Annotated in this window: 198 protein-coding genes, 6 tRNA genes and 1 riboswitch (1 of these 205 cut by a window edge); of the genes, 89 read left to right on the forward strand and 115 right to left on the reverse strand. The window is 73.2% G+C overall.

The annotated features are described in order from the left end of the window. Positions 1–53: 53 nt before the first annotated feature. Both AVL62_RS05680 and AVL62_RS05685 read right to left on the reverse strand, forming a co-directional pair. Positions 54–521 (reverse strand): ribose-5-phosphate isomerase, encoded by a 468-nt coding sequence (locus AVL62_RS05680; RefSeq protein ID WP_058890698.1) that lies wholly within the window; start codon positions 519–521, stop codon positions 54–56. 12 nt (positions 522–533) lie between these two features. Continuing rightward, positions 534–1,193 (reverse strand): disulfide bond formation protein DsbA, encoded by a 660-nt coding sequence (locus AVL62_RS05685; RefSeq protein WP_201023210.1) that lies wholly within the window; start codon positions 1,191–1,193, stop codon positions 534–536. A gap of 66 nt (positions 1,194–1,259) precedes the next feature. On the opposite strand from AVL62_RS05685, the gene pepN reads away from it, so the two are divergent. Both pepN and AVL62_RS05695 read left to right on the forward strand, forming a co-directional pair. After that, positions 1,260–3,842 carry an aminopeptidase N gene (pepN, locus tag AVL62_RS05690; RefSeq protein ID WP_058890699.1) on the forward strand — a complete coding sequence of 861 codons (2,583 nt, stop codon included), beginning with the start codon at positions 1,260–1,262 and terminating at the stop codon, positions 3,840–3,842. A gap of 205 nt (positions 3,843–4,047) precedes the next feature. Further along, positions 4,048–5,139 (forward strand): hypothetical protein, encoded by a 1,092-nt coding sequence (locus tag AVL62_RS05695; protein WP_153011686.1) that lies wholly within the window; start codon positions 4,048–4,050, stop codon positions 5,137–5,139. A 177-nt stretch (positions 5,140–5,316) separates the two neighbouring features. Here the strand turns inward: AVL62_RS05695 and malQ are convergent, their stop codons facing one another. Beyond that, positions 5,317–7,446, reverse strand: a complete 2,130-nt coding sequence (malQ, locus tag AVL62_RS05700) for a 4-alpha-glucanotransferase (RefSeq protein ID WP_058890701.1) — start codon at positions 7,444–7,446, stop codon at positions 5,317–5,319. A gap of 139 nt (positions 7,447–7,585) precedes the next feature. Here malQ and AVL62_RS05705 point away from each other — a divergent pair, with 139 nt between their 5' ends. Both AVL62_RS05705 and AVL62_RS05710 read left to right on the forward strand, forming a co-directional pair. Next, entirely contained in the window at positions 7,586–8,491 is a 906-nt protein-coding gene (locus AVL62_RS05705) for a mechanosensitive ion channel family protein (RefSeq protein WP_058890702.1), read from the forward strand. 232 nt (positions 8,492–8,723) lie between these two features. After that, positions 8,724–11,039, forward strand: a complete 2,316-nt coding sequence (locus tag AVL62_RS05710; protein WP_058890703.1) for a hypothetical protein — start codon at positions 8,724–8,726, stop codon at positions 11,037–11,039. 7 nt (positions 11,040–11,046) lie between these two features. On the opposite strand, the gene AVL62_RS05715 is transcribed toward AVL62_RS05710, so the two are convergent. After that, positions 11,047–12,852 (reverse strand): alpha-amylase family glycosyl hydrolase, encoded by a 1,806-nt coding sequence (locus AVL62_RS05715; protein WP_235585567.1) that lies wholly within the window; start codon positions 12,850–12,852, stop codon positions 11,047–11,049. Positions 12,853–12,946: 94 nt separating this feature from the next. On the opposite strand from AVL62_RS05715, the gene AVL62_RS05720 reads away from it, so the two are divergent. From AVL62_RS05720 to AVL62_RS05730, 3 genes are all read left to right on the forward strand, one after another. Further along, on the forward strand, positions 12,947–13,357 hold the full coding sequence (locus tag AVL62_RS05720) for a globin (protein ID WP_058890705.1): 411 nt from the start codon (positions 12,947–12,949) through the stop codon (positions 13,355–13,357). A 51-nt stretch (positions 13,358–13,408) separates the two neighbouring features. Next, positions 13,409–15,136, forward strand: a complete 1,728-nt coding sequence (locus AVL62_RS05725) for a glycoside hydrolase family 13 protein (protein ID WP_058890706.1) — start codon at positions 13,409–13,411, stop codon at positions 15,134–15,136. A 253-nt stretch (positions 15,137–15,389) separates the two neighbouring features. After that, the gene (locus AVL62_RS05730; protein WP_058890707.1) at positions 15,390–15,911 is read left to right on the forward strand and encodes an aspartate/glutamate racemase family protein; all 522 of its coding nucleotides are present in this window, start codon (positions 15,390–15,392) and stop codon (positions 15,909–15,911) included. Here the strand turns inward: AVL62_RS05730 and AVL62_RS05735 are convergent. Together AVL62_RS05735 and AVL62_RS05740 are read right to left on the reverse strand one after the other, a co-directional pair. Next, positions 15,862–17,169 (reverse strand): hemolysin family protein, encoded by a 1,308-nt coding sequence (locus AVL62_RS05735; protein WP_058890708.1) that lies wholly within the window; start codon positions 17,167–17,169, stop codon positions 15,862–15,864. The genes AVL62_RS05730 and AVL62_RS05735 overlap by 50 nt on opposite strands. A 56-nt stretch (positions 17,170–17,225) precedes the next feature. After that, positions 17,226–18,509 carry an MFS transporter gene (locus AVL62_RS05740; protein WP_058890709.1) on the reverse strand — a complete coding sequence of 428 codons (1,284 nt, stop codon included), beginning with the start codon at positions 18,507–18,509 and terminating at the stop codon, positions 17,226–17,228. A 58-nt stretch (positions 18,510–18,567) separates the two neighbouring features. Here AVL62_RS05740 and AVL62_RS05745 point away from each other — a divergent pair, with 58 nt between their 5' ends. Next, a complete protein-coding gene (locus AVL62_RS05745; protein ID WP_058890710.1) occupies positions 18,568–19,173 on the forward strand; it encodes a winged helix-turn-helix domain-containing protein in 606 nt (201 codons plus the stop codon). A gap of 71 nt (positions 19,174–19,244) precedes the next feature. On the opposite strand, the gene AVL62_RS05750 is transcribed toward AVL62_RS05745, so the two are convergent. Beyond that, positions 19,245–19,901: a hypothetical protein gene (locus AVL62_RS05750; RefSeq protein ID WP_058890711.1), complete on the reverse strand. Its 657-nt coding sequence runs from the start codon at positions 19,899–19,901 to the stop codon at positions 19,245–19,247. After that, positions 19,898–20,383 carry an acyl-CoA thioesterase gene (locus AVL62_RS05755; protein ID WP_058890712.1) on the reverse strand — a complete coding sequence of 162 codons (486 nt, stop codon included), beginning with the start codon at positions 20,381–20,383 and terminating at the stop codon, positions 19,898–19,900. Before AVL62_RS05755 ends, AVL62_RS05750 begins: the two co-directional genes overlap by 4 nt. A gap of 97 nt (positions 20,384–20,480) precedes the next feature. Between AVL62_RS05755 and AVL62_RS05760 the strand changes: the two genes are divergently transcribed. Genes AVL62_RS05760 through AVL62_RS05770 form a run of 3 tightly spaced genes read left to right on the forward strand, consistent with a single transcriptional unit; the run spans position 20,481 to position 23,442 of the window. Continuing rightward, positions 20,481–21,254, forward strand: a complete 774-nt coding sequence (locus tag AVL62_RS05760; protein WP_083518735.1) for a (Fe-S)-binding protein — start codon at positions 20,481–20,483, stop codon at positions 21,252–21,254. After that, complete coding sequence (locus tag AVL62_RS05765; RefSeq protein WP_083518736.1) at positions 21,251–22,798, forward strand: LutB/LldF family L-lactate oxidation iron-sulfur protein; 1,548 nt, start codon at positions 21,251–21,253, stop codon at positions 22,796–22,798. Before AVL62_RS05760 ends, AVL62_RS05765 begins: the two co-directional genes overlap by 4 nt. Then, positions 22,795–23,442 (forward strand): LutC/YkgG family protein, encoded by a 648-nt coding sequence (locus AVL62_RS05770; RefSeq protein ID WP_058890713.1) that lies wholly within the window; start codon positions 22,795–22,797, stop codon positions 23,440–23,442. The genes AVL62_RS05765 and AVL62_RS05770 overlap by 4 nt, the downstream gene beginning before the upstream one ends. A 186-nt stretch (positions 23,443–23,628) precedes the next feature. Here AVL62_RS05770 and AVL62_RS05775 read toward each other — a convergent pair whose 3' ends face one another. Beyond that, positions 23,629–24,384 carry a hypothetical protein gene (locus tag AVL62_RS05775; protein WP_058890714.1) on the reverse strand — a complete coding sequence of 252 codons (756 nt, stop codon included), beginning with the start codon at positions 24,382–24,384 and terminating at the stop codon, positions 23,629–23,631. Positions 24,385–24,468: 84 nt separating this feature from the next. Between AVL62_RS05775 and AVL62_RS05780 the strand changes: the two genes are divergently transcribed. The 3 genes from AVL62_RS05780 to AVL62_RS05790 all read left to right on the forward strand — a co-directional run bounded on the left by AVL62_RS05780 (position 24,469) and on the right by AVL62_RS05790 (position 30,644). Further along, positions 24,469–25,539, forward strand: a complete 1,071-nt coding sequence (locus tag AVL62_RS05780) for an aldo/keto reductase (RefSeq protein WP_058890715.1) — start codon at positions 24,469–24,471, stop codon at positions 25,537–25,539. A gap of 19 nt (positions 25,540–25,558) precedes the next feature. After that, positions 25,559–26,524, forward strand: coding sequence for an acyl-CoA thioesterase (locus tag AVL62_RS05785; RefSeq protein WP_058890929.1), 966 nt, complete (start codon positions 25,559–25,561; stop codon positions 26,522–26,524). Positions 26,525–26,705: 181 nt separating this feature from the next. Continuing rightward, complete coding sequence (locus AVL62_RS05790) at positions 26,706–30,644, forward strand: cell wall-binding repeat-containing protein (protein WP_058890716.1); 3,939 nt, start codon at positions 26,706–26,708, stop codon at positions 30,642–30,644. A gap of 461 nt (positions 30,645–31,105) precedes the next feature. Here the strand turns inward: AVL62_RS05790 and AVL62_RS05795 are convergent, their stop codons facing one another. After that, a complete protein-coding gene (locus tag AVL62_RS05795) occupies positions 31,106–32,932 on the reverse strand; it encodes a glycoside hydrolase family 15 protein (RefSeq protein ID WP_058890717.1) in 1,827 nt (608 codons plus the stop codon). A 144-nt stretch (positions 32,933–33,076) separates the two neighbouring features. Between AVL62_RS05795 and AVL62_RS05800 the strand changes: the two genes are divergently transcribed. Continuing rightward, entirely contained in the window at positions 33,077–33,268 is a 192-nt protein-coding gene (locus tag AVL62_RS05800; RefSeq protein ID WP_058890718.1) for a hypothetical protein, read from the forward strand. Positions 33,269–33,276: 8 nt separating this feature from the next. Here AVL62_RS05800 and AVL62_RS05805 read toward each other — a convergent pair whose 3' ends face one another. From AVL62_RS05805 to tyrA, 6 genes are all read right to left on the reverse strand, one after another. Then, positions 33,277–34,263, reverse strand: a complete 987-nt coding sequence (locus tag AVL62_RS05805; RefSeq protein WP_058890719.1) for a pseudouridine synthase — start codon at positions 34,261–34,263, stop codon at positions 33,277–33,279. Between the two features lie 5 nt (positions 34,264–34,268). Beyond that, on the reverse strand, positions 34,269–35,951 hold the full coding sequence (ettA, locus tag AVL62_RS05810) for an energy-dependent translational throttle protein EttA (RefSeq protein ID WP_058890720.1): 1,683 nt from the start codon (positions 35,949–35,951) through the stop codon (positions 34,269–34,271). 59 nt (positions 35,952–36,010) lie between these two features. After that, a complete protein-coding gene (locus tag AVL62_RS05815) occupies positions 36,011–36,631 on the reverse strand; it encodes a single-stranded DNA-binding protein (RefSeq protein ID WP_058890721.1) in 621 nt (206 codons plus the stop codon). Positions 36,632–36,808: 177 nt separating this feature from the next. Further along, entirely contained in the window at positions 36,809–38,446 is a 1,638-nt protein-coding gene (locus AVL62_RS05820) for a YfjP family GTPase (RefSeq protein WP_058890722.1), read from the reverse strand. Then, the gene (locus AVL62_RS05825) at positions 38,443–40,143 is read right to left on the reverse strand and encodes a dynamin family protein (RefSeq protein ID WP_058890723.1); all 1,701 of its coding nucleotides are present in this window, start codon (positions 40,141–40,143) and stop codon (positions 38,443–38,445) included. The genes AVL62_RS05820 and AVL62_RS05825 overlap by 4 nt, the downstream gene beginning before the upstream one ends. A 58-nt stretch (positions 40,144–40,201) precedes the next feature. After that, entirely contained in the window at positions 40,202–41,344 is a 1,143-nt protein-coding gene (gene tyrA, locus AVL62_RS05830; RefSeq protein WP_058890724.1) for a bifunctional chorismate mutase/prephenate dehydrogenase, read from the reverse strand. 45 nt (positions 41,345–41,389) lie between these two features. Here tyrA and AVL62_RS05835 point away from each other — a divergent pair. Further along, positions 41,390–41,462, forward strand: a tRNA-Arg gene (locus AVL62_RS05835). A gap of 81 nt (positions 41,463–41,543) precedes the next feature. After that, positions 41,544–41,774, forward strand: coding sequence for a hypothetical protein (locus AVL62_RS05840; RefSeq protein WP_153011687.1), 231 nt, complete (start codon positions 41,544–41,546; stop codon positions 41,772–41,774). 9 nt (positions 41,775–41,783) lie between these two features. On the opposite strand, the gene AVL62_RS05845 is transcribed toward AVL62_RS05840, so the two are convergent. Next, on the reverse strand, positions 41,784–43,022 hold the full coding sequence (locus AVL62_RS05845; protein WP_161937847.1) for a PrsW family intramembrane metalloprotease: 1,239 nt from the start codon (positions 43,020–43,022) through the stop codon (positions 41,784–41,786). A gap of 43 nt (positions 43,023–43,065) precedes the next feature. Here AVL62_RS05845 and orn point away from each other — a divergent pair, with 43 nt between their 5' ends. The 6 genes from orn to AVL62_RS05875 all read left to right on the forward strand — a co-directional run bounded on the left by orn (position 43,066) and on the right by AVL62_RS05875 (position 47,640). Next, on the forward strand, positions 43,066–43,662 hold the full coding sequence (gene orn / locus AVL62_RS05850; RefSeq protein WP_268793638.1) for an oligoribonuclease: 597 nt from the start codon (positions 43,066–43,068) through the stop codon (positions 43,660–43,662). Positions 43,663–43,829: 167 nt separating this feature from the next. Continuing rightward, entirely contained in the window at positions 43,830–44,204 is a 375-nt protein-coding gene (locus AVL62_RS05855) for a GntR family transcriptional regulator (protein ID WP_058890727.1), read from the forward strand. Beyond that, positions 44,201–45,070, forward strand: a complete 870-nt coding sequence (locus AVL62_RS05860) for an ATP-binding cassette domain-containing protein (protein ID WP_058890728.1) — start codon at positions 44,201–44,203, stop codon at positions 45,068–45,070. Before AVL62_RS05855 ends, AVL62_RS05860 begins: the two co-directional genes overlap by 4 nt. Next, positions 45,067–45,837, forward strand: a complete 771-nt coding sequence (locus AVL62_RS17260) for a hypothetical protein (protein ID WP_058890729.1) — start codon at positions 45,067–45,069, stop codon at positions 45,835–45,837. Before AVL62_RS05860 ends, AVL62_RS17260 begins: the two co-directional genes overlap by 4 nt. A gap of 1 nt (position 45,838) precedes the next feature. Further along, positions 45,839–46,816, forward strand: coding sequence for an ABC transporter ATP-binding protein (locus AVL62_RS05870; protein ID WP_235585568.1), 978 nt, complete (start codon positions 45,839–45,841; stop codon positions 46,814–46,816). Then, positions 46,813–47,640, forward strand: a complete 828-nt coding sequence (locus tag AVL62_RS05875; protein ID WP_058890730.1) for an ABC transporter permease — start codon at positions 46,813–46,815, stop codon at positions 47,638–47,640. The genes AVL62_RS05870 and AVL62_RS05875 overlap by 4 nt, the downstream gene beginning before the upstream one ends. A 59-nt stretch (positions 47,641–47,699) precedes the next feature. On the opposite strand, the gene AVL62_RS05880 is transcribed toward AVL62_RS05875, so the two are convergent. From AVL62_RS05880 to AVL62_RS05895, 3 genes are all read right to left on the reverse strand, one after another. Beyond that, positions 47,700–47,775 (reverse strand) — tRNA-His (locus AVL62_RS05880). 94 nt (positions 47,776–47,869) lie between these two features. Continuing rightward, positions 47,870–48,934 (reverse strand): YihY/virulence factor BrkB family protein, encoded by a 1,065-nt coding sequence (locus AVL62_RS05885; RefSeq protein WP_235585569.1) that lies wholly within the window; start codon positions 48,932–48,934, stop codon positions 47,870–47,872. Positions 48,935–49,727: 793 nt separating this feature from the next. Beyond that, positions 49,728–50,225: a Panacea domain-containing protein gene (locus AVL62_RS05895; protein WP_083518738.1), complete on the reverse strand. Its 498-nt coding sequence runs from the start codon at positions 50,223–50,225 to the stop codon at positions 49,728–49,730. A 181-nt stretch (positions 50,226–50,406) separates the two neighbouring features. On the opposite strand from AVL62_RS05895, the gene AVL62_RS05900 reads away from it, so the two are divergent. Continuing rightward, positions 50,407–51,183 (forward strand): hypothetical protein, encoded by a 777-nt coding sequence (locus AVL62_RS05900; RefSeq protein WP_058890733.1) that lies wholly within the window; start codon positions 50,407–50,409, stop codon positions 51,181–51,183. Here the strand turns inward: AVL62_RS05900 and AVL62_RS05905 are convergent. Both AVL62_RS05905 and AVL62_RS05910 read right to left on the reverse strand, forming a co-directional pair. After that, entirely contained in the window at positions 51,162–51,860 is a 699-nt protein-coding gene (locus tag AVL62_RS05905) for a hypothetical protein (protein WP_161937848.1), read from the reverse strand. The two genes, AVL62_RS05900 and AVL62_RS05905, sit on opposite strands and share 22 nt — an antisense overlap. Positions 51,861–51,862: 2 nt before the next feature. Then, entirely contained in the window at positions 51,863–52,306 is a 444-nt protein-coding gene (locus AVL62_RS05910; protein ID WP_058890735.1) for a hypothetical protein, read from the reverse strand. Between the two features lie 470 nt (positions 52,307–52,776). Here AVL62_RS05910 and AVL62_RS05915 point away from each other — a divergent pair, with 470 nt between their 5' ends. Continuing rightward, positions 52,777–54,384, forward strand: a complete 1,608-nt coding sequence (locus AVL62_RS05915) for an Eco57I restriction-modification methylase domain-containing protein (protein WP_201023211.1) — start codon at positions 52,777–52,779, stop codon at positions 54,382–54,384. 102 nt (positions 54,385–54,486) lie between these two features. Further along, entirely contained in the window at positions 54,487–55,317 is an 831-nt protein-coding gene (locus AVL62_RS05920; RefSeq protein WP_201023212.1) for a XamI family restriction endonuclease, read from the forward strand. 171 nt (positions 55,318–55,488) lie between these two features. Here AVL62_RS05920 and AVL62_RS05925 read toward each other — a convergent pair whose 3' ends face one another. Continuing rightward, positions 55,489–56,055: a hypothetical protein gene (locus AVL62_RS05925; RefSeq protein WP_153011690.1), complete on the reverse strand. Its 567-nt coding sequence runs from the start codon at positions 56,053–56,055 to the stop codon at positions 55,489–55,491. A gap of 3 nt (positions 56,056–56,058) precedes the next feature. Continuing rightward, positions 56,059–57,294: a hypothetical protein gene (locus AVL62_RS05930; RefSeq protein WP_058890739.1), complete on the reverse strand. Its 1,236-nt coding sequence runs from the start codon at positions 57,292–57,294 to the stop codon at positions 56,059–56,061. Between the two features lie 141 nt (positions 57,295–57,435). On the opposite strand from AVL62_RS05930, the gene AVL62_RS05935 reads away from it, so the two are divergent. Beyond that, positions 57,436–57,696 (forward strand): helix-turn-helix transcriptional regulator, encoded by a 261-nt coding sequence (locus AVL62_RS05935; protein ID WP_075820253.1) that lies wholly within the window; start codon positions 57,436–57,438, stop codon positions 57,694–57,696. Between the two features lie 80 nt (positions 57,697–57,776). After that, a complete protein-coding gene (locus tag AVL62_RS05940; RefSeq protein WP_058890740.1) occupies positions 57,777–58,580 on the forward strand; it encodes a hypothetical protein in 804 nt (267 codons plus the stop codon). Between the two features lie 132 nt (positions 58,581–58,712). On the opposite strand, the gene AVL62_RS05945 is transcribed toward AVL62_RS05940, so the two are convergent. Next, positions 58,713–59,048, reverse strand: a complete 336-nt coding sequence (locus AVL62_RS05945) for a helix-turn-helix domain-containing protein (RefSeq protein ID WP_058890741.1) — start codon at positions 59,046–59,048, stop codon at positions 58,713–58,715. 101 nt (positions 59,049–59,149) lie between these two features. On the opposite strand from AVL62_RS05945, the gene AVL62_RS05950 reads away from it, so the two are divergent. Both AVL62_RS05950 and AVL62_RS05955 read left to right on the forward strand, forming a co-directional pair. Continuing rightward, the gene (locus tag AVL62_RS05950; RefSeq protein ID WP_153011691.1) at positions 59,150–60,103 is read left to right on the forward strand and encodes a hypothetical protein; all 954 of its coding nucleotides are present in this window, start codon (positions 59,150–59,152) and stop codon (positions 60,101–60,103) included. Beyond that, entirely contained in the window at positions 60,100–61,830 is a 1,731-nt protein-coding gene (locus AVL62_RS05955) for a hypothetical protein (RefSeq protein ID WP_058890743.1), read from the forward strand. The genes AVL62_RS05950 and AVL62_RS05955 overlap by 4 nt, the downstream gene beginning before the upstream one ends. 219 nt (positions 61,831–62,049) lie before the next feature. Here the strand turns inward: AVL62_RS05955 and AVL62_RS05960 are convergent. Both AVL62_RS05960 and AVL62_RS18115 read right to left on the reverse strand, forming a co-directional pair. Next, positions 62,050–62,125, reverse strand: a tRNA-Lys gene (locus tag AVL62_RS05960). A gap of 151 nt (positions 62,126–62,276) precedes the next feature. Continuing rightward, positions 62,277–63,386 carry an NUDIX domain-containing protein gene (locus AVL62_RS18115; protein ID WP_083518739.1) on the reverse strand — a complete coding sequence of 370 codons (1,110 nt, stop codon included), beginning with the start codon at positions 63,384–63,386 and terminating at the stop codon, positions 62,277–62,279. A 102-nt stretch (positions 63,387–63,488) separates the two neighbouring features. On the opposite strand from AVL62_RS18115, the gene tdh reads away from it, so the two are divergent. The 5 genes from tdh to AVL62_RS05990 all read left to right on the forward strand — a co-directional run bounded on the left by tdh (position 63,489) and on the right by AVL62_RS05990 (position 68,968). Next, a complete protein-coding gene (tdh, locus tag AVL62_RS05970) occupies positions 63,489–64,541 on the forward strand; it encodes an L-threonine 3-dehydrogenase (protein WP_058890744.1) in 1,053 nt (350 codons plus the stop codon). A gap of 10 nt (positions 64,542–64,551) precedes the next feature. Continuing rightward, a complete protein-coding gene (locus AVL62_RS05975; protein ID WP_058890745.1) occupies positions 64,552–65,745 on the forward strand; it encodes a glycine C-acetyltransferase in 1,194 nt (397 codons plus the stop codon). A gap of 86 nt (positions 65,746–65,831) precedes the next feature. Then, positions 65,832–66,311: a hypothetical protein gene (locus tag AVL62_RS05980; RefSeq protein WP_153011692.1), complete on the forward strand. Its 480-nt coding sequence runs from the start codon at positions 65,832–65,834 to the stop codon at positions 66,309–66,311. A 56-nt stretch (positions 66,312–66,367) separates the two neighbouring features. Continuing rightward, on the forward strand, positions 66,368–66,778 hold the full coding sequence (locus tag AVL62_RS05985) for a hypothetical protein (RefSeq protein ID WP_153011693.1): 411 nt from the start codon (positions 66,368–66,370) through the stop codon (positions 66,776–66,778). Positions 66,779–66,865: 87 nt separating this feature from the next. Beyond that, complete coding sequence (locus AVL62_RS05990) at positions 66,866–68,968, forward strand: heavy metal translocating P-type ATPase (RefSeq protein ID WP_058890748.1); 2,103 nt, start codon at positions 66,866–66,868, stop codon at positions 68,966–68,968. 6 nt (positions 68,969–68,974) lie between these two features. On the opposite strand, the gene AVL62_RS05995 is transcribed toward AVL62_RS05990, so the two are convergent. Together AVL62_RS05995 and corA are read right to left on the reverse strand one after the other, a co-directional pair. Beyond that, positions 68,975–69,253 carry a DUF3618 domain-containing protein gene (locus AVL62_RS05995; RefSeq protein ID WP_058890749.1) on the reverse strand — a complete coding sequence of 93 codons (279 nt, stop codon included), beginning with the start codon at positions 69,251–69,253 and terminating at the stop codon, positions 68,975–68,977. A gap of 96 nt (positions 69,254–69,349) precedes the next feature. After that, positions 69,350–70,387 carry a magnesium/cobalt transporter CorA gene (gene corA, locus AVL62_RS06000; protein WP_058890750.1) on the reverse strand — a complete coding sequence of 346 codons (1,038 nt, stop codon included), beginning with the start codon at positions 70,385–70,387 and terminating at the stop codon, positions 69,350–69,352. A gap of 31 nt (positions 70,388–70,418) precedes the next feature. Between corA and bcp the strand changes: the two genes are divergently transcribed. Continuing rightward, positions 70,419–70,904, forward strand: coding sequence for a thioredoxin-dependent thiol peroxidase (gene bcp / locus AVL62_RS06005; protein WP_058890751.1), 486 nt, complete (start codon positions 70,419–70,421; stop codon positions 70,902–70,904). Positions 70,905–70,946: 42 nt separating this feature from the next. Here the strand turns inward: bcp and AVL62_RS06010 are convergent. Next, positions 70,947–71,028, reverse strand: a tRNA-Leu gene (locus AVL62_RS06010). Between the two features lie 66 nt (positions 71,029–71,094). Between AVL62_RS06010 and AVL62_RS06015 the strand changes: the two genes are divergently transcribed. After that, positions 71,095–71,715 (forward strand): SGNH/GDSL hydrolase family protein, encoded by a 621-nt coding sequence (locus AVL62_RS06015; RefSeq protein WP_058890752.1) that lies wholly within the window; start codon positions 71,095–71,097, stop codon positions 71,713–71,715. A gap of 7 nt (positions 71,716–71,722) precedes the next feature. Here AVL62_RS06015 and AVL62_RS06020 read toward each other — a convergent pair whose 3' ends face one another. From AVL62_RS06020 to AVL62_RS06040, 5 genes are all read right to left on the reverse strand, one after another. Continuing rightward, positions 71,723–72,676, reverse strand: a complete 954-nt coding sequence (locus tag AVL62_RS06020; RefSeq protein ID WP_058890753.1) for a homoserine kinase — start codon at positions 72,674–72,676, stop codon at positions 71,723–71,725. Next, positions 72,676–73,770, reverse strand: coding sequence for a threonine synthase (thrC, locus tag AVL62_RS06025; RefSeq protein WP_058890754.1), 1,095 nt, complete (start codon positions 73,768–73,770; stop codon positions 72,676–72,678). Before thrC ends, AVL62_RS06020 begins: the two co-directional genes overlap by 1 nt. A gap of 93 nt (positions 73,771–73,863) precedes the next feature. After that, on the reverse strand, positions 73,864–74,487 hold the full coding sequence (rdgB, locus tag AVL62_RS06030) for an RdgB/HAM1 family non-canonical purine NTP pyrophosphatase (protein ID WP_058890934.1): 624 nt from the start codon (positions 74,485–74,487) through the stop codon (positions 73,864–73,866). Beyond that, positions 74,484–75,278 carry a ribonuclease PH gene (gene rph, locus AVL62_RS06035; RefSeq protein ID WP_058890755.1) on the reverse strand — a complete coding sequence of 265 codons (795 nt, stop codon included), beginning with the start codon at positions 75,276–75,278 and terminating at the stop codon, positions 74,484–74,486. Before rph ends, rdgB begins: the two co-directional genes overlap by 4 nt. 18 nt (positions 75,279–75,296) lie before the next feature. Further along, entirely contained in the window at positions 75,297–76,097 is an 801-nt protein-coding gene (locus AVL62_RS06040; RefSeq protein WP_058890756.1) for an LLM class F420-dependent oxidoreductase, read from the reverse strand. 34 nt (positions 76,098–76,131) lie between these two features. Here AVL62_RS06040 and AVL62_RS06045 point away from each other — a divergent pair, with 34 nt between their 5' ends. Beyond that, the gene (locus AVL62_RS06045; protein WP_058890757.1) at positions 76,132–76,413 is read left to right on the forward strand and encodes a DUF7218 family protein; all 282 of its coding nucleotides are present in this window, start codon (positions 76,132–76,134) and stop codon (positions 76,411–76,413) included. Positions 76,414–76,437: 24 nt separating this feature from the next. Here the strand turns inward: AVL62_RS06045 and AVL62_RS06050 are convergent, their stop codons facing one another. Beyond that, positions 76,438–77,160: a YczE/YyaS/YitT family protein gene (locus AVL62_RS06050; protein WP_235585570.1), complete on the reverse strand. Its 723-nt coding sequence runs from the start codon at positions 77,158–77,160 to the stop codon at positions 76,438–76,440. Between the two features lie 106 nt (positions 77,161–77,266). Between AVL62_RS06050 and AVL62_RS06055 the strand changes: the two genes are divergently transcribed. Continuing rightward, the gene (locus AVL62_RS06055; protein WP_058890758.1) at positions 77,267–78,736 is read left to right on the forward strand and encodes a PLP-dependent aminotransferase family protein; all 1,470 of its coding nucleotides are present in this window, start codon (positions 77,267–77,269) and stop codon (positions 78,734–78,736) included. A 183-nt stretch (positions 78,737–78,919) separates the two neighbouring features. Further along, positions 78,920–80,200 (forward strand): MFS transporter, encoded by a 1,281-nt coding sequence (locus tag AVL62_RS06060; protein WP_235585581.1) that lies wholly within the window; start codon positions 78,920–78,922, stop codon positions 80,198–80,200. Between the two features lie 269 nt (positions 80,201–80,469). Here AVL62_RS06060 and AVL62_RS06065 read toward each other — a convergent pair whose 3' ends face one another. The 7 genes from AVL62_RS06065 to AVL62_RS06095 all read right to left on the reverse strand — a co-directional run bounded on the left by AVL62_RS06065 (position 80,470) and on the right by AVL62_RS06095 (position 87,786). After that, on the reverse strand, positions 80,470–82,089 hold the full coding sequence (locus AVL62_RS06065) for a molybdopterin-dependent oxidoreductase (RefSeq protein ID WP_327281686.1): 1,620 nt from the start codon (positions 82,087–82,089) through the stop codon (positions 80,470–80,472). A 90-nt stretch (positions 82,090–82,179) separates the two neighbouring features. Beyond that, complete coding sequence (locus AVL62_RS06070) at positions 82,180–82,953, reverse strand: MBL fold metallo-hydrolase (protein ID WP_327281688.1); 774 nt, start codon at positions 82,951–82,953, stop codon at positions 82,180–82,182. Beyond that, positions 82,950–83,966, reverse strand: coding sequence for a hemolysin family protein (locus AVL62_RS06075; protein WP_058890760.1), 1,017 nt, complete (start codon positions 83,964–83,966; stop codon positions 82,950–82,952). The genes AVL62_RS06070 and AVL62_RS06075 overlap by 4 nt, the downstream gene beginning before the upstream one ends. Next, positions 83,963–85,417 carry a hemolysin family protein gene (locus AVL62_RS06080; protein ID WP_058890761.1) on the reverse strand — a complete coding sequence of 485 codons (1,455 nt, stop codon included), beginning with the start codon at positions 85,415–85,417 and terminating at the stop codon, positions 83,963–83,965. The genes AVL62_RS06075 and AVL62_RS06080 overlap by 4 nt, the downstream gene beginning before the upstream one ends. Positions 85,418–85,751: 334 nt before the next feature. Further along, the gene (gene murI / locus AVL62_RS06085; RefSeq protein WP_058890762.1) at positions 85,752–86,579 is read right to left on the reverse strand and encodes a glutamate racemase; all 828 of its coding nucleotides are present in this window, start codon (positions 86,577–86,579) and stop codon (positions 85,752–85,754) included. 1 nt (position 86,580) lies between these two features. Then, positions 86,581–87,363: a fumarylacetoacetate hydrolase family protein gene (locus tag AVL62_RS06090; RefSeq protein WP_058890763.1), complete on the reverse strand. Its 783-nt coding sequence runs from the start codon at positions 87,361–87,363 to the stop codon at positions 86,581–86,583. Between the two features lie 87 nt (positions 87,364–87,450). After that, on the reverse strand, positions 87,451–87,786 hold the full coding sequence (locus AVL62_RS06095) for a DMT family transporter (RefSeq protein ID WP_327281693.1): 336 nt from the start codon (positions 87,784–87,786) through the stop codon (positions 87,451–87,453). A gap of 22 nt (positions 87,787–87,808) precedes the next feature. Next, positions 87,809–87,875: riboswitch (guanidine-III (ykkC-III) riboswitch) on the reverse strand. Positions 87,876–87,969: 94 nt separating this feature from the next. Here AVL62_RS06095 and AVL62_RS06100 point away from each other — a divergent pair. Further along, positions 87,970–88,857, forward strand: coding sequence for a 3-methyladenine DNA glycosylase (locus tag AVL62_RS06100; protein ID WP_153011694.1), 888 nt, complete (start codon positions 87,970–87,972; stop codon positions 88,855–88,857). On the opposite strand, the gene AVL62_RS06105 is transcribed toward AVL62_RS06100, so the two are convergent. Further along, positions 88,842–89,942 carry a branched-chain amino acid aminotransferase gene (locus AVL62_RS06105; protein ID WP_058890764.1) on the reverse strand — a complete coding sequence of 367 codons (1,101 nt, stop codon included), beginning with the start codon at positions 89,940–89,942 and terminating at the stop codon, positions 88,842–88,844. The two genes, AVL62_RS06100 and AVL62_RS06105, sit on opposite strands and share 16 nt — an antisense overlap. A 229-nt stretch (positions 89,943–90,171) precedes the next feature. Here AVL62_RS06105 and AVL62_RS06110 point away from each other — a divergent pair, with 229 nt between their 5' ends. Then, positions 90,172–91,038, forward strand: coding sequence for a hypothetical protein (locus AVL62_RS06110; RefSeq protein WP_058890765.1), 867 nt, complete (start codon positions 90,172–90,174; stop codon positions 91,036–91,038). Positions 91,039–91,059: 21 nt separating this feature from the next. On the opposite strand, the gene AVL62_RS06115 is transcribed toward AVL62_RS06110, so the two are convergent. The 6 genes from AVL62_RS06115 to gatC form a co-directional block, all read right to left on the reverse strand. Beyond that, a complete protein-coding gene (locus AVL62_RS06115; protein WP_058890766.1) occupies positions 91,060–91,563 on the reverse strand; it encodes a SixA phosphatase family protein in 504 nt (167 codons plus the stop codon). A gap of 153 nt (positions 91,564–91,716) precedes the next feature. Continuing rightward, positions 91,717–94,566 (reverse strand): cell wall-binding repeat-containing protein, encoded by a 2,850-nt coding sequence (locus AVL62_RS06120; RefSeq protein ID WP_161937849.1) that lies wholly within the window; start codon positions 94,564–94,566, stop codon positions 91,717–91,719. Positions 94,567–94,776: 210 nt separating this feature from the next. Further along, positions 94,777–95,766 (reverse strand): NAD(P)-dependent oxidoreductase, encoded by a 990-nt coding sequence (locus tag AVL62_RS06125; protein ID WP_058890768.1) that lies wholly within the window; start codon positions 95,764–95,766, stop codon positions 94,777–94,779. Between the two features lie 8 nt (positions 95,767–95,774). Continuing rightward, positions 95,775–97,337: an Asp-tRNA(Asn)/Glu-tRNA(Gln) amidotransferase subunit GatB gene (gene gatB, locus AVL62_RS06130; protein ID WP_058890769.1), complete on the reverse strand. Its 1,563-nt coding sequence runs from the start codon at positions 97,335–97,337 to the stop codon at positions 95,775–95,777. Further along, a complete protein-coding gene (gene gatA, locus AVL62_RS06135) occupies positions 97,334–98,890 on the reverse strand; it encodes an Asp-tRNA(Asn)/Glu-tRNA(Gln) amidotransferase subunit GatA (protein WP_058890770.1) in 1,557 nt (518 codons plus the stop codon). Before gatA ends, gatB begins: the two co-directional genes overlap by 4 nt. A 1-nt stretch (position 98,891) precedes the next feature. Continuing rightward, positions 98,892–99,188 (reverse strand): Asp-tRNA(Asn)/Glu-tRNA(Gln) amidotransferase subunit GatC, encoded by a 297-nt coding sequence (gene gatC, locus AVL62_RS06140; protein WP_058890771.1) that lies wholly within the window; start codon positions 99,186–99,188, stop codon positions 98,892–98,894. Positions 99,189–99,296: 108 nt separating this feature from the next. Between gatC and AVL62_RS06145 the strand changes: the two genes are divergently transcribed. Continuing rightward, a complete protein-coding gene (locus AVL62_RS06145; RefSeq protein ID WP_058890772.1) occupies positions 99,297–100,076 on the forward strand; it encodes a hypothetical protein in 780 nt (259 codons plus the stop codon). On the opposite strand, the gene AVL62_RS06150 is transcribed toward AVL62_RS06145, so the two are convergent. Continuing rightward, entirely contained in the window at positions 100,039–100,596 is a 558-nt protein-coding gene (locus AVL62_RS06150) for an NADPH-dependent FMN reductase (RefSeq protein WP_235585571.1), read from the reverse strand. The genes AVL62_RS06145 and AVL62_RS06150 overlap by 38 nt on opposite strands. A gap of 85 nt (positions 100,597–100,681) precedes the next feature. After that, positions 100,682–101,122 (reverse strand): glutaredoxin domain-containing protein, encoded by a 441-nt coding sequence (locus AVL62_RS17790; RefSeq protein WP_235585572.1) that lies wholly within the window; start codon positions 101,120–101,122, stop codon positions 100,682–100,684. Positions 101,123–101,203: 81 nt separating this feature from the next. Here AVL62_RS17790 and AVL62_RS06160 point away from each other — a divergent pair, with 81 nt between their 5' ends. After that, a complete protein-coding gene (locus tag AVL62_RS06160) occupies positions 101,204–102,610 on the forward strand; it encodes an MFS transporter (protein ID WP_235585573.1) in 1,407 nt (468 codons plus the stop codon). 19 nt (positions 102,611–102,629) lie between these two features. On the opposite strand, the gene ligA is transcribed toward AVL62_RS06160, so the two are convergent. The 9 genes from ligA to AVL62_RS06205 all read right to left on the reverse strand — a co-directional run bounded on the left by ligA (position 102,630) and on the right by AVL62_RS06205 (position 112,631). Continuing rightward, positions 102,630–104,837, reverse strand: coding sequence for an NAD-dependent DNA ligase LigA (ligA, locus tag AVL62_RS06165; protein WP_058890774.1), 2,208 nt, complete (start codon positions 104,835–104,837; stop codon positions 102,630–102,632). A gap of 60 nt (positions 104,838–104,897) precedes the next feature. Then, positions 104,898–105,500, reverse strand: coding sequence for a hypothetical protein (locus tag AVL62_RS06170; protein WP_058890775.1), 603 nt, complete (start codon positions 105,498–105,500; stop codon positions 104,898–104,900). A gap of 67 nt (positions 105,501–105,567) precedes the next feature. Then, complete coding sequence (locus AVL62_RS06175) at positions 105,568–106,554, reverse strand: methionine synthase (RefSeq protein ID WP_058890942.1); 987 nt, start codon at positions 106,552–106,554, stop codon at positions 105,568–105,570. Positions 106,555–106,602: 48 nt separating this feature from the next. After that, positions 106,603–107,721: a tRNA 2-thiouridine(34) synthase MnmA gene (mnmA, locus tag AVL62_RS06180; protein ID WP_058890776.1), complete on the reverse strand. Its 1,119-nt coding sequence runs from the start codon at positions 107,719–107,721 to the stop codon at positions 106,603–106,605. Continuing rightward, positions 107,721–108,950: a cysteine desulfurase family protein gene (locus tag AVL62_RS06185; protein WP_058890777.1), complete on the reverse strand. Its 1,230-nt coding sequence runs from the start codon at positions 108,948–108,950 to the stop codon at positions 107,721–107,723. The genes mnmA and AVL62_RS06185 overlap by 1 nt, the downstream gene beginning before the upstream one ends. Positions 108,951–109,017: 67 nt before the next feature. Then, on the reverse strand, positions 109,018–109,974 hold the full coding sequence (locus tag AVL62_RS06190) for an electron transfer flavoprotein subunit alpha/FixB family protein (protein WP_058890778.1): 957 nt from the start codon (positions 109,972–109,974) through the stop codon (positions 109,018–109,020). Between the two features lie 36 nt (positions 109,975–110,010). After that, complete coding sequence (locus tag AVL62_RS06195; RefSeq protein ID WP_058890779.1) at positions 110,011–110,790, reverse strand: electron transfer flavoprotein subunit beta/FixA family protein; 780 nt, start codon at positions 110,788–110,790, stop codon at positions 110,011–110,013. A 456-nt stretch (positions 110,791–111,246) separates the two neighbouring features. Then, positions 111,247–112,047: an enoyl-CoA hydratase/isomerase family protein gene (locus tag AVL62_RS06200; RefSeq protein ID WP_058890780.1), complete on the reverse strand. Its 801-nt coding sequence runs from the start codon at positions 112,045–112,047 to the stop codon at positions 111,247–111,249. Further along, on the reverse strand, positions 112,044–112,631 hold the full coding sequence (locus tag AVL62_RS06205; protein WP_201023214.1) for a hypothetical protein: 588 nt from the start codon (positions 112,629–112,631) through the stop codon (positions 112,044–112,046). Before AVL62_RS06205 ends, AVL62_RS06200 begins: the two co-directional genes overlap by 4 nt. Positions 112,632–112,701: 70 nt before the next feature. On the opposite strand from AVL62_RS06205, the gene glgX reads away from it, so the two are divergent. Genes glgX through glgB form a run of 4 tightly spaced genes read left to right on the forward strand, consistent with a single transcriptional unit; the run spans position 112,702 to position 124,703 of the window. After that, complete coding sequence (gene glgX, locus AVL62_RS06210) at positions 112,702–114,900, forward strand: glycogen debranching protein GlgX (protein ID WP_058890943.1); 2,199 nt, start codon at positions 112,702–112,704, stop codon at positions 114,898–114,900. Between the two features lie 10 nt (positions 114,901–114,910). Further along, the gene (locus AVL62_RS06215) at positions 114,911–117,001 is read left to right on the forward strand and encodes a maltotransferase domain-containing protein (RefSeq protein WP_083518747.1); all 2,091 of its coding nucleotides are present in this window, start codon (positions 114,911–114,913) and stop codon (positions 116,999–117,001) included. Positions 117,002–117,012: 11 nt separating this feature from the next. Continuing rightward, positions 117,013–118,731 carry a maltose alpha-D-glucosyltransferase gene (gene treS, locus AVL62_RS06220; RefSeq protein ID WP_058890781.1) on the forward strand — a complete coding sequence of 573 codons (1,719 nt, stop codon included), beginning with the start codon at positions 117,013–117,015 and terminating at the stop codon, positions 118,729–118,731. After that, positions 118,728–124,703 (forward strand): 1,4-alpha-glucan branching protein GlgB, encoded by a 5,976-nt coding sequence (gene glgB / locus AVL62_RS17265; RefSeq protein WP_161937850.1) that lies wholly within the window; start codon positions 118,728–118,730, stop codon positions 124,701–124,703. The genes treS and glgB overlap by 4 nt, the downstream gene beginning before the upstream one ends. 61 nt (positions 124,704–124,764) lie before the next feature. On the opposite strand, the gene AVL62_RS06230 is transcribed toward glgB, so the two are convergent. The 7 genes from AVL62_RS06230 to AVL62_RS06260 form a co-directional block, all read right to left on the reverse strand. Continuing rightward, positions 124,765–125,793: a co-chaperone YbbN gene (locus AVL62_RS06230; protein WP_058890782.1), complete on the reverse strand. Its 1,029-nt coding sequence runs from the start codon at positions 125,791–125,793 to the stop codon at positions 124,765–124,767. Positions 125,794–125,845: 52 nt separating this feature from the next. Then, positions 125,846–126,949, reverse strand: coding sequence for a hypothetical protein (locus tag AVL62_RS06235; protein ID WP_058890783.1), 1,104 nt, complete (start codon positions 126,947–126,949; stop codon positions 125,846–125,848). 37 nt (positions 126,950–126,986) lie between these two features. After that, positions 126,987–127,754 (reverse strand): DUF1353 domain-containing protein, encoded by a 768-nt coding sequence (locus tag AVL62_RS17505; protein WP_058890784.1) that lies wholly within the window; start codon positions 127,752–127,754, stop codon positions 126,987–126,989. 6 nt (positions 127,755–127,760) lie between these two features. Then, positions 127,761–128,744 carry a prolyl aminopeptidase gene (gene pip, locus AVL62_RS06245; RefSeq protein WP_058890785.1) on the reverse strand — a complete coding sequence of 328 codons (984 nt, stop codon included), beginning with the start codon at positions 128,742–128,744 and terminating at the stop codon, positions 127,761–127,763. 157 nt (positions 128,745–128,901) lie between these two features. Next, positions 128,902–129,477, reverse strand: coding sequence for a GNAT family N-acetyltransferase (locus AVL62_RS06250; protein ID WP_058890786.1), 576 nt, complete (start codon positions 129,475–129,477; stop codon positions 128,902–128,904). Then, on the reverse strand, positions 129,474–130,679 hold the full coding sequence (locus AVL62_RS06255) for an acetyl-CoA C-acetyltransferase (RefSeq protein WP_058890787.1): 1,206 nt from the start codon (positions 130,677–130,679) through the stop codon (positions 129,474–129,476). The genes AVL62_RS06250 and AVL62_RS06255 overlap by 4 nt, the downstream gene beginning before the upstream one ends. A gap of 78 nt (positions 130,680–130,757) precedes the next feature. Further along, positions 130,758–132,272: an amidohydrolase gene (locus AVL62_RS06260; protein WP_058890788.1), complete on the reverse strand. Its 1,515-nt coding sequence runs from the start codon at positions 132,270–132,272 to the stop codon at positions 130,758–130,760. 70 nt (positions 132,273–132,342) lie between these two features. Between AVL62_RS06260 and mce the strand changes: the two genes are divergently transcribed. Both mce and AVL62_RS06270 read left to right on the forward strand, forming a co-directional pair. Continuing rightward, positions 132,343–132,822: a methylmalonyl-CoA epimerase gene (mce, locus tag AVL62_RS06265; protein WP_058890789.1), complete on the forward strand. Its 480-nt coding sequence runs from the start codon at positions 132,343–132,345 to the stop codon at positions 132,820–132,822. Further along, entirely contained in the window at positions 132,819–134,174 is a 1,356-nt protein-coding gene (locus AVL62_RS06270) for an AI-2E family transporter (RefSeq protein ID WP_083518749.1), read from the forward strand. Before mce ends, AVL62_RS06270 begins: the two co-directional genes overlap by 4 nt. Positions 134,175–134,369: 195 nt before the next feature. Here the strand turns inward: AVL62_RS06270 and AVL62_RS06275 are convergent, their stop codons facing one another. The 3 genes from AVL62_RS06275 to AVL62_RS06285 form a co-directional block, all read right to left on the reverse strand. Further along, positions 134,370–135,287: a GNAT family N-acetyltransferase gene (locus tag AVL62_RS06275; protein ID WP_058890790.1), complete on the reverse strand. Its 918-nt coding sequence runs from the start codon at positions 135,285–135,287 to the stop codon at positions 134,370–134,372. A 163-nt stretch (positions 135,288–135,450) separates the two neighbouring features. Further along, positions 135,451–135,774 (reverse strand): hypothetical protein, encoded by a 324-nt coding sequence (locus tag AVL62_RS06280; RefSeq protein ID WP_083518750.1) that lies wholly within the window; start codon positions 135,772–135,774, stop codon positions 135,451–135,453. Between the two features lie 4 nt (positions 135,775–135,778). Continuing rightward, positions 135,779–137,440, reverse strand: coding sequence for a 3-hydroxyacyl-CoA dehydrogenase family protein (locus AVL62_RS06285; RefSeq protein ID WP_058890791.1), 1,662 nt, complete (start codon positions 137,438–137,440; stop codon positions 135,779–135,781). 40 nt (positions 137,441–137,480) lie between these two features. On the opposite strand from AVL62_RS06285, the gene nucS reads away from it, so the two are divergent. From nucS to AVL62_RS06300, 3 genes are read left to right on the forward strand one after another with little or no spacing between them, the layout of a single operon-like run. Then, positions 137,481–138,176, forward strand: a complete 696-nt coding sequence (gene nucS, locus AVL62_RS06290; RefSeq protein ID WP_058890792.1) for an endonuclease NucS — start codon at positions 137,481–137,483, stop codon at positions 138,174–138,176. Positions 138,177–138,191: 15 nt separating this feature from the next. After that, positions 138,192–139,178: a glycosyltransferase family 2 protein gene (locus AVL62_RS06295; RefSeq protein ID WP_058890947.1), complete on the forward strand. Its 987-nt coding sequence runs from the start codon at positions 138,192–138,194 to the stop codon at positions 139,176–139,178. Then, positions 139,175–139,558, forward strand: coding sequence for a GtrA family protein (locus tag AVL62_RS06300; RefSeq protein WP_058890793.1), 384 nt, complete (start codon positions 139,175–139,177; stop codon positions 139,556–139,558). The genes AVL62_RS06295 and AVL62_RS06300 overlap by 4 nt, the downstream gene beginning before the upstream one ends. On the opposite strand, the gene AVL62_RS06305 is transcribed toward AVL62_RS06300, so the two are convergent. Then, the gene (locus tag AVL62_RS06305) at positions 139,521–141,164 is read right to left on the reverse strand and encodes a DUF6056 family protein (protein ID WP_058890794.1); all 1,644 of its coding nucleotides are present in this window, start codon (positions 141,162–141,164) and stop codon (positions 139,521–139,523) included. The genes AVL62_RS06300 and AVL62_RS06305 overlap by 38 nt on opposite strands. 71 nt (positions 141,165–141,235) lie before the next feature. On the opposite strand from AVL62_RS06305, the gene AVL62_RS06310 reads away from it, so the two are divergent. Together AVL62_RS06310 and AVL62_RS06315 are read left to right on the forward strand one after the other, a co-directional pair. Continuing rightward, complete coding sequence (locus tag AVL62_RS06310; protein ID WP_058890795.1) at positions 141,236–142,762, forward strand: gamma-glutamyltransferase; 1,527 nt, start codon at positions 141,236–141,238, stop codon at positions 142,760–142,762. Positions 142,763–142,796: 34 nt separating this feature from the next. After that, positions 142,797–143,423, forward strand: coding sequence for a cob(I)yrinic acid a,c-diamide adenosyltransferase (locus AVL62_RS06315; protein WP_058890948.1), 627 nt, complete (start codon positions 142,797–142,799; stop codon positions 143,421–143,423). A 35-nt stretch (positions 143,424–143,458) separates the two neighbouring features. Here AVL62_RS06315 and AVL62_RS06320 read toward each other — a convergent pair whose 3' ends face one another. The 15 genes from AVL62_RS06320 to AVL62_RS06390 form a co-directional block, all read right to left on the reverse strand. After that, the gene (locus AVL62_RS06320; protein ID WP_058890796.1) at positions 143,459–143,890 is read right to left on the reverse strand and encodes a DUF2550 family protein; all 432 of its coding nucleotides are present in this window, start codon (positions 143,888–143,890) and stop codon (positions 143,459–143,461) included. Positions 143,891–143,907: 17 nt separating this feature from the next. Further along, positions 143,908–144,189, reverse strand: a complete 282-nt coding sequence (locus tag AVL62_RS06325) for a F0F1 ATP synthase subunit epsilon (RefSeq protein WP_058890797.1) — start codon at positions 144,187–144,189, stop codon at positions 143,908–143,910. A gap of 22 nt (positions 144,190–144,211) precedes the next feature. Next, positions 144,212–145,537 carry a uracil-xanthine permease family protein gene (locus tag AVL62_RS06330; RefSeq protein WP_058890798.1) on the reverse strand — a complete coding sequence of 442 codons (1,326 nt, stop codon included), beginning with the start codon at positions 145,535–145,537 and terminating at the stop codon, positions 144,212–144,214. A gap of 216 nt (positions 145,538–145,753) precedes the next feature. Next, positions 145,754–147,211 (reverse strand): F0F1 ATP synthase subunit beta, encoded by a 1,458-nt coding sequence (gene atpD / locus AVL62_RS06335; protein ID WP_058890799.1) that lies wholly within the window; start codon positions 147,209–147,211, stop codon positions 145,754–145,756. A 16-nt stretch (positions 147,212–147,227) separates the two neighbouring features. Beyond that, the gene (locus AVL62_RS06340) at positions 147,228–148,127 is read right to left on the reverse strand and encodes a F0F1 ATP synthase subunit gamma (protein WP_058890800.1); all 900 of its coding nucleotides are present in this window, start codon (positions 148,125–148,127) and stop codon (positions 147,228–147,230) included. Between the two features lie 56 nt (positions 148,128–148,183). Then, complete coding sequence (gene atpA, locus AVL62_RS06345) at positions 148,184–149,830, reverse strand: F0F1 ATP synthase subunit alpha (RefSeq protein ID WP_058890801.1); 1,647 nt, start codon at positions 149,828–149,830, stop codon at positions 148,184–148,186. A gap of 69 nt (positions 149,831–149,899) precedes the next feature. After that, entirely contained in the window at positions 149,900–150,721 is an 822-nt protein-coding gene (locus tag AVL62_RS06350) for a F0F1 ATP synthase subunit delta (protein WP_058890802.1), read from the reverse strand. Further along, entirely contained in the window at positions 150,721–151,275 is a 555-nt protein-coding gene (locus tag AVL62_RS06355; protein ID WP_058890949.1) for a F0F1 ATP synthase subunit B, read from the reverse strand. Before AVL62_RS06355 ends, AVL62_RS06350 begins: the two co-directional genes overlap by 1 nt. Positions 151,276–151,418: 143 nt before the next feature. Then, entirely contained in the window at positions 151,419–151,634 is a 216-nt protein-coding gene (locus tag AVL62_RS06360) for an ATP synthase F0 subunit C (RefSeq protein ID WP_058890803.1), read from the reverse strand. A gap of 93 nt (positions 151,635–151,727) precedes the next feature. Next, complete coding sequence (atpB, locus tag AVL62_RS06365) at positions 151,728–152,546, reverse strand: F0F1 ATP synthase subunit A (protein ID WP_235585574.1); 819 nt, start codon at positions 152,544–152,546, stop codon at positions 151,728–151,730. Positions 152,547–152,619: 73 nt separating this feature from the next. Continuing rightward, a complete protein-coding gene (locus AVL62_RS06370) occupies positions 152,620–152,853 on the reverse strand; it encodes a hypothetical protein (protein WP_201023216.1) in 234 nt (77 codons plus the stop codon). Beyond that, a complete protein-coding gene (locus AVL62_RS06375; protein WP_058890804.1) occupies positions 152,850–153,287 on the reverse strand; it encodes a hypothetical protein in 438 nt (145 codons plus the stop codon). Before AVL62_RS06375 ends, AVL62_RS06370 begins: the two co-directional genes overlap by 4 nt. Positions 153,288–153,410: 123 nt before the next feature. Next, complete coding sequence (locus AVL62_RS06380) at positions 153,411–154,517, reverse strand: glycosyltransferase family 4 protein (RefSeq protein ID WP_058890805.1); 1,107 nt, start codon at positions 154,515–154,517, stop codon at positions 153,411–153,413. A 74-nt stretch (positions 154,518–154,591) separates the two neighbouring features. After that, positions 154,592–155,893, reverse strand: a complete 1,302-nt coding sequence (gene glyA, locus AVL62_RS06385; RefSeq protein WP_058890952.1) for a serine hydroxymethyltransferase — start codon at positions 155,891–155,893, stop codon at positions 154,592–154,594. A 10-nt stretch (positions 155,894–155,903) separates the two neighbouring features. Continuing rightward, the gene (locus AVL62_RS06390) at positions 155,904–156,800 is read right to left on the reverse strand and encodes an L-threonylcarbamoyladenylate synthase (RefSeq protein ID WP_083518752.1); all 897 of its coding nucleotides are present in this window, start codon (positions 156,798–156,800) and stop codon (positions 155,904–155,906) included. Between AVL62_RS06390 and AVL62_RS17510 the strand changes: the two genes are divergently transcribed. Beyond that, positions 156,786–156,995 carry a hypothetical protein gene (locus AVL62_RS17510; RefSeq protein WP_153011696.1) on the forward strand — a complete coding sequence of 70 codons (210 nt, stop codon included), beginning with the start codon at positions 156,786–156,788 and terminating at the stop codon, positions 156,993–156,995. The two genes, AVL62_RS06390 and AVL62_RS17510, sit on opposite strands and share 15 nt — an antisense overlap. Positions 156,996–157,163: 168 nt before the next feature. On the opposite strand, the gene prmC is transcribed toward AVL62_RS17510, so the two are convergent. The 6 genes from prmC to AVL62_RS06420 form a co-directional block, all read right to left on the reverse strand. Then, a complete protein-coding gene (prmC, locus tag AVL62_RS06395; protein WP_058890806.1) occupies positions 157,164–158,015 on the reverse strand; it encodes a peptide chain release factor N(5)-glutamine methyltransferase in 852 nt (283 codons plus the stop codon). A 76-nt stretch (positions 158,016–158,091) separates the two neighbouring features. After that, a complete protein-coding gene (gene prfA / locus AVL62_RS06400) occupies positions 158,092–159,171 on the reverse strand; it encodes a peptide chain release factor 1 (RefSeq protein ID WP_058890807.1) in 1,080 nt (359 codons plus the stop codon). 82 nt (positions 159,172–159,253) lie between these two features. Next, on the reverse strand, positions 159,254–159,469 hold the full coding sequence (gene rpmE / locus AVL62_RS06405) for a 50S ribosomal protein L31 (RefSeq protein ID WP_058890808.1): 216 nt from the start codon (positions 159,467–159,469) through the stop codon (positions 159,254–159,256). Positions 159,470–159,579: 110 nt separating this feature from the next. Next, on the reverse strand, positions 159,580–161,559 hold the full coding sequence (rho, locus tag AVL62_RS06410; RefSeq protein WP_058890809.1) for a transcription termination factor Rho: 1,980 nt from the start codon (positions 161,557–161,559) through the stop codon (positions 159,580–159,582). Between the two features lie 250 nt (positions 161,560–161,809). After that, positions 161,810–162,802 carry a homoserine dehydrogenase gene (locus AVL62_RS06415; RefSeq protein ID WP_058890810.1) on the reverse strand — a complete coding sequence of 331 codons (993 nt, stop codon included), beginning with the start codon at positions 162,800–162,802 and terminating at the stop codon, positions 161,810–161,812. Between the two features lie 66 nt (positions 162,803–162,868). Beyond that, on the reverse strand, positions 162,869–164,530 hold the full coding sequence (locus AVL62_RS06420) for an arginine--tRNA ligase (RefSeq protein ID WP_058890811.1): 1,662 nt from the start codon (positions 164,528–164,530) through the stop codon (positions 162,869–162,871). A gap of 84 nt (positions 164,531–164,614) precedes the next feature. Here AVL62_RS06420 and AVL62_RS06425 point away from each other — a divergent pair. The 11 genes from AVL62_RS06425 to AVL62_RS06470 all read left to right on the forward strand — a co-directional run bounded on the left by AVL62_RS06425 (position 164,615) and on the right by AVL62_RS06470 (position 178,353). Next, positions 164,615–164,686, forward strand: a tRNA-Arg gene (locus AVL62_RS06425). A gap of 42 nt (positions 164,687–164,728) precedes the next feature. Then, positions 164,729–164,822 (forward strand) — tRNA-Sec (locus AVL62_RS17025). A gap of 56 nt (positions 164,823–164,878) precedes the next feature. Continuing rightward, a complete protein-coding gene (locus tag AVL62_RS06430) occupies positions 164,879–166,336 on the forward strand; it encodes an L-seryl-tRNA(Sec) selenium transferase (protein WP_058890812.1) in 1,458 nt (485 codons plus the stop codon). Beyond that, entirely contained in the window at positions 166,333–168,036 is a 1,704-nt protein-coding gene (locus tag AVL62_RS06435) for a selenocysteine-specific translation elongation factor (protein WP_058890813.1), read from the forward strand. The genes AVL62_RS06430 and AVL62_RS06435 overlap by 4 nt, the downstream gene beginning before the upstream one ends. A gap of 57 nt (positions 168,037–168,093) precedes the next feature. Continuing rightward, on the forward strand, positions 168,094–169,107 hold the full coding sequence (gene selD, locus AVL62_RS06440; protein WP_058890814.1) for a selenide, water dikinase SelD: 1,014 nt from the start codon (positions 168,094–168,096) through the stop codon (positions 169,105–169,107). Between the two features lie 182 nt (positions 169,108–169,289). Then, positions 169,290–170,723 (forward strand): aldehyde dehydrogenase family protein, encoded by a 1,434-nt coding sequence (locus tag AVL62_RS06445; protein ID WP_058890815.1) that lies wholly within the window; start codon positions 169,290–169,292, stop codon positions 170,721–170,723. A gap of 89 nt (positions 170,724–170,812) precedes the next feature. Next, complete coding sequence (locus tag AVL62_RS06450; protein WP_058890816.1) at positions 170,813–171,766, forward strand: ABC transporter ATP-binding protein; 954 nt, start codon at positions 170,813–170,815, stop codon at positions 171,764–171,766. Beyond that, positions 171,766–172,605 carry an ABC transporter permease gene (locus AVL62_RS06455; RefSeq protein ID WP_058890817.1) on the forward strand — a complete coding sequence of 280 codons (840 nt, stop codon included), beginning with the start codon at positions 171,766–171,768 and terminating at the stop codon, positions 172,603–172,605. The genes AVL62_RS06450 and AVL62_RS06455 overlap by 1 nt, the downstream gene beginning before the upstream one ends. A 107-nt stretch (positions 172,606–172,712) precedes the next feature. Then, positions 172,713–176,636 carry a multifunctional oxoglutarate decarboxylase/oxoglutarate dehydrogenase thiamine pyrophosphate-binding subunit/dihydrolipoyllysine-residue succinyltransferase subunit gene (locus tag AVL62_RS06460; RefSeq protein WP_058890818.1) on the forward strand — a complete coding sequence of 1,308 codons (3,924 nt, stop codon included), beginning with the start codon at positions 172,713–172,715 and terminating at the stop codon, positions 176,634–176,636. Further along, a complete protein-coding gene (locus AVL62_RS06465; protein WP_058890819.1) occupies positions 176,633–177,685 on the forward strand; it encodes a GNAT family N-acetyltransferase in 1,053 nt (350 codons plus the stop codon). The genes AVL62_RS06460 and AVL62_RS06465 overlap by 4 nt, the downstream gene beginning before the upstream one ends. Beyond that, positions 177,682–178,353: a GDSL-type esterase/lipase family protein gene (locus AVL62_RS06470; protein ID WP_058890820.1), complete on the forward strand. Its 672-nt coding sequence runs from the start codon at positions 177,682–177,684 to the stop codon at positions 178,351–178,353. The genes AVL62_RS06465 and AVL62_RS06470 overlap by 4 nt, the downstream gene beginning before the upstream one ends. 57 nt (positions 178,354–178,410) lie before the next feature. On the opposite strand, the gene pheA is transcribed toward AVL62_RS06470, so the two are convergent. After that, on the reverse strand, positions 178,411–179,319 hold the full coding sequence (gene pheA, locus AVL62_RS06475; protein ID WP_058890821.1) for a prephenate dehydratase: 909 nt from the start codon (positions 179,317–179,319) through the stop codon (positions 178,411–178,413). A 25-nt stretch (positions 179,320–179,344) separates the two neighbouring features. Further along, positions 179,345–180,835, reverse strand: a complete 1,491-nt coding sequence (locus AVL62_RS06480; protein ID WP_201023217.1) for a sugar transferase — start codon at positions 180,833–180,835, stop codon at positions 179,345–179,347. A 278-nt stretch (positions 180,836–181,113) separates the two neighbouring features. Here AVL62_RS06480 and AVL62_RS06485 point away from each other — a divergent pair, with 278 nt between their 5' ends. After that, the gene (locus tag AVL62_RS06485; protein WP_058890822.1) at positions 181,114–181,482 is read left to right on the forward strand and encodes a S24 family peptidase; all 369 of its coding nucleotides are present in this window, start codon (positions 181,114–181,116) and stop codon (positions 181,480–181,482) included. On the opposite strand, the gene AVL62_RS06490 is transcribed toward AVL62_RS06485, so the two are convergent. From AVL62_RS06490 to AVL62_RS06505, 4 genes are read right to left on the reverse strand one after another with little or no spacing between them, the layout of a single operon-like run. Beyond that, complete coding sequence (locus AVL62_RS06490; RefSeq protein WP_058890823.1) at positions 181,473–182,054, reverse strand: low molecular weight phosphatase family protein; 582 nt, start codon at positions 182,052–182,054, stop codon at positions 181,473–181,475. The genes AVL62_RS06485 and AVL62_RS06490 overlap by 10 nt on opposite strands. Next, a complete protein-coding gene (gene tsaE, locus AVL62_RS06495) occupies positions 182,051–182,533 on the reverse strand; it encodes a tRNA (adenosine(37)-N6)-threonylcarbamoyltransferase complex ATPase subunit type 1 TsaE (protein WP_058890824.1) in 483 nt (160 codons plus the stop codon). Before tsaE ends, AVL62_RS06490 begins: the two co-directional genes overlap by 4 nt. Then, positions 182,530–183,708: an alanine racemase gene (alr, locus tag AVL62_RS06500; protein WP_058890825.1), complete on the reverse strand. Its 1,179-nt coding sequence runs from the start codon at positions 183,706–183,708 to the stop codon at positions 182,530–182,532. The genes tsaE and alr overlap by 4 nt, the downstream gene beginning before the upstream one ends. After that, positions 183,705–184,817 carry a 3-isopropylmalate dehydrogenase gene (locus AVL62_RS06505; protein ID WP_058890826.1) on the reverse strand — a complete coding sequence of 371 codons (1,113 nt, stop codon included), beginning with the start codon at positions 184,815–184,817 and terminating at the stop codon, positions 183,705–183,707. Before AVL62_RS06505 ends, alr begins: the two co-directional genes overlap by 4 nt. Positions 184,818–184,914: 97 nt before the next feature. On the opposite strand from AVL62_RS06505, the gene leuC reads away from it, so the two are divergent. From leuC to leuA, 4 genes are all read left to right on the forward strand, one after another. Beyond that, positions 184,915–186,351, forward strand: coding sequence for a 3-isopropylmalate dehydratase large subunit (leuC, locus tag AVL62_RS06510; RefSeq protein ID WP_083518755.1), 1,437 nt, complete (start codon positions 184,915–184,917; stop codon positions 186,349–186,351). Further along, a complete protein-coding gene (leuD, locus tag AVL62_RS06515; protein ID WP_058890828.1) occupies positions 186,351–186,950 on the forward strand; it encodes a 3-isopropylmalate dehydratase small subunit in 600 nt (199 codons plus the stop codon). Before leuC ends, leuD begins: the two co-directional genes overlap by 1 nt. Before the next feature lie 231 nt (positions 186,951–187,181). Further along, entirely contained in the window at positions 187,182–188,198 is a 1,017-nt protein-coding gene (locus tag AVL62_RS06520; protein WP_058890829.1) for a TerC/Alx family metal homeostasis membrane protein, read from the forward strand. A 126-nt stretch (positions 188,199–188,324) separates the two neighbouring features. Then, on the forward strand, positions 188,325–190,073 hold the full coding sequence (gene leuA / locus AVL62_RS06525; RefSeq protein ID WP_058890830.1) for a 2-isopropylmalate synthase: 1,749 nt from the start codon (positions 188,325–188,327) through the stop codon (positions 190,071–190,073). A 549-nt stretch (positions 190,074–190,622) separates the two neighbouring features. On the opposite strand, the gene AVL62_RS06530 is transcribed toward leuA, so the two are convergent. Further along, complete coding sequence (locus AVL62_RS06530) at positions 190,623–191,081, reverse strand: VOC family protein (RefSeq protein ID WP_058890831.1); 459 nt, start codon at positions 191,079–191,081, stop codon at positions 190,623–190,625. A 60-nt stretch (positions 191,082–191,141) separates the two neighbouring features. Between AVL62_RS06530 and AVL62_RS06535 the strand changes: the two genes are divergently transcribed. After that, the gene (locus tag AVL62_RS06535; RefSeq protein ID WP_058890832.1) at positions 191,142–191,609 is read left to right on the forward strand and encodes a Fur family transcriptional regulator; all 468 of its coding nucleotides are present in this window, start codon (positions 191,142–191,144) and stop codon (positions 191,607–191,609) included. Here the strand turns inward: AVL62_RS06535 and AVL62_RS06540 are convergent. Genes AVL62_RS06540 through glmS form a run of 3 tightly spaced genes read right to left on the reverse strand, consistent with a single transcriptional unit; the run spans position 191,606 to position 195,386 of the window. After that, positions 191,606–193,105, reverse strand: coding sequence for an NAD(P)H-hydrate epimerase (locus AVL62_RS06540; RefSeq protein ID WP_058890833.1), 1,500 nt, complete (start codon positions 193,103–193,105; stop codon positions 191,606–191,608). The genes AVL62_RS06535 and AVL62_RS06540 overlap by 4 nt on opposite strands. A 1-nt stretch (position 193,106) precedes the next feature. Next, positions 193,107–193,484 (reverse strand): holo-ACP synthase, encoded by a 378-nt coding sequence (locus tag AVL62_RS06545; RefSeq protein WP_058890834.1) that lies wholly within the window; start codon positions 193,482–193,484, stop codon positions 193,107–193,109. Positions 193,485–193,526: 42 nt separating this feature from the next. Beyond that, on the reverse strand, positions 193,527–195,386 hold the full coding sequence (gene glmS, locus AVL62_RS06550; RefSeq protein WP_058890835.1) for a glutamine--fructose-6-phosphate transaminase (isomerizing): 1,860 nt from the start codon (positions 195,384–195,386) through the stop codon (positions 193,527–193,529). A gap of 86 nt (positions 195,387–195,472) precedes the next feature. On the opposite strand from glmS, the gene coaA reads away from it, so the two are divergent. The 3 genes from coaA to AVL62_RS06565 all read left to right on the forward strand — a co-directional run bounded on the left by coaA (position 195,473) and on the right by AVL62_RS06565 (position 198,738). Next, positions 195,473–196,429: a type I pantothenate kinase gene (coaA, locus tag AVL62_RS06555; protein ID WP_058890836.1), complete on the forward strand. Its 957-nt coding sequence runs from the start codon at positions 195,473–195,475 to the stop codon at positions 196,427–196,429. Between the two features lie 180 nt (positions 196,430–196,609). Beyond that, positions 196,610–197,551, forward strand: a complete 942-nt coding sequence (locus AVL62_RS06560) for an MFS transporter (RefSeq protein WP_268793641.1) — start codon at positions 196,610–196,612, stop codon at positions 197,549–197,551. Between the two features lie 122 nt (positions 197,552–197,673). Next, positions 197,674–198,738, forward strand: a complete 1,065-nt coding sequence (locus AVL62_RS06565; protein WP_058890838.1) for a cell wall-binding repeat-containing protein — start codon at positions 197,674–197,676, stop codon at positions 198,736–198,738. A gap of 13 nt (positions 198,739–198,751) precedes the next feature. Here AVL62_RS06565 and AVL62_RS06570 read toward each other — a convergent pair whose 3' ends face one another. The 4 genes from AVL62_RS06570 to AVL62_RS06585 form a co-directional block, all read right to left on the reverse strand. Continuing rightward, a complete protein-coding gene (locus AVL62_RS06570) occupies positions 198,752–199,561 on the reverse strand; it encodes a DUF1206 domain-containing protein (RefSeq protein ID WP_235585575.1) in 810 nt (269 codons plus the stop codon). An 80-nt stretch (positions 199,562–199,641) separates the two neighbouring features. After that, entirely contained in the window at positions 199,642–200,574 is a 933-nt protein-coding gene (locus tag AVL62_RS17515) for a lytic transglycosylase domain-containing protein (protein ID WP_058890840.1), read from the reverse strand. 228 nt (positions 200,575–200,802) lie between these two features. Continuing rightward, positions 200,803–202,176 carry a PhoH family protein gene (locus tag AVL62_RS06580; RefSeq protein WP_058890841.1) on the reverse strand — a complete coding sequence of 458 codons (1,374 nt, stop codon included), beginning with the start codon at positions 202,174–202,176 and terminating at the stop codon, positions 200,803–200,805. 216 nt (positions 202,177–202,392) lie between these two features. Then, entirely contained in the window at positions 202,393–203,157 is a 765-nt protein-coding gene (locus AVL62_RS06585; protein ID WP_058890842.1) for an isoprenyl transferase, read from the reverse strand. Between the two features lie 119 nt (positions 203,158–203,276). Between AVL62_RS06585 and trhA the strand changes: the two genes are divergently transcribed. Further along, positions 203,277–203,969 carry a PAQR family membrane homeostasis protein TrhA gene (gene trhA, locus AVL62_RS06590; RefSeq protein ID WP_058890843.1) on the forward strand — a complete coding sequence of 231 codons (693 nt, stop codon included), beginning with the start codon at positions 203,277–203,279 and terminating at the stop codon, positions 203,967–203,969. A gap of 54 nt (positions 203,970–204,023) precedes the next feature. On the opposite strand, the gene AVL62_RS06595 is transcribed toward trhA, so the two are convergent. Both AVL62_RS06595 and mca read right to left on the reverse strand, forming a co-directional pair. Continuing rightward, positions 204,024–204,275 carry a hypothetical protein gene (locus tag AVL62_RS06595; protein ID WP_058890844.1) on the reverse strand — a complete coding sequence of 84 codons (252 nt, stop codon included), beginning with the start codon at positions 204,273–204,275 and terminating at the stop codon, positions 204,024–204,026. Beyond that, positions 204,272–205,327 (reverse strand): mycothiol conjugate amidase Mca, encoded by a 1,056-nt coding sequence (gene mca, locus AVL62_RS06600; RefSeq protein WP_058890845.1) that lies wholly within the window; start codon positions 205,325–205,327, stop codon positions 204,272–204,274. Before mca ends, AVL62_RS06595 begins: the two co-directional genes overlap by 4 nt. A 128-nt stretch (positions 205,328–205,455) precedes the next feature. On the opposite strand from mca, the gene AVL62_RS06605 reads away from it, so the two are divergent. Further along, positions 205,456–205,926, forward strand: coding sequence for a DUF4307 domain-containing protein (locus AVL62_RS06605; RefSeq protein ID WP_161937851.1), 471 nt, complete (start codon positions 205,456–205,458; stop codon positions 205,924–205,926). Between the two features lie 26 nt (positions 205,927–205,952). On the opposite strand, the gene greA is transcribed toward AVL62_RS06605, so the two are convergent. After that, on the reverse strand, positions 205,953–206,444 hold the full coding sequence (gene greA, locus AVL62_RS06610; RefSeq protein ID WP_058890847.1) for a transcription elongation factor GreA: 492 nt from the start codon (positions 206,442–206,444) through the stop codon (positions 205,953–205,955). A gap of 226 nt (positions 206,445–206,670) precedes the next feature. Between greA and msrA the strand changes: the two genes are divergently transcribed. The 3 genes from msrA to AVL62_RS06625 all read left to right on the forward strand — a co-directional run bounded on the left by msrA (position 206,671) and on the right by AVL62_RS06625 (position 209,198). Further along, positions 206,671–207,342 (forward strand): peptide-methionine (S)-S-oxide reductase MsrA, encoded by a 672-nt coding sequence (gene msrA, locus AVL62_RS06615; RefSeq protein WP_058890848.1) that lies wholly within the window; start codon positions 206,671–206,673, stop codon positions 207,340–207,342. Positions 207,343–207,462: 120 nt separating this feature from the next. Further along, positions 207,463–208,314 (forward strand): transferase, encoded by an 852-nt coding sequence (locus AVL62_RS06620; RefSeq protein WP_058890849.1) that lies wholly within the window; start codon positions 207,463–207,465, stop codon positions 208,312–208,314. Then, positions 208,311–209,198, forward strand: coding sequence for a glycosyltransferase family 2 protein (locus tag AVL62_RS06625; protein WP_058890850.1), 888 nt, complete (start codon positions 208,311–208,313; stop codon positions 209,196–209,198). Before AVL62_RS06620 ends, AVL62_RS06625 begins: the two co-directional genes overlap by 4 nt. On the opposite strand, the gene AVL62_RS06630 is transcribed toward AVL62_RS06625, so the two are convergent. Together AVL62_RS06630 and AVL62_RS06635 are read right to left on the reverse strand one after the other, a co-directional pair. Continuing rightward, complete coding sequence (locus tag AVL62_RS06630; protein WP_153011697.1) at positions 209,191–211,731, reverse strand: hypothetical protein; 2,541 nt, start codon at positions 211,729–211,731, stop codon at positions 209,191–209,193. The genes AVL62_RS06625 and AVL62_RS06630 overlap by 8 nt on opposite strands. Beyond that, on the reverse strand, positions 211,728–213,470 hold the full coding sequence (locus AVL62_RS06635; protein WP_153011698.1) for a glycosyltransferase: 1,743 nt from the start codon (positions 213,468–213,470) through the stop codon (positions 211,728–211,730). The genes AVL62_RS06630 and AVL62_RS06635 overlap by 4 nt, the downstream gene beginning before the upstream one ends. A gap of 55 nt (positions 213,471–213,525) precedes the next feature. Here AVL62_RS06635 and AVL62_RS06640 point away from each other — a divergent pair, with 55 nt between their 5' ends. After that, positions 213,526–214,593: an acyltransferase family protein gene (locus tag AVL62_RS06640; RefSeq protein WP_153011699.1), complete on the forward strand. Its 1,068-nt coding sequence runs from the start codon at positions 213,526–213,528 to the stop codon at positions 214,591–214,593. 21 nt (positions 214,594–214,614) lie between these two features. Here the strand turns inward: AVL62_RS06640 and AVL62_RS06645 are convergent, their stop codons facing one another. Then, positions 214,615–216,321: a glycosyltransferase gene (locus tag AVL62_RS06645; RefSeq protein ID WP_153011700.1), complete on the reverse strand. Its 1,707-nt coding sequence runs from the start codon at positions 216,319–216,321 to the stop codon at positions 214,615–214,617. Positions 216,322–216,366: 45 nt separating this feature from the next. Between AVL62_RS06645 and AVL62_RS06650 the strand changes: the two genes are divergently transcribed. Both AVL62_RS06650 and AVL62_RS06655 read left to right on the forward strand, forming a co-directional pair. Next, entirely contained in the window at positions 216,367–217,701 is a 1,335-nt protein-coding gene (locus AVL62_RS06650; protein ID WP_058890855.1) for a Gfo/Idh/MocA family oxidoreductase, read from the forward strand. Further along, positions 217,701–220,394: a CDP-glycerol glycerophosphotransferase family protein gene (locus AVL62_RS06655; protein WP_058890856.1), complete on the forward strand. Its 2,694-nt coding sequence runs from the start codon at positions 217,701–217,703 to the stop codon at positions 220,392–220,394. Before AVL62_RS06650 ends, AVL62_RS06655 begins: the two co-directional genes overlap by 1 nt. A 10-nt stretch (positions 220,395–220,404) precedes the next feature. Here AVL62_RS06655 and AVL62_RS06660 read toward each other — a convergent pair whose 3' ends face one another. After that, a complete protein-coding gene (locus AVL62_RS06660; RefSeq protein WP_153011701.1) occupies positions 220,405–220,728 on the reverse strand; it encodes a hypothetical protein in 324 nt (107 codons plus the stop codon). 195 nt (positions 220,729–220,923) lie between these two features. After that, positions 220,924–221,814 (reverse strand): hypothetical protein, encoded by an 891-nt coding sequence (locus AVL62_RS06665; protein ID WP_153011702.1) that lies wholly within the window; start codon positions 221,812–221,814, stop codon positions 220,924–220,926. A 152-nt stretch (positions 221,815–221,966) separates the two neighbouring features. Between AVL62_RS06665 and AVL62_RS06670 the strand changes: the two genes are divergently transcribed. From AVL62_RS06670 to AVL62_RS06690, 5 genes are all read left to right on the forward strand, one after another. Continuing rightward, positions 221,967–222,989 (forward strand): 3-oxoacyl-ACP synthase III, encoded by a 1,023-nt coding sequence (locus AVL62_RS06670; RefSeq protein WP_058890859.1) that lies wholly within the window; start codon positions 221,967–221,969, stop codon positions 222,987–222,989. 16 nt (positions 222,990–223,005) lie between these two features. Further along, the gene (locus tag AVL62_RS06675) at positions 223,006–225,714 is read left to right on the forward strand and encodes an alpha/beta fold hydrolase (RefSeq protein ID WP_083518757.1); all 2,709 of its coding nucleotides are present in this window, start codon (positions 223,006–223,008) and stop codon (positions 225,712–225,714) included. Continuing rightward, positions 225,711–226,682: an NAD-dependent epimerase/dehydratase family protein gene (locus AVL62_RS06680; RefSeq protein WP_058890861.1), complete on the forward strand. Its 972-nt coding sequence runs from the start codon at positions 225,711–225,713 to the stop codon at positions 226,680–226,682. The genes AVL62_RS06675 and AVL62_RS06680 overlap by 4 nt, the downstream gene beginning before the upstream one ends. A gap of 258 nt (positions 226,683–226,940) precedes the next feature. After that, positions 226,941–228,164 (forward strand): acetyl-CoA C-acetyltransferase, encoded by a 1,224-nt coding sequence (locus AVL62_RS06685; RefSeq protein ID WP_058890862.1) that lies wholly within the window; start codon positions 226,941–226,943, stop codon positions 228,162–228,164. 339 nt (positions 228,165–228,503) lie between these two features. After that, on the forward strand, positions 228,504–228,865 hold the 5' end (the start) of the coding sequence (locus AVL62_RS06690; protein WP_058890863.1) for a DUF808 domain-containing protein. It continues 604 nt past the right edge of the window; the window shows 362 of its 966 coding nt (coding positions 1–362); it begins with the start codon at positions 228,504–228,506; its stop codon lies off the right edge, out of view.

A 228,865-nucleotide genomic window follows, 5' to 3' on the forward strand; every position in this document is an offset into this window, starting at 1 on the left:
CACGACGAGGCCCCCGACCGGTCCATCCGGTCGGGGGCCTCGTCGTGCCGGTGTCAGGGCAGCGGGGGCAGAGTGCCGTCCGCCTCGTAGGTGCCCATCATGTCGATGCGCCGCTGGTGGCGCGGGTCTCCGGAGAAGTCGGTGGTGAGGAAGACCTCGACCATGGCCCGCGCCTCCTCGATGCTGTGCATGCGCGCGCCGATGGACAGGACCTGCGCGTCGTTGTGCTCGCGCATGAGCCGCGCCAGGTCGGGGTTGTAGGCCAGCCCGGCCCGGATGCCGGCGACCTTGTTGGCCGCCATCTGCTCGCCGTTGCCGGACCCGCCGAGCACGATGCCGAGGGAGCCCTCCTCCTGAGCGACCGCCCGGGCCGCGCGCAGCACGAAGACCGGGTAGTCGTCCTGTGGGTCGTGGTCGAGGGGCCCGTGGTCGACGACCTCGTGACCCTGCTCGGCCAGCCATGTCACAAGGTCGCGCTGCAGCTCGTAGGCGGCGTGGTCACCGCCGATGTGCACCCTCATGTCCGCTCCTCCTCAGCTGAAGTCGGGACCCACGCTGCGGGTCCGCTTCATCTCGTAGAAGCCAGGGGTGCCCGCGACGAGCAGGCAGCCGTCCCAGAGGCGGCCGGCGGCCTCGCCCTTGGGGGCCGGGGTGACGACGGGTCCGAAGAAGGCAACGTCCTCGACCCGCACGACCGGGGTGCCCACGTCGTCGCCGACGAGGTCGATGGCCCGCTGGTGGCTGGCGCGCAGGGCCTCGTCGTGCTCCTCACTCGCCCCCGCCTGCGCCAGCGCCGGGTCCAGCCCGAGCTCGTCCAGGACCTCGGTGGTGATGGTGTCGAGGTCCTCGCTGCCGCGGCCCTCCAGGTGGATCCGCTGGCCGTAGGCGTCGTACATCCTCCGGCGCAGGACGTTGGCCTCGTCGTCGGGCAGGTCGGCCGTGGCGGCGACGATGGTCCGGACCGGGCCCCACGCGCGATCGAGCATCGCGCGGTAGCCCTCGTCCAGGTCGCGGCCCTCGTTGAGCACCGACAGGCTCATGACCGAGAAGGTGATCTCGAGGTCGCGCACCTCCGCCGTCTCGAGCAGCCAGCGGGAGGTCATCCACGCCCACGGGCACGCCGGGTCGAAGAACATCTCGGCGTGGGTGGTCCGACCTGTGACGGACTGGGCAGGGGACTCGTGATGCGTCATGCGACCATCGTGTCACGGCATACCCTGTCCTTCAGCCGCACCCGACGTTCGACGAGGAGACTCTGCATGCCCGGCACCAACCTGACCCGTGACGAGGCCGCCGCCCGCTCGGCGCTCGTCCGGACCGAGTCCTACGACGTGGTCCTGGACCTCACCCGCGGGGCGGAGACCTTCTCGACGCGCAGCACGGTGCGGTTCACCTGCTCCCGGCGGGGCGAGTCCACCTGGATCGACTTCGTGGGCCCGTCCGTGGAGCGGGTCGTGCTGAACGGCACCGAGCTCGACCCCGCCGAGGTCCTGGCCGACTCCCGGATCGCCCTGCCGGACCTCGCGGAGACCAACGAGCTGCTCGTCGAGGCGACCGGGGCCTACATGAACACCGGTGAGGGCCTGCACCGGTTCGTCGACCCGGCCGACGGCGAGGTCTACCTCTACACCCAGTTCGAGGTCCCGGACAGCCGGCGGATGTTCCCCGTCTTCGAGCAGCCCGACCTCAAGGCGACCTTCGCCTTCACCGTCACCGCACCCGCCCACTGGCAGGTCATCTCCAACGAGCCGACGCCGGAGCCCACGCCCGCGGACCAGGGGAACGACGCCGACGGTGCCGGCACGGCCACCTGGGCCTTCCCCGCGACCGCGCGGATCTCGTCCTACATCACGGCGCTGGTCGCCGGACCGTACGACGTCGTCCGCGACGCGGTGAGCACGCGCGCCGGCGAGGTGCCGCTGGCGGTCTACTGCCGCCGCAGCCTCACCCCCCACCTGGACGCGGACAACATCCTCGACGTGACGAAGAAGGGGTTCGCGTTCTTCGAGGAGGAGTTCGACTGCGCCTACCCCTTCACGAAGTACGACCAGATCTTCACGCCGGAGTACAACATGGGCGCGATGGAGAACGCCGGGTGCGTGACCATCGTGGAGAACTACGTCTTCCGGTCCAAGGTGACCGAGGCGATCGTCGAGCGGCGCGCCCTGACGATCCTGCACGAGCTGGCGCACATGTGGTTCGGCGACCTGGTGACGATGACGTGGTGGGACGACCTGTGGCTCAACGAGAGCTTCGCCGAGTGGGCCTCGACGACCGCACAGGCCGAGGCCACCGGCTGGACCGACGCGTGGACCACGTTCGGCACCGCCGAGAAGGCCTGGGCCTACCGGCAGGACCAGCTCTCCTCCACCCACCCCGTCGCCGCCGACATGGTCGACCTCGCCGCGGTCGAGGTGAACTTCGACGGCATCACCTACGCCAAGGGTGCCTCGGTGCTCAAGCAGCTCGTCGCCTACGTGGGCCGGGAGCCGTTCCGCGACGGGCTGCGCGCCTACTTCGCCAAGCACGCCTGGGGCAACACCACCCTGCGCGACCTGCTCGTGGAGCTGGAGGCGACCAGCGGGCGCGACCTGAGCTCGTGGAGCGAGGTCTGGCTGGAGACCGCCGGGGTCAACACGCTCGCGCCCGAGGTGGAGGTGGCGCAGGACGGCACCATCGCCGCGCTGTCCATCCGCCAGACCACGCCGCCCGAGCACCCCACCCAGCGCCCGCACCGGCTGGCCGTCGGGTGCTACGACCTCGTGGACGGCGCCCTGCGCCGCACCCACCGGGTCGAGCTCGACGTCGACGGGGAGCGCACCGAGGTGCCCGAGCTCGTCGGACGCCCGATGCCCGGGCTGCTGCTCGTCAACGACGACGACCTCGCCTACGCCAAGATCCGCCTCGACGAGCGCTCGCTCGCCACGGCGCTGGAGCACCTGCGCGCCTTCACCGAGTCGCTGCCGCGGGCCCTGGTGCTGGGTGCCGCGTGGGACATGACGCGGGACGGCGAGATGGCCGCGAGCGACTACGTGCGACTGGTCCTCACCGCGCTCCCGGGCGAGACCGACTCCACCCTGCTCCGGGTGCTCATCCAGCAGGTGAGCGCGGCTGCGCTGACCTACACCGCCCCGGAGCACCGCGAGGCCGTCGTCGCCGAGCTCACGGCGGGCCTGCGCGAGAGCACCCTCGCCGCCGAGGCGAGCAGCGACGCCCAGCTGCAGCTGGTGACGGCGTGGGCCTCCTTCGCCCGGTCCGAGGACGATCTCGCCCTGGTGCGGGGGCTGCTGTCCGGGGAGGAGAGGTTGGCCGGGCTGAGCGTCGACCAGGACATGCGCTGGACGTTGCTCACCGCCCTGGCGACGGCCGGCGCCGCCGGCGAGGAGGAGATCGCCGCCGAGCGAGAGCGCGACAACACCGCGACCGGCAACGAGAAGGCCGCGCGGGCGCGGGCCGCGGTGCCGACCGCGGAGGCCAAGGAGACCGCGTGGGTCGACGCCGTCGAGACGGCCGGCCTGTCCAACTCCGTGCTGGCGGCCATGGCGCTGGGCTTCGGGCGGGTGCACGACGAGGCGCTGCTGGCGCCCTACGTCGAGCGCTACCACGACGTGGTGTCCCGAGTGTGGGACGAGCGGACGCACCACATCGCCGAGTCGCTGGCGGTCGGGTTCTACCCGCTCGCCGTGGCCTCGCCCCAGCTGCTCGAGGCCAGCGAGACCTGGCTGCAGGCGCACCCCGACGCCTCGAACAGCCTGCGCCGCACGGTGGCCGAGAACCGCGACGCCGTCGCCCGCGCCCTGCGCGCCCAGTCCGCCGACGCCGGCGCCCGGACCCAGGCCTAGCCACAGACCTCAAGCCCCTTACCCCCCCCCCCCCCCCGCACCGGACGCGCGCCCAGGACGCACCGGACGCGTGGTCCGGCGACTCCGGACGCGTGTTCGGCGTCCTGACGGGCGCTGATCCACACCCCGGTCCGCAGCCGGTCTTCATCCACAGGATGGTCCGGAAGCCTGGTCGTGCCCCCGGTCGAGACAGATGCTGAGCGGCATGGACCTCGACTCCCTGCCCTCGGTCTTCAGTCGCCGGCTCGCACTCGATTCCGGTATGTCGTCCCACGAGCTCACCGAGCTGCTCCTGCTCGGTGAGATCGTGCGGGAGTCGAGGAGCTGGTTCCGCCGGCCCCGTGCCAGCCTCCAGCCCGATCAGGAGGAGTGGCAGCGGGTGCAGGGCGAGCACCTCGACCGACTGCGTCTTCAGCTGCAGCGCTTCCCCGGGCACGTGGCCAGTCATACCAGCGCCGCCCTGCTGCACGGGCTCGCCGTCACCGTCTCCCCCGACGCCCCGGTCGAGCTGACCGTCCTCGAGGGCGTGCAACGATCCCGGACACTGCCTGGCGTGATCCTGCACCACTGCGACTCCGCGGGCACGGAGGTGGCCGTCGTGGACGGGCTGCGCACCACGAACCTGCTCAGGACGGTCGCCGACACCGCGCGCACCCGCCGGCTACCGCACTCGACGGCACTGGTCGACGACGCCCTGCGGCGGGGCATGCTGACCACGTCCGACCTGCGCAGGCAGCTCGACCTGCAGAAGCGGTGGAGCGGACGCCCCAAGGCCGTCGCCGCGCTCGCGTTGTCCGACCCGCGGCGCGAGACCTGGCTGGAGTCGTTCTCCTTCGTCACGCTGCACGAGCGCGGGCTCCCGATCCCCCTCGCCCAGGTCGACATCCTCGACGACGACGGCACGTTCCTCGGCAGGACGGACGGGCTGCAGCCGGAGTCCGCGTCGTTCTACGAGGCGGACGGGCGTGGCAAGTACTTCCTCGACCAGTCCGAGACCGTCTCACCCGAGCAGTCGGTCCGTGGCCGCCTGGAGGCCGAGCAGCGCCGGCACGGTTCGCTCTGTGGGATCGGTCTGCGTGGGGTGCGCTGGACCAGCGACGAGATCGTCGGTGACCCGGAGTCGGTGGCGAGCCGCGCGAAGCAGGTGCTCGGACCCCCACCGTCACCAGTCCGTGGGTATGCCGTGTGGAACGGCGAGCGCCGTCGTCTTCCGTTCTCGGCGGAACGTCCGGCGGTCGACCTGGAGCAGATCTACGTCACCCGCGGCATGCGTGAGCGGGCACGCCGTACCTCCTGACACGAGGCACCGCCACCCTGTGCTGAGCGCGCGTCCGATGCGGCCTGAGCGCGTGTCCGGTGCGGTCTGACCGCGCGTCCGGTGCGGCCTGAGCGCGCGTCCGGTGCGGCCTGAGCGCGCGTCCGGTGCGGCCTGAGCGCGCGTCCGGTGCGCCCTGAACGCGCGTCCGGTGCGGCCCTACCGCGCGTCCGGTGCGACGGCGCGGGCGATACGGCGGGCGCTGCGCCAGGTGACGAGCTCGTCGAGCAGCACGGGCTGACCCTCCGGACCGGCGAGCGGCACCCGCCAGTTGGGGTACTCCTCGTCGGTGCCGGGCTGGTTGATGACGCGCTTGTCCCCCGCCAGGTCGCTGACGCTCACCCCGAGCAGCTTGGCCGGGGTCCGCGCGAGGAAGGCGTGCAGCGCCTCCACCTGCTCCGGCACGTCGGCGCTCTCGCGGAGCAGCCCGCGCCGTCGCAGGTCGGTGAGCACCTCCTCCCGCGAACGCGCCTCCTCCTCCTGCTCGACCTCGAGCGGACGGTCCAGCAGGCCCAGCCGCGAGCGCAGGTCGATGTGCACGCCCTCGAGGTAGCCGGCCGTCGGTGGCAGGTCGTGGGTGGTGACCGTCGCGAGGCACAGCTCGCGGTAGGCCTCCGGGTCCAGCAGGCTCCCGTCGCCGTCCCAGTCACGCTCGAACCACAGGATCGAGGTGCCCATGACCCCGCGCTCGCGCAGGTAGTCCCGCACCCACGGCTCCACAGTCCCCAGGTCCTCGCCTACGACGACGGCCCCGGCGCGGTGCGCCTCGAGGAGCAGGATGCCGATCATCGCCTCGTGGTCGTAGCGCACGTAGGTCCCCTGGAACGGCTCGGCGCCCTGCGGGATCCACCAGAGCCGGAACAGCCCGATCACGTGGTCCACGCGCAGCCCGCCGCTGTCGCGCAGGGCGGCCCGCACCATCTCGCGGTAGGGGCCGTAGCCCAGCTCGGCGAGCTTGTCCGGACGCCACGGCGGCTGCGACCAGTCCTGCCCCAGCTGGTTGTACTGGTCGGCCGGCGCCCCGACCGTCACCCCCCGCGCGAGGGCGTCACCCAGCCCCCAGGCGTCGGCACCGTCCGGGTGCACCCCGACGGCGAGGTCGGAGATGACGCCCAGCGACATCCCGGTGTCCAGCAGGTCGCGCTGCACCCGCGCCAGCTGCTCGTCGAGCACCCACTGCAGCCAGCAGTGGAACTCGACCTCGTCGGCGTGCTGCTGCCGGTATGCCTCGACCGCCTCTCCCCGGGCGTCCTGGAGCTCGGTCGGCCACTGCCGCCAGAAGGTCCCGTGCTCCTGGCTGACGGCGCACCACGTGGCGAAGTCCACGAGCCCCTGACCCTCGCGCTCGACGTAGGCCTCGAAGGCCCGCGAGCGGCGCAGCGAGCGCGGCTGCCGGAAGACCAGGCGCAGCGCGGCCTCCTTGGCCGCCCACACGGGGTCCCGCTCGATCACGTCGAGGGCGAGGTAGCGCTGGGCGTCGTCGGCGTGCCACTCGACGAGCTGGCGCTGCGCGGCGGACAGGTAGGCGACCTCCGGCACGTCCTCCACCCGGATGTAGAGGGGGTTGACGAAGCGCCGGCTGGTCGGGAGGTAGGGCGAGGGCTCCATCTCCCCGACCGGCTCCGCCGCGTGCAGCGGGTTGACCAGGACGAAGTCGGCGCCCAGGCCGGCGGCCCAGGCCCCCGCGTCCCCGAGGTCCGCGAGGTCACCGATCCCCCAGGAGCCGCTCGACCGCATGGCGTACAGCTGGGTCATGAGTCCCCAGGCGCGGGCCCCGTCCTCCCCCAGCCCGGCGGGCAGCCCGAGGGTGGGCGGCGTCACGACGAGCGACATCCGGGCCTGCTCACCGCCGGCCGAGACGGCCACCTCGTGCCAGCCGAGCGGCAGGTCGGTGGGCACGTCGAGCAGCACCCGACGCAGCCGGCGACCGGCGACCTCGCGCTCCTCCTCCTGCTCACCGGACTGCATACCCAGGGACCGCTCGTGGCCGTCCTCGGTCCGCAGCGTCGCCGTCGGCGTCGTCCCCGCCTCGTGGTGCACCGGCACGACCGGGTCCACCCCCTGCGCGACCACGACGACCGGCGGGAGCAGCCGGCGCCACTCCCGCTCCTGCACCAGGGCCAGCTCGCGCTCGACGAAGTCGCCCTCGACGTCCACCCCCAGGGCCTGCAGCACGGCCACGACCGTCTCCTCCGGGACCCTGGCGTGCCGCCCCTGCCAGTCCCAGAACTCGGTCGCGATGCCGTAGACGTCCGCCAGCTGGGCGAGGGCGGGGGTGCGCTGCGTCACGAGGGTGGAACCTTTCGCGGGTGGACGGTCGCCCCCAGTCTCTCAGGAGAGCAGCCCCGACCCTAGCGCCGCGTCGGGGCGTCGTGCACCACGGGCGGGGATGCACGCCTCACGCCGTGGGACCCGGACAATGGGAGGTATGCCGAATCTCGATGTGCCCTTCGACTCCTGGGCGTCGACCGTGGACTGGTTGCTCGGCGCGCCGCTGCGGATCGTCCTCATCCTGGTCTTCGCGGTCGTCGCCCGCTGGGCGGCGCACCGCGCCATCAAGGGGGTGGTCGAGCGGGCAGCGACCCGCGCCGACGACCACGAGCGCTCGTCGCTGGAGCGGGTCTTCGACTCGGCGGCCGGGGTGCGGCGCGAGCGGCGCCGCCAGCGCGCGCTGACCATGGGGTCGCTGCTGCGCAGCATCGCGACCTTCACCATCGCCACGGTCGCGCTGCTGACGATCATGGCCGAGCTCGGTATGCCGCTCGCCCCCCTGCTGACCAGCGCCGGCATCGGTGGCGTCGCGCTCGGCTTCGGCGCCCAGTCGCTGGTCAAGGACTTCCTGTCCGGTGTCTTCATGATCATCGAGGACCAGTACGGCGTGGGTGACTTCATCGACACCGGCGAGGCGGTCGGCACCGTCGAGGAGGTCAGCCTGCGGGTCACCCGGCTGCGCGACGCGAGCGGCGTGGTGTGGTTCATCCGCAACGGCGAGATCATCCGCATCGGCAACAAGAGCCAGGGCTGGGCGATGGCGACGATCGACATCCCGGTCGCCTACGACGAGGACCCGGCGCAGGTCATCCCCATGCTCCGCGAGGTCACGGCCCAGGTGTACGCCGACCCGGAGTGGTCGACGAAGCTGCTCGAGGAGCCCACGGTGGCCGGCGTCGAGTCGGTGTCCGGCGGCACGATGACGCTGCGCATCTTCGCCAAGTGCCGGCCCGGGGAGCAGTGGGGCGTGCCCCGCGTCATCCGCGAGCGCGCCAAGGAGCGCTTCGACACCGAGGGCGTCCGCGGCCCGCGCATCACCCCCTTCGGCGACGCCCAGGCCTGAGGCCGTGCAGGCCGGTGTCGGCCCAGCCACGCACGTGAACGCCTGAGCCGGTCCGGCCGGGCGTGTCGTCGGCCCCACCGTTCACGTGAACGCCTGGGCCGGTCCGGCCGGGCGTGTCGTCGGCCCCACCGTTCACGTGAACGCCTGAGCCGGTCCGGCCGGGCATGTCGGGGGCAGAGGGTGGCCCGGCGGTCGGGGAGAGCCCCCGCTACGGGTTTGGCACGATGGGTCGATGGCAGGGGCGCCGGAGGAACGTCACGACCAGGGTGACCTGGTCGGTGAGCACGGTGCCCGGCTGCACCACCTGGCGGCTGTGCTCACCGGGACCACCGACGGCGCGACGCGGCTGACGGCGCGGACCCTGGCCGCCGCCGGCCCGGGTGCCGGGTGGCGCGAGCTGCGGGCGGCCCTGGTCCGCGCCCACCTGCGCACCGCCCCCAGACGCACCGAGCGCATGCTGCCGGGTGGGGTCCGGGACGCCGGCGACGTGCTGGAACGGCTGCGTCCGCGCGAGCGGGCGGTCGCCGCGCTGCGCCTCGTCGAAGGGGCCAGCACGGCCGACACGGCCGAGGCCTTGCGGCTGCCGGCGGACAAGGTCGCGCGTCTGCTGCCCACCACGCCGGGGCTGGGCACCGCGCTCCAGGCGGTCGGGGACCGCTACGCCCTCCACGGCTCCGACCTGGCCGCGGCTCTCGAGCCGGCCGTCGCGCAGGCGCCGTCGGAGCCACCCGGCGGCGACCGTCGGCGGTGGTGGTGGGTGGCCGCCGCAGTCGTGCCGGTGGCCCTGCTGGTCGGGTACGCGCTCTCCGTCGACCGCGACGAGCCCGCCGGGCCGGACGAGGCGGCACCGTCGGGTCCGGGGGTCGTCCAGGTCGGTGCGGTGGACCTCGGCGAGGCGGGCTTCGAGCTGGACGAGGACGGCGAGCCGCCGCGCGGCGCGGCGGGGCTGACCAGGATGGAGACCCTGGAGCTGACCCCCGGAGGGAGCGCCGACCTCGCCCTCAACACCGTCGACGCACGCTTCGGCGGCCAGGTCGCCTCCTTCGCCGTCCTGTGGTGCGACATGCCACCCGCCGACGACCCCGCCCTGGACAGCCCGGTCGGCGAGATCACGGTCGAGGGGTCCACGCTCACCCTGCCCTGCGCCGGCACCGCAGGCGAACCGGCCGTCGGTCTCGACCACCTGGTCGCCCTGCCGGCGAGCGGCGAGGCCGAGGTGCGCGTCACCGGTGACCTGCCGCCCGACGGCGGTGCCGTGCTGGGGGTCTACGCGCAGACCGACGACATGGCGGTGGAGCCGTTCCCTGACGGCGACCTGACCGCAGGACCGCCCGTCCCGGAGGACGCCGTCGTCGTCGACGAGGCCGGGGCGGTCATGCCCTTCGACCCGGGCGATCGGCTCGTGCAGCCGGTCGAGCTCTCGCCCACCAGCACCATCCGGGTGTGGTCCGGACGGACGGGTGCGGTGTCAGTACTCGTCGACGGCATACCGGTGACCGACGACGGCGACCTCGAGTGGTGGGCCACCGGGGAGGCCGACTGGCGGGAGCAGCAGCCGGACATCCGCGAGGGCCGGTGGATGGTCTACGTCCCGGGGTCGACCCGGGAGTTCACCATCCCCGACGACGTGGTCCCGCCGAACGGCCGACGGCCCGCCGTCGTCGAGGTCGTGACGGAGAGCACCGAGCACGTCCAGGTCGTGGCGACCCAGGCCGTCCCGGGCGAGGCGGCCCGCGAGCCGGTGCCGCAGGGGGACGGCGGCGAGGCACCTGAGCTGATCTCGGGACACCGTCTGCTTGGCGCCTGGGAGCTGCCGATGGACGGGCTGGAGCGCGAGCTCCTGGACCCTCCGGACGGTGCGGGTGTCGCCTGGGCGTTGCTCGGCGCCGCCCCGGGTGAGGGTCGAGGGCCGTTGGCTTTCTTCGGTGGGGGCATCCTGCATGCAGGTCAGACGGTCATGCCCGTATGGCCGACGCAGGACCCCTCCGAGGTCTCCTTCACGTTCCAGGAGTCGTTCACAGGGTGGTTCGAGACATCGAACGGTCGACTGACCGAGGCCGACCAGCCGCCTGCGGGGGTGCCTCTGCTGGCAAGCGCCCAGGCGTCCCCCGGGCATCCGTCGAGCTGGCTCCTGGCCTACGAGCAGGTTCCCTACGAGGAGTTCGACTTCGCGGCGGCGCAGGTCCCCGCGACCAGCTGGCCGGTGGGTGAGGAACCGGCGCAGCGTCTGCTCGGCTCCACCTCCCCCATCGCCACGGTGGCCGGCGACGACCTCGACGAGGACGGCCGGACCACCGTCGAGGTGCCGACCGGCGTGCTCGGGGCCCGCATCACGACCGAGGGCCCAGGTCGCATCCGGTTCCAGGTCGACGGGGAGCCGGTCGAGCTGCTCGACGGGACTGACGGCTGGTGGTCCAGCTGGACCGACCGGGACGTGGTGTCCGAGACCCAGCTGTCCTACGGGGCCTACAGCATCACCGGCGACCTCGAGCTCACCATCACCGTCGAGGACTACGAGGACGTGCGGATCGAGCTGCTGCGCAGCTGACCCTCCCTCAGCCGTCCTGCGACAGCACCAGGGCGGCGTAGGGACCGACGGTGACCAGGGCGCTGTCCGCGCGGCCGTCCCAGGGACGCGGCTCGGTGTCGGTGTCGTGGGCGTGCACGGCCCCCAGCCCCGGCCCGAAGGACGGCGCGTCGGTGTTGCAGCGCACCCGCCAGCGGCCGGCGCGCGGCATGCCGAGGCGCACGTCGTGCCGCGGGTGGGTGGTGAGGTTGACGACGACCACGACGTCGTCGCCCGCGCCGCCCCGGTCCCACCGGTGGTAGGCGAGGAGGCCGTCGTCGGCGCGCAGGATCGCGGTATGCCGTCCCCGAAGCCCCCGCGTCGTGCCGGAGGCGTTGCGGCGCAGCAGGACGAGCTGCCGGACCAGGTGCAGGAAGCCGGCCCGGTGGTGGGCCTTGGACCAGTCGACCGGCCGGGTGTCGGTGAACCACCCGTCCTCGAGCACGTCCTGGCCCTGGAAGAGCATGGGGATGCCGGGGGAGGTCAGCGTGAGGACCAGCCCGAGGGCGGAGCGGGTGCGGGCGTGCCAGGAGTCGGCGTGCCCGGGGGTGATCTGCTCCGGCACGCGCGCCCGGCCGTTGGCGACCTCGTCGTGGGACTCGGTGTAGACCACCCGCTCGTGCACCGGGCCCCCTCCGCCGACCACGGCGGCCGCCACCGCCCGCACGTCCCGGTGCACATCGTCAGGGGCCTCGAGCGCGGCCCGGACCGTGTGCACGAAGCCGGCGTCCCACTGGCTGTGGAAGCCCAGGCCTCCCTCCTGCGGCGGCCGCGTCACCGCGGGGTCGCGCTGCATGTCCTCGGCGACGAGCAGCTTCCACGGCTGTCGCGAGCGCAGGTCGGCGGTGAGCGAGGCGAGGTAGCGGTCACCGGCCGAGATGTGGTGGGCGGGGTCGCGCACGTCGCCCCACCGTGAGCGCACGAAGTTGGTGCCGTCGAAGCGCAGCCCGTCGACCCGGAAGTCCTCGAGCCACATGACCGCCGAGTCGCGCAGGAAGTTGCGGACCGCCTTGCGGTCGTAGTTCGGCCTCGTCGCCCCCCACGGGGTGAGCGCGCGGCGGTCGTTGTAGAAGTAGGCCCCGCCGTAGCGGCGCCGGCCGGCCGCCCCGTCGAAGCGCCACAGGTGCGGGCCGTCCGGTCCCAGGTGGTTGTGCACCACGTCGAGGATCACCGCGATGCCCCGGGCGTGGGCCTCCCGCACGAACCGCGCGAAGGCGTGCGGCCCGCCGTAGCTGGACTCGACGGCATACAGCTGGGAGGGGTTGTAGCCCCAGCTCGTCGCGGAGGCGAACTCGAAGGGCGGCATCACCTCGACGGCGCTCACCCCGAGCCACGCCAGGTGGCCCAGGCGCCCCACGGCGGTGTCGAAGGTGCCCGGCCCCTCCCCCGTGGCGGCGAAGGTCGGCACGTGCAGCTCGTAGACGACGAGGTCGTCCCACCCCGGGGCCCGGAAGTGCTCCTCGCCCCAGTCGAGGTGCCGCGGGTCGAAGACCACCGAGGCGCCCCGGGCCCCGGTCACCTGCCGCGCGCACGGGTCCTGACGCGAGAGGTAGGGCCCGCCGCGGCGCACGAGGAAGCGGTAGTGGCTGCCCGGCCCCGCGCCCGGCACGAAGGCCGACCACGTGCCGGAGCGGTGGTGGTCCTTCGCCAGGACGGTGCGGCGCCGCGCGTCCCAGCCGCAGAAGTCCCCCACCACCGCGACCTGCCGGGCCTGCGGCGCCCAGACGCGGAAGGTCACGCCGTCGTCGTGGGGCACCGCACCCATACCGGGGTGGGACGAGGACCTGGCTGGCACGGCCCCGAGCGTAGGGGCCGGGGCCGACAGCGCCCCAATCGCCGAGGTGGGCGGCACGTCCCGGGCCACCGCGCGGGTTTGGCACCATGGAGACGTGAACCAGCCCTCCCCCGACACCCCCACCACCGTCTACGAGCGCGTCGGCGGGCACCAGACCTTCGTCGACCTCGTGCATGCCTTCTACCAGGGCGTGCGGCAGGACCCGCCGCTGCGCGACCTCTACCCCGAGGAGGACCTCGGGCCGGCCGAGGTGCGGCTGCGGATGTTCCTCGAGCAGTACTGGGGCGGCCCCACGACCTACTCCGACCAGCGCGGCCACCCCCGGCTGCGGATGCGCCACCACCCGTTCCGGGTCACCCCCGCCCAGCGGGACCGCTGGCTGCACCACATGAACGCCGCGCTGGACACCGTGGCCGACCGGATGGACACGCTGGACGAGCAGCAGATGCGGGCCTACATGGCGCACGCCGCGCAGGCCATGGTCAACACCCTCGAGGAGGACTGACCGCCGCGCGATTTGCGCGCCCCAGGGAGGCGCGGCATACCGTAGCCCCTCGTGACTCACCCCCCTTCCGCGCACGACGCGCCCTGGTGGCGCCATGCCGTCATCTACCAGGTCTACCCCCGCAGCTTCGCCGACGCGACCGGCGACGGGGTGGGTGACCTCCCGGGCATCACCTCCCGGCTGCCCTACCTCGCCGGGCTGGGGGTGGACGCGGTCTGGATCAGCCCCTTCTACCGCTCCCCCATGGCCGACGCGGGGTATGACGTGGCGGACTACCGCGACGTCGACCCGGTCTTCGGCACGCTCGAGGACGCCGACGCGCTGCTGCAGCGAGCGCACGACCTCGGCATCCGGGTGATCGTCGACCTCGTGCCCAACCACACCAGCGACGAGCACGCGTGGTTCGAGCAGGCGCTCGCCGCGGCCCCGGGCAGCGCCGAGCGCGAGCGCTACGTCTTCCGGGACGGGCGCGGGGACGGCAGCGAGCCGCCGAACAACTGGAAGAGCATCTTCGGCGGCATCGCCTGGACCCGGGTCATCGAGCCCGACGGGACCCCCGGCCAGTGGTACCTCCACCTCTTCGACAGCAAGCAGCCCGACCTCAACTGGCGCAACCCCGAGGTCGTCGAGGAGTTCCACGACATCCTGCGCTTCTGGCTCGACCGCGGGGTCGACGGCTTCCGGGTCGACGTCGCCCACTCCCTGGTCAAGGACGCCGCGCTGCCCGACTGGGAGGCGCGGGCCGTCATGGCCGGAGCCGACGACGAGCCGGTCGTGCACGGTGACCTCGGCCCGATGTGGGACCAGGAGGAGGTGCACGAGATCTACCGCGGCTGGCGGGAGGTGCTGGACTCCTACAACCCCGAGGGCGACCCGCAGCGCGACCGCATCCTGTGCGCCGAGGCGTGGCTGCCCACGCAGGAGCGGACCATGGCCTACGTCCGCCCGGACGAGATGCACCAGGCCTTCAACTTCCACTACCTGCAGGCGCCGTGGCGCGCGGCCGACCAGCAGCGGATCGTCGAGACCTCGCTCGAGGCGGCCGAGGCGGTGGGCGCGCCCACCACGTGGGTGCTGTCCAACCACGACGTGGTGCGCCACGCCTCGCGGCTCGGGCTGCCGGTCGGGCAGCCGCGGCCCAACGGCATCGCCGCCGGCGACCCGCAGCCCAACGCCGTCCTCGGGCTGCGGCGGGCACGGGCCGCGACCGCGATGATGCTGGCGCTGCCCGGGTCCGCCTACCTCTACAACGGCGAGGAGCTCGGGCTGCCCGACCACACCGCCCTGCCCGCCCACGTCCGGGCCGACCCGGCCTTCCACCGCACGCAGGGCGAGGAGACCGGGCGCGACGGCTGCCGGGTCCCGATGCCGTGGGTCGCCGGGGAGCCGTCCTTCGGGTTCGGCGCTCCGGACGACGTCGACACCTGGCTGCCGCAGCCGCTGCTCTACGGGTCCCTGTCCGCGGACCGGCAGGAGGGGGTGGCCGGCTCGACGCTGGAGCTCTACCGCACGCTGCTGCGCCTGCGCCGCGAGCACGACCTCGGCGTCGGCGGGCTGGAGTGGCTCACCGCGCTGGAGGGTATGCCGCTGCCCGAGGGCGTCGTCGCGTTCACCAACGCCCGTGAGGACGGTCCGGTGGTCACCGTGCTGACGAACTTCGGCGAGGTGCCGGTGGTGCTGCCCGAGGGGCGCGAGGTGCTCGTCGCCAGCGGTCGCCTGCACCGCGACGGTGACGGGCGGCGCACGCTGCACCAGGACTGCACCGTCTGGCTCGGCTGACCCGAGGCTAGGGTCGGGCCAGGCGCACGATCGGCCTGCTCTGCGGGATGAGCTGGGAGTCCAGCGCGGAGTACTACCGCCTCCTCAACGAGGGCGTCCGCGAGCGGCTCGGCGGCCTGCACTCCGCGCGCGTCGTCCTCGCCTCCCTGGACTTCGCCGAGGTGGAGGCCCTGCAGGTGGCCGGCGACTGGGAGCGGCCGGGCGGCTGCTGGCCCGGCACGCCAGCGGGCTGGAGGCCGCCGGCGCCGACCTCGTGCTCCTCTGCACCAACACCATGCACAAGGTGGCGGACGAGGTCCAGGCGGCGATCGGCATACCCCTGCTGCACCTGGCCGACGCCACCGCGGCGGCGGTGCGGGCGGCCGGGCTGGGCCGGGTCGGGCTGCTCGGCACCGCCTTCACCATGGAGCAGTCGTTCTACACCGGCCGGCTGGCCGACCACGGCCTGGAGGTGCTCGTGCCCGACGCGGCCGGCCGCGAGCTGGTGCACCGGGTCATCTACGACGAGCTGTGCCGCGGCGTCGTGCGGGAGGAGTCCCGGGAGGCGTACCGGCGGGTCGTCGACGACCTGGTGCAGCGGGGCGCAGGGCGTCGTCCTCGGCTGCACCGAGATCGAGCTGCTCCTGGCGCCGGACGACGTCGACGTCTCGACCTTCCCCACCACCCGGCTGCACGTCGAGGCCGCCCTGGAGGCGGCGCTCGCGGTGCCACCGACCTGAGGACCCTCAGCCCGCCTGGTCGGCACCCGGCTCCCGGGCCACCTCGACCTCGGTGATGCGCAGCCCCTCCAGGGCGAGCACGGTGAGCCGGACCCCCTCGACCTCGACGGTGTCGCCCTCCTCGGCGACCCGGCCGAGGCGGTCCAGCACCAGGCCGGCGACCGTCTCGTAGGACCCGTGCGGCAGGGGCGTGCCGAGGACGTCCTCGAGCTCCTCGACGATGAGGCTGCCGGGGACGACGGTGCGGCCGCCGGCCACGACCAGCGAGTCCTCGGGGTCCCGCTCGGTGTCGTACTCGTCGTAGATCTCCCCCACCACCTCCTCGACGAGGTCCTCGATGGTGACGATCCCCTCGGTGCCGCCGTGCTCGTCCACCACGAGCGCGAGGTGCTGCTGCTCGGCGCGCAGGAGGGACAGGGTCGCGAGCACCGGCTTGGTCACCGGCAGCGCGACCACCTCGCGGGTCAGGTCGCCGACCCGCCGCTGCCCGCGCTCGGCGTCCGGCAGGGTGAGGAGGTCGCGGATGTGCACGAAGCCGAGGACGTCGTCCACCCCGCGGCCGGTCACCGGGTAGCGGCTGTGGCTGCTGGTGCGGACCGCCTCCAGGACGTCCCGGACGCGGGCGTCGGCGGCGAGGAACTCCACGTCCGGTCGGGGCCGCAGCACGTCACCCAGGGTCCGCTCGCCGGCCCGGAAGACGTCGGAGAGGATCTCGCGGCTGTAGGGACGCAGGTCGCGGTTGTCCTCGACGGTGCGCCGCAGCTCCTCGATGGTCATCTCCTCCCTGGCCGCGCCCGGGTCGCCGCCGAGCAGCCGGACCATGAGGTTGGTGGAGGCGGAGAGGAAGAAGATGACCGGCCGCAGCAGGGTCGCGAAGATGCCCAGCGGGGGCGCCAGCACCCGGGTGAAGCCGGCCGAGCGCTGCATCGCCAGGCGTTTGGGGGTGAGCTCGCCCAGGACGAGCGACAGGTAGGCGATGACCAGCGTCATGGCGACCAGCGCCACCGGGTCGGCGACGGAGGGCGGCATACCGAAGCCTTGCAGCCAGGCCGACACCGAGGGCGCGATCGTCGCGCCGCCGAACGCCGAGGAGAAGAAGCCGGCCACGGTGACACCGACCTGGACCGCGGAGAGGAAGGTGTTGGGGTCGCGGACGAGCGCGGCGATCCGCCTGCCCCGAGGCCCGGAGCGCTCGATCTCGTCGACCTGGGAGGGCCGCAGCGACACGATGGCCATCTCGGTGGCGGCGAAGACGCCGCCGACGAGGACGAAGAGCAGGACCAGCGCGATGTTGGTCAGGAGGGCGGCGTCCATGCGGTCAGGGTATGCCGGTCCTCGCCCGCGCCGGCGTCGTCACCGCGGCGCCGTCGTCAGTCCTGCGCGGGAGCCCGGTCAGCGCCCCCGGCCAGCGCGTCGAGCTCGCGGGGCAGCTCGCGCATGCCGACGAGCGGGGAGACCAGGACCGGGAGCGCCGCGAGGACGGACAGGGTGGCCAGGCCCCAGAGGGTCGGCACCAGGCCGAGCTGCTGGCCGGCCACGCCGCCGAGGAAGGCCCCGATCGGCATGGGGCCCCAGACGAGGAAGCGGATGGAGGCGTTCATCCGGCCCAGCAGCGGCTTGGGGCACAGCCGCTGGCGGAAGCTCACCTGGGCGATGTTGTAGACCACGACGCCCCAGGAGATGAGCAGGTTGCCGACCAGCAGGGTCGGCACGGCCGGCAGGACCGAGGCGAGCGGCACGGTGAGCATCGCCAGGCCGGAGAGCACGGCGGCGATGGGGATGGCGCGGCCCTCACCCACCCACCGGCCGAACCAGCCGGAGGTGACCGCACCGAGCAGACCGCCGACCGCCCCCAGCGACAGGACCAGCCCCAGGGTGGTCTCGGCGAGGTCGAGGGTGGTGAGGGCATACAGGACGAAGAGGGCGAAGACGCCCGAGGAGGCGAGGTTGCTCAGGCCGGTGCAGGCCACGATGCGGCGCAGCAGCGGGTGGGAGAGCACGAAGGACAGACCCTCGCGGATCTCGGTGACCAGGGGACGGCGGGCGGCGGGGTCGGGCGCCTGCTCCCGGTGCCGGATGCGGCTCACGAAGAGCGAGGACAGGCCCATGCAGACGCTGGTCACCGCGATGGTCAGCGGGGAGCCGAGCAGCCGCACCATGGCGGCGGCCGCCGCGGGCCCGACGACCATGGCGGTCTGCTGGCTGGCCTGCAGCTTGCCGTTGCCGTCCGAGATCTGCTCGCCCTCGACCAGCTCGGGCAGGTAGGACTGGTTGGCCACGTCGAAGAAGACGGTGATGACCCCGACCCCCACGGCGACGACGTAGAGCTGGGTCATCGTCAGGACGTCCAGCAGCCAGGCGGCCGGCAGGGTGAGCAGGAGCAGCGCCCGTCCGATGTCACCGAGGACGAGCACGGTCCTCTTGCGCCAGCGGTCCACCCAGGCGCCCGCCGGCAGCCCGATGAGCAGGAAGGCCAGCGACTCCAGGGTCGCCAGCAGCCCCATCTGGAAGGCGTCGGCACCCAGCAGCTGCACGGCCATGAGCGGCATCGCGAACCCGACGAACTGCGCGCCGAAGACCGACACCGTGTCGCCCATCCAGAGCTGACGGAAGTCGTGGTGGCGCCAGAGGCTGGCGGGGCGCGAGGTGGTCACGGGATCGATCCTGCGCCAAGTGATTGAGTTCTGTCAATCACTTTGCCAGGATGGGGGTATGCACCACGACCCGTCATCGTCCCAGCCCGGGACGGGCGACCCGCACGACGGCGGGTTCGAGGCCAGCGACGCCGAGGCCCGGGCGCTGGCCTCGGGGGTGCGGCTGCGCATCCTGCGCCTGGCGCTGGACCAGCCGCTGACCAACCGCGAGCTCGCCGACGCCCTGGGCCTCAACCCGGCGACGGTCCTGCACCACGTGCGCACCCTGGTCGACACCGGCTTCCTCGAGGCGCTGGAGCCCCGCCGAGGCCGCCGCGGCGCCCGCGAGATCCCCTACCGCGCCACCGGCCGCTCCTGGTACGCCCGCACCCCCGTCACCACCAAGGGCATGCTGGACGCCTTCGTCGCGGAGATCGCCGAGGTGCCGGCCGACCGCGCGGACGTCACCATGACCCGGCTCGGGCTGCGCCTGCCCCCGGAGCAGCTCGAGGAGTTCCGGACCCGGCTGGCCGAGCTCGTCGACGAGTTCCACGACCGGGCCCGCGACCCCGCCGCCGAGCCGTGGTCGCTCTTCCTCGCGCTGCACCCGGACAGGAGTGCCCTGCCCGGCACGGCGCGGGAGGACCGGGCCGGCCCGGAGGGCGCCGACGCGCAGGGCTGGTGACGACGGAGCTCCCGGACCAGGGGGCGGGCCGCACCACGGCACCACGTCACCGGCGCTGCCCCACCGCCTCCTCAGGGACGCAGCACCACGTGGCCGACGGCGGTGGAGACCCGCAGCCACGACCCGTTGCGGTGCACCGCGACCTGCTCGTCCCCCGGCCGCAGGAAGCCGAGGGCGTGGACGGCGAGGCCCGCCCCGGCCGGCACCTCGGTGCCCTCGACGGGCCGCTCCCAGACCCGCGCCCGCAGCGCCTCGACCGCCGCGGAGCCGGACCCCTCCGGGGCACCGGTGGCGACCTCGGCGATCCCCGAGCGCGCGGCCGCGACCAGCTGCCCGGCCGGTATGCCGCCGCGCGGCTCCCAGCCCCCGCGCGGCGGGGACTGCGCGGCCCACGGCGGGGCGAGGGTGGTCGGGGGGACGGGCAGCGTCGTCGAGCTGTCCCCGTTCGCCGCCCGCCGCGCGAACCGGTCGGTCAGCCCCGCGAGGGGCACGGTGACGTCCCACGGCTCGCCGCCCGGCGCGAGCGCCATGGTCCGCAGCCCGAGGGTCAGCCCGCTGCGCAGCAGCCCGGACCCGGGCAGGACGCAGACCCACGCCGCGAGGACGCCGCCGGCCGCCTGCAGCCGGATCGCCCCGTCCTCGTCGAGCCGCGCCGCCCGGCGCACCAGGGTGGCCAGGTCGGCGACCGACTCGCCGTCGGCCAGGGACAGGCTCGGCGTCCCGGTCACCGCGACCCCCGGCCGCGCCCGGCGTCCCCGCGCAGCACCGGCGGCGGCCCGGTCACGGCGGCGAGCGCCTCGCGCTCCTCCGCGCCCAGCCGCCGCGGCCGCTGCTCGCGCAGGTCGTAGGCGACGAGGCTGACCCGGCCACGGGCGTAGACGGTGTCGTCGCCGACCGGGCCGGCCACGGCATACCCCAGCTCGAAGGAGGCGCCACCGACCCCGCCGCACCACACCGCCACGCGCGCCGGGGCGTACGCGAAGGACATCGGCAGGAGGTAGTCGATGGCCTGGGACACCACGAGCATGCCCTCGTCGATGAGGTCGCGGCCCTGCCCGAACCACGCCTTGAACGCGTAGACGCGCGCCTCCTCGAAGAGCCGGAGGTACTGGACGTTGTTGACGTGCGCGTAGGCGTCCAGGTCGGACCAGCGGACGGTGATGTCGAAGGTCGAGGCGACCTCGGGGACGTCGGGCAGGGAGAAGCTCATGCCGCCATTGTGTCTGCCGCCGCGCCGCTCGGGCGAAGCCCCACCGGCAGCGGTAGGTTGGGCTCAGCACCAGCACCACGCAGCGGGAGGAGGCTCCGTGACCGGGTCGGCCCAGCCGCGGGCGGCGCGCCCCACGGTGGCGCTCTTCGCGACCTGCTTCAACGACACGATGTGGCCGCAGGCTCCCCGCGCGGTCGTCACCCTGCTGGAGCGGCTCGGTTGCCGGGTGGTCTTCCCGCGCGAGCAGACGTGCTGCGGGCAGATGTTCACCAACACCGGGTACGCCGACGAGGCCACCCCCCTCGTGCGCCGCTTCGTCGACGTCTTCGCCGGCGCGGACCACGTGGTCTCGCCGAGCGGCTCGTGCGTCGGGTCGGTCCGCGAGCAGCACGCCGTGCTGGCCCGCCGGGCCGGCGACCCCGGGCTGGAGCGCGAGGTGCGCGCGCTCGCACCTCGGGTGCTGGAGCTGTCCGAGCTGCTCGTCGACGTCCTCGGCGTCACCGACGTCGGCGCCTACTACCCGCACCGGGTGACCTACCACCCCACCTGCCACAGCCTGCGGATGCTCGGGGTCGGCGACAAACCGCTGCGGCTGCTGCGCGCGGTCCGGGGCATCGACCTCGTGGACCTGCCCGCCGCGCAGGAGTGCTGCGGCTTCGGCGGGACCTTCGCCCTGAAGAACGCCGACACCTCGATCGCCATGGGCGCGGACAAGGCGCGGCACGTGCGGGAGACGGGGGCGGAGGTCGTGGTGGCCGGCGACAACTCCTGCCTCGCGCACATCGGCGGGGTGCTGGACCGGCAGCGCTCCGGGGTCCGCACGGTGCACCTGGCGCAGGTGCTCGCCTCGACGCAGGAGGTGCCGGCATGACCGACCTCCCGGCGCAGGACACCTCCCCCACCTTCCTCGGTATGCCGTCGTTCCAGCGCGCGGCGAAGGTCGCCCTCGGCGACACGCAGCAGCGGCGCAACCTGGCGCACGCGACGGCGACCATCCGGGCCAAGCGGGCGGGCGCCGTCGCCGAGGTCGAGGGGTGGGAGGAGCTGCGCGTGGCCGGGGCGGGCGCCAAGGACGAGGCCCTGCACCACCTGCCCCACTACCTCGAGCAGCTGGAGGCCGCCCTCACCGCCCGCGGCGCCACGGTGCACTGGGCCCGGGACGCCGCCGAGGCCAACCAGGTCGTGGTCGACCTGGCGAAGGCGAAGGGCACCGACGAGGTGGTCAAGGTCAAGTCCATGGCCACCCAGGAGATCGAGCTCAACGAGGCGCTCGAGGAGGCCGGCATCGCGGCCTGGGAGACCGACCTCGCCGAGCTCATCGTGCAGCTCGGCGAGGACCGGCCGAGCCACATCCTCGTGCCCGCCATCCACCGCAACCGGGCCGAGATCCGGGACATCTTCGCGCGGCGCATGGGCGCGGTGGGGCGGCCCGCGCCGGCCGACCTCACCGACGAGCCGGCCCGGCTGGCGGAGGCGGCGCGGCTGCACCTGCGGGAGAAGTTCCTCCGGGCCAGGGTCGCGGTCACCGGCGCCAACTTCGCCATCGCCGACACCGGGACGCTGGTCGTCGTGGAGTCCGAGGGCAACGGGCGCATGTGCCTCACCCTGCCCGAGACGCTCATCACCGTGGTCGGGATCGAGAAGGTGCTGCCGACCTTCGCCGACCTCGCCACCATGCTGCAGCTGCTGCCCCGCTCCAGCACCGGCGAGCGGATGAACCCCTACACCTCGATGTGGACCGGCGTGACCCCCGGGGACGGACCGCAGGAGGTCCACGTCGTGCTGCTCGACAACGGCCGGAGCCGGGTGCTGGCCGACGAGGCGGGCCGGGAGGCGCTGCGGTGCATCCGCTGCTCGGCCTGCCTCAACGTGTGCCCGGTCTACGAGCGGGCGGGCGGGCACGCCTACGGCTCGGTCTACCCCGGCCCCATCGGGGCCGTGCTCAACCCGCTGCTGCGCGGCACCTCCTCGGAGGTCGACCAGAGCCTGCCCTACGCCAGCAGCCTGTGCGGCGCCTGCTTCGAGGCCTGCCCCGTGCGCATCGACATCCCCTCGCTCCTCGTGCGGCTGCGCACCCAGGTCGTCGACGAGGCCTCTGGGCGGTCGGCCGAGGCGGCGTCGATGAAGGCCGCCGCCTGGATGTTCGGCGACCACCGGCGTTTGGAGGCCGCCCAGCGGGCGGCCACCCTGGGCGGCCGGCTGCTCGGCGACCGCACGATCCGCTCGTTGCCCGGGCTCGGCGCCTGGACCCAGGCCCGCGACCTCCCCACCCCGCCCACGGAGACCTTCCGGCAGTGGTGGGCGCGGACGCACGGCGACGACGAGGGTGACCTCGACGACGCCCGCGGCCAGCCGGTCGTCGAGGAGCAGGACCTCGGCGGTGCGGGGCCGCATACCCGGCAGGAGGGGTCGTGAGCAGCCGCGAGGAGATCCTGGCCCGCCTGCGCCTCGCGACGGCGGACGTCACCTCGCGGCCCGGGGAGCGCGGCCCGGTGCCGGTCATCGCCGCGAGCGCCGCGGCGGCGCAGGACACCCTGGAGCTGTTCGTCGCGACCGTGACTGACTACCGCGCCAGCGTCGTGCGGTGCACGCCGCAGCAGGTCGGGGCCGAGGTGGCGGCAGCGCTGGTGCGCGCGCGGGCGCACACCGTCCTCATCCCGCCCGGGCTCGACACCTCCTGGGTGGCGCGGGCGCGGGACGCCGGCCTGCGGCTGCGGACCGACGAGGTCGAGGACGGCGGCCCGCTCACCGCGCACGAGCTGGACGGGATCGACGCCGTGGTCACCGGGGCGCGGGTGGCCGTCGCCACGACCGGCACCATCGTCCTGGACCACGCCCCCGACCAGGGCCGGCGCGCGCTCACCCTCGTGCCGGACCAGCACGTCTGCGTCGTCCGCGCCGACCAGGTGGTGCACGACGTGCCCGACGCGGTGGCGCTGCTCGACCCGGCGCGCCCCCTGACCTGGGTCAGCGGCCCCAGCGCCACCAGCGACATCGAGCTGGACCGCGTCGAGGGCGTGCACGGCCCCCGCACCCTCGACGTCATCGTCGTCTGCTGAGCCACCGCACGCCCGCACAACCGCACGCCCGCACAACCGCATACCCAGCACGCCCCGCACACCCGCACCCGCTCCATACAGAACCTGAGCAGAGAAACCCTCCTCAGGCAGGGGGTACAGGGCCTGCTCCGGAGGTCTTTCTCTGCTCAGGTCGCGGGACCACCGGGTATGCCTGCCCCGCCCGGGTCACTCCCCGCGCAGCACGTCCACGTGCACGTGGTCGAGGTGGCGCAGGACCGGGTCGTCGGAGCCACCCGGCGCGCGGTAGTCCTGCCAACCCCGGGCGGACCCCCGCACGCCCCAGTAGTGGTCGTCGAAGATGACGTACTGCACGGTCAGCTCGTCGGCGTGGGCCACCAACCACTGGCTCAGCACCCACCCGTCGTCGAGGCTGTCCTCGGTCACCGGCCGGAAGAAGTAGTCCACCGCACGGCCCTCGTAGTGCGTCGACTCCTCACCGTGCCCGGAGTCCACGCCCCCGGGGGCGAACCCGCCGACGGGGAGCTCACCCACCTCGGTGCGCACCGCGTCGAGCACCGCCTGCGCCCGCGGCGTCAGCCCGGACGACGTCTCCGCCTCGACGGCCGGCTCGGCCACCGGCACCCGGCAGGTCAGGGCCGTGTCGGCGCGCGCGGCGAGCACGGCCTCGACGACCCCCTCGGGCAGCTCCGGCACCGCGGCACCCCCGCCCGCACCCGGCCCACCCAGCGAGCGGGCCGCCTCCGCGGTGGCCGCCCGCGCGTGGTCCCGCTCCAGCGGCACCCGCTGCCCGTCGACCACGACCCCGCAGGGCGCCCCCGCCGCCGCCACCCAGGCACCGACCGACCGCATGAGCGGCTGCGCCAGCACCGCGCCCACCAGGGCAGCGAGGAGGACGAGCACGACGACGACCCCACGCCGCGACCCGCCGCGAGCGGGCGCGGGGGTCGGGCGCTGCGGCATACCCCATGGTCCCAGGCGCGGCTGACCCCGACCTGGGCGCGGGCCGTGACGACGCACCGGGTGCCCGCGCGTAGCGTGAGCTCCATGACCGATGCCTACTACGCCCAGGACGTCCCCGAGACCCACCGGCCCTACGTCGCGGCCCCCGACCGGCACCAGAAGCTGGACTACCGCCGCGTCGGGGACAGCGGGCTGCTGCTGCCGCCGCTCTCGCTCGGCCTCTGGTACAACTTCGGCGACAACCGCCCGTTCGACACCCAGCGGGCCATCCTGCGGCGCTCCTTCGACGAGGGCATCACCCACTTCGACCTCGCCAACAACTACGGCCCGCCCTACGGCTCCGCCGAGGAGAACTTCGGGCGGATGATGCGCACCGACTTCGCTCCCTACCGTCACGAGATGGTGCTCTCCACCAAGGCGGGCTGGGACATGTGGCCCGGCCCCTACGGCATGCTCGGCTCGCGGAAGTACCTCCTGGCGAGCCTCGAGGAGTCGCTGCAGCGCATGTGCGTCGACCACGTCGACATCTTCTACTCCCACCGCGCGGACGAGGGGACGCCCGTCGCCGAGACCGTGGGGGCGCTCGACACCGCGGTCCGCCAGGGCAAGGCGCTGTATGCCGGCATCTCCAGCTACTCCCCGGAGCGCACCGCCGAGGCGGTCGCCGTGGCCAGGGAGCTGGGCACCCCGCTCGTCATCCACCAGCCGGCCTACAACATGCTCAACCGCTGGGTCGAGGACGGCCTGCTCGAGGCGCTGCCGGGGCACGGCATGGGCTCGATCGGCTTCACCGCGCTGGCCCAGGGCCTGCTCACCGACAAGTACCTCGACCGCGACGACGCCGAGCGGGCGACCGCCCGGCCCTCCTTCGACGCCAGCGTGCTCACCGACGCCAACCGGGAGCGGCTGCGCGGGCTGGCGGAGGTCGCCGAGGGGCGGGGCCAGAGCCTGGCGCAGATGGCGCTGTCCTGGGCCATCCGCCCCGGCGGGGTGACGTCCACGCTCATCGGGGTGTCGAGCATCGAGCAGCTCGAGGACAACCTCGCCGCCGCCCACCGCACCGACTTCACCGACGACGAGCTGGCCGAGATCGACCGGCTCTCCGGTCACACCGAGGGCGTGGACATCTGGGCGCCGTCCGCGCAGATCGAGTGAGTCACTAGGCTGCGTGGTCGTGACCGACGTGCCGCTGGACTACCCGATCGACGACCTGCTCGACGTGCTCGACCTGCGCCGTGAGGGGTCCACCACCATCCGGGTGGCCTCCCCCGAGGGCACCGGCGAGGACCTGGCCGACTCCCAGGGCGACGTCTTCGCCGGTCGCAGCCAGCCGATGCCCCACGGCCGGGTCTTCGGCGGGCAGGTGCTGGCGCAGTGCCTCGTCGCAGCCGGGCGCACGGTGGACCCGGTCGAGGACGGGTCGGACCCCGAGCCGCTCGCCCGACCCATCCACTCGATGCACGGCTACTTCCTGCGGGCGGGCGACGCCAACCGCCCGCTGCGCTTCCTCGTGGAGCGGATGCGGGACGGTCGCAGCTTCAGCGCCCGTCGGGTGCACGCCGTGCAGGACGGCCGCATCCTCATGTCGATCATCATGTCCTTCCAGGAGGTCTCCGGCGGGCTGGAGCACCAGATCCCCATGCCGGCGGCGCCCGCCCCGGACACGCTGCGCTCGGACCGGGAGATCCTCGAGCACGTGCCGCACCCGGTGGCGCAGGAGACGGCCCGCCGCAGGCCCGTGGAGCTGCGGCACGTCGACCCGCTGCTCCTCGGCCCGGGTGAGCCCGGAGCCAGCGAGCAGTCGGTCTGGCTGCGGATCGCCCGTGAGCTGCCGGACGACCCGCTGCTGCACGCCGCCATCCTGGCCTACGCCTCGGACTACACGCTGCTCGAGCCCATCCTGCGCCGGCACGGCATCGGCTGGGGCGACCCCCGGCTCCGCCCGGCCAGCCTGGACCACTCCATGTGGTTCCACCGCCCGGCCCGGGTCGACGACTGGGTGCTCTACACCCAGAGCTCGCCGTCCGCGCAGTCCGGTCGGGGGTTGGGGACGGGGCACATGTTCGCCGCCGACGGGACGCTGCTCGCGACCGTCGGGCAGGAGGGCATGGTGCGGCTCAAGGGGTCCGCGGACCACTGAGCACTGACGCTGCGTCAGGGTAACGATCCGGTCACGACGGGATCCCTGCACCATCTCGCTGTAGACACCCTGGGAACCCCGGACGATACTGCCAAGGGTCACCTCTGGGGATCACGCGGCTCGTCGACGGAGACGGGCTGTCCAGCGGCGGCGTCCCACCGTTCCAAGCAAAGGACACACTGTGCACCAGCCATCTGCTCGCCGGAGGACGCGCCTGCTGGCGCTCGCCGGCGCAGGGGCCGTCGTCGCACCGCTGGCCCTGGTCGCCCCCGCAGCATGGGCGAACCCGGAGATCACGGTCAACGAGGACGGGACCTACATCGTCATGCTCGCGGACAGCTCGCTGGCCGCCTACGAGGGCGGCGTCAGCGGCATCCCCGCGACCAAGCCCGCCGAGGGGGAGAAGCTCAGCACCACGAGCGCCGCCGCCGAGGAGTACACCGCATACCTCGACCGGCAGCAGAACGCCGTGCTCGACTCCGTCGGCCTGGACCGGGCCGACACCGTCTACACCTACTCGACGACGTTCAACGGCTTCACCGCCGAGCTGACCGGCTCCCAGGTGTCCGCCCTGCGCAAGGACCCGAACGTCGCCGCGGTGTGGGAGGACGAGATCCGGACCACCGACACCGTCACCACCCCCGACTACCTGGGCCTGACCGGCGAGGACGGCGTCTGGAACACACAGTTCGGCGGCGACGCCGACGCGGGTGCGGGCATGGTCGTCGGCATCATCGACACCGGCTTCTGGCCGGAGAACCCCAGCTTCGCCGCGCTGCCGGGCGACCCCGCCGCGCCGGAGGGCTGGCAGGGCGAGTGCGTCGAGGGAGAGGACGCCGACCCGGACGGCAACGTGACCTGCAACAGCAAGGTCATCGGCGCCCGCTACTACCCCGAGGGCAACAACACCGCCTTCGACTTCCAGTCGCCCCGCGACACCGACGGGCACGGCAGCCACGTCGGCGGCACCTCGGCCGGCAACGTCGGCGTCCCCATGGACTTCATGGGCGACGACCTGGGCGTCGGCAGCGGTATGGCGCCGGCCGCCCACCTCGCCTTCTACAAGGCGCTCTGGGCGACCGAGGACGGCGGCGGCTCCGGCACGACCGGTGGCCTCGTGGCCGCCATCGACGACGCCGTCGCCGACGGCGTGGACGTCATCAACTACTCGGTCTCCGGCTCCTCGCAGTTCGTGGTGACCCCGGACGAGCTCGCCTTCTTCGACGCCGCGGACGCCGGCGTCTTCGTGTCGACCTCCGCGGGCAACAGCGGCGACACGATCGGCGAGAGCTCGGTGGCGCACAACTCGCCGTGGACCATGACGGTCGCCGCCTCCACGCACGACCGCACCAACTCGGCCGAGGTCGAGCTGGGCGACGGTCCCCCGGTCGACCGCATCTCCGGCACCAACCGCTACGACACCGCGGCCCAGATCGCCGCGGCCTACCCGGAGGGTGTCGACACCGTCTACATCGCCACCGGCAACCAGTTCGCCGACGCGCTGTCCGGCGCCGCGGCCGCCTCGCAGGGCCTCGTGCCCGCAGCCGGTCTCGACCAGCCGGCCGTCACCCCCGACGGCTCGCCCGCCCCGGTGCTGCTCACCAAGGTGGACGAGATCCCGGGCGCCACGATGGACGCGCTGGAGTCGATCGACCCCGACAACATCGTCGTGCTCGGCGGCGAGGTCGCCGTCTCCGACGACGTCGTGGAGGAGCTGGAGGGCTACGGCACGGTGACCCGCGTCGCGGGTGCCGACCGCTACGAGACCGCCGCGCTCGTCGCGCTGCAGTACGGCGAGGTGGACCACGTCTACGTCGCCACCGGTCAGGACGAGGCCTTCCCGGACGCGCTGTCCGGCTCGGCGCTCGCCGGCAGCGAGGGCGTGCCCGTGCTGCTCACCAAGACCGACATGGTCCCGAGCGCCGTCAGTGACGCGCTGGCCGCCATGGGCGACCCCGAGATCCACGTCATCGGTGGTGAGGTCGCGGTGAGCGAGGACGTCTACGAGGACCTGGGCGCGAGCGCCCGGCTCTCCGGGACGAACCGCTACGGCACGTCCGTCGCCGTCGCCGAGCAGTTCGGCTTCAGCGACGAGAACCCGGCCCCGGTCGTGCACACGGCCACCGGTCGCGACTACCCGGACGCCCTCGCGGGGTCGGCGCTGGCCGGCTACCAGGGCGTGCCCGTCATGCTGAGCCGCCCCGACGGGGTGCCCGAGGTCGTGCTCGACGGCATGGTGGCCCTGGCCCCCGAGTCCGCCGTCATCCTCGGCGGTGAGGGCGCCCTCAACGAGGACGTCCAGCTGCAGATCGAGGCGCTGTTCGGCGAGGACGCGACCTATGCCGGCATCAGCGCCGGTGACGGCGTGGGCCCGGCCCCGCTGGTCAACTCCGTCGACATCCCGGCCGCTGGCGCGACCGCCGCCGATGCCGAGCTCTGCCTGCCCGGGTCGCTCGACGCGGCCGAGGCCGCCGACCACATCGTCATCTGCACCCGGGGCACCAACGCCCGGACGGAGAAGAGCGAGACGGTCGAGGCCGCCGGCGGTGTCGGCATGATCCTGGCCAACAACAACGACGGCGAGTCGCTCAACGGCGACTTCCACTCGGTGCCCTCGATCCACGTCAACGGCACCGCCGGTGACGCGATCAAGGAGTACGAGGCCTCCGACCCCGACCCGATGGCCACCATCTCGGCCTCCGGTGAGGGCCCGGAGATCACCTACCCGGAGATGGCCGGCTTCAGCTCCTACGGCCCGGCGACCGCCGGTGGCGGGGACCTGCTCAAGCCGGACATCACCGCCCCCGGTGTCGACGTCATCGCCGCGGTCTCCCCGGCCGGTTCCGGTGGCGCCAACTTCAACAGCCTCTCCGGCACCTCCATGTCCGCCCCGCACATCGCCGGCCTGGCCGCGCTGATGATGCAGGACAACCCGGAGTGGGGCCCGATGGGCGTCAAGTCCGCCATGATGACGACGGCCGACCCGACCAACACCGAGGGTGAGCTCATCACCTACGCCGGCGCGCCGGCGAGCCCGCTCCACTACGGGTCCGGTGAGGTCGAGCCGGGTGCCGCCTACGACACCCCGCTGGTCTACGACTCCGGCGCCGAGGACTGGCTGGCCTACGCCTGCGCCATCGGCCAGCTGCAGCTGGTCGGCGGAGCGGCATACTGCGCCAGCATCGACGAGACCGACGCGAGCGACCTCAACTACCCGAGCATCTCGATCGGTGACCTGGGTGGGGCGCAGACCGTCACCCGCACGGTGACCGACGCGACGGGCGACGGTGGCACGTTCACCGCCGAGGTCGAGGCGCCCCCGGGCGTCGACGTGGTCGTCGAGCCCTCCACGGTCACCGTGGAGCCCGGTGGCACGGCGACCTTCACGGTCTCCTTCACCACCGCGGGTGCGACCCTGGACGAGTGGACCTTCGGGTCGCTCACCTGGACCGGGCCCGGCGCCGACGTGACCAGCCCGCTGGCGATCCAGCCGGTGGCGATGGGCGCGCCGGAGGAGATCCGCGGCGACACCACCGAGGGCTCGGCGACCTTCGAGGTCACCCCGGGCTTCACCGGTGAGCTCACCTCGGTGCCGCACGGCCTCGTGGCCTCGGACGTCACCGACGTCGAGGTCACCTCGGACGGCCCCAGCGGTGGCGCGGGTATCGCGGACGCGGTCGTGCCGGTCACGGTGCCCGAGGGCACCACGGGCATCCGGGTCGAGGTCGTGGAGTCGGAGTGGGCCCCGGACGGGCTCGACCTCGACCTCTACCTCGCGACCGCCGACGGCACCGTCATCGGCCAGTCGGCCGCCGGCGGCTCGGACGAGTCGGTCACCGTGGTGGCGCCCGCCCCGGGCGACTACCTCGTCGCGATCGACTACTGGGACGGCGCCGCGGGTGACACCGCCAACGGTCCGCTGCACGTCTTCACGCCGTCCGCGGACGAGGGCAACATGTCGGTCACGCCGTCCCCGGTGACGGTGGTCGCCGGCACGCCGCTGGACCTGACCGCCGCCTGGACCGGGCTGGAGGCCGCCACCCGCTACATGGGTGCGATCGGCTACAGCGACGGCACCGAGGAGGTCGCCTACACCCTGGTCTCGGTCAACACGCCGTGACCCACGGGCGGGCGGGCTGAGGCCCACCCACCCTGAGCACCGGGCCCGTCCCCTCTCCGGAGGGGACGGGCCCGACGCATACCCTCCCCCCTCCCCCTCCCTCCGCTCCCCTTCCCCTGCACCGAACGCGCGGCCAGACGACACCGGACGCGCCCTCAGCCCGCACAGGACGCGCGGTCAGCGCAGGGCAAGGCCACAGCGTCTATCGGCGGCGCGATGAGTCCGGCACCTCCCCCTCACGTGACTGGCATGGGCCGACCGCACGCGCGGTGCAGGCTTACGACACGTCCGGTTCAACCTAACCAGGCGTCTGGTTCAACCTGACTACGCGTCTGGTTCAACCTGACTACGCGTCCGGTGCGAGATGGGCGGCGGGGAGGAGGACCCGGAGAGACCACGCCGCCGTCGCGCACGCTGCGGACGAGCAGGGTCAGGTGCCGCGCGCTGCCTCCGCAGCAGGGTCAGGTGGTCTGCGCGCGGACGTGCGCGATGGCGTCGGCGGCCCGGACCAGGCCCAGGTGGCTGAACGCCTGCGGGTAGTTGCCGAGCATGCGGCGCGAGGCCGGGTCGTACTCCTCGGCCAGCAGGTCCAAAGGCTGCCCCGCGTCGACGCAGGCCTGCATGAGCGCCTCCGCCTGCTCGACCCGGCCGCTGCGGGCATACTGCTCCACCAGCCAGAAGGTGCAGATGAAGAAGGTCGCCTCCCCGCCCTCCAGGCCGTCCATGTTGTCCGACTCGTGCATGCGGTAGCGGTGCAGGAAACCGGCGTCGTCGACGAGGTCCTCCTCGAGCCGCCGCACGGTGGCCAGCATGCGGGGGTCGTCGTAGTCGCAGAAGCCCGTGTGCGGGATCTGCAGCAAGGACGCGTCCACCTCGTCGTTGGCGTAGGTCTGGCGGAAGGCGCCGTCCGGGCCGACCCCGCGCTCCTCGATCTCGGTCCGCATCCGGTCGCGCAGCTCGCGCCAGTGGTCCACGTCGCCGGGCAGCCCGCACTCCTCCGCCGCGCGCACCCCCTGGTCGAAGGCCGCCCAGATCATCACCCGGCCGTGGGTGAAGAAGTGCTTGTCCCCGCGCATCTCCCAGATGCCGTGGTCGGGCTCCGAGAGCCGCTCGGCCTGGGTCTCCAGCATCATCCGCTGGATGCCCCAGCTGTACCGGTTCTCGTCGATGCCGCTGTCGCGCAGGTCCGCCAGCGCGAGCATGACCTCGCCGATGACGTCCGCCTGGTACTGGTCGGCCGCACCGTTGCCGATGCGGACGGGGCGGGACCCGGCATACCCGCGCAGGTGCGGCAGCTCGCGCTCGGTGAGGTCTCGTTCACCGCCCAGGCCATACATGATGCGCAGCTGATTGGAGTGGCCCGCGATCGCGCGCAGCAGCCAGTCCCGCCAGGCCTCGGCCCCGCCGTCCAGGCCGTGGCTCAGCATCGCCTGGAGGGTGAGCGCTGAGTCCCGCAGCCAGGTGTAGCGGTAGTCCCAGTTGCGCTCACCGCCCGGGTCCTCCGGCAGCGACGTCGTGGCGGCGGCGACGATGCCGCCGGTGTCGGCGTGGGTGAGCGCGCGCAGCACGGTCAGGCTCCGGGTGATCTGGCGGGCCCACGGCCCCTCCGCCTGGATGCGCTCGCTCCAGGCCCGCCAGTCGTCGACGGTCTCCTGCAGCAGCGCCTTGGGGTCGATGAGGGAGGGGAGGGGTCGCCACGACTCCTGCCCGGTGAGCACCCAGCACAGCTCGTCCCCCTCCGCCAGCCGGTGCCGCCCCCGGTGGGCGTCCTCCTCGGGGACGGGCTCGGGCAGCGGACCGTGCAGGACCAGCCGGGAGGGGCCGCCGACGGCGGTGAGGACCTCCTCGCCGCCGTCCTCCTCGACGCGCGTCCGGTGCACCCACGGGCGCAGGGTCGCGTAGTCGAAGCGCATGATGAGCTCGTGCTCCACCTCGACGACGCCGGAGGTGCACCGCACCTGCCGCACGATGTCGGAACGGCCGTCCCCCGGCGGCATGAAGGTGATCACCTCGGCGGTGCCCTCCGGGCCGCGCCAGACGGTGCGGAAGACGAAGGTGCCCTCCACGTAGTCGCGTGACTCCACCTCGCCCTCGACGACCCGGACCAGCCACCGGCCGTCCTGCTCGGTCCCGAGCAGGGAGGCGAAGACGGACGGCGAGTCGAAGCGCGGCAGGCACAACCAGTCGACGCTGCCCTCCGGCGAGATGAGCGCGGCGGTGCGCATGTCGCCGACGACGGCGTAGTGGCCGATGGGGACGTCAGCGGTCGGCTCGGTGGCGGCAGGCATACCCGGAAGTCTGTCAGGTGGGACACCGGCCGCCCCGGCCGGCACCGACAGGCACACACATGGCAGCCACAGGTCCACGGTGCACCATGGTGGGGCGGCGGCTCCGTGGCGCCGCCTGGCGCGACGGACGAGAGGATCACCGGTATGTGGTGGAACGACCTGCTGTGGGGGATGTGGAACGGGCTCACCGCCTGGGTGGTGCTCATCGCCCACGTCTTCGGGGCCTGGGAGCAGTTCCCCTTCTACAACACGGACCGCGCGGGCAACTGGTACGACCTGGGCTTCCTGCTCGGCGCCGGCTCGCCCCTGCTCGGCCTGCTCGGTCGACGCGGCTGAGCGAGGGCTCAGGCCCCGGTGGCCCCCTCCGTCCGGTCGGACGGCCCCTCGGTGGCGGGCGCCCCGAGGATCGGGAGCGTGCGCCGCGAGGTGACCACCCGCTCCTCGCCGCTCACCGGGTCACGGAAGCGGACCTGCCGGGCGAGCAGCTGCAGCGGGGAGCCGAAGTCCGTGGGGTCGACCTCGCGCACCTCCGGGTAGAGCGGGTCGTTGACGATCGGGACGCCCAAACCGGCGAGGTGCACGCGCAGCTGGTGGGTGCGTCCGGTGGTGGGGGTGAGGCGGTAGCGCCCGAGCCCCTCCCGCTCCCCGACGAGCTCGACCCGGGTGCGCGCGTTGGGCGTCCCGGGCACCACGCGAGCCGTGAGATCACCCCGCGCCTTGACGATCCGGTCCACGACCGTGGTGGGCAGCACGAGGTCAGGACGCACCGGCGCGACCGCCTCGTAGGTCTTGGACAGCCCGCCCTCCTGCACCATCGTCTGGTAGGCACCCCGCGCGGCCCGGCGGGTGGTGAGCAGGAGCACCCCGCTCGTCAGCCGGTCCAGCCGGTGGGCCGGGGCGAGCTCGGGCAGGTCGAGGGCCCGCCGCAGCCGGACGAGCACCGTCTGCGCCACGTGCCCACCACGCGGTGCGGTCGCGAGGAAGGGCGGCTTGTCCACGACGAGGAGCCCGGTGTCCTCGTCGTGGAGCAGCACGTCCACCTCGAAGGGCACCGGCACCTCGACCGGGAGGTCGCGGTAGAGGTACACCACACTCCCCGGACGGTATGCCGTCGCCGCCGTCACCGTGCTGCCGTCGCCGAGGGCGATCTCACCCTCGGTGAGCCGTCGGCCGATCCCCACCGGGTCGCCGGTCACGTGGACGAGGAAGTCGACGACGCGGCCCCAGGGCCGGCCCCCGGGGTCGGTCGCCCCGACCGGCATCCGCACCCGCGCCGGCCCCAGTCCGTCCCGCGGCGGGAGGGGCGCCTCGGGACGGGGACGACGCGGCATCCCCCTCAGTCGCGGGTGAGCCGGCGGTAGGTCACCCGGTGCGGGCGGGCTGCCTCGGCGCCCAGCCGCTCCACCTTGTTCTCCTCGTAGGCCCCGAAGTTGCCCTCGAACCAGTACCAGTTCGCCGGCTCGGACTCGGTGCCCTCGTAGGCCAGGATGTGGGTGGCCACGCGGTCGAGGAACCACCTGTCGTGGCTGATGACCACGGCGCAGCCGGGGAAGTTCAGCAGGGCGTTCTCGAGGCTGCCGAGGGTCTCGACGTCGAGGTCGTTGGTCGGCTCGTCGAGCAGCAGCAGGTTGCCGCCCTCCTTGAGGGTCAGCGCCAGGTTGAGCCGGTTGCGCTCCCCGCCGGAGAGGACGCCGGCCTTCTTCTGCTGGTCCGGGCCCTTGAAGCCGAACTGGCTCACGTAGGCGCGGCTGGGGATCTCGACCTGGCCGACCTGGATGAAGTCCAGCCCGTCGGAGACGACCTCCCACAGGGACTTGTCCGCCGCGATGCCGCCGCGGGACTGGTCGACGTAGGAGATCTCGACCGTGTCCCCGACCTTGACCTCGCCGCCGTCCGGCTCCTCGAGCCCGACGATGGTCTTGAACAGCGTCGTCTTGCCGACGCCGTTCGGGCCGATGACCCCGACGATGCCGTTGCGCGGCAGCGTGAAGGACAGGCCGTCGATGAGGGTGCGGTCGCCGAAGCCCTTGGTGAGGTCCTTGACCTCGATGACCTGGCTGCCCAGGCGCGGCCCCGGCGGGATCTGGATCTCCTCGAAGTCCAGCTTGCGGGTCCGCTCGGCCTCGGCGGCCATCTCCTCGTAGCGGGCCAGGCGGGCCTTGTTCTTGGTCTGCTTGGCCTTGGGGTTGGAGCGCACCCACTCCAACTCGTTCTCCAGCCGCTTGGCGAGCTTGGCGTCCTTCTTGCCCTGCACCGCCAGGCGCTCGCGCTTCTTCTCCAGGTAGGTGGAGTAGTTGCCCTCGTAGGGGTAGAGCCGCCCGCGGTCCACCTCGGCGATCCACTGCGCGACGTTGTCGAGGAAGTACCGGTCGTGCGTGACGGCCAGGACGGCGCCGGGGTAGGTGGCCAGGTGCTGCTCCAGCCACTGCACCGACTCGGCGTCGAGGTGGTTGGTGGGCTCGTCGAGCAGCAGCAGGTCCGGCTTGGACAGCAGCAGCTTGCACAGGGCGACGCGGCGCCGCTCACCACCGGAGAGCACGGTCACGTCGCTGTCGGCCGGGGGGCACCGCAGGGCGTCCATGGCCTGGTCCAGCTGGGCGTCCAGGTTCCACGCGTCGGCGTGGTCGATCTCCTCCTGGAGGGTGCCCATCTCGGCCATCAGGGCGTCGAAGTCGGCATCGGGGGCGGACATCTCCTCGGAGATCTCGTTGAACCGGTCGACCTTGCGCTTGATCTCGCCGAGCCCCTCCTCGACATTGCCGAGCACGGTCTTGTCCTCGTTGAGCGGGGGCTCCTGCTCCAGGATGCCCACGGAGTAGCCCGGGGTCAGGCGGGCCTCACCGTTGGACGGCTGGTCCATCCCGGCCATGATCTTGAGGATCGTCGACTTGCCGGCGCCGTTGGGCCCGACGACGCCGATCTTGGCGCCCGGGTAGAAGGACATCGTCACGTCGTCGAGGATCACCTTGTCGCCGTGCGCCTTGCGCGCGCGGGTCATGGTGTAGATGAATTCGGCCATGCCGTCAGGGTATCGGGGCGGGCGGGCCGACTCCGAATCTCCGGCCCGCCGCCCTCGCCTCACGCGCTGCGGGCCAGCACCTCGTCGGCCTGCGCGTCGTCGGCCACCACCCCGTCGTCGTCGACCTCGATCTCGAGGTCCGGGCCGGAGCCCGCCCCGACCGGCGCCGCCTCGTCACCGGCGCGCCGGTGGTCCCCGGCGAGGCCGTCCTCATGGCCGGCCGCGGTCCGCTCCTCGGCGGCATCGACCAGCCCGCCGGCCAGGGCTCCCGGCGGCGTGGGGTCGTGCTCGTCGAGCCGGTCGCCGTCGTAGCCGACCCGGCCCTTGGTGAACCGGCTGACGCCGCGGGTGACGTCGTGGCCGATGGTGTCCACGTCGACCACCGCCGTCGTGCCCGCCGCGGTGTCGGTCTTCCAGTCGCGCAGCGACAGGCGGCCGTGCGCCACGACCGGGTCCCCCTTGCGGAAGCTCGCGAGCGCGAGGGCACCGATGTGCCGGAAGCACAGCAGGTCGATGAACATCGTGTCCGAGGTGATCCAGCCGCCCTGCGCCGCGTCGAAGCGGCGCCGGTTGACCGCGATGGGCACGACCGCGAAGTCCTTCCCGCTGGCGGTGCTGGTCTTGCGCTCCGGGTCCCGGGTCAGGTTGCCGGTCAGGGTGATCGTGGGTTCGTTCATCATGGTGCGTCCCCCTCCTGGACGTGTGGGTGTCCACGGGCTCGTGGACGTGCCTCCAGGATGGGCGCCCGGCCAGGACCGCACCACGGGCCGGGGCGGATCTGTGGACGACGACGGTCGCGCGGCGAGGGTGTGGACAGCGGGCCGAGGAGCGACCCGACGCCGGAGGGACCACAGCCCTCAGGCCGCCGCCTCCTCCAGCAGCGACCGGGTCTTCGCGTGCCGGTCCAGGACGGTCATGACCGGTTTGCGCACGTGCCGGAAGGACACCTCGTCGACCGCCTCGTCGAGCGCGTGCTGGACCTGCCGTCGTCGCCGCGCCGCCCCGACCCGCGCCGCCCCTCGCCCCACCAGGGCGAGCAGCAGACCGGCCCCCGCCCCGCCGACGAGCAGGGCGAGCGGGATCGGCACCGGGCCCCAGGACGGCGCCTCGACCGGCAGCTGCAGCCAGCCGAGCACCACGAGCGTGGCCAGCCACAGCGCCCCCGCGACGGCGGTGGCGGCGAGCACCAGCTGCAGGCTCCCCAGCACCCCCCACCACAGCGGGGTGCGGGTGCGCAGGGGCACGCCGACGACGGCCTGGTCGAGGGCGTCCGAGAGGGTGTCCTCCCCCGGGCTCGCCGCCTCCAGCACGGCGTCGGCCCAGCGCTGGGGCAGGCCCTCGCCCGTGCGCTCCCCCAGCTGCTGCGTCGCGAGCTGCACGGTGGCGCGCGCCGCCGGGGTCGGCCCCGGCAACGAGGAGCGGCCGAGCACCGACCGCACGTCCGAGGGCGCGATGCCGGACCGCCCGGCGGTGTCGTCGCCCAGCCGCAGCCGTCGCAGGGGGTCGGGACGCAGACCGGCGAGCCACCGGGTGAAGGGCCAGCCCGTCCGAGCGTGCGCGCGCCGCCGGTAGTCGTGGTGCACGGCGTCCAGCACCACCGGCACGCCCGCGGCGACGGTGAGGGCCTCGTGCAGCTGCCGGTCCGCCTGCTCCCCGAACTCCGGGGTCCGCTCCCCCGTGCCGTCGGTGAGCACGCGGGTCGCCGCGGCGCGCAGGTCGGCGGCGAGGCGGGCCTCGGCGGCGTTGCGGGCCCCGACCACGGCGCCGATGCGTGCGGCCAGCTCCGGCACCCCGTGCTGGGTGCGCGCGGACGTCGTCACGACCTCGTGGTCCCCGGCGCCGTCGGCCTGCACCAGCCGGCGCAGGTCGGCGGCGACCTGCTCGACCCCGCCCTCCTCGCGGATCCGGTCCACCTGGTTGAGCACCACGAGCATCACCGCGTCGTGGTGGCGCAGGGGCCGCAGGTAGTCGTCGTGCAGGCGGGCGTCGGCATACTTCTGCGGGTCGGCGACCCAGACGAAGACGTCGGCGCGCTCCAGGATGCGGTCGGCCTCGACCCGGTGCCGCAGCTCGCGGGAGTCGACGTCGGGAAGGTCCACGAGCACGAGCCCGTCGAGCCCCCCGGTGGCCTCGCCCGGCGCCACGTGGTGCCGGTGGGCGATGCCGAGCCAGTCCAGCAGCTCCCCCGCGTCCTCGTCGCCCCAGACGGCGGCCGCCGACTCCGCCGTCGTCGGGCGCCGCGGGCTGATGGCCGAGACGTCCTCCCCCACCAGCGCGTTGAAGAGGCTGGACTTGCCCGACCCCGTCGCGCCGGCGAGCGCGACCACGGTCCGGCCACCGGCGATGGCCCACCGCTCGTCGACCCGCCCCAGCACCTCCCGCGCGGCGCCGGTGCTCCCGGGCTCCAGCTGCTCCGCTCCCACGTCCAGCGCCGTGGCCAGCCGCGCCGAGCGCTGCGGGATGTCCAGCGGGAGCTCCCCGCGCCGGCGGCTCACCGGGCGCCCTCCACGGACGCGGCCGCCGACTGCAGCTCGTCCAGGGCGTCCTGCGGCACGGCCACCTCCTGCAGCACGGCGTCGAAGCGGGACCGTTGCGCGGCATACAGCTCCTCGACCCGGCCCAGGAGCGACCGGCGCGCCTTGAGCGCCATGGCGCGGACGGCCTGGTCGCCGAAGACGGCCTCGAGCAGCCGCTGGGCCAGGACGGCGGACCCGGCACCCACGGCCACCTCGGCACCGGTGGGGATGAAGGCGGTGGCGCTGAAGACGACGAGCATGAGGAGCACCCCCAGACCGTTGACGCCGAAGGCGAGGTAGCGCGCCGTGGTCCGCCGCGACCCGGCCTCCTCCCGGACCATCTCCAGGATGTCCCGCTGCCAGTCGCGGATGAGGCGCTCGACCTGCTCGGAGAGGTCGGGGGTGGCCCGGCCCAGCTCGGGGTGGGCCTCGACCAGCGGCCGACCGCCCGGCGCCTGCCTCCAGGAGCGCGCCGCCGTGCTCGCGGCCACCTGGCCGTGCGAGGTGATGAGGGCCGCGGCGCCGCTCTGCAGCGCCTCGCCCAGCGGCTCGGAGGAGACCTCCTTGCCGGTGAGGAAGGAAGTCACCCGGTCGCGCACCCGGCCCACGCCCACCTCGACCGAGCGCAGGAACTCCCCGGTCCCGACCAGCTCGTGCCAGCGCGCGAGCACCTCCCCCCGCAGCAGCGAGCCGTCCTGCACGCCCTGGCCGACCGACTCCAGCGCGTCCTGGTATGCCGTCCGCGGCCCCTCCTCGAGGACCTGCCAGGCCTCGACCTGCTCGCGTCCGGCGCTCGCGAGCGCGGTGGCGCGTCCGCCGAGCGACCCGAGGGTGCCGTCGAGGGTGCGCCTGATGACCACCGCTCGGGCGCGGGCGTCCAGGGCGAGCGAGTGCAGCCACCCGCGCACCCGTGCGGCGTGCCGGTCCGGGATGCGGCCTCCGTCCAGCTCGTCCTCGGGGATGGTGAAGATCGGGGACTGCCCCAGCCCCTGGTCCCGCAGCATCGAGGCCAGGTGCACCCGGACCTGCTGGAGGGCCTCGGGCGGCACCCGGTTGAGCACGACCGCCACCGAGGTGCCGCGCTGGCTGGCCTCCCGGAGCAGGTCCCACGGCACGGCGTCGCCGTAGCGGGCCGCGGTCGTGACGAAGACCCACAGGTCGGCGGCCGAGAGCAGCTGCCGGGAGAGCTGGCGGTTGGCCTGCACGACCGAGTCGATGTCGGGGGCGTCCAGCAGCGCGAGCCCGGCGGGCAGCTCGGGGGTGGGCACCAGCCGCACGGCGCCCGGGTCCTCGACCCCGGCGGCGTCCCCGCCGACCCGGGCGAGCCCGGGCAGCACCCGGGTCCCGGTGAACCACCGCGCGTCGTCCGGGTGGTGCACCAGCACCGAGGCGCGGGTGGTCGGGCGCAGGACCCCCGCCCGGCTGACCTCGTGCCCCACGACGGAGTTGACCAGGGTCGACTTGCCGGCGCCGGTGGACCCGCCGACGACCGCCAGCAGGGGCGCGTCGAGCGAGCGCAGCCGGGGCAGGACGTAGTCGTCGAGCTGCTGCTCGAGCTCGCGCCGCGCGGTCCGCGCCTGCGCGGCCCCCTCGACCTCCAGCGGCAGCCGCACCTGCCCCGCGGAGGACCGCAGCCGCTCGACGGCCTCGAGCAGCGCGGCGGGGTCGGTGGTCACGGCCCTAGTGTGGACGCCCCGGGGCCGACCTCCAAGACGAACCGCCGCCGGGGTCAGGTCAGGCGCGGGTGGCGTCGGCGTGCGCGAGCAGCGCCTTGGACTCCCCGAGGAAGCGCCCGGCGTGCTCGCCGAACCACTGCTCGACCTCGCCGAACTGGCGGACGAAGGCCTCCCGGTCACCCGTGCGGAGCAGCTCGATGGCCGTGGCGTAGCGCTCGTGGTAGCGCTCGATGAGCTCCAGCGCGTCGGCGGAGCCGGTGATGATGTCGAAGTAGAGCTCGGCGTCCTGCGCGAAGAGCCGGCCGACCATGATGAGCTCGAGCCGGTAGATCGGTGAGGACAGGGCCAGCAGGGTGTCGAGGTTGCGGTCCTCGTGGGCCAGGTGCCAGCCGTAGGCGAAGGTCGAGAAGTGGCGCAGCGCCTGGATGAGTCCCATCGCGTGGTCGTGCTCGTCGGCGTCGACCTCGTGCACCCGAGCCCCCCACAGCCGGATCTGCTCCACCAGCCAGGTGCTGGCCCCCGCGTCCCGGCCCGGGACCGCGGCGACGACCTGCTTGGCGAAGCTGTCCACGTCGGGGCCGAACATCGGGTGCAGCCCGAGCACCGGCCCGGGGTGCGCGCTCATCATGGCCTGCATGACGGCCCGCTTGGTCGAGGTGAGGTCCACCAGCAGGCAGTCCTCCGGCAGCGCGGGCAGGTCCCGCACCACCTGCACGGTGTCGTGGATGGGGACGGACACGAGCACCATCCCGGCACCCTCGACCGCGGCGGCCACCTGCTCGGGGGTGTCCTCACGCTCGACGACGCGCACGGCATACCCGGACAGGGCGAACATCCGGCCCCACAACGCGCCCATCCGGCCGCCGCCCCCGACCACCACGACGGGGCCGAGGTCCGGCGCCTGGCGGGTGAAGCCCATGTTCTTCTCGTGGGTGTATGCCTCGCGCATGCACCGGCGCAGGACGTCCTCGACGAGGTCCGGCGACAGCCCACGCTCGGCCGCGCGCTCGCGCTTGGTCGCGATCATGGCCCGCTCGCGCTCCGGGTCGTAGATCGGCAGGCCGTGGCGCCCCTTGACCTCCCCGACCTGGGAGACGAGCTCGAGGCGCCGGGCCAGCAGCTCCATCACCTGGGCGTCGACGTCGTCGATCTCGGTCCGCAACCGGGCCAGCGGGTCCTGCGCCCCCGAGGGTGTGGTCATGGCGCCCGATCCTAGAGGAGCAGGGTCCTAGACTGGGACGCCGTGGCCCCCGTAGCTCAATGGATAGAGCACCGGCCTTCTAATCCGTAGGTTGCAGGTTCGAGTCCTGCCGGGGGCGCGTGGCGGTGCCTCCCGGACCTCGGGGCCACCGGTGCAGGTCCAGGTCGCCCCCGGCGACGACATCGGCGAGTCTGGTGCCATGACCAAGCACACCCTGACCATCACCCTGGACGCCGACATCACCGACGAGGACGCCCTGGTGGAGTCGGTCGAGCAGGACACCCCCGAGGACTCCCTGTCGCCCCACGACATCCGCGAGGAGGAGCGGGCCGCCTCCAGCCTGGTGGCCGGCGTCTCCAAGGCCCTCAAGGAGCTCTCGGTCCCCGGCGTCGAGATCAGCCAGCCCAAGGTCGAGGCCCGGGACGCCTGAGGGACGGGCTCAGGCCTGCGCCACGAAGACCCGCCGGTGGGCGGTGACCGCCTCGAGGATGCGCTGCTCGCGGGCCAGCCACACGGCGTCCGGACCGTCGTGGACGAGGTGCTTGCGCACCATGGCCAGCTCGCCGCTCTCGTCCTGGAAGGCCTCCATGGCCCGCTCGGCAGGGCGACCGCCCACCCCGCGCGCCCACCGGCGGGCGCGCCGCCGCTCGCCGGGGCTGGCGAGCATGGCGACCTCGGCGGGGGTGTACCAGCCCGCCATCCCGTAGCCGGTGAGCACGTCACGCAGCAGGCGCGACTCGCGGTTGCGGGCCCAGCGCAGCAGCAGCAGGAAGCCGACGAACAACGGGACCTGCACGAGCGCGAAGAGCACGAGGTAATTCTGCGAGGCGGCCACGGCGCTGTAGTTGAAGAGGGCGTGGAGGAAGACCGCGCCGGCGAAGCCCACGAGCACCACCCCCGCCGAGCTGGCCCGGCGGCGGTGCGTGACCAGCCCGAGGGCCAGCCCGATGCAGACGGTGAACATCGGGTGCGCGAAGGGGCTCACCAGGCAGCGCATGATGAAGATGCCGACGAGGCCGGCGGTGCCCGCCTCGAGGTACATCTGCCCCAGGTAGATGATGTTCTCGACGAACGCGAAGCCGGCGGCGACGATGCCGGCGTACACGATCCCGTCGGTGACGCCGTTGAACTCCCGGCGCGCGACGAGGAAGATCAGCAGCACCCCCAACCCCTTGAAGAACTCCTCGGTGAGCGGCGCCACGACCACGGCGCCGACGACGAGAGGGTCGGCATGCCTCCCGGCGAAGAAGGCGACGCCGAGCTCGTTGAGCACCACGGCGCCGAGCGTGGAGATGAGGGCGCCCCAGAGGAAGGCGAACCACAGCAGCCGCATCGGCTCCGCCTCGAGGCGGTCGACCCAGATGAAGAGCGGTATGACGATGCCCAGGGCGAGCGAGGCGCTGACCATGCCCAGAATCGCGGCCTGCAGACCTACCGCGGTCGTGACGAGGAGGGTCATGGCGAGCGCGGCCAGCCCGAAGACGGTCACCACCGCGCTCCACAGCAGCAGCCGGCGGACCGCGGGCCGGCGGGTGGCGTTGGGCGTCGCCCCGGTCGGCGACTGCGGCTGGAAGGTCAGGACCTGGTGCCAGTCACCCCCCGGCCCGGGGTCGTGCGGAGGGCGCTGACCTGGGGCGTCGGGCACCGAGCTCGTCGGCGGCCGCGGCTGGGGGACCATGGGCCGAAGAGTACCGGGGGGACGGGGCATACCCTTGTCTGCCGTGAGTGGTGAACGCATCGTCTGGATCGACTGCGAGATGACGGGCCTGGACCTCGTCGCCGACGCGCTGGTGGAGGTGGCCTGCCTGGTCACGGACTCCGAGCTGACCGTGCTGGGCGAGGGGGTCGACGTCGTCGTGCGGCCGCCGGCCGCCGCCGTGGAGCAGATGGGAGACTTCGTCCGCGGCATGCACACGGACTCCGGGCTGCTGCCCCAGCTGGACGACGGGGTGACCCTCGAGGAGGCGCAGCGCCTGGTGCTGGACTACGTCCGGGAGCACGTCCCCGAGGGTCGGAAGGCCCCGCTGGGCGGCAACACGGTGAGCACCGACCGGGCCTTCCTCGCCCGGGACATGCCCGAGCTCGAGTCGTACCTGCACTACCGGATCATCGACGTGTCGTCCGTCAAGGAGCTGGCCAAGCGCTGGTTCCCCCGCGCCTACTACATGGCGCCGAAGAAGACCGGTGGTCACCGCGCGCTCGGGGACATCAGGGACTCCATCGCCGAGCTGCGCTACTACCGGGAGGCGGTCTTCCGCGAGCTGCCCGGCCTGGACAGCGACACGCTCAAGGAGATCGCCGCCCGGCACACCAGCTGAGCACGGCCGGTCCACGAGGGCCCTGCGCCTGGTCCACCGGCACGCCCACCCCTCCCGACCCCCGCCCCGGCACCGCCGTGGCGGGGGTCGTCGCGTACCCCCTTGACGCCCACCTTCGTTCTATGGTTCATTAGTCAAGTAATGAACCACATGACCGAGGAGGTTGCGTGTTCGACGGACGCGAACCGATCTACGTCCAGATCGCCGAGGCGATCCGTGGCGAGATCCTCTCCGGCGCCCTCCAGGAAGGGGAGCAGGTGATGAGCACCACCCAGTACGCCACCACCTACCGCATCAACCCCGCGACCGCCGCGAAGGCGTTCGCCGAGCTCGTCGACGAGGGCGTGCTCCACAAGCGGCGCGGTGTCGGCATGTTCGTCAGCGACGGCGCCGCCTCCCGGCTGCGGACCCAGGGCAGCGACACCTTCTACGCCGAGCGCCTCTCCCCCGTGCTGCGCGAGGCCGCTCACCTGGGCATCACGACCCAGCAGCTCATCGACTACATCACCGACCACCACCCGGCAGGAGGCACCGACCGATGAACGTCACGCTGGAGGACGTCAGCGTCCGTTTCCCGGAGACGACCGCCCTGGACAGCGTGTCGCTCCACTGGTCCGAGGGCCGGATCCACGGCCTGCTCGGTCGCAACGGCGCGGGCAAGTCGACCCTGCTCTCGCTCATCGCCGCCGCCCGACGCCCCACCTCCGGGAGCGTCCGCGTGCAGGGGCAGGACCCCTGGGAGCGCGGCGCGCTCACCGAGCGGATCTGCCTGGTCCGCGAGAGCGGCGACCTGCTGGACGACGACCCGATCTCGGACACCCTGGGGATGCTCGAGACGCTGCGGCCGACCTTCGACCGGAGGTATGCCGAGGACCTCCTGGACTCCTTCGGGCTGCGGCCGAAGGCCAAGCTCCGGACGCTGTCGCGCGGACAGCGCTCGACCGTCGGAGCGATCGTCGGGCTGGCGACCCGGGCGCCGCTCACCCTGCTGGACGAGGTCCACCTGGGGATGGACGCCCCCACCCGCCAGCGCTTCTACGACGAGCTCATCGCCGACTACGCCGAGAACCCGCGGACCTACGTCATCTCCAGCCATCTCATCGCCGAGCTGGAGCCGATCGTCGAGACGGTCTCCATCCTGGGCGCGGGCTCCCTGGTGCTCCAGGCCGAGGCGGACGACGTCCGCACCCGCGGCGTCACCCTGACCGGGCCTGCGGCGACGGTCACCGAGCTGGCGCAGGGGCTGCCGGTGATCGGCAGCCGGGACCTCGGCCCCACCCGTCAGCTGACGCTCTTCGGCGAGCTCGACGCCAGCGCGCTCGAGCGCGCCCGCGCGGCCGGCGTCGAGACCGGCGCCGTCCCCCTGCAAGACCTGTTCATCCACCTGACCGAGGAGGCCCCCCGATGAGCGCCACGACCGTCGCCCGACCGGCACCCCCCGCCCGGGACCTGGGGCCGCACTGGCGCCGCAGCTTCGACATGACGATGGGGATGTGCCTCTACGTGGCGAAGTGGTTTCTGCTCATCATGGTCGTCCTGGGCGTCGCGGCCACCCTGGTCTACGCCTACTACGCCACCCCCCAGGTCTCGATCGTCCAGTTCGGCCGGCAGGCGGGGCTCTGGTTCGCGTTCTCGCTCATGATCATGTGCGGCGTGCTGACGCCGGCGCTCGTCATGAACGGGATCACCCGGGCCGGTGTCGCCGTCGGCTCGTTGCTCACGGCCCTCGGGCTGGCCGCGCTCTTCTCGGCCGGGCTGGTCGGGCTGCTGCTGCTGGAGCGGCCCCTCTTCGAGGCGCTGGGGTGGCGGGCCGGGCTCGCCGACGGGGCAGGCGCCCTGGCCACGACCCACTGGCCCGAGCAGCTGCTCGGCCTCTTCCTGCTCTACTGCGCCGGGAACGTCTCCGGCCTGCTGGTGCACGCCGCCTACTACCGTCTCGGCGGGCTGTGGGGCACGGTCGCGCTGCCGCTCACCCTGTCCCCCGTGCTGCTCGTCGCCGTCCTGGGCACCCGACCCCAGGCCCTGTGGGGCTCGGCCCAGGACGCACTCCCCGGTGACCTCAGCGTCGACCTCGGCGCCTGGCACCCGGTGCTCGCGGTGGCGATCATCGCCGTCGCATCCCTGGCCCACCTGCGCCTCACCCGCACCCTCACGCTGGCCCCGAAGGAGTCCTGACATGACCATGCCCACCCCCACGAGCACACCGACGGCCGCGCCACCGGACCAGAGCGACGGCGACCCGGTCATCCGGGTGCAGCACCTGCGCAAGGCATACCGCCAGACGGTGGCCGTCCACGACGTGTCCTTCGAGGTCCGGCGAGGAGAGATCTTCGGCATCCTCGGCCCCAACGGTGCCGGCAAGACCACCACCGTCGAGATCGTGGCCAACCTGCGCCCTGCGGACGGCGGTCGGATCGAGGTGCTGGGGGTGGACCCCCGCCGGGACCCGGCCCGCGTCAAGGAGCGGGTGGGGGTCCAGCTCCAGGAGTCCACGCTCCAGGGTCAGATCACGGCACGGGAGGCTCTCCGCCTGTACGCCGCGTTCTACGCCGACCCGGAGGACCCGGAGACCCTGCTGCGCATGCTCGGCCTGCAGGAGCGGGCCGACACCGCCTTCGACGACCTCTCCGGCGGGCAGAAGCAGCGGCTGTCCATCGCGCTGGCCCTGGTCGGCCGTCCGGAGATCGCGATCCTCGACGAGCTCACCACCGGGCTCGACCCCCAGGCCCGCCGCGAGACCTGGGACCTCGTCGAGCGCGTCCGCGACTCCGGCGTGACCATCGTCCTGGTCACCCACTTCATGGACGAGGCGGAGCGTCTCTGCGACCGGCTCATGGTGGTCGCGGACGGGCGCGTCGTCGCCGCCGGCACCCCGGCCGAGCTGACCGGGGCAACCCGCGGTGCGCGTGCCTTCCGCCTGGCCCTGCCCGACGGGCACACCCCCTCGTCCCTGGGCGTGGACACGCTGCCCGAGGTCACCGAGGTCACGCCGACCCAGGGCGGCTGGACCGTCAGCGGGGGGCACCGGGTGCTGCCCGCGGTCGTGCGCGCCCTGGACGAGCAGGGCGTCGTCCCGGACGAGATCCAGACCCGGACCCGCTCGCTGGAGGACGTCTTCGTCGAGCTCGTCACCCGCACCGAGCGGAACTCATGAGCACCACCCTGCCCACCGCCTACCACCGCCCCGGACCGGGCACCCGGCGGGCGGCCGCCCGCGCCGGGATGCCCGGGCTGGGCCGCCTGGTCACCACCGAGCTGCGTCTCTTCACCCGCGACCTCGGCAGCGTCTTCTTCGTCGTCGTCTTCCCCACGGTGCTGCTGCTGGGCATGGCGTTCGCCATCCCGGGGATGCGCGAGCCCCTGCAGGACGCCGGGCCGTGGACCGGGCGAGCGATGGTCGACCTGATGACACCCGTGATGATCTGCGTCACCATCGCGACGGCCGGCCTCTCCTCGTTCCCGACGTACCTGGCGGGTTACCGCGAGCGCGGGGTGCTGCGGCGGCTCTCGACCACCCCGATGGCACCCCAGGGCATCCTGCTCGCCCAGGCGGCGGTCAACCTGCTGTGGCTGCTCGTCGGCAGCCTCGTCGCGGTCGCCATCGCCGTGCTGCTCCTGGACGTGCCCCTGCCGCAGGACTGGGGGCTGCTGCTCCTGACCCTGCCGCTCGCGATCGGCTCCGTCTTCGGGATCGGTCTGATCCTGGGCGGGGTCATGCGCAAGGCCAGTGCGGCCGGCGGCATCGGGATGCTCATCTACTTCCCGCTCCTCTTCTTCGCCGGGCTGTGGACGCCGGGCCCGGCGATGCCGGAGACGCTGCAGACGGTCTCCACCTGGATGCCGTTGGGCGGGGCGAGCCAGGCGATGACCACGGCCTGGTTCGGCGTCGGCGACGTCCCGGTCGAGCAGATCGTCTCGATGGCTCTGTGGACGGTGCTGACGTTCACCGTCGCGGTCAGGGTGTTCCGCTGGCGCTGAGGGGCACGAGCACGGGCACGACGAAGGCCCCGGCACGATGCCGGGGCCTTCGTCATACCTGGGGTGAGCGACGGGGTTTGAACCCGCGACCCTCGCGACCACAACGCGATGCTCTACCTGCTGAGCTACGCCCACCATGCTGCGCCGGACACGTCCGGGCAACGCCGTCCATGGTAGCGCCTCGGGCCCGGTGCTCCGAAACCGACGACGACCGGTCCGGGGTCCAGCGTCAGCGCCGCGCGTCCTCGCGGCCCTCGAGGCCGGTCTCCTGCCCGCTGGCGCGCAGCTCGGCCGCCGCCTGCATCCGTACCTCGCGGGCCTCCCGGACCGCCTCGGCCTGCTTGGCCTCCTTCTTCTCCGTCCCGACGACGTCGCGCGGGGGCAGCAGGATCTCCTCCTCGGCGGCCATGCCGGCGGCGAGCTCGCGGCCACGCTCGATCTCGGCGTCCAGCTCGGCGCCCAGCACCAGCACGTTGTTGATGATGTAAAGCAGCAGCAGCAGGATGATGACACCACCGATGGCGCCGTAGGTGCCGTTGTAGCTGTCCTGCCCACCGAAGCCGGTGAGGTAGATGTAGAAGCCTGCGGCCGCGACGATGGCCGTGAGCACGGCGAGGGCGGCACCCGGGGACAACCAGCGGAAGGACGGGTGCCGGACGTTGGGGGTGCCCCAGTAGAGCAGGCCCACGATGACGACGAGGATGAGCAGGATCACCGGCCACTTGGCGATGTTCCACACCGTCGTGAACGTGCCCGACAGACCGACGGCCCCGAAGATCGCCTCGGACACAGGCCCGGACAGGGTCACCGAGAAGATGATGAGCATGAGCCCGCCGATGAGCACCAGGGTGAGCCCCAGGAGCCAGGGCCGCAGCTTCCACACCGGGCGACCCTCGTCGATCTCGTAGACCTTGTTCATCATCCGGCTGAACGCGTTGACGTAGTTGGAGGCCGACCAGAGGGAGCCGAGCAGGCCGACGACCAGGATGATGCCGCTGCCGCTGGAGTCGGCCATGTTGCCGAGGTAGCCGTTGACCGTCGTGATGGTCTGCTCCTGCATCCCCAGCTGCCCGCCCAGCTCCTCCACCACCTGCTGGGTGCCCCCGCTCTGGCCGAAGAAGGTCAGCAGGGTGGACAGCGCCAGCACCATGGGCGCCAGCGAGAGGATCGCGAAGTAGGTCAGGGCCGCCGCGAGGTCCGGGCCGCCGTCCTCGAGGAACTCGGACACCGTGCGCTTGGCGACGGCCTTCCAGTCGGTCCTGGCCGTGGTCGTCTTCGCCTGGTCGCTGCTCACGCCGTCAGTCTGGCACGCGGGGCCGACCCCGGCAGGACGGATCATCGGCACACCCCCGGCATGCGAGAGGCGCCCTGGCCGGAGCCAGGACGCCTCGCGTGGTGGTGGGTAGTTCACGAAATCCCCTGACCACGGGGTATGCAGACCCTCCGGTCGGGGCGGGTACGTAAGTCGGGCGAGATTTGTACACCCGCACGGCGAACACACTAGAGATGCTCGGCGGAACCGTGCTCAGTCCCTCCGAGCAAGTGTCCCTTGATTGTCAGACCACGGCTTGTGGTGACAGTGCTCGCTCTCACAAGCCTGCGGCTCTAGCACTGTGCCGTCCGAACCCGACACCTCGTGACGCTGGTCCCACCAAAGGGGAAAGACCGTCCTTCGCTGACCGTCGAAGGCAACCACCACACGCCGCGTGTCCACCTGCTCGACGCAGTAGGTCATCGTCACGATCTCCAACTGCTGCGACACATCGTCGTCCAGGCTGTTGACTCGGATCAGGTGTGCCCAGCGCTCCTCAGCGACTTGGCTCAAGCCCTCCTCAGAGAGCGCATGAACAGCAGAGCCACGTCCGTGCGTCCGCTCCAGGCTAAAGACCTCATCTAGAGACAGTTCGTTCAACCGAGCCAGGTATCCCGCAAGGAGATAGAACTGCTCACATCGAGGCTCGGGCCAGGGGAACGGCCCGTCGTGGTCCGCGATGGACCAGTCGAGCGACCATGGCCCGGGCGCGGGCGACAGCAACGGGTAAGAAGCCTTGGCCGGCTTCTTTCTTCGACCCCCCATGAACCAGGACTCACCGAGCCCAGGCCGGGAAGTTGATGTCCTCGACGTGGTGGACAGCCTCGTCCGACTCACTCAGATGGGTGTAGTAGACCTTCATCGACTCATGGGTGATGAACGCTGTGGACTGCTCCCCTGGGGCTGTTTGGCCGCGTGCGATCTTCCAAGGGTCCTCGGCGTGGGTCAACTCACTGAGTTGCGCCGCGCTCATGTTCCCGTAGGAGTCCAGGACCGCCTCCAGGGTTTGTACCTGGTCCTCGCTCAACTTGGCGGGGTTGCCGTGAACGAAGTCCTGCGGGGTCACCTTGTACTTGCCCTTATGCACCCTGAAGAGGGGGTAGACGACAGGACCGTTCGCCCAGGCCTGAATGGGCTCAGCGAAGAGTGGTTCGTCATCCCAGACGAGCGACCAGGCTTGGCCGTAGTACACCAACTTCTGAAGTTTCATGGCAGTCATCTGGCCCTTCTTTCCCAGGATGTAAGCCGCCACATCTGCTGCGTTGACCGTCATGATGCTTCGCCTCCTCCGGCTCTCTCATCGACCAGCGCTCTCCCGCTGGCCCCGACATCAGTATGACGCAGAGCACCCACAGAGTGCAGGAGGTGGGTGACGCTGGCAACTCTTCTCCCGGCGCAGGTCCACTTCTGGCTGTTCTCGCCGCCTGTCAGACCCCTCTGCAAGGGTCTTATCCATGCAGCGCGCGTACACGTCCCTCCATTCCGGAACCGACCACGGGCAGGACCTCGTGACAGCACTGCTGTGGGCACGAGACCACCTGAGGAGCGACCAGCACGTGACGCTGTGGTGCTCTGGTCAAGAGGCGCTACCGAAGGGTTGGGAGGCCCGATTCGTCAGGGAGGGTGTCGAAGTCGTCGCAGAGTGGCCTCGCCGTCGCGGCGGGACCGGCCCAAGGGCCTTCGCCGGTCCACTGGTGGCGGTCGGTTTCAACACGCTGGACACTGTGATCGAGGTCGAGCCGTTCAGACATCCCATGTGTTTCGTGGGAGCGTACGACCCTCGCAACGATGAGCGCTTCGACATGCATGAGGACCACCCTCACGTCAGATGGGTGGAAGCCTTCGAGCCGAGGAACCTGGCTGGACCGATCATCTCGGTCCCGAACCCTTTGATCGAGGACGGTGTGGTGGCCAGCGCCCTGGAGTCCTTCACGGCCATGACCTACGGCGGCAAGACGATGTACGACTCGCGGGACGGAGGCCGAGTTACTTCTGGCTTGATGATGCTGCACCAGAACGGCCACCGCTTCGACCCCGAGCGCCTCTTCTCCGCAGCGTTGCGTGCGGGCTGGAAGGGCTCTCAGGCGTTGTGCTTTCGTAACGTGGCACGCGAGGTGGCGCGAGGCGTTCGCAAGCGCCCCAGCGAGAGGCTCGGGCTCGGATCGCTGGAGCGATGGCGTTCGAAGGCGAGCGAGCAGCACCCGTGTGGCTACCTCTTCCACGACTCGTAGAAGCCGTAGATGTCGAGCACCTTGGCTACCGGCATCCGCCACTCGGTCGCTGCCCCGGTGGTGAAGTCCCATACCGGGTAGCGGTCACGGGCGCGCTCGATCTCGTCCTCGTGCTCGACCCAGACGTCGTAAAGCATCCCGAGGGCATCCGCACCTGCCCGATTCCAGGCCCTTCGCTCGGTCGGGCTCTCGGATAGTCCCTTGAAAGTCTGAACGAAGAAGGTGTCGAACGAGGGGATGCAGCCCCAGACGCCCATCATGACCTTCGAGACGAGGGTCAATCCTGTCCGGTCGGCGGGGATCAGAGCAGCGCGCACTTCGTCCCAGGCGACGTTGAACGCCTCAAGTCGAGCGGTGTCCACATAGTCCGGAACGTCCCATCCGCGCAACGCCTTGTTGTGCTTCTCTATCACCCCGATGACGGCCTGATAGTGAAGTGCGTTCGTCTCGTGGAAGAGGAAGGACGAGCCGCGCAGCATGCCCCAGGAGGCGAGGTAGTAGCACAGGTGCAAGCAGGAGGTCTCCATCACCTGTGTCGGCTCAGGATGGTCCTGGAAGTGCGAGTAGCACAGGTCCCAGGACCGCTCGCGACGGCGTGACGGGGCACGGGAGTCTCCATCTCCACCGAGGAAGCCTTCAACGGCTCGCTCGATGCTTCCAGGCGAGATCGGCTTCATCCTCAGTCCGCCGTCCACGTCGCGCAGTCATAGGTCCCATCCGCACGGAGCAGGACCACATGCACCCTCGCGTCTCGCAGGGCGGTGCGGGTGGCGTTGTGGAGGCTGGCGTAGCGAGGGAAGGCGGGGAAGACGAGCAGACTCTCCCGCTCGGGCTGCGCATCCCGCAGCATCAGCGCAGCGAGGATGCCGTGCGAGAACCAATGACGCGCCTGGGTCGTCGGCTTGGTCTTCTTGGTCTCGTGCGCTCGGCGAGGGTCCACGTACTTGTCGGAGGGGTAGCCCTTGACCTCGGCCCCGAGCAGACGCTCTCCACGTCGGGCCAGCACGTCCACCCCTCGCGACTTCTTCGCGGTGTCCGCCAGCGACTCGATCTCCCAGTCGACTGCGCGAAGGACGTCCGCGAAGACATCCTGGACGGCACCTTCCCACGGCCACGGCTGCATGGCGTGAGGCTACTGCGTTCAGCGACCCGCCCCGTCTGCCTACCGTCGCGCCAGGGCGAGCGGGCTGGTCACAAGGCCCTCGCCAGCCGCATCAGAACCTCGCCCCCCACCCAGAGGCACTGTGTCGGTCCGGCATGGCAGGCTCCGTCCTACGGGCACCGCGCCACGCGGAGCCGACAACAAGATACCGACATCAATGGATGCTAAGGTCGACGCTATAACGTCGACTCTAGCCGGGGAGGCCACCATGACCGCAGCAGTACGCCAGCGTCGCCCACACAACGAACTGAAGAACGCTATGCGCGACTTCCTTCGCGGCAGAGGCGAACCCGCGAGTATCGCTGAGATCAAGTCCGGCGTCGAAGGCGTGGTAGGAAGGGCACCCGACTCCTCCTACAGGAGCGCCCTTCAGGACGAGCGCTACTTTCTCCGGGTCGCACGCGGAGTGTTCGAGTCCAATGAGTAGGCAGTTGGCTCTCACCGGCCTGGAGAGCATCGAAAGCCTGTCCGACCTCACGGCCCTCTGCTTCGGTCTAGGTGCGGACAGTATCGGCACCATCACTCAGAGTGAGCGGTCTTTGTCGCGCACTCAGGCGTCATCGGGGCTGATCGAACAGGCACGTCAGGCGATTGTGGGGGGTCAGGACTTCCTGGGCGACACCTACTGCGCGCTGAAGTCGGTCGAGGCCCGACGTCCTGAGGGTCAGACCTACACCCCAGCCAGCATTGTTCAAACGATGCTCGCATGGGCCGGCGATCAGACGACTCCAGCCCGCATCGTTGACCCCGGAGTGGGTTCCGGGCGATACGCACTGGCCGCAGCCCAGAAGTTCCCGGAGGCCCACGTGGTAGCGGCAGACACTGACCCCCTCGCCCTGCTGATGACTCGCGCGACGGCAGCAGTGCTCGGAGTTGGGGAGCGTCTGGACCTTGTGCTGGGCGACTACCGATCACTCACGCTCCCGCAGATCGGTGGGCCCACCCTGTTCATCGGGAACCCGCCCTACGTACGCCATCATCAGATAGATCATGGCTGGAAGCGCTGGTTCCTTGACAAGGCGAGAACGAAAGGACTGGGAGCAAGCGCGCTCGCGGGCCTACACGTGCATTTCTTCCTCGCGACGGCCCTGCACGCACGCGCAGGCGATTACGGTGCCTTCATCACCAGCAGTGAGTGGCTGGACGTGAACTACGGCAAGTTGATGCGGGAACTGCTCGTGTCGGACTTCGGCGCAGACTCGATCCACGTACTTGACCCTGAATCTGCGCCGTTTGCCGATGCCCAGGTCACCGGCACGATCACCTGCTTCAAGGTTGGGGAACAGCCGGAATCAGTCAAGATGCGGCAGGTCTCATCCATCGCGGAACTCGGGACCCTGGCCGAGGGACGCGAGGTCTCACGCGCTCGACTCAGCGAATCCACCAGGTGGTCTGTCTTCACACGGGTCTCCCCCACCCTTCCTGAGGGGTACATCGAACTAGGTGAGTTGGCTCGCGTGCATCGTGGGGCCGTGACAGGCGCAAACAAGGTGTGGGTGCGACGAGACGGCGAGACATCACTCCCTGCCAGCGTGCTGTTCCCTTCCGTGACCAAAGCCCGTGAACTCTTCACCGCTGGAGATCGGCTACGGGTGAAGGACGGCCTACGAGTAGTGATCGACCTCCCACAGGACCTCGACGCCTTCGCTGATGACGAGCGCCACGAGATCGAGCGCTTTCTGTCCGAAGCCAAGAAGGCTCACGTTGACGAGGGGTACATCGCCTCATCGCGGAAGAGTTGGTACAGCGTTGGCCTACGTGCCCCCGCTCCGATCCTCGCGACCTACATGGCGCGACGCCCGCCCGCGTTCGTGCGTAACGACGTGGCCGCCAGACACATTAACATTGCTCACGGTCTATACCCCCGTGAGGACATGTCTGAGGAACTTCTGGACAACCTTGCGCGCTACCTGCGTGGGTCAGTGCGGACTAGCCAGGGACGGACCTACGCAGGCGGGCTGACCAAGTTCGAACCGAGGGAGATGGAGCGCCTTCCCGTTCCCGCCCCCGAGACTCTCTTCGAGATTGGGGCGCTCTGACTTAGGCTGGGAGACATGGCCCACAGCCCAGCCCCCAGGTGGTCTCAAGACCAACTCGCAGAGCACGCCGCCATGGCGGTCCGGGACTTCAGGGACGTTCGCATGCACGAACCCTTGGAGCAGTACCTGGAGACGTTTGATCAGTACCGCACGGCAGTGGAGAACCTCATCGAGGGCACGGTGGACTTGTCGCGGCTCAGCGATGAGGCCGTCGAGTACGTGACCGATCCGCATCTCCTGACTGCTGTCCGCTACCTTGCTTCCCCAGCGGTGAGCGAAGACGACCTGAAGATTCTGGCGGAGGCCGTCCTTAGTCCCGGACGGCTGCGCAAGGACCCTGAGATGGCGAAGCGAGTGATCGAGACCGTGATGCTCGGCCTGGACCGGAATCGGTTCCCGTGGGTCAGTGAGGACCGGGAACCAAGCCAGGCCGAGCGCGAGATGGCCATCATCTCCACCACCGCTCTCATCGCCACGCAGCGCGTTCAGACGGACAGGCGAAACAGCGCCAAGAACGTCCAGGAGGACGCAGTAGCCGAGTACCTCCTATCCATCGGTTTGACACAGGTGGCGAACCGTTCCGTACGCACAGCACGCGATCTCCCGTCGCCGGGCGAGTTCTGCCGGGAGAGTTTGTTCGGCAGTCGAAAGGCCGACCTCATCGTCAGCCTGTGGGATGGCCGCGCGATGCCGACCGAGTGCAAGGTCAGCAACTCGTCCACGAACAGCGTCAAGCGCTTGAACAACGACGCGGCGAAGAAGGCGAAGACCTGGAACGAAGAGTTTGGTTCGGCCAACACCGTGCCCGCGGCGGTACTTTCTGGAGTCTTCAAGGTGCATAATCTGGAGCAGGCCCAGGCAGATGACCTGACCATCTTCTGGGCCCATGACCTAGAGGCCATGGGCGCTTTCATCGAGAGCACACTCTCCTGACAGAGGCGACCACACCTGCGTCCGCCCAACCCTCGAACGTCTGGGGGTAGTTCTGCCGCTCACCCTGCCCCGCCCGCAGAGCCTCCCGCGCAAGACGCCTGTCCTCCCGCTCGTCGGCAGCGATCCGAGCCTCCAGATCGGCCATCCAGTCCGGCAGAGGCTCTGGCCCGCTCACACGTCCACCAGGTGATCGAGGTGGTGGGCTTGGAGACGCTGTGCGGCCTCAAAGGCCGTCAGGTCGCCTGAGCGCACTGCCTGCTCGGCCCACTCGCGCTCCGCCCAGAAGGCGGCGTAGCGCTCGTTGAGGTTCCAGCAGATGCGGCGGTTGTTCTCTCGCAACTGGCGGACGACGAAGATGACCGAACCGGGAAGCCAGCCAGTGAGGACGGCGGCGATGAACGCGCCCATCACGGCTCCAAGGATGTCCATGGGGAGCGGCCACTCGGGGTCGGCCAGGCCGAAGACGAGCATGAAGATGCTCACCGGGACGGCGACGACGGCCATGCCCAGGGCGAGGCTGGTGACGACCCGCAGCGGTAGCGAGCGCTTCTTCTGCGTGAGCGGTAGGACGGGCTGCGCGGACGGCAGGTGGCCGTCCCGCCCGAGCACGAAGAGGTCCTGCTCGATCTGCGCGTTCATGGTCTGCGCGGCCCTCTCGAAGGCTCGGTTCGCGGCTCCGACAGTTGCGCCGAACATCCCGGCTCCGAGGCCGAGTGCTGCTCCGCTACTGGCTTTCATGGCTCACTCCTTGATCTGGTTTGCGGTGACGATGGCGTCTTCGGGGTCCCAGTGGATGGCGATGTCGCCGTCCATGACGCCTATGGGCAGCCGTGCCCCTTCAGCCAGATCAGACACCACGGGCTCGCCGGACGGCGGCAGGTCCACGAAGCGCGTCTCGTTGGCTCCTTGGTGGGCGACCCCGAATGCTCGCCCCGAGTCCGTAATGGCGTGCAGAATCACGCGACGCTCACCCTCGCCGCCACCGACGCACTCCACGTCGCCGTTGGCGTCGATGCGCATGGAGTCGAGGACGCCCCACTCACGACCTGGGCTGGTGACGAACTGCGTGGGTGTCGGTGGATCGCACTCTGCGTTGGAGAGCACCTCCCCGGTCTCGACGTCCAGCACCTGCAACATGCCCTCGCCGTAGGGGGCAGCGAAGCGCACCAGCAGAAGGTCCTCGGCGTTGCTGGCTTCGATGGCTCCGATCTCGAACTCTGGCCCTGGGGCGAGGTCCTCCGAGTCGTAGGACTCCCCGGCGTACCGCTCGGGAGCCTCCTCGGTGCCGCCGCTGAGTGTGAAGGCGTGATCTCCGACCGTCACCACACCCACGAGGTCGTCGGTCGCCGGGAGTGCCTCCACCTCCCCGGAGGCAGTGACCGCGACCGCCTCGCGCTCACCAGGGTCGGATCGAACCACGAAGCCGAGACCCATCCCACCGATCTGAGGCAGGCTGCTCTCGTCACCGGGCACCGTGACCTCCTCGATCACGGTTCCCGAGGCGATGTCGAGCAGAGTCACCCGTACTTCCTGAGTGTCGGCGTCCAGGCCTTCGCCGTCAGACCTACCACCATCGACCACTGCGATGACCTCTGGCGCGACCTGACGCAACAGCGGGTAAGGCGAGCCCGGATTCCGTTCGTCGCCGGTGAAGGCCTCCCAGCCCCGCGACCACGCTTCCTGGCCCTCCGCGTCCAGGGCACGCACCTGCGTCCCGTCGAGCACCACGACCCGCTCGGCAGTCACAACAGGCGTCCACGGAGCCTCCTGAAGCCCGAGCGTGATCCCCCAGGCAGGCTCCGCGAAGACCTCCGCCACCGGCAGCGAGACAGCGGGCTCCGATGGTTCTGCGGTGCTGGTCGTGACGGCCTGCGCGTCTGCCGTGCTCGGGGTCGAGTCCCCTCCAGAGGCGCTCGAACAAGCGGAAACCGTAACGAGCGTTACGGCCATCAGCGTGGCGGTGCGGGTGTGAGTCATAGGTGAGTCCTCCCTGCGCACTGGCGTGACCGCCCCAAGGGGGACCGTCAAGTGGTGAGACACCCTCAGTGAAGCACCTTTGACCAGATTGGTGCAAGGGCTTGTACTGTGCTCGCTGCCGAAAACCAGTGGGCTATCCCGGTGAGCATCTTCCCGGTCCCTGAGCCCGAACTTGACCGCCTACCTGCGATCTTCTCCGAGCGGAAGACGGCCAGCGGGCTGTCCTACGACCAACTCGCGAACCGCAGTGGCCTGACGAGGACGACACTGATGAACGTCGCGCACGGGCGCTACCACGGTGACCTCCGTACCTGGTTGCGGCTGTCGAAAGCCTGGCAGATCAGCCTGGACGAGTTGCTCGCGCCCGTTTGGGAGGGCAAAGCAGGCGAAAAGGCCAAGTGAGCCGCCCTGGCGCGAGTCCTTCCAGCCGGAACGCGAAGCCCTGGCAGGTGCTGAACTCGATCTCTCCACGCTCCAGAGACATGGCCTTCGCGGGACGAGGCAACTGGCACAAGCCTGTCGAGTCTCTGCCGCTCGCCGTGCGCATCGCCCTGGCGGTGGCCCGTGCCTTGTTCGATGAGGTGGATGCGCGGCAGTTCGATGACTCAGACGGCTCGACCTACCGCATCGAGGCCTGGGAGAGGCTCGGGCGAGAGGTCGATATCAGTGAGCGATCACTACGGCGTCTGGAGGCGGGCGAACGGTGGGTCTCCCTCCCCGAACTCGACCGCCTGGCCCGCCATCACACCGTGGGCAAGCGCCTCCGAAAGACCCTTGCGTCCATGAAGGTGAACCTGCTACACCCTGGGCCAAATCTGGCCAGTGACGGCGGATCACCCGCCCGCCCCGTCACCGTGGAAGACATGAGCAACGACACCCGCGCCGTACTGGAGCGAGAGGTACGAGAGCGGATCGACCGCTTGGTCCGTGCGCAGGCGTCGGAACCACCTGGCGCCGAAGAGGTCGACTGGCGTCGTGTGGAGTGGGCCATTCAGGTGCCACGGTCTACCCCGGAGCCCACGCCGGACTTGGCGCTAGAACTGAAGATTCGAGGACTGAGCATCACGCAGTTGGTGCGGACAGTCCTCGCCGAGACTGCTGGCCCGACCCGGGTCAGCACCATCTGGAGCGGGGTGAACCGCATCGTGCAAACACTGCATGAAGATCGCGGCATGCCCCTGATCCAGGCCCACCGTCGTCAGATCACCGAAGCACTGACCTACCTGCGCGCTCGCGGAGAGGTCCACTCCGACGACGGATTGCACACCCTCATCAGAAAGGACTGACCACCAACCATGAAGACGCGCCCTTGGGCGCGCGCACATGAAGAAACCCCCACGCTCTGCGAACGCGAGGGCTACTTCGTAGGTTTTGGAACCACCTACAAGATAGCCGCATCGCTCAACCAGATCAAGGGTTCAGCCTTCTGCCGCGCGTCGATCCCGTCCTGCCCTGATCTCCGGCCCAGGCCACAGATCTCGGCCCAGCCACTCCTCCAGCCGTGCGATGGCACCGAAGTCGGGGAGCACCTCGCCGTCGAGCGTGCGCTCGATGGTCTTGCGGCTCACCTGAGCCTCGCGCTCCACAGCCCGCAGCGAGAGGCCGTCACCGTCATCGAGGGCTTGCCGCAGTCGCAGCACGAACTGCTGAGCGTAGGCCGCCGAGACCGGCGCGCCCTTCTTCAGCCGTCCAGTCGGCCACGACCCCCGCGCAACGTACTCCCGTGGCGCGGCGTCACCTCCGGACCTGGGCATGACTACAGCCTAGGTCAGCAGCAGGCTTGCCATGTCAGCGTCAGCCTTTACTATAGTGGGCACGGGTCTTATAAGACCCATCACCGACTGGGAGCCTGGGTATGCCGAAGCATCGCGTCATCGGAGGTCGCATCGTGACGACTCCCGAAGAGGTCTTCGCGCACTATCGCCCGAGGCCGCATCTCGTAGACCCCGCCGTCTGGACCAAGGTCCGCCCCTCCGCCGTCGAGGCAACCCGAGCCGCCGACTACGTGAGCGTCGCCTCGGCGCTCAACGCCATGAGCGCCGTCACCCACTTCTTGGTGTGGACGCACGGGCAAGGGCTCGGCCTCGAACTGGAGAAGTGCTTCCTGCCGGAGCACGTCGAGCACTACTGCGCGAGCACGATGCAGTCCCTGTCTCCGGAGTCCCGTTCGACCCGTCGCGGCTACCTCCGCAGAGTCGGTCGGGCCTGTACCAAAGATGCTCCGTGGCCCGCTGAGCCGAAACCGTTCTCGGGCAACAACACAATCCTCCCGCCCTACACGCCGGAGGAGGTCGAAGGATTCTGGAAGGCTGCGGAGGCGCAGAGCACCCCGCTGCGCACTCGTGTCGCCCTCGCCATGCTGACGCTGGGCCTCGGGGCTGGTGTCCAGCCCGGCGAAATGTTGCGGGTAACTGCCGACCACGTGAGCATCCACCCTGACGACCACCGCCTCATGGTGATCCGCCTAGAGTCCAGAACCACCCCGGTGCTGGCGAAGTACACCAACCGGCTCCGGGACCTGTGCTCCCGCTATCCCGAGGAGCCGCTGGTCGGCAAGCACCGACCTACGGCGAAGGACCCGCTGGGCACGCTTCGGCAGGACGTGGCCTGGCCGGGCTGGCTTCCCCGGTTCCGCGTCTCTCGCCTGCGCACCACCTGGATGGCGGACGTGCTCACCCTCGACCTGCGTATCAGCGAGTTCATGGTGATCGCAGGCAACGTCTCGTCCAAGTCGCTGGAGGTCATCGCCCCCGATGTCCCTGGCCGTTGGGAGGGCGACGCCTATCTGTTCAAGGGGGCGGGACTGTGAAGCAGCACGATCCCGTTACCGAGCACGTCTTCCGTCGAGCCGTCGCCGCCGTCCACGCCGGAACCCTCGCGAACATCGTGCAGCAGGACATGACGTCCACGGTGGGACGCAGCAGGTCCCAGCGTTGGGACGCCATGTTCGTGCTCTTCATGGTCGCGGCCATCGAAGGCTACGGAGAACTGCACCTGACGTCCGTGCATGAGGTCAGCGAACGCCTGAGCCGGAAGCAGGTCGAGCAGATCGGACTGCGGTTGCCCGTCACCTACAGCCAGGTGGAGAGCGCCGTCTCGGACCTCGCGGACGCCATGACCGAACAGGTGCACCCTGAGACCGGCGAGGTTCAGGAAGCGAGACTCTCCCTCTCCCTGACCGACTTCATGACGAGCCTGGTCTCACAGGTCATTCCTCGCCCACTGCGTGGACGAGCGACGCTGGCCCTGGACTCCACGGACTACGAGGCCTGGTCGAGAAGACGGTCCTGGGCCAGCCACATGAGACCTGACGACGCGCCCGGGTCACTACCCGAGCCGGACTTCGAGCCGCCGAGGAAGCGCGCCGTGAACGAGCCCGGGTGGCCCAAGCCTGGTCACGACGGCAGGCTTCAGCACAGCGTCGATCCAGACGCGCGCGATGGCTACCGCAGCGGGAAGAACCTCGCCCGCAAAGGCATCTTCTCCGGCTGGGACGTCCACCTGGCGGCGCACATTCCCGAGCACGGAGGGCATTCCGAGGCTGCGCTCACCCAAGCGGTGTGCCTCGCTCCGGCAGGCTCCTACAAGGCGGCGGCTGGCGTGGAGGTCGTCGACTCGCTCGTCCGTGCCGGAACGGCACCGGAGACGCTTCTGGTGGACCGGGGCTACTCCTACGCCAAGCAGGACGCCTGGGCACTTCCCCTGGTCGAGCGTGACGTGGAGCAGGTCTTCGACCTGCACCCCTCGCAGCGCGGCACCCGACCCGGGCCGATCAACGGCACGATCTGGGTGGACGGTGGCCTGTTCCTGGACCACCTCCCGAAGGACCTGCGCGACCTCCCGGGCTACAGCCTCGGGATGACCGCCACGGCGAAGGCACAACTCGCGCAGACCTACGACCGACGTCAGCCCTGGGCGTTCACACCCATGGGCGGGCCACACCCAGAGCGAGGCACGCAGCGCTTCCGAGGTCCGGCCTTGGCTGGACGAGTGCGCTGCGTCAATAACAGCCGCTCGATGCGCCTGAACCCCGCGAGCAAGCCGACTACCTCCTGCCGGAAGGGTGAGACCTGCGCCTGCGGGAAGACGCTCACCCTTGCCCGGGAGGAGATGGCCCAACTGCGGCAGCGGGACCTGTTCGGGACCACAGCCTGGCGGGCGTCCTACGGTCGGCGCGGTGGAGTCGAGTCGCTCAACGCCTCACTCTCCGAGCACCACGGGCACCTGAGGCGCGGCTCCACCCGCGTGCTCGGCACGCACCGGACCGGCATCCTGCTCGGGTTCATCCTGGCCGCGACAAACGTGCGCATCCTGATGGCCTGCTACGGCTACGACATCGGGAACCCTCCACCGGAGGGCACCGAGATCAAGTCGCAGCCGTCGAAGAGCCAGGCACTGCACCGGAGGCTCCCGTTCAAGCGCCGCCAGCGCCGGGCGAAGAGCCGACCACCCGGGTCGGGCCCGCCCCGCTCCGTACCACCCCCGGGCAGCAGCACCGCCTGGGAGCCGCTGAAGGACAACACCAAGACCGACTGACCGCCCCAGGCCGATAGCCCCTGCCCCGCATCCCGCGAGGCAGGGGCTTCATCATGCCTATCCGCGCTGGCCGGTCGGTGGTCCGCGCTCGCCGGTCGCCCGAGCGAGCCCGTGACAGCACTACAACTCACGTGAACAACAGACGGCGAAACCCCTGGTCAGAAGCGATCTGACCAGGGGTTTCGTGAACTCAGGTGGCAGTTCATCGCGAACTACCCGTGGTGCGCCCACAGGGACTCGAACCCCGAACCCGCTGATTAAGAGTCAGCTGCTCTGCCAATTGAGCTATAGGCGCGCAACAGCGGTGAACTCTACCACCGGGTCGAGCGGGCGACGAAATCCTCGCGGGTCGGTGGACTGAGCGTCGATCTGCTGCCGCGGCACACGTTCCCCGGTCGGTCGCCCGCGGTGACCGTGCTTCTGCTGCCGGGGCAGCGCCTCGACGGTCAGCCCGCCCCGGGCGAGGTGTCGATGACGAGGTCGGCGCGACCGCGGGTGCCGTCGGCGGCGAAGAGCCGCACCTCCTGCGCGGCCCAGCGCTCCCAGTGCGGCCGGTAGGCCTCCCCGTCCCGGGCGACCCCGCGACGCATCCGCAGAGCCGGCTCGGCGTCCACCCACACCCGGACGGCGGCGTGCTCCCCCGCCGGTCCGACGCTGCTGCCGCACCCCTCGACGACGAGCACCCCGCCGGGCGGCTCGGGCACCTCGACGGGGTCGGTCGCCCAGTCGCCCGCGTGCCAGTCCCAGCGCCGGTATGCCGCCCGCTCACCTCGCGCGAGCGGCTCCAGCACCTGCTCGGCCAGGAGGGCGGGACTCGCCGCGAGGCCGTCCCACCCGGGGTAGAGGTCGTCCATGTGCAGGAGGGGGGCACCCAGGTCGCGGGCCAGCGCCCGTGCGAGCACCGTCTTGCCCGATCCGCTCGGCCCGTCCACGGCCACCACGGTGACCCCCGGGGGCGTCCCGTCCAGCCCCCCGTCGGGTTCGCTCCCCGCCTGCGCGGGCCGCGACGGTGCACGGCGCACCCGCGCCTCGCGCGCCTGCTCGACCAGCGAGCGCATCCGGGCGACCGCTGCCTCGTCCACCGGGCCGAAGCCGAGGGCGGCCTCGGGCAGCCCCGGACCCCCCGCGGCCCTCCAGGCCGTGTCGACGAGGCTGAGGCACGGCAGCGTGGCCAGCTCCTCCAGCGGCACCCACCGCGCGTCGTCGCTGCTGCCGTCGCTCTCCACCGCCAGCTCACCGCTCTCGACCTCGGCGGTGAAGACGATCCGCACGGCCTGCCAGACGGCCCGCCCGGCCGGGTCGCGGTCGTCCACCCCGCTCCAGGCGTCGGTGGTGAGCACCCCGGTGAGGCGGACGGCATACCCGCTCTCCTCGCGCACCTCGCGGACCGCCGCCTGCTCGGGCGTCTCGCCCGGCTCGATCCCCCCGCCCACCAGCGTCCAGCCCGGTCGCGCGACGCGGCCGTCCGGCAGCGACATGCCGCGCCACCGGCTCAGCAGCACCGCACCGTCCCGCTCGATCCAGGCGTAGCACCCCACCCGCGTCCGCACGTCCACCGCGCCACCCTACGGCCCGACGCCGTGGCCCGCCGCGTCGTCCCGGCAGCGCACCCACCGCCCGCCGACCCCTGTCCGCGAGCCATGCGTCACGATGGACCCGTGCGCGCCCTCATCAAGCCCACCGCCGGGCCAGGCCTGGAGCTGACCGACGTCCCCGAGCCCACCCCGGGCCCCGGCGAGGTCAAGATCCGGGTGCTGCGGGCAGGGCTGTGCGGCACCGACCTGCACATCGAGGCCTGGGACGACTGGGCCGCCTCCATGCTCGAGCCACCGCTCGTGGTCGGTCACGAGTTCTACGGCGAGATCCTCGAGCTCGGCCCGGGGGTGCCGACCGAGGACGCGGACGGTCTCGCGGTGGGCCAGCGCTGCTCGGTCGAGGGCCACGTCGTCTGCGGCACGTGCCGCAACTGCCGTGCGGGACGCCGCCACATGTGCGTGCGCACCTCGAACCTCGGCGTGAACCGCGACGGGTGCTTCGCCGACCACGTCGTGGTGCCGCACTCCAACGTCTGGGTGCAGCCCGAGGTCATCGACCCCGACCTCGGCGCGGTCTTCGACCCGCTCGGCAACGCCGTGCACACCGCGCTGTCGTTCCCGCTGGAGGGCGAGGACGTGCTCATCACCGGGGCGGGGCCGATCGGGGTGATGGCGACGGCGATCGCGAGGCACGCCGGCGCCCGCTACGTCGTGGCCACCGACCTGTCCGACTCCCGGCTCGAGCTCGCGCTCGCCGCCGGCGCCGACCTCGGCATCAACGTCGGTCGGGAGCGGATCGCGAGCGCCCAGGACCGCCTGGGGATGTCCGAGGGCTTCGACCTCGTGCTGGAGATGTCCGGCAACCCGGCCGCGATGGCCGAGCTCATCGACAACTGCACCCACGGCGCGCGGGTGGCGATGCTGGGGCTGCCCGCCGAGCCGTTCGCCATCGACTGGGGCAAGGTGATCACCCACATGATCACGCTCAAGGGGATCTACGGGCGCGAGATGTACGAGACGTGGTACAAGATGACCGCCATGCTGCAGACCTCCGAGCTGCTGCGCGACCGCATCCGGTCGGTCATCACCCACCGCTTCCCCGCCGAGCAGTGGCAGGACGCCTTCGCGGCGGCCCGCTCCGGCGAGGGTGGCAAGGTCGTCATGGACTGGAGCTGAGGAGACACACATGTATGCGGACGTCAAGGACCAGCTGGCGCAGGAGCTGGCGCAGATCGAGGCCGACGGGCTCACCAAGACCGAGCGGCAGATCACCACGCCCCAGAGCGCGCACATCGCGACGACGGCGGGGAAGGCGCTGAACTTCTGCGCCAACAACTACCTGGGTCTGGCCGACCACCCGGAGGTGGTCGGTGCGGCCCGCCGGGCGCTGGACGAGTGGGGCTTCGGCATGGCCTCGGTCCGCTTCATCTGCGGCACCCAGACCCAGCACCGGGACCTCGAGCGGGCCATCGCCGACTTCACCGGGATGGAGGACTCCATCCTCTTCCCCTCCTGCTTCGACGCCAACGGCGGGATCTTCGAGGTCATCTGCGGGCCGGAGGACGCGATCATCTCCGACCAGCTCAACCACGCCTCGATCATCGACGGGGTCCGGCTGTCCAAGGCGAAGCGCTTCCGCTACGCCAACCGCGACATGGACGACCTGCGCACCCAGCTGGAGGCGGCGCGCGAGGCCGGCGCCCGGCGGGTGCTCGTGGTGACCGACGGCGCCTTCTCCATGGACGGCTACCTCGCGCCGCTGGAGCAGATCTGCGACCTGGCCGAGGAGTTCGGCGCGATGGTCATGGTGGACGACAGCCACGCGACCGGCTTCGTCGGCGACAGCGGCCGCGGCTCGCACGAGGCGTGCGGCGTCCTCGACCGGATCGACATCATGACCGGCACGCTGGGCAAGGCGCTCGGGGGCGGCAGCGGCGGGTACGTCGCGGCCCACACCGAGATCGTCGAGCTGCTCAAGCAGCGGGCGCGGCCCTACCTCTTCTCCAACGCCGTCGCGCCCTCCGTGGTCGCCGGGTCGCTCAAGGCGCTGGAGATCGCGCGCGACAGCGACGAGCCCCGGGCCCAGCTGCGGCGCAACGCCGAGCTCTTCCGCTCCCTCATGGACGGGGCCGGCTTCGAGCTGCTGCCGGGCGAGCACCCGATCGTGCCGGTGATGTTCCCGGGCGAGGACGGCGCCCGCCGGGCCAGCCAGGTCGCCGACGCGATGCTGGAGCGGGGCGTCTACGTCATCGCCTTCTCCTACCCCGTCGTCCCCAAGGGCCAGGCCCGCATCCGGGTCCAGCTCTCCGCCTCGCACAGCGAGGAGGACGTCCGGGCCTGCGTCGATGCCTTCGTCGCGGCGCGCGACGAGGTGGGCTGATCGCCGGCGACCAGAGCGAGCAGCAGGCCCTGGCCCTGCTGCGCCGGAGCACCGAGCCCCTGGGGATGTGGTTCACGCTGGCGTCCATGTTCGTGGGGCTCACCCTCGCCATGCTGCTGTTCCAGCGGTTCCTCAGCGGCGAGAGCTGGGGGTCGGCCCTGTTCTTCTCCCTCGTGTACGCCTCGGTCTTCGTCCTCCTCTGGGGCTGGGGTGAGAGCCGCCGCCGTCGGCGTCGCCGCCACGTCGCGGGCATCACGAGCCTGGAACGGGGTGTCGTCACGGCCAAGGACGGGCGACGGCTGACCGTCCGCGGCGACGAGCGGGAGGTGAGCTGGCGCGCCGAGGCCGCCCTCGGGATCGGCGAGGGCGACTCGGTCTGGGCGGCACCACGGATCGCGCCGGGCGAGCGCATCGTGCTCGTCCGCGCGACGCCGACCCACGGCCTGCTGCAGGACGTCCTCGGCCCCCGCACCGAGGCGGTCGCGGCCAACGCCGCTACGCCGCACCAGCCGTCAGCCGACCCGCCTCCACCGACCGACGGCACCGAGCGAGGGCATACCCCGTGACCGAGGAGCGGGCCAGGGAGGTGCTGCGGTCCGAAGGTCGACGGGGCAGGGTGATCGTGCTGATCATGCTCCTCGTCATCTACCTCGGTTATCTCGCCGTGCAGGTCTGGCTCCTCGATCGCTCCGCGACGGTCGCCCTCGGGGTCGGCGCCGTCCTGGTGGTCGGGATCGGGGCGATGCAGTACTTCTTCCTCGCAGCACCGTGGGTCCGGCGCCCCGATGCGTCGGTCGAGAGGGTCGAGGTCCTCCAGGCGACGACCACCGGACACGGTGGACAGGCCGTCACGCTCGGCGACGGACGTGATCGGGTACGGGTGACGTTGTCACGCACGACGGCGATCTTCTCGGTGGGAGACACCGTCTTCGTCTCCCCGCGCCTGCGCCCGCACGGCTCCATGGGCGTGGTGCTGCCCGAGGACGTCACCGGACTGCCGCGCGTCCTCGCCGTCAACGGCGAACCCGCCTGAACGACCTGCACGCCTGCTCTCCACCCCTCCCTCCGTGGGGGCCTCGCGCGTCCCGCTACATACCCCCATGGGGTATATGCTGGAGACATGCAGCACCACAGCACGCACCAGACCGCACCGGGTGAGCACGCCCCTGCTCCCGCACGGGACCACCACGGCGGCGATTACGACCGCGGGAGCGGCCAGCACGACCACGGGGGCGGCCACGGGGACCACGTCGCGCAGTTCCGGCGACTCTTCTGGGTGATGCTGGCCCTGTCGGTGCCGACCGTGCTGGCCAGCCGGATGTTCGGGCACCTGCTGGGCTACGAGCTGCCGGACCTGCCCGGCCTCAGCTGGGTCTCCCCCGTCCTCGGCACCGTCATCTACCTCTGGGGCGGGCGGCCCTTCCTCACCGGCGCGGTCTCGGAGGTCCGTGGTCGCAGGCCGGGGATGATGCTGCTCATCGGCATGGCCATCACCGTCGCCTTCCTCGCGTCGTGGGGGTCCACCCTCGGGGTGCTCGACGAGCGGCTCGACTTCTGGTGGGAGCTGGCGCTGCTCGTCGTCATCATGCTGCTGGGCCACTGGGTCGAGATGCGTTCGCTGGCGGCCACGAGCTCGGCCCTCGACTCGCTGGCGGCGCTGCTGCCGGACGAGGCGGAGCGGGTCGAGGGGGACACCACGGTCACCGTCGCCCCCGGCGACCTGCAGGTCGGCGATGTGGTGGTGGTCCGGCCGGGCGCCTCGGTGCCGGCCGACGGCCGGATCGTCGACGGCTCGGCGAGCATGGACGAGTCGATGGTGACCGGTGAGTCCACCCCGGTGCGCCGCGAGCAGGGCGACGACGTCGTGGCCGGTACCGTCGCGACCGACTCCGGCCTGCGGGTCGAGGTCACCGCGACGGGGGACGAGACCACGCTCGCCGGCATCCAGAAGCTCGTCTCCGAGGCGCAGTCCTCCTCCACCCGCACCCAGCGGCTCGCCGACCGGGCGGCGGCGTGGTTGTTCTGGTTCGCCCTGGGTGCCGCGGTCGTCACCGCGGTCGTGTGGTCCTCTCTCGGTATGCCCGACGCCGCCGTGGTGCGCGCGATCACCGTCCTCGTCATCGCCTGCCCGCACGCGCTGGGTCTGGCGATCCCGCTCGTCGTCTCGATCGCCACCGAGCGCGCGGCCCGCGGCGGGGTCCTCGTCACCGACCGGATGGCGCTGGAGACGATGCGCTCGGTCGACACCGTGCTGTTCGACAAGACGGGCACCCTCACCCGGGGCGAGCCGACCGTGACGGCCGTCGAGCCCGCCGGCGGGCGCAGCGAGGAGGACGTCCTGCGCCTGGCCGCCGCCGCCGAGGGCGACAGCGAGCACCCCCTGGCCCGCGCGATCGTCGCAGCCGCCGCGGAGCGCGAGCTCGACGTGCCCCGGGCGGAAGACTTCGCCTCCTCCCCGGCGGTCGGCGTCCGTGCCGTCGTCGACGGGGTGACGGTGCAGGTCGGCGGCCCCGCGCTGCTGGAGCAGGAGGAGGTCCCCGAGCTCGACGTGGCGCAGCGGTGGCGTGCGGACGGGGCGATCATCCTGCACGCCGTCGCGGACGGGCAGGTGGTCGGCGCGCTCCGCCTCGCCGACGGCATCCGGCCCGAGTCCCGCGAGGCGGTCGAGGCCCTGCACGCGGCGGGCGTGGACGTCGTCATGATCACCGGCGACGCGCAGGCGGTGGCCGACGCCGTGGCGCAGGAGGTGGGCGTCGACCGCGTCTACGCCGGCGTCCGCCCGGAGGACAAGTCGAGCACCGTCGCCGAGCTGCAGGCCGAGGGGCGCACGGTCGCGATGGTCGGCGACGGCGTCAACGACGCACCCGCACTCGCCCAGGCCGACGTCGGCCTGGCCATCGGCGCCGGCACCGACGTGGCGATCGGCTCCGCGGGGGTCGTGCTCGCCGGCTCCGACCCCCGCTCGGTGCTGGCGGTGAGGGACCTGTCCCGGGCCAGCTACCGGAGGATGACCCAGAACCTCTGGTGGGCCGCGGGCTACAACCTGCTCGCCGTCCCCCTCGCGGCCGGCGTGCTCGCGCCCGTCGGGTTCGTGCTGCCGATGAGCGTGGGAGCCCTGCTCATGTCGGCCTCGACGGTGGTCGTCGCCCTCAACGCCCAGCTGCTGCGGCGCCTCGACCTCTCCCCGGAGGCCAGCACCCGTCGCGTCCGTGACGCGGGCTGACCCGACTCAGCCGCGGTAGAAGACGCGGCGCAGGCCCCCCAGGGCGAGCGCCACGGCGGCGACACCGCCCAGGGCGGTGGCGAGCCGGTCATACCTCGGGTTGCCGTCGGCGTCCAGGGTGGCGCTCTCGACCTTGCCCTTGATCGAGGCGACGGTGTTGGCCTTGATCGTCTCGGGGCTGACGCGGTAGGTCAGCTCGTCGACGGTGCGCGCGAGGCGGCTACGGGTCGCCGCGATGTCGGCCTCGATCTCCTTGACGGAGCGAGCAGGCTGCGTGTTGGCCATCAGCAATGAATCCCTCGGGTCGTCGAACGGTGGTCATGCTTCCCGCAGACGATAACGCACCGGGGCACCGCGGGCGCCGCCGAACGACCACGCACCTCACAACCACCCGGACCGGCGGAAGGCGCGGTGCAGCAGGGTGACCGCGAGCCCCATCACCCCGAGCGCCAACGGGTAGCCGAGCAGCCAGTGCAGCTCGGGCATGTGGTCGAAGTTCATCCCGTAGATGCCCGCCACCAGGGTGGGGACCGCGATCATCGCGGCCCACGCCGAGATCCGCCGCATGTCGGCGTTCTGCTGCACCCCGATCTGCGACAGGTGCGCGCCGAGGATGTCGCTGAGCAGGGTGTCGTAGCTCTCCACGTCCTGCAGGACGGCCGACAGGTGGTCGGCCACGTCGCGGAAGTGCAGCCGCAGCTCGCGGCTGCCGACCAGCCCGTCCTCCTGCGTCAGGGAGTGGAGCACCGGGCCGAGCGGGGTCGCCGCGCGCCGGAACTCGAGCACCTCGCGCTTGAGGCGGTAGATGGTGGTGGAGTGGGTCCGGTTGCCGCCGCCGAAGACGTCGCGCTCGATGTCCTCCAGGTCGCTGCCGACGGCCTCGTCGATGGCGCTGTAGGTGTCGACGACCGTGTCCAGGACCCCGTGCAGGACGCTGAGCGGGCCGTAGGACAGCAGGGCCTGCTGGCGCTCCTGCTCCATCCGCTGGCGCACCCCGCGCAGCGGGGCGACCTCGCCGTGGCGCAGGGTCACGGCCACGTGCGGGCCGAGGATGACGCTGACCTCCCCGGTCTCGATGTCGGAGGTGGCGGGGTCGTAGTCCAGCGTCTTGACGACGGCGTAGATGCCGGCGTCGTAGATCTCGAGCTTGGCCCGCTGGTCGCCGTCCAGGGCGTCCTCCACCGCGAGCGGGTGCAGGTCGAGGGCACGCCGGACCACCTCGAACTCCTGCGGGGTGGGGTCCTTGAGCCCGATCCACAGGAAGTCGTGGTCCGGGGCCCCGTCGGCGCGCAGCCGCTGCAGCTCGTGCGCGAGCGTGTCGACGTCGCAGGACTCGCGGACGCCGTCGCGGTAGACGGCCTGGTCGACGATCACCTCGGTGGCATCCTCCCGGTCGGGGTCGCGGTCTGAGACGATCATCCAGCACGCCCGCCCCGTCCGAAAGGTCACCATGTCGCGCCTCGAGCCCGGTCAGCCCGCCCCCGCCTGGACCCTGCCCACCGCCGACGGCTCGCAGCTCAGCCTCGCCGACCTCGCGGGGCGCAAGGTCGTCCTCTACGTCTACCCCGCGGCCATGACGCCCGGGTGCACCACGCAGGCCTGCGACTTCCGCGACAACGAGGCGGTCTTCACCCGCGAGGGGTATGCCGTCGTCGGCGTCTCCCCCGACCCCGTCGAGAAGCTGGCGCGCTTCGCGGAGAAGGAGGGGCTCACCTTCCCGCTCGTCTCCGACGAGGACAAGGAGATGCTCACCGCCTACGGCGCCTACGGCGAGAAGAAGAACTACGGCAAGACCGTGGTCGGCGTCATCCGCTCGACCTTCGTCCTCGACGAGCAGGGCGTCGTCGAGGTGGCGAAGTACAACGTCCGCGCCAAGGGCCACGTCGCCTCGCTGGCCAAGCAGCTCGGGGTGCAGCTCCCGGGCGCCCCGGCCTGAGGCCGACCTCCTTCGTCCCCGCCGTCGCGGGGCCGGCTCCGGTGCGCCCGGCGGGACTCGAACCCGCACACCGTCAGGCACAGGAACCTAAATCCTGCGTGTCTACCAGTTCCACCACGGGCGCGCGCGAGCCAGCCTAGCGAGCGCCCCCGACCCTGCCGCGGGCCCGTCGCCGGAGTAGGTTGAGGTGATGAGCACCCGCGCACGGCTGGCCGTGGCCGCCCTGGGCACCGTGGCGATGGGGATGGGTCTGACCCTGGCCGCACCGGCCTCGGCCGCCCCCGACGAGGTGGTCGCGCAGTTGCCCGCGCTGGACGCCGACACCGACCTCGTCACCCTCACCATCGGCGGCAACGACGTGGGCTGGACGCAGACGATCGGCGCCTGCCTGCTCCTCGACGACCCGACCTGCGCGCAGGCCCTCGCCGGCTCCCGGCTGCTCGTCCAGGGGCTGCTCCCGGCCCGGCTGGACGCGGCCCTCACCGCGGTCGGGCGGGCGGCCCCGGACGCGCACGTGGTGGTCACCGGCTACCCGCACCTCTTCACCCCGGAGGCGGGCGCCCTCGTCAACGCCTCCCCCGAGGAGCAGGAGGCGCTCAACGAGGGCGCCGACCTGCTCAACGCGACGGTCGCGGCCGCCGCCCAGCGGCGAGGCTACGCATACGTCGACGTGGTGGGCAGGTTCGAGGGCCACGGCGTCAACGCGCCCGACCCGTGGGTCGACCCGCGCACCTTCCACCCCACCGCGCAGGGGCAGGCGACCTACGCCGCGGCGCTGACCGGCGCCGTCGCGCCCGAGCACCGGCGCTGAGCCGCCGTCAGCGCCGCTCCGGCGCGGCGGGGACGTGCAGGCCGCGCTCCGGTATGCCGGGGGTCAGGACCCGCCAGCCGCGGCCCCACGTGCGGGCCTCGGCGACGACGGTGGGGGCCAGGTCGGTGGTCGTGAGGCACAGGAGCGTGGGTCCGGCCCCGGACACGACGGCGGCGTGCCCCAGCCCGCGCAGCAGGTCGACCGCCCCCATGGTCACCGGGTAGGCCGCCCTCCGCTGCTCCTGGTGCAGCCAGTCGCTCGTGGCGTCGAGCAGCAGCGCCGGCTCGGTGGTGAGCGCGTGCACCAGCAGCGCGGCCCGGCCCGCCTGGCGCACCGCGTCCGGCCGCGCCACCGTCGGGCCGAGCACCGCCCGCGCGGTGGCGGTGTCGAGGCGCTGGTCCGCCGGCACGAGCACGACCGGCACCACGTCGGGGTGGACGGCGGGCCGGGCGGTGCGCACGACCCGCGGGCTCGGCATCCACGACACCGTCAGGCCGCCCCACACCGACGCCGAGGAGTTGTCCGGGTGCCCCTCCGCGACCCCCGCACGGGTGTTCACCAGGCCCAGGTCGGCCTCGGTGAGCTCGCCGTCGCGGACGAGGGCGAACCCGAGCCCGAGCCCGCCGACGATGGCCGACGCGGAGCTGCCCATCCCCGCCGACATCGGGATGGTGTTGGCGCAGGTGAGCCGCAGTCCGTACCCCTCCAGCCACCCCAGGCCGCACGCCTCGAGCGCCTCCCGCAACCGGGTGGCCACCAGGTGCCGACCGTCGGTGGCCAGCTCCCCCGCACCCTGCCCGGCGAGCACCACCTCGAGGTGACCGGCCTCGGGGAGGACCTCGACGGCATACTCGTCCCAGAGGCCCAGCGCCAGCCCCACGCTGTCGAAACCGGGGCCGAGGTTGGCGCTGCTCGCGGGGACCCGCACCCGGGCCGTGGACCCCGGCGCCAGCGCGGCCATCACTCCAGCCCGAGCGCGTCGGCGACGCTCACCACGTCGACGGACACGCGCACCGGGTCGACGTCGCTGCCGTCGGCACCCTTGAGCGCCCACTGCGGGTCCTTGAGGCCGTGGCCGGTCACCGTGCAGACGACCGTCGCGCCCGCCGGGACCTGGCCCGCGGCGTGCCGCTTGAGCAGCCCGGCGACCGAGGCCGCCGACGCCGGCTCGACGAAGATCCCCTCGCGCGAGGAGAGCAGGCGGTGCGCCGTGAGGATCTCCTCGTCGGTCACCGCCTCGATGACCCCGCCGGACTCCTCCCGCGCGGCCTCGGCCTGCGGCCACGACGCCGGGTTGCCGATGCGGATGGCGGTGGCGATGGTCTCCGGGTCGTCGACCGGGTGGCCCTTGACGATGGGCGCGGCGCCCGCGGCCTGGAAGCCCCACATCCGCGGTCGCCGGCTCGCGGGGGCGTGGCCGCCGGCCCCGGGGGCGCGGGGGTCGGCGTACTCGCCGTAGCCCTTCCAGTAGGCGGTGATGTTGCCCGCGTTGCCGACCGGCAGGCAGTGGATGTCCGGCGCGTCACCCAGGGCGTCGACGACCTCGAAGGCCGCGGTCTTCTGCCCCTCGATGCGGGCCGGGTTGACCGAGTTGACCAGCTCGACGGGGTAGGCCTCGGCCAGCTTGCGGGCGAGGGTGAGGCAGTCGTCGAAGTTGCCGCGCACCTGGATGAGGGTCGCGCCCCCGGCGATGGCCTGGCTGAGCTTGCCCATGGCGATCTTGCCGTCCGGCACGAGGACGCCGCACTCCATCCCGGCCTTGGTGGCGTAGGCGGCGGCGCTGGCGCTGGTGTTGCCCGTGGACGCGCAGATCACCGCCTTCGCGCCCTGGCGCGCGGCGTCGCTGATGGCCGCCGTCATGCCGCGGTCCTTGAACGAGCCGGTGGGGTTGAGCCCCTCGTACTTGACGTGCACCTGCGCCCCCACGAGCTCGCTGAGGTGCTCGGCGGGGATGAGCGGGGTGCCGCCCTCGCGCAGCGTGACCACGTGCTCGGTGATCGACGCGGGCAGACGGTCGGCATACTCGGCGATGACGCCGCGCCACTGGTGGGGCATGGAGGTGTCGTTTCCTTCGTCCTTGACCACGGGTCAGGGGACCAGGGTATGCGGTGCGCGCCCCGACGCGGACCGCGGTCAGGTCAACCGCGGTCAGGTCAGCAGCTCGGCCAGGTCCTGGCCCAGGGCCCGGAAGGCCTTGCCGCGGTGGGAGACCGCGTGCTTCTCGGCGCTGCTGTGCTCGGCGAGCGTGCGCCCGTCGGGGCGGACCAGCAGCGGGTCGTAGCCGAAGCCGTTGGTGCCCCGGGGCGCACGCCCGAGGGTCCCCCGGCAGCGGCCCTCGCGGACGACCTCCTGGCCCCCCGGCAGGACCAGCGCCGCGGCACACACGAACCCGGCGCCGCGGTGCTCCTCGGGGACGTCGGCGAGCTGGGCGAGCAGCAGGTCGTTGTTGGCCTCGTCCCTGGTGCGCCCGGTGGCCTCCCCCAGCGGGCCGGACCAGCGGGCCGAGAAGATCCCCGGCGCTCCGCCCAGCACGTCCACGGCCAGCCCAGAGTCGTCGGCGAGCGCCGGGAGGCCGGTGGCGGCCGCGGCGTACCGGGCCTTGAGCAGGGCGTTCTGCGCGAAGGTGACCCCCGACTCCACGACGTCCTCCAGGTCGGGGAAGGCGTCCAGCCCGACGAGCTCCAGGCCGGCCCGGTCGAGCGCCTCGGCGAGGATGTCGCGCAGCTCGCCGACCTTGCCCGGGTTGCGGGTCGCCAGCACGACGCGGCTCACCACGTGGGCGGCCCCTGGTCGACGTCCGCCCCCGCGGCGTGGCTGTCCGCGCCGCCGATGTCGTCGGCGCCGAACGCGGCGGCCTGGCGGGCGGTGAGCTCGGCGCACCCCTCGGCGGCCAGGTCGAGCAGGGCGTCGAGCAGCTCGCGGTCAAAGGGGGTCCCCTCGGCGGTGCCCTGCACCTCGATGAACCGCCCGTCGCCGGTCATGACGACATTCATGTCGGTCTCGGCGGTGGAGTCCTCCGGGTAGTCCAGGTCGAGCACCGGCTCCCCGTCGACCACCCCGACGCTGACGGCCGCGACCGAGCCGGTGATGGGCTCGGCCTTCCTGGCGATGAGCCCCTGGGCGCGGGCGGCCTCCACGGCGTCGACCAGGGCCACGTAGGCGCCGGTGATGGCGGCCGTCCGGGTGCCCCCGTCGGCCTGCAGGACGTCGCAGTCGAGCTGAATGGTGTTCTCCCCCAACGCGTCCAGGTCCACGACCGCCCGCAGCGAGCGGCCGATGAGCCGGCTGATCTCGTGCGTGCGACCCCCGAGGCGGCCCTTGACCGACTCACGGTCCGAGCGGGTGTGCGTGGAGCGCGGGAGCATGGCGTACTCCGCGGTCGTCCAGCCCTTGCCGCTGCCCTTGCGCCAGCGGGGGACGCCACCGGTGAACGACGCGGCGCACAGCACCCGGGTCTTCCCGAACTCCACCAGGACGCTGCCCTCGGCGTGGTCGAGCCAGCGGCGGGTGATGCGGATCTCGCGGAGCTGGTCGGCGCTGCGGCCGTCGTGGCGTGAGGTCATGCCAGCCAGGGTATGCGCTCAGCGGTTGTGCTCGTCCCGCCACGCGAGCCAGGCGTCCAGCTGGTCCAGCGGGTGGTCCGGGCCGCTCGTGTGCACGGTGAACAGCCGCGCGCCCGCGGCATACTTCGCCTCGGCGTCCTCCCCGGGGCCCTGCTCAAGGGACCCGGCGGCCGCGACCGACACCTCGATCTCGCCCGGGTCGCGCCCGACGTCCTCGCAGTGCCGCGCCAGGACCCCGAGCTTGTGCCGCAGGGTGTCGGCGTCGCCGAAGGAGTGCCAGATGGTCGCGTGCTCGGCGACGATGCGCAGCGTCTTCCTCTCGCCGCCGCCGCCGATCATCACCGGGATCGGCCGGGTGGGCGCCGGGTTGAGCCGCGCCCAGCGCTCGCGGATGCGCGGCATCGCCGCGGCCAGGTCGTCCAGCCGTGAGCCGGCAGTGCCGAAGTCGTAGCCGTACTCGTCGTAGTCCCGCTCGAACCAGCCCGAGCCGATCCCGAGGACGAGCCGCCCGCCGCTGACGTGGTCGACGGTGCGCGCCATGTCGGCCAGCAGGTCGGGGTTGCGGTAGGAGTTGCACGACACCAGCGCGCCGATCTCGACGCGCGAGGTCTGCTCGGCCCAGGCGCCGAGGGTGGTCCAGCACTCGAAGTGCAGCCCGTCCGGCTCACCGGTGAGCGGGAAGAAGTGGTCCCAGTTCATGACGACGTCGACCCCGGCGTCCTCGAGCCGGCTGACGGTGTCGCGGATCTGCGGGTAGGTCGCGTGCTGCGGTTGGACCTGCACGCCGAGCCGGACCGGACGGTCGGGGGTGTTCGCCATGCGACCCAGCCTGGCACGGCATACCGTCGGGAGCATGGCAGGTGAGAAGAAGACGGAGGACCCGGGCCCCAGCGTCAAGGACCCGGAGGTCTACGAGGCGGTGCGCGAGGACGGCGCCAGCAAGGAGAAGGCGGCGCGGATCGCCAACGCGGCCGCCGCCTCCTCCCGCTCGGACGTCGGCGAGCGCGGCGGCGAGGCCGAGAACTACGAGGACCGCACGGTGGACGAGCTGCGCGAGCGCGCGGCCGAGCTCGACATCGAGGGCCGGTCCTCGATGACCAAGGACGAGCTTATCGACGCCCTGCGCCACCACTGACCCTCCCGCGCGTGGGGAGCGGTCCTACCCCACGTCCGGTCCGGAGAGGTCGACCGTGAACCAGGGCAGCAACGACTGGGTCAGCGGGCCGATGGCCACGGCGTAGAGCACGGTCCCGAGGCCTACGACACCCCCGAGCAGCCAGCCGAGGGCGATGACGGTGACCTCGATGCCGGTGCGCACCACCCGCAGGGACCAGCCGGTGCGCCGCGCCACGCCGGTCATGAGCCCGTCCCGCGGACCGGGCCCGAGCTGGGCCCCGATGTACATCGCGCTCGCGACGCCGTTGAGCAGGACCCCACCGGCCATGAGGGCACCCCGCTCGAGCCAGCCCTCGCCCGGTGGGACGAGCCAGAGGGTCGCGTCGGCCGCGAACCCCACGAGCAGGGCGTTGGCCACCGTGCCCAGGCCGGGCTGCTGCCGCAGCGGGATCCAGAGGAGCAGCACGAGGACCGACGCGGCGACGATGATGGTGCCCAGGCTCAGCGGGACGTGCCGCGCGATGCCCTGGTGCAGGACGTCCCACGGCATGTTGCCGAGGACGCCGCGGACCATGAACGCGATCGACGCGCCGTAGAGCGATAGCCCGAGCAGCAGCTGCGCGACGCGTCGCGGGAGCCGGCCGGCCCGGAGCTGCTCCACCGGCCCGAGGGCGGCGAGCTGGCGACGCGGGTCCCGCGCCCGGGTCCTGGCCCCCTGGAGCGCCCGACGACCGGTCCGTCCCACCTTGCTGCTCGAGATGCTCACGCCCTCCAGCATGCGGCCATGTGGTCCTTCCATCCATAGCCACCCGACGACCGGTGGACACCAAGTGGCTATGGACGAGGGAGCCACTCACACGTCACAGTGGGGTATGCCTGCTCTAGCCCCCGCCTCCCGCGTCGCCGACCTCGTGCTGCCGGCGCTGGCGGGTGACGGCCCCGCCTACGCGCGCCTGGCGGAGGCGCTCCGGCGCACGATCGTCGACGGCCGGCTGCCGCAGGGCGTGCGGCTGCCCAGCGAGCGCGACCTCACCGGACCGGTCGGACTCAGCCGCACCACGGTGACCCGGGCCTACGCCGAGCTGCGGACCCAGGGCTACCTCGCCACCCGCCGCGGCTCGGGCAGCGTCGTCCAGGTGCCGCGGGTGCCGGGGGGCCGGGTCGACCACCTCCTCACCCCGGCGGCGCTGGACGAGGGGGCGCTGGACCTCACCATCACCGCCCCGGGCGCCCCGGCCGGCATCGCGGACGCCTACGCCCGCGCGGCGGAGGACCTGGGGGCCTACCTGTGCGGCACCGGCTACTACCCCAGCGGCCTGCCGGTGCTCCGGGAGCGCATCGCCGACCGCTTCACCACCCGGGGACTGGCCACCACACCGGACCAGGTGCTCGTCACCCCGGGCGCCCTCGCCGCGGTCGCCATCGCGCTGCGCGCGCTGATCCAGCGACGCGACCGGGTGCTCGTGGAGACCCCGACGTACCCCAACGCCATCGCCACCCTGGAGGGGGCCGGGGCGAGGATCGTCCCGCACCCGATCGACCACGTGGACCATGACTGGGAGGTCGACGCCCTGGCGCGGACGGTGCAGCAGTCGGGCGTCCGGGCGGCATACCTCATCCCCGACTTCCACAACCCCACCGGCGCGCTCATGAGTAGCGCCCAGCGCGGGGACGTGGGGCGGGTGCTGCGGCGCCACGGCGTCGTGCCTGTCGTCGACGAGTCGCCCGCCGAGCTCGCGCTGGAGGGTCAGCCCATGCCGGAGCCGCTGGGGGCGCACGTGCCCGACGCGGTGACCGCCGGCAGCGCCAGCAAGTCGTTCTGGGGCGGGCTGCGGGTCGGCTGGCTGCGGGTCCCGCGCTCGCGGATGGAGGAGATGGCCGCCAGCCGGCTGCGGCTCGACCTGGGGGTCCCGGTCCTCGAGCAGCTGGTGCTCGTCCACCTGCTCGACCGCGCCGACGACATCCTGCTCGAGCACCGGGCGCGGCTGCGCGAGCGGCGCGACAGCCTGCTGCTGGCCCTGCGCGCCCACCTGCCCGACTGGCAGGTGCGGGTGCCGGCCGGCGGGATGTCCCTGTGGTGCCGGTTGCCGGAGGGGTCCTCGACCGCCCTGGCGGCCGCCGCCCGCCACTACGACGTGGCGCTCGCCGCCGGGCCGAACTTCGCCGCGGCCGGCGGGCTGGACGGGTGGATCCGGCTGCCCTTCGTGCTGCCCCCCGAGCAGCTGGAGCAGGTGGTTCCCCGCCTGGTCCTGGCCTGGGAGGACGTGCTCGCGGGCCGCTCGGGAGGCGGACGGGTCGACGCCCCGGACCGTGGCGGCCGGCAGCGTCGGATCATCGCCTGACCCACCGGGCGTCGCCCGTGGTTGCCCCACGACCCACCGGGCGTCGCCTGTGGTTGCGGCCGAGCGCCCCTGACCAGGCGGTAGACTGGGGGTGCTTGACAAGGGTTCGGCGCGCCGGGTGGCTGGGACGGCGCGCGCGTCCGTGCAGACGGACCGATGCGAGAGGCATACCCCTTGTCCCCCGTGCAGTCCTACCGTCATCTCTTCGCCCTGACCGGGCCCCTCTACGTCGTCATCGCCTTCCTCGGGCGGCTCCCGCTCGCCATGTCGCAGATCGCCGCGCTGCTCGCCGTGTCCGGGGCGACCGGGTCGTATGCCGCCGGCGGCGCCACGGCAGGCGCCCTCGCGATCGCCAACGCCATCGGTGCGCCGGTCGCGGGCTCGCTGACCGACCGGGTGGGGCAGCGCCCCGTCCTGCTCGTGCAGAGCCTCGTCGGCACCGTCGGGCTGCTCGGGCTCGCCGCGCTGACCATCACCCTGGACCCCGGTCAGCCCTGGTGGCCGCTGCCGGCCGCGGCGGCGTTGACGGGGGCCTTCGTGCCGCAGATCGGGACGATGGCGCGGGTGCGCTGGCGGCCGATCAGCAGCGCAACCCCGGGTGCCGACCCGCGAGTCATGGACGCCGCGTTCTCCTACGAGGGGTCGGCCGACGAGGCGTCCTTCGTCCTCGGTCCGGCGCTCGTCGGCGTCATCGTGGCGGTCGCGGCGCCGGTCACCTCGCTCGTCGTCGCCGCGCTGCTGCTGGGGGCCTTCGGGACCTGGTTCGCCCTGCACCCGACGGTGGCCCTCGTCGGCGCGGCCGCGCCCGGGCCCGGCAGCCGGGTGCGCCTGCTGACGCCAGCGCTGCTGGTGCTGGCCGGGACGCAGCTGGGCATCGGCATGGTGTTCGGCTCGATCCAGACGGGCACCTCGGTGCTCGCGACGCAGGCCGGCCAGCCGGGCCTGACCGGGCTGCTGCACGCGCTGCTCGGGGTGGGCAGCGTGCTCGCCGGGCTGGCCGTCGTCGCCCTGCCCGAGCGGGTCGGGCACGTGCGTCGGCTGCGCGTCTTCACCAGCGCGATGGTCCTGCTCTCCCTGCCGCTGCTGCTCGTCGGCTCGCTGGCGTCGCTGGCGGTCGCGCTGCTCTGCCTGGGGGTGGCGATCGCGCCGTCGATGATCACGACCTTCACGCTGGCGGAGCGCACCACCCCCGCCCGCCGGCTGGGCGCCGCGATGACGATCCTCGCGGCGATGACCGGGACCGGGTATGCCGTCGGCGCCCCCCTCGCCGGCCGCCTGGCCGACCTCGGCGGCCACCAGCCGGCCTTCGCGGTGACCGTCGCCGCCACCCTCGTCGCCGCCACGCTGGCCTGGGCCGGCGCCCGCCCCGTGCGCCGCGCCCTCACCACGGCCACCACCCCCCGCACCGGACGTCTCGTCGAGCCGCACCGGACTCGTCCTCAGGACGCACCGAACGCGCGGTAGGAGAGACCGGACGTCTCGTCGAGCCGCACCGGACTCGTCCTCAGGACGCACCGAACGCGCGGTAGGAGAGACCGGACGTCTCGTCGAGCCGCACCGGACGTCCGCCACGCACACCCGACGGGTATGACGTGCGATCTCTTGCCTCCCCGCTCGAGGTCCGTCCGACGCGCGTCCGGAGGGCGCTGACGACGCGTCCGGATGGTGCCGACCACGCGTCCGGTGTGCGCTGATCGCGCGTCCGGTGTGCGCTGACCGCGCGTCCGGTGCGGTCAGGCGACGGAGAAGTCCACCGTGTGCCAGCCGCTGGCCCCGTCGGGGGCCGGGGCGGCGGTCTCCTCGGTCTGAGTCTCACCGGTCGCGTCGGTCGCCCGCACGCGCACCTGGTGGCTGCCCGGGACGGCGTCGGGCCAGGTGTAGGTCCACAACCGCCAGGAGTCCACGCTCGGCTCGGCGAGCAGGGTCGCCTCCTGCCAGTCGCCGTCGTCGATCTGCACCTCGACGCGGTCGACGCCGCGGTGCTGCGCCCACGCGACCCCGGCGAGGGTGACGGCGCCGTCGGCGTCGGGGGCCAGCTCGCCGCCGGAGCGCGGCACGTCGACGCGCGAGGCCGTCTTGATCGGGCCGCGCTCGGCCCACCCGCGGGGGGTCCAGTAGCCCTCGTCCTGGTCGAAGCGGGTGACCTTGAGCTCGGTGACCCACTTGGTGGCCGAGACGTAGCCGTAGAGGCCTGGCACGACCAGCCGGACGGGGTATCCGTGCTCGGCCGGGAGCGGCTCACCGTTCATCGCCACGGCGAGCAGGGAGTCGCGCTCGTCGGTGAGCGCCTCGATGGGCGTGCCGGCGGTCCAGCCGTCGACGCTGCGCGAGAGCACCATGTCGGCCTCCGGCCGCACCCCCGCCCGGGCGAGCAGCTCGCGGACCGGCCAGCCCTGCCAGCGCGAGTTGCCGACGAGGTCGCCCCCGACCTGGTTCGAGACGCAGGTCAGCGTGACCAGCGCCTCCACGTGCTCCTCCTCGAGCAGGTCGGCATAGCTGATCTCGATCTCCTCGTCGACCATGCCGGTGACCCGTAGCGTCCACCCCTGCGCGTCGACCCGCGGCACGCGCAGGGCGGTGTCGATCCGGTAGAAGTCCGCGTTGTCGGTCAGGTAGTCCGAGTGTCCGGTGATGTCGCTGGAGGCGTCGTCGGGGACGCTCACGGTGCTCACCGGGGTGGGCAGGCCGATGGCCTGCGCCGTCCGGGTGGCGGCCTGTCCGACGGTGCTGAGCAGCTGCCCGGCGAGGACGCCGAGCGCCCCGACCCCGGTGACACCCCCGGTCGTCAGCAGCACCTGACGGCGGGAGGCCCCGCCCGTCGTGGTGGCGGCCGGGTGGGCGGGTCGACCCGCGGCGACGGTCCGCAGGCCGGCCACCATGCCGACGAGCCGGCGCAGGACCTGGACACCGACCACGACGCCGATCGCGGTGGGCACGAGGTCGACCACTCCGGTCGCGGGACGGCTGAGCACGGCCAGGAGACCGACGACGCCGACGGCGGCGAAGGCGCCGACGCCGAGCGTGGGACGCCGCCAGGTGAGCACGCCCAGCAGCGCGCAGGCCACCGTGAGGGTGATCGCCATGCCCACGCCGAGGGCCACCTTGTCGGCCGTCCCGAAGGTCGCGACCGCCCAGTCCTTGAGCCAGGGCGGGGTGCGGTCCACGAACGCTCCCCCGACCGCGAGCAGCGGTGAGGACGTGCCGGCCGAGCCGAGCCACCGGGTCCAGACGGCGGCCAGCAGCTCGGCGGTGCCGAGGGTGGCGGCACCTGCGGCCACCCCGGCGAGCGCGGCGAGCGGGCCGCGCCGGACCGGTCGCCGGTCGCCGGTCTCGGTCTCGGGGTCGCGCGTCATGACCATGCCTCCATCATGCGCGCCGACCCCCGCGCCCGCCCGCTCGAGCCGGACATCGTCACACTCTCGTAACCACGGCCCCGATGGGCCTCAGCCCGTGCCGACGTCCCACTCCTGACCGGGGGCTGCCACCGCCACCGGCCCCGACCACCGCTCGGTCGCCTCCCGCAGCGCGCGGTCCGGGTCCGCCCACGGGGGCAGGTGCGTCAGCAGCAGACGGCCGACACCTCCGGCCCCGCTGACGGCGTCGGCGGCCCGCCGCGGCGTCAGGTGGATGCCCCGACCCTGCTCCTCGTCGCCGAAGCCGGCCTCGACGAGTGCGAGCCCGGCTCCGGTGAGCAGCGGCGAGAGCCCCGCGCACGTGTCGGTGTCCCCGGTGTAGGCGAGCACGGCGTCACCGCACGCGACCCGCAGCCCGAAGGCCGGGACGGGGTGCCGGACGGCATACGGCGTGACCACGAACGGCCCGATGCGCAGCGGTGAGCCGTCGGACAGCTCGTCGAAGCGGAACCCGCGCAGGGGCTCCGCCTGCCGCACCCCGTGCGCCCGGGCCATCCGCTCGGCCACGCCCGGAGGTCCCCAGACGGGCAGGTCGCTCGTGGCCGGCACCGGGCCGTGCCGACGCAGCACGGACAGGCCGGTGAGGTCGAGGCAGTGGTCCGGGTGCAGGTGGGACAGCAGGACGGCGTCGAGGGCGAGCGGGTCGGTATGCCGTTGCAGCGGCCCGAGCGCGCCCGACCCCAGGTCGAGCAGCACGCGCCAGGGGCGCTCACCGTCGTGGGCGGTGACGAGGTAGCAACTGGCCGCGGCCTCCGGCCCGGGCACCGACCCGGAGCACCCGACGACGGTGAGCCTCAGCCTCACTGCGGCTGGTGCTCCCGGGGCAGCACGCGGTGCATGATGTCCGCGATGCTCACCAGCCCGGTGAGCCGCTCGTCGTTGCGCAGCACGACGAGCTGCTCCCCGAACCCGCGCATGAGGGTGAGGGCCTCGTAGACCGGGGTCGTGGCGCGCAGGACCAGCGCAGGGCGGGCCACCGGCTCGGCCGACTCGTGCGCGCTGTGCAGGAGCGTGTCGCGCACGTGCACGACCCGCGGGTCGGTGGTGTCGTCGTCCATCATGAGGATCCGCTTGTGCCCGGTACGCGCCGCGACGGCCTGCACCTGCTCCACGGTCGCGTCGGAGCCCACCGCCGCGAGGTCGACGTGCTCGGGGGCCAGCTCGCCCAGCGTGAGGTCCTGCAGCTCCAGGGCGTCGGAGATCTGCTCCTGGTAGCTGCTCTCCAGCGCCCCCTGGGCAGCCGACTGATCGACGAGCACCCGGATGGTGTGCGCGTCCTGACCACCGACCGCCGCGCGGTCGACCGGCGTGATGCCGCTGGCGCTGACCAGCCGGTTGGCGAGGGAGTTGACCCAGACCAGCAGCGGCCGAACGACCGCGATGAAGCCGCGCATCGGCAGCGACACCAGCTTGGCGGCGCGCTCGGGGTGGGCGATCGCCCACGACTTGGGCGCCATCTCGCCGACCACGAGGTGCAGGAAGGTGACGAGGAGCAGGGAGATCGCGAACGACATACCTCCGGCGATCCACCCCGGCAGGCCGAGGTCCGCCAGGACCGGTCCGAGCCGGTAGTCGACGGCCGGCTTGGTGACCGCGCCGAGCGCGAAGGTGCAGGCCGTGATCCCGAGCTGGGCGCCGGCCAGCATGACGGTGAGCTCGTTCATGCTGCGCAGGGCGGCCCGCGCGGACGGGGAGTGCTCGGCCTCGTGCTCGAGGCGGCTGCGGCGGGCGCCGAGCAGCGAGAACTCCACGATGACGAAGATCGCGCTGAGCACGATGAGACCGAGGGTGACGAGGACGACGGTGAGCGCGCTCATCGCTGCTCCTCCTTGCTCCCGGTGTCGCCGTCCCGGGGCCGGTCGTCACCGCCGTCTCGGTCGTCGTCGTCCTCCGACGACGACTCGTCGTCCTGCGCCTCGTCGAGCGAGCGCTCGACCAGACGGACCCGCAGCAGGCTCGGCACGTGGCGGTCGATCTCGACGACCTCGATCTCGACGCAGCGCGTCACCCGCTCCTCGAGCACGAGCTCGCTCGGGTCCTCGGCGAGGTCCACGACCACGGTCTGCCCGATGTCCGGCAGCGCGCCGAGCTCGGCGATGACGAGGCCCGAGACGGTCTCGTAGTCGCCCTCGGGCAGGTCGTGGCCCAGGGCCCGCTGCAGCTCGTCGACGTGCACGTCACCGTCCATGCGCCAGACGTCCTCCCCCTCGCCGACGATGCCCTCGGGCACCTCGTCGTCGTGCTCGTCGGTGATCTCACCGAGCAGCTCCTCCGCGAGGTCCTCGAGCGTGAGGACCCCGGCGAAGCCGCCGTACTCGTCCACGACGCAGGCCAGCTGCTGCCCCGACCCGGTGAGCTCGGCCACCGCGTCGGGCAGCGGCATGAGGGTGGGCACGATGACGGGCTCGCGCATGATCTGCTGCGCCCGTCCCGCCTCGGGGTGGCGCAGGAGGTCGACGAGGCTGACCACGCCGACCGGTTGCCCGTCGCCGTCGACGACGGGATAGCGGGTGTGCCCCTGCGCCATGAGCTGACGCAGCTCGCCGACGGGGGTCTCGGGGTCGATGACGTCGACCCGGGAGCGCGGCACCTGGGCGTGCTCGACGTCCTGGTCCGGGAAGTCGAGGATCCGGTCGAGGAGCACGGAGAGCTCGGCCGGCAGGTCGCCGCTGTCGCGGGAGTCGGCCACGATCCGCTCGAGGTCCTCGGCGGTCGCGGTCGTGTCCAGGTCGTGGATGGGCTCGATGCGCACCAGCCGCAGCAGGGCGTTGGCGGACCAGTCGAAGACCTTGATGAGCCAGCCGAAGACCGCGAGGTAGATGAGCGTGGACCGGGCCAGCGCACGGGCCAGCGGCCCGGCGTTGGCGATCGCGAGGTTCTTGGGGTAGAGCTCGCCGAAGACCATCTGCACGACGGTCGCGATGGCCAGCGCCGCCACGGTGCCCACGGTGATGCTCAGAGCCTCGGGCACCCCGGTGCCGCCGAGGATGATGGAGAGCCCGCGGCCGACGAGCGGCTCGGCGACGTAGCCGACGAGCAGACCGGTGACCGTGATCCCCAGCTGGGCGCCGGAGAGCATGAAGGACGTGCGCCTGGTGACCTTGAGCGCCCGCGCGGCCGCCTCGTCACCGGCGTCGGCCTCGGCGGAGAGCCGCAGCCGGTCGACGGACATGTAGGCGAACTCCTGCGCGACGAAGTAGCCGTTGGCCGCGATGATGAGGGCGATCGCCAGGACGCCGACGAGGAGCAGGATGATGGCGGTGGTCACGACTCACCCCTCCGCCCGGTGGAGCGTGCGGGTGAGCCGTAGGTACAGCCAGGGTCCATGAGTCCGTTTCTCTGGGTATGCAGGGGGTGGGGCAGGAACCTCCAGGATACGGGACCGGCCGGGCAGGCCGGTGCGTCGCGCCGTGGGCGGGTCGACGACGGGTCGCGACACGGGGCGGCCGACCTGCTGATCCGTAGCACCCGCACCAGCAGTCACACCGTGCGGGGACGATGCCGGCTGCCGGAGATATACCGTGCGCGGGCGGACATGTCTGCACAGTCTGTGACGCCCGGGACCTCCGGGACAGGAGTGACCCGCCAGCGGCGCCGGGGCGTCAGCCCGGGGCGACCCGCTCCTCCGGCCTCCCCACGAAGGCCCGGTGCACCTGCTCGACCTCGGGCCCGAGGAAGCGCCGGGCGAGGTAGTGGAAGCCGTCCGGGTCGCCGGTGGTGAGCCACTGGTGCACCGGCACGTTGCCCTGGGCGGCCAGCAGCCCGCCGTCGGTGAGGACCCGGAAGAGGTCCGCCGCGGTCGCCGCGGCCGAGGAGACGAGCTGCACCTGCTCGCCGAGGACGTACTGCAGCGCCTGGGTCAGCAGCGGGTAGTGCGTGCACCCGAGGATGAGGGTGTCGATGTCGCGCTCCTGCAACGGCGCGAGGTAGGCCTGCGCCACCTCGATGACCTCGGGGCCGCTGGTGACCCCCGCCTCGACCAGCTCGACGAAGCGCGGACAGGGCTGGCTCGCCACGCGCACCGAGGGCGGGGCCGCGACGAAGGAGTCGACGTAGGCCCGCGACTGGTGGGTCGCCGCGGTCGAGATGACGCCGATCTGCCCGTTGCGGGTCACCGCCATGGCCCGCCGGACCGCGGGGCGGATGACCTCGACGACGGGCACGGCATACCGCTCGCGCGCATCGGCGAGCACCGCGGCCGACGCGCTGTTGCACGCGATGACCAGCGCCTTCACCCCGTGCTCGACGAGCCGGTCCAGGCACTCGAGGGAGAACTCGCGCACCTGGGCGATGGGCCGCGGGCCGTAGGGCGTGCGCGCGGTGTCGCCGAGGTAGAGCACCGACTCGTGCGGCAGCTGGTCGAGGACCTCGCGGGCGACGGTCAGTCCGCCGAAGCCGGAGTCGAAGACCCCGATGGGCGCCTCGGTCATCTCAGAGGTCGTCGTCCGCCGCCACGAACGGGTTGGCGAGCGCCCCGATGCCCTCGATCTCGACCTCGCAGCGCTGCCCGGCGGTGATCGGTCCGACGCCGGCGGGGGTGCCGGTGAGGATGACGTCGCCGGGGAGCAGGGTGAAGGCCGCTGACGCGTGCGCGATGAGCTCGGGGATCCCGAAGTGCAGGTCGGCGGTGGTGCCGTCCTGGCGCAGGTCCCCGTCCACCGTCGAGCGCACCGCGAGGTCGTCGGTGTCGAGGTCGGTCTCGATCCAGGGCCCGAGGGGGGTGAAGGTGTCCATGCCCTTGGCCCTCGCCCACTGGCCGTCGGTGCGCTGCAGGTCGCGCGCGGTGACGTCGTTGGCGCAGGTGTAGCCGAAGACCACCGACCGGGCGTCCTCCGTCGCGACGTCCTTGCACATCCGCCCGATGACGACGGCGAGCTCGGCCTCGTAGGAGATCTCGGTCGCGAAGGGCGGGATGACCACCGGGTCGCCGGGCCCGCACACCGAGGTGTTCGGGATGAAGAACATCATCGGCTCGGCCGGGAGCTCGCTGCCCATCTCGCGCGCGTGGTCGGCGTAGTTGCGGCCGATGGCCACGACCTTGCTGCGCGGGATGACCGGCGCGAGCAGCCGCACGTCTGCCACGTCGAAGGTCTGGCCGGTCAGGTCGATCTTGGTGTAGAGCGGGTCGCCGGAGATCTCGGCGATCCGCTCCCCGGCCCCGTCCACGAGGCCGAAGCGGGGGTCGTCACCGTCGGTGAAGCGGCAGATACGCATGGCGCCAGGGTATGCCGCGCCCCCCACCTCCTCCGAAGTGGACAGAGGTTTCGGGGACCCGGTCCCCGGGGACCGAGGTCCGGGACGTCAGTGGGCGCCGCCCGAGGTGAGCTTCAGACCGACGATCCCGGCGATGATGGCGACCAGGCACAGCACGCGGGCGACCGTGGCCGGCTCCCCCAGCGCGACGATCCCGTAGGCCGCGGTGCCCACGACGCCGATCCCGACCCACACGGCATACCCCGTGCCCAGCGGGATCGTGCGCAGCGACCACCCCAGGCCCGCCATGCTCAGGGCCAGGGCCACCCCGAAGACGACGCTCGGCCACAGGCGCGTGAACCCCTCGGAGCGGGTGAGCGCACCGGCCCACACGGCCTCGAGGACGCCGGAGACGATCAGGACGATCCATGACAGCGCAACCATGATGACGCCCTCCCTGGGGCGTGTCACGTCGTCGTCGGTGCCGGGTACGACGTGCCTCGTCCGGGGATCCGCCCCTGCCGGGCGTCCACCCCCAGGGTCTCACAGCCCGAGCGCCCGGGCCAGCCTCACGGTGGGCGCCGGGTGGGCGCCGGGCCGGGTCGCGCGCGGCTAGGCTTGAGCGCCGTGCAGACCCCCACGACCGTCCTCGAGGTGCTCGACGCCCCGGTATGGCGCGCCCGCGCCGCCGCGCACGCGCGCTCCGTCGAGGCACTCACCGCGGACCGGCTGGCGCGCCGGGTCGAGGGGCGCACGCACCCAGTCGACGACTTCCTGTGGGAGTACTACGCCTTCCGCCCGGCGCAGCTGGCCCGCTGGCACCCCGGGCCGGGCGTCGGCCTCGCGGACGGGCAGGAGCGCGAGGGGTGGAGCGGCTACCTCGTCGACGGGGCGGGCACGGCATACCTCGACGTCGAGCGGTTCGTGCAGCGGCGTGGCCGCGCCCTCTCCTTCGTCCGTGACCTGCTCCGGGCGACGCTGTCGCGGCCCGGGAGGTTCGGCTGCTTCGGGCTGCACGAGTGGGCCATGGTCTACCGCGCCGACCGCGAGGAGGTGCGTCACGACTGGCCGCTGCGGCTCGGCGCCGAGGGCACCGACGCGGTCGTGGAGAGCCACCAGGTCGCGTGCTCGCACTTCGACGCCCACCGCTTCTTCACCCCCGAGGCCGCGCCGCGCAACACGCTGCGACCGACCCGGGAGGGCCAGCTCGACCTCGAGCAACCGGGGTGCCTGCACGCCGGGATGGACCTCTACAAGTGGTGCTTCAAGCTCGCCCCGGCGGTGCCGAGCGACCTGACGCTGGAGGCCTTCCACCTGGCCCGCGACATCCGCGAGCTGGACATGCGCGCCGCCCCCTACGACCTGCGCGACCTGGGCTACGAGCCGGTCCGCATCGAGAGCACGGAGGGCAAGCGGGAGTACGCCGAGGCCCAGCGCGGCTTCTCCCGCCGCTCCAACGCGCTGCGCCGGCGGCTGCTGGAGGTGCTGGACGGGCTGGCTCAGACCAGCTGGTAGAGCCAGCCGTGGCGGTCCTCGGCGCGGCCGTACTGGATGTCGAGCAGCTCGGCGCGCAGGTCCTCGGTCACCGTGTGCTCGACGGGCATGTCCAGCTCACCGCCGTTCCACGCCAGCCTGCCGACCGGGGTGATGACGGCCGCGGTGCCGCACGCGAAGACCTCGGTGATCTCGCCGGAGGCCACCCCGTCGCGCCACTCGTCGATGGTGAACCGGCGCTCCTCGACCTGGTGGCCGCGCTCGCGCAGCAGGTCGAGCAGCGAGGAGCGGGTGACGCCGGGCAGGATGGTGCCGGTCAGCTCGGGGGTGACCACCCGACCGTCGGCATACAGGAAGAAGAGGTTCATGCCGCCGAGCTCCTCGACGTAGCGGTGCTCGACCGCGTCGAGGAAGACGACCTGGTCGCAGCCGTGCTCGATGCCCTCCGCCTGGCTGGCCAGCGACGCGGCGTAGTTGCCGCCGCACTTGGCCGCGCCGGTGCCGCCGGCGGCGGCGCGGACGTACTGGTCGCTCACCCACAGGCTGACCGGCTCGAGCCCTCCCGGGAAGTAGGAGCCGGCCGGGGAGGCGATGACGCTGAAGAGGTAGCGGTTGCTCGGGCGCACCCCCAGGGCCTCCTCCGTGGCGATCATGAAGGGGCGCAGGTAGAGCGACATCTCGCCGGCGTCCGCCCCCGGCACCCACCCCTGGTCGAGGGTGACGAGCTCCTTGATCGCGTCGAGGAAGAGCGTCGGAGGCAGCTCGGGCATGGCCAGACGACGAGCCGAGCTGTTGAAGCGCTCGGCGTTGCGCTCGGGGCGGAAGGTCCAGACCGTGCCGTCGGCGTGGCGGTAGGCCTTCATGCCCTCGAAGATCTCCTGGGCGTAGTGGAACACCGCCGCGGAGGGGTCCAGCGGGATGGGGCCGTAGGGCACCACCCGCGCGTCGTGCCACCCCTGCTCCGCGTCCCACTCCACCATCACCATGTGGTCGGTGAAGATGCTGCCGAAGCCGGGGTTGGCGAGCAGCTCGGCGATCTGCTCGGGGCCGCGGCGGTCGGGCGCCTCGGTGACGGCGAAGGAGGTGGACGTCGCTGTCTGGCTCATGGCCGCAGCGTAGCCGCCTGACGCCTCGTCACCGCCAGGGGTGGGCCCGACGTCGGGGCAAGGACCGGTCCGTGCGCAGTCGTGGCCCCCTGGGGGCCACCACCGCGCACAGTCGGCGCGTGCTGGCGGACACCGACACGTCGCCGTGCGCACACCTGGCCCTCTGAGGGCCACCACCGCGCACGGCCACCGTCGGTGTCGCCGTCGGCCCGGTCGATAGGCTGTCGGCGTGAGCACCCTGGACCCGAGCAGCGCCGACCTGACCCTGCTGCAGGACCGCCAGGTGGCGGTCCTGGGCTTCGACGCCATGGGCGCCGCGCACGCGCTCAACCTGCGGGACAGCGGGGTGGACGTCTGGGTGGGGACGGACCCGGACAGCCGGCTCGCGGCCCGCGCGGAGCTCGAGGGACTGCCCGTGTCGCCGCCGGAGGAGGCCGTCGCACGCTGCGACATCATCCTCGTCCCGGGCACCGGCCGGGGCGAGAGCGACCCCCGCCGGGTGACCGCTCTGGTCGACGACCACGCGGAGCCGGGCGACCTCGTCGTCGTCACCAGCGCCTCCGCCGTCCGCGAGGGTCGGCTCACCGTCCCGGAGGGGGTGGACCTGGCCATGCTGCGCAGCATCGGCAGCGGCGACCGGGTGCGGGAGGAGTACCTCGACGGTCGCGGCTGTCCTGCTCTCGTCGCGGTGGCCCACGACCGCAGCGGCGCCGCCTGGGCGACGCTCACGGCCTACGCGGCGGCCATGGGAGCGCTGCGCTCCGGGGCCGTCGTCACGACCGTCGAGCACGAGAGCACGGCGATGGCGACGGCGCGCGACCGCATCCAGGTGCCGCTGCAGGAGGCCCTCGAGTCCACCTTCGAGGACCTCGTGGGCCGGGGGGTGGAGCCCGAGGTCGCCTACGTCGCCCTGGTGCACGAGCTCAAGACGCAGGTCGACCAGATCTACGCCGCGGGCTTCGCCAGCCAGCACGGGCCGTCCGGCCAGGCGGGCGGCGACCCGGCAGCGAGCAGCCGTCGCGAGGCGGCGGCCGGAGCCCATGCCCTGGAGCACGCCGGGCGACAGGTCCGGGCCATGACCAGCTGGCTGCGCTGACCCGACCCTGCCCCGGCGCGGTCAACGCCCGTGCAGCACCGTCCGCAGCATGGCGACGCCCGGACCCGCGTCGGACCACGGCACGGACAGCTCCAGCACCGCCGCGGCCGCGGTGGGCAGCCCCCCGTGCAGCGCGGCACGACTGTCGTCCTGCTCACCGGTGTCGGTCAGCTCCCAGGCCGTGCTCGACATCACCGGCTCGTGGCCGACGACCCACAGCACCCCGACCTCCTCGGGCACCTCCCGGACCGCCTCGAGGACACCGTCGATGCCGCCGTCGTAGATGCGGCGGGTGGGCCACGTCTCGACCTCACGAGCACCGATCAAGCCCTCAAGGGTCTGGACGGCACGGGCCGCGGTGGAGACGAGGGCCAGGCCCGGCGCCCACCCCCCGTCGGTCAGGAGACCCCCCAGGGCTGCGGCGTCCCGGCGACCGCGCGAGCTCAGCTCCCGGGCGTGGTCGCCCCCCGGGCCGGGGGGAGCGACCTCGGCCTTCGCATGGCGGACGAGCACCAGGGTGGGCACGGCTGCGACCTCCTCGTCGTCCTGGACCCGTCGCGCCGATGCGGCGTCCCGGGTCCGTGTCGTCAGGTGACTCCCCGAGACTAGCCGGGACGGCCGCAGGGCCGGGCGGCTCCCGCCACCCGGCCCTGCGTCTGATCCCTGCCCGGTCGACGGTCAGGGCTGAGCGTCCACCCAGTCCGGGTAGTACTCGTTCAGCGCCTCCTCGACGTCCTGGGACACCGCGTTGGTGCCACCGAGGATGACCACCCGCTCCGGGCTGAGCCGCTCCAGCTCGGCCAGCGTGGCCTCCGGCAGCTCACCGGGCTTGGTCAGCAGCACCGGCACACCCTGGTGACCGGCCAGGGCCGAGCCCGCCAGCGCGTCCGGGAAGTTGCGACCCGAGGCGATGTGCACCAGCGGGACATCCGTCCCGTGGACCTGCGAGACCGCGACCGCGGTCTCGTAACGGTCCCCACCGGAGACCCGCTCGTCCGCGCCCAGCGCGGCGAACGTGTCGTCGTCGACGGCGACCGACCCACCGAGCACCACGACCCGGTCCGGGTCGAGCTCGGCGAGCGCGTCCGCCGTGGCAGCCGGCACACCGTCCGGGCGGGTCAGCAGCACCGGGGCGTTCTCCATGCCCGCGCGAGCCGAACCGGTCAGGGCGTCGGCATAGGCACGGTCCTGCCCGGAGGCGACGTAGACGACCTCGGGACCCTCGAAAATCAGCGCCAGGTTGGCCGCCGTCTCATAACGGTCGGTCCCCTCGACCCGCGAGACCTCCCCGTAGGCCTCGAGGTCACCAGCCACCCCCGAGGACACCGCACCGGTGCCGCCCAGGATGACGATGCTACTCGGGTCCACGGCCTCCAGAGCCTCCCGGGTGTCCTGGGGCAGCCGGTCGTTCTTGACCAGCAGCACCGGGGCCGGGTCACCCTCGGGCGTGTTCATCGTGCCCGGCAGCAGACCGCGCGAGGCGGCCGGCGAACCGGACATGGCGTCGGCGAAACCGGTGCCCGAGGCGATGTAGACCGTCTCCACCCCGTCCGGGTACAGCGCCGAGATCGCCGCGGCCGTGCCGTACCGGTCCGTGCCGAAGACCCGCTCGACCGTGGGCTCGGGCTCGGGCTCCTCCTCGGCGACCTCGCCGCGGGCGAGCACCGGGATCGCGACGACCACGTCGCCGGAGGTCCAGGCGACCTCACCCTGCTGCCACACGTCGGTGGCGGCGCCGGTGTTGGCGACCGTGATCGTCACCTCGGCGGAGCCGCCCGCCGGGACGGTGACGCTGGCCGGCTCGACCGTCACGGACAGGGTGTCCGGGCCGGTGACGGAGGCCTCGAAGGTCGCGTCCGCCGCACCGGGGTTGGTGACGGTCCGGGTCACCGTGGTCGGCTGGGTGCCGAGGGCCGGCACCGAGACGTAGGCGGCGTTGAGGTCGTAACCGGTGGTCGGGTCGGCGAGGAAGGTGTCCCAGTCGGCCTCGGTCGAGTCGAACACCAGGCCGGGCTCGAGGAAGGCGCGCGGCTCGACGAAGCCGGTGCCCCCGACCACGGCCTCGTTGCTCTCGGCCTCGACGTAGTCGGTCGTCGAGGTCTGCAGGGCCGACTTGATGGCCATCGGCGACCACTCCGGGTGCGCCGCGGCGAGCAGCGACCCCAGGCCGGCGACGTGCGGCGAGGCCATCGAGGTGCCGGTCAGGTAGCCGTACTGCGGCTCACCGCCCTCGCTGGCGTAGGCGGCCAGGACGTTGACGCCGGGCGCGCCCAGGTCCGGCTTGAGGATGGTCTGCTCGTCGGCGGCGACATCCACCGGGCCGCGGCCGGAGAACGGCGCGACGGAGGGCACCGGACCGTCCTCGGGGCGGTGGAACGACGCGGCGACCGTGGTCTGCCAGGGGCCGGTGTGCGCGACCGCGACGTCGGACTCCGCCGAGTTGCCGGCGGACGCGGCGTTGAAGACCCCGGCGGCGGCGGCGTTCTTGAACGCCAGGTCGACCGGGTCCTCGTAGGTCGTCGGGTCACCGCTGACCGAGAAGTTGATGACGTCGACGCCGTCGGTGAGGGCCGCCTCGACCGCCGCGATGGAGTCGTCGGGGTGGCACCCGCTCACACCCTCGAAGTCGAAGCAGGCCTTGTAGGCCGCCACGTGCGCCCCCGGTGCCATCCCGGCCAGGTCGTAGGCGTTGCCCCCGGCGTCCTCCAGGGACACCTCGCGCCCGACCGCCGTGCTGGCGACGTGCGAACCGTGGTTGTCGGTGTCCAGCGGGCTGACGCTCTCGGCCTCGGTCGGCTCGTAGCCCTCCGCGCGGGCCCCCTCGACGAAGTAGCGAGCGCCGACGATCTTGTCGGTGCACGCCGAGGCGGGGAAGTCACCCGCGTCGTCGCCCTCACCGGTCTCGCACTCCCCGGCCCACCCGGCCGGCGGGGCCGGCATGCCGTCCGCGGCGAACGAGGGGCTGTCGTAGGCGATGCCGGAGTCGATGACGCCGACGACCGTGCCCTTGCCCGCCTCCATCGGCCCGCCCAGCTGGGACCACACGCCACCGGGGCCGCGCAGACCGAGCAGGTCCGGCGACACGTCCGTGTCCGGGTTGGCCGGCGCACCGTCGGGCTCGCCGACGACACCGGAGTCCAGCTGGCGCAGCGTGGACCGCGTGACCGACACCACGTCGTCGCGCTGGGCGAGGGCCGCGGCCTCGGCCGCGGTGAGCTGCGCCGCGAAGCCGTTGAGGGCGACCGTGTAGCGGTAGGTCGGCTCCGCGGCCACCCCCTGCAGCACGTCGTCCTGCTGGGCGAGCAGCTGGTCGGTGTAGCTGAGCGCCTCCGCGGAGGTCGTGTCCACCTTCTCCAGGGCGGACCCGGCCGTGCCCGGGTTGGTGGCCAGCGGCAGCCGGTCGAGCACCACGACGTAGGCACCGTCCTGGAAGTCGCCGGTCGCGCTGACCGGTGCGGCCACCGCCGGTCCGTCGGTCGCGGAGGCGGCTACCGGCGCGAGCCCGGCCACGAGGCTGAGTCCAGCCACGGCGGCCAGGGCGCGACGAGCCCCCGATGTCGAGCGATAGGTCACGATCAATTCCCCTGATTCCCTGTGAGCACGCACGAGCACGGGCGCGCGAATGATGCCGCACCTCCTGCAGGTCCGGCACCTGGAGCCTATACCGACCACGGTAGGTTCGCGCAAGGGTGCGGGATGATCGTCGCCTGATGTTCACCAGATCGACGAACCTGCAGTTCAGGAAGGTGGTGAGGGCGGTCCGGCCACCTGGTGCAGAAGTTTCCCCTCGTCCCGGTATGCCGTCAGCTGCGACGTCAGGTAACTTCCCATCCGCGGCAGCGAGGCGGGCGAGGCTCCCCCGACGTGCGGGACGACGAGCACGTTCGGGGTGGAGAGGGCGGGGTGCCCGTCCGGGAGCGGCTCCGGGTCGGTGACGTCCAGGGCGGCGCGCAACCGGCCGGCCGCGCACTCGGCCAGCAGGGCGTCGTTGTCGACGACCGGCCCGCGCGCCACGTTGACCACGAGGGCCTGGTCGGGCAGCGCGGCGAGCTCCGCGGCGCCCAGCAGCCCGCGGGTCGCCTCGGTGAGCGGCAGGGTGAGGACGACGGCGTCCGCCCGCGGCAGCAGCTCGGGCAGGCGGTCGACGCCGTGCACCCGCTCCACCAGCCCGTCGCCGGGGCGGTCCGCGCTGGCCACGGCGAGGACGTCGCACTCGCAGGCCAGCAGCCGCCGGGTCAGTGCCGTGCCGATGCCGCCGTAGCCCACCACCAGCACCGTGGAGTCGGCCAGCGATCGCCACGGACCGGGGACGGAGCGGTCCCACACCCCGTCCGCCTGGCGCAGCACGTGGTGCGGCAGGTTCCGCTGCGCCGCCAGCAGCAGCGTCAGGGCCAGCTCGCTGGTCGCGGTGTCGTGGACGCCGACGGCATTGGCCAGCCGCACCCCGTCCGGGAGGAAGGGCAGGGCGTGCTCGTAGCCCGCGGACGCCAGCACCACCGCCCGCAGCCCCGGCACCTCCCCCATCCGGCGCAGCCACGGCCCGGCGATCATCGACAGGGCCAGGACGTCCACGTCCCGCCCGCCCCCGGGGAGGGCGTCACCGTCCGTGTGGTCGTACGGCAGCACCTCGACGTCCGCCACCGGCCCGAGGTGCGCCAGCAGCTCCTCGGGGACGGCGGCGACGGGGGCGCGGCGGGGTGCGGCGCCCACCGGGGCGGAGGACGGCATACCGGCGATCAGCCCTGCACGCCGAGCGTCTCCAGGATGAGCTCGCGCGCCCGGCCGGCGTCGGCCTGCCCGCGCATCTTCTTCATCACCTGGCCGATGAGGGCCCCGACGGCCTGCACCTTGCCGCCGCGGATCTTCTCCACGACGTCGGCGTTCTCGGCGATGACCTCCTCGACCGCGGTCTGCAGGGCACCGTCGTCCTGGACCAGCTCGAGCCCACGGGCATCGGCGACCTCGGTGGGGGTGCCCTCTCCGGCGAGCACGCCCTCGAGCGCCTGGCGCGCCATCGAGTCGTTGAGCCGGCCACCGGTGACGAGGGAGTCCAGCTCGGCGACGTCGGCGGGGGTGACCCCGAGGTCCGTGAGAGCCACCGGCTCCCCGTCCTCGCCCGCGGTCTTGGCCCGGCGGGCCAGCTCGCCCATCCACCACTTGCGGGCCGCGGCCGGCGAGGCCCCGGCCGCGACGGTCGCCTCGATGACCTCGACCGCACCGGCGTTGACGACGTCGCGCATCTCGAGGTCGGAGTAGCCCCACTCCTCCTGCAGCCGGCGGCGGCGCTCGGCGGGGTTCTCCGGCAGCGTGGCGCGCAGCCGCTCGACGTCCTCCCGGGTCGGGGCGACCGGCACGAGGTCGGGCTCGGGGAAGTAGCGGTAGTCGTCGGCGTCCGACTTGGGCCGGCCCGAGGTGGTGACCCCGGTGTCCTCGTGCCAGTGCCGGGTCTCCTGCACGATCGCCTCCCCCGCGTCGAGGACGGCGGCGTGCCGGGTCATCTCGTAGCGCACCGCCCGCTCGACCGAGCGCAGGCTGTTGACGTTCTTGGTCTCGGTGCGGGTGCCGAAGCGCTCGGCACCGGTGGGCATGAGCGACACGTTGGCGTCGCAGCGCAGCGAGCCCTGCTCCATCTTGACGTCCGACACGTCGAGCGCCCGCAGCAGGTCGCGCAGCGCCCCGACGTAGGCGCGAGCCACCTCGGGCGCCCGCTCGCCGGCCCCGGTGAGCGGCTTGGTGACGATCTCGATGAGCGGTATGCCGGCGCGGTTGTAGTCGACGAGGCTGTGGGAGGCACCGTGGATCCGGCCGGTGGCGCCGCCGACGTGGGTCGACTTCCCGGTGTCCTCCTCCATGTGCGCCCGCTCGATCTCGACGCGGTAGGTGAAGGGTTCCTCGTCGACGCCTTCCCGGGGCGGCACCTCGACGTCCAGCCAGCCGTCGACGGCGATCGGCTCGTCGTACTGGCTCGTCTGGAAGTTCTTCGGCATGTCCGGGTAGAAGTAGTTCTTCCGGGCGAACCGGCACCAGTCCGCGATCCCGCAGTTCAGCGCCAGGCCGATGCGGATGGCCGACTCGACCGCGGTCCGGTTGACCACGGGCAACGCCCCGGGCAGCCCGAGGCAGACCGGGCAGGTCTGGGTGTTGGGCTCGGCGCCGAAGCCGGTGGCGCAGCCGCAGAACATCTTGGTCGCGGTGCCAAGCTCGACGTGCACCTCCAGCCCCAGCACCGGCTCGTAGCGGGTCAGCAGGTCGTCGTAGGCGACGGTCCGCTCGGGACCGGCCGTGGTCCGGGTGCTCATGCCCTCACCTCGATCTCGGGAGCCTGCTCGATGACGTAGCCGCCGTGCCGCTCGCGCAGGCGGGCCTCCAGGGCCGCGCCGACGGCATACAGGCGCTGGTCCTGCATCGCGGGGGCGAGGATCTGCAGCCCCGTGGGCAGCCCGTCCTCGTCCGCGGTGCCGGAGGGCACCGACATGCCGGGGACGCCGGCCAGGTTGGCGGGGATGGTGGCGATGTCGCCCGCGTACATCGCCATCGGGTCCTCGGTCTTGTCGCCGATGCGGAAGGCGGTGGTCGGCGCGGTCGGGCTGACGAGCACGTCGACCTGCCCGAACGCGGCCTCGAAGTCGCGGGCGATGAGGGTGCGGACCTTCTGCGCCTGGCCGTAGTAGGCGTCGTAGTAGCCGCTGGAGAGCGCGTAGGTCCCCAGGATGATGCGCCGCTTCACCTCGTCGCCGAAGCCGGCGTCCCGGGAGGCACCCATGACCTGCTCGGCGCTCGGGCTGCCGTCGGGGGTGACCCGCAGGCCGTAGCGCATCGCGTCGTAGCGGGCCAGGTTGCTGCTCGCCTCCGAGGGGAGGATGAGGTAGTAGGCCGCCATCGCGTAGGCGAAGTGCGGGCAGGAGACCTCGGTGATCTGCGCGCCCAGGTCGCGCAGGGCGTCCAGCGCCTCCTCGAAGCGGGCCTGCACGCCGGGCTGGAAGCCCTGGTCGGAGCCGCTGATCTCGCGGACGACACCGACGCGCAGCCCGGCGAGGTCGGTGGTCCCGGCCGCGCCGACGACGTCCGGCACCGGCGCGTCGACCGAGGTGGAGTCCATCGGGTCGTGCCCGGCGATGACCTCGTGCAGCAGAGCCGCGTCCGCGACGGTCCGGGCGCAGGGCCCGATCTGGTCGAGGCTGGAGGCGAGCGCGATGATGCCGTAGCGGCTCACCGCGCCGTACGTCGGCTTGGTGCCGACGGTGCCGGTGACCGCGGCCGGCTGCCGGATCGAGCCGCCGGTGTCGGAGCCGATCGCCAGCGGGGCGAGGTATGCCGCGACCGCCGCGCTGCTGCCACCGCCGGAGCCGCCGGGGATCCGGTCGAGGTCCCACGGGTTGCGGGTGGGCCCGAAGGCGGAGTGCTCGGTGGAGGAGCCCATGGCGAACTCGTCCATGTTGGTCTTGCCGAGGATGGGCATGCGGGCGGCCCGCAGGCGGGTGACGATCGTCGCGTCGTAGGGCGGCACGAAGTCCTCGAGCATGCGGCTGCCCGCGGTCGTGGTCAGCCCCTGCGTGCAGGCGATGTCCTTGACCGCCACCGGGACCCCGGCCAGGCGGGGCAGCTCCTCGCCGGCGGCCCGGGCGGCGTCGACCTCGCGGGCCGTGGCCAGGGCGCCCTCGGCGTCGACCAGGAGGAAGGCGTGCACGGTGGGGTCGAGCCGCTCGATCCGGTCCAGGTGGGCCTGCGTGAGCTCGACCGAGGTGAGGGTGCCGGCGGCGAGACGGTCGGCCATCTCGACGGCGGTGAGCCGGGTGAGGTCGGCGTCGGCCGCCCCCGCGCCGGTCGCGGCGTGGGTCGTGGGGTCGCTCATGTCACTCCTCGTCCAGGATGCGCGGCACCGCGAAGCGGTCGTCCTGCGCCTGCGGGGCGTTGGCCAGGGCCTGCTGCACGGTCAGGCTCTCCCGCACCTCGTCGGGGCGGGTGACGTTGGCCAGCGGCATGGGGTGGGACATGGGCGGCACGTCGTCCGAGGCGACCTCACCGACCTGCCCGACCCAGTCGACGATCTGGTCGAGCTGGGCGGCGAGCCGGTCGAGCTCGGCGTCCTCGAGCTGGATCCGGGCCAGCATGGCGACGTGCGCGACGTCCTCGCGCGAGAGGTGGGACATGGGCCCAGTCTAGGTCGCGCGCCTCGCCGTCCCGGGCACGGTGGTGCCCAGGTGCGATCGCGAGGAATTCGCGGGCGCCGCCCGGGCGTGGCCCGGTAACGTCGCCGGGTGAGCACCGACCTGACCCACACCCCGGACGCGGAGGACTTCCGTGCCCTGGCGCGCAGCGCGCCGTGGCGCTTCACCACGCTGCACTGGACCCACCGCGCCCACGACGACGGGCCGTCCGGGCCCGTCGGGGAGGTCGAGGCCTGGCTGAACCGCCCCTGGGATCTGACCGTGCGACGAGGCGACCGTGTGTGGCGCGAGTCGTCCCCGCCCTACAGCACGTCGGCGTGGAAGCACCGACCGATGACCCCGCCCACGGCCGCCGAGCCTCTGCGTCGCCCCGATGGGCTGGTGGGTCGACGACCGGGACAGTTCGGGGATGTCGACTACGACGACCCGATGGTCGACAACTTTCGCTGGGTGGCGATGCTCGACCCGGTCGAGCTCGCGGACGGGTCGTCGCCCGGGGAGCACCCTGACGTGCAGGTGGAGGGCGTCGCGGTCACCGAGGTCAGCGAGGTCGAGCTGCGGGGGCGCCGGACCTGGCAGGCCGTGTGCCGTCCGCTCGTCGGCGCCTACGACCCCCGGTGCGGGTGCTGCCCGCTGCTGGACAGCGTGGCCAGCCGGCTGCTGGAGTACGGCCCCGACGACCCGGCCCTGGCGACCGGGCGGGAGAGCCTGCCGACGGCATACCTCGTCAGCCTCGACGTCCGGACCGGGATCGTCGCCGACGTCTCACCGCGGGACGGGGACGGGGCGGGGAGCAGCTTCGGCAACGAGATCCACGCCGTGGACGAGCCCCTCAGGCCGCCAGCGGCTCGCGCACCAGCCGGCCCATGAGCTCGGCCACCCGCCCGCGGACGTCCTCGGCCAGCTCCCCGCCCTCGAGGGCTGCGGTGGCCGAGGCCAGCCCGACCGTCTCCTCGAGCGGCAGCGCCCCCGCGACCTGCAGCACCCGCACCGCGTCGGCACGCGCCCACTGCGCCGCCTTCGGCGAGGCGGAGGCCCCCAGCACGGCGACCGGCTTGCCCGCGAGCGCGGCCGCACCCCGGGGGCGGGAGGTCCAGTCGATGGCGTTCTTGAGCACGCCGGGCAGCGAGCCGTTGAACTCCGGCGTCGCGACCACCAGGGCGTCGGCCGCGGCGACCTGCTCACGGAAGGCACGGACCGCCGCGGGCGGGGTGTCGGTGTCGAGGTCCTGGTCGTAGTGCGGCAGCGAGGGCAGCAGCGTGCTGATCTCGGCACGCACGCCGTCCGGGAGAGCGGCGACGGCGGCCTCCGCCAGCCGGCGGCTGGTCGAGTCGGGCCGCAGGCTGCCGAGGAGGACGAGCACGGTGGGACGGTCGTTGGCAGTAGTCACGTGACGCGTCAACCATCACCGTGGTGCTGGTATTCCCGCGCTCTCGGTCCCGTGCGACCCACCACCCGGGCGACCCGCCCGGGACTCATCCGCGGGCGAGCCGCTCCTTGACCTTCACGGGGCTGGGGTTGGTGTGGGGTATGCCGTCCATCACCACGGTGGGGACCGTCTCGTTGCCGTCGTTGACGCTGCGGACGAAGGCGGCGCCCTCCTCGTCCTCCCAGATGTTGACCCAGGTGACGCGGTCCTTGAGCCCGCCCAGCCGCGCCTTGAGCATGGCGCAGAAGCCGCACCCCGGTCGCCAGTAGACGACGACGTCCCCACGCGGGTCGTCCTGCGCCATGTCCTCGACCTCCTGCTGCGTCGTCCCGCCTCGGCGGCCACGCCAGGGGGAGGTCCACCAGGCGATGCCGAGCGCCAGCACACCGTAGCCGACCGCCCACGCCGCCCGCCCGTCCAGGGCGAGGTCCACGACGACCAGACCCAGGACGACGACGAGTGCTCCCCACAGCCACGGTGACCTCATACCCCCATGGTGGCGCAGCAGCGCCGGTCCCGCCTCCGTCCGCCGGGGGAGCTCACGCCGCGTCGGGCCTACGCTGGTGCGGTGACCGCTCACCCGCAGGAGGGATACCTGGACCGTCGCTCGCCCCGGGGGCGGACGATGCTCGCGGCGGTGACAGTCGGGTCGGGCGTGGCGATCCTGGACGGCTCCATCGTCAACGTGGCCCTGCGCACCATCGGGGAGGACCTCGGGGCCACCCTGCCGCAGCTGCAGTGGGTCATCGGTGGCTACCTGCTCTCGCTCGCCTCGCTCGTCCTGGTCGCCGGCGCCCTGGGCGACCGGCTCGGCCGGCGTCGGGTCTACCTCGTCGGGATGACCTGGTTCCTGCTCGCCTCGGCCCTGTGCGCGCTCGCCCAGGACCCGGCCCAGCTCATCGCGGCGCGCCTCGTCCAGGGCGTGGGTGCGGCGCTGCTCACCCCGGGTGCCCTCGCGCTGATCCAGGCGAGCTACGCCCCCGGTGACCGGGCGCCCGCCATCGGCACCTGGGCCGGCGTGTCCGGCATCGCGGCGGCCATCGGTCCGCTGGTCGGCGGCGCCATCGTCGACACCGCGAGCTGGCGGTGGATCTTCGCGATCAACATCCCGCTGTGCGTCGTGGTCATCGCCCTGGCCGCCTGGTCGGCCCCGGAGAGCAAGGACGTGGAGTCGACCGGCAGGTTCGACCTGGTGGGCTCGGCGCTCGTCGTCGTCGGGCTCGCCGCCTCGACCTGGGCGCTCACGACCGCCGCCGAGGCGCCGACGGCCGCGCTCGCCGTGGCGTGGGTGGTGACCGCCCTGGCGGCGGCCGGCTTCCTCGCGTGGAGCCGGAGCGCGGCGCACCCGCTGGTGCCCCTGCACCTCTTCGGCTCGCGGGTCTTCTCCGCGGCCAACGCCATGACCCTGCTGGTCTACGGCGCCCTCGGGGTGGTCATGCTCTTCGTCGTCATCCAGCTGCAGGTGACCTCCGGGTGGTCGGCCACGGCGTCCGGGCTCGCCGGGCTGCCGGTCACCGTGGCGCTGCTGCTGCTCTCCACCCGGGCGGCCGCGCTCGCCGACCGCATCGGGCCGCGCGTCCCCATGACGGTGGGGCCGCTGGTCTGCGCCCTGGGCACGCTGCTCATGGTGGGGATCGGCCGGGACACCGGCTGGGGCGGGGTCCTGCCGGGGATGGTGGTGTTCGCGCTCGGGCTGGCGCTGCTCGTCTCCCCGCTCACCGCCGCGGTGCTCGCCGCGGTCGCGGACCGGTATGCCGGCCTGGCCAGCGGCATCAACAACGCCGTCGCCCGCACCGGGTCGCTCCTCGCGGTGGCCGCGCTGCCGGCGCTGGTGGGCCTGTCCGGCACGGACTACGCCGATCCGGTGGCCTTCACCGGCGGCTACCGGTGGGCGATGCTCATCTGCACCGCGCTGCTCGCCGGTGGCGGCGTCATCAGCTGGTTCGGGCTGCGGCCGGGACCCACCCGCGCCTGAGCGCTCCTCCCCCTGCCGCTCACGCCTCCCCGGTGGCCAGCAGCCGGACGAAGCCCTCCTCGTCGAGCACGGGCACGCCCAGCTCCTCGGCCTTGGCCGCCTTGGAGCCGGCGTTGGCGCCCACGACGACGTAGTCGGTCTTCTTGCTCACCGAGCCGGAGGCCTTGCCGCCGCGGCTGATGATGGCCTCCTTGGACTCGTCGCGGGAGAAGCCCTCGAGCGAACCGGTGACGACGACCGTCCTCCCCTCCAGCGTCCGCTCGATGGAGGCGTCGCGCTCGTCGGCCATGCGCACCCCGTCGGCGGCCCACTGCTCGACGACCTCCCGGTGCCAGTCGACCTCGAACCACGCCACCACCGACTCGGCGATGATCCGACCCACCCCCTCGGTAGCCGCCAGCTCCTCGACGGACGCCGACCGGATCGCCTCCATCGACCCGAACTCGGTGGCCAGCGCCCGTGCGGCGGTGGGCCCGACGTGGCGGATCGACAGGGCGACGAGCACCCGCCACAGCGGCTGCTCCTTGGCGCCTCGCAGGTGGGTGAGCAGACGCTCGCCGTTGGCCGACAGCACGCGCCCGTCGACGACCTCCTCCGGCGGGTCCGCCTTCTTGGCCGTCCGGGTGAACAGCGGCACCTGCACGAGGCGCTCGCGGTCGGCCCGCTCCTCCTCGGGGGTGGGCGGCCGCGCCGCCGTGCCGTGGGCGAGCCCGAACAGCCCCGCCTCGTTGCGGATCACCCCGGCGTCCAGCAGCGCGGTGACCCCCTCGTAGCCGAGCGCCTCGATGTCGAAGGCGCCCCGGCCGGCCAGGCTGAAGAGGCGCTCGCGCAGCTGCGCGGGGCACTCCTTGCTGTTGGGGCAGCGGATGTCCTTGTCGCCCTCCTTCTGGGCGGCCAGCTCGGTGCCGCAGGACGGGCAGTGCGTCGGCATGACGAACTCCCGCTCGTCCCCGGTCCGCAGGTCGGCCACCGGCCCCAGGATCTCGGGGATGACGTCACCGGCCTTGCGCAGCACCACGGTGTCGCCGATGAGCACGCCCTTGCGCCGGACCTCGTGCTGGTTGTGCAGGGTGGCCCGCTCGACGGTCGACCCGGCGACGAGCACCGGCTCCATCAGCCCGTAGGGCGTGACCCGCCCCGTGCGGCCGACGTCGACCCTGATGTCGAGCAGCTTCGTCGTGACCTCCTCGGGCGGGTACTTGTAGGCGATGGCCCACCGCGGGGCCCGCGAGGTCGCCCCGAGCTGGCGCTGCACGGCCACCTCGTCGACCTTGACGACCACCCCGTCGAGCTCGTGCTCCACGTCGTGCCGGTGCTCGCCGTAGTAGCGGACGATGTCGTGCACCTCGGCCCGGGTGGAGACGACCCTCGCGCGGTCGCTGACCGGCATCCCCCAGGCGCCGAGCACGGCATACGCCTGCGACTGGCGGGTGATGTCGAAGCCGGTGCGCGCTCCGATCCCGTGCACGAGCATGCGCAGGGGGCGGCTGGCCGAGACGCGGGGGTCCTTCTGCCGCAGCGACCCGGCCGCCGAGTTGCGCGGGTTGGCGAAGGGCGCCTTGCCCGCCTCGACCAGGGAGGCGTTGAGCTCGATGAAGCCCTCGAGCGGGAAGAAGACCTCGCCGCGGATCTCCACCAGGGCCGGGATCTCGCTGGGGACGTCCGGAGACGTCGCGGGCTGCTCGGTCGGCGGCGTCAGCCGGTGCGGGACGCCCTCGATGGTGCGCACGTTGAGGGTGACGTCCTCCCCCGTCCGGCCGTCGCCCCGGGTGAGGGCCTGGGTGAGGAGGCCGTCCTCGTAGAGCAGGTTGACCGCGAGGCCGTCGATCTTGAGCTCGCACAGGTAGTGCACCTCGGCGCCCCCGGCCTCGCGCTCGACCCGGTCGAACCACTCGTCCAGCTCCTCCGGGGAGAAGGCGTTGTCGAGGCTGAGCATCCGCTCGCGGTGGTCGACGGCGGTGAACTCGGTGGAGAAGGTGCCGCCCACCTGCTGGGTCGGGCTCTCCGGCGTGCGCAGCGTGGGGTATGCCTCCTCCAGCTCCTCCAGCTCGCGCAGCAGCCCGTCGAACTCGCCGTCGCTGACGGTCGGCGCGTCGCGGACGTAGTAGGCGAACTGGTGGCCCCGGATCTGCTCGGCCAGCTCGGCCGCCCGGCGACGGGCGTCCTCCGGGGGCTCGGGCTGCTCGGCGGGGCCGTCGGGACGCGTCGAGGGGCTGGTGTCGGTCACGTGCTCATTGTGCTGCACGCCACCGACACCAGCCCCTCGTGCTGGTCGGTCAGCCCCGGGTCAGCGGGTGCTCTTGAAGTAGGCCGTCGACTCCTTCCTCCACAGGAGGAAGACGATGACGGCCGCCAGCACCGCGCCGAGCAGCGACAGGATGGTGTTGATCGTGCCCCCGGCTGCCGAGCCCGGCATCATGCTCGTCCCCAGCAGGCCGATGAGGGTCGTGACGACGTTGATGACCCCGAGGATCGTGGCGACGATGCGGGCCCAGCTCTTCCCCTTGCCGTTGAAGAAGCCGAGGAGGAACCAGATGGCGGCGACGACGATGCCCGAGATCAGGCCGATGATCGGCGCGCCGGACACGGTGGCGTCGACGACGGCGGGGTCGACCGGCTGGCCGCTGGCCTCGAGCTGCGACTCGACCGCAGCACGGAGCTGGTCCTCAGGCGTCGCGAGCGCGAGAACCCCGCTGATCAGCGAGAGCGCACCGCCGGCGTACATGAGCTTCTCCGCCAGCCCCACCGGCTGCGGCTTCGCGACGGCGCCCGCCGGGGCTCCGCCGTGCGCGCCGTGGGTGTCGTAGCTCGGCGCCGCCTGGTAGCCGCCCTCGTGCTGCGGTGCGTTCGGGTCGTGGTGCGGGTCCTCGTGACCCGGGTTCTGTGACATGTCTCCCCTTTTCGTGGGCGTGCCGGACGCACGCGTGACGCGGACACCCTAGCGGGGCTGGAGTGACTTATGCGACAGCCGTCTCGGCGAGCCTGAGCGCAGCCTGGGAGAGCGACCGCGTGACCTGTCGCGCTCCGGCCGGGCTGGCCGAGGCCAGGCCGCAGGCCGGCGTGAGGGCGACGTCGGCCAGCGAGGCGACCGGCAGCCCGGACTCGTGCCACCGCCGCAGCAGCGGCTCGAGCGGGTCGGCCGCGGCCGGGTCGAGCCCCGCCCAGAGCCGGCAGCCGTCCTCGACCGCCGCCGCGACCTGCTCGAACCTCCCCCTCCCGACCTGCGCCAGGTCCACGGCGACGAACCCCGCACCGGCATCGGCGAGCACGTCGACCGGCGGGTCGGCAGCGCAGGTGTGCACCCCGCATACCTGCGCGGCGGGCTGGTCGAGCACCTGCCGCAGCGCGGTCACCACCTCGCCCCGCTCGGGCGTGCGCAGCACGCGGTAGCCCGACTCGGACCGGATCCTCCCGAGGAGCACGGAGGTGAGCGACGGCTCGTCCACCTGCAGGACCAGCTCGGCACCCGGGACCAGGCGCTGCACCCGGCCCAGGTAGGCGCCCACCCCTTCGGAGAGCGAGGCCACCACGTCCCGGGTCGCGCCCGGGTCGTCGAGCACCCGGTCGCCCAGCGGTCGCCACAGCGACGCGGCCAGGGTCCACGGCCCGGCGACCTGCACCTTGAGCGGCCCGGCATAGCCGTCGAGGGCCTCGGCGAGCTCGTCGAGGTCCTGGGTCAGCAGCGAGGCGGCGCGCTCGGCGTCCCGACCGGGCCGGTCGACCAGACGCCAGCCCTGCGGCTGCAGGTCCACCGGCAGGTCCACGAGCAGGTGGGCCGCGCGCCCCACCAGGTCGGCCCCGGGCCCCCGGGCGGGCAGCTCGGGCAGGTAGGGCACGGCCCGCACCCCCTCCGGTGCGTCGCCGGCGAGCTCGCCGGCGACCACCCGCAGCGCCTCGCGCACGTCGGTGCCGGGCCAGGATCCGATACCGGTGACGTCGACCACGCCGCTCACTGTAGGCGGTGGTGACGGGCGGCAGGGACCAGGCGCGGGTCAGGCCCGCCCGGTCGAGGCGATGGTGGCCGACCCGACCACGCGGGTGCCGTCGTAGAGCACGACCGACTGGCCGGGGGCGACCCCCCGGACCCGTTCGGCCAGACGCACCGTCACCCGCTCCGGTATGCCGTCGTCGCCGTCCGCGTGCACGTCCACCCGGGCCGGGTACTCCCGGCCGTGCGCCCGGATCTGCGCGCCGAGGGCGACCTCGCCGACCGGCGCCGGGCCGCACCAGCGCAGGTGGTCGCCCTCGACGACGTCGACCCCGAGCAGCTCCTCCGGGCCGACGACGACGGTGTTGGAACGGGTGTCCGTGGACACGACGTAGCGCGGCCGGCCGTCGGCGGCGGGGACCTTCAGCCCCAGCCCCCGACGCTGCCCCACCGTGTAGCCGTGCGCTCCCCCGTGCTCACCCACGACCTCGCCGTCGCTGTCGACGATCGGGCCGGGGGCCGTGCCGAGGCGCTGGGCGAGGTAGCCGCGGGTGTCGCCGTCGGCGATGAAGCAGATGTCGTGGCTGTCCGGCTTCTTCGCGACGGAGAAGCCCCGCTCGCGGGCCTCCTCGCGGATCTGCGGCTTGGTCGTGTCGCCGAGCGGGAAGAAGCTGCGGGCGAGCTGGTCGGCGTCGAGCACCCCGAGCACGTAGGACTGGTCCTTGGCCGGGTCGACCGCCCGGTGCAGCTCGCGCCGCACCCCGCCGGGCGCCCCGGCGTCGGCGACCTCCTCGACCTGCGCGTAGTGGCCGGTGGCGACGGCGTCGAAGCCGAGCGCGAGAGCCTTGTCCAGCAGTGCCGCGAACTTGATCTTCTCGTTGCAGCGCAGGCAGGGGTTGGGGGTGCGGCCGGCGGCGTACTCCGCGGCGAAGTCCTCGACCACGTCCTCCCGGAACCGCTGCGCCATGTCCCAGACGTAGAAGGGGATGCCGAGCCGGTCGGCGACCCGGCGGGCGTCGCCGGCGTCCTCAATGGTGCAGCAGCCGCGGGCCGACTCGCGCAGGGTGGCCGCGGACTGGGCGAGCGCCAGGTGCACCCCCACGACCTCGTGCCCGGCGTCGAGCATCCGGGCGGCGGCGACCGCCGAGTCGACCCCGCCGCTCATCGCGGCGACGACGCGCATCAGGCGCTCCTGCGCGTCTGCGAGCCCGCGGCCGCGGCATGGGCGCGCCGGGCGCGCTCCAGGGCCGGCGGCAGCGCGGCGAGGACGGCGTCGACGTCGGCCTGGGTGGAGCCGTGGCCGAGGGTCATCCGCAGCGCGCCGGCCGCCTCCTGCTCGGGCACCCCCATGGCCAGCAGCACGTGGCTCGGCCGGGGCACCCCGGCCTGGCACGCGGACCCGGTCGAGCAGGCGACTCCCGCCGCGTCCAGCAGGTAGAGCAGCGAGTCCCCCTCGCAGTCGGCGACCCGCAGGTGGACGTTGCCCGCGAGGCGACCGGCGGTGTCGGCGGGGGTCCACGGCCCCGAGACGGTGATGCCCGGGTCGAGCGCGAGCGCGCCGGTGACGAGCGCGTCCCGTAGCCCGGCGAGGTATGCCGCGTGCTCGGCCTGGTGCTGCGCCGCATGGGTGACCGCCACCGCGAGCCCGGCGATCGCCGGGGTGTCGAGGGTGCCCGAGCGCAGGCCCCGCTCCTGTCCCCCGCCGTGGGTGAGCGGCACCGGCGCCTGGTCGCGGCCCGCGGTGAGCACCCCGACGCCGAGGGGCCCGCCGACCTTGTGGCCGGTGACGACCCCCAGGTCGACCCGGGAGAGGTCGAGCGGGACCTGGCCGAGGGCCTGGACGGCGTCGGAGTGGAACGGGATGCCGTGCTCCCGGGCCACCGCGGCGAGCGCGGGCACCGGGGCGACCGTGCCCACCTCGTTGTTGGCCCACATGACGCTGACCAGCGCCACGGTCGCAGGGCCGCCGTCCGCGTCCAGCGCGGCGGCCAGGGCGTCGGGGGTCACCACACCCTCCGCGTCCGGCTCGACCCAGGTGACCCGCGCGCCCTCGTGCGCCACGAGGTGCTCGACCGGGTCGAGGACGGCGTGGTGCTCGGTCCCGGCGACGACGAGGCGGTCACGGGCGGGGTCGGCCGCGCGGCGTGCGGCATACGTGCCCTTGACCGCGAGGTTGTCGGCCTCGGTGCCGCCGGAGGTGAAGACGACCTCCGAGGGACGCACCCCGAGGGCCTGCGCGACCTGCTCGCGGGACTCCTCGACGACCCGGCGCGCGCGGCGGCCGGGGTCGTGCAGCGAGCTGGCGTTGCCGGTCTGCCGCATCTCGCGGGCGACCACCTCGACCACCTCGTCCAGGACGGGCGTCGTGGCGGCGTGGTCGAGGTAGACGCGGGCAGGTGCGGGCACAGACATGACGGGACCCAGTCTACGAGCGGTCCGACGGCGCTCGGGCAACGCGGACCGTCGGCCGGACGGGGGCTCAGCCCTTGTTCTGCTGCACCTTGTCGGCCGCCTGCGGCAGGATGGTGAAGAGGTCACCGACGACGCCGAAGTCGACGAGCTCGAAGATCGGCGCCTCGGCGTCCTTGTTGACCGCCACGATCGTCTTGGACGTCTGCATGCCGGCGCGGTGCTGGATCGCGCCGGAGATGCCGGCCGCGACGTAGAGCTGCGGGCTGACCGAGACACCGGTCTGGCCGACCTGGTGGGAGTGCGGGTACCACCCGGCGTCCACGGCCGCCCGCGAGGCACCCACGGCCGCACCGAGCGCGTCGGCGAAGGCCTCGACCGGGCCGAAGTCACCGCCCGTGCCGCGCCCGCCGGACACCACGATCGCGGCCTCGGTGAGCGAGGGCCGGCCGGACTTCTCCTTGGCCGTGCGCGACGTCACCCGCGCCGCGCGGGCGACCTCGGAGACCTCCGTGGTGACCGTCTCCTCGGCCGGGGTGGCGGCCGACTCCTCGGCGGGGATGCTGTTGGGCTTGACGGTGATGATGGGGGTGCCGGTGCCCACCTGCGCGGCGACGGTGTAGCTGCCGGCGAAGACCGACTTCGTCACCCGCAGCCCGCCGTCGGCGCCCTCGACGTCGACGGCGTCGGTGATGACCCCGGAGCCGGTCTTGATGGCGAGGCGGCCGGCGACCTCCTTGGCGTCGTTGGTGGAGGCGACCAGCACGGCAGCCGGCGAGGTGCGCCCGACCAGGTCGGCCAGCAGCTCGGCGACCGGGGCGACGAGGTGGTCGGTGTAGACGGCGTCGTCCGCGAGGTAGACCTTCGCCGCGCCGAAGCGGGCCAGGGTCTCCTTCGCCGCGGCATACCCCTGCCCGACGAAGACGGCCGAGGGCTCGCCGAGGCGGCGCGCCACGGTGAGCATCTCGGCGGTGGTCTTGCGGACGTCACCGTCGACGTGGTCGACCAGGACGAGGACTTCACTCATGTCAGCAGGCTCCTTGGTATGTCGTGTCCGGTCGGGTCAGGCGAGCCGGCGGCCGGCCAGGAAGTCGGCGAGCGCCTCGCCGCCCTGGCCCTCGTCGGTGACGACCTCGCCGGCCTCGCGCGGCGGGCGGGCCTGCGTCTCCTCGACGCGCGCCCACGCGGCGTCCAGGCCGACCTGGGAGGGGTCGACGCCGAGGTCGGCCAGGCTCCAGGTCTGCACGGGCTTCTTCTTGGCGGCCATGATCCCCTTGAACGAGGGGTAGCGCGGCTCGTTGATCTGGTCGGTGACCGACACCACGGCCGGCAGGTCGGCCTCCACGGTCTCGGAGAAGGACTCGTTGTCGCGGCGGATGCGCACGTGACCGCCCTCGACGGTCAGCTCGGAGGCGAAGGTCACCTGGGGCAGGCCGAGCCGCTCGGCCAGCATCGCGGGGACGACCGACATGACCCCGTCGGTGGAGGCCAGGCCGGTGAGCACGAGGTCGACGTCGCCGCACTTCCTCACCGCCTCGGCCAGCACCAGCGAGGTCGCCACGGCGTCCGAGCCGGCGATGGCCTCGTCCAGCACGTGGACCCCCTGGTGGGCCCCCATCTGCAGGCTCTTCTTGATCGCTGTCGCGGCGTCCTCGGGACCCACGGTGAGCACGGTGACCTCGCCCTCACCGGCCTCGACGATCTTCAGCGCCTCCTCGACGGCATACTCGTCCAGCTCGGAGAGGAGCCCGTCCACGCCCTCACGGTCGGTGGTGCGGTCGGACTCGAAGCCGCGGTCGCCCTGGGCGTCCGGCACGTACTTCACACAGACGACGATGTTCACTGCTCACGTCCTCGTGGTTGTGGGTGGTCGTTGGTGCCATCTTGACACTTGACGCTCGCGTCAAGCCAACCGGGAGGTCGCGCCGCTGACGTGACGACGGCGTCGGGTCAGCCGAAGAGGCCGGGGACCCATCCCAGGAGCACCAGGAAGACCAGCAGCACGGGGTAGAGCAGCGCGAGGGTCCAGCGTCGCCGGGCGGCCCCGGGGGTGAGGGGCAACCACAGGCGACGCCCGGTGGGGTCAGTAGCAACCACAAGTGACGCCCCGGGGGGTGAGGGGCAACCACAGGCGACGCCCGGTGGGGTCAGGGGCAACCACAGGCGACGCCCGGTGGGGCTCGATGGGCCACCGAGCGCCGTGAAGGGTTGCTCCCAGACCGACCGAGCGCCGGGTGTGGTTGCGCCAGCAACCACAAGCGGCGCTCGGTCGGGAGAGGTGAGCGGCAGGGACGGGGGGTCAGCGGCCGGTGAACTCCGCCTTGCCGGGGCCCTGCTCAACGAAGGAGCGCATGCCGATCTCGCGGTCCCTCGTCGCGAAGACGCTGGCGAACTGCATCGCCTCGATGGCCAGGCCGGTCTCGAGGTCGCCGTCCAGACCGCGGTCGACGGCCTCCTTGGCGGCCCGCAGCGCGAGGGCCGGGCCACCGACGTAGCCGCGCACCATCTCCAGCGCCGTGGCGTGCGCCTGACCGGGGTCGCAGACCCGGTCGACCAGGCCCATCTCGAGCGCCTCGGAGGCGTCGACCATCCGGCCGGTGAAGACGAGGTCCTTGGCCCGGGCCGGGCCGACGAGCCGGGCGAGCCGCTGGCTGCCTCCCGCGCCGGGGATGACGCCGAGCAGGATCTCGGGCTGGCCCAGCCGGGCGTCCGAGGCCGCGACCCGGAAGTCGGCGCAGAGCGCCAGCTCGTTGCCGGCGCCGAGGGCATACCCCTCGATGGCGGCGACCACCGGCTTGGGGATGCGCGCGACGGCGGAGAAGCACTCCTGGATGACCGGGGCGCGCCGGACCATGTCCGGGTAGGACATGTCCTGCATCTCCTTGATGTCGGCGCCGGCGGCGAAGACCTTCTCGCCGCCGTAGAGCACGACGGCCGCGACCTCGTCGTCGTCACCGACCAGACGCGCCGCCTCGCCGAGGGCGTCCTGGACCTCGATCGACAGCGGGTTCATGCTCGGCCGGTCGATGCGGACGGTGGCGATGCCGTCCTCGACCTCGATGCGGACGAGGTCGCTGGCCGTGGCGACGGTGCGGCTCACGCCTGGTCCCCCGGCGTACCGCCCCCGTCGGCGGTCCCGCCGTCGGGACCCTGCTGGCCCCGGGAGCCCACGCTCAGCCACGGTCCGACCTCGGTCCCCTCGGGTGCACCCTCGGGGAGGTCGGGCTCCTCCCCGCGCTCGACCTGGGCCTTGGCGATGACGTTGCGGTGCCAGAGCTGCAGCGCCTGCAGCAGCAGGCCGGTGGCGATCTGGACCTTGGCCTTGGGCGGCTCGGAGCGGGCGATGATCTGCTCGACCGCCAGCACGAGGTTGCCGCTCGCGATGCCGGCCTTGACGAGGTTGACCCCCAGCGTCACGTCGTTGCACCCGTTGAGCCGGGTGAACAGCTCCTCGGGGACGCTGCTGGCGATCTGCCACTGGCCGTAGATGCGCATGATGTCGAACTGCTCGCCCTCGATGACCTTGACGAACAGCTTCTGCCCCTGCACCTCGAAGGCGACGTCGCCAGCCTTGTCCAGGTTGGGCGACATCTGCAGGTCCTGCAGGGCGTCGAGGACGCGACCGGTCAACGGGTGCTCCTGCGGGGGCGGCGGGAAGTTGGGCAGCGAGGTCGGATCACTCATGGTTCCAACGTAACGGCTCGGCCCAGGTCCTGCGCAGCCCCGTCCGCCGGTGGCCCTACGCTGGGCCACCGTGCCCCCTCCGCCCCGGCCCCGCCGCAGCCTCGACCGCCCGCCGCCGCTGGGCGTGACGACCACGGCCGACGGCCCCGAGATCGCCGTGCTCGCGCGGCACGCCACCGCCGTCGAGCTCTGCCTGTCCACCCCCACCGGGGAGCGCCGGGTCCCGCTGACCCGCTCGGCCCACGGGATCTGGTGGGACCTCGTGCCCGAGCTGGTCCCGGGGACGCGCTACGGACTGCGGGTGCACGGACCCTGGGCTCCCGACCAGGGCCACCGGCACAACCACGACAAGCTGCTGCTCGACCCCTACGCCGGGGCGGTCGAGGGGGAGGTGACCTGGCGTCCGGAGGTCTACGGTCACGTCGCCGGCGACCACGGCTGGACCGACCCGGAGGCCCGTGACGACCGGGACTCGGCCCCGTTCGTCCCCCGTTCGGTGGTCGTCGACCACGGCACCTTCGACTGGGGCGGGGACGCCTCGCCCCAGGTGCCCTGGACCGACACGGTGCTCTACGAGGCGCACGTGCGGGGGCTGACCCGGCTGCACCCGGAGGTGCCGCCGGAGCAGCGGGGCACCTACGCCGCCCTCGGCCACCCGGCGGTGGTCGAGCACCTGACGAGCCTGGGCGTGACCAGCCTCCAGCTGCTCCCCGTGCACGCCTTCACCTCCGAGCCCTCGCTGGTCCGCCGCGGTCTGTCGAACTACTGGGGCTACAACTCCCTGGGGTTCTTCGCCCCGCACGCCCCGTATGCCGCCGCCAGCGACCCCCAGGGTGTCGTCGACGAGGTGAAGGGCGCCGTCCGTGCGCTGCACGCGGCGGGCATCGAGGTGGTCCTCGACGTCGTCTACAACCACACGGCCGAGCAGTCGTCCTGGGACGGCCCGACCCTCGGCCCGCGCGGCCTGGACAACCGCACCTACTACCGCCTCGACGACCGCGGCCGCGACATCGACGTCACCGGCTGCGGCAACACCCTGGACCTGCGGGACCCGCAGGTGGCGCGGCTGGTCCTGGACTCGCTGCGGCACTGGGTCCAGGAGTTCCACGTCGACGGCTTCCGGTTCGACCTCGCCCCGGCGCTGGCGCGCGGACGGGACGACGCCTACGACCGGGAGCACGCCTTCCACGTGGCGCTCGAGACCGACCCGGTCCTCTCACGGGTCAAGCTGATCGCGGAGCCGTGGGACGTCGGGGTCCACGGGTGGCGGACCGGGCAGTTCCCCGCGGTCTTCTCCGAGTGGAACGACCGGTTCCGCGACACGACCCGCACCTTCTGGCTGGCCGACGTGGGCCGTCGCCTGCACGGTCACGGGGGCCACGGGGTGCGCGAGCTCGCGACCCGCCTGGCCGGCTCGGCCGACCTCTTCGGGCACGACGGCCGGGGCCCGCTGGCCTCGGTCAACCTCGTCACCGCCCACGACGGCTTCACGCTGGCCGACCTCACGGCCTACGAGCACAAGCACAACCACGCCAACGGCGAGGACAACCGGGACGGCCACGGGGACAACCGGTCCTGGAACCACGGCGTCGAGGGGCCGACCGAGGACGCCGAGGTGCTGCGCGGCCGCCGGCGCTCGGTCCGCAACCTGCTCGGGACCCTGCTGCTCGCCCCCGGGGTCCCGATGCTCGTGGCCGGGGACGAGCTGGGGCGCACGCAGCAGGGCAACAACAACGCCTACTGCCAGGACTCCGCGCTGACCTGGGTGGACTGGGACCTCGAGGAGTGGCAGTCGGCGCTGCTGGCGGACACCCGGTCGCTGCTGGCGCTGCGGCGCGAGCTCGCCCTGCTGCGCACGAGCGACTTCCCAACCTTCGACGCCCTCCCCGGCCGCACCCGGCTGCGCTGGTTCGCCGAGGACGGTGACGTCCTCGGGGAGCACCAGTGGAACGACCCCCACCGCAGCACGCTCACGGCGCTCTTCGACACCCTCCACGGCGGCACCCCGGACGACCGGCGCCACGCCGTCGTGGTGCTCCTGCACGCGGGCACGACGGCGGCCTCCCTGCGGCTGCCCGAGGTCGGGGACGTCCGGACCTGGGACGTGCGCTTCACCAGCGCGAGCACGCCCTCGGCAGGCGCGCAGGTGAACCCCGGGGGTGCGGTCGAGGTCGGCCCGACGAGCCTCACCGTGCTCACCGCGACGCTCACCGGGACGGCCGGGCCGACCGCGTCGGCGCGCGTGGTTTCCGAGGCGGAAGCCCGGTAGGTTGGTGCGGGTGACCGAGCACTCGACCACGCCCACCCCGTCCGCCCCTGCGTCCGGACGCCCCGCCTCCTCCTCGATCGACCGGTCGGTCCTGGCCACCGTCGGTCAGGAACCCCTGGGCCGGATCCCCGTCCTGGACGTCGAGCCCGTGGTGGACGGCGGACGCCGGCCCACCAAGTCCGTCGTCGGCGAGGTCTTCACCGTCACCGCGACGGTCTTCCGGGAGGGGCACGACGCGGTCAACGCCACCGTGGTGCTGACCGACCCGGACGGCCGGGAGCACCACGTGCCGATGACGTGCACCAACCCCGGGCTCTCGCACTGGCAGGCGCAGGTGCACGCCGACCGCGCGGGCGTCTGGACGTTCCGGGTCGAGGGGTGGTCCGACCCCTACGCCACGTGGGAGCACGACGGCACCATCAAGGTCGAGGCCGGGGTGGACGTCGAGCTCATGCTCGAGGAGGGCGCCCGCGTGCTGGAGCGCGCGCTCGACGACGGCGGGCACGACGACGCCGACCGCCAGGTCCTGGAGGAGGCGGTCGACACCCTGCGACGCAGCGCCCTGCCGACCGCCGAGCGGCTGCACGCCGGCACCTCGCCGCAGGTCGAGGACGTCCTGGCGCGCACCCCGCTGCGCGAGCTGGTCAGCGCCTCCCCCGGCGTCACCTGGCTGGTCGAGCGCCCGCTGGCGCTCACCGGGGCGTGGTACGAGATCTTCCCGCGCTCCGAGGGCGCCACCCGGGACCCGGACACCGGGCTGTGGACCAGCGGCACCTTCACCACCGCCCAGGAGCGGCTGCCGGCGATCGCCGACATGGGCTTCGACGTGGTCTACCTCACCCCGGTGCACCCGATCGGGCGCACCAACCGCAAGGGGCGCAACAACACCCTCGACGCCGGCGAGCACGACCCCGGCTCCCCCTACGCCATCGGCTCCGCCGAGGGCGGGCACGACGCGCTGCACCCCGACCTCGGCGACTTCGCGGACTTCGACGCCTTCGTGGAGCGCGCGCAGGGCCTGGGCCTGGAGGTCGCGATGGACATCGCCCTGCAGGCCTCCCCGGACCACCCGTGGGCCACCGAGCACCCGGAGTTCTTCCAGATCCGGGCGGACGGCTCCATCGCCTACGCCGAGAACCCCCCCAAGAAGTACCAGGACATCTACCCCGTCTTCTTCGACAACACCCCGGACGAGGTGTATGCCGAGATCCGCCGGGTGATCCAGGTGTGGATCGACCACGGCATCCGGATCTTCCGGGTCGACAACCCGCACACCAAGCCGGTGAACTTCTGGCAGTGGCTCATCGCCGACGTGGCGCAGGACCACCCCGACGTCATCTGGCTGGCCGAGGCCTTCACCAAGCCGATGATGATGCGCACCCTGGCCAAGGTCGGCTTCCAGCAGTCCTACACCTACTACGCCTGGCGCAGCACCGCGGCCGAGCTCGCGGAGTACGTCACCGAGCTGGCCACCGAGACGGCGCCCTACATGCGCCCCTCCTTCTGGCCGACGACGCACGACATCCTCACGCCATACATGAGCAACGGCGGCGTGACCGCCCACCTGGTGCGCTCCGCCCTGGCCGCGACCCTCGTCCCCACCTACGGCATCTACGCCGGGTTCGAGCACGTCGAGGACGTGCCGCGCACAGGCGCCGAGGAGCACGTGGACAACGAGAAGTACGAGTACAAGGACCGTCGCTGGGGCGAACCGGTCGGTGGCCGGCCCGACCTCACCGGCTGGTTGACGATGCTCAACCGGGTCCGGGCCGAGCACCCGAGCCTGCACTGGCTGCGCAACGTCACCTTCCACCACGCCGAGGACGAGAACCTCCTCGTCTTCTCCAAGCACGGCGGGGGCGCCGGGGACGGCTCGGAGCAGGACACCGTGCTCGTCGTCGCCAACCTCGACCCCTACACCGTCCGCGCGAGCCGGCTGCACCTGGACCTGCCCGCGCTCGGGCTCTCCTGGGGCGACCGCTTCCGCGCGCACGACCTGGTCACCGGGTCGACCTGGACGTGGGACGACGCGCCCTACGTCGAGCTCGGCCCCGGCTACGGCCACGAGCCGGTCCACATCGTCCACGTCACCACCGCCTGAGAAGGAGCACGATGCGCGGGCTCAACCTCCATCAGCCAGGGCTGAAGAACGACCCGGACTGGTTCCGCAAGGCGGTCTTCTACGAGGTCCTCGTCCGGGCCTTCGACGACTCCACGGGGTCCGGCTCGGGCGACTTCACCGGGCTGATGAACCGGCTGGACTACCTGCAGTGGCTCGGTGTCGACTGCCTGTGGATCCCGCCGTTCTACGCCTCCCCGCTGCGCGACGGCGGGTATGACGTCGCCGACTACACCGCGGTCCTGCCCGAGTTCGGCACCCTCCCGGACTTCCGCGAGCTCATCAGCCAGGCGCACGCCCGCGGCATCCGCATCATCACCGACCTGGTGATGAACCACACGAGCGACCAGCACCCGTGGTTCCAGGCCAGCCGCTCGGACCCCGAGGGTCCCTACGGCGACTTCTACGTCTGGTCCGACACCGACGAGAAGTATGCCGACGCCCGGATCATCTTCGTCGACACCGAGACCTCCAACTGGACCTTCGACCCGGTCCGGCGGCAGTTCTTCTGGCACCGCTTCTTCTCCCACCAGCCGGACCTCAACTTCGAGAACGAGGCCGTCGCCGAGGCGATGTTCGACGTCGTCCGGTTCTGGCTGGACCTCGGCATCGACGGCTTCCGGCTGGACGCCGTGCCCTACCTCTTCGAGGAGGAGGGCACCAACTGCGAGAACCTCCCCCGCACCCACGAGTTCCTCGCCCGCCTGCGGGCCATGGTGGACGAGGAGTACCCGGGTCGGGTCCTGCTGGCCGAGGCCAACCAGATGCCGGCCGAGGTGGTCGACTACTACGGCACCCCCGAGGCGCCGGAGTGCCACATGTGCTTCCACTTCCCGGTCATGCCGAGGCTCTACTACGCGCTGCGCGAGGAGAAGGCGGAGCCCGTCGTCCGGGTCATGGAGGAGACGCCCCGCATCCCCGAGGGGACGCAGTGGGGCACCTTCCTGCGCAACCACGACGAGCTCACCCTGGAGATGGTCTCCGGGGAGGAGCGTTCGGCGATGTACGGCTGGTACGCCCCCGACCCGCGGATGCGCGCCAACATCGGCATCCGGCGTCGGCTGGCCCCGCTGCTCGACAACTCCCGCGAGGAGATCGAGCTCATCAACGCGTTGCTGCTCTCGCTCCCGGGGTCGCCGTGCCTCTACTACGGCGACGAGATCGGCATGGGCGACAACATCTGGCTCAGCGACCGCGACGCCGTGCGCACCCCCATGCAGTGGACCCCGGACCGCAACGCCGGCTTCTCCACCGCAGACCCGGGCAAGCTGTACCTCCCCGTCATCAGCTCGCTGGTCTACCACCACAACAGCGTCAACGTGGAGGCCGAGATGGCCAGCGGCTCCTCGCTGCTGCACTGGACCCGCGGCATGCTGCAGGTGCGGGCCTCGCACGAGGTCTTCGGCACCGGTGAGTACCTCCCCTGCGTGGCCGACAACGACGCGGTGCTGGCCTTCGTCCGCGCCCTGCCGCCGGGCAGCGACGAGGAGGAGCGCGAGGGCTACCCCGCGGTGCTGTGCGTCAACAACCTGTCCTCCCGGCCGCAGGCCAGCACCATCACGCTGCCGGAGGCCCTGCACGGCGCCGACGTGCGGGACCTCTTCGGCGGGCACAACTTCCCCGACGTCGGTGCCGACGGCACCGTCACCCTCAGCATGGGCTCGCGCGGCTTCTACTGGCTGGGCCTGACCCCGAAGGAGGAGCAGCGATGACCGACCTCACCCCGTCGTTCGAGGACTTCCTGCCAGCCTGGGTGGCCCGCCAGCGCTGGTTCCGTGGCAAGCAGGCCGCTGGCGCGGCGCCGCGGCTGCGCCGGGTCTCCGCCATCCGCTGGCAGGACCCCTACGGCGAGGTCGGGATCGAGGACCACATCGTCCTCGACGAGAGCGCGTCGGACGAGCCGCCCACCGTCTACCAGGTCCCGCTCACCTACCGCGCCGAGGCGGTGCCCTTCCTGGAGCACGCGCTCGTGGCCACCGCGGAGCACCCCGAGCTGGGCACCCGCTACATCTACGACGCGACCCACGACCCGGTCTTCGCCGACGTGCTGCTCTCGGAGATGGCGTCCGACCACGAGGTCCCGGCCGCCCGCTCGCGCCGGGTGGCCCCGCAGGGGGAGCGCCCGGCGCTGGCCACCGCGCGGGTCCTGTCGGGTGAGCAGTCCAACACCTCGGTCATCGTGGAGACCCACCGCGGCGGACGGCCGCTCATCATCAAGCTCTTCCGCGTCCTGCACGAGGGGGAGAACCCGGACGTGTCGGTGCAGGCCGCGATCAGCCGCGGCGGCTCGCGTCAGGTGCCGGACCCGTTCGGCTACGTCGAGGGACGTTGGCCCGGCGCGGACGGCCGGGAGGTCCACGGCCACCTCGCCTTCGCGCAGGAGTTCCTCACCGGCACCGAGGACGCCTGGCGTCAGGCCCGGGTCGCCGCCGACGCCGACGACGACTTCAGCGGGCGCGCCCGCAGCCTGGGCGCGGCCACCGCCGCCGTGCACGCCGCGCTGCGCGAGGCCTTCGGGGCCCGCCCGGCCGACGAGCGCCGCGCCGAGCTGCTGACCCAGATGCGCGACCGTGCCGAGCAGTCCTTCCGGGACGCGCCGCAGCTCGCCGAGCACCGCGACGCCGTGCTGGGCGTGTATGCCGCCCTGGAGTCCGCGGACCTGCCCGACCTGCAGCGGGTCCACGGCGACTACCACCTGGGCCAGGTCCTCGACGCCCCGGACCGCGGCTGGGTGCTCCTGGACTTCGAGGGCGAGCCGCTGCGACCGCTGGCCGAGCGCACCGAGCCCGACCTGGCCCTGCGCGACGTCGCCGGCATGCTCCGCTCCTTCGACTACGCCGCCGCCTCCTCGGCCGACGACCGCAGCCGGTGGGCCGACGCCGCCCGCGAGGCCTTCCTCGCGGGGTATGCCGAGCAGGGCGGGGTCGACCTCGGGGGCGAGGCCACGAAGGCCGTGCTGGCGGCGCTGGAGCTGGACAAGGCCCTCTACGAGGTGAGCTACGAGGCGCGCAACCGCCCGGACTGGCTGCCGATCCCGCTGGGGGCCGTGCACCGGCTCCTGGGCCAGGTCGCCGTCCCGGGCGGCGCCCCCGACGCCGGTCCTGCCGCGCCGCCGCGCGAGGCCCGCCACCGCGGCGCCACGCAGGAGCAGGACCAGGAGCAGGAGCACGGGGCGGGGTCCGCCGAGGAGGCGTTCCCCACCGAGGCCGGACGCCACCGCAGCGCCGCAGCAGTCCCGGCCCGCCCGGAGCAGGCAGGTGTCCCTGACGCACCGCAGGGCGCGCACAACCGCACGGAGGAGACGACCATGGGTGAGGACGACGTGCAGCAGGAGGTCCCGGCGCAGGAGCAGGCCGGCGAGCAGGCCGGTCCGGCACCGGTCGACGACGACTACGGCTCCTCGCTCATCGAGGTGGAGCGGCACGACGGACCGCTGTCCCACCCGCCGACCGGCGACCCGCGGGCCGCGAGCGGCAGCGCGGCGAGCGCCTCGGGCCGCCCGGGCGGGGCGAGCGGTGGCTACCCGCACGCCCCGGTCCCCCCGCCGGCGGACATGGTCGTCGGGACGGTGCCCCCCGGTCGACGGACCGGTGAGGACCTCGAGCTCGCCCCGCGCCCCCGGCCGGCCGCCAGCGGCTGGTCCGGGCAGCCGCAGGGCGACCCGGAGGTGCTGCGCGCCACCGCGTGGGAGGACGCCAGCGGGGGGGTGGTCACGGCCCGCCCGACCGAGCCGCGCCGGTCGCTGAGCGAGCCGGTGGAGCCGGCCGCACCGCATACCCTCCCCCTGGACCTGGACGAGGCGACCGACGTCGTCGAGGGCCTGCACCGCAACCCGCACGCCCTCCTGGGCGCGCACGTCTTCGACGACCACGTCACCGTCCGGACCCTCCAGCCCGGGGCGCAGCTCGTCGAGATCGTGCTGGCCGACGGGGTCACGGTGCCGATGACGCACGAGACCGGCGGCATCTGGGTGGCGGTGCTGCCCACCGCGACCGTCCCGGCCTACCGGCTCAAGGTCGACACCGGGCGCGGTCAGCACCTCGTCGACGAGGCCTACCGGCACGGGCCCAGCCTGGGGCAGACCGACCTGCACCTCATCGGGGAGGGCCGCCACGAGGAGCTGTGGCGGGCCCTGGGGTCCCGCGTCATGACCGTGCGCGACGAGCTCGGCGAGGTCACCGGCACCCGGTTCGCCGTCTGGGCCCCGCACGCGTCGGCCGTCCACGTCGTCGGCGACTTCAACGGCTGGAACGGCGCGACGCACGCGTTGCGTGCCCACGACGAGGTCGGCGTCTGGGAGCTGTTCGTCCCCGGTGTTCGCGAGGGCGCCCACTACAAGTACGACATCACCGGCCCGGACGGCGTCCGCCGCGCCAAGGCCGACCCCATGGCGCGCGCCAGCGAGGTGCCCCCGTTCACCAACTCCGTGGTCACGGTCAGCACGCACCGCTGGGGCGACGCGGAGTGGATGGCGGCCCGCGCGGCCGGCGACATCCACCACGGGCCGATGAGCGTCTACGAGGTGCACCTCGGCAGCTGGCGCAAGGGGCTGGGCTACACCGAGATCGCCGACCAGCTCGTCCCCTACGTCGCGCGGATGGGCTTCACCCACGTCGAGCTCATGCCGGTCATGCACCACCCCTACGGCGGCTCGTGGGGCTACCACGTCACCGGCTACTACGCCGCGGACAGCCGGTTCGGCCACGAGGACGGCCTGCGCTACCTCATCGACCGCCTGCACCAGGCCGGGGTCGGCGTCATCCTCGACTGGGTGCCGGGGCACTTCGCCACCGACCCGTGGGCGCTCGCCCGCTTCGACGGCACCCCGATCTACGAGCACCCGGACCCGCGCAAGGGCTGGCACCCGGAGTGGGGCTCCTACATCTTCGACTTCGGCCGTCCGGAGGTCCGCAACTTCCTGGTCGCCAACGCGACCTACTGGCTGGAGGAGTTCCATGCGGACGGGCTGCGGGTCGACGGCGTCGCCTCGATGCTCTACCTCGACTACTCGCGCGACGAGGGCCAGTGGATCCCGAACCAGCACGGCGGGCGGGAGAACCTCGAGGCCGTCGCGCTGCTGCAGGAGGCCAACGCCACGGCCTACCGCCGCTCCCCCGGCGTCGTCATGATCGCCGAGGAGAGCACCTCGTGGCCCGGCGTCACCGCGCCCACCGACGAGGGCGGGCTGGGCTTCGGGTTCAAGTGGAACATGGGCTGGATGCACGACACCCTCGGCTACCTCGGCGCCTCGCCGTTCAGCCGGGCGCACAACCACCACGCGCTGACCTTCTCGCTGGTGTACGCCTTCAGCGAGAAGTACATCCTGCCGATCAGCCACGACGAGGTCGTGCACGGCAAGGGCTCGCTGCTGCGCAAGATGGCCGGCGACGCCTGGCAGAAGTTCGCGACCACGCGGGCCTTCCTCGCCTACCAGTGGAGCCACCCCGGCAAGCAGCTGCTCTTCATGGGCAGCGAGTTCGCCCAGGCCCGGGAGTGGGCCGACGGCGGGAGCCTGGACTGGGAGCTGACCGAGCGCCCGGAGCACGCCGGCGTGCAGGCGCTGGTGGCCGACCTCAACCGGCTCTACGCGCAGCTGCCCGCCCTGTGGGAGATCGACCACCACGAGCACGGCTTCAGCTGGCTGGACGCCAACGACGCCGGCCGCAACCAGTACTCCTACCTGCGCTGGGGCAACGAGGGACCGGACGGGCTGCGGCCGGTCGTGGCCTGCGTGGTGAACTTCAGCGGGGTGCCGCACCACCAGGTGCACGTGGGCCTGCCCTACTCCGGCCGCTGGCGCGAGGTGCTCAACACCGATGCGCAGACCTACGGCGGGTCGGGCGAGGGCAACCTCGGCGCGGTCGAGGCGGTCGACGAGCCGCACCAGGGCCAGCCCTTCTCCGCGCTGGTCACCGTGCCGCCCATGGGCGCCGTGTGGTTCGTGCCCGACCCCGTCGAGGACGACGGCACCGCGACGGGTGCCACCGAGGCGTCCGAGGCCGACGGCGAGGAGGGCGGTCGCCACCCCCGCGCCGGCCAGCCGGCGCAGGAGTCGGACCTGACGGACATCGAGGCGCTCGTCACGGCATACACCGAGGTCGTGCCGGACCCGGACGACCTGGACCAGCAGGTCGCCTTCGGGACCTCCGGGCACCGGGGAAGCTCGCTGGACGGCGCCTTCAACGAGCACCACATCCTGGCCACGACCCAGGCCATCTGCGACTACCGCGCCGAGCAGGGCACCGACGGACCGCTCTTCCTGGGCCGGGACACCCACGCGCTGTCCGAGCCGGCCTGGCGCAGCGCGCTCGAGGTGCTCGTCGCCAACGGCGTGGACGTGCGGGTCGACGAGGGCGACGGGTGGACCCCCACGCCGGCGGTCTCACGGGCGATCCTGGCGCACAACCGGGAGACCGAGGGCGCGGTCGGCGAGGCCGACGGCATCGTCGTGACGCCCTCGCACAACCCGCCCCGCGACGGCGGCTTCAAGTACAACCCCCCGCACGGCGGACCGGCCGACACCGACGCCACCGGGTGGATCGCCGACCGGGCCAACGCGCTGCTGCGCGCCGGCCTGGACGGCGTCCGCCGGGTGCCGGTGGAGGACGCGATCGCGGCGGCCGGTCGCTACGACTTCATGGGCGAGTACGTCCGCGCCCTGCCCCGCGTCATCGACGTGGACGCCATCCGGGAGGCCGGCGTGCGCATCGGCGCCGACCCGCTGGGCGGGGCCGCCGTCGACTACTGGCAGGCCATCGCCGAGACCCACGGGCTCGACCTCACCGTCGTCAACCCGCGGGTGGACCCGGCGTGGTCGTTCATGACGCTGGACTGGGACGGCAAGATCCGCATGGACTGCTCCTCCCCCGACGCCATGGCCTCGCTCATCGAGGTGATGAGCGGCGGGGCCGACTACGACATTGCCACCGGCAACGACGCGGACGCCGACCGGCACGGGGTCGTCACCCCCGACGGCGGGCTGCTCAACCCCAACCACTACCTCGCCGTCGCGATCGACTACCTCTACGGCGGCGCCCGGCCGGAGTGGCCGCAGGGCACGGCCGTCGGCAAGACCCTGGTGAGCTCGTCGATGATCGACCGGGTCGTCGAGGGGCTGGGCCGGGAGCTCACCGAGGTGCCGGTGGGGTTCAAGTGGTTCGTGCCCGGGCTGCTGGACGGCTCGATCGCCTTCGGCGGTGAGGAGTCCGCCGGCGCGTCCTTCCTCTGCCGGGACGGCTCGGTGTGGTCGACCGACAAGGACGGCATCATCCTGGCCCTGCTCGCCGCCGAGATCATCGCGCGCACGGGCCGCTCGCCCTCGCAGCGCTACGCCGAGCTCGTCAGCGAGGTCGGCGGCGGTCAGACGCCCGCCTACGCCCGCGTCGACGCGCCGGCCGGCCGCGAGCAGAAGGCACGGCTGAAGAAGCTGTCCGCGGACGACATCGAGGCCACCGAGATCGCCGGCGAGCCCATCACCGCCATCCTCACCGAGGCCCCCGGCAACGGGGCCGCCATCGGCGGGGTCAAGGTGTGCACCGAGAGCGCGTGGTTCGCGGCCCGTCCCTCGGGCACCGAGGACGTCTACAAGATCTACGCCGAGAGCTTCCGCGGCCCCGAGCACCTCGCGCAGGTGCAGGCGCAGGCCCAGCAGGTCGTGGACGCCGCCCTCGGCGCTCGCGACTGACCCCCGGCCTCCACCCCTGCGCCGGACACGCGTCCGGCGCAGGGGCGTGCGGAGACCGAGGTCAGTAGAGGGCGCTCATGAGGGCCTGACGGGCCTTGGTGACGCGCGGGTCCTGGGCGCCGACGACCTCGAACAGCCCCAGGAGGTGGGTGCGGGCCCGGTCGCGGTCCTCGCCCGAGGTGCGGCGGACGGTCTCGACGAGCCGGCCGAAGCCGTCCTCGACGTGCCCGCCGACGAGGTCCACGTCGGCGGCGTCCATCTGGGCCTGCACGTCGTCGGGCCGGTCGGCGGCGGCCTGCCGGACGGCGGCGAGGTCCATCCCTGAGGTGCGCTCCAGCAGCGTGACCTGCCCCAGACCGAGGCGGGCGAGCTCGTCGGAGGAGTCCTGGGCCAGCGCCTTCTCGTAGGCGCTGATCGCCGCGGTCCAGTCCCCGCGGTCGATGGCGTCGTAGGCCTCCTGGTGCAGCGGGGGCAGCTCGTCGGCCTGCTCCCCCTCGCCGTCCGCCTCCCCGGCCTCGCCCGGCATACCCGTGCCGTCGTCCGCACCGATCTCGACCCGACCGGTCACGGCGTTCTGCACCGCCGCCTCGAGGAACTTCTCCAGCAGCTGGTCGACCTGCTCCATCGGCTGCACGCCGAGGTAGAACGGCATGGGCTGGCCGCTGAGCAGGCCCATGACGACCGGCAGGGAGGAGACCTGGCCGAAGACCTGCTGCAGCACGGGGGTCAGGGCCTGCAGGATGCCGGGGCTCCCGGCGACGTCCACCCCGGCCACCTGGAACCGGCCGCCCATGGTGCGGGCCCGCTCGGCCAGGTCGCGCAGGTGGGCGAGCGACTCCGGCAGCTGCGGCGTCCACAGCACCAGCACGACCGGCGTGGTCAGGCTGGCGTTGACGACCGACTCGAAGGTGTCGTCGCTCACCTGGACGAGCGCGCCGCTGCGGCCGGGGACGCCGCCGGCAGGTGCCCCCGCCGGCGCACCGCCGGGCTGCTGCCGGGCAGCGGCGCCCGGGGCACCGGGCCGGGAGGAGAGCGCGGAGAGGTCGACGGCGCCGCGCAGGGCTGCGGAGGAGAAGGGCTGCTGGCTCATGTCCCCAGCGTATGCCGTGGACGCCTGGGTCTCGAACGCCCCGGGCGCGGCCTCACTCGCCGGAGGCGTCCACCAGCTGCTCGGTCGCGGCCAGCATCTCCGGCTTGAAGTCGACGTCCTCCGACGGCGCCCGCATGCCCACGAAGACGGCGGTCCGCAGCGTGGCCTGCTCGGTGAGCACCTCGCTGTCCTGGAAGACGCGGAACTCGTCCGGGGTGGTGAGCTCGCTGCCCTCGTTGACGACGAACTGGGTGTCGCGCAGCAGCGAGCCCGTGACGAAGCCGCTGCCGTCCTCGAAGAGGAGGGTGACGACGTCGTCGGAGACCAGCCAGTTCTTCTCGCGCAGGCTCGCCTGCCCCGCGAGCGCCTCGGCCTGGTCCTCGGCGGCCTGACGCACCGACGGCGCGTAGCCGTGGGTGCGGTAGTCCGGCACCTCGTCCGGCTGCGGCCACTCGGTGTAGGCGCCCACCGACCGGAGCAGCTCGCGCGGCTCCATGGTGAGGTCGCCCTGGTCACCGTGCATCACCGGGCTGCCCTCGGAACGCGGGTCGAAGGTGGGGACCTGGGTGTCCGGCAGCATCGGCGCCTCCCAGGTGATCCGGAAGTCCTCGCTCTCGCCGCTCTCGCTGGTGAGCAGGTGCAGGACGGGCGCGCCGTCCTCGGGGACGGTCTGCACGAGCAGGTATGCCGCGTCTTGGTCGTCCTCGCGGCTGATCGCCAGCACGTTGGGCTCGACGGGGGTCTCCTCGAGGTCCACCTCCGCCGGCTCGCCGGTCACCGGCTCGAGCCGGTCGGCGGCCCGGTGGGCCCGCAGCACGCTGCCGGCCATGGACGCCTCCTGGGCCTCCGCGATCTCGTCACCGTCGCCCTGGTCGGCGCGGACCCGCTCGGTGAGCACCTCGGTGGCGACCTCCTCGGCCTCGTCCAGCGGCAGGGCGGCGGTCGCGGCGTCGGTGGTCATCTCCACCGTCTGGCCGGTCGCGTCGGCGGTGGCCGATGAGGCGTCGTCGGTCGAGGCGGCGTCGTCGGTCGAGGCGGCGTCGTCGGCGGTGGCGGCGTCCGTGGTGGCCTCGCCACCGGTGTCGTCACCGGAGCAGGCGGCAAGAACGAGGGCCGAGCTCAGCGTGGCGGCGGCGGTGATCCTGGAGAACTTCATAACGATATGGTAAACATCGAGGACAGGCAGGGGGAAATCAGCGATCTCCCAGGCTCGTGCCTGCATCAGCGGCCCGGCGGTCCCGCACCCGCACCCCGTCGTCGTCGGCCGGCCCGCTCACGAGCCGCTCCAGGACGAGGTAGAACGCGTAGATCGCCAGCAACGCCACGGTGACGTGCAGCAGCAGCGCCAGCGCGACCCCGACGATCACCCCGGCCAGCCAGTAGCGTCCCCAGGACACGGCGAGCACGCTGGGCACGACCACCGCGAAGAGCGCCCCGAGCGCCAGCTCGACGGGCCACGGACGGTCCCCCATCCACGGCACGACCGAGACGACGTCGAAGAAGTCGAGGGTGGCCGCCGTGCCGAGGAGGGCGACGAGCCCCAGCAGACCGACCAGCTGCACCCGCTTGCCCAGGTCACGGCTGGCCCAGAGGGTGCCGATGGTGACGGCCGCCCACATCAGCCAGGCCCGCACCCGGCCGGTGCCCAGTCCGATCATCGCCGTCCGGAACACCCGGTCCGCCTCGTGCCGACCGATCTGGGGTCCCTCGAAGCTGCCGGGGCACACCAGGGCGTCGTGCAGGACGGCGGCCGGGAGGAAGTCACCGCTCTTGGGCACCAGCCAGGTGAAGAGGTGGGGCACCGACGCGAAGTCGGTGGTGAACCCGGCGGGCACGACGAAGGTGGCGCCGCCCTCCTCGACGTAGCCGACCGGCTGCAGGAGCACGAAGTCCCGCCCGTCCACGCTGCGCACCTCGAGGCGCAGCGGCCCCCCGGTCCGGCTGTCGAAGAACTCACCCACGGCGGTCTACCTCCTGCTGGTCGCGAACCTGTCGGTCGCCCGGACGAGGGCGTCCAGGGTGCCGGGCTCGGAGAACGCGTGCCCGGCGTCGGGGACCACCGTGAGCTCGGCGTCGGGGAGCCGCGCGGCGAGGTCGAAGGCCGTGCGTGCCGGCGTGCACATGTCCAGGCGGCCCTGGACGATCACCGTGGGGATGTGGGCCAGCGCCGGGGCCTGGTCGAGCAGCGAGCCCTCCCGCAGGAAGCCGCCGTGGACGAAGTAGTGGTTCTCGATGCGCGCGAAGGCCACCGCCTGCTGCGGCTCGGTCGCCTTCCGGAACCCGTCCTCGTCCGGTTCCACCGTGATGACCCGCGACTCCCACCCGCTCCACGCCACGGCGGCGGGGACGTGGACCGCGGGGTCGGGGTCGAAGAGCAGCTCGTGGTAGGCCAGCTGCATCTCGTGCCTGCGCTCCGGGGCCACCGGCGCCACGAAGTCGGCCCAGTGGTCGGGGTAGACGTGCTCGAGGTGGCCCCGCTCGTACATCCAGGACAGCTCGGCCGGGCGCAGCGTGAAGATGCCGCGCAGCACCAGCTCGCTCACCCGGTCGGGGTGCGCCTGCGCGTAGGCCAGGGACAGGCAGGACCCCCACGACCCGCCGAAGACCTGCCAGGTCTCGATGCCGAGGTGCTCCCGGATGTGCTCCATGTCGGCGACGAGGTGGCCGGTCGTGTTGGTCGCCCAGACGGCAGGGTCCACCGTGGTCGACGCGTGCGGGGTGGAGCGGCCGGCCATCCGCTGGTCGAAGAGGACGATGCGGTAGCGCTCGGGGTCGAACACGCGACGCTGCTTCGGGCTGGTGCCGCTGCCCGGGCCGCCGTGCACGAAGATCACCGGCTTGCCGCCCGGGTTGCCGGACTGCTCGACGTAGACCTGGTGGCCCTCCCCCACGTCCAGCATCTCGGTCCGGTAGGGCTCGATCTCGGGGTAGAAGGTGCGCCGCTGGCTCATCCCCCGACGGTAGCCCCTGGGACGCGCCTGAGCAGAGAAGCAGGCCCGGCGCAGGGGTCCCAGCACCTGCCTCGGGCACCCTTCTCTGCTCAGGTCCTGAGGAGGGCAGGGTTCTCTGCTCAGGTGCCGGGGGGTATGCCCGCGCGCGGGAGCAGGCTCAGGCCGGGTGGCGCACCATGCGCAGCTCGACGACCCCGTCGTGGCCGTCGAGGTTCTCCGCCCCGTCGAGGACGAACCCCTGCCGCTGGTAGAAGCGGACGGCCCGGTGGTTGCCCCGCGCCACCCAGAGGTATGCCGCCCGCTCGCCGAGGCTGCGGGCGAGCAGCTCCTGCGCCAGACCGGTCCCCTGGTGCTCGGGGGCGACGTTGAGCGACCAGACCTGGTGCGGGACCGGCGCGTCCTCCTCGCGCGCCGGCCCGTGCAGGCAGAAGCCGGCCGGCTCACCCCCGACGAGAGCGACGAGGAAGCCGCGCCCGTCGTCGGCGACCCGCCCCTCGGCATACGCCGCGGCGACCTGCTCCCACATCGGCCGGAACTGCTCGGCGTCCAGCGCGTCGACGACCTCGTCCGACATGATGCCGCGGTAGGTCTCCCGCCACACGCGGGCGTGCAGCAGCGCGAACGGCCCGGGATCGCCGACCTGCGGCTCGCGGAGCTCCCAGGACCCGGGCGACCCGTCCCTGGCCCCGACGTCCCGGGCGGGCGGGACGCCGTCGTCGTCCGGCCCGGTCACCGGGACGGCACGGTGACGAGGAGGGCGTCGCCCTGGCCCCCGCCCCCGCAGAGCCCGGCCGCGCCGGTGCCGCCGCCGCGGCGCTGCAGCTCGAGGGCGAGGTGCAGCAGGATCCGCGCCCCGGACATGCCGATGGGGTGGCCCAGCGCGATCGCGCCGCCGTTGACGTTGACCCGCTCCTCGTCGAGGCCGAGCTCCTGCACGGAGGCCAGCCCGACGGCCGCGAAGGCCTCGTTGATCTCGACGAGGTCCAGGCCGGCTGGCTCGATGCCCTGCTTGGCGCAGGCAGCGGCGATGGCGCGGGCCGGCTGGCTCTGCAGCGTCGAGTCCGGCCCGGCGACCATGCCGTGGGCGCCGATCTCGGCGATCCAGTCCAGCCCGAGCTCGGTGGCGCGGGCCTTGCTCATGACGACCACGGCGCAGGCGCCGTCGGAGATCTGCGAGGCCGAGCCGGCGGTGATCGTGCCCTCCGGCGAGAACGCCGGGCGCAGCCGGCCCAGGGACTCGACCGTCGTGTCGGCGCGGATCCCCTCGTCCTGGGAGACGACGACCGGGTCGCCCTTGCGCTGGGGGATGTGCACGGGCACGACCTCGTCGGCGAAGACGCCGTTCTCCCAGGCCGCGGCCGCCCGCTGGTGGCTGCGGGCGGAGAAGGCGTCCTGTTGCTCCCGGGTGAAGTGCCCGGCCGCGTCGGCCTGGTTGGCCCCCTCGGTGAGCCCGCCCATCGCCTGGTCGGTGAAGGCGTCCCAGAGGCCGTCGTGGGCCAGGTGGTCACGCATGGTCACGTCGCCGTACTTGAACCCCGTGCGCGAGCGCTCGAGCAGGTGCGGTGCCTGGCTCATCGACTCCTGGCCGCCGGCGACGACGACGTCGACCTCCCCGGCGCGGACGAGCTGGTCGGCCAGGGCGATGGCGTCGATGCCGGACAGGCACACCTTGTTGATGGTGAGGGCCGGGACGTCCATGGGGATGCCCCCGGCGACGGCGGCCTGACGGGCCGGGATCTGGCCGGCACCGGCGGTGAGCACCTGGCCCATGATCACGTAGTCGACCTGGTCACCGCGCACACCGGCCCGCTCGAGCGCCCCGGCGATGGCGGCACCGCCCAGCTGGGCTCCGGACAGCGAGGAGAGCGAGCCGAGCAGGCGCCCCATGGGCGTGCGGGCGCCGGCGACGAGGACCGAGGTGGTGGGTTCTGACATCTGGGCGGACTCCTCCAGCGACGGTGACGGGTATGCAGCCACCCGCCACTGTAGCGGCGTGGCACCCCTTCCCCGGGGTCAGCCGCCGTGCACGACCTGGCCGTCCAGGACCGTCGCGCTGACCACCGTGTAGCGGAACCGCCGCGCCCGCTCGGCGCTGGTGGACGCCTCCGCGAGCGGGTCGTGGTCGAGCAGCGCGAGGTCGCCCCGGGCGCCGGCCCGGACGCGTTGCCCGTCCACCGAGGCGGCCAGCGCCTCCCGGGCGCCGATCTCCTGCTCGGGGTGCCAGCTCTCCCCGTCCTCGGGACCGCGGTGCACCGCGGCGGCCATCGCCAGCCACGGGTCCAGGGGGGACACCGGCGCGTCCGACCCCAGGCTCAGCTCGATGCCCGCGTCGAGGAAGCTGCGCAGGGTGAAGGTGCGGTCGGTCCGGTCCGGCCAGCAGCGCTCGGTCACCGGGCGGTCGTCGAGGAGGTGGGCCGGCTGCACGCTCGCGACGACGCGCTGCGGCAGGGCGGCCCACCGGCGCACGTCGGCCGGGGTGATGAGCTGGGCGTGCTCGACCGACCCGGAGGCCCCGGTGGCCTCGAAGGCGTCCAGGACGGCGCCGACCGCGGCGTCGCCGATAGCGTGCAGCGCCGCCTGCAGCCCCGCCCCGCGGGCGCGGCGCAGCAGGCTGATGAGCTCGTCGACCGGGTAGTTGGCGGCACCGGCCGGCTGGGCCAGCAGGTGGCCGTCGGCGTAGGGGTCGCAGCACCAGGCGGTGCGGGTGTTGAGGGAGCCGTCGGTGATGACCTTGAGCGGGCCCATCGTCACCAGGCCGTCGGTCGCCCGGATGGGGTCCCCGGTGCGCAGCCCGGCGCTGATGGCGTCCTCCAGGCCCTCGGGGTAGACGCCGGTGCGGGCGCGCAGCGGAGGCGTGCCCTCCGCGCTGCGCTCGCGCCACTGCTCCCACGGCCGCCCGAACTCCAGGTCGACGATCCCGACCACCCCCAGGGCGTGCGCGCCCTGGATGGCGCGGGTGACGGCATACTCCGACTCCTCCTGCGCGCCGTGCAGCCGCTGCAGGCGGTCGTAGAGCGGGAACCAGTCGGCCTCGGCCACGACCCCCTCGACGGTCGGGCCGCCGAGCAGCCGGAGGGCCGGCGTGTTGAGCCAGCCGTGGTGGCCGTCGCCGCTGATGAGGGCCACCGGCACCTCGCCCGTCACGGCGTCCAGCTCGGCCACCGTGGGCTGCTGGAGCCACCGGCCCGTGCGGTGGCCCCACCCGACGAGCACCCCGGTGGGGCTGTCGAAGCCCCAGGTCAGCCGGTCGACGACCCGGGCGAGCACCTCGGCGGGGCTGGCGGTGCCGGAGGTGTCGAGGCGGGTCTGCCCCAGCCCCCACTGCACCATGTGCACGTGGGTGTCCCACAGGCCGGGGACGACGTGCCGTCCGCCCCCGTCGAGCTCGGGCACGGCCGGGCCCTCGGGGCGCAGCCGTGGGCCGACCGCCGCGATCACCCCGTCCCGCACCAGCACGTCCACCGGCTCGGTGGGCGCTCCGGCGTCGATCGCGACGACGCGCACGTCGCGCAGCAGCAGGTCGCTCATGCACGGATGCTAGGCGACATACCGCCCCGGCTCCGCAGGGTGGGTCCGCGCCAGCCCTACGGTGGACCTCATGAGCGAGCCCAGCCACGAGACGGCGGGAGGCGAGGCCCTCGCGCCCTTCCTGCTGTCGGTCGACCACGTCGGGCTGGCGGTGCCCGACCTGGACGCCGCGATCGCCTTCCACCGCGACGTCCTCGGGCACCGGGTGGTCCACGAGGAGACCAACGCCGAGCAGGGGGTGCGCGAGGCGATGGTCGCGGTCGGCCCGGCCGACCCCCACGGCGGCGACCAGCCGACGATGCTGCAGCTGCTCGCCCCCACCGACCCGGGGTCGACGATCGCCCGGTTCCTCGAGCGCCACGGGCCCGGGCTGCAGCAGCTGGCCTACCGCGTGAACGACCTGGAGGCCGCCAGCGCCGTCCTCCGCGGCCGCGGGCTGCGGCTGCTCTACGACCAGCCGCGCCGCGGGACGGCGGGGTCGCGCATCAACTTCATCCACCCCAAGGACGCCGGTGGGGTGCTCGTGGAGCTCGTGGAGCCCGCCGGGTGACGACGCAGCGCACGCAGGACCCCCGGGCCCGGGCCGCGCGGCTGCGCGCCGCCGCGCGGGCCGTCCACCCGACGGCCGTCCCCCGGGCAGGGGTGCGGGCGGTCCAGCGCTGGCGCGACTTCCGGGTGCGTCAGCGCGAGCTGCTGGACGAGAGCAACCGGCTGCAGTCCGAGCTCTGGGCGCAGATCCACGCCGACCACCCGGAGGCGGCGGCCGCCGTCCACGCCGGCCCCGCCGCCGGCCCCCAGCCGTCGCTCCCCGCCGGCGTCGAGGGACAGCCGGCCCGGGTGGGCGGCCCGCCGCGCCGACCCACGCTGCTGTCGGCGTCGGCCTTCTCCATCGGCTTCACCGGGGCGCTCGGCGTGCTGCTGGCCTGGCTGCTGCTGCAGAACCTCACCCGGCTGTCCTCGGTGCTCACCTACCTGCTGGTCGCCGTCTTCCTCACCCTCGCGCTGAACCCGCTCGTCGAGTGGCTCACCCGCCGTGGGGTGAGCCGGCCGAGCAGCGTCTTCTGCGTCTTCATGAGCTTCGTCACGGTCGTGGGCGTGAGCGCGGTGACCCTGCTGCCGGGGGTCGTCGGGCAGGCGGTGACCCTCGTCGAGCGGGCCCCGGTGGTCCTGGACGAGCTGTCCGGCACGCCGTGGATGGTCGAGCTCGACCGGCGCTACGCCGTGAGCGAGCGCGCCACGACCGAGGTCGACCGGCTGCTCACCGAGAGCGACACCTGGACCGCGCTCTTCGGAGGGGTGCTGGGCGCGGCCGGGTGGGTCGCCGGCAGCCTCGTCGGGCTGCTGACCTCCGCCATCCTCACCCTCTACCTCCTGGCGACGCTGCCCTCGGTCAAGGACGCGGCCTACCGGCTGGTGCCGAGCAGCCGCCGCCCGCGTGTCGTCCGGCTGGCGGAGGAGATCATGCGCCGAGTCGGCGGGTATGCCCTCGGCCAGGCCACCGTGGCGACGATCAACGCGGTGTGCTCGTGGCTGATGATGCAGGTCCTCGGCATCCCCTACGCCGCCATCCTGGCCGTCTCGGTGGGTCTGCTGGGCCTCATCCCGCTCATCGGCGCCACCCTGGGCGCCGTCATCGTGGCCGTCTCGGCCCTGACCGTGTCACCGACGGTGGCGTTGGTCGTGCTCGTCTACTACGTCGTCTACCAGCAGCTGGAGAACTACTGGATCGTCCCGCGCATCATGAAGCGCACCGTCTCGGTGCCGGGGGCCGTCACCGTGGTCGCGGTGCTCGCGGGCGGCACGCTGCTCGGGGTCCTCGGCGCCCTCATCGCCATCCCCGTGGCCGCGGGTCTGCTCCTCATCTACGAGGAGGTCCTGGTCCCGCGCCAGGAGCGCCTCTAGGACCCCACCGAGCGCCGCGAGTGGTTGCCTGACACCCCACCGAGCGCCGCGAATGGTTGCCTGACACCCCACCGGGCGCCGCGAATGGTTGGCTGTCACCGACCGAGCGCCGCGAATGGTTGCCTTGTCACCGACCGAGCGCCACGAATGGTTGCCTTCACCAACCACCCGCGACGACCGGTGAAGGAGCGTCGGTCAGGCGAAGGAGCCGCCGAGCGACTGAGGCTGGGGCTGGGGCTGGGGCCATGAGCGGTAGCCGAGCAGCTCGGCGTCCCGCACGTAGCCGAACCCCTCGTACAGCGCGACAGCCGTCGCATTGATCTCGTCGACGACGAGGTTGACCGTGCCCTGTGAGGAGCGGGCGAGCAGCTCGCGCGAGATCGCTGCCAGCAGGCCCGGCGCGAGCCCCTGGCCGCGGTGCCCTGGCGCGATGGCCAGGAAGTCGAGGTAGCCGGCGCCGTCGGCCTGGATCTCCCCCGAGGCGTAGCCGGCGAGCTCGCCGTCGTGCTCGAGCACCAGGGTGGCCCGCCCCTCGTCCGCCAGCAGCTGGCTCGCGGTGGCGTAGGTGCCGGGGAAGGCAGCGTCGTGCAGCGCGGTCATCGCGGGCAGGTCCCCGGAGGTGGCGACCCTTGCGTCCGGCGCGTCGCCCGGCCAGCGGTGAGCCGTCGCAGGCGTGGCCTGGTAGGCAATGCTCACGCCCGTGGCGTGCCACCCCAGGTCAGCGGCGAGCCGCGCCATACCGGTGTGCGCCGGGGCCGCGCTCAGCTCGTGCTGCTCCACCCCCGGCGGTAGCTGGTCGATGGCCGCTCGTACGAGCGGGACGGCATACGCCGACCAGGTCTGCTCGTCGAGGGTCCACGGACCGTGAATCCAGCTGCGCATCGTCTCCTCGGGGTCGGCGTCGTGCAGCACGGCGCCGACGACCCGGCCGGAGGGTTCGACCGCCACCCGCAGAGTCTCCTGCCAAGGCGTGTCGAGGTCGTCGAGCTCGGCCCGCACTCCGTCGGCCTCGGTGCCGAGGTAGGCGCACGCCGTCGTCGGCGAGCTCTGGGCCGTCACGATGAGCGCCAGTGCGGCATCCTGCTGGTCCGCGTCGGCCCTGGTGATGGTCATGAGGGCAGGCTAGCGACGGCCGGGGCGGCCGGGCCAACCATTTCCGACGCTCGGTCGCGCCGCGGACACCCATTCACGGCGCTCGGTGGGTGACAAGCCAACCATTCACGACGCTCGGTGGGTGACAAGCCAACCACTCGCGGCGCTCGGTGGGTGGGGGGCGTCAGGCGAAGGACCCGCCCGGGCGGCGGCGCTCGCGGGCGGACCAGCAGACGGTATGCCAGTGGCGGCGGTTCTCGGCCTGCTGCATCCCCTCGGTGGGCCAGGCGACGGTGTGCGCCACGTCGGCGCGCACCTCCTGCTGGCACCCGGGGCACCGGTAGGCCCGGCCGCTGTCGTTGGGGCGCACCCGACGCACCGCCCACACCTGGCCGGCGTAGCGGACCTCCTCGACCCCGCGCCGCAGCGGGTCACCCACGCCGACCGGCCCCCCGCCCTGCCGGGCCCGCGGCCGGCCGCCCCGCCGCGGGCGGTTGGACCGGGGCACCGGCTCAGGCCGTGAAGGGCCGGTCGAGCAGGACGTGCTCGATGAGCAGCGGGGAGGGCGCCACGGACTCGCGCGGCAGCCCACCGGCCTCGGCCAGCTCCTCGCAGACGGTGAGGACCTCCTCGGCCCCGATCTGGTCGATCATCGCGAACGGCCCGACCGGGTAGCCCAGCCCGTACCGGAGGGCGGTGTCGATGTCCTCCACCCCCGCGTAGCCCTCGTCCAGCATCCGGACGGCGTCCATGAGGTGCGGCATGAGCAGCGCGTCGACCACCAGGCCGGGGCGGTCCCGGCAGACGACCGGCTCGGCGCCGATCGTCCGGACCAGGGCGCGCAGGATCTCGACGGTCTCCTCGTCGGTGGCGCTGGAGCGGCCGATCTCGACGACCTGGCCCTGGCCCGTGGGGGCGTGCACCCGGAGCACCGCCGCCCGCTCCGGCCGGCCGGAGAGCGCCCCGATGGCGACGGCGAGGTCCTCGCCGACGGTGGTGAGGACCGTGCGCTCCCCCACGACGTCGGCCAGCACCTCCCACAGCTCCTCCTGGACCGGTGTCACCGGCTGCGGCTCGGCGTCCGCGAGCTCGCTCTCGGGCGTCGCCGTCCCCGCCTCGACCACGACGTCCACCCCCGCCAGACCGGCCAGGTCGTCGCGATCCGCGGGGTCGGGGACGTGGGTGACGGCATACCCTCCCTCGCGCAGGCGGGAGACCAGCTCGTCGGCGATCTCGCCGCCGCCCACGACGCCCACGGCACCGACCTCGGGCGCGCTCCCGCCCGCCTCCGGCGCGTCGACGACCTTCCCGCTGCCGGCCCGGGCGTAGGTGTAGAACCCCTCGCCGCTCTTGCGACCGAGCAGCCCCGCGGTCACCATCCGCTCCAGCATCGGGCTCGGGGCGTGCATGGGGCTGCGGCTGTGGGCGTAGATGACGTCGCCGATGTGGTGGCAGACGTCGAGGCCGACGAGGTCCATGAGCGTGCAGGGACCCATCGGCAGCCCCGCCCCGACCCGCATGGCGGTGTCGAGGTCCTCCCGCGAGACGTGCCTCTGCTCGAGCATCCGCAGCGCCGACACGAAGTAGCCGAACAGCAGGTAGTTGGCGACGAACCCGGCGCGGTCGCCGACGACGACGGGCCGCTTGCCGATGCGCCCGGCCAGCTCCACCACCGCCTCCCGGACGGCGTCGTCGGTGCGCACGGTCGTGATGACCTCCACCAGCTGCAGGACGGGAGCGGGGTTGAAGAAGTGCATACCCACGACGCGCCCGGGGTATGCCGTCCCGGCGGCGATGCTGGTGATCGACAGGCTCGAGGTGTTGGACGCGAGCACGGCGTCGGGGGCGACGATGTCGTCCAGGGCGGAGAAGACCTCGTGCTTGAGGTCCAGGACCTCCGGGACGGCCTCGACGACGAGGTCGGCCGGCGCGAGGTCGGCCAGGGCCGTGGTGATGGTGACCCGGTCCAGGATCTCCTGCTGCCCGGCCTCGTCGAGCCTGCCCTTGGCGACCGCCCGGTCGGTGGAGGCCCGCAGGATGCCGCGACCCCGCTCGGCGAGCTCCTCGGTCGTCTCGACCCCGACGACCTGCACCCCTCCTCTCGCGAAGACCTCGACGATGCCGGCACCCATGGTGCCGAGCCCGATGACCCCGACGGTGGTGATCTGACGCATACCGGGCATCCTCTCATCACCCCCGGTTAGGGTGAGGCGCGTGCGTGTCGTGATCGCCCGGTGCTCGGTGGACTACCACGGAGCCCTCGAAGCCCACCTGCCCCTCGCCACCCGGCTGCTCATGGTCAAGGCCGACGGGTCGGTGCTCGTCCACTCCGACGGCGGGTCCTACAAGCCGCTGAACTGGATGGCCCCGCCGTGCTCGATGGCGCAGACCGACCCGGACGAGGTGGAGGCCGAGCAGGGCGTCACCCAGGTCTGGCAGGTCTCGCACGGCAAGCGCGACGACACCCTGCGGGTGAAGATCCACGAGGTGCTCTCCGACACCAGCCACGACCTCGGCGTCGACCCGGGGTTGGTCAAGGACGGCGTCGAGGCCCAGCTGCAGGCGCTGCTGGCCGAGCACATCACCACCCTCGGCGAGGACTGGACCCTGCTGCGCCGGGAGTTCCCCACCGCCATCGGCCCCGTGGACCTCCTGTGCCGCGACGCGGCCGGCACGACGGTGGCCGTGGAGATCAAGCGGCGCGGCGACATCGACGGCGTCGAGCAGCTGACCCGCTACCTCGAGCTGCTCAACCGCGACCCCCACCTCTCCCCGGTGCAGGGCGTCTTCGCCGCGCAGCTCATCAAGCCGCAGGCCAGGGTCCTCGCGACCGACCGCGGCATCCGCTGCGTCACGCTCGACTACGAGGCGCTGCGCGGCATCGACGACGCGGAGGCGCGGCTCTTCTGAGCTAGCGTGACCGCCATGACCGCCCTGTCCGTCGTGGTCCCGTGCTTCAACGAGCAGGGCACCCTCACCGAGCTGCACGCCCGCCTGGGCGACGTGGCGCGGGAGCTGGGCGTCGCCGACTCCCTCGAGATCGTGCTCGTCGACGACGGCTCGACCGACGACACCCTGCAGGTGGCCCGAGCGCTGGCCGCGCAGGACCCCCGGGTCGTCGTGCTGCGGCTGTCCCGCAACTTCGGCAAGGAGGCGGCGATGCTCGCCGGTCTCCGGCACGCCCGCGGCGAGAGCATCGCGATCATGGACGCCGACCTGCAGCACCCCCCGGAGCTGCTCACCTCGATGTACACCCTGCTGCGGACCACCGAGGTCGAGCAGGTCGTGGCCCGCCGCGACCGCGCCGACGACCCCTTCGTCCGGTCCCAGCTCTCCCGGCTCTACTACCGGCTCGTCAACGGGCTCATCGAGACGGTCCGCATCCAGGACGGGGTGGGCGACTTCCGGGTCACGAGCCGGCCGGTCCTCGACGCCCTGCTGGCGCTGCCCGAGCGCAACCGCTTCTCCAAGGGCCTGTTCTCCTGGGTCGGCTTCCCGACCGGCACGGTGAGCTACCGCAACGTGCAGCGCGGCAGCGGCCGCTCGGGCTGGACGCTGCGCTCGCTGCTGAACTACGGCATCGACGGGGCGCTCGCCTTCAACACGCGCCCCCTGCGTCTGCTCATGCACCTGGGCGGCTGGGCGGTGCTCGCCGCGCTGGGCTACCTGCTGTGGCTGCTCGTGGGCTACCTCCTCCACGGGGTCACCCAGCCCGGCTACATCACCACCATCGCGGTCATCACCGGGCTGTCCGGGGTGCAGCTGCTCGCCGTCGGGGTCATGGGCGAGTACGTCGGGCGGATCTACCAGGAGGTCAAGGCGCGGCCGAGCTACCTCGTCCACGAGGTCATCCGAGGTGAGGAGGGGCAGGACCCCGGTCCGGGCGGGGCCGGGGCCGTCGGGCCACGATGAGGAGCCTGCTGCGCTTCGTCGTCGTCGGGGTGGCCAACACGGCCGTCTACTACCTCCTCTACCGCCTGCTGCTGCTCGGTATGCCGTACGTCGCGGCCCACCTGCTCGCCTGGTCCGGGGCGGTCGTCTTCTCCTTCCTCGCCAACAGCCTGTTCACCTTCGGGGTGCGGCCGACCTGGCGGCGCTTCCTCGCCTACCCGGCCACCACGCTGGTCAACCTGGCCTTCACGACGGTCGGCTCGGTGCTGCTCGTCGAGGCGGTCGGCCTGGACGAGCGATACGCGACCCTCGTCATGGGCGTCGCCGCCGTGCCGGTCACCTTTCTGCTCACCCGCACCGTCCTCACCGCCGGTCGGGAGCCTGCTCCGCCGCGCGGCTGAGGGTGCGCTGCCACGTCGTCTCGCACCCGGTCGTCGTGTCGGTGGTGCGGTCCTCGCGCCGCTCGGCGTCGGTGAGCACGACACCGTCGGGGAGGTCGTAGAACCGGCGCAGGTCGCAGGCGTAGCGCAGGAGGTAGAAGGCGCGACGGTAGGCATACCCCTCCTCGGGCAGCTCCGGGACGACCACCTCCCCGGCCCCCGCCGTGCGCGCCGCCTCCACCTCGGCGACGAAGGTGTCGTAGGCGGCCGCGTTGCGCGCGGCGTGCTGCGAGGTGACCGCCACGTAGCCGGCCGCGGCGACGAGGGTGGCGGCCAGCGTGGCGGCGGTGAGCGCGCGGGCCGCCCGCGCCGTGCACGGGCCCCCGTCGGCGAGCGCGCCGAGGACCAGGAGCAGGGCGCAGGCCACCGCGAGGACGAGCGCGGTGACCGGCAGGAAGAAGGCGCGCTGCCCGCAGACCGAGGCCACGATGGGCACCCCGGCGGAGACGACGCCCGCGGCGGTGAGCGCCAGCACGGGGTATGCGGCGGCCGCCCCCCACGCGTCCACCACCAGCACGAGCACGCCCACCACGAGCACCACCGCCGCGGCGACGACGGCGAGCGCCAGCAGGGTGGCCGGGACGGCCGTGTCGGCGTCCGCGCACAGGTCGGCCAGACGCGGCCACCGGCGGCGGGCGAGCAGGAGCAGGAGCCAGGAGGCCGCGGCGGCCACCAGGGCGACCCGGCGGGGAGCCCGGCCGGAGAGCCGGACCGCGAGGAGCGCCAGGACCCCGAGGGCCAGCCACCACCCGAGGGTGAGGGAGGCGAACATGAGGGTGGTGCGGGACAGCGCCTGCAGCAGCGGCAGGGCGAGGTCCTCCTGGGCGGTGCGGCGCCAGAGGCCGGGGGCGGTGGCCAGCACGGCGAAGCCCAGCGCGGAGGCGACGATCGCCGCCCACGTGGACCGGGCGCGCCCACCTGCCGGTCGCCGCAGCGCGAGCGCGAGCACGGTCACCACGAGGGTGGCCACCGCGGACACCTCGTGACCGAGGTGGGCGTACACCACGACCGGCAGGGCCAGCCAGGTCACCCGGGGCGGGAGGGCACCGCTCACGGCTGCGCCGGCGACGAGGAAGGCCAGCGTGGCGAGCGGGTAGTTGGCCATGCCGGACACCCAGAGCAGGCCCTCGCCGGTGAGCCAGGAGTGCGCCTGGACGGCGAGGAAGGGCACGCCCAGCCCGATCACCGCCCGGACCAGCGGCCGGGTCCGGGGCGCACCCGTCATCCGCAGCCAGGGCCAGGTCGCGAGCCCCGACAACACCATGATCGCCACCCCGACGACCAGGGCCCCGGGCCGGCCGCCGAGCAGCACGAGCCGGGCGGCGGCGTCCGCGGCCCGGCCGTTGCGGTAGGTGTAGTCGAACTGCCACGTCGCGAGCCACCCCCGCACCGTGCGGGCGTCCCCGGGCTGCTCCCCCGCCATGGCGTGCAGCCAGTCGTCGCCGTGCGGGAAGCCGTGCCGCAGCACGAGCGCCCACCCCACCGCCGCCAGGGCCACCGCGAGCACGAGCACCACCGCCGCGGACCGGGCAGAGGTGGCCGGTCGGGGCCGGGGGGCGGGGTTCATCACCAGGACACGATGCCAGAGCCGCACGCCGGCTCGTGCCTCCGGGCGGCGCGCTGCGGCAGAATCGTCCCGTGACCCGCTCCGCCGCCATCGCCGCGCCCAACACCTACGCCACCGAGGCGGCCGCGCAGGCCCTGGCGTCCGGGGGGAACGCGCTGGACGCCGCGGTGGCCGCGATGCTGACCGCCACGGTCACCGAGCCCGGCGTCATCTCCACCCTGGGCGGGTGCTTCGTCAACGTCTGGGCTCCCGGGGAGGACCCGGTCGTCGTCGACGGCAACGTCGAGATGCCGGGACGCGGCATGAGCGCCGACCGGCGGGGGCAGGGTCTCATCGAGGCCGCGTCGGACTACGGCGGCGGGATGGTGACCTGGGTGGGGCCGGGGTCCGTCGCCACCCCCGGGATGCTGGCCGCGATGGGCTGGGCCCACCAGCGCTACGGCCGGGCGCCCTGGGCCGAGCTGCTCCAGCCCGCCGCGGACGTCGCCCGGGCCGGCTACCCCCTCAGCCGCACCGCGCAGTCCTACCTCGTCCTGGTCACCGACACCATCCTGGCGTGGGACCCGGCCACCCGGGCCCTGCTCACCGTGGACGGCGCCGCCCCGGCCGTCGGCCACCGCGTGGTCGACCCGGTGCTGGCCGACACCCTCGAGCACATCGGGGCGCAGGGCGCCGGCACCGCCTACCACGGCGACGTCGCCCGGGCGATCGACGCGGACATGCGCGCCCGCGGCGGGCTGCTCTCGCTGGTCGACCTCGAGGCCTACCAGCCGGTCGTGCGGCGGGCGCTGCGCAGCCGGCTGGGCCCCTGGGACCTCGCCTGCAACCCGCCGCCCTCCATCGGCGGCCCCGTCCTCACCGCGCTGCTGCGGCTGCTGGGGGCGGTCGAGGGGCCGATCGACCCGGCGCAGGCGGCGCTGGTCATGCGGGAGGTCCTCGACATCCGCCTCGACCGGATCGACACCGCGCACGACCTCGAGGCGGCCGGCGCCGAGCTGCTGCAGACGCTGCACCACATCGGCGCCACCGGGCTGCCGACCTCTCCCTCGACCGCGCACGTCTCGGTGGTCGACGCCGACGGCCTGGCGTGCGCGCTCACCGCGTCGGCGGGCTACGGCTCGGGGATGACGATCGCGGGCACCGGCCTGGTGGCCAACAACTCCCTCGGGGAGCTGGAGCTCAACCGGCACGGGCTGCACGCCCTCGCCCCCGGCACCCGGCTGGCCTCCAACATGGCTCCGACCACGGCCCGCCGGGAGGACGGCGCGGTGCTGGCCATCGGCACGCCCGGCGCCGACCGGATCACCACGGCGCTGGCGCAGGTGCTCACCCACCTGGCCCGCCACGGCGAGGACCTGCAGACGGCCGTGGACCAGCCGCGCATGCACCCCCGCCGGCTCGAGGACGGCACGACGCGCATCGACCACGAGCAGGACGCCCAGATCGCGGCCAGCCTGGACGCCGCCGGGCTGACCCGCCACGAGCACCCGCCGAGCTCGATGTACTTCGGCGGGGTGGGCGCGGCCCTGCGCGGCCCGGACGGCGCCCTCGGCGCCGCCGCGGACGCCCGCCGGGTGGCGGCCACGCTGGTCACCTGAGCGGGCACCGCCCGCGCATGGCAGCATGCAGGGCATGGTCAACCTCACGCGGATCTACACCCGGACCGGCGACGACGGCAGCACCGCCCTGGGCGACAACGGCCGGACCCGCAAGACCGACCCCCGGCTGGCGGCCTACGCCGACACCGACGAGACCAACGCGGTCATCGGGGTGGCCGTGGCCGGCGGCAACCTGCCCATCGAGGTGCAGGACACCCTCGCCCGCATCCAGAACGACCTCTTCGACGTCGGGGCCGACCTGTGCATGCCGCTGCGGGCGAGCTACGAGTGGGAGCCGCTGCGGGTGAAGGCGGCGTGGGTGGAGGAGCTGGAGGCCGACTGCGACCGCTACAACGCCGACCTGCCGGCGCTGCGCTCGTTCATCCTGCCCGGCGGCACCCCGGCCGCCGCCCTGCTGCACCAGGCGCGCACCGTCGCCCGGCGGGCCGAGCGCTCGACCTGGGCCGCCCTGGAGGCCTACGGCGACCAGCCGGCCGACGAGGGCGCGGACAAGGGCATGGGCGGGGTCAACCCGCTCACCGCGACCTACCTCAACCGGCTCTCGGACCTGCTGTTCATCCTGGCCCGGGTGGCGGGTCGCAGCGGCGAGGGCGACGTGCTCTGGAGGCCCGGCGGCGGCCGGGAGCAGCCCTCGCGCTGAGGCGGACCCGCCCCGTGGGGCGGGCCAGGGGGAGGTCAGGCGACGTGGGAGTTCCAGCCCGGCGGCACCGCCTCGACCCAGGAGCGCAGGGCGGTGTAGTGCTGCTCCCCCAGCGCCAGCTCGAACCGGGCCGTGCCGTAGCTCACCGGCACCCGGATGAGGGCGGCCCCGCCCAGCGCGGCGGCGTCGGCGGTCTCGAGCGGCCCGGCCACCCCCAGGTCGAGGTTGCCCCGCATCCACGGGCCGACGGACGGACCGCCTCGTCCCCGCAGGGAGAGACGGTCCTCGGTGAAACGCAGGGTGCCCCGGCGCCAGGGGCGCTCGGCGTCCCGGTAGGCCGCGGGCATCGGCGGGCACATGCTCCCGCGCTCCCCGGCGATCCGGAAGGTGAGCAGCCCGAGACCCAGGATGACCAGGGCCCCGACCAGGGCCATGAGCACCAGGACGATGGCACCGGCGCCGGTCATGAACGGTGGTGTGCCCGTCAGCCGGCGGCGGGGGCGGAGAGCGACCCGGCGTCGACCCGGTCGGCCACCACGACGACCTTGTCCTCGTCGACGGAGAGGAAGCCCCCGTCGATGGTGACCGCCTGCGGCGTGCCCCCCGTGTGGATGGTGACGTCCCCCTCGACGAGCACCGCGAGGACCGGCGTGTGACCGGGCAGGATGCCCAGGTCACCGTCGATGCTGCGGGCGCTCACCATGGAAGCCTCGCCCTCCCAGACCTTGCGGTCCGCGGCGACCAGCTCGACCTGCAGTGCACTCACGAGATGTCCCTTCGATGACGGTTCAAGGATCGAGTCTACCGGCCCGGCCCGAGGACCCGGAACGCGACCGGTCACGCTCCACCGGGGCGACCTCGACCGCCCCGGTGCGGCGGTTGATGGCCGACATGCCGTGGTAGACGAGCAGCGCCGCGCCGGTGCCGAGGGCGATCCCCTCGAAGCTCAGCGCGCCCGCGTCCCACGTGTAGTTGGCGATGCCCACGACCAGGGCCACCGCCGCGGTCGACAGGTTGATCGGGTTGCCGAAGTCGACCCGGTGCTCGACCCAGATGCGGACGCCCAGGACCCCGATCATGCCGTAGAGCACGGTGGCGGCGCCGCCGAGCACCCCGGCCGGCACGGTCTGGATGAGGGCCCCGAACTTCGGCAGGAAGGCCAGGGCCACCGCCGTGAGGGCGGCGACCCAGTAGGCCGCGGTGGAGTAGACCCGGGTGGCGGCCATGACCCCGATGTTCTCGGCGTAGGTCGTCGTGCCCGAGCCGCCGCCGGCCCCGGCCAGGGTGGTCGCCAGGCCGTCCGAGAGCAGCGTGCGGCCCAGCATGTGGTCCAGGGCGTCCGCGGACTCCCCGGTCATCTGCGCCACCGACTTCACGTGCCCGATGTTCTCCGCCACGAGCACGAGCACGACGGGCACGAAGAGCCCGACGACGCCGAGGTGGAACTCGGGCGCCATGAGCGGCGGCGCGCCCAGCCACCCCGCCTCGCCGACGACGGCCAGGTCGACCTCTCCGCGGGCCAGTGCCACGGCATACCCGACGAGCACGCCGAGCAGGATCGACAGCCGGCCCAGCAGCCCGCGGAAGAGCACGGTGCAGAGCAGGATCGCGGCGAGCGTGGCGAGGGCGGTGACCGGTGCCTGCTCCACGTTGCCCCACGCCGCCGGCGCGAGGTTGAGGCCGATGAGCGCCACGATCGCCCCGGTCACGGTGGGAGGCATGAGGCGGGCGATCCAGCCGTGCCCGACGAGCTGCACCAGGACCCCCACCAGGGCCAGCCCGACCCCGGCGATCACCACCCCGCCGAGCGCCCCCGCGGGCCCGTGCTCGGCCTGGGCCGCGGCGATGGGCGCGAGGAAGGCGAAGCTGGACCCCAGGTAGGACGGCACCTGGTTCTGGGTGACGAGGAGGAACAGCACCGTCCCCAGCCCGCTGAAGAGCAGCGTGGTGCTGGGCGGGAAGCCGGTGATGAGCGGCACGAGGAAGGTCGCGCCGAACATCGCGACGACGTGCTGCATGCCGATGCCGATGGTCGGCACCCACGCGAGCCGCTCCCGGGGCCCGACGACCTCCCCCGGGGTGATCCGACGGCCGTCTCCGTGCACGGTCCACATGGCTGGTCTCCTCGCTGGTCGTTCTGGCCTCCCTGATCCGCACCGGACGTGCGGTCAGCACGCACCGGACGCGCGGTCAGCACGCACCGGACGCGCGGTCAGCACGCACCGGACGCGCGGTCAGCACGCACCGGACGCGTCTGCGTCGCCGGGCGCAGTCAGGCCCCGGTGCCCGCGTCCGCGGGTGCCGGGGCCTGACTCAGGCGACGGGCGTGCTCAGCTGTTCTTCTCCAGCTCGGCGGCCTGGCGCTCGACGTCCTCGAGCCCACCGCACATGAAGAAGGCCTGCTCGGGCACGTGGTCGTAGTCGCCGTCGGCCACCTTGGTGAAGGCCTCGATGGTCTCCGACAGCGGGACGGTCGAGCCCTCGATGCCGGTGAACTGCTTGGCGACGTAGGTGTTCTGCGACAGGAAGCGCTGGATCCGGCGGGCGCGACCGACGAGGATCTTGTCCTCCTCGGAGAGCTCGTCGATGCCCAGGATCGCGATGATGTCCTGCAGCTCCTTGTAGCGCTGCAGGATCGACTTGATCCGCACGGCCGTGTCGTAGTGCTCCCGGCTGATGTAGCGCGGGTCGAGGATCCGGCTGGTCGAGGTCAGCGGGTCCACGGCCGGGTAGATGCCCATCGAGGCGATCGGGCGCGAGAGCTCGGTCGTGGCGTCCAGGTGGGCGAAGGTCGTCGCCGGGGCCGGGTCGGTGTAGTCGTCGGCCGGCACGTAGATGGCCTGCATCGAGGTGATCGAGTGACCGCGCGTCGAGGTGATGCGCTCCTGCAGGGTGCCCATCTCGTCCGCCAGGTTGGGCTGGTAGCCCACGGCCGAGGGCATCCGCCCGAGCAGGGTGGACACCTCGGACCCGGCCTGGGTGAACCGGAAGATGTTGTCGATGAAGAGCAGCACGTCCTGCTTCTGGACGTCGCGGAAGTACTCCGCCATCGTCAGCGCGGACAGCGCGACGCGCAGCCGGGTGCCCGGCGGCTCGTCCATCTGTCCGAAGACCAGGGCGGTCTGACCGAGGACCCCGGCCTCCTCCATCTCGACGATGAGGTCGTTGCCCTCACGGGTCCGCTCCCCGACACCGGCGAAGACCGACACACCACCGTGGTCGCGGGCGACGCGGGCGATCATCTCCTGGATGAGCACCGTCTTGCCCACGCCGGCGCCGCCGAACAGGCCGATCTTGCCGCCCTGGACGTAGGGGGTCAGCAGGTCGATGACCTTGATGCCGGTCTCGAACATCTGGGTCTTGGACTCCAGCTGGTCGAAGGCCGGTGCCTGGCGGTGGATGCCCCACCGCTCGCTGACCTCGAGGGTCTCGCCCTCGGGCAGGTCGAGCACGTCGCCGGTGGCGTTGAAGACGTGACCGAGGGTGACGTCGCCGACCGGCACCGTGATGGGGCCGCCGGTGTCCTGCACCTTCGCGCCGCGCACGAGGCCGTCGGTGGGCTGCAGGGAGATGGCCCGCACCATGTTGTCGCCGATGTCCTGGGCGACCTCGAGGTTGACGGTCTTGGTCTCCCCGCCGATCTCGACCTCGGTCTTGAGCAGGTTGTAGAGCGCCGGCATCTGCCCCGGGGGGAACTCGACGTCGACGACGGGGCCGATGATCCGGGCCAGGCGACCCACGGCGCCCTGGGTCTGCTCCGTGGTGGGAGCCTCGGTGGTGGCAGTCATGGCTGCGTGCTTCCTCTCACTTGGCGTCGGCGAGGGCGCTCGCGCCGCCCACGATTTCGCTGATCTCTTGGGTGATCTCGGCCTGGCGGGCCTGGTTGGCAAGACGCGTGTAGGTCTTGATGAGCTCCTCGGCGTTGTCCGTCGCCGACTTCATCGCCCGCTGGCGGGCGGCGAGCTCGGACGCGGCGGACTGGAGCAGGGCGTTCCAGATCCGCGAGGTGATGTAGCGCGGGAGCAGGGCGTCGAGCACCTCGGCGGCGTCCGGCTCGAACTCGTAGAGCGGGAAGCCGTTCTCCGGCGTGCGCGGCGCGGCGTCCTCGACGACCTCCAGCGGCAGCAGGCGGGTGACCTGCACCTCCTGGGTCACCATGTTGACGAACCGGGTGTAGACGAGGTGGATCTCGTCGACCCCGCCCTCGTCGGTGCCCTTGGTGAACTCACCGATGAGCCGCTCGGAGATCTCCTGGGCCACGTCGAAGGTCGGGGAGTCGGAGAAGCCGCTCCACGAGTCCTCGAAGGGCCGGTTGCGGAAGGAGTAGTAGGACTCCGCCTTGCGTCCGGTGAGGAAGGGAACGTACTCCATCCCCGACTCCTCGACGAGCTCGCGCAGCTGCTCGCTGCGCTTGAGCACGTTGGCCGCGTAGGCACCGGCCAGGCCGCGGTCGGAGGTGATGACGAGCACCCCCGCGCGGCGCGGCTGCTCCCGCTTGGTGGTCAGCGGGTGGTCGACGTCGGCGTGGGTCGCGACGGCCGAGGCGGCCCGGGTGATCGCCCGGGCGTACGGCGTCGTCTCCGCGACCCGCTGCCGGGCCTTGACCACCCGCGAGGCGGCGATGAGCTCCATCGCCCGGGTGATCTTCTTGGTCGACTGGACGGACCGGCTGCGCTGGCGGTACTCCCGCTGCTGCGCTCCCATATCTCGCCTCTCTCGTTGGCTCTGGTGGTCGGTCGGATCGCTGGGGCGTGCCCCGGTCAGCTGCGCTGGACGGTCAGCTGCTCCTGGTCGACCTCGTCGTCACCCATGGCGTCGACGGAGTCGTCCTCGGCGGAGCCGACACCGACCTCGGCGCTGTCGTCAGGGGTGAACTCGGACTGGAAGGCGCTCATGGCCTCGCCCAGCGCGGCGGCGGTGTCGTCCCCGAGCTTGCCGCTCTCGCGGATCCCGGCGAGCAGCCCGTCGTGCTCCCGGCGCAGGAACTCGACCCACTCCGACTCGAAGCGGCGCACGTCGCTGACGGGCACCTCGTCGATGTGGCCGTTGGTGCCGGCCCAGATGATGGCGACCTGGTCCTCCACCGAGACCGGGGAGGACTGCGGCTGCTTGAGGATCTCGACCATGCGCGCGCCGCGGGCCAGCTGGGCCTTGGAGGCGTCGTCGAGGTCGGAGGCGAACATCGCGAAGGCCTCCATCTCGCGGAACTGCGCGAGGTCGACCTTGAGCCGGCCGGAGACCGACTTCATCGCCTTGATCTGCGCGGCTCCGCCGACCCGCGAGACCGACACACCCACGTCGATCGCCGGTCGCACGTTGGAGTTGAACAGGTCCGCCTGCAGGTAGATCTGCCCGTCGGTGATGGAGATGACGTTGGTCGGGATGTAGGCCGACACGTCACCCGCCTTGGTCTCGATGATCGGCAGCCCGGTCATCGACCCGGCGCCCATCTCGTCGGACAGCTTCGCGCAACGCTCGAGCAGCCGGGAGTGCAGGTAGAACACGTCGCCGGGGTAGGCCTCGCGGCCCGGCGGGCGGCGCAGCAGCAGCGACACCGCGCGGTAGGCCTCGGCCTGCTTGGACAGGTCGTCGAAGACGATGAGGACGTGCTTGCCGTCGTACATCCAGTGCTGGCCGATGGCCGAGCCGGTGTAGGGGGCGAGGTACTTGAAGCCGGCGGCGTCCGAGGCGGGGGCGGCCACGATGGTGGTGTAGTCCAGCGCGCCGTTCTCCTCCAGGGTCCCGCGCACCGAGGCGATGGTCGAGCCCTTCTGGCCGATCGCGACGTAGATGCAGCGCACCTGCTTGTCCGGGTCGCCGGACTCCCAGTTGGACTTCTGGTTGAGGATGGTGTCGATGGCCACGGCGGTCTTGCCGGTCTGCCGGTCGCCGATGATGAGCTGGCGCTGCCCGCGGCCGATGGGGATCATCGCGTCGATCGCCTTGATGCCGGTCTGCAGCGGCTCGTGCACCGACTTGCGCGCCATGACCCCGGGGGCCTGCAGCTCCAGGGCCCGGCGACCCTCGGTCTCGATGTCCCCCATCCCGTCGATGGGCTGGCCGAGCGGGTTGACGACGCGGCCGAGGTAGCCGTCGCCGACCGGGACCGAGAGGACCTCGCCGGTGCGCCGGACGTCCTGGCCCTCCTCGATGCCGGAGAAGTCGCCCAGCACGATGACACCGACCTCGTGGACGTCCAGGTTCAGGGCCAGGCCGAGGGTGCCGTCGGCGAACTCGAGCAGCTCGTTGGTCATCACCGAGGGCAGGCCCTCGACGTGGGCGATGCCGTCGCTGGCGTCGACCACCCGGCCGACCTCTTCGCGTGAGGCCGAGCCCGGCTCGTAGGACTTGACGAACTGGTCCAGCGCGTCCCGGATCTCCTCCGGACGGATCGAAAGCTCCGTCATGATTCTTCTCCTCGTCGTGGCCCTGGCGTGTGGTCGGGCCGGTGCTGTGGGGTAGGTGGTGGGCTCTGGTCAGCCGGCCATGAGGCGGCGGGCCTGGTCGAGACGATGGCTGACGGTCCCGTCGATGACCTCGTCACCGATCTCGACCCGGATGCCGCCGACGACGTCGGGGTCGACGACCACGTTGGTGTGGACGGTGCGGGAGTACTGCCGGCTCAGCGTGGCGCGCAGGGTCTCCTCCTGCTCGTCGCTGAGCGGCACGGCGGTGGTGACGATCGCGGTGACCTGGTCCTGCACCTCCGCAGCCTGCTCGAGGTATGCCGCGAGCGTCCGCTCGACGCGGCTGCCGCGGACCCCCACGGCCGCCTGGGCGGCGAGGCGGACCGTCTCCGGGGCGGACTTGACCGAGAGCAGGCGCTCCACGAGCGCGCGCTTGGCGTCGGCCGGGGCGCGCCGGTCGGCCAGGGCCGCCTGCAGCTCCGGCGCGGACTGCACGATCCGGCTGAACCGGAACAGCTCGTCCTCCACCTGGCCCAACCGCTCGTGCCGATGGGCGTGGACCAGGTGCGCCTCGACCGAGAGCCGCTCGAGCGCGGTCGCGAGGTCGCCGGTCCCGGCCCACCGCTGCGCCACCACGGCCTTGACGACGTGCAGCGCCTCGTCGCTCACCTTGCCGCCGAGCAGGCGCTCGGCGATGGCCGCCCGCTCCTGCCCCTCGCGGGAGGGGTCGGCGAGGGTGCGCGCGAGGACCGCGTTGCCGTCCACCAGCCGGGCGACGGACCAGACCTGGTCACCCACCCGGGCCGGGTCGACCGAGCCGCCCTCGTGCTGGAGCACCTGCTCCAGGCCCTCGCGTGCCCCGTGGTAGGACCGCCGGTAGGCGCTGTCCATCAGCGGACCTCGTCGCGGGCGCCGAGCTTCTCGGGGGCGATGGCACCGGAGTCCAGGTCGGCGAGGAAGCGGTCGACGATCCCCCGCTGCCGCGCCTCCTGCTCCAGGGACTCACCGACGATCTTGCTGGCCAGCGCGGTCGAGATCTCGCCGACCTCACCACGCAGCTGGACGAAGGCCTGCTGGCGCTCGGCCTCGATCTGCTTGTGCGCGGTCTCGGTGATCCGGTTGGCCTCGACCTGGGCCTGCTCGCGCATCTCGGCGATGATCTGCGCGCCCTGCTCCTTGGCCCGTTCGCGGATCTGGGCGGCCTCGGCCCGCGCCTCACCGAGCTGGTCCTCGTACTTCTTCTTCGCGGCGGCTGCCTCGGCCTCGGCCTTCTCGGCACGCTCCATCCCGCCCTCGATGGCCGACGTGCGGTCGGCGTAGGCCTTCTCGAGGTTGGGGACGATCTTGCGCTTGACGAAGACGTAGAAGATGCCGAAGACGATCAGCCCGAAGATGAGCTCCGGCATGTAGGGCAGGATCGGGATGGCTCCCTCACCGGCCCCGATGGGCTCGGAGTGGTCGTCCTCGGTCGCGGCCTTCAGCGCGCCCGCAACGATCGTGGTGTAGTCCACGAGCGGCTCCTCACGTGTGCGTGTCCGTCACCGGCGGACCGGTGCTGCGGACGGGTCTGGGGAAGGGGCAGGGCCGGTCAGCCGACGAAGAACGCGATGAAGAAGAGCACCAGGCCGAAGATGGCGAGGGCCTCGGCGAGCGCGAAGCCGAGGATGGCGATCGGCTGCAGCTTGCCCTGCGCCTCGGGCTGGCGGGCGACGCCGTTGATGTAGGCCGCGAAGATCAGACCCACGGCGATCGCCGGGCCGATGGTCGACACGCCGTAGCCGAGGAGGGTGATGTCACCAGACACGTCAGTTCTCTTTCTGTTGAGGTCCCGGCGCCCGTCGGGCGCCGGAGGCTTCTAGTGCGTATTCAGTTGTGGTCGGGGATGGAACCGGGCAGGTCAGTGCTCGTCCGCCAGGGCCCCGCCGATGTAGGACGCGGCGAGGAGGGTGAAGACGTAGGCCTGCAGGAACTGGATCAGGGCCTCGAAGACCGTGAGGAGGGCACCGAGGATCCAGGCGGGCAGGGCCACCAGCATCAGGCCCGGCTCGAAGGTCTTGAAGAGGTACCAGCCGCCGACGATGAAGACCACGAGCAGCATGTGACCGGCGAACATGTTGCCGAACAGTCGCAGCGCCAGCGTGAGCGGCCGGGTGATGAAGAAGGTGATGAGCTCGAGGAAGAGGATGAACGGCTTGATCCATCCCGGCAGCCCGGCCGGGAGCATGCCGCCGATGTAGCGGCCGACCCCGCCGGCCTTGCGCAGCCCCACCCAGTGGTAGACGACGTAGACGATGAGGGTGAGACCGATCGGGAAGCCGATCCGCGCCATCGTGGGGTTCTGGAACGGCGGGATGATGCCGAAGACGTTGTTGAGCAGGATGAAGACGAACAGCGAGAACAGGAACGGCACGAAGGGCATGAAGTCCTTGCTGCCGATCATGTCGCGGGCGATGCCGTTGCGGGCGAAGTTGTAGACCTGCTCGGTCAGCCACTGCCCCTTGCCCGGCACGATCGCGGCCCGGCGGGTGGTGACGAACAGCGCCACCATGAGCAGCCCCGTCGCGATGGCCATGAGCAGCATGGGACGGGTGAAGTAGTACTCGGTCCCGGGGATCGCGAAGAGCGGCTGCCAGAAGTCGCCGGGGGTGGGGGGGAAGTGGCTCTCCTCACCGGCCGTCGGCAGGTGCAGGCCAGCGGCCGTCATGGTCGCGTTCACGCGTTCTCCTCCACACAGTCTTCGTCGGACGTCGAAGCCCCTGGGCAGACAGGGACGGGACCCGGCTCCGAGGTCATGACCTACCGTACCTGAGCCAGATGACGTACATCGACGCCACCATCCCGAGGACCACGCCGACCGGGAGGGCCACGACGGTCCCCCACCAGCGGTCCAGGGCGAAGCCGACCAGCCCGAAGCCGGCCGGACCCGCGAGGAGGTAGGCGAGCGCACCGTTGGCGACGTCGGTCTGGGCACTCATGCCCTCGACCTCCGGCTCGTGCCCGCCGTGCGGTGACGGCACCCTCATACGCCACCTCCCGCGGTCGGCAGGGTCAGCGGGGACCGGGACCGCAGGTAGCCGACGACCAGCCCGGCCTGGAAGACCAGGCCCACCAGCACGAAGGCCACGACCAGCGGCACGATCTGCAGCCAGGTCGTCTGGGCCAGGGCCCAGATGACCGCTCCCAGCGCCGCCATCTGCAGCACGAAGACCCCGAACGCCCCGGCCATCGTGCTCGCCGTGGGGCCGGCCAGGACACCGCGGATGCCGAGGACCCCCAGGGCGAAGACCACCAGCGACAGCGCGCTGCCGACGAGGGCGGAGACCGCACCCCAGCCACCCACGGCGGCCCACGTCAGCAGTGGCACCAGCAGGGCCACCGGGACGCCTGCCACGAGGGCCCCAAGCATCATCGTGCGCGCCGCCGGTCGGGCGGTCGCGGTGGTCACGGTGGGGGTCATGGCGTCGAGGCTCCGGACGGGAAGAGGGGGTCGGGGCGCTTGTGAAAACTATCACAAGCGGTGCGGTGGACCCCAATCCGCGTCACCGCGGTGGAGCCGCCACCAACCCTCGGGCCCCCCACGCTACCGCCGTCCGTCCGCGAGGTCCGGCGCCGCCCGCAGCGTGAGCGCCACGGCCAGGGCCAGCAGCCCCGCGATGCCGGTGAGGGACACCCAGGCCGGCAGGTAGGCGAAGGACACGCTCCCGGCGGCGATGAGCAGGGACCACAGGTAGAGCAGGACGACCGCCCGGCGGTGGCTGTGCCCGATGTCGAGCAGCCGGTGGTGCAGGTGCCCGCGGTCCGGCTTCCACGGCAGCTGCCCGGCCCGGGTGCGGCGCAGGATGGCCAGCACCATGTCCAGGAAGGGCAGCGCCAGGATGGCCAGCGGGATGACGACCGGCAGCAGGATGGCGGTCACCGCCGAGGCGCTGGCCACCGAGGAGCTGGGGTCCACCGACCCGGTCATGGAGATGGTCGCGGCGGCGAGCAGCAGCCCCAGCAGCAGCGCCCCCGCGTCCCCCATGAACAGCCGTGCCGGGTGGAAGTTGTGCGGGAGGAAGCCGAGGCACACCCCGACGATCGCCGCGCTGATGAAGGTCGCCTCGGAGAAGACGTTGGGCGGGTCGAAGCTGCGGCTCACCAGGTAGGTCCAGCTGAAGAACGCCCCGGCGGCGATGAGGACCACCCCGGCGGCCAGACCGTCCAGCCCGTCGATGAAGTTGACCGCGTTGGTCGAGATGACGACGACGAGGATGGTGAGGGTGACCATGACCGGCTCGGGCAGGTAGGTGACCCCGAGGATGGGCAGCGAGAGGAGCCGGACGCCGTAGAACGCCATGATGCCGCCGGCCAGGATCTGACCGGCCAGCTTGGTCATCCAGTCCAGCTCACGGATGTCGTCGACGGCCCCGAGCGCGGTGATGAGGACGGCGGCGGCCAGCACGCCGAAGAGGCGGGGCGTCGCCTCGAAGAGCTGGCCGTGGTAGGGCAGCTGCGAGCCCAGGAGGACCGCCGCGGCGAAACCGGCGAGCATGGCCACCCCGCCCAGCCGCGGGATCGGCACGGAGTGCACGTCGCGGTCCCGCACCGCCGTGATCGCGCCCACCCGCAGCGCGAGGCGCCGGACCAGGGGGGTCGCGAGGTAGGTCACGACCGCTGCGGTCAGCAGCACCATGAGGAACTCGCGCACTGGTCTGTCTCACCCCTCCCGGCGGTCGGTCCCGTCGAGGTATGCCGTCGGCGGCGTCTCTGCCCCGCGGTCGGTCAGCCGGCCGTGGGCTCGGGGTAGGCGGGGTAGGCGGTGAGCAGCTCGCCGGCGGCCTCCCGGATCTGTCGCGCGACCGGGTGGTCCGGGCTGCCGTCGGTCTCGGTGACCGCCCGGTGGATGAGGTCGGCGACGACCGACATCTGCTCCGGACCCATCCCCTGGGTGGTGACCGACGGGCTGCCCACGCGGATGCCGGAGGCGACGTTGGGCTTCTCCGGGTCGAAAGGGATGGCGTTCTTGTTGAGGACGATCCCGGCGGCGTCGCAGCGCGCCTCGGCGTCGACGCCGGTCACCCCGACGCCGCGCAGGTCGTGCAGGGACAGGTGGGTGTCGGTGCCTCCAGTGACCGGTCGGATGCCCCGCTCGTCGAGCGCTCCCGCCAGCGCGGAGGCGTTGGTCAGCACCCGCTGCGCGTAGTCCTGGTAGTCCGGGGTCATGCACTCGGCGAAGTTGACGGCCTTGGCCGCGACACCGTGCATGAGCGGACCGCCCTGCATCATGGGGAAGACCGCGCGGTCGATCTTCTTGGCGTGCTCCTCCCTGCAGACGATCGCGCCGCCGCGAGGCCCGCGCAGCACCTTGTGGGTGGTGAAGGAGACGACGTCGGCGTGCGGCACCGGCGAGGGGATGGCCTGGCCGGCCACCAGCCCGATGAAGTGCGCGGCATCCACCCAGAAGATCGCGCCGACCTCGTCGGCGATCGCCCGGAAGCGCGCGAAGTCGATGAGGCGGGGGATGGCCGAGCCGCCGGCCAGGATGATCTTGGGCCGGTGCTCCTTGGCCAGCGCCTCGACCTGGTCGTAGTCGATGTGCTCGGTGTCGGCGGCGACGCCGTAGTGCACGGCGTCGAACCACTTGCCGGAGAAGCTCACCTTGAAGCCGTGGGTGAGGTGACCGCCGTGGTCCAGCGACATCGCGAGGATCGTGTCGCCGGGCGAGGCGAAGGCGCCGTAGACGGCCTGGTTGGCGCTGGCCCCCGAGTGGGCCTGGACGTTGGCGTGGTCAGCCCCGAAGAGCTCCTTGGCCCGCTCGATCGCGAGCTTCTCGACCTTGTCGACCTCGGAGCACCCGCCGTAGTAGCGGGCGTCCGGGTAGCCCTCGGCGTACTTGTTCGACAACGTCGACCCCAGCGCGGCGAGCACCGCCGGGCTCGTCTGGTTCTCGCTGGCGATGAGCTGGATGCCGGCCCGCTGGCGGTCGAGCTCGGAGACGAGCAGCTCGGCCACCTGCGGGTCCTGCTCGAGCAGGGCGCCGAAGGACGGGCCGTAGTAGGAGTCCGGGGTCACGCGCGTCGTCATGCGGCCCACTCTATGGGGTGGCCGCGCTCTCGTCGGCCCGCGGCGCGGCCACCGTGCGGACGGCGTCGGCCGGCACCCGCACCCCGCTCGGGGTGACCGAGCCGACCAGGCTCGCCCGCTCCCCCGGCTCCGCGGGCTCCGGCTCGTCGGCCTCGCCCGGGCCGGTCGTGGCGGCGTCCGCCGCCTCCGGGGAGTCGTGCAGGACGGTGGTGCCCAGCACCCCGCGGATCTCCTCGGTCCGCAGCGCGCCGAGCCGCAGGACGACCGGTTCCTCCCCCGTGCAGTCGAGGATCGTCGAGGGCTGCCCCCCGGTGCGCGGACCGCCGTCGAGGTAGGCGGCGACCGCTCCCCCGAGCTGCTCGAGGGCCTCCTGCGCCGTGGTGGCGGCGGGACGACCGGTGACGTTCGCGCTGGTCACCGCCAGGGGACCGACCTCGGCGAGCAGCTCCAGGGCGAGCCCGTCGTCCGGCATGCGCAGCGCGACGGTCCCGTTGGTCTCGCCCAGGTCCCACTGCAGCGACGGCTGCGCCCGCAGCACGAGGGTGAGCGGCCCGGGCCAGAAGTGCCGCATGAGGATGCGGGCGTACATGGGCACGTCGGTCGCCAGCCCGTCGACCGTCCGCGGGTTGGGCACGAGGACCGGCGGAGGCATCTCGCGGCCGCGGTGCTTGGCCGCGAGCACCATCGCCACCGCGACGACGTCGAAGGCGTCGGCACCGACGCCGTAGACCGTGTCGGTCGGCAGGACGACCACCTTGCCCTCGCGCACGACCGCCGCCGCCCGCGCCAGAGCCTCCTCCCGCTGCTGCTCGTCGACGCAGTCGAGCAGGCGGTCCTGCAGCGGCGCGGTGCCGGACATGGGGCCTCCGTCGGGGTGCTCGGGGTGCTCGGTGTGGACGACGACCATCTTCCCACGTCGGGCCCGCGGCGCTTCGACTTGCACGACGCCTGCGGAACCAGTTGGGTGAGGTGTTGCCCACGGCGGGCGCACCCGCGCGCCCGCCTCGACACAAGGAGAGTGACCCGTATGCGTGGTAGCGGCCTGATCTGGACCATCGTGGGCGTCCTGCTCATCATCGCCCTGCTGATCTTCATCTTCTGATCACCCTCGACCTCTGACGTCGGCGGCCCGACCAGGGCGCCGTCCGACGGACACGCACGAGCCCCGGTGCCGCTGGCACCGGGGCTCGCGCATGTCCAGGGCCCGTCCGTGTCCGCGGCTCGCGCGCGTGCGGGTGCACCCCGCCCCCGGCCGACGGCGGGCCCGGCCTCAGCGACGGGTGGCGGAGACGACCCGCGGGCGCCCGGTGAGGTCCTCGTGGTCGGTGACGTCCGACCACCCGGCACGGGTGAGCAGCTCGACGACCGCCGCGGACTGGACGTCGGCGTGCTCCATGAGCAGCACCCCGCCCGGGCGCAGCAGGACCGTCGCCCGCTCGGCGAGCAGGCGCGGCAGGAGCAGCCCGTCCGCTCCCCCGCCGTAGAGCGCCAGCTCCGGGTCGTGGTCGCGGACCTCGGCGTCCACCGGCACCGCGTCGGGCGGGATGTAGGGAGGGTTGGTCACCACGAGGTCCACCCGGCCGAGCCGGTCCTCGAAGGACTCCTGCGCCGGGCCGAGCCGCAGGTCGACCGGGAGGCCGGTGCGCCCGAGGTTGGCCTGGGCGTAGCGGTGCGCGTCCGGGGACAGCTCGACCGCGCCCACGTGGGCGTCCCGGCGCCGGTGCGCCAGCGCCAGCGCGATCGCCCCGCTCCCGGTGCACAGGTCCACGACGGAGGGGCTGGGCCACGGCTCCAGCGCCGCCAGCGCCAGGCGGACGAGCGTCTCGGTCTCCGGGCGGGGCACGAACACCCCCGGCCCCACGAGCAGCTCGAGGCCGGCGAACCAGGCGGTCCCCGTGAGGTGCTGCAGCGGGACCCGGTCGGCACGACGCACCACCAGGTCGAGGAACGCGCCGTGGGCCTCCGGGGTCACCTGCTCGCGCATCACCCGGGCCCGGCGCAGCTCCGGACCGTCGAGCCCCATCACGTGGGACAGCAGCAGCTCGGCGTCCACCTCCGGGCTGGCGACCCCCGCCTCCCGGAGCCGGCCGGTGGCGGCCCGGACCAGCTCGTCGACGGTCACGACGCCGCCTCACCCCGGCTCCGGGCCGGGTGCGTGCCGTCGCGGCGCGGGGCCACCGCGGCACCCGGGGCCGGCCTCACTGCTCCCCCGCCGCCGCCAGCCGGGCGGCCTCGTCGGCCTCGACGGCGGACCGCACGACCGGGTCGAGGTCGCCGTCCAGGACCTGGTCCAGGTTGTAGGCCTTGAACCCGGTGCGGTGGTCGGCGATGCGGTTCTCGCCGAAGTTGTAGGTGCGGATCCGCTCGCTGCGGTCCACCGTGCGGATCTGGCTGCGCCGGGCCGCGCTCGCCGCCTGCTCCGCCTCCTCGACCGCGATCTGGTGCAGGCGGGCGCGCAGCACGCGCAGCGCGGACTCCTTGTTCTGGAGCTGGCTCTTCTCGTTCTGGCAGGAGACGACCAGGCCGGTCGGCAGGTGCGTGATGCGCACGGCCGAGTCGGTGGTGTTGACCGACTGGCCCCCCGGCCCCGAGGAGCGGAAGACGTCGACCTTGAGGTCGTTCGGGTCCAGCTCGACCTCCGCCGGGTCCTCGAGGTCCGGCATGACCAGCACCCCGGCGGCGGAGGTGTGCACCCGGCCCTGGCTCTCGGTCACGGGGACGCGCTGCACCCGGTGCACGCCGCCCTCGTACTTCAGCCGCGCCCACGGCGCCTCGCCCGGGGCGGGCGTGCCGGGGGCGGTCACCGAGACCCGCGCCTCCTTGTAGCCCCCGAGGTCGGAGGGGGTGGCGTCCAGCAGCTCGGTGCGCCACCCGCGACGCTCGGCGTAACGGAGGTACATCCGCAGGAGGTCACCGGCGAAGAGCGCGGACTCCTCACCGCCCTCGCCGGCCTTGACCTCGAGGATGACGTCACGGTCGTCGTCGGGGTCCCGCGGCACCAGCTGGCGGCGCAGCTGCTCGGCGGCGTCCCGCTCGGCGGCCTCCAGGGCGGGCAGCTCCTGGGCGAAGCCCTCGTCCTCGGCGGCGAGCTCGCGCGCGGCCTCCAGGTCCCCCGTCGCGGCCTCCCAGGCCCGGTATGCCGTCACGGTCGCCGAGAGTGCGGCATACCGGGTGTTGAGACGGCGCAGGGCCGTCGGGTCGCCGTGCACCGACGGGTCGGCGAGCCGGCGCTCGATGTCGGCGTGCTCCTCGAGCAGCGGCCGGGCGGAGTCGAACACCGTGTCCTCCTAGGGACGAGCCGGGGCCGGGACGACGAACGCCGGCCCCGCGAGCTCTCGCGGGACCGGCGGGACGTGGCTGCTAGTTGGCGGCCTTCTTGCCGTAGCGCTCCTGGAAGCGGGCGACACGCCCACCGGTGTCCAGGATCTTCTGCTTGCCGGTGTAGAAGGGGTGGCACTGCGAGCAGACGTCGGCGCTGATGCGGCCCGACGTCGCGGTGCTGCGGGTGGTGAACGACGCACCGCAGGTGCAGGTGACCTGGGTCTCGACGTACTCCGGGTGGATGTCCTTCTGCATGTCTCTCCTTGGATGGCGTGATGTCCCCGGGTCGACCACGCGGGGGCGCGGTCGTGAACCGGTGGGCCAGCGGATCAGTCTACGCGACCGGGGCGGGTGCGGTGCACCGCTCAGTCGTCGTCGTCCAGCCGGACCGAGCTGGTCTGCTGGACCTGGGTGAGGAACTCGTAGTTGTGCTTCGTCTTCTTCAACCGGTCGAGGAGCAGCTCGATTCCCTGCTGCTGGTCGAGCGCGGACAGCACCCGGCGCAGCTTCCACATGATCTTGAGCTCCTCGGAGGACATGAGGATCTCCTCGCGTCGGGTGCTCGAGGCGTTGACGTCCACGGCCGGGAAGGTCCGGCGGTCGGCCAGGTGGCGGGAGAGCTTGAGCTCCATGTTGCCGGTGCCCTTGAACTCCTCGAAGATCACCTCGTCCATCTTGGAGCCGGTCTCCACCAGCGCCGTCGCGAGGATGGTCAGGGACCCGCCCTCCTCGATGTTGCGCGCGGCGCCGAAGAACTTCTTCGGCGGGTAGAGCGCGGCGGAGTCGACACCACCGGACAGGATCCGGCCCGAGGCCGGGGCCGCCAGGTTGTAGGCGCGGCCCAGGCGGGTGATGCCGTCGAGCAGCACCACGACGTCCTGGCCCAGCTCCACGAGGCGCTTGGCCCGCTCGATCGCCAGCTCGGCCACCATCGTGTGGTCGCTCGCCGGGCGGTCGAAGGTCGAGGAGATGACCTCGCCCTTGACGCTGCGCTGGAAGTCGGTGACCTCCTCCGGACGCTCGTCCACCAGGACGATCATCAGGTGGACCTCGGGGTTGTTGGTGGTGATGGCGTTGGCGATGGACTGCATGACCATCGTCTTGCCCGCCTTGGGCGGGCTGACGATGAGACCGCGCTGCCCCTTGCCGATCGGCGTCACCAGGTCGATGACCCGGGTCGTGAGGTTCTTCTGCTCGGTCTCCAGCCGCAGCCGCTGCTGCGGGTAGAGCGGGGTGAGGCTGGAGAAGTCGGGGCGGCGCCGGCCCTGGTCGGGCTCCTGGCCGTTGATGCTGTCCAGCCGCACGAGGGCGCTGAACTTGCCCTTGTCCCGCTTGTTGCCGGTCGAGGAGACGGTGTGCTGCCCGACGTCGCTGCCGTCCTGCGGGGCCTTGATGGCACCCGTGACCGCGTCGCCCTTGCGCAGGCCGTGCTTCTTGACCAGGCCCATCGGGACGTAGACGTCGGTCGGGCCCGGGAGGTAGCCGGTGGTCCGGATGAAGGCGTAGTTGTCGAGCAGGTCCACGACGCCGCCGACGGGGACGAGCACGTCCTCCTCGGAGTAGCTCTCGGGGGCGTCCTGCTGCTGCTGGCCACCGGACGCGGGCTGGGCGCCACGGCCCCGCTTGCGGTCGCGGTTGCGGTTGCGGCTGCGCCGACGTCCGCGCCGCCCCCCCTCGTCGTCGCCCCAGTCGCCGTCGCCGTCGCGGCCCTGCTGACCCTGGCGGTCGTCCTGGGGGCGCTGACCGCCCTCGCGGCGGTCGTCCTGCCGACCCTGCTGACCCTGACGGTCGTCCTGCCGGCCGTCGCGGCCCTGCTGACCCTGGCGGTCGTCCTGGGTGCGCTGGCCCCCCTCGCGGCGGTCGTCCTGCCGACCGTCGCGGCCCTGCTGACCCTGACGGTCGTCCTGGGTGCGCCGTCCGCCGTCACGGTGCTCCTCGCCGGTCGGCGCGGAGCCCTCGGCGACCGGGTCGCCACCGGAGCGGTCCTGCCCCTCGGTGCGCTCCTGCTGGTCGGCCTGCCGGTCCTGCTCGGTGCGGGGCGCGCCGGCGCTGGAGCCGCCGCGGCGGCTGCGCCGCGTGCGCGAGCCCCCGGCGGTGCCGGTGGTCTCCTCGCGCTCGGCCTGCGCGCGGTCCAGGGCTGCCTCGATGGCGTCCTGACGACCGGCGGAGCCGTTGCTGCTGGCAGCGCCCCCGCGCTGCTCCCGGATGGCGGAGACCAGGTCGGCCTTGCGCATCTTGTTGTTCACGGTAATGCCCATGCCCGACGCGAGCTCCTGGAGCTCGGCCAGACGAAGGGTGCTCAACGCGCCCGTGCGGGTCGCGCCGGCGTCGGTGATCTCAGTCACGTGGGATTCCTTCCCCCTCGGTCGCAACCGGTTCGGGGCCTAGGGTGTCGCGGTGCACGGACAGTGGCACCGCTGTCGGACTCGGCACGGGGACGACCGGTGCAGCGGCCTCAGTATCAGGACACGTCGCGAAGCCGACGGCCCGTGCGTGGAGTGCCTCGGAGCCGTTCACCGATGTGTCGGGCCGTGTCACGAGGCGTCCTCACGATAACACGGGGGCGGGCCCGGGCCATACCGGCCACGAGGCCCTTCACCCCACCCGGGTCGCCCCGGCCGCCCGCACCAGGTCGCCGAGGACGGCCGAGGCGGTCTGGTCGCCGCCGGCCCCCGCGCCGGAGAGCCGCACGGCCCCCGCCAGCACGGCCTCGATCTCCACGACGTTGGTGCCGCCGCGAGCCTGGGCCAGGGCGTCGGAGGCGGGCAGCGCGGTGGGGGCGACCCGGGCCCGGACCCCGCCCTGGGGGTCCCGCCGCGCGTCGGCCACGAGCTTGAGCACCTCGCCCCGCCCGGCCGCGGCGGCGAAGTCGGCGTCGGTGAGGCCCGAGATGCCCGTGGTCGCGACCTCGTCGAGGGGCAGCGCCACCCCCCAGGCCATCCGGGCCAGGATCGCCACCTTGGCGGCGGCGTCCAGCCCCTCGAGGTCCTCGGTGGGGTCCGCCTCGAGGTAGCCCAGCTCGCCGGCCTGCCGGACGGCCTCGGCGAAGGGCACGCCCTCGCGGGCCACCAGGTCGAGCACGTAGTTGGTGGAGCCGTTGACGATCCCCCGGATCGCCGTGACCTCGTCGCCGGCCAGCGAGTCGCGCACGACGGACAGGACGGGCACCGCGGCCATGACGGCCGCCTCGTAGTGCAGCCCTCCCCCGTGCTCGCGGGCGAGGGCGTGCAGCTCCTCGCCGCGGCGCGCCACCAGCTGCTTGTTGGCCGTGACCACCTGCGCACCCCGCCGCAGCGCGGCCTCGACAAGCGACCCGGCCGGTTCGATCCCGCCCATGACCTCGACCACGACCTCGGTGCCCGGGTCCTCCGCGAGCGCCGTGGCGTCCGTGGTCAGCAGCTGCGCCGGTATGCCGTCACGCACCCGGGTGGTGTCGCGCACCGCGACCCCGGTGAGCTCGGGGCGCCGCCCCAGCGACGCGGCATACCGGTCGGCGTGCTGCAGCAGGTGACGGGCGACGGCGGCGCCCACCGTGCCGCCGCCCAGCAGGGCGACGCGCAGGACGGATGAGGAGGCGGGTGAGGTCACGGGCGGCTCCAGGGGTCGGGGGCGGGGCGGTCCGGCGCCGGGACGGGAGGTGCCCGGCGCCCTCGGTCACATGCGCTCGGGCGCGCTGACGCCGAGCAGGGTCAGGCCGTTGGCCAGCACCTGGCGGGTGGCGTCGTTGAGCCACAGGCGCGAGCGGTGCAGGTCGGTGATCTCCTCCTCGGCGCTCATCGGCCGGACCCGGCACTCGTCGTACCACTTGTGGAAGTGGCTCGACAGGTCCTCGAGGTAGCGCGCCACCCGGTGCGGCTCGCGCAGCTGGGCGGCCTGCGCGACGACCCGCGGGAAGTCGCCCAGGGCCGCGAGCAGGACCGACTCGGTGGGGTGGTCCAGCAGACCGGGGTCGAAGCCGTCCTCGCGGCGCACCCCGTCCTCCCCGGCGAGCCGGGCGACGTTGCAGGTGCGGGCGTGGGCGTACTGGACGTAGAAGACCGGGTTGTCGTTGGATCGGCGGCGCAGCTCCTCACCGTCCAGGTCGAGCGGGGTGTCCGCGGGGAAGCGGCCCAGGCTGTAGCGGATGGGGTCGGTGCCGATCCACTCCAGCAGGTCCGAGAGGTAGACCGCGTTCCCGCGCCGCCGCCCCATCCGCTCCCCGCTGATGTTGATGAGCTGGCCGATGAGGACCTCGATGTTGGTCTCCGGGTCGTCCCCCGCGCAGGCGGCGATGGCCTTGAGACGCCCGACGTAGCCGTGGTGGTCGGCCCCGAGCATGTAGACCTTCTCGGTGAACCCGCGATCCTTCTTGGACAGGTAGTAGGCGCAGTCGGCGGCGAAGTAGGTCGGCTCGCCGTCGGACCGGATGAGGACCCGGTCCTTGTCGTCGCCGAAGTCGGTCGTGCGCAGCCACACCGCGCCGTCGGCGTCGAAGACGTGGCCCTGCTCCCGCAGCCGGTCCACGGCCTGCTCGACCGCCCCGGTGTCGTGCAGGCTCTTCTCGCTGAACCACACGTCGAAGGTCACGTGGAACGCGGTCAGCGTCTGCTCGTTGGCCGCGACCTGCAGCGCCATGCCGGTCTCCCGGCACACCTCGAGCGCCTCCTGCTCGGGCAGCGAGAGCAGGTCGGGGCGCGCCACCAGCACCTGCTCGGCCAGCGCGTCGACGTAGTCCCCGGCGTAACCGCCCTCCGGGACCTCCTCGCCGCGCGCCCGGGCCAGGACCGAGGACGCCAGCCGCAGCGTCTGCGCGCCCGCGTCGTTGGTGTAGTGCTCGGCGGTGACGTCCGCGCCGCTGGCCGCGAGCAGCCGGTGCAGCGCGTCGCCGAGGGCGGCCCACCGGGTGTGCCCGATGTGCAGCGGCCCGGTCGGGTTGGCGGACACGAACTCGAGGTTGATGGTGCGCCCGGACATGGTGTCGTTGTGGCCGTAGCCGGCGCCGGCCTCGACGACGTCCCGGGCCAGCGCCCCCGCGCTCGCGGCGTCCAGCGTGATGTTGAGGAAGCCCGGCCCGGCGACCTCGACCCCGGCCACCCCCTCGGCCGCACCCAGCCCGCCGGCGACGACCTCGGCGACCTGGCGCGGCGGCATACCCGCCCGCTTGGCCAGCTGCAGGGCGACGTTGCTCGCCCAGTCGCCGTGCTCGCGGCTGCGCGGCCGCTCCACCCGGAGCGCCTCCACGGCCGGCAGGTCGCCCTGCGCCAGGGGCAGGTCGCCGGCCTCCACGGCCTCGGTGAGCACGGCATGGATCGCTGCAGCGAGCTGTTCGGGGGTCACCCGCTCCAGTCTAGGGCCGCCGCCGACCGCGCCAGCACGGGGATTTCAGCCACCCCTGCGACGCTGCTAGAGTTGTCCGCTGTTGCCCCCGTAGCTCAGGGGATAGAGCACCGCCCTCCGGAGGCGGGTGCGCAGGTTCGAATCCTGCCGGGGGCGCTCCCCTCCTTCGGGAGGAGGCGCAGGCAACACTCCTGCGAGGGAGGTGTCAGGGTTCCTGGTGGGCCCCCCGGGTTTCAACCCCGCGGAACGGCGACCCGTCGTCGTTGGCAGGTTCGATTCCTGTCCGCCTCCGCCGAGGCCCAGGGCCCGCGCCGGGCCACCACCTCCGAGCGACCGGGGAGGCCCGCCATGGCCGTCGACCCACCCCGCCCCGCACCTGACGCGTCCGACCCGCGCCGCGGCATACCCCCGGTCGATGTGGTCCTGCGCGATCCCGCGGTGGTGGACCACGTCGCCCTCCTCGGTCGGCAGCGGGCGCTGGGGGTCGCCCAGGAGGTCCTGAGCCGGGCCCGCGACGGCGCCCTCCCACCCGCCGAGGTGGTCGACGAGGTCGCGACCCGGCTGGGCGAGCTCGTCGCGGCCCCCGGCACCCGGCCGGTCCTCAACGCCACCGGCGTGGTCGTGCACACCAACCTGGGCCGGGCCCCGCTCGGGGAGGCGGCCACCGCGGCGCTCGTCGCCGCCGCGGGGTATGCCGACATCGAGCTCGACCTGGCCACCGGTCGCCGGGGGCGTCGGGGCGGATCGGTGGTGGACGCCCTGCTGCGGGCCGTGCCCGAGGCGCAGGACGCCCTCGTCGTCAATAACGGCGCGGCCGCGCTGCTCCTCGCGATGACCGCGCTGGCCGCGGGCCGCGAGGTGGTGGTGAGCCGCGGCGAGCTCGTCGAGATCGGCGACGGCTTCCGGCTGACCGACCTCGTGGAGTCCAGCGGCGCCCGGCTGCGCGAGGTGGGCACGACGAACCGGACGCACCGGGGCGACTACGAGCGCGCCCTCGCCGACCGCGCCGCCGGGGTGCCGGCCGAGCCCGGTCCGGACCGGGCGGCCGGTCCGCGCCCCGACGTGGCCGCCCTGCTCAAGGTGCACCCGGGCAACTACCGCGTCACCGGTTTCACCTCCGCCGTGCCGGTCGCCGAGCTGGCGCGGGTCGCGCGCGCCGCCGACCTGCCGCTGGTCGTCGACACCGGCAGCGGCCTGCTGGAGCCGGACCCCGCCCTGCCCGACGAGCCGGACGCCCGCACCGCCCTGCGCGACGGGGCCGGGCTGGTCGTCGCCAGCGCCGACAAGCTGCTCGGCGGCCCGCAGGCCGGGCTGGTGCTGGGCGACGCGGACCTCGTCGCCCGGTTGCGCCGGCACCCCGTGGCGCGAGCCCTGCGGGTCGACAAGCTCACCCTGGCCGCCCTGGGCGCGACGCTGCGCGACCCGCACCCGGCCCCGGTCACCGTGGCCCGTCGGGCCGAGCCCGACCACCTGCGCACGCGGGCCGAGTCGCTGCGGGAGGTGCTGGCCCGGCAGGGGCTGGCCGCCGAGGTGGTGCCGCACGACGGACGGGTCGGTGGCGGCGGGGCCCCCGGCGTCCCGCTGGCCGGCTGGGCGCTGGCGCTCTCCGAGGGCCTGGCCGGCCCGCTGCGCCTGGGCGACCCCGCGGTGCTGGCGCGGGTGCACGACGGGCGCTGCCTGCTGGACCCGCGCTGCGTGCCGCCCGCGCAGGACGCCGTGCTGGCCCGGGCGGTCCTCGCCGCGGCCGGGCGCCCACCCGCGGGCGGCGACACCGGGACCCCGACGGGTGGGCGCCCGGCGCGATGAGCGTCGTCGCCACCGCCGGCCACGTCGACCACGGCAAGTCGGCCCTGGTCCGCGCGCTCACCGGCATGGAGCCGGACCGGTGGGAGGCCGAGCGCCGCCGCGGCCTCACCATCGACCTGGGGTATGCCTGGACCACCCTCCCCGAGGTCGGCCCGGTGGCCTTCGTCGACGTCCCCGGGCACCGGCGGTTCATCGGCAACATGCTCAGCGGCGTCGGGCCGGCGGCGGGGGTGCTGCTGGTCGTGGCCGCCGACGGGGGCTGGGGCGCGCAGTCCGAGGAGCACCTGCGGGCCGTCCACGCCCTCCGGCTGCGGCACGGCGTGCTCGCGGTCACCCGCGCCGACCTCGCCGACCCCGGGCCGACGCTGGCCGCGACCCGCGAGCGCCTGCGCGGGACCAGCCTGGAGGGCATACCGGCGGTCACGGTGTCGGCGCGCACCGGCGCCGGCATCCCACGGCTGCGCGAGGAGCTCACCGCGCTCGCCCGCCGGATGCCCACTCCCCCGGCCGACGCCCCCGTGCGGCTGTGGGTGGACCGCAGCTTCAGCGTGCGCGGCGCCGGGACGGTGGTCACCGGCACCCTGTCCGCCGGGCGGGTGGGCAGCGGCGACACCCTGACCCTCCGCCCCGACCGGGGCGGGCGCGGGCGCCCGGTGGTGCTGCGCGGCGTGCACAGCATGGACCGCGCCGTCCCGGAGGCCCGGGGCCCGGCCCGGGTGGCCCTCAACCTGCGCGGCGTGGAGGTCGCCGAGGTGGGCCGGGGGCACGCGCTGCTCTCGCCCGACCAGCCGTGGTGGCCCGCGACCGGGGCCGACGTGCTCCTCGACGACGACGCGCTGCCGGCCGAGGTGACGCTGCACGTCGGCACGGCCGCGGTCCCCGCCCGTCTGCGGATGCTCGGCGGGTCCCACGCCCGCCTCTCCTGGGAGCCGCACCTGCCCCTCGTGCCGGGCGACCGGCTCATCCTGCGCGAGCCCGGTCGCGAGGGGGCGCTCGTGGGTGCGCTGGTCCTCGATGCCGTCACCCCACCGCTGCGCCGCACGGGTGCGGGGCGGCACCGCGCCCACGCCCTCGGGGCGGCAGCGGGCCGGACCGTCGTGGTCGCCGGCCGCACGGTGTCGTCGGCCACCGCGAGCGCCTGGCGTGAGGCGCTGGTCGAGCTGGTCGCCCGGCAGGCCGCCCGCGACCCGCTCACCCCGTGGGTGGACGCCGACGTCGCGCTGGCCGAGGTGCGCCGCCGCGTCGGTATGCCGGACCTCACCACCCTGCGCGCCGTCGCGGCGGACGCCGGGCTGACCGCGGAGGGCGGGCGCCTGCGCCGTGACGCCACGGCGCAGGCGGCACCGGACGGGCTGGCCGTGGTGCTGGCCCGGCTGCGGGCGGACCCGCTGGACTCCCCCACCCGCCCCGAGCTGGACCGGCTCGGGCTCGGAGCGCGCGAGGTCGCGGCCGCCGCCCGCGCGGCCGGCGTGCTGCGCCTGCCGGGGGACGTGCTGCTGGGCGTCCACGCGGTCGAGGAGACCCTGCGCCGGCTGGACGGGCTGGCGCAGCCCTTCACCGCCGCCCAGGCGCGGGCCGCGCTCGGCACCAGCCGTCGCGTGCTCATCCCGCTGCTGGAGCACCTCGACGCGCGGGGCCTCACCCACCGCGGCGCCGACGGTCGCCGCCGGGTCACGGGCCGGCCGGGGCTCCGGGGATGAGCCCGGCCGCAGGCCCGGGGAGGAGCCAGCAGGGGGCCTGCTGGCTACGCTGACGGGATGACGGGGAGCAGCAGCACCGCGCGTCCACGCCTCACCACCCTGGCGGCCGGTGGGGGCTGCGCCTGCAAGATCCCGGCCGAGCGGCTCGAGCGCCTCGTCGCCGGTCTGGAGGCACCGGCCGAGGAGTCGCTGGTCGTCGGGCTGGAGCACGGTGACGACGCCGCCGCCGTGCGTCTCGACGACGCCTCGGGCCTCGCGGTGCTCTCCACCGCCGACTTCTTCACCCCGGTCGTCGACGACCCTTTCGACTGGGGACGCATCGCGGCCGCCAACGCGTTGTCCGACGTCTACGCCATGGGCGGCCGGCCGATCCTCGCGATCAACCTGCTCGGCTGGCCGGCCGGGCTCGACGACGACCTGGCCCGCGAGGTGCTTCGCGGCGGCGCGGCGGTCGCCGCGGAGGCGGGGTGCCCGCTCGCCGGGGGCCACTCCATCACCGCCCCCGAGCCGACCTACGGCCTGGCCGTCACCGGCACCGCCCGGCTCGACGCGCTCATCAGCAACGACGCCGCCCGGCCCGGCCTGCCGATCACGCTCACCAAGCCCCTGGGCACGGGCATCCTCAACAACCGGCACGGGCGCACCGGCGAGGCACACGCCGAGGCGGTCGCCACCATGACTGCCCTCAACCGGGAGGCCTCCGAGGCCGCGGTGGCCGCCGGAGTCCGGGCCGGGACCGACGTCACCGGCTTCGGCCTGCTCGGCCACCTGTGGAAGCTGCTGCGCGCCTCCGGCGTCGGTGCCGAGCTCGAGGTGGCCGCGGTGCCGACGATCCCGGGTGCCCGCGAGAGCCTCGCCGCGGGCTACCTGCCCGGGGGCAGCCGCCGCAACCTCGACTGGGTGCGCCCGCACCTGGAGGTGGGACCCGGCGTCGGCGAGGACGACCTGCTCCTGCTCGCCGACGCGCAGACCAGCGGTGGGTTGCTGCTCGTGGGCGAGCTGCCGCCCGGGGTCGGCACCGTCGTGGGCCGCACCCTCCCCTCGCCCCGCCCGACGCTCGCCCTGCGCTGACCACCGGCGTCACGCGCGACGGGCACCACGGGCCGTGGGAGCGGCATACCGTGAGAGTGAAGCCCGTGGTGCCCGTCCGACCGCACGGGGTAGGTCGCGGAGTCGCCCGGCGGGCGACATGTGCGCTGCAGTCGCGCACCGACGGACGGGACCGCCTGCGACGGGGACCTACGGTGGGGGGTATGCCCGAGCTCACCCTCCCCCTCGTCGCCGGCTCCTCCCTCGCGGTCCGCGACACCTACGACAACGTGGACCCGGCCGACGGCTCGGTCCTCGGGCAGGTCGCCCGCGGGGGCGCCGAGGAGGTCGATGAGGCCGTCCGGGCGGCCGCGCAGGCCCAGCCCGCGTGGGCGGCGACCCCCACCGAGCAGCGGGCCGACGCCCTGACCCGCCTGGCCGACCTCGTCGACCGGGACCGCGAGCAGCTGGCCCACACCGAGTCCCAGGACACCGGCAAGCCGCTGTCCCAGGCCCGGGCCGACGCCACCGTGGCCGCCCGCTACTTCCGCTACTACGGGCGCGTCGTCGAGGCGGCCTACGGCGACACCATCCCCCTCGGACCGGACACCCACGTCTACACCCGGCGCGAGCCCTACGGCGTCGTGGGCAGCATCGTGGCCTGGAACTACCCCCTCCAGCTGGCGTCCCGCTCCATCGCCGCGGCCACCGCCACCGGCAACGCCGTCGTGCTCAAGCCGGCCGACGAGACCCCGAGGACCGCGGTGGCGCTGGCCGCCCTCGCCATGGAGGCGGGGCTCCCGGCGGGCGTCGTCAACGTCGTCCCGGGGCTGGGCGCGGAGGCGGGCGCGGCCCTGACCGCCCACCCCCAGGTGGCCCACCTCGGCTTCGTCGGGTCCACGCAGACCGGGCGGCAGGTGGCGCACGCGGCCGCGGAGCGGGTGGTCCCCGCGGTGCTGGAGCTGGGCGGCAAGTCGGCGCACGTCGTCTTCCCGGACGCCGACCTCGACGCCGCCGCCGAGGCCATCACCCGCAGCATCCTGCAGAACGCCGGCCAGACCTGCTCGGCCGGGTCGAGGCTCGTCGTGCACGAGGACATCCGCGCCGAGCTGGTCGCCGCGGTCGCCGAACGCTTCGGCGCGACCACCCTCGGCCCCGGCCTGGACGACCCCGACCTCGGGCCCCTCGTGTCCCGGCGCCAGCAGGACCGGGTGCGCGGCTACGTGGAGGGCGTCGCCAGCGGGGAGGTCGTCGTGGGCGGCACGGCCCCGCCGCAGGACGGCGACCTCGCCGCGGGGGCGTTCTGGCTGCCCACGCTCGTCGACGGGGTCGATCCGCGGGACCCGATCGCCCAGGAGGAGGTCTTCGGGCCGGTGCTCGTCACCCTGCCCTTCGAGGACGAGGCCCAGGCGCTCGAGCTCGCCAACGGCACGGCATACGGGCTCATCGCCGCGCTGTGGACCCGCGACCTGTCGCGCGCGCACCGCCTGGCGGGGGCGCTCGAGGCCGGCCAGGTGTTCGTCAACACCTTCGGCGCCGGCGGCGGCGTCGAGCTGCCGTTCGGCGGGGTGAAGGCCTCCGGCTACGGCCGGGAGAAGGGGGTCGAGGCCCTGGCCGGCTTCACCCACACCAAGACCGTGGTCGTCCGGCTGGGCTGAGCCCTCCCCCCGCAGGATGAGCCGGGGGTCCGCGCGGATCCCTCCACCGGTGGATGTCCCGCCCGGTGCCGGCTGGTTGACTGACACCCATGACGACACCACCTGCACCGTCGCCGTCGGGGACCGGCATCAGCGTCCGCGGCCTCACCAAGACCTTCGGCTCCTTCACCGCCGTCGACGACCTCAGCTTCGAGGTCGCGCCCGCCCGGGTGACCGGCTTCCTGGGCCCCAACGGCGCCGGCAAGACGACCACCCTGCGCATGCTCCTCGGCCTGGTGCGCCCCACCTCCGGGGAGGCGCTCGTCGGGGGACGCCGGTATGCCGACCTGCCCGCCCCCATGGGCACCGTCGGGGCCGCCCTGGAGGCGACCGGCTTCCACCCCGGGCGCAGCGGCCGCAACCACCTGCGGGTGCTCGCGGCGAGCCACGGGATCCCCGACCGCCGGGTCGACGAGCTGCTCGAGCTGGTGGGCATCCCCGCCGCCGCCCGCAAGAAGGCCGGGGGCTACTCGATGGGGATGCGCCAGCGCCTCGGCCTGGCGGCCGCGCTGCTCGGCGACCCGGACGTGCTGCTGCTCGACGAGCCGGCCAACGGGCTGGACCCCGAGGGCATCCGCTGGATGCGGGGCTTCATGCGTCACCTGGCCCAGGAGCAGGGCAAGACGGTGCTGGTCAGCTCGCACCTGCTCGGTGAGGTCGAGCAGACCGTCGAGGACGTCGTCATCATCGCCAACGGGCGGATGGCCCGCCAGGGCACCATCGACGAGCTCCGCGGCGACCCGGCGGTGCTGGTCCGGGTCGCCGACCCGGCCGGGCTGGCCCGGGTGCTCCAGGAGGACGGGCTGGACGTGCAGCCCGAGGACGGGGGCCTGCGGGTGACGGGGGCCGACGGGGCCCGCATCGGGGAGAGGGCGCACGCCGCGGGCCACGCGGTGCACGAGCTGCGCCCGCTGCGCACGGACCTGGAGCGCCTCTTCCTTGAGCTCACCGAGTCGCCCGAGCACCGCAACCGCAACCTCGCGACCGGGACGGAGGCCGCCTGATGATCTCGCTCGTGCGCGCCGAGCTGCGCAAGTACTCCACCACCCGCCTGTCCTGGTCGATGCCGCTGGCCATGGCCGTGCTGGGCGGCCTCTTCGCCGCCCTCCAGGGCCTGTTCCTCGCCGTCATCGGTGAGTTCCCCGGCCCGGACGGCTCGATGATCGTGCCGTCCGAGATGTTCGGCGAGGACGTCGTGGCGCGCCTCGTCTACACCGGCGGCGTGCAGATCGGCTACCTGCTCGCGCTCGTGCTCGGCATCCTGTCGATGAGCGGCGAGTTCCGGCACAAGACGATCACCGCCACCCTGCTCGCCGCCCCCCGCCGCGGCCAGCTCATCGCCGCCAAACTCGCCTCGGTCGCCGTGATCGTCGCGGTCAACGCCGTGGCCTTCACCCTCGGCAGCGTGGTGGGCGGCGGTCTGACCCTCGCGCTCGGCGACGTCGCCCTCTTCCCGGACCCGGCCGGGCTGCTCGCCACCTTCGCCCGGATGATCCTCGTCCTGGTGCTCTGGGGGCTCATGGGCTTCGGGCTGGGGGTGCTCATCACCAACCAGGTGGTGGCCCTCTTCGTCGGCGTCGGCGTCACCCTCCTCATCGAGCCCCTGCTCGGGTTCGGCCTCACCTTCGTGGAGCGGCTGGCGGACGCCTCCAAGTTCTTCCCCAGCCAGGCGAGCACGAGCGCCCTCGACCTCTTCGCCGGGGTCGACCCGGGCATGGCCCAGTCGCTGGGCGGTGCGCCGGACGCGCTGTCGTGGGGCTGGGGCACGCTGGTGCTGCTCGGGTATGCCGCGTTGATGGCCGCCCTGGGCTGGCTGCTCACCTCCCGGCGCGACGTGGCCTGACCTCGCCCCTGCCCCTGCGGCCGGAGGGGCAGGAGGATAGGCTGGGCGGCGCACATGCAGCGGACGCATGCTGGTCGTCCCCGGACGTGAGATGAGGCGCTAACCCCGTGGCCAACCCGCCGAGCAGCGACACCACCACCGACTTCGGAGCCAACGAGTGGCTCGTGGAGGAGATGCGTGAGCAGTTCGACCAGGATCCGGGGTCGGTCGACCCTGCCTGGCGACGATACTTCGAGAAGGGCGGCGGCGGCACCACCAGCAGCAACGGCTCGGGGCCGGACGGCGGCTCGGGGGGCGCGTCGGGCGGCCAGGACCGGGCCAGCAGCAACGGCTCGAGCTCCCGCGGCGGGTCCGCCCGGACCCGCCCGGCTCCCTCCTCCGGACCGAAGGTGGCCCCGGCGCCGCCCCGCACGTCCAAGGACCGGGGCGCCCGCACCTCGACGAGCAGCGACGAGGGCACCGCCGCCACGAAGCGCCGCACCACGAGCACCGACGGGGGCGGCACGGCCACCGACGGAACCCAGCAGTCGGACGCCGCGGCGTCCTCCCAGTCGGCCGAGGCCGGCAGCACCGAGCAGAGCACGAGCACGAAGGCACCGATGTCCCGCGAGGCCCCCGCCCCCAAGAAGACCGGCCCCCAGGAGGACGTCACCCTCACCCCGCTGCGCGGCGCGGCGGCCCGGGTGGTGTCCAACATGGACACCTCGCTGGAGGTGCCGACCGCGACGAGCGCCCGCAACCTGCCGGCCAAGCTGCTCATCGACAACCGGACCGTCATCAACAACCACCTGGCCCGCAGCCGCGGCGGCAAGGTGAGCTTCACCCACATCATCGGCTACGCCATGGTCCGGGCGCTGCGCGCGATGCCGGCGATGAACAACGGCTTCGCGCAGGAGAACGGCAAGCCCCAGCTCGTCGAGCCGGCCCACATCAACCTCGGGCTGGCCATCGACGTGCCCAAGCCGGACGGCACCCGACAGCTCCTCGTGCCCAGCATCAAGAGCGCCGAGAAGATGAGCTTCTACGAGTTCTGGAGCGCCTACGAGAAGGTGGTGCGCAAGGCCCGGGACGGCAAGCTCACCCTCGAGGACTTCCAGGGGACCACGATCAGCCTCACCAACCCCGGGGGCATCGGCACCCTGCACTCGGTGCCGAGGCTCATGAAGGGGCAGGGGGCCATCATCGGGGTCGGCTCGCTGGACTACCCGGCCGAGTGGCAGGGCGCCGCCACCGAGCGCATCCTCGCCAACGGGGTGAGCAAGATTCTCACGCTCACCTCCACCTACGACCACCGCATCATCCAGGGCGCCCAGTCGGGGGAGTTCCTCAAGATCATGCACCAGCTGCTGCTGGGGCAGGAGGGCTTCTACGACGACATCTTCACCTCGCTGCGGATCCCCTACGAGCCGATCCGCTGGAACCCGGACATCGCGGCCACCCACGACGACGACATCTCCAAGCCGAGCCGCATCCAGGAGCTCATCCACGCCTACCGGGTCCGTGGCCACCTCATGGCCGACACCGACCCGCTGGAGTACCGCCAGCGCCGGCACCCCGACCTCGCCATCGAGAACCACGGCCTGACGCTGTGGGACCTCGACCGCGAGGTCCCCACCGGGGGCTTCGGCGGCAAGCCGCGGCTGAGCCTGCGCCGCATCCTCGGGATCCTGCGCGACACGTACTGCCGCACGGTCGGCATCGAGTACATGCACATCCAGGACCCCGAGCAGCGCGAGTGGTTCCAGAAGAAGCTCGAGGTGCCCTTCGAGAAGCCGGCCCCCGCCGAGCAGCTGCGCATCCTGCGTCGGCTCAACGCGGCGGAGGCCTTCGAGACCTTCCTGCAGACCAAGTTCGTCGGGCAGAAGAGGTTCAGCCTCGAGGGCGGCGAGTCGGTCATCGCGCTGCTGGACAAGGTGCTCAACCGCGCGGCGGACGACGGCCTCACCGAGGTGACGATCGGTATGCCGCACCGCGGCCGGCTCAACGTCCTCGCCAACCTCGCGGGCAAGTCCTACGGCCAGATCTTCCGCGAGTTCGAGGGCAAGCAGGCGGCCGGCTCGGTCCAGGGCTCCGGCGACGTGAAGTACCACCTCGGCACCGAGGGTGAGTTCACCACGGAGGACGGCAAGACCACCCGCGTCTACCTCGCGGCCAACCCCTCGCACCTCGAGGCGGTGAACCCCGTCCTGGAGGGCATCACGCGGGCCAAGCAGGACCGCCTGGTGCGCGAGACCGACGCCGACCTGAGCACGGTGATGCCCGTCCTCATGCACGGGGACGCGGCCTTCGCCGGCCAGGGGGTGGTGCTGGAGACCATGCAGATGTCCGAGCTGCCGGCCTACCGCACCGGCGGGACCCTGCACGTCGTCATCAACAACCAGGTGGGGTTCACCACCGCGCCGCAGCACTCGCGCTCCTCGGTCTACTGCACCGACCTGGCGCGGACCGTGCAGGCCCCGATCTTCCACGTCAACGGGGACGACCCCGAGGCCGTGGTCCGGGTCGCCGAGCTCGCCTACGAGTTCCGGCAGAAGTTCGGCAAGGACGTCGTCATCGACCTGGTGTGCTACCGGCGCCGCGGCCACAACGAGGGGGACGACCCCTCGATGACGCAGCCGCTGATGTACGATCTCATCGAGGCCAAGCGCTCGGTCCGCAAGCTCTACACCGAGTCGCTCATCGGCCGCGGGGACATCTCGGTCGAGGACGCCGAGGCGGCGCTGCGCGACTACCAGCGCCAGCTCGAGAACGTCTTCACCGAGACCAAGAAGGCGCTCAAGGGCGAGAGCGACGACGGCGGCGGCGGGCTCGAGCGTCCGCACGCCCAGGAGGAGGGCGACGCGGCGGCCCGGCCGCGACCCACCGCGATCTCCGAGCAGGCGGTCCGGGACATCGGGGACGCCCTCGCCACCCCGCCGGAGGAGTTCACCGTCCACAGCAAGCTCGGCAAGCTGCTGTCCTCCCGCCAGCAGATGTCCCGTGAGGGCGGGATCGACTGGGCCATGGCCGAGCTGATCGCCTTCGGCTCGCTGGTCACCGAGGGCACCCCGGTGCGGCTCGTCGGCCAGGACAGCCGGCGCGGCACCTTCGTGCAGCGGCACGCCGTGCTGACCGACAAGGACACCGCCGCCACCTGGACGCCGCTGGACCACCTCAGCGACGACCAGGCCCCCTTCGAGGTCTACGACTCCCTCCTGTCCGAGTTCGCCGCCATGGGCTTCGAGTACGGCTACTCGGTGGAGAAGACCGACGCGCTGGTGCTCTGGGAGGCCCAGTTCGGTGACTTCGCCAACGGCGCGCAGACGGTCATCGACGAGTTCATCAGCTCCTCGGAGCAGAAGTGGGACCAGCGCAGCTCGGTCGTGCTGCTGCTGCCGCACGGCTACGAGGGCCAGGGACCGGACCACAGCTCCGCCCGCATCGAGCGCTTCCTGCAGCAGTGCGCCGAGGACAACATGAGGGTCGCCTACCCCTCCACCCCCGCGTCCTACTTCCACCTGCTCCGCTCGCACGCCGTCGCGCGGCCCCGTCGTCCGCTCGTGGTCTTCACGCCGAAGGCCATGCTCCGCCTCAAGGCGGCGGCCAGCGCGGTCGCGGACCTCACCGAGGGCACCTTCGAGCCGGTCCTCCCGGACCGGGCGGACCTCGACCGGGGCGCCGTGGACCGGGTGCTCATCGCCTCGAGCAAGCTGGTCTACGACCTGGAGGACGAGCGCACCAAGCGGGAGGACGAGCGGACCGCGATCCTGCGGGTCGAGCAGCTCTACCCCGTCCCCGGCAAGCAGCTGGCGGCGCTCACCGAGCAGTACCCCGACGCGGAGCTCGTCTGGGTGCAGAACGAGCCGAAGAACCAGGGGGCGTGGCCGTTCATGGCCCTCAACCTGCCGGACGCGCTGCGCCAGCACGGCGAGGAGCGCCCGCTGCGGGTGGTCAGCCGCCCGGCCTCGGCCTCACCCGCCACCGGGTCGGCCAAGGTCCACGCCGTCGAACAGGCTGCCCTGCACGACGCGGCCTTCTCCCGGCGCGCATGAGCACGGCGACGCACGCGCCGGCACCCCTCCCCGAGGGCCTGTCGGCGTCGACCCCGACCGAGGCGGACCTGGACGACCTCGTCCGGCTGCTGCGCCGGCACGAGCGCGAGGCCCGCGGCTGGCCGGGGGCGCAGAGCGACTCGGTCCGCGCCGAGGTGAGCGGCCGGGGCGCCAGCACCCACCGCCACGAGATGGTGCGCGACGCCGACGGCACCGCCCGCGCGTGGCTCAGCCTGCACGACCGGGCCGCCGGGCGGGTGCTGGTGGGGGTCACGATCGACCCCGACCTGCCGGACGAGCAGGCGGACCCGTTGGCGGACTGGGCCTTCGACCGCGTCCAGGAGCTGGGGCGGGAGCTGCTGCACGAGCGAGGTATGCAGCGCACCCAGCTGGACTCCGGTGCCTTCGCCGACGACGAGCGCCAGCAGCGGTGGTTGCGGGCGGCCGGGTACGAGCACGTCCGGGACTGGTGGCAGATGACCCGTCCGGTCGACCCGGACGAGGACGACGCGACCCCCGAGCTGCGCGAGGGCGTCGAGATCTTCCGGGTGCGCCAGGACGACGGGGTGGGGATGCCCGACGAGGACGACCTGCGGGCCGTGCACCTCGTCCTGGAGGAGTCCTTCGCCGACCACTTCAACTCCTACCGCGAGACCTTCGAGGAGTTCGTGGCGCGGCTGCGCGAGGACCCGGGCCACCGCTGGGACCACTGGTGGCTGGCCACGGTGGACGGTGAGCCCGCCGGGGCGGTCGTCGCCTCCATCAGCCGCGGCAGCATCGGCGCCGACGGCACGGCGTCGCCGGACAGCTCCTACATCGACTACATCGGCGTGCACCGTCGGGCCCGGGGCCGCGGGGTCGCCAAGGGTCTCCTGCGGACGGTCGTCGCGGATGCGGCGGCCCGGGGCCGTTCCTCGGTCGGTCTGGAGGTGGACGCGGACTCCCCCACCGGTGCCGACGGGCTCTACCGCTCGTTGGGCTGGGAGACCCGCTACGTCACGCAGTCCTGGCACCGCACGGTCACCCTCGACACGGAGGGCGAGCGGTGAGCCCGGCCGACCAGGGCGGACGGGTCGAGCTGGAGTACGCCCCCAGCGCCGACTTCCAGGTGGCCGACGGGCCCCGGGACATCGGTCTGTGCTTCGTCGGTGACGGGTTCGTCGCCGGGTACGGCGACCCCAAGGCCCTCGGCTGGGTCAACCGCGTGGTGGGACGGACCGACCGCGGCGGGACGGACACCGACATCACCAGCTACAACCTCGGGGTCCGGGGCGCCAGCTCGGCCGACGTCATGAACCGGTGGAGGGGCGAGTGCCCCGCCCGGTGGCAGGGCCGCGGTGAGCGTCGGCTGGTCATCGGCGTGGGCGCCGAGGACGTCGACCAGGGGATCACCACCGCACGCTCGCGGCTCAACCTGGCCAACGTGCTCGATGAGGCGAGCTCGACCGGCATCGCGACCTTCGTCGTCGGCCCCACCCCCACCCTCGACGCGGAGGTCAACGCGCGGCTCCAGACGCTCGCCGACGCGCTGGCCGACGTGTGCTCGCGCCGGGGGGTGCCCTTCGTCGACTGCTTCACCCCGCTGCTGGGTCACGACCAGTGGCAGTCCGACCTCGCCGCCGGGGACACGGTCCACCCCGGTCAGGCCGGGTACGGGCTCATGGCCTGGCTGGTCCTCAACGGCGGCTGGGCCACCTGGTTGCAGCTGGACGGCTGAGCCCGGGGCGCGCCGCCGCCGGCCCGAGGGTGGTGCGACCAGGGGGGTGGACGGGCGTCAGAGCTCCTGCAGCCACGACCGCGCCTCGGCGTAGGCCTGCTCGTCGGCATGGACGGGGACCGGCCGGGCCTGACCGTCGGCCCGGGGGTAGGACCCCAGGAAGCGCACGTCCCGGCAGGTCCGGCGCAGTCCCAGCAGGGCCTCGCCCATCCGGGGCTCGGAGACGTGACCGTCGGCGTCGATCCAGAAGCAGTACTCCCCCAGCCCCTCTCCGGTCGGGCGGGACTCCAGCCGGCTGAGGTCGATGCCACGCACGGCGAACTGCTCGAGCAGCTCCAGCAGGGCCCCGGGACGGTTCTGCCAGATGAGGGCCACGAGGGTCGTGCGGTCGGCACCCGTGGGCGCGGCCGCCGGGGCGCCGTGCCGCAGCACGACGAAACGGGTGAGGGCACCGGCGCGGTCGGCGATGCGCTCGGCCGACGCTTCCAGGCCGTAGGACCGGGCCGCCTCCGTGGAGGCGATGGCCGCGTCGTAGGTCCCCTCCGCCACCGCCTGCGCGGCCCGGGCCGTGGACGACTCCGGCACGAGCTGCGCCTGCGGCAGGTGCCGCGCCGTCCAGGCCCGGGTCTGGGCGGCCGCGTGGGGGTGGGTGGCCACGACCCGCACCTGGTCCTGGCTCGTCCCGGGGCGGACCAGGAGGTCGAACTGCACCTCGACGAGGACCTCCTCGACGATACGCACCCGCTCCTGGTCCAGCAGGGCCTGCAGGGTGGCGGGGACCGAACCCTCGACCGAGTTCTCGAAGGGGACCACGGCGGCGTGGGCCTCCCCCGCCACCAGCCGCTGCAGGGCCTCGGCCACGGTCGGCACCGGGGTCGCCTCGTGCTCCTGACGGGAGTCCCACTGCCGGACGGCCTGCTCGGTGAAGGTGCCGGCCGGGCCGAGGTAGGCGATGCGCGAGGTCACCCCCGGAACCCTAGCCGAGCCGGCGTCAGTAGGCCCCGCTGTCCGTGCTCACCACCACGCGCGCCGTGCGCCACATGATCATGAGGTCCAGGATGGGGTTCCAGTTCTCGACGTAGTACAGGTCGAGACGGACGGCCTCGTCCCAGGACAGGTCGCTGCGCCCGCTGATCTGCCACAGACCGGTCATGCCCGGCCGGACCAGCAGCCGGCGGTGGGTGTCCTCGGCGTACTCCGCCACCTCGCGGGGCAGCGGCGGCCGCGGACCGACGAGGCTCATCTCGCCGCGCAGCACGTTGAGCAGCTGCGGCAGCTCGTCGAGGGAGTAGCGCCGGATGAAGGCACCCACCTTGGTCACCCGCGGGTCGTGCTGCATCTTGAACAGCGGCCCCGCACCCTCGTTGGAGGCGGTCAGGTCGGCCAGCCGCTCCTCCGCGTCCAGCACCATGCTGCGGAACTTGAACATCGAGAAGCTGCGGCCGTCCTGGCCCACCCGCTCCTGCCGGAAGAGCACCGGACCGCGGTCCTCGATCTTGACGGCCAGCGCCACGGCCAGCATGACCGGGCCGAGGAGCAGGGTGACGGCCAGCGCGGCCAGCCGGTCCATGACGTTCTTGAGCACCCGCTCGGGGCCGACGAAGCGAGGAGCCTCGACGTGGATCAGCGGCAGCCCCTGCACCGGGCGGGTGAGCACCCGCGGGCCGGCGACATCCATGATGCCGGGCGCGACCACGAGGTCGATGTCGGTGGCCTCCAGGGCCCAGCCGAGCTGCCGCAGACCGGTGGTGCCCAGGCCCGCGGAGGAGGAGACCGCGACGACGTCGACGTGGTGCTCGAACGCCTTGAGCAGCACGTCCGACTCCGGACCCAGCACCGGCACCCCGGCCACCTCGCCGGTGGCGTCGTCGACGCAGGCGCCGAGCACCTGGTAGCCGGCGTCGGGCGCCCGGCGCAGCGCGCCCACGAGCCCGGCCACGTGGTCGGCGTCACCGACCAGGATGACCCGGTCGGAGAGCTCGCCGCTCTTGCGCCGGGCGACGAGCCAGCGGCGCGCGCCCCAGCGGCCGGTGAGCAGCAGCAGCGTGCCGAGCGGGTAGGCGAGCAGGACGAAGCCCCGGGCGAACTCGATCTGGAAGGCGAAGCCGAGGATCGCCAGCACGGCGAAGACCCACGTCGACCCCTGGAACACCTGCCGGTACTCTTGCACCCCGTGCCCGACGGTCCGCCCGTCGTAGGCGCGTTGAATGTTCAACGACAGCACCCAGGCGACGACCAGACCCAGCGCGACGTAGCCGTAGCCGATGCTGAGACCGCCCACCGACTGCTCGTCGAGCCCGAAGCGGGTGACGTAGGCGACCAGCACCGCCGACGTGACCAGCACGAGGTCGAGCGCCTTGAGGGTGGTGAGGTAGCCGCTGAGGTAGCGGCGCGCCCGGTGCGGGGCCTTGCGGCCGCCGTTCGGGAGTCTCTCGGACTGCCGGAGGGCGTCCGGGATGATGAACGGGCGCGCCTCGAACACGCGTGACACCGCGGTGTCCTGCGAGTCCCTGAAAGCTGTCCCTGATGCTGTGCCTGTGATCACGGTCACGGGAGATGTCCGTCCTGTCCCTGCGCGAAGAATGCTCTCCCCAGAGCAAATCTCCTTGCCAAATCTTTACCTACTTCTCAGTTAAGCACTGAACGGTCGGCACGTCTACCCCGAAACGCCCCCGATGTTCGCCCGCGCGACACCTGCTGGTCCCCTCAGGTCCGCCCTGACGTCGCGCCGGGCACCCCGATGACCTTAGGTTAGCGCCCATGCCCCGCTCCCGGAACACCCAGCGCCGGCTCGGTCTGGCCCGTGTCTCGGGCAGCTCGATGTCGCCCACCCTCGAGGCCGGGGACACCCTCGTCGTCCTGCACGGGGGGCGCCCCCGCGTCGGCGCCGTCGTCGTCGTCCGGCTGCCGGCCGACGCGGGCGGCACGGCCCGACCCGTCGCCGTCAAGCGCCTCGCCTCGGTGCGCCCGGACGGCGCGCTCTGGGTCCGCTCCGACGGCACCGGCACGGACTCCCGCCAGCTCGGGCACCTCGCCCCCGGGGCGCTCGTCGCGGTGGCCCTCCTGCGGCTGCCCCGGTGGCGGCCGATGCGGCCACCGCGGGTGCTGCGGCGGGCCGCTCAGCCCTGACCGAGCGCCCGGGCCAGCGCGGGAAGAACCTCGCGGACCTGCTGCTCGAGCGCGGCATACACCTCGTCGGAGCGACGGTAGGGGTCCACGAGACCGGAGGACGAGGGCCGCCCCACCGTCCCCCGCTGTGCCCGCGCGGAGCGGGCGAGCCCGGCCAGCGCCTCCGCCGGGTCCTCCCACCCCGGCCGGTCCCGGGCCGGGACCGCGTCGGCCAGGGCGGCGAACTCGTGGACGGTGAAAGTGCGCCGCAGCGCCCGCGGGTCGAGCCGCACCACGTCCGAGCGGTGCTCGGGTGTCGCCGTGAGGACCAGGTCGGCGCCGGCCACCACCTGGTCGGTGAGCGACCGCGCCGCGAAACCCTCGGGGTCGCCCCCCAACCGCCGGAGCAGCTGGGCGGAACGGTCGTCCATGGCGGATCCCACCAGCGCCCGGGTGCCGGCCGAGCGGACCGCGACGGCACCCGCTCCGTGCGCCGCGTCGACCTCCCGCTGCAGCAGCCGCTCGAGCAGGGGCGAGCGGCAGACGTTGCCGGTGCAGACCACGAGGACCGTCGGGGTCGGTGCTGCGGTCACCGGTCCTCCCCCTCCAGCACCCCGCCGGCCCACCGGGGTCCGTGGCCCCGCAGGACCGCCCGGCGCGACTGGTCCTGCGCCGCCTCGCTGCCGGACCGGTGCAGGAGCACCTCCAGCCGGTCCTGGGTCAGCACCTCGGCGAGCCCCTCGCCCCACTCGACCACGGTGACCGACTCCTCCAGGGAGGCGTCGAGGTCGAGGTCGTCGAGCTCGGCTCCGTCGGCGAGCCGGTAGGCGTCGACGTGCACCAGCTCCGGTCCGCCGGTCGTCGAGGGGTGGACGCGGGCGATGACGAAGGTCGGCGAGGTCACCGGGCCCCTGACCCCCAGGCCCTCCCCCAGCCCCTGGGTGAGGGTGGTCTTCCCGGCGCCGAGGTCCCCGGTGAGGACGACGAGGTCGCCGGCCCGCAGCACGGCGCCCAGGCGGCGGCCCAGCGCACGGGTGTCCTCGGCGTCGGGCAGCTCGACGTGCTCGCTCACCGTCCGGCCTCCCCGACGTACCGACGCGGCAGGCGGGGCCCGAACCTGCTGACGATCTCGTAGCTGATCGTGCCGGCCGCGTCGGCCCACTCCTGCGCCGTCGGCGCCTCGTCGGCGTCCCCCAGGAGGACCACCTCGTCGCCGGTCGCCACCGCGACGTCGCCGACGTCCACGACGAACTGGTCCATGCAGACGCGTCCGGAGACCCGGAAGCGCCGACCGGCCACCTGCACCGGCCCGGTGCCCGAGGCGTGGCGGGGCACCCCGTCGGCATACCCGATGGGCACGTCGACCACGGTGGTCGCCCGCTCCGGGGCGTAGGTGTGGCCGTAGGACACCCCCTGCCCGGCCGGGATCCGCTTGACCACCGCCACCCGGGCGCTCACACCCATGGCCGGACGCAGCCCCAGGTCCGCGGCGGAGGCCAGCTCGGGAACGGGGGACAGGCCGTAGACCGCCAGCCCGGGGCGGACCATGTCCCAGGCCGCGGCCGGGGTGGTGAGGGTGGCGGCCGAGTTGCTCAGGTGGCGGACCTCGAGGTCCAGGCCGGCCCGTTCGGCCAGTCGCACGGCGTCGGCGAAGGCCTCCTGCTGGGCCCGCACGGTGGGGTGCTCGGGCGCGTCGGCGTAGGCGAAGTGGGAGAACACCCCGACCACCCGGAGCGCCCCCTCGGCGCTCAGCGAGGCCGCGTGCCGGACGAGCGCGTGGAAGTCGGTCCGGGGGTCACCGGGCCGGACGGGGAGGGCGAAGGCCCCGCCCCGGGCGAGTCCGGTGTCGGCCTTGAGCTGCACCTGGGCGGTGCGGCCCGCGCGACGGGCGGCCGCCGCGAGCAGGTCCAGGGCCCAGGGCGCCGAGGCCGCCACCTGGACGTCGGCCGCCAGCAGGGCGTCCGCGTCGACCGAGGGCGTCAGCAACCAGCACAGCAGCGGCGCCGCCACCCCCGCCTGCCGCAGGGCCAGCGCCTCGGCCGGCTGGGCCACACCCAGTGCTGCCGCACCCCCGGCGAGCGCCGCGCGGGCGCTGGGCACCAGCCCGTGGCCGTAGGCGTCCGCCTTGACCACCGCCATGACGCCCGCCGACCCGGCGTGCCCGCGCAGGACGCCCACGTTGTGCGCGATGGCGTCCAGGTCGACCGTGACCTGCGCCGGCCACGGCGAGGTGCCCGCGTCGCTCACGGGGACATCACCTGGGCGAGCTGGCTCATCAGGCTGTTCTCCACGGCCGGGCGCTGCGCCACGGCGGCGGCGATCCGCCCGCCCAGCTCGCCGGTGCTCGCGCCCATCCCCGCACCGGCCAGGGCCGGCAGCTCGGCGAGCACCTGCGCCGTCGCCCCCTCGACGGCGGCGGCCGCCTCCCCCTCGCCCAGGTGACCCAGCATCATGGCGAGCGAGAGGCAGGCGCCGGCGGGGTTGGCCCAGCCGCGCCCGGCGATGTCCGGGGCGGACCCATGCACCGGCTCGAACATGCTCGGCGCGCGGCCACCGAGGTGCAGGTTGCCGCTGGCGGCCACCCCCAGGCCTCCCTGGAGGACCGCCCCGAGGTCGGTGACGATGTCCCCGAAGAGGTTGTCCGTGACGACCACGTCGAACCGCTCCGGGCTGACCGGGAGGTGCATGCACATGGCGTCCACGTGGACGTAGTCGGTCTCCACGTCCGGGTAGCGCCGCCCGACCTCCTCGACGACCGCCGACCACAGGGCACCGGCCTCCACGAGGACGTTGGTCTTGTGGCACAGCGTCAGCCGCCCCCGACGGACCGACGCCAGGCGGAAGGCGAAGTCGACCGCCCGCTCCACGGCGTACCAGGTGTTGACCGACTCCTGCACGGCCGTCCACGCCGAGGTCCCGCGGTGCACCGCACTGCCCTCGGCGACGTAGGAGCCCTCGGTGTTCTCCCGGACGACCACGAGGTCGCACCGCTGCGGCGTGAGCCCGGCGACGGGCGTCGGCACCCCGGGGTAGAGACGGACCGGTCGCAGGTTGACCGCCTGCTGCATCGCGCCGCGCAGCGCGAGGATGATCCCGCGCTCCAGGACCCCCGGAGGGGCCTGCGGGCTGCCGATGGCGCCGAAGAGGATGGCGTCGTGGGCCCGCAGCCGCTCGACGAGGTCCGGGGTGAGCAGCTCACCCGTCCGCAGGTAGTGCTCGGCGCCCAGGGGCACGTCGGTGCGCTCGGTCGTGAAGCCGAAGGCGTCCTGCGCCGCGTCGAGGACCTCCAGCGCCGCGGCGGTCACCTCGGGGCCGACCCCGTCACCGGGCAGGACTGCGATGGAGTGGGAACGCATGAGTCGTCGGACCTCCGTGACGTCACGTCAAGGGATGGGCTTACAGTGGCGTCATTGTCTCGCACCGCCCCCACCAGCGAAACGGAAGGGTCGACCCATGTCCGCGTCATCCGGGCTGACGATGGCCGAGAAGCTCTGGGCCCAGCACGTCGTGCGCTCCGCCGACGGCGAGCCCGACCTCCTCTACATCGACCTGCACCTGGTCCACGAGGTGACCAGCCCCCAGGCCTTCGACGGCCTCCGGGAGAAGGGTCGCCCGGTGCGTCGTCCCGACCTCACCCTGGCGACCGAGGACCACAACGTGCCGACCACGCTCGGCCCGGTCACCGACCTCACCTCGCGCACCCAGCTGGAGGCCCTGCGCACCAACTGCGCGGAGTTCGGGATCGTCCACCACGAGCGGGGGCGGCGCGGGCAGGGCATCGTCCACGTCATCGGTCCCGAGCTGGGGCTCACCCAGCCCGGGATGACGATCGTCTGCGGCGACAGCCACACCTCCACCCACGGCGCCTTCGGCGCGCTCGCCTTCGGGATCGGCACCTCCGAGGTCGAGCACGTGCTGGCCACGCAGACCCTGCCGCTGCGGCCGTTCCGCACCATGGCGATCACCGTCGACGGGCAGCTCCCCGAGGGCGTGGGGGCCAAGGACATCATCCTGGCCGTCATCCACCGGATCGGGACGGGCGGTGGCCAGGGCTACGTCCTGGAGTACCGCGGGTCGGCCATCGAGGCGCTCTCGATGGAGGGCCGCATGACCATCTGCAACATGTCCATCGAGGCCGGGGCCCGAGCGGGCATGGTGGCGCCGGACGAGACGACCTTCGCCTACCTGCGCGGGCGCCCGCACGCCCCCTCCGGCGCCGACTGGGACGCCGCCGTGGCCGCCTGGCGGGAGCTGCCCACCGACGAGGACGCGGTCTTCGACGCCGAGGTCGTCATCGACGCGGCGACGCTCACCCCCTACGTCACCTGGGGGACCAACCCCGGCCAGTCCGTGCAGCTCGGCGAGGCCGTGCCCGACCCGGCCGCGGCCGGGGACGAGGACGCGCAGGACACCGCCCGTCGCGCCCTGGACTACATGGGCCTGGCCCCCGGGACCCCGATGCGCGAGATCGCCGTCGACGTCGTCTTCCTCGGCTCCTGCACCAACGGGCGCATCGAGGACCTGCGGCTGGCGGCCGACGTCCTGCGCGGCCGGCAGGTCGCCGACGGGGTGCGGATGCTCGTCGTGCCCGGCTCGCACGCCGTGCGCCAGCAGGCCGAGGAGGAGGGTCTGGACGAGGTCTTCACCGGGGCCGGGGCCGAGTGGCGGCTGGCCGGGTGCTCGATGTGCCTCGGCATGAACCCCGACCAGCTGGCGCCCGAGGAGCGGTGCGCCTCGACCTCCAACCGCAACTTCGAGGGCCGCCAGGGGGCGCGCGGGCGCACCCACCTGGTGTCCCCCGCGGTGGCGGCGGCGACCGCGGTCCGCGGCACCCTGTCCTCCCCGGCCGACCTCGAACCCGCCGACGCCCGACAGGAGGTGACGGTCTGATGGACCCCTTCACCACGCATACCGGGATCGGCGTGCCGCTGCGCCGCTCCGACGTCGACACCGACCAGATCATCCCCGCCCAGTGGCTCAAGCAGGTCTCCCGCACCGGCTTCGACCAGGGCCTCTTCTCCCGGTGGCGGGAGGACCCCTCCTTCGTGCTCAACACCGAGCCCTACGCGCGCGGCTCGGTCCTCGTCGTCGGCCCGGACTTCGGCACCGGCTCCAGCCGCGAGCACGCGGTGTGGGCGCTGCAGCAGTACGGCTTCCGCGCCGTGCTGTCCAGCCGGTTCGCGGACATCTTCCGCGGCAACTCGGGCAAGCAGGGGCTGCTCACCGCCCAGCTCGACCAGGGCGACATCGAGCTCATCTGGAAGATCCTCGAGGCCGAGCCCGGCACCGAGATCACCGTCGACCTGCCCGCCCGCTCGGTCACCTGCGGCGACCTCGTCACGACCTTCGAGGTCGACGACTACGTCGCCTGGCGCCTGGAGAACGGGCTGGACGACATCTCGCTGACCCTGGGGCACGAGGAGGACATCTCCGCCTTCGAGCGCGACCGGCCGTCCTGGAAGCCGACCGTCACGCCGGCCGTCGGCTGACCGACCGGCAGCCCGGGAGGCGCCCGGTCGCCGCCGGCCGCAGCCCGGGGTGACGCGCCGGTCGCGTTGACACCCCGACCCCGGCGTTCCTATGGTGGTCCCACCTCGAGGGGAGTATTTCCCGAATGTCGCGTCGGTCATGACGCGGGGCCCATGCCCCGCTCGGCGCGCGCCCTGCCGCCCAGGGTGAAAGAGACCTCGATCCGCGCCGTCGTGATCGAAAGGTCCCCCATGACGCCCCTCCCCCTGGCCGCTGCCGACACCTCGTCGTCCACGAGCATCGCCGACCCGATGCTGTGGGCGCTGACGCTCGGCGGCGTCGTGCTGCTGCTGGCCTTCGACATGGTCCTGACCCGGCGGCCGCACGCGGTGTCGATGAAGGAGGCCCTCGCGTGGTCGGCCTTCTACCTGGCGCTGCCGCTGCTGTTCGGGGTGTACGTCTGGCAGCAGTTCGGGAGCCAGACCGGGCTGGAGTACTACACCGGCTACCTCGTCGAGAAGTCGTTGTCGGTCGACAACCTCTTCGTCTTCATCCTCATCCTCACCGCCTTCGCCGTGCCGCGCGAGCTGCAGCAGCGGGTCCTGCTCATCGGCATCATCGGCGCCCTCGTGCTGCGCGGCGTGTTCATCGCCCTGGGCGCCGCGCTCATCGCCAACTTCGCCATCACCTTCCTCGTCTTCGGGCTCATCCTGCTGGCGACCGCGTGGAAGGTCCTCAAGGACGCCCGCGACGACAGCCACGTGGAGGTGGCCAAGCTGCCCGCCGTCCGGCTGACCCGGCGCTTCTTCGCCGTCACCGACGACTACCGCGGCACCCGCTTCACGGTGCGCGAGGGCGGGCGCCGCGCCCTCACCCCCTTCGCCCTGGTGGCCCTGGCGATCCTCGGGACCGACGTCGTCTTCGCCGTCGACTCGGTGCCGGCGGTCTACGGCATCACCGGCGACCCCTACCTGGTCTTCGTCACCAACGCCTTCGCCCTGCTGGGTCTGCGCGCGCTCTACTTCGTCCTCGAGGGTGCCCTGGGCCAGCTGCGCCACCTCGGCTACGGGCTCTCGCTCATCCTCGCCTTCATCGGGGTCAAGCTCGTGCTGCACTGGGCGCACGGCGTCTGGGAGGGTGTGCCCACCGTCCCCACGCTGGCCTCGCTGCTGGTCATCGTGGGCATCCTCGGGGTCACCGTGCTCACCAGCATCGTGGCCGAGCGCCGCGACGCCCGCTCCCGGGTTGACGCCGCGTCATCGTCATGAGCTAGAGTGCGGGACGATGACTCACCTGCTCCTCCTCGGCTGCCGCAGCGAGACCTCCTAGGTCCGGCCCTCGCTGCGGAGTCGCCGCTGTCCCGGACACCCAGCGCCCAGCGAGAAGAGCCACCGATGAGCATCAGCACCGCCCCTTCCCCCAGCGCCACGCGCTACCCCAACCCCCAGCAGCCGAGCGGTATGCCGGTCGGCCGCTACACGGCATACCCCGCCGTCGACCTGCCGGACCGCACCTGGCCGGGACGGACCATCACCGAGGCCCCGCGGTGGTGCGCGGTGGACCTGCGGGACGGCAACCAGGCCCTCATCGACCCGATGACCCCGGACCGCAAGCGGCGCATGTTCGAGCTGTTGGTCCGCATGGGCTACAAGGAGATCGAGGTCGGCTTCCCGGCCGCGAGCCAGACCGACTTCGACTTCGTGCGCATGCTCATCGACGAGGGCCTCATCCCCGACGACGTCGTCATCCAGGTCCTGACCCAGGCCCGCGAGCATCTCATCGAGCGCACCTACGAGGCCATCGCCGGCGCGCGGCAGGCCATCGTGCACCTCTACAACTCCACCTCGACCCTGCAGCGCCGCGTGGTGTTCGACGCCTCCGAGGACGAGATCGTCGACATCGCCGTGCGCGGCGCCCGGGCCTGCAAGAAGTACGAGGAGCAGCTGCCCCCGGGGACCGAGGTGTTCTACGAGTACTCCCCGGAGTCCTACACCGGGACCGAGCTGGAGTTCGCGGCCCGCATCTGCAACGCGGTCATGGAGGTCTTCGTCCCGAGCGCGGAGTCCCCGGTCATCATCAACCTCCCCGCGACCGTGGAGATGGCGACACCCAACGTGTATGCCGACTCCATCGAGTGGATGAACCGTCACCTCGACCACCGCGAGCACGTCGTGCTCTCGCTGCACCCGCACAACGACCGGGGGACCGGGGTGGCCGCGGCCGAGCTGGGCTACCTCGCCGGGGCGGACCGCATCGAGGGCTGCCTGTTCGGCAACGGCGAGCGGACCGGCAACGTGTGCCTGGTGACCCTGGGGATGAACCTCTTCAGCCAGGGCGTCGACCCGATGATCGACTTCTCCGACATCGACGAGATCCGGCGCACCGTAGAGCACTGCAACCAGCTGCCCGTCCCCGAGCGCCATCCCTACGGCGGCGACCTGGTCTTCACCGCCTTCTCCGGCAGCCACCAGGACGCCATCAAGAAGGGCCTGGAGGCCATGGAGCGCGACGCCGGCGCGGCCGGCACCGCGGTCGACGACTTCCGCTGGGAGGTCCCCTACCTGCCGGTCGACCCCAAGGACATCGGCCGGACCTACGAGGCGGTCATCCGGGTCAACAGCCAGTCCGGCAAGGGCGGTGTCGCCTACGTCATGAAGACCGAGCGCAAGCTGGACCTGCCCCGCCGCCTGCAGATCGAGTTCAGCCGGGCCGTGCAGCGGCATACCGACTCCGCCGGTGGGGAGATGACGCCCGCCCAGATCTGGGAGTCCTTCACCCACGAGTACCTCGAGCAGAGCGGCCCGGTGGTGCTGCACGACTTCACCAGCACCCACGTCGAGGGTGAGGACGCCGACGTCCGGCTGGACGCCCGGGTGACCGCGGCCGGGCGGGACCACGCGATCAGCGGCCACGGCAACGGGCCCATCTCGGCCTTCGTCGCCGGGCTCAACGGCCTGGGCATCGACATCCGGGTGCTGGACTACGCCGAGCACGCGCTGTCGGCGGGCGAGGACGCGCTGGCCGCGGCCTACGTGGAGTGCGCGGTGGGCGGCGAGGTCCGCTGGGGGGTCGGCATCGACCCCTCGACGGTCCGCGCCTCCCTGCACGCGGTCTGCAGCGCCCTCAACCGGCCGCAGCCGTGAGCGGCCGGGGCGCCCGACGGGCCTGACGGCGCCGCGCATCCGTCGCTCCTCCGGCGGGTGTGCCGTGCGCGGTCGTGGCCCCTACAGGGCCATGGGTGCGCACGGCCCGGGACGGGAGGGGTGTGCCGTGCGCGGTCGTGGCCCCAGGAGGGCCATATGTGCGCACGGTCCAGGACGGGACGGGTGTGCCGTGCGCGGTCGTGGCCCCAGGAGGGCCATATGTGCGCACGGTCTAGGACGGGACGGGTGTGCCGTGCGCGCTCGTGGCCCCAGGAGGGCCACCGGCGCGCACGGCCGTGGGCGGTGAGCCCCTGGCTGCCGAGCAGTGGCCCTCGGGACCGCCCCAGCCGAGAGGGCCCCGCAGCGTATGCCGTGCGCGGTCGTGACCCCCAGAGGGTCATAGCTGCACACGGTGCTGAACGGTGAGCCCTCTGGCCGCTGAGCAGTGGTCTCGGAACCGCCCCCAGCCGAGAGGGCCCCGCAGCGTATGCCGTGCGCGGTCGTGGCCCCAGGAGGGCCACCGGCGCGCACGGTCCTGAGCGGGGAGCCTCAGCCCCGGCCGTCGCCGAGGAAGGTCTGACCGTCCTCGGTGACGGTCCAGAACGGGTTGTGGGCGATCTCCCACACGTGGCCGTCGAGGTCGGTGAAGACGCCGGAGTAGCCGCCCCAGAAGCGGGTGCTCGCCGGGCGGAGCACCGTGGCACCCGCGGCCTCGGCGTCCTTCATCTGGTCGTCGACGTCGGCGGCGCTCGGCAGGTTGACGCCGACGACCTTGCCGCCCCAGGAGTCACCGCTGCCCGGGGTGTCCTCGGTGTCGGAGTCGACGTCGATGCCGGAGTCGACCGCGAGGGCGGCCCGCTCCCACAGCGCGACGACCATGCCGCCGGCCTGGAAGAAGGTGATGTGGTCCGGCGAGGGACCGGGCTGCCAGCCCAGGGCCTGGTAGAAGGCGCGAGCGCGCTCGAGGTCGCTCACCCCCAGGGTGACGAGGGACACACGCTGATCCATGACCTCAACCTAGCAACGCTGCCGACCCGGACCGCAGCCACCATCGGGCACACTGGAGGTATGCCGACGCCCGAGCCCGCACAGGTCGCGCCGCGCGGGCACGTGCGCGCCGCCGTGGACCTGCTCCGGGAGCGCGGGGACCGGCTGACCGGGCCGCGTCGCCGCGTGCTGGAGGCGATGGGGGCCCTGCCCGGCCACCCGGACGTCGCGGAGGTGCACGCCGCCGTCCAGGAGCGGGGGACCACGCACCTGGCCACGACCTACCGCGCGCTGGAGCACCTGTGCGCCGCGGGCATCCTCACCCACGTGCACCTCGATCACGCCCCGCCGCGCTACCACTTCTCCGCCCGGGTCACCGGGGGCGGGACCGAGCACGTCCACGCCGCCTGCCGTGGCTGCGGGGCGGTCCTCGACCTTCCGGCAACGGTCCTCGAGCCGGCGCACCGGCACCTGGCGGAGCGGGGCTACGTGCCGCACCTGGGGCATACCGCGCTGTCGGTCACCTGCCCGGACTGCGTCGGGGACTAGCCGCCCAGCAGCCGGGCGACCACGGGGGCGACCGCGCCGGCGACGGAGGTGGCGCGCACCGGACCGCCGGGGTTCGCGTGGGCCGCGGCCAGGCCGTGCACGAGCGCCCCGACGGAGCCCGCCTCGCGCGGCGGCAGCCCGGCGGCGAGCAGCGCGCCGCAGATCCCGGCCAGCACGTCACCGGCGCCCGCGGTCGCGAGCCACGGCGGCGCGTCGGCCTGGGTGCGGACCGGCACCCCCGGGTCGGGGTCGGCGACGACCGTGGTGGCCCCCTTGAGGAGCACCGAGGCACCGGTCGCCCGCGCGGCCCGGCGCGCGTGCCGCACGGGCTCGGCCTCGACCTGCTCGCGGTCCACCGGGCGACCGCCCAGCTCGGTGAGCATCGTGGCGAGCTCGCCGGCGTGCGGGGTGAGCAGGGTCGGCGCCTCGCAACGCAGGTGCCCCGTGCGCTGCCAGTGCGCGAGCAGCTGCAGCGCACCGGCGTCGACGACGAGGGGCGTGTCGCTGGCCAGCGCCTGCCGGAACCACTGCACCTGACGCCGGTCGGAGGTCTCCCCGTCGCGCAGGGGGACGCCCGGGCCCATGACCATCGCCTGGATCCGGCCCTCGCCGGGCACCACCTCCGGGCAGGCGGCGAGCACGAGGTCCTCCGCGCGTCCGGGTCCGAGGTAGCGCACCATCCCCACCCCGGTCTCGAGGGCTGCCGTGGTGCACAGGACGGCGGCGCCGGGGTACTCGGCGCTGCCGGCGATGACGCCCAGCACGCCGCGGCGGTACTTGTCGTCCCCCGCGCCGGGGACCGGCCAGCGCTCGGCGACGTCGGCGGCCTCGAGCCGCTCCACCACCGGCGTCGCCCGCATCGTGACCCCGATGTCGACCAGGGTCACCGCGCCGACCACCGCAGCGGTCGGCGGCAGCAGGTGGACCGGCTTGAGCATCCCGAGGGCCACCGTCTCGTCGGCGACCACGCAGTGCTCCGCCGCGGCCCCACCGTCCGGGTCGGCGCCGCTGGGCAGGTCGACCGCGACGACGTATGCCGTGCCCGGCACCGCCTCCGCGGCCGCCCGCATGGCCCCGCGCAGGCCGGGACGACCCCCGATGCCGAGCAGCCCGTCCACCACGAGGTCCGCGGTGGACAGCAGCTGCTGCACGGTCGTGGGCAGCTCCGCGGTGTCGGGGGCGACGTCGTGCACGGTCAGGCCCGCGGCCCGCGCCGCCTCCAGGCCGCCCGCGTGCAGCTGCCCGGCGATGCCGACCACGTGGACGTCCCGGTCCCCACCGCCGGCGAGCAGCGCCGCGGCGTGCAGCGCGTCTCCGCCGTTGTCACCCGGGCCTGCGAGGACCACGAGCCTCCCCGAGCCACGCGCGTCGTGACGGGCCGCGACCACCTCGGCCAGGCCGTGGGCGGCGCGCCGCATGAGCTCGCCGTCCGCGAGCCCGGCGCGCACCGCGTCCTCGGCGGCGCGGACGTCAGGGACGGCATACGCCCGGAGCATGTCAGTCTCCTCCCGGGAGCGGGGACGGGTGGGCCTCGGCGACGACCACGGCCGAGGCGACCCCGGCGTCGTGCGAGAGCGAGACGTGCAGGTGGGTGATGCCGAGCCGGTCGGCCCGGTCGCGGACCGTGCCCTGCGTGCGCAGGTGCGGTCGGCCGCTGCCGTCGCGCTCGACCCACGCGTCGGTCCACCGCAACCCGACCGGCGCGCCGAGCGCCTTGGCCAGCGCCTCCTTGGCCGCGAAGCGCGCGGCCAAGGACTCGGTCCGCAGCTCGAGCTCGTCGGCCGTGAAGAGCCGCTCGCCGAGGCGGGGGGTGGCCTCGATGCGCGCGGCGAACCGCGCGATGTCGACGACGTCGATCCCGACGCCGACGATCACCGGGCACCTCGTGCGGTGCGGTCCGGCACGCCCGTCACCGGCCTACTCGACCGTGACCGACTTGGCGAGGTTGCGCGGCTGGTCGACGTCCAGGCCCTTGGCGGTGGACAGGTGCAGCGCGAAGACCTGCAGCGGGACCACCGTGAGCAACGGGGCCAGCAGCGGAGAGGTGCGCGGGACGCGGATGACCTCGTCGGCGAAGGGCACGACGTCCTCGTCCCCCTCCTCGGCGATGACCAGGGTGCGCGCGCCCCGGGCCCGGATCTCCTGGATGTTGGAGACCACCTTGCCGTGCAGGCCGTGCTCGCTGTCCGGGGAGGGGACGACGATGAAGACCGGCTGCCCGGGCTCGATGAGCGCGATCGGACCGTGCTTGAGCTCGCCGGCGGCGAAGCCCTCGGCGTGGATGTAGGCCAGCTCCTTGAGCTTGAGCGCGCCCTCCATCGCGACGGGGTAGCCCACGTGGCGGCCGAGGAAGAGCACCGAGCGGGAGTCGGCCATGAAGTGGGCGATCTCCTCGACCCGGTCCATCGTGCCGAGCAGCGCCTCGATGTGGTCGGGGATGCCCTGCAGCTCGGCCATGACTTCGGCGGCGCTGCGGCCGTAGGACTCGCCGCGCAGGGCGCTGAGGTAGAGGCCGAGGATGTAGGACGCGGTGATCTGGGCGAGGAAGGCCTTGGTCGAGGCGACCGCGATCTCGGGGCCGGCGTGGGTGTAGAGGACGGCGTCGGACTCCCGCGGGATGGTCGAGCCGTGGGTGTTGCAGATCGACACCGTCCGGGCCCCGAGCTCCTTGGCGTGCCGGACGGCCATGAGCGTGTCCATCGTCTCGCCGGACTGCGAGATCGACACCACCAGCGTGCGCTCGTCGACCACGGGGTCGCGGTAGCGGAACTCGTGGGCCAGCTCGACCTCGACGGGGATGCGGGTCCACCGCTCGATGGCGTACTTCGCGACCATGCCGGCGTAGGACGCCGTGCCGCAGGCGACGATGACGATCTTGGTCACGGCCCGCAGGTCCTCGACCGGGATGTGCAGCTCGTCCAGCACCAGGTCGCCGTCGGCGTCGGTGCGTCCCAGCAGGGTGTCGGCGACGGCGCGCGGCTGCTCGTGGATCTCCTTCTCCATAAAGGTGTCGTAGCCGCCCTTCTCGGCCGCGGCGGCGTCCCAGGTGACCTCGTAGGTCTTGCCGTCGCTCGGCGAGCCGTCGAAGTTGATGACGGTGTAGGTGTCCGGGGAGATGGTGACGATCTGGTCCTGCCCGAGCTCCAGGGCCTGCCGGGTGTGCCCGATGAAGGCGGCGACGTCGGAGCCGAGGTAGTTCTCGCCCTCGCCCAGGCCGACGACGAGCGGGCTGTTGCGACGCGCGCCGACGACGACCTCGGGCTGGTCGGCGTGCACCGCCAGCAGGGTGAAGGCGCCCTCGAGGGTGCCGACGACCTCGCGCATCGCGTCGGTGAGGTCGCCGGTGCGGCCGAACGCCCGCTCGACCAGGTGCGCCACGACCTCGGTGTCGGTCTCGGAGGTGAAGCTCACCCCGTCCTCGAGCAGGCTGCTCTTGAGCGCGTGGAAGTTCTCGATGATGCCGTTGTGGACCAGCGCGAGCTTGCCGTCGGCACCGCCGCGGTGGGGGTGCGCGTTGGCGTCGGTGGGCCCGCCGTGGGTGGCCCACCGGGTGTGCCCGATCGCGGTGGCCGTCGGCGGCAGCGGCGCGTCGGCCAGCGCCTGCTGCAGGTTGGCCAGCTTGCCGGCCCGCTTGCGGGTCTGCACGCCGTCGTCCTCGACGACCGCCACCCCCGCCGAGTCGTAGCCGCGGTACTCGAGCCGGCCGAGCCCCTCCATGACCACGCCGAGGGCCTTCTCGCTGGTCCGTGGCCCGACGTATCCGACGATTCCGCACATGGGCTCCAGCCTACGTGCCCCGGTCCTCGCAGCCGGCATCCCCGGGCTCCGGCACGTCATGCCGTCCGCCTTGGCAGAATGCCCCCATGGGTTCGCCGGGCAGCACCGCCATCCCCTCTCCCTACGTGGAGCTCGACCGCGACGACTGGGCCCGGCTGCGCGAGGAGCACCCGATGCAGCTGGACGCGGCCGACGTGGAGCGTCTGCGAGGCCTCGGCGAGCGTCTGGACCTGGCCGAGATCGAGCAGGTCTACCTGCCCATCAGCCGGCTGCTGTCCTTCTACGAGCGTGCCACCGGGCGGCTGCACCAGGTCACCAGCGACTTCCTCGACGAGGGCCACGAGCGCACCCCCTTCGTCATCGGGGTGGCGGGGTCGGTGGCGGTGGGCAAGTCCACCACGGCGCGCATCCTCCAAGAGCTCATCTCCCGGTGGGAGTCCCGGCCGCAGGTCGACCTAGTGACGACCGACGGGTTCCTGTTCCCCAACGACGTGCTGGCCCGCCGCAACCTCATGCCGCGCAAGGGCTTCCCCGAGTCCTACGACCGCCGGGCCCTGCTGCGCTTCGTCAGCGAGGTCAAGGCCGGCAAGGCCGAGGTGAGCGCGCCGGTCTACAGCCACCTCGTCTACGACATCGTGCCGGGTGAGCGGACCGTCGTCCGGCGCCCGGACGTGCTCATCGTGGAGGGGCTCAACGTCCTGCAGCCGCCGCGTTCGCACGACAACGGCCGGGCCGGCCTGGCCGTGAGCGACTTCTTCGACTTCTCGGTCTACGTCGACGCGCACGCCGGGGACATCAAGCGGTGGTACGTCGAGCGTTTCCTCGAGCTGCGCCGGACCGCCTTCGCCGACCCCGACTCGCACTTCCACCGCTACGCCACGCTCACCGACGACGCGGCCGTGGACATCGCCGAGAACATCTGGGACACGATCAACGCCCCCAACCTCGTGGACAACATCCTGCCGACCCGCAGCAGGGCCCGGCTGGTGCTGCTCAAGGGGGCCGACCACAGCGTCGACCGGGTCCGGCTGCGTCGTCTGTAAGGTCCACGCGCGAGAGCGGGTCGCTGCCCCGCGGGTTCGCCGGCTTCTGGACCGCCAGCACCCTGGGCTTCCTCGCCCTGTCGACCACCACCCTCGGGCTCGACGTCCTGGTGATCCGCGACCTGGGCGCCGACGAGGTCGAGGTGGGCGTGGTCCGGGCGGCGCAGGTGGCTGGACGTCCTGACGGTATGGCGTGTGGTGGCCCTCGTCCTGGTCGCGGGGACCTTCGCGGTCTTCGGTGCCGCCGCGGAGCAGTCGGTGCTGCCCGACCTCGTGCCATATCACGCCCTGGTGCTCGCCAACGCCCGGCTCGGCCAGTCCATGACCGTCGCGCAGTCCGCGGGCCCACCGGCGGCGGGCGCGCTGGTCGCCGCGCTCGGCGCCGGGTCGGCCCTGCTCCTCGGCGGCGTGGCCCGGGTGGCCGCGGGGCTGCTCGTGAGCCGCATCCCCGTCCAGGAGTCCGCGCCGGAGCCGGCACCACGCCGCGCGATCGGACGGGAGATCCGCGCCGGTCTGCGCTTCGTCTACGGCCACCGCACCCTCGCCCCGCTCGCGGTCTCGACCCACCTGTGGTTCCTCGCCAACAGCGTCGCGGTGACGGTGCTCGGGCTGTTCGCCCTGCGGGCCCTGGACCTCGGCGCGCCCGGCTACGGCCTGGTGCTGGCGGCGGCGGGTGCCGGCGGGTTCGTCGGAGCCCTCCTCGCCCCGGCGGTCGGCGCCCGGATCGGCGAGGGGGACGCCATGATCCTGGGCCGGCTGCTCTGCACCCTCGCGTGGGTCCTGGCCCTGCTCACCCCCGGGGAGCGCGGAGCGGTCCCCGCGCTCGTCGTGCTGGGCGCGGCACAGGCCCTCTACGGCTTCGCGATGGGGCTCGAGGACCCCAACGAGATGGGCTACTGGCAGGCGCTGACCCCCCGCGGGCTCCTCGGTCGGGTGAACGCCTCGCGGCGCACCGTGAACCGGTCGGTCGCCGTCGTGGGGGCGCTGCTGGGTGGCCTGCTCTCCGCCGGGCTCGGCCACCGCGGCGCGCTCGCCCTGGCCGCCCTGGTCTTCCTCGGCGCAACGCTGGTCGCGGCCGCCTCCCCGGTCCGGGGCGCCCGGGTCGGCGACGCACCCGCCTGACCGTCGCGGACCGGCGCCCGTGCCGGCGACAGGTGGTGCTCGGATCGAGCGGGTAGGCCGCGTGGTCGGCTACGATCCGCCGCGGGGGGACGACGAGCGGCCCTCCACGGAGAGGAGCCCTCATGCCTGCAGCGCACCGTCGCGCCCTGCTCGCGCTGTCCCTGGTGGCCCTGCTGGGCGCCACCCCGGCGGTCGCGACACCCGACCCGGAGGACGCGGTCGTGGTGGACCGGCTGGCGGGCGACGACCGGTTCGCCACCGCGGCCCTCATCGCTGCGCAGCTCCCGGAGGGCGCGGACACCGTCTTCCTGGCCAACGGGCAGGACTACGCCCAGGGGGCCGACGCCGTCGCGGCGGGGGCCACCGCCGCCAGCGGCGTCTTCCCCGACCTCGTGGACGGCGGCCCGAGCGGGCCGGCGCCCGTCCTGCTCGTGCGCGGCATCGGCATCCCCGAGGCCACCCGGGCCGCGCTGGAGGAGCTGGCCCCGTCGCAGGCGGTGGTCCTCGGCGGACCCGGCGTCATCCTCCCCACCGTCGACGAGGAGCTCATCGAGATGGGGATCCAGCCGGTACGCGCCTTCGGACGCAACCGCTATGGCACCGCGGCCGTTCTGGCCGCGACCTTCGGGCCGGGTGTCGACACCGTCTTCGTGGCCTCGGGCGAGGCGATCTTCCACAAGCCCCCCGTCCCGCCGATGATGCCCGACGCCCTGGCGGCCTCGGCGCGGGCCGGTGCGGAGGGCGCCCCCGTGCTCCTCACCCGGCTCGACGAGCTGCCGCGGGAGACCCGCGCGGCGCTGGAGGCCCTCGCCCCCGGCTCGATCACGATCGTGGGCGGGGAGAACGGCGTCTCCCGACGCGTGGCGCTCGAGCTCGAGGCGATCGCCCCCGTCACCCGGGTCAAGGGCAGCACGAGGTATGAGACGGCCGCGGCGCTCTTCGCGGGCCGGGGGACCGGCGGCCAGGCCTACCTCGCCTCGGGCGAGGGCTTCGCCGACTCGCTCTCGGTCTCGGCGCTGGCAGCGACGCAGCAGGCCCCGCTGCTCCTCTCGCGACCGTACGGCGTGCCCTCGGTCACCGAGCAGGCCCTGCTCGAGGCCCGCCCTACGAGCGTGCACCTCGTGGGCGGACCGACCGCCCTCGACGACGCCGTGCTCACCGACGTCCGGACCCTGCTCGGTCCGTGACGCGAGGCGCGGCTCAGTCCATGCGGGCGTAGCGGGCACGGGCCAGGCTGTAGACGCCGTAGAGCGTCAGGCCCACCGCGACGGCGAGCAGCAGCGCGGTGCCCGACGGCTGCTCGGCGAGCGTCTTCAGCGCGCCGTCCATGCCCTGGGCCTCTTGCGGGTCGGCCTGCCACGCGGCGAGCCCGAAGAGCCCGCCGACGACGAGGAGCGCGACGCCCTTGGCGGTGTAGCCCACGGTGCCGGCGAGCCTCACCCCCGTCCCGAGCTGGCCGCCACCGGTCGCGGCCAGGTCCTCCAGGAACTTCTGGCTCAGGCCCTTGTAGACGTGGTAGACCGCGACCCCGAGGGCGCCGAGCGCGACGGCCCCGACGATCCACCGGCCACCGGGCATCTCCATGAGCCGCTGGGTCAGGTCGGCGCTGGACTCCCCGCCCCCCGAGCTGCCTCCCCCGGTCGCGAAGCGCACCGAGACCACCCCGAGCGCGGCATACAGGACCCCCTTGCCGACCGCCTTGAGCCGGTCGCCGGCCCCACCGCCGCCGACGGTCCCCTCCAGGACCTGGAAGAGGGCGAGGGCGAGGAAGCCGACCACGCAGAACCACAGCAGTACCGGCCCGGCCGGCGCCTCGCGCACCGTGGCGATGGCACCGCTGGTGTCGGCCTCCCCACCGCCGCCCAGGGCCACCCGGCCGGCGATCCAGCCCAGCGCCAGGTGGATGAGCCCGCTCGCCGCGAAACCGATGCGCGCGAGCGTCTCCAGCCAGGGGTGGTCCGCGACCTGGCGCGCGCGGCGGGAACCCTCGTCCACGATGTCGTTGCTCACGCCGGCGAGCATGACAGCACCCCCGTCGCGGCGCGAGCGGGGGTGCGGTCAAGGGGTGCCGGGAGCCGGCGTGCGGGCCCTCAGTACCAGTTGACGGCCTGGGAGTGCGCCCACGCGGCGCACGGCGAGCCGTAGCGGCCGGAGATGTAGCCCAGCCCCCACTCGATCTGGGTCGCCGGGTTGGTCTGCCAGTCGGCGCCGGCGGTGGCCATCTTGCTGCCGGGCAGCGACTGCGGGATGCCGTACGCCCCCGAGCTGGGGTTCATCGCGGTGTGGTTCCAGCCCGACTCCTTCTGCCACAGCGAGTCCAGGCAGCCCCACTGGTCCATGCCCCAGCCGTAGCTGCCGAGCATCGACTGCGCGATGCCGCGGGCGTCACCGCTGTAGACCGGGGTGGGCTCCGGCTCCGGCTCCGGCTGCGGCTGCGGCTCGGGCTGAGCGGCACGCTCCTGGCTACGGGAGGCGGCCTGCTCCTGCTCGGCGCGCTCGGCGGCGGCCTGCTCGGCGGCCGCGGCCTCGGCGGCAGCCTGCTCGGCGGCCGCGGCCTCGGCAGCAGCCTGCTCCGCGGCGGCCTTCTCGGCGGCTTCGCGCGCGGCCTTCTCGGCGGCGGCGCGCTTCTTCTCGGCCTTCTCCTGCGAGATGCGCTCGGCCTGGTCCTGGACCGTCTGCAGGCTCTCGTCACGCACCCCCGTGGACACCCCGAGGGCGGCGGCCTGGTCCTCGCGCATCTGCTTCATCTGCGCGAACATGCCGGTGGACTCCTCGGCCGCGGTGTCGCTCAGCGCGGCGACCGCGTCCGCGGCGACCGTCGGCGAGAACTGCCCCACCGAGGCACGCAGCGACTCCTGCGAGTCCGCGGACTCCGCCGGGCCGGCGCCGGCCGTGGCGGCGTAGGTCGCCAGGCCCAGCGACCCGGCGGCGATGGACGCGGTCACGGCGATGGCCGCCGGGCTCATCCGTCGGCCGCGCGTGCGGCGGGCCTGCTGGTCGTCGGTCAGGGGGGCATGGGGCATGGGCACAACTTCCTCGGTCGGGTTGGCGCCGTCGCTGTCGCAGGGATGCAGGGGCCCGGCAAGGAGATCAGGACGCTCGGGGCCGGACGGCGTTACCAAAACGTGATGTACCCCTCTACCGTGCCGGTTCAGGGTGGTCGCGTCAAACCCTGACGCCCGGACGTGGCGAAGGTCACACCGGCCTGGGGCCGGTGTGACTGCCGTGATGACTACGCTACGCCGCCTGCGTCACAGGAGCGCGTCCGGCCCCTCCAGCATCTCTGTCACCAGAGCGGCGATCGGGCTGCGCTCGCTGCGGTGCAGCGTGATGTGGGCGAAGAGCGGGTGGCCCTTGAGGGCCTCGATGACCGCGGCCACCCCGTCGTGCCGTCCGACCCGGAGGTTGTCGCGCTGCGCCACGTCGTGGGTGAGGACCACCCGAGAGCTCTGGCCGATGCGGGACAGGACCGTGAGCAGGACGTTGCGCTCCAGGCTCTGGGCCTCGTCCACGATGACGAAGGCGTCGTGCAGGGAGCGACCCCGGATGTGGGTGAGCGGGAGCACCTCGAGCATGTCACGGTCGAGGATCTCCTCCACGACCTCCTTGGAGACCACGGCCCCGAGGGTGTCGAACACCGCCTGGGCCCACGGCCCCATCTTGTCGTTCTCGCTGCCGGGCAGGTAGCCCAGCTCCTGCCCCCCGACGGCGTACAACGGGCGGAAGACGATGACCTTGCGGTGCTGGCGACGCTCCATCACCGCCTCCAGCCCGGCGCAGAGGGCCAGGGCGCTCTTGCCCGTGCCGGCCCGGCCCCCGAGGCTGATGATGCCCACGTCGGGGTCGAGCAGCAGGTCCAGCGCGATGCGCTGCTCCGCGGACCGACCGTGCAGCCCGAAGGCGTCCCGGTCCCCGCGCACCAGCTTGACCGAGCGGTCGGGGGTGACCCGACCCAGGGCGCTGCCCGAGGCGCCGAGGATCGTCAGGCCGGTGTGGATGCGCAGGTCCGCCGCCTCGGGGTGCTGCAGTCGCCCCCCGTCGTAGAGCTGGCGCATCTGCTCGTCGTCGACCTCGATCTCGGCCATGCCGGTCCAGCCGCTGTCGACGGCCAGCTCCGCGCGGTACTCCTGGGCGTCCAGCCCGACGGCCGAGGCCTTCACCCGCATCGGCAGGTCCTTGCTCACCACGGTGACGTCCTGGCCTTCCGCGGACAGGTTGGCCGCCACCGCGAGGATGCGCGAGTCGTTGTCACCCAGCCGGAAGCCCGCCGGCAGGGCGGCAGGGTCGGTGTGGTTGAGCTCGACCCGCAGGCTCCCCCCGGCCTGGCCCACCGGCACCGCCTCGCTCAGGGTGCCGTGCGCCACCCGCAGGTCGTCGAGCATGCGCAGCGCCTGCCGGGCGAAGTAGCCCAGCTCGGGGTGGTGCCGCTTGCCCTCCAGCTCGGTGATGACGACCACCGGCACCACGACCTCGTGCTCGGCGAAGCGCAGCAGCGCCCGCGGATCGGAGAGGAGCACCGAGGTGTCGAGGACGTAGGTCTTGCGACCCACGTCGGGCAGGGCGTCGAAGGGGGTGACGTCGGTGTCGAGGACGTCGACGGTGGGCGTGCCGTGGCGCTGGCTCATGCGGGCTCCTTCGGCGACGCGCGCCGGTCGGCAGCGCATCGGCGGCGATGGGCGGTCCGGGACCGGGCCACGCCACGACGTGGGCCGGAACCGGCCCTCCGCCTGAGCCAGAGCTCCATGGTGGGCCTCCCGAGAGGCGGGGCGGGAGTGCCCCGCGTCTGCTCCGACCGTATGCCGCGCCCCGGCCGGCCGGCGCACCTGTGCGCGGCGTGTCGCTCAGCTGCCGAAGCGTCGCTCCCGCTCGGCGTAGGCGCGCAGCGCCCGGAGGAAGTCGACCTTGCGGAAGTCGGGCCAGAAGGCCTCGCAGAAGTAGAACTCGCTGTGCGCGCTCTGCCACAGCAGGAAGCCGCCGAGCCGCTGCTCCCCCGACGTGCGGATCACCAGGTCGGGGTCCGGCAGGCCGCGGGTGTAGAGATGACCCGCGATGTCCTCGACGGTCACGGTGTCGGCGAGCTCCTCCAGCGTGGTGCCGGACTCCGCCGCGTCCCGCAGCAGGGACCGCACGGCGTCCGCGATCTCGCGCCGCCCCCCGTAGCCGATGGCGACGTTGACGAGCATCCCGTCCACCGCCCCGGTGCTGCTGGCCGCGCCGACCAGCCGTTCCGCGGTCGCCGCGGGCAGGAGGTCCAGGGCGCCGACCACGCGGACCGGCCACCGTCCCGTGTGGGCGAGCTGCTCCACGACACCCTCGATGATGGTGAGCAGCGGCCCCAGCTCCTGGGTCGGGCGGTTGAGGTTGTCCGTGGACAGCAGCCAGAGCGTGACCACCTCGACCCCGGCCTCCTCGCACCACCCGAGGAAGGGCGCGATGTTCTCGGCACCCGCGCGGTGGCCGTCGGCGGTCTCGGCACCCCGGAGCCTCGCCCACCGCCGGTTGCCGTCCAGCATCACCCCGATGTGCCGAGGCAGCCGCTCGCTGGGCAGGTGCCGACGCAGCGAGGAGTTGTAGGCCCGGTAGACCAGGTCCCTCGGCGTCGGCATACGCCCAACCTACCCGCCGCTCCTGAGCACCGTCTGCACCCAGCCGCGGCCGGGGCGGGAGAGGCCCGACCCCAACCTACGGTTTCGTAACCTACGGTTGCGTAGGTTAGCCTGGGCGCATGTCCTCCCGCCCGGCCCCGAGTCCCACCACCGGCCCGCTGGGCTCGGTGGTCGACCACGTCAAGCCGCACCTGCGCGGATGGCTGCACCTGGGGATGGTCCCGGTGGCGCTGGCCGCCGGGGCGGTGCTCGTCGCCGTGGCGCCGACGCCCGCCGCCGGGATGGCCGCGCTGGTGTTCGCGATCACCGGGGTCCTGCTGTTCGGGACCTCCGCGCTCTACCACCGCGGCCGCTGGAGCCCCCGTACGGCGCAGGTCCTCAAGCGCTGGGACCACGCCAACATCTTCCTCATCATCGCCGGCACGTACACCCCCTTCGCGGTGGTGCTCCTGCCCCCGACCCAGGGGCGGATCCTCCTGTGGGTGGTGTGGTCCGGGGCGGTCGCGGGGGTGCTCTTCCGGGTGTTCTGGCTCGGCGCCCCGCGCTGGCTCTACACCGGCGTCTACATCGCGCTGGGGTGGGTGGCCGTCTTCTTCCTCGTCCCCATGTGGCGCAGCGGAGGTCCGCTCGTCGTCGCCCTCATCGCCCTCGGCGGCCTGTGCTACACGCTGGGTGCGGTCGTCTACGGGCTGCGCCGTCCCGACCCCTCGCCGCGGTGGTTCGGCTTCCACGAGGTGTTCCACGCCTTCACCGTCGCGGCGTTCGCCGCGCACTGGGCGGCGGCCTACCTCAGCCTCACCGCCGCGTCCTGAGCCTCGCTCGGCGACCCCGCGCCGGGGCGGGCGACGCCCTCCGCGGGCGCCGGGTCAGCCGATCGGGTCCCCGTCGGCGCGCTCCTCGGTCGGCCGCCCGCCGTCGTGGCGCTCGGCGGCCGACCCGTCCTGCGCCGCCGGGGGCCGGGCCTGACGCTCCTGCTGCAGCCGGACGTCCTCTGCGCGACGCATACGGCGCAGCCGGCGGGTGAGGTCGCGCCCGAGGAACCACAGGGCCAGGCACAGGCCGAAGAGGACGAGGAAGCCCCCCAGCCCCGCCGTGATCTGGACGCCGGTCTCGTTCACTGCTCGTGCCCCTCCTCCCGGCGCACGTCGTCCACCCCGTCGCCGTCGGCGTCGCCGTCACCGTCGTCGGCCACCTCGTCCAGCGGCGGCAGTGGCGGGTCGCCGCGGTGCGCCAGGGTCAGGGAACCGTCCGGGCCGCGGTCGTGCACCTGGCGGCAGAGCCGGTCCAGCTCTTCCTCCGGGCGGTCGCGCAGGCCGCCGAAGAGATCCGCCTCGGGGAGCTCGACCGCGACGAGGGAGCGCGCGAGCTCGTAGTCCTCCGTGGGCCAGACGCGCTGCTGGATCTCCAGGGGCACCCGGAACCACGGCCCGTCGGGGTCCACCTGCGTCGCGTGCGCACGCAGCGCGTCGTCGCGGACCGAGAACTGCTCGCCGCACGGCACCCGGGTGGTGAGGACACGCCGCGGCCGGCTCCCGAGGTGCTTGCGCCAGTCCGCGAAGGGGGGCTCGTGACCGGCCTCGACCATCGCCTCGTCCAGGCGGATCATCCGTTGCGGGTCCCAGCCGCTGTAGTAGACCTTGAGCGGCTGCCACGGCTGGCCAGCGTGCGGGTATGCCTCGGGGTCACCGGCCGCCTCGAAGGCCGCCATGGTCACCGTGTGGGTCATGATGTGGTCCGGGTGGGGGTAGCCGCCGTTCTCGTCGTACGTCGTGAGGACGTGCGGACGGAACTCGCGGATGACGCGCACCAGCGCCTCGGTCGTGACCTCGAGCGGCTCCAGGGCGAAACAGCCCTCCGGCAACGGCGGGAGCGGGTCGCCCTCGGGAAGACCGCTGTCGACGAAGCCGAGCCAGGTGTGGCTGACCCCGAGGATCTGCGCGGCGCGGGCCATCTCGTCACGGCGCACCTGGCTGATGTCCCGCACGATGTGCGGGTCGTCCTTGAGCTTCTCGTTCAGGACGTCCCCGCGCTCGCCGCCCGTGCAGGAGACCACCCGCACGTCCACCCCCTGCGAGACGTAGTGGGCGACCGTGGCAGCGCCCTTGCTCGACTCGTCGTCGGGGTGGGCGTGCACGGCCATGAGGCGCAGGCCCGATCCGCTCGTGGGCATGGCGGTCCTTTCCGCGTCAGGTCAGCCCGGGGCCGACGTCACGGTCGACCGCGGGGTGACGGACAATGGTGGTCGTGCCGCCGATCGGCACCGTCTCATCCTCTCACCACCCCGGAAGGCAGCCGCACGTGACCGCCCGCAGCCCCGAACCTCCCGAGCCGCAGGCCGGCGGGGCGGACGACGTGGACTGGGACCTCGTGGAGGAGCAGGCCGAGGCGGACCAGCGCTCGGCGCCCCGTGACCGCCGGTGGTGGGCGGTGGGGCTGGTCGCCGTGCTGGTCATGAGTCTCGTCGCGGTCGTCTGGGGGCTCGCCGCGACGCGGGGCCGGGTGCACTGGGTGAACACCGGCTTCGAGGTCGTCTCCGACGGCCGGGTGGACGTCCGCTTCGACCTGCGTCGCGACCCCGACCGGGAGGCCGTCTGCACCCTCGAGGCCCAGTCGGCCGCGCACGTCGTCGTCGGCCGCATCGAGGTGCGCGTCGCGGCCTCGCCGGAGTCGCCCAGCCGTCACGTCGAGAGCGTCGCCACGGCGTCCCCGGCCATCACCGGCTACGTCGACCAGTGCTGGTATGCCGACGAGGCGCCGCGCGAGCGCTGAGGACCCCGTCGGCCGAGGGGTGGGGATCAGGCCTGGTAGGGCGAGGCCTTGGCGATGGTGACCTCGACGGTCTTGCCGTTGGGCGCCTCGTAGCTCACCGTGTCACCGGTCCGGGCCCCGAGCAGAGCCGCCCCCAGCGGCGACTGCTCGCTGTAGACGTCGAGGTCGCTGCCCTCGGAGATGATCTCCCGGGACCCGAGGAGGAAGGTCTCCTCGTCCCCGAACATCTCCACGGTCACTACCATGCCCGGCTCGACGACGCCGTCGTCCGGAGGGGCCGACCCGACGACCGCGGTCTGGAGGAGGTGCTCGAGCTGGCGGATCCGGGCCTCCATCTTGCCCTGCTCCTCCTTGGCGGCGTGGTAGCCGCCGTTCTCCTTGAGGTCGCCCTCCTCGCGCGCCGCCTCGATGCGCTTGCTGATCTCCGAGCGTCCCTGCTCCTTGAGCCTGGACAGCTCCGCGTGGAGGCGGTCGTACGCCTCCTGCGTCAGGTAGCTGGCTGCTGCGGTGTCGCTCACTGCTCTCTCCTCGTGTCGTCTCGCGTGGCCGGGCTCCGGGCCCGACCGCGCCCTGCGGTCGTGCGTCCGGGCGGGTGCGGTGACGCACCCTCGCCCAAACACAAGGTCCGGGCCACCGAAGGGCCCGGACCGTGGATCAACCTCCCAGTCTAGCCCGCAACACCGGAGGAGTCGACCCACACGGCCCGCGCTGGCACCGCCGCGAGGCGGGTGCGACACTCGACGGATGCATCGCGAGAGCAGCCTTCCCGGACGCCCGACCCCCCTGCCGGACATCCCGGAGCGCCATGTCGTGCTCGGGTCGTCGATGCACGGACCGTGGCCGGAGGGCACCGAGGTGATGACCGTGGCGATGGGGTGCTTCTGGGGTGCCGAGCGCATCTTCTGGCAGCTGCCCGGGGTCGTGACGACGGCGGCGGGCTACCAGGGCGGCAGGACGCCCAACCCCACGTACCGGGAGGTGTGCACCGGACGCACCGGTCACACCGAGTCCGTCCTCGTGGCCTACGACCGCGCCCGCACCGACCCCGAGCAGCTGCTCAAGGCGTTCTGGGAGAACCACGACCCGACGACCGCCGACCGGCAGGGCAACGACATCGGGACCCAGTACCGCTCGGCGATCTACTGGACCACCCCCGAGCAGGAGGAGGCGGCGCGAGCCACCGCCGCGGCCTTCGGCGAGGTCCTGGCGCGGGCCGGGCACGGGCCGATCGTCACCGAGCTGCTCCCCGCCGAGGAGGCCGGCCCGTTCTACTACGCCGAGGAGGCGCACCAGCAGTACCTCCACAAGAATCCCGGTGGGTACTGCAACCACGGCCCCAACGGCTACACCTGCCCGGTCGGCCTGGTGTCCCAGGACCAGCTCCCGGCGCAGACCTCCGTCGCCCCGCCCGACTGAGGCCGCACCCCGGCCACCCCCGACCGGCGGCGGGGCCGCGGACGGCGTCCCTCGGACATCCGGCGTTCACCGTCTAGACTCCAGCGGGTCGGACTGCCGGTCGAGCGAGGGAGTTGGTCCATGGCTGACCCGTCGGCCGGTGACGGCCTGCGGCCCCCCAGGCCCACCCTCGCCGAGGTGCGGGCCGTCGCGCAGCCGCCGGAGGTCCTGGCCCGCGGGAACGCCGAGCACTGGACGGGTGACCTCTACCTGCGGCGGCTCTCGCCGTACCTGACCCGGGTGCTCATCCCCACGCGGCTCTCCGCGAACGGCGTCACCGCCCTCATGATGGTCGCCGGCTGGGCGGCCGCGGGGGCGCTCCTCGTCCCCGGCCTGCCGGGCGCGGTGCTCGGCGCGCTGCTGGCGCAGCTGCAGATGCTGCTGGACTGCTCGGACGGGGAGGTGGCCCGGTGGAAGGGCCTGTCCGGGCCGGTCGGCATCTTCCTCGACAAGGTGGGCCACTACACCGTCGAGGCCGCCATCGCGCTGGCCCTGGGGTGGCGGGCCGCCGGCCTCGTGGGCGGCGCGGAGCAGGACCCGGCGCAGTGGTTCGGGTATGCCTTCGCCGGCGCCGTCCTGGCCACCTTCCTGGTCCTCAACAAGGCGCTCAACGAGATGGTGCACGCCTCCCGGGCCGCCGTGGGCCTCGGCCCGCTCCCGGACACCGCGGCCGCCCGTGCCGTCCCGGCGCGCACGGTCCTCGGGACCCTGCGCCGCGCGGCCCGCCTGCTGCCCGTGCACCGGATGTTCCACTCCATCGAGATGACCCTCGTCACGGTCGCGGTCGCCCTCGTGGGCGTGCTGCTGGGCGAGGAGCTCGCCGCGGCCCGGGTGCAGGTCGTGGCCATGGCCGTCCTCGTCGTGCCGGTGACGGTCGGGCACGCGAGCGCCATCCTCGCCTCGGGGCGGCTGCGCCGGGAGGGTCGGTCGTGAGCACCCCCCGCTTCGCCGTCGTCGTCCTCACCCAGGGCCGCCGCCCGGAGGAGCTGCGGCGCGGCCTGGACTCGCTCCTGCGCCAGCGCGGGGTCGAGCTCGACGTGGTGGTCGTGGGCAACGCGTGGAACCCCTCCGGCCTGCCCGACCACGTGAAGACCCTGGCCCTGCCCACCAACGTCGGGATCCCGGCCGGGCGCAACGCCGGGGTCCCGCACGTCGAGGGCGACGTCCTCTTCTTCCTCGACGACGACGCCTGGCTCATCGACGACGACGTGCTGCTGCGGACGGCGCGCTACCTCGAGGAGCATCCAGAGGTCGGGCTGGTCCAGCCGCTCATCGAGGACCCGGACGCCGGCGAGGCTCCCCTGCCCGGGCGATGGATCCCGCGCCTCGGGGCGCGCCAGCGGCATACCGAGGCCGACGTCTTCAGCGTGGTCGAGATGACCGTCGCCATGCGCCGCGAGGCCTTCGACGCGACCGGGGGCTGGCCGGGCATCTTCTTCTACGCCCACGAGGGCATCGAGCTGGCGTGGCGGGTGTGGGCGGCGGGCTACACGGTGCGCTACGTCCCCTCGCTGCGCACCGGCCACCCGGTCGTCGACCCGCGGCGCCACTCCGACTACTTCTACAAGAACGCCCGCAACCGGGTCTGGCTGGCCCGCCGGAACCTCCCCGCCCCGCTGGCCCTGGTCTACGTCACCAGCTGGACGGGCATCCAGCTCGTGCGGTGGACGACCCAGCGGGACGGACTGCAGTCCTGGTGGACGGGCTGGTGGGACGGGTGGCGCGAGGACCCGTTCGAGCCCGGCGAGAACCGTTCGCGGCTGCGCTGGCGGGACGTGGTGCGGATGGCGCGCCACGGCCGTTTCCTCGTCATCTGAGCGGGGGCTGCTGGTCCTGCCAGGCCTCCTGGCCCGCCGTCACGAGGTCCGACCAGGGCCGCGCCCCGACCCGGTAGGTCACCAGCCGGGCGTCGGCCGACGGCGTCTGCAGGTGTGCCGCGGTGGCCCACTCAGGGGCCAGCGCGGTCCAGCGGCCGCCGAGGACGATGTTGAGGGCCTCCCGGAAGGTCGCGCGGTAGCGCAGCATGAGGGGGACCACCCGGTCCACCCCGGACGCGCGCAGCGCGGCGGGGTCGGCGACGAGCACCACCGGGTCGAAGGGCACCCGGAGCACGTCCGCGTCGCGGGACGCGGCCGCGACCAGCTCGAGGGCGCCAGTCGCGTCGTCACCCTGCCGCGAGCTGAGCGAGCGGATCAGTCCGGCCAGCTGCCGACGCCCGCGCCGCGGGTCCGCCGGAGCCGCCACGGGCATCCCCTCGAGCTCGACGTCGAACAGTCCCGACAGGTCGTCCGGCAGCAGGACCGCGGCAGGCAGCACCACCACCCGGCGGGCGTCGGGCACGCTCTGCACCGCCAGCGCCAGCAGCACCTCGCGGCGCAGCGTGCCGTCCCGCAGACGCGGACCGTGCGCCCCGAGGTCCGCGGTGGTCCGGTTCACCAGGGTCACCGGCACCCCGACCTCGGGCAGCGGCCCGGCCTTGAGCGTCTCGTCGCCCGAGACCAGGACGCAGGAGTCGGGGGGCAGGCGGTCGGCGAGCGCCCGGAGCAGACCGGGGAGGTGCGCCGCCTCGCCCGGGCCCAGGTCCACGACCACCGCGTGCTCCGCCGCCCCCGGCCACGCCGGGACCGGGACGGGCTCGGCGAGGTCGAGGTGCATCGCACCGAGGGTCGTGCGGGCGACCTCCACGTCGGGCGCGCAGACCTCCCGCCAGCGGGCGTACACCTCGTCCTCGTGCGCCCCGGCCAGGACGAGCTCCATGACGGCCGCCAGCCTGTCCAGGATGCCCTGCCGGATGGCCTCGAAGGCCGCGTCGTCGAGGTCGATGAGCCCACCGAAGCGCACGTCGGACCGGTTCTTCGGGGTGAACTCGACCGTGCACCCCACCGACCGGGACGGGAGGTTGGAGTGCAGCCTGGAGGTCCGCACGGTGTGGTACCGCCGCGCGTAGTCGTCGACCCACTGCCGCGCCAGCTCCAGGTTCTGCGCGAAGCTCAGGCTGCGCAGGCCGGTGATCGACTGCTCGACCACCGCCGCCTCCGGACCGCCCGGGACGTCGATGTGGGCGACCTCCGTGCGGTCCTCCGGAGGACCCGGCGGCACCACGGTGTCGACCGTCGTGGTCATGCACCCGGAGAAGAAGGCCGGCACGTCGACGGCGTGCAGCAGCGCCACCGTCTGCCAGTCACGGCACCCGACCGGCCCGTAGCGGCGCAGGTAGTCCACCGCGGCCGGCGTCAGCATGTCCGGCTTGTTGACGTGGAAGGAGATGAAGATCGGGCGGACGGCGTCGGCGAACGGGAAGAGGTGGTCCTGCCCGGTGACGGGGTGGAGGAACCAGCCGAAGGTCGGCACCCACGTCGGCCGAGGGAGGTCCTGGAGCGCCATGCCGTCCCGGTGCACCTCGACGACCTGGACCGTCGCGCGGGGGGTGTCGTGCAGCACGCGCTCCGGCCGCACCCCGGCGGCCAGGTCCTGCACGAGGCGCAGCAGCTCGGGGTCGTCGGCGACGTAGGAGAGGTTCGCGTGGCGGACCAGGTGGCCGGTGGAGGCCAGGGTCTGGATCCAGTCCCCGACGTTGCGGGACCCCGGCCCGGGGGCCCGGTAGTTCATCAGCCCGACCCGGACCGTGGACTCCAGCGTCGGGATCGCGGCGCGGTACCGCCCGCCCGGGAGCCACTCCAGCAGGTCCAGCAGCTCGTGGCGACGGCTCGCCGCCACGTGGACGGTGTCCCCGGCCGTCACCGACGCCACGACCGCGCGGACGCCCCCGACGTCCTGCGCGGCGAAGGCGGCCCGGGCGACGAGGAGCAGCTGGGTGCCGGTCCACCCCCGGTGCCGCTGCTCGTCCAGGACCCGGCGCAGCATGTCGGCCGCGCCCTGCGGGTCGAACTCGTAGGCCGGGACGAACCAGTCCTCCGCACCGAGCGCGGCCATCTCCGCCTGCCCCACCTCGCGGAGGTCCTGCCAGGCGATCTCGGCGTCGGAGATGGACCGGCGGGCGATCCCGAGCACCAGGTGCCCGAGCGGCCTGCCGACGGGGTCGGCGAGGAGGGCGTAGCCCGTCGACACGGCCTCCCCGACGCGCGCGTCGGCCAGCAGCCGACGGACCGAGGCCACCACGCGCTCGCTGAGCGCGGGGCCCCGCCTGCCGAGCGGGACGCCCTCCACCGCGTCGGCGTGGTGCGGTCGCGCGGCGGGAGGGGCCGGCGCGGGCTCCGGGGGCGCCTCCCGGGCCGGGCCGTCGGGCACCGGCCGGCGCGGGCTCCCGGGAGTGCGCGGGGCAGGCCCCCTCCTGCGGACCACCCGGCGCAGGACCCGACGGGCGGAGGACAGCGGGCGCGGTCTGCTCATGAGACGGTCTCCTGGTGGCTCGGGGACAGCTGCGTGGACAGCTCGCGGAAGAGGTGGACCCAGCGGGCGACGAAGGCCTCTCGCCCGTACTGCTCGGCGACCTGGACGCACCCGGCGCTCAGCCGGCGCGCCAGGGCGGGGTCCTGCAGCACGCGGAGCGTGGCCTCGGCGACCGCGCCCACGTCACCCGGGGCGACGAGGAAGCCGTTCACCCCGTCGGTGATCATGTCGGAGGGACCGTACCGGATGTCGTAGCTGACGACCGGGCACCCGTTGACCATCGCCTCGCCGAGCACCATCGGGGCCCCCTCGTACTTGCTGGTCAGCAGGCAGAGGCTCGCTCGTCGGAAGACCTCCTGCGGGTCGGTGGTGAAGCCCCTGAGGTGCACGGAGCCGCTCAGCCCGCGACGGTCGACCATCTCCTGCAGGCGGGGCCGCAGCTCGCCGTCCCCGTAGATCTCCAGCCGGGCCTGCGGGTGCTGCTTCAGCACCTTCGCGAAGGCCCTCACCCCGTGGCCCGTCTGCTTGACGTCGCTGAGCCGCCCCACCATGACGACCAGGTCGGGGTCCCGGTCGACCGGCCGCCCCGGCTCCGGGGACGGCGCCGCGTGCGGGATCACCCGGAACCGCGCCTGTTCCCCCAGGTGGGCCTCGGCCTCGGCCCGTTGGCGCTCGGTGAGGAAGACCACCGGGTCCGGCCGTTCGCTGCGCAGCACCCGGGCGAAGCTGGGACGCAGCCGGCTCACGTCGTCACCCGGTGCCGCCAGGTGCGAGCTGTGCAGGACCGCGTACCGCGCCACGTACGGCCGGTCGTAACCGGCCAGCTCCCGGTCCAGGACGCGCGCCTCGACGGACAGGACGGTCGGCCGACCCGCCGTGACCGCGTCCAGGGCACGGTGCAGCACCGGCGCGAAGGACTCGTGCTCCCCCTCAGGGGTGCCCTCCTCGTCGAAGGTGGTGACCGCCAGGTCGGTGGCCCAGCCCTTGCCGGACTCGGGCTGCCGCAGGACGTGCGCGAACAGGGGCCGCCCGTCCCGTCGGTAGGCCACGTGCTGCCGGCGCTCCCCGGGCGCCTCGTCACCGAAGGTGGAACGGACCAGACGGCCGTCCTCGGCGAACTCGTCCCGCTGCACCCGCGCCCGGACGTCGTCGAACCGGTCCTCCAGCAGGAGCCGCCCCTGCGCATACCGTCGCCTCGCCACGAGCCGTCCCTCCTCGAACCACGAGTACGTCGAGCCCGTCGCGCCGCGGTCGGTCCATCCCTGCGCGAGCAGCTGCTCCCCGGTGAGACCCGCCCGCTCGTCGGCGGCCCGTGGCGTGCTGACGTCGGGGAGGGCGTCCAGCACGCTCAGGACCTGCACCCCGTCCGAGAGGTGGCCGCGGCGGCGCATCGAGGCCACGGCGCGCGGGAGGAACGGCGAATGGTTGCGGACCAGCACGACCGAGCGGACGCCCGCCACGTCGTAGAGATGACCGCACTTGGCGAGGATCGAGGAGGTGCGCCCGCCGTACTCGACCGGGATCCCCTCGACCGCGACCACGTGCAGCACGTCGGGTGCCGGGCCCGGCTCGGGCAGCGGGTCCTGCCGCACCGGGAGCGGCTCCGCGCCCTGCGTCACGACCTCGGGCGCCGCCTCCTGCGCCGGCCCGGCACCGGTCGTCGCCTCCGGCACGGTGGCGCTCGCGCGGTGCACCCGCCCACGGCCCGTCCTGATCGCCCGCCGCGCAGCGCGGGTCACCCGACCTATCATGACCACCGATCCTCTCACCCGCTCACTCCACGAGGACCCGACCATGCCCGCGAGCCCTGCGCCCGACCGGCCACGCCTGGCCGCGCTCGACGGCCTGCGCCTGCTCGCGGCGCTCGCGGTCCTCGCCTACCACTACACGGCGATCGACCAGGAGTTCTGGGGCCACCCCGCCACGCAGGAGTTCCCCCAGCTCAGCCTGCTCACCCGCTACGGCTACCTCGGCGTCGAGCTGTTCTTCGTCATCTCCGGCTTCGTCATCCTCATGACGGCCTACGGCCGCAGCCTGCCCGCCTTCGTCGCCTCCCGCATCTCGCGCCTGTACCCGGCCTACTGGGCGGCGGTCCTGCTGACGGTGGCGCTGCAGGCCTTCTGGGACGGAGGGCGGCGGGTCGACCCGGTGGACGCGCTGGTCAACCTCACGATGCTGCAGGAGGCGTGGGGCGTCACCGACGTCCAGGGCGCCTTCTGGACGCTGTGGGTCGAGCTGAAGTTCTACCTGCTCATCGGCGTCCTCCTCGCCCTGGGCGAGGTGACCCGCCACCGGGCCCTCGCCTTCGCCCTGCTGTGGCCGGTCCTGGCGCAGCTCGCGCGGGCGTCCGACGCGGCGCTGCTCGAGTCCCTGCTCATCACCAGCTGGGCGCCCTACTTCGCCGGCGGGATGCTGCTCTACCTGCTGCACCGCGAGGGGCCGGACCTGCTGGTCCTGCTCGGGATCGGGCTGAATGTCGTCCTGGCGGTCCACCAGGCCACCCGGTACGCCGACACCGTCGCGCCCCGGCACAGCGACGCCCCGGCCTCGCAGGTGGTCGTCGCGCTGCTGGTCGTCCTCCTGTTCGCCCTCGTCCACGCCTGCTCGACCGGTCCGCTGGCCCGGCTGGACCAGGCCTGGCTCACCACGGCCGGGGCCCTCACCTACCCGCTCTACCTCGTGCACGGCCAGTTCGGGTTCTTCGTCATCGACACCCTGAGCGGTCGCGTCGACAGCCACGTGGTGCTGGCCCTGGCGACCTCGCTGTCGCTCCTGCTGGCCTGGGCCGTCCACCGACTCGTGGAACGGCCGCTCCACGCGCCGATGCGCCGCGCCGTCCGGCGCTCGCTGTCCGGGCGCTGAGCCCGGGCAGGAGCCCGACGCTCACCCCCGGCCCGCCGCCGGCAGGTCGGGGTGGAGGGTCCGGAAGAGGTGGAACCACCGGGCGGCGAAGGCCTCCTGGCCGAAGCGCTCGTCCACCCCTGCGCACCCCTGGCTGAGGCGGCGCGCCAGGTCCGGGTCCTGCAGGACCTGCACCGTCCGGGCGGCCAGCCCCTCGATGTCGCCGTCCGGGACGAGGAACCCGTTGACCCCGTGGTCGACGATGTCGGCCGGGCCGTAGCGGATGTCGTAGCTGACGATCGGGCACGCCTGGCGCAGCGCCTCGACGAAGACCATGGGCGCGCCCTCGAAGAGGCTCGACTGCAGGCACAGGGTGGCCCGGCGGTACTCCCGCCCCGGCTGCTGGGTGAACCCCTCGAGGGTCACCGAACCGCCCACCCCGAGCTCGTCGACGAGCTGCTGCAGCTCGGCCCGGCGGACGCCCTCGCCGAAGATCTGGAGGCGGGCGTCGGGCACCTGCTCCAGCACCCGGGCGAAGGCGCGGATGCCGTGGTCGGTGCGCTTCTGCCCCGCCAGCCGGCCCATCATGATGACCAACCGTGGGTCGCGCTCCACGTCGACGTGCGTGGCCGTCCCGGGTGCCGCGTGCGGCATCACCCAGAAGGTGTCGCGCCGGCCGAGCAGCGCCTCGGCGTCGGCGCGCTGGCTGTCGGTGAGGAAGACCATCGCGTCCACCGCGTCGAGGTGCCGGAAGAGTCGGCGGAAGGACCCGCGCAGGTCGTCCGTCGGGCTGGAGGCCGTGCGCAGGTGGGAGTTGTGCGCCACGACGCACGTGCGCACGTGGTCGCGGCGGTAGCCGAACACGTCGCGGTCCACCTGACGCGCCTCGACCGCGAGCACGGTGGGCCGACCCGCGGTGAGCTCGTCCAGGGCCCGGTGGACCACCGGGGTCAGCGACCCCTCGTGGGTGGCCTCCACCTCACCCGCCTCGTCGAAGAGGGTCACCGAGACCTCCCGGGGCCGCCCCCGGGCGCCGTGTGGTGGGGCGAGGGTCAGGGCATACATCGACGCGCCGCTGCGGCGGTGGAAGACCTGCTCCACCGGCGTGGTCACGTCCGGTTCCCACCGCAGCGTGCGACGCAGCCGGCCCGTGTCGTCGTACTCCTCGCGGCGCACCCGTCGCCCGTCGGCGTCGTAGGAGTCCACGTGCTCCAGCGCCCCGTCCCGGAAGCGGCGCACCTCCCGGTTGACGCCGCCCTCGCGCAGGACGAGGGCACGGCCGTGGCGGACCCACCCCCGGGCCTCCAGGTCGGCCGGGGTCTCCCGGGTGGGAGGGGGCGGCTGGACCGGCTCCGTGCCGTCCGGGTAGGCGTCCATGAGCCAGCGGATCTCCACGCCCTCGGCGAGCTGGCCCCGGCGGCGCATGCCCTCGACGGCCCGCGGCAGCGTGTGCGCGTGGTTGCGCACCAGGACGACGGAGCGGACGCCGCCCTGCTCGTAGAGGGTGCGGCACTTGGCGAGGATGGAGGCGGTGCGGCCCCCGAACTCCATGGGTATGCCCTCCACCAGGACGACGTGCAGGACGTCCGGCGGCGGCGACAGCTCGGGGACCGGGTCGCGACGCCTGACGGGCGGCTCCGACGTGGGCTCCGGGGCCGTCGCGTGGTCAGGGGCGCGGTCACCGGGCCGCAGCGAGCGCCGCACCCGGTCGAGGACGCGGCGCGGCGTGGATCTCGGTGTTCCTGCCATCAGCAGGCATACTCGCATGAGTCCATCACGAGGAGGTTACCGAGAGTGCGCGTCATCACCTACGGCACCTACGACCTGTTCCACGAGGGTCACCGGCGGCTCCTGGAGCGCGCCAAGGCGCTCGGCGACTACCTCATCGTCGGCGTGACCACGGAGAACTACGACGACGCCCGCGGCAAGCTCAACGTCCAGCAGAGCCTGATGACGCGCATCAAGAACGTCGAGGACAGCGGGCTCGCGGACAAGATCATCATCGAGGAGTACGAGGGCCAGAAGGTCCAGGACATCCAGAAGCACCAGGTGGACGTCTTCGCCATCGGGTCCGACTGGCTCGGCCGCTTCGACTACCTCAACGACTACTGCGACGTCGTCTACCTCGAGCGGACCAAGGGCGTGTCGAGCACGCAGCTGCGCAACGAGGCCGGCGTCATCAAGCTCGGGGTCGTGGGGGCCGGCCGCATCGCCCACCGCTTCGTGCAGGAGGCGCGCTTCGTCAGCGGGATCAGTGTCGAGGGCGTGCACAACCGCACCCACAGCGCGGCCGAGGCGTTCGCCGCCCAGCACGAGCTGAACCAGGCCTTCGAGGACTACGACGCCCTGCTCGAGGCGGTGGACGCGGTGTACGTCGCCACCCCGCACGACACGCACGCCGACCTCACCCGGCGCGCGCTCGACGCGGGGGTCCACGTCCTCTGCGAGAAGCCGATGACCCTGTCACGGGCGGACACCGAGGAGCTCTTCGCACGGGCGCGCGAGCGTGGGCTGGTGCTGGTGGAGGCGATCAAGACGGCCTTCGCGCCCGGCTTCCAGCGGATGGTGGCCCTGGCCCGCAGCGGGGCCATCGGCCAGGTCCGCTCGGTCGACGCCACCTTCACCAAGCTGGTCAACGAGGGGCGTGAGCTGCAGGCCCCGGCCGGCGGCAGCATCTCCGAGCTCGCCAGCTACCCCCTGGTGGCGGTGGTCAAGCTGCTGGGCACGGAGGTCATCGACGTCCGGACCACGTCGCTGCGCCCGGAGGGCTCGGCCGTCGAGGTCTACTCCAAGATCGACCTGACCTTCCGGCACGGGGAGGCCACCGCGCGGACGGGCCTGGGGGTCAAGGCCGAGGGTGACCTCGTGGTGGCGGGCAGCGCCGGCTACCTCTACGTCCCCGCACCCTGGTGGAAGACGGAGTACTTCGAGGCCCGCTTCGAGGACAGCCGGGAGAACAAGAAGTACTACTACAAGTTCGACGGGGACGGCCTGCGCTACGAGCTCGCGGAGTTCGCCTGGCTCATCCGCAACGAGACGGCCGAGTCCTACAAGCTGCGGGCCGCCGAGTCCGTCGCGATCGCCGACATCATCGAGCGGGGGCGGGCGGACGCCCGGGTGATCGTCTGATGACCTCCGCCCCGCCGCCGCAGCGCCCCTCCTCGGTGCCGGGCGGCGCGCTGGTGCGGTCCGCCGTCCGCGACGCCCGCTTCCACCTCACCCGGCGGGCGCGACGGGTGCTGCGCCGCGGGCTCGTGGCCGCGCGCAGCTCGGACCACGCCGTGCTCCAGCGGGCCTACGTGCTGGGCCGGCAGACCGCCCGCACCGCCCTCAACACGGTCACCGACCGACAGGTCGGCTGGGTGGCGACCCTCTGGTCGGCACGCTGGCTCGACGGCACGACCTACGAGCTCACCGGGTGGGCCTACGAGCGCGGCTACGGGCACGAGCGGCCCCCGCGCGTCGAGGTCGAGCTGCGGCGGGGTTCCTCGACGACGGTCCGGGCCCGGGTGGAGCCGGTCACCGAGATGGAGATCAACGGCCTGGCCCGCCGCGCCGAGTTCGACTACGCCAACACGGCCTTCGTCGCGCGGTTCGACCTCGCGCCCCTCCTGGCCGGCACCGACCCCCGACCCTGGCGGGTGCACCTGCGGGTCACGGGAGCGGACGGCAGGTCCTCCTCCGGCACGCTGAAGACGCGTCACCGCTCGGGGTCCGCCCGGGTGCTCGGCGTGCGCACCTTCCCCGACGGGGTCCAGCTCGTCCCGCGCTGGGTCCGGCGCCGCGGGCTGTCGGTCGAGCGCCGCCTGCCGGTCGCGACCGCCGACGAGGTGGAGGTCGTGGGCAGGGAGGTACGGGCCCGGGTCGAGCTGCGAGGAGTCCGCGCGGCCCGGGCGGAGCTGGTGTCGCGCGATGCCCGTCGCCCCATGACGGTCGAGCCGGTCGACGGCGCCCCGGGCGCCGTCCGGGTCCGCGCGCAGGTGCCCGAGACGTGGACCACGACGTGGCTGGAGAGCGACCTCCTGGGGTCGGACACCGACGAGACCGCGGCACAGGGCACCCAGGAGACCGGTGCGGACGAGGGCCTGGAGGAGGTGTCCGCGGAGCAGTCGGCCCTGACGCCCCCGGCGCCGCAGGGGGACGAGCACGAGGGGCAGCGCCGGGTCGCGCAGACCTACCGGCTCGTCGTCGTCGACGAGCAGGGCGCCGAGCACGTGGCCGCCACGCCGCTGGACCAGTCCGACCCCGTGCAGGACCCCGGCTCCGGACTGCTGGCCTACTCCGGCGACGGCGGCAGCCTGCTCGTCGGGGAGACCGTCTCCCAGCTCGTGGTGACCGACGCGAGGCTGGACACCGGCCCGGGTCCCCGGCTGCTCTTCCACGGGACCTGGGGCGGGCCGGGGGACCAGCTGTCGCTCAGCCTGGTCGGTCGCCGGCAGACGCTGGCCGCGCACCTCGACCTCCGGCCCGACGGCACCTGGTCGGCCTGGGCCGACCTGCGCCAGGGCCAGTGGGGCGGGCCCGCGCAGCTGCCCCGCACGGGCAGCTACGTGCTGCGCGCGGTGGACCCCACCGGGGGGACGGTGCGGGTCATGGCGTCCCCGTCCCTGGTCGCACGGACCCCGGAGAAGCTGGACCTCACCGAGGCCCGCCTGCGCTGGGAGACGGGCCGCGGTCGCTCCCTGCGGCTGCGGGTGGGGTTGACCCGCGCTCCCGACGAGCTCGGCTCGTTCCACCAGCGGCGCATGGACGCGGCATACCTGCGCGGTCCCCACGAGCCGCAGCAGTCGGTCTACCTGGAGTCGTTCTACGGCCGGCTCGCCACCTGCAACCCGTTCGCGATCGACGCGGTGATCGCGCGGGAGCACCCGGACTGGGTGCGCTACTGGGGCGTCACCGACCTGTCGGTGCCCGTGCCCGAGGGCGCGGTCGCAGTGGTGGAGGGCACGCAGGCGTGGTTCGACGCACGGGCGAGGTCGCGCTACGTCGTCGTCAACGACTGGCTGCGCAGCCGGTTCGTCCCGCAGCCGTTCCAGACGGTCCTGCAGACCTGGCACGGCTCCATGTTCAAGCGGATCGGCCTCGACCGGCCGACCGCGGGCGCCTCCACCCGGGCCGCGCTCCTGGTGGAGCGGGCCAAGTGGGACGTCCTGCTCAGCCAGAACCACCACAGCACGCAGATCTTCCGCAGCGCCTACGCCTGGGAGGGCACCTTCTACGAGGAGGGCTACCCGCGCAACGACGCGCTCGTCGACGGGTCGGGGGAGCACGTCCGCGAGCGGCTGGGCATCCGCCCGGACCAGAAGGCGGTCCTCTACGCACCGACCTGGCGTGACAACGCGGCCGGCATGGTGCTCTTCCTCGACCTGGAGCGGCTCACCTCCCGGCTCGGTGACGACTACGTCGTGCTGCTGCGCGGCCACTCCCGGACCGTCGGGCACGGTCGCAGCGTCGAGCTGCCCGGCGTCGTCGACGTCACCACCTACCCCAGCATCACCGAGCTCTTCCTCGCCGCCGACGCGATGATCACCGACTACTCCTCGGTGATGTTCGACTACTCGGTCACCCGCAGGCCCATGATCTTCTACGTGCCCGACCTGGACGAGTACCGCGACGACGTGCGCGGGGTCTACTTCGACCTCGCCGAGCAGGCCCCCGGCCCGGTGGTGAGCACGCAGGACGCCGTGGTCGAGGCCATCCGGGCGATGGACGACACCGACCGCTACGCCCGGCGCTACGACTCCTGGGTCGAGCGGTTCAACCACCTCGACGACGGGCACAGCGCCGAGCGGGTCGTGCGGCGTCTCTTCGCCCAGGGCTGACGGCCCCGGCTCAGAGCAGGGCCGCGAGCGTCCCCACGAGCGAGCGGGGTCGTCGGACCGGTCGCCGGGCCGCGCGCGGACCCCGTTCCGGCGCCGCGCGGCGGTCGGCGCGCAGGCGCTGCGTCGGTCGCCAGGCCAGCTCGTCCACCGCCGCGGCCACCGCCTCCTCGCCCGCGCTGTCGGGCAGGACGGTCTCCGTCGGCCCCGGCTGCGGCAGCGGCGCTCTCCCGGCGACGAGCAGGAGGCAGGGCAGGGACCGCTGGGCGCACCACGCACGGTCCTCCTGCTGCGCGGGCCAGCGGACGACCCGCACGGGAACCCACCCAGTGGTCATGACCGTTCCTTTCCGTCTCGACGTGCCGACACGGTCAGTCTGCCCCGGCGGACGAGGCCCCGAGCGCCAGATCGGCCCCGATCGGCAAGGGTTCACGGCACGTTCACGCGCGCGTCCCCGGCCCGTCGCGCGGACGCCCCCGCACAGGCCGACGGGCCGCCCCCCGGTGGGAGCGGCCCGTCGTGCGGTGCGAGATCAGCCGTCGCTGCCCGGCGTGGTGCCGAGGTCCTCCATGTCCATCACCTGGTCGGACGCGGGAGCCTCGATCTCCTGCGGCTCGCCCCAGTTGTCCATCATCATCTCCGCGGTCATGCCCTCGAGCTCGAAGCTCAGCTGACGCATGAGGTTGTCGTCGTCCAGCCAGACGTCGTAGGTGACCAGCTCGTCGCCGACCGCCTGGGTCATCGCCGCCGCGTCCTCGCCGCCGGCCTCCGCGATCGCCTGCGGGTCGACGGTGACCTGGTAGTGACCCATCTCGGTGCCGTCGACGTCCTCGTCGCCGAGGAAGACGACCTGCTGGGCGCCCTCCTCCCACGCCTCCCACTGGGTGGAGACGTCGATGTCCTCCATCGCCGCGGCCTGGCCGAGGACGTCCTCGCCGGCCTGCATGTACATCCCCTCCGGGGTGACGCCCGGCATGGCGAGGTAGAGCTGGCCGTCGGTGGTGATCATCTCCAGCTCCCCCATCTCCGGCATCGTCATCATCATCTGCATGGCGGCCTCGTCCCCGCTGAGGTCCACCGCGCCGTCGGCCTGGATGCTCTGCCCGTCGGCCTGCATGTCCATGGTGAGCGTGTAGCTGGACAGCGTCTCCTCCCCGGGCTCCTGCAGCATCGCCAGGAACTCCTCGACCGGGATCTCCTCGCCCTCGGCGGCCGCGCCACCGGAGTCCTCCTCCTCGGACGCCTGCGCGGTGTCCTCGTCGGTGGCCTGCTCCTCGTCGGCCTGCGTGCTCTCGCTCTCCTGGGTCGCGGCCTCGGTGGGCTCCGCGCCGCCCCCGTCGGAGTCCCCGCCGCACCCGGTGAGCCCAAGGCCCAGGATCCCTGCGCTGACGACCGCGCCGAGGCGCATCCTCGTGGTGCTCATGTCTGTGTGCCCTTCCCTGCGGTGCCGGCCCGACGGCCGTCGTGGTGCAACCATCGTGGCACAACGCACCTGTCGGTTCTGCCCAGCCTGCGGTGCTGTGGTCGAATGGGTCGTCTGACACCTTCCCTCCAGCAGAACGCAGGAACCACCACGTGACCGGCAACGCCACCTTCCGGCACCGCGACACCGCCGTGCTGTCCGTCACCGCTGTCGACGCCCCGGTCGTCAAGACCTCGGCCGAGTTCGACGAGGTGATCGGCGACTCCTACACCCGCAACGGGCTGCGCCCGGGCATGCTGGCCAAGCTGGCCGGGATCTCCGAACGACGGTGGTGGCGTGAGGACCAGACCTTCGTCGACGGCGCCGTGCAGGCCGCGCAGGAGGCGCTCGCCGAGGCGGGGGTCGACGCCGGCCGGGTCGGTCTGCTCATCAACACCTCCGTCAGCCGGGAGCACCTCGAGCCCTCGATCGCCGTGTCGATCCACCAGGCGCTCGGGCTCCCCACGGCCTGCCTGAACTTCGACCTCACCAACGCCTGCCTCGGCTTCGTCAACGGTATGCAGCTCGCTGCCACGATGATCGACGCCGGCCAGATCGACTACGCCCTCGTCGTGTGCGGCGAGGGGTCGCGCACCCCGCAGGAGCGCACCCTGGAGCGGCTCTCCGGCGAGGACGCCACGGCGCAGGACATCGTCAGCCAGTTCGCCACCCTCACGCTGGGCTCGGGCGCGGCCGCGATGCTGCTCGGACGGGCCAGCGAGCACCCCGAGGGCCACCGCGTGGTCGGCGGCGTGACCCGGGCGGCCACCGAGCACCACGAGCTGTGCATCGGGGACTTCACCGAGATGCGGACCGACGCGCAGGGCCTGCTCGTGGCCGGCATGGGGCTGGCCAAGGAGCTCTGGGCGGACGCCGCGCAGGAGTTCGACTGGAGCGACATGGACCGCTACATCGTCCACCAGGTCTCCCAGGTGCACACGAGCAAGACGGCGGAGTCGCTGGGTCTGGACCAGTCCCGCATCCCGCTGACCTTCCCGACCTACGGCAACGTCGGCCCGGCCGCGGTGGCGATCACCCTCGCGAAGGAGACCGGCTCGCTGGAGCGCGGCGACCGCGTCCTCATGATGGGGATCGGCTCCGGGCTCAACATGACCTGTCTCGAGCTCGACTGGTGAGCTGAGCGACACCGCTGTGCCCGCCCCTGCCCCCACCCCCCGCCAGTCCGTCCACGACCCCGCGCGCCGGTCGGCGCACGAAGAGGTGGGGCTGCCGCCGAGCAGCTTCCCGGGCCTGGACCGCGCCTGGTCCCGGGTGGTCCTCGCCGCCGACGCCGACGGGCTGACACGTCGCTGGCACCTGCTCGACAACGGCCCCCGGCTGGAGGCGGCCGGCGTCCCGGTGCGCGGCACCGTGCTCGCGGTGCACGGCAACCCCACCTGGTCCTACCTCTGGCGCCGCGTGCTCGAGCAGGCGCCCCCCGGGTGGCGGGTGGTGGCGGTCGACCAGCTCGGGATGGGCTGGTCCGAGCGACCGGGGCGCCCCCGGACGCTGGCCCAGCGGGTGGACGACCTCGCCGGCCTCACCGACGTCCTCGGGCTGGAGGGGCCCGTCGTCGCCCTCGCGCACGACTGGGGCGGCCCGGTCGCCCTGGGCTGGGCGCTGGCGCACCGCGAGCTGCTGGCCGCGGTGGTGCTCACCAACACCGCCGTCCACCAACCGGTCGAGCACGCCGCGCCGGCGGTCATCCGGCTCGCCCGGGCCCCGATGCTGCTCGCGCGCGTGTGCCGCACGACGCCGGCCTTCGTGCGGGCGACCACCGCACTGTCCCGGCCCGCGCTGCCCCGCGGGGTCCGGGACGCCTTCGCGGCGCCCTACGCGAGCGCCCACCGCCGGGACGCCGTCGCGGACTTCGTGCGCGACATACCCTTCGAGGAGCACCACCCCAGCCGACCCGCCCTCGACCAGATCGCCGAGGGCGTCCGCGGGCTCGACGTGCCCGCCCTGCTCGTCTGGGGCCCCCGCGACCCGGTGTTCTCCCAGCGCTACCTCGAGGACCTGCTGGGTCGCCTCCCGCAGGCTGACGTCCACGTCTGCCCCGCCGCCTCCCACCTGGTGCTGGAGGACAGCCCCGAGGCGGTCGGGGTCGTCTGGGACTGGGTGCAGCAGCGCGTCCCGGGCGAGGCGAGCGCCCCGGAGGGGCAGGGCGGGCCCGCACCGGCGGCGGAGCGCGTGCACCACGTGGCGACCGTCCCGGTGGCCGTGGACGTCAGCCGCCCGGACGAGACGGCGGTCGTGGAGCTCGGGGCCTCCCGGGAGCGGCGGGTCAGCTTCGGCGAGCTGGGCGGTCGGGTGGAGGCCCTCGCCCGCGGTCTCGCCGCCCGCGGCGTGCGGCCGGGTGACCGGGTGGCCGTGCTCGTCCCGCCCGGGATCGACCTGACCACCATCGTGTATGCCGTGTGGCGCCTCGGCGCCGTCGTCGTCATCGCCGACGCCGGTCTCGGTCTGGGCCGGCTGGGCGCGGCGCTGCGGGGAGCCGGCCCCCGGCACGTCATCGGGATCGCCCCGGCCCTCGCGCTCACCGCGCTGACCCGGGTGCCCGGTCGGCGGATCCGGGTGGACCGCTCCGGGTCGACGCTGGCCGACCTGGCCGCCGAGGGGCTCCGCCAGGACGCCCCGCTGCCGGAGGGTCTGGACGAGGACGCCGACGGCGCGGTCCTGTTCACCTCCGGCGCCACCGGTCCACCCAAGGGCGTGGTCTACACCCGGCGCGGCCTCGGCGCCCAGGTGGCGCTGCTGCGCGACACCTTCGGCTTCGGGCCCGGCGAGCGCTTCGTGGCGGCCTTCGCCCCGTTCGCGCTCTACGGCCCGGCGCTCGGCCTGACCAGCGCCGTGCCGGACATGGACGTCACCGCCCCGCACACCCTCACCGCCGAGGCGCTTGCGCAGGCCGTCGAGGCGGTCGGGGCGACCATGGTCTTCGCCGCGCCCGCGGCGCTGCGCAACGTCGTCGCGACCGCCGGGTCGCTCACCGCCCACCAGCGCGAGGTCCTCGCCGGCCCGAGGCTGGTGCTCTCCGCGGGTGCCCCGGTGCCGGCCGCGCTGCTGCACGAGGTGCGCGCCGTCCTCCCCGGCGCGCAGACGCAGACGCCCTACGGCATGACCGAGGCGCTCCCGGTCGCCACCCACGACCCGACCTCCTCGGGCGGGGGCCCGGTCGGCGAGGAGCCGGGGGCCGGGGTCTGCGTCGGGCGCCCGGTGCCGGGCGTGGAGGTCGGTGTCGCGACCCTGGACCCCCTGGGGACGCCGGCCGAGGACCTGCAGACCTCCCCCGGGGCGGTCGGGGAGATCGTGGTGCGGGGCCCGCACGTCAAGGACCGCTACGACCGACGCTGGGGCGCGCAGCGGCGCAGCGCCCGTCCCGCGGGCTGGCACCGGACCGGTGACGTGGGGCGGCTGGACGACCAGGGCCGGCTCTGGGTCGAGGGCCGGCTGGCGCACGTCGTCACGACGGCGGCCGGGCCGGTGACGCCCTACCCGGTCGAGGACCGCGTGCGGGGGCTGGACGGGATCGCCGACGTGGCCGCGGTGGGCGTGGGCCCCGTCGGGACCCAGCTCGTGGTCCTGGTGCTCGTGCCCACCCGCAGGGGCGGTGCGCTGGCTCGCGCGACCGGTGCGCCCCGGCGGAGCCGCGCCCTGGCGGCGCCGGAGCTGGCCGCCCGGGTGCGGGCCGCGGCCGGGGTGCCGGTGGCCGCCGTGCTCGTCCGGGACTGGCTCCCGGTGGACGTCCGGCATGCCAGCAAGGTGGACCGCACCGCCCTGGCGCGGTGGGCCGAGGCCGTCCTGCACGGCGGTCGGCAGCGCCACCGCGGCGGGGCGCCCCGCACGAGGAGCCGCCGATGAGCGGGCGGGTGCTCGTCACCGGGGCGAGCGGCATGCTCGGGGGTGCCGTGGCCGACCTGCTCGCCGACCGCGGATGGGACGTGACCGTCATGCAGCGCCGGCCGTCCGGCGGGCGGCACCGCGAGCTGCTGGGCGACATCCGCGACGCCGACGCCGTGCACCGCGCGGTGACCGGCCAGGACGCGGTGGTGCACCTGGCCGCCAAGGTCGACGTGGTCGGTCCGTGGCGCGACTTCGTGGACATCAACGTGCGGGGGACCCGCCGGGTCATCGAGGCCCTGCGGGCCCAGGGGGGCGGCCGGCTGGTGCAGGTCAGCTCGCCCTCGGTGGCCCACACCGGCCGGTCCCTCGCCGGGGCCGGGGCGGGGCCGGCCACGCCGATGCGGGCGCGCGGCCACTACGCCCGCACCAAGGCCGCCGCCGAGCTGTTCGCGCTCGAGGCCGACTCCGAGGAGCTGCGGACCACGGCGGTCCGCCCGCACCTCGTGTGGGGACCCGGCGACACCCAGCTCGTCGGCCGCATCGCCGAGCGCGCCCGCCAGGGACGGCTGGCGCTGGTGGGCGCGGGCACGGCGCTGGTGGACACCACCTACGTCGACAACGCCGCCGCGGCGCTGGTCGCCGCCCTGGAGCGCATCGAGGTCGCGCACGGCCGGGCCCTCGTGGTGACCAACGGCGAGCCGCGCCCCATCGGCGAGCTGGTCGGCGACATCTGCCGGGCGGTGGGAGCCCCCGCCCCGCGCCTGCACCTGCCCACGCCGCTCGCCTGGGGGCTGGGGGCCGCCGTGGAGGGGGCGACGGCGCTGTCCGAGCGGGTCCCCGGCCTGCCGACCATCACCCAGCCGCCGATGACCCGCTTCCTGGCCGAGCAGCTGTCCACGGCGCACTGGTTCGACCAGCGGCACACCCGGGACGTCCTGGGCTGGCGGCCGTCCGTGACCATCGACGAGGGCCTCACCCGCCTCTGAGCAGCGCGCGGCTGCAGCGGCAGCCGTCCGTGACCATCGACGAGGGCCTCACCCGCCTCTGAGCAGCACGCGGCTGCAGCGGTCCTGTCGCCCCGTCGGCCGTGATCGGGGCACGACCGGTGCACTCGACGGCAACCACTCACGGCGCTCGGTGGGACGTGCGCGGCTCCGGCAGCGTCTCGGCCCGCACCTCTCCCCCGACGGCGCCGCAGCGCTCACCTAGACTCACGGCATACCGCTCACGTCAAGGAGGACACCATGGCCGAGGCCGTCATCGTCGCCGCCGCCCGCACCCCCATCGGCCGCGCGTTCAAGGGGTCGCTGACCACCGTGCGGCCCGACGACCTGGCCGCGGGGGTGATCCGCGCGGCCCTGGAGCAGGTGCCCGGGCTCGACCCGACGACGGTGGACGACCTCTACCTCGGGTGCGCCGAGCCGTGGGGCGAGCACGGCTTCAACATGGCCCGGGTCGTGAGTGTGCTGCTCGGGCTCGACACGGTGCCCGGCTCCACGGTGAACCGCTTCTGCGCCAGCTCGGTGCAGACGACCCGCCAGGCGATGCACGCCATCAAGGCCGGCGAGGGCGACGTCTTCGTCAGCGCCGGGGTGGAGTGCGTCTCCCGGTATGCCGACTTCTCCGGCGCGGGGGGCGGCAAGGAGTCCTGGCGCAACCCGCTGTTCGCGGACGCGGTGGCGCGCACCGAGGCGATGGCCGCCTCCAACGACACCTGGACCGACCCGCGCGAGGACGGCCTGCTGCCGGACGCCTACATCGCCATGGGCCAGACCGCCGAGAACGTCGCCACCTCCCTCGGCATCGCTCGCGAGCGCCAGGACGAGTGGGGGGTGCGCAGCCAGAACCGCGCCGAGCAGGCCATCGCTGACGGCGTCTTCGCCCGCGAGATCGCCCCGGTCACCCTGGCCGACGGCACCGTCGTCAGCACCGACGACGGGCCGCGCCCCGGGGTGACCCTGGAGAAGGTCAGCCAGCTGCAGCCGGTCTTCCGCGAGGGCGGCACCGTCACCGCGGGCAACTGCTGCCCGCTCAACGACGGGGCCGCGGCGCTGGTCGTCATGAGCGACACCCGCGCCGCCGAGCTCGGGCTGACGCCGCTGGCCCGGGTCGTCTCCACCGGGGTGTCGGCCCTGTCCCCCGAGATCATGGGGCTGGGCCCGGTCGAGGCCTCGCGGCAGGCGCTGGCGCGGGCTGGCATGAGCATCTCGGACATGGACCTCTACGAGATCAACGAGGCCTTCGCGGTCCAGGTGCTCGGCTCGGCCGACGCCCTCGGCATGGACGAGGACAGGCTCAACGTCCACGGCGGCGCCATCGCCCTCGGGCACCCCTTCGGCTCGACCGGCGCCCGCATCTCCACCACCCTCATCAACGCCCTGCAGACCCGCGACGGCCAGTTCGGCCTGGAGACCATGTGCGTCGGCGGTGGCCAGGGCATGGCGATGGTCCTCGAGCGCCTCTCCTGACGGTCTGACCCGACCTCCTCGCCGCCTGAGCAGAGAAAGGTCGCCCAGGCAGTAGCTGCAACCCTCGAGTCAGGCATCTTTCTCTGCTCAGGTTGTGTCGGGGCGCGGGTCGGGCGACGTCGGGGCGCGGGTCGGGCGACGTCGGGGCGCGGGTCGGGCGACGTCGGGGCGCGGATCGGGCGGCGTCGGGGCGCGGATCGGGCGGCGTCGGGGCGAGGGATGCGACGTCGGGGGCGGGTATGCGGCGTGCGCGCACGTCCACGTCGTGCGGCGTTGAGCGCCGCCGTAGCGGTACCCTGACGCCGATCTGTCCGTTCCCCACCCCCCTGAGGTGACCCCATGGCTGCTGGTCTGGCTGCCCTGCTCGACGACATCGCGGCGCTCGCCCGCATCGCGGCCGCGTCCGTCGACGACATCGGTGGCGCCGCCGGTCGCGCCGGGGCCAAGGCCGCGGGCGTCATCGTCGACGACGCGGCGGTGACCCCGCGCTACGTCACCGGCGTGGACCCCAGCCGCGAGCTGCCGATGATCAGGACGATCGCCATCGGCTCGCTGCGCAACAAGCTGCTCTTCATCGTCCCGGCGATCCTGCTGCTCAGCATCTTCGTGCCGTGGCTGCTCACCCCAATCCTCATGCTCGGCGGGTGCTACCTGTCCTACGAGGGTGCGCACAAGGTGCTGGAGTGGCTGGGCGTCGGGCA

The organism is Serinicoccus chungangensis (assembly GCF_001483745.1).
Classification (GTDB): Bacteria; Actinomycetota; Actinomycetes; order Actinomycetales; family Dermatophilaceae; genus Ornithinicoccus; species Ornithinicoccus chungangensis_A.

Bases quoted from the DNA above. Each gene is read 5' to 3' on its own strand.
- AVL62_RS05680 (WP_058890698.1), bottom strand. From the start codon at position 521: ATGAGGGTGCACATCGGCGGTGACCACGCCGCCTACGAGCTGCAGCGC.
- AVL62_RS05685 (WP_201023210.1), bottom strand. From the start codon at position 1,193: ATGACGCATCACGAGTCCCCTGCCCAGTCCGTCACAGGTCGGACCACC.
- pepN (WP_058890699.1), top strand. From the start codon at position 1,260: ATGCCCGGCACCAACCTGACCCGTGACGAGGCCGCCGCCCGCTCGGCG.
- AVL62_RS05695 (WP_153011686.1), top strand. From the start codon at position 4,048: ATGGACCTCGACTCCCTGCCCTCGGTCTTCAGTCGCCGGCTCGCACTC.
- AVL62_RS05705 (WP_058890702.1), top strand. From the start codon at position 7,586: ATGCCGAATCTCGATGTGCCCTTCGACTCCTGGGCGTCGACCGTGGAC.
- AVL62_RS05710 (WP_058890703.1), top strand. From the start codon at position 8,724: ATGGCAGGGGCGCCGGAGGAACGTCACGACCAGGGTGACCTGGTCGGT.
- AVL62_RS05735 (WP_058890708.1), bottom strand. From the start codon at position 17,169: ATGGACGCCGCCCTCCTGACCAACATCGCGCTGGTCCTGCTCTTCGTC.
- AVL62_RS05745 (WP_058890710.1), top strand. From the start codon at position 18,568: ATGCACCACGACCCGTCATCGTCCCAGCCCGGGACGGGCGACCCGCAC.
- AVL62_RS05755 (WP_058890712.1), bottom strand. From the start codon at position 20,383: ATGAGCTTCTCCCTGCCCGACGTCCCCGAGGTCGCCTCGACCTTCGAC.
- AVL62_RS05765 (WP_083518736.1), top strand. From the start codon at position 21,251: ATGACCGACCTCCCGGCGCAGGACACCTCCCCCACCTTCCTCGGTATG.
- AVL62_RS05775 (WP_058890714.1), bottom strand. From the start codon at position 24,384: ATGCCGCAGCGCCCGACCCCCGCGCCCGCTCGCGGCGGGTCGCGGCGT.
- AVL62_RS05780 (WP_058890715.1), top strand. From the start codon at position 24,469: ATGACCGATGCCTACTACGCCCAGGACGTCCCCGAGACCCACCGGCCC.
- AVL62_RS05795 (WP_058890717.1), bottom strand. From the start codon at position 32,932: ATGCCTGCCGCCACCGAGCCGACCGCTGACGTCCCCATCGGCCACTAC.
- AVL62_RS05800 (WP_058890718.1), top strand. From the start codon at position 33,077: ATGTGGTGGAACGACCTGCTGTGGGGGATGTGGAACGGGCTCACCGCC.
- AVL62_RS05805 (WP_058890719.1), bottom strand. From the start codon at position 34,263: ATGCCGCGTCGTCCCCGTCCCGAGGCGCCCCTCCCGCCGCGGGACGGA.
- ettA (WP_058890720.1), bottom strand. From the start codon at position 35,951: ATGGCCGAATTCATCTACACCATGACCCGCGCGCGCAAGGCGCACGGC.
- AVL62_RS05815 (WP_058890721.1), bottom strand. From the start codon at position 36,631: ATGATGAACGAACCCACGATCACCCTGACCGGCAACCTGACCCGGGAC.
- tyrA (WP_058890724.1), bottom strand. From the start codon at position 41,344: ATGACCACACCCTCGGGGGCGCAGGACCCGCTGGCCCGGTTGCGGACC.
- AVL62_RS05840 (WP_153011687.1), top strand. From the start codon at position 41,544: ATGACCAAGCACACCCTGACCATCACCCTGGACGCCGACATCACCGAC.
- AVL62_RS05845 (WP_161937847.1), bottom strand. From the start codon at position 43,022: ATGGTCCCCCAGCCGCGGCCGCCGACGAGCTCGGTGCCCGACGCCCCA.
- AVL62_RS05860 (WP_058890728.1), top strand. From the start codon at position 44,201: ATGAACGTCACGCTGGAGGACGTCAGCGTCCGTTTCCCGGAGACGACC.
- AVL62_RS17260 (WP_058890729.1), top strand. From the start codon at position 45,067: ATGAGCGCCACGACCGTCGCCCGACCGGCACCCCCCGCCCGGGACCTG.
- AVL62_RS05870 (WP_235585568.1), top strand. From the start codon at position 45,839: ATGACCATGCCCACCCCCACGAGCACACCGACGGCCGCGCCACCGGAC.
- AVL62_RS05875 (WP_058890730.1), top strand. From the start codon at position 46,813: ATGAGCACCACCCTGCCCACCGCCTACCACCGCCCCGGACCGGGCACC.
- AVL62_RS05895 (WP_083518738.1), bottom strand. From the start codon at position 50,225: ATGACGGTCAACGCAGCAGATGTGGCGGCTTACATCCTGGGAAAGAAG.
- AVL62_RS05900 (WP_058890733.1), top strand. From the start codon at position 50,407: ATGCAGCGCGCGTACACGTCCCTCCATTCCGGAACCGACCACGGGCAG.
- AVL62_RS05905 (WP_161937848.1), bottom strand. From the start codon at position 51,860: ATGAAGCCGATCTCGCCTGGAAGCATCGAGCGAGCCGTTGAAGGCTTC.
- AVL62_RS05910 (WP_058890735.1), bottom strand. From the start codon at position 52,306: ATGCAGCCGTGGCCGTGGGAAGGTGCCGTCCAGGATGTCTTCGCGGAC.
- AVL62_RS05920 (WP_201023212.1), top strand. From the start codon at position 54,487: ATGCACGAACCCTTGGAGCAGTACCTGGAGACGTTTGATCAGTACCGC.
- AVL62_RS05925 (WP_153011690.1), bottom strand. From the start codon at position 56,055: ATGAAAGCCAGTAGCGGAGCAGCACTCGGCCTCGGAGCCGGGATGTTC.
- AVL62_RS05930 (WP_058890739.1), bottom strand. From the start codon at position 57,294: ATGACTCACACCCGCACCGCCACGCTGATGGCCGTAACGCTCGTTACG.
- AVL62_RS05940 (WP_058890740.1), top strand. From the start codon at position 57,777: ATGGCCTTCGCGGGACGAGGCAACTGGCACAAGCCTGTCGAGTCTCTG.
- AVL62_RS05945 (WP_058890741.1), bottom strand. From the start codon at position 59,048: ATGCCCAGGTCCGGAGGTGACGCCGCGCCACGGGAGTACGTTGCGCGG.
- AVL62_RS05950 (WP_153011691.1), top strand. From the start codon at position 59,150: ATGCCGAAGCATCGCGTCATCGGAGGTCGCATCGTGACGACTCCCGAA.
- AVL62_RS05975 (WP_058890745.1), top strand. From the start codon at position 64,552: ATGTATGCGGACGTCAAGGACCAGCTGGCGCAGGAGCTGGCGCAGATC.
- AVL62_RS05980 (WP_153011692.1), top strand. From the start codon at position 65,832: ATGTTCGTGGGGCTCACCCTCGCCATGCTGCTGTTCCAGCGGTTCCTC.
- AVL62_RS05990 (WP_058890748.1), top strand. From the start codon at position 66,866: ATGCAGCACCACAGCACGCACCAGACCGCACCGGGTGAGCACGCCCCT.
- AVL62_RS05995 (WP_058890749.1), bottom strand. From the start codon at position 69,253: ATGGCCAACACGCAGCCTGCTCGCTCCGTCAAGGAGATCGAGGCCGAC.
- corA (WP_058890750.1), bottom strand. From the start codon at position 70,387: ATGATCGTCTCAGACCGCGACCCCGACCGGGAGGATGCCACCGAGGTG.
- bcp (WP_058890751.1), top strand. From the start codon at position 70,419: ATGTCGCGCCTCGAGCCCGGTCAGCCCGCCCCCGCCTGGACCCTGCCC.
- AVL62_RS06015 (WP_058890752.1), top strand. From the start codon at position 71,095: ATGAGCACCCGCGCACGGCTGGCCGTGGCCGCCCTGGGCACCGTGGCG.
- AVL62_RS06020 (WP_058890753.1), bottom strand. From the start codon at position 72,676: ATGGCCGCGCTGGCGCCGGGGTCCACGGCCCGGGTGCGGGTCCCCGCG.
- thrC (WP_058890754.1), bottom strand. From the start codon at position 73,770: ATGCCCCACCAGTGGCGCGGCGTCATCGCCGAGTATGCCGACCGTCTG.
- rph (WP_058890755.1), bottom strand. From the start codon at position 75,278: ATGACCTCACGCCACGACGGCCGCAGCGCCGACCAGCTCCGCGAGATC.
- AVL62_RS06040 (WP_058890756.1), bottom strand. From the start codon at position 76,097: ATGGCGAACACCCCCGACCGTCCGGTCCGGCTCGGCGTGCAGGTCCAA.
- AVL62_RS06045 (WP_058890757.1), top strand. From the start codon at position 76,132: ATGGCAGGTGAGAAGAAGACGGAGGACCCGGGCCCCAGCGTCAAGGAC.
- AVL62_RS06055 (WP_058890758.1), top strand. From the start codon at position 77,267: ATGCCTGCTCTAGCCCCCGCCTCCCGCGTCGCCGACCTCGTGCTGCCG.
- AVL62_RS06065 (WP_327281686.1), bottom strand. From the start codon at position 82,089: ATGACGCGCGACCCCGAGACCGAGACCGGCGACCGGCGACCGGTCCGG.
- AVL62_RS06075 (WP_058890760.1), bottom strand. From the start codon at position 83,966: ATGAGCGCGCTCACCGTCGTCCTCGTCACCCTCGGTCTCATCGTGCTC.
- murI (WP_058890762.1), bottom strand. From the start codon at position 86,579: ATGACCGAGGCGCCCATCGGGGTCTTCGACTCCGGCTTCGGCGGACTG.
- AVL62_RS06090 (WP_058890763.1), bottom strand. From the start codon at position 87,363: ATGCGTATCTGCCGCTTCACCGACGGTGACGACCCCCGCTTCGGCCTC.
- AVL62_RS06095 (WP_327281693.1), bottom strand. From the start codon at position 87,786: ATGGTTGCGCTGTCATGGATCGTCCTGATCGTCTCCGGCGTCCTCGAG.
- AVL62_RS06105 (WP_058890764.1), bottom strand. From the start codon at position 89,942: ATGAGCCAGACAGCGACGTCCACCTCCTTCGCCGTCACCGAGGCGCCC.
- AVL62_RS06125 (WP_058890768.1), bottom strand. From the start codon at position 95,766: ATGCCGTCCTCCGCCCCGGTGGGCGCCGCACCCCGCCGCGCCCCCGTC.
- gatB (WP_058890769.1), bottom strand. From the start codon at position 97,337: ATGAGCACCCGGACCACGGCCGGTCCCGAGCGGACCGTCGCCTACGAC.
- gatA (WP_058890770.1), bottom strand. From the start codon at position 98,890: ATGAGCGACCCCACGACCCACGCCGCGACCGGCGCGGGGGCGGCCGAC.
- gatC (WP_058890771.1), bottom strand. From the start codon at position 99,188: ATGTCCCACCTCTCGCGCGAGGACGTCGCGCACGTCGCCATGCTGGCC.
- AVL62_RS17790 (WP_235585572.1), bottom strand. From the start codon at position 101,122: ATGAGGTCACCGTGGCTGTGGGGAGCACTCGTCGTCGTCCTGGGTCTG.
- AVL62_RS06170 (WP_058890775.1), bottom strand. From the start codon at position 105,500: ATGTCACAGAACCCGGGTCACGAGGACCCGCACCACGACCCGAACGCA.
- mnmA (WP_058890776.1), bottom strand. From the start codon at position 107,721: ATGCGCGTCGTCGCCGCGATGAGCGGCGGGGTCGACTCGGCGGTCGCC.
- AVL62_RS06185 (WP_058890777.1), bottom strand. From the start codon at position 108,950: ATGTCTGTGCCCGCACCTGCCCGCGTCTACCTCGACCACGCCGCCACG.
- AVL62_RS06190 (WP_058890778.1), bottom strand. From the start codon at position 109,974: ATGAGTGAAGTCCTCGTCCTGGTCGACCACGTCGACGGTGACGTCCGC.
- AVL62_RS06205 (WP_201023214.1), bottom strand. From the start codon at position 112,631: ATGAGTGATCCGACCTCGCTGCCCAACTTCCCGCCGCCCCCGCAGGAG.
- treS (WP_058890781.1), top strand. From the start codon at position 117,013: ATGCGCGGGCTCAACCTCCATCAGCCAGGGCTGAAGAACGACCCGGAC.
- glgB (WP_161937850.1), top strand. From the start codon at position 118,728: ATGACCGACCTCACCCCGTCGTTCGAGGACTTCCTGCCAGCCTGGGTG.
- AVL62_RS06230 (WP_058890782.1), bottom strand. From the start codon at position 125,793: ATGAGCCAGCAGCCCTTCTCCTCCGCAGCCCTGCGCGGCGCCGTCGAC.
- AVL62_RS06235 (WP_058890783.1), bottom strand. From the start codon at position 126,949: ATGAAGTTCTCCAGGATCACCGCCGCCGCCACGCTGAGCTCGGCCCTC.
- pip (WP_058890785.1), bottom strand. From the start codon at position 128,744: ATGAGCCAGCGGCGCACCTTCTACCCCGAGATCGAGCCCTACCGGACC.
- AVL62_RS06255 (WP_058890787.1), bottom strand. From the start codon at position 130,679: ATGTCAGAACCCACCACCTCGGTCCTCGTCGCCGGCGCCCGCACGCCC.
- AVL62_RS06260 (WP_058890788.1), bottom strand. From the start codon at position 132,272: ATGAGCGACCTGCTGCTGCGCGACGTGCGCGTCGTCGCGATCGACGCC.
- mce (WP_058890789.1), top strand. From the start codon at position 132,343: ATGAGCGAGCCCAGCCACGAGACGGCGGGAGGCGAGGCCCTCGCGCCC.
- AVL62_RS06275 (WP_058890790.1), bottom strand. From the start codon at position 135,287: ATGACCATCACCAGGGCCGACGCGGACCAGCAGGATGCCGCACTGGCG.
- AVL62_RS06285 (WP_058890791.1), bottom strand. From the start codon at position 137,440: ATGCGTCAGATCACCACCGTCGGGGTCATCGGGCTCGGCACCATGGGT.
- AVL62_RS06295 (WP_058890947.1), top strand. From the start codon at position 138,192: ATGACCGCCCTGTCCGTCGTGGTCCCGTGCTTCAACGAGCAGGGCACC.
- AVL62_RS06300 (WP_058890793.1), top strand. From the start codon at position 139,175: ATGAGGAGCCTGCTGCGCTTCGTCGTCGTCGGGGTGGCCAACACGGCC.
- AVL62_RS06305 (WP_058890794.1), bottom strand. From the start codon at position 141,164: ATGAACCCCGCCCCCCGGCCCCGACCGGCCACCTCTGCCCGGTCCGCG.
- AVL62_RS06315 (WP_058890948.1), top strand. From the start codon at position 142,797: ATGGTCAACCTCACGCGGATCTACACCCGGACCGGCGACGACGGCAGC.
- AVL62_RS06320 (WP_058890796.1), bottom strand. From the start codon at position 143,890: ATGACCGGCGCCGGTGCCATCGTCCTGGTGCTCATGGCCCTGGTCGGG.
- AVL62_RS06330 (WP_058890798.1), bottom strand. From the start codon at position 145,537: ATGTGGACCGTGCACGGAGACGGCCGTCGGATCACCCCGGGGGAGGTC.
- atpD (WP_058890799.1), bottom strand. From the start codon at position 147,211: ATGACTGCCACCACCGAGGCTCCCACCACGGAGCAGACCCAGGGCGCC.
- AVL62_RS06340 (WP_058890800.1), bottom strand. From the start codon at position 148,127: ATGGGAGCGCAGCAGCGGGAGTACCGCCAGCGCAGCCGGTCCGTCCAG.
- atpA (WP_058890801.1), bottom strand. From the start codon at position 149,830: ATGACGGAGCTTTCGATCCGTCCGGAGGAGATCCGGGACGCGCTGGAC.
- AVL62_RS06350 (WP_058890802.1), bottom strand. From the start codon at position 150,721: ATGGACAGCGCCTACCGGCGGTCCTACCACGGGGCACGCGAGGGCCTG.
- AVL62_RS06370 (WP_201023216.1), bottom strand. From the start codon at position 152,853: ATGAGGGTGCCGTCACCGCACGGCGGGCACGAGCCGGAGGTCGAGGGC.
- AVL62_RS06375 (WP_058890804.1), bottom strand. From the start codon at position 153,287: ATGACCCCCACCGTGACCACCGCGACCGCCCGACCGGCGGCGCGCACG.
- glyA (WP_058890952.1), bottom strand. From the start codon at position 155,893: ATGACGACGCGCGTGACCCCGGACTCCTACTACGGCCCGTCCTTCGGC.
- AVL62_RS06390 (WP_083518752.1), bottom strand. From the start codon at position 156,800: ATGGTCGTCGTCCACACCGAGCACCCCGAGCACCCCGACGGAGGCCCC.
- rpmE (WP_058890808.1), bottom strand. From the start codon at position 159,469: ATGCAGAAGGACATCCACCCGGAGTACGTCGAGACCCAGGTCACCTGC.
- AVL62_RS06430 (WP_058890812.1), top strand. From the start codon at position 164,879: ATGGCCGTCGACCCACCCCGCCCCGCACCTGACGCGTCCGACCCGCGC.
- AVL62_RS06435 (WP_058890813.1), top strand. From the start codon at position 166,333: ATGAGCGTCGTCGCCACCGCCGGCCACGTCGACCACGGCAAGTCGGCC.
- selD (WP_058890814.1), top strand. From the start codon at position 168,094: ATGACGGGGAGCAGCAGCACCGCGCGTCCACGCCTCACCACCCTGGCG.
- AVL62_RS06445 (WP_058890815.1), top strand. From the start codon at position 169,290: ATGCCCGAGCTCACCCTCCCCCTCGTCGCCGGCTCCTCCCTCGCGGTC.
- AVL62_RS06450 (WP_058890816.1), top strand. From the start codon at position 170,813: ATGACGACACCACCTGCACCGTCGCCGTCGGGGACCGGCATCAGCGTC.
- AVL62_RS06455 (WP_058890817.1), top strand. From the start codon at position 171,766: ATGATCTCGCTCGTGCGCGCCGAGCTGCGCAAGTACTCCACCACCCGC.
- AVL62_RS06465 (WP_058890819.1), top strand. From the start codon at position 176,633: ATGAGCACGGCGACGCACGCGCCGGCACCCCTCCCCGAGGGCCTGTCG.
- AVL62_RS06485 (WP_058890822.1), top strand. From the start codon at position 181,114: ATGCCCCGCTCCCGGAACACCCAGCGCCGGCTCGGTCTGGCCCGTGTC.
- AVL62_RS06505 (WP_058890826.1), bottom strand. From the start codon at position 184,817: ATGCGTTCCCACTCCATCGCAGTCCTGCCCGGTGACGGGGTCGGCCCC.
- leuC (WP_083518755.1), top strand. From the start codon at position 184,915: ATGTCCGCGTCATCCGGGCTGACGATGGCCGAGAAGCTCTGGGCCCAG.
- leuD (WP_058890828.1), top strand. From the start codon at position 186,351: ATGGACCCCTTCACCACGCATACCGGGATCGGCGTGCCGCTGCGCCGC.
- AVL62_RS06520 (WP_058890829.1), top strand. From the start codon at position 187,182: ATGACGCCCCTCCCCCTGGCCGCTGCCGACACCTCGTCGTCCACGAGC.
- leuA (WP_058890830.1), top strand. From the start codon at position 188,325: ATGAGCATCAGCACCGCCCCTTCCCCCAGCGCCACGCGCTACCCCAAC.
- AVL62_RS06530 (WP_058890831.1), bottom strand. From the start codon at position 191,081: ATGGATCAGCGTGTGTCCCTCGTCACCCTGGGGGTGAGCGACCTCGAG.
- AVL62_RS06535 (WP_058890832.1), top strand. From the start codon at position 191,142: ATGCCGACGCCCGAGCCCGCACAGGTCGCGCCGCGCGGGCACGTGCGC.
- AVL62_RS06540 (WP_058890833.1), bottom strand. From the start codon at position 193,105: ATGCTCCGGGCGTATGCCGTCCCTGACGTCCGCGCCGCCGAGGACGCG.
- glmS (WP_058890835.1), bottom strand. From the start codon at position 195,386: ATGTGCGGAATCGTCGGATACGTCGGGCCACGGACCAGCGAGAAGGCC.
- coaA (WP_058890836.1), top strand. From the start codon at position 195,473: ATGGGTTCGCCGGGCAGCACCGCCATCCCCTCTCCCTACGTGGAGCTC.
- AVL62_RS06565 (WP_058890838.1), top strand. From the start codon at position 197,674: ATGCCTGCAGCGCACCGTCGCGCCCTGCTCGCGCTGTCCCTGGTGGCC.
- AVL62_RS17515 (WP_058890840.1), bottom strand. From the start codon at position 200,574: ATGCCCCATGCCCCCCTGACCGACGACCAGCAGGCCCGCCGCACGCGC.
- AVL62_RS06580 (WP_058890841.1), bottom strand. From the start codon at position 202,176: ATGAGCCAGCGCCACGGCACGCCCACCGTCGACGTCCTCGACACCGAC.
- AVL62_RS06585 (WP_058890842.1), bottom strand. From the start codon at position 203,157: ATGCCGACGCCGAGGGACCTGGTCTACCGGGCCTACAACTCCTCGCTG.
- trhA (WP_058890843.1), top strand. From the start codon at position 203,277: ATGTCCTCCCGCCCGGCCCCGAGTCCCACCACCGGCCCGCTGGGCTCG.
- mca (WP_058890845.1), bottom strand. From the start codon at position 205,327: ATGCCCACGAGCGGATCGGGCCTGCGCCTCATGGCCGTGCACGCCCAC.
- msrA (WP_058890848.1), top strand. From the start codon at position 206,671: ATGCATCGCGAGAGCAGCCTTCCCGGACGCCCGACCCCCCTGCCGGAC.
- AVL62_RS06620 (WP_058890849.1), top strand. From the start codon at position 207,463: ATGGCTGACCCGTCGGCCGGTGACGGCCTGCGGCCCCCCAGGCCCACC.
- AVL62_RS06630 (WP_153011697.1), bottom strand. From the start codon at position 211,731: ATGAGCAGACCGCGCCCGCTGTCCTCCGCCCGTCGGGTCCTGCGCCGG.
- AVL62_RS06640 (WP_153011699.1), top strand. From the start codon at position 213,526: ATGCCCGCGAGCCCTGCGCCCGACCGGCCACGCCTGGCCGCGCTCGAC.
- AVL62_RS06645 (WP_153011700.1), bottom strand. From the start codon at position 216,321: ATGGCAGGAACACCGAGATCCACGCCGCGCCGCGTCCTCGACCGGGTG.
- AVL62_RS06655 (WP_058890856.1), top strand. From the start codon at position 217,701: ATGACCTCCGCCCCGCCGCCGCAGCGCCCCTCCTCGGTGCCGGGCGGC.
- AVL62_RS06660 (WP_153011701.1), bottom strand. From the start codon at position 220,728: ATGACCACTGGGTGGGTTCCCGTGCGGGTCGTCCGCTGGCCCGCGCAG.
- AVL62_RS06665 (WP_153011702.1), bottom strand. From the start codon at position 221,814: ATGAGCACCACGAGGATGCGCCTCGGCGCGGTCGTCAGCGCAGGGATC.
- AVL62_RS06680 (WP_058890861.1), top strand. From the start codon at position 225,711: ATGAGCGGGCGGGTGCTCGTCACCGGGGCGAGCGGCATGCTCGGGGGT.
- AVL62_RS06685 (WP_058890862.1), top strand. From the start codon at position 226,941: ATGGCCGAGGCCGTCATCGTCGCCGCCGCCCGCACCCCCATCGGCCGC.